Here is a 224,874-nt window from a genome sequence, read left to right as displayed (position 1 = left end):
ATAGGTCCTGAGCCAAAGAGTGTCACTTGAGACGCTTTTATTGAAATCGTGAATCCAAATATCGACTATCGATCAAATCACTAGCTCGACGCCCGCCTATGGTGCAGCGGAGCGGTCCAAGCCGTTCGGTTTTCAACCCATTGAGGAACGGCCGCGTCTGAGACGCGATGGACGCGCCGGCTACGAGCAGTTGATGGGCCGCTGGAGCCAGAAACTCGCGGCACCGGCCGGACGAAACCCCTCACCCCACATCCAGCACGATCTTGCCGATGTGTTCGCCCTCTTCCATGCGCTCATGCGCGCGCCAGGCTTCCTTGAGCGGGAAGATCATGTCCATCACGGGCGCGACGCGGCGGACAGCGAGCAGCGGCCAGACCTGGGCTTCGAGGGCGGCGGCGATCGCGCCCTTGAACTCGGTGGTGCGTGGCCTGAGCGTCGAGCCGGTATGGGTCAGCCGCTTGACCATCAGCTTGGAGAAGTCGGCACTCGCCACCGCCCCGCCTTGCGTCGCGATCTGGACGATGCGGCCGTCGACCGCTGCGGCATGGTAGTTGCGGCCGACATAGTCGCCGCCGACCATGTCCAAGATGACATTGGCGCCCTTGCCGTCGGTGGCGTCTTTCACCGCCTGAACGAAATCCTCCGACTTGTAGTTGATGGCGCGGTCGGCCCCGAGCTTGAGGCAGGCAGCACATTTGTCGGCGGAGCCGGCGGTGGCAATGACATAGGCGCCGAAGGCCGAGGCGAGCTGGATCGCTGTGGTGCCGATGCCCGACGAGCCGCCATGCACCAGAAGCGTTTCGCCCGGCTTGAGCGCGCCGCGCTCAAACACATTGTGCCAGACGGTGAAGAAGGTTTCCGGCACCGCCGCTGCTTCGGTGAAGGTGAAGCCTGTGGGCAGCGGCAGCGCGTTGGTTTCGTGCACCCTGGCGTATTCGGCATAACCGCCGCCCGGCGTCAGCGCGCAGACCGCGTCGCCAAGCCGCCAACGCGCAACACCTGCGCCAAGGGCTGCCACCTCGCCCGACACTTCAAGCCCGGGCAGGTCGGAGGCGCCAGGCGGCGCGGGGTAGGCGCCCTTGCGCTGCTGCACGTCGGGCCGGTTGACGCCTGCTGCATGCACCCTGATCAGGATCTCGCCTGTGCCCAATTCCGGCAGGTCGCGCTTTTCCGCCTTGAGCACGCGCGGCCCGCCCGGCTGCGAGATCGCCACCGCAAGCATCTTGTCGGGAAGTCTGGTGGCCATGTCTTTTCGGTCTCCGCTGGTCCGGCATCTCCCGGACGTTCCATGTCCGACTTTACATGTCCCGGACTTTGCATGTGCCGGACTTTACATGCCGTTGGCCGCACTATGTATTCTGATTGGCAAATCAGGCAAACGCCTGTCTGACCAAACCCCTGTCTGACATGGAGGAAAGCGAGATGGCGCTGTTCGACGACGAGCCGAAAAAGAAAAAGACCGTCCACGAGATCGGCCAGGACCTGTCTTTGCTGTCGGTCGGCGAACTGAACGAGCGCATCCTTGCCCTGCGCGCCGAAATCGTGCGGCTCGAGGCCGAACTTGCCGCCAAGGGCTCGACCAAATCGGCCGCCGAAGCGCTGTTCAAGCGCGGCTGACGCTCACGCGCCACCGATAAGCCCCAAAGAGGCTATCATCACCTACAGGCGCTAATTGATTCGTGGTGGGACACCTGATGCTCGCAACCTACCGGCCGATCCTGTCTTTGCTGCGCGGCACCGCCTTCCTGCTCGCCGCCTCTGGCCTGCATGGCCTGCTGCTGCCGCTGCGCGGCCAGGAAGAAGGTTTTTCGACCACCGCACTCGGCCTGATGGGCACCGCCTGGGCCGGCGGATTTGTTGCCGGCTGTTATTTCGCCCCGCGTGTCGTGCGCCGCGCCGGCCATGTCCGCGCCTTCGGTACCTTTGCCGCGTCGGCGGCGATCATCGCGCTGCTGACCGGCCTGATCGTCAACGAATATGTCTGGATCGCGCTGCGCGCCTTCACCGGCTTTGCCATGGCCGGCGCCTTCATGGTCATCGAGAGCTGGCTCAACGAGCGCGCCACCAACGAAAACCGCGGCACCGTCTTTGGCCTCTACATGATGGTCACCTATGCCTCGATCATGGCCGGCCAGATGATGGTCGCCGGCGGCGACGTCACCAGCTCGTCGCTGTTCATGGTCACAGGCATCTTGTTTTGCCTGTCGCTGATTCCGACCGCCGTCTCCAGCGCTGCCCACCCCAAGCCGCTGCAGGACGTCTCGCTCGACATCAAGGGCCTTTACGCCAACTCCCCTGTCGCCTCGGTCGCCTGTTTCCTCATCGGCGTCGCCAATGGCGACTGGGGCACGCTGGGCGCGGTCTATGGCGCGCGCGTCGGCATCTCGACGCCCGAGATCGCGCTGATGATGAGCCTGGTGGTGGTCGCCGGTGCCGCGCTGCAGATCCCGGTCGGCAAGATCTCCGACCGCACCGACCGCCGCTACGTGCTGATCGGCGCCTCGCTGGCCTCGGCGATCGCCGCCGTGCTGATCTTCCTTGTCGCGCCGCGCTCCGGCGTCTTCGTCATCGCCATGACCGCCTGCTACGGCGCCTTTGCCTACACGCTTTATTCGCTGGCGGTGGCGCATGCCAACGACCACGCCAAGCCGGAGGACTTCGTCAAGGTTTCAGGCGGGCTTTTGCTGCTTTACGGTTTCGGCACCATGGTCGGGCCGATGTTGGGCGCCGGCCTGATGGATGTGATGCGGCCCGAGGCGCTGTTCCTCGCCACCGCCGCAGCGCATTTCATGCTCGCCGGCTACACCGCGCTGCGCATCAAGCGCCGCGCGCCGGTGCCGATCGAGGATCGCGAGGCCTTCAAGACCCAGCCGGCCGACCGCTCAGCGACGCCTGAGTCGCTCAGGCTCGACCCCCGCCACGAGGATGCCGCCTGACGGGCAACGCAGTGCTGGGCAGCCCGGCACCTGCTTTACGACCGGTAGTTGAGATTTGGCTGATGTTGCGGCACAAATGGGCCATGACAACAGACGCGCCCTTCCTCGCCATATCGGATGCCAACCGGCGCCATCTGCTGGAAGAATTGCGGCGTGGCCCCAAGACCGTCAGCGAGCTCGCCGCGGGCCTGCCGGTTTCGCGCCCGGCGGTATCGCAGCATCTCAAGGTGCTGCTCGATGCCGGGCTCGTCAGCGCCCGCGCCGAAGGCACGCGCCGCGTCTATGCGGTCAGCGTCGGCGGCTTTCGCAAGCTCAACATCTGGCTCGACCAGTTCTGGGACGCCTGAGGCGGCGGAAAAAGTCCAGCTGCAACGGCAGAGATTTCCACTGTTGCAGCAGACCCACGATTATTGCAGGCCAAAGACACTGCGGATCGCAGCGTCAGCGCCCATGCCAGCATGGCAAATCCACCAGCCGCGCTGCACGGCGCCTGGCTTTATGATGCGCTGGTTTGGCTGATAAACAACACCCTGTCCCGGCGGCGATGTTGTTTCGCCGCCGGCTGTCGGGCCCTTGCCTCAGTCATGGGGCCTTATGAAGAGATCGCGATCGTCGCCTAGTGCTGGGTCGGATCGTCGCCTCTCAGCTTTTCAATCTCGTCCTTGAGAGCCAGCTTGCGACGCTTCAGCGCTACGATTTGCAGGTCGTCCATGGATGGATGATTCATTGCTTCGCCGAGCTGTCGCTCGACGTCACCATGTTTGCGCTGGAGTTCTTCAAGATGGGAAGCAAGAGACATGATTGGTTCTCCCTTTCATGGTTTCCTCGATGCCCCGGGCACAGCCCTGCCCACCGCAGACAGTGCTCTGTGACGGAACCATGACAGTCTGCCACCCTCGATCGGCGATGTCGAATAAAGTGTGGTAGCATTTCCTGACAGCGCGAAATGTGATAAGGGCTTCGCGCCGGTGACAAGGAGTCGCCGACCCCGCCTTAGGAGCGCCCCGGGTGCGCCAGTGAGTTTGCAGACGGTAGACATGTCGGAACAGGAACAGGCCGAGATTCGTCTCGAGTTTGCACGCTTGAAGCAGGACCATGCCGATTTCGATTCGGCGATCAACGCGATGATCGCCATGGGCTGCGATACGTTGCAGATCCAGCGGATGAAGAAAAAGAAGCTGGTGCTCAAGGACAAGATCACCCAGATCGAAGACCGCATCATCCCCGACATCATCGCCTGACAAACCGCCATTTTCGGATGGCCTTTGGTTGCGATGGCAGCGCATTTCGGTTAAGCGCAGGCTTATCAAGCAGGGGTGCCGCGCGTGAGCAAAGACAGGGTCGACGTCGCCATCATCATGGGGAGCCAGTCCGACTGGGCGACCATGCGTCATGCCGCCGAATTGCTCGAAGTGCTCGGCATCGCTCATGAGGCGCGCATCGTCTCGGCCCACCGCACGCCTGACCGTCTTTACGAATTCGCCAAGGGCGCCAAATCAGCCGGCTTCCGTGTCATCATCGCCGGCGCCGGCGGTGCTGCCCATCTTCCCGGCATGACGGCGGCGATGACCCCGTTGCCGGTGTTCGGCGTGCCGGTCGAATCGAAGGCGCTGTCGGGCCAGGATTCGCTGCTCTCCATCGTCCAGATGCCGGCCGGCATTCCTGTCGGCACACTGGCCATCGGCAAGGCCGGTGCGGCCAACGCGGCGCTGCTTGCCGCAGCCGTGCTTGCCCTTTCCGACGACGCGCTTGCCGCAAGGCTCGACGAATGGCGCGCCACCCAGACCGCCAGGGTCGCCGAACAGCCGACGGACGACGCGTGAGCGCCCCGCTGCCTCTCGGCGCCACCATCGGCATCATCGGCGGCGGCCAGCTCGGCCGCATGCTGGCCATGGCAGCCGCCCGCCTCGGCTACCAGACGGTCGTTCTGGAGCCGCAGCCCGACTGCCCGGCAGCCCAGGTCGCCAACCGCCAGATCGTCGCCGCCTATGACGACCCGGCAGCTCTCGACGAGCTGGCGCGCGCCAGTGCCGTCGTCACCTATGAATTCGAAAACGTGCCGGTTGTCGCCGCCGAGCAGCTGGGCCGCACGGTCGCCGTCTATCCCCCGGCCCGCGCCCTTGAAGTGGCCCAGGACCGGCTCGTCGAAAAGACCTTCCTGAACGGCATCGGGATATCCACAGCCGACTTCCGGCCTGTGGAAAACGATGCCGAGCTGGCCGAGGCGCTGAAGGCCTTCGGTGGCAGCGGCGTGCTCAAGACCTGCCGCATGGGTTATGACGGCAAGGGCCAGATGGTCTTCCGCAACATGACGACGGGCGGCTTCGACGGCGCCTGCGCCTCGCTCGGCAATGTGCCGCTGGTGCTTGAATCCTTCGTTGCCTTCGAGCGCGAAATCTCGATCATCGCCGCGCGCGGCACCGATGGCAGCATCGCCGCCTTCGACCCGGCCGAGAACGTGCATCGCAACGGCATCCTGGCGACCTCGACGCTGCCGGCGGCGATCGGCAGCGAAACCGCTGAAGCCGCGCGCGACGCGGCACGCAAGATTCTCGCCGCCCTTGACTATGTCGGCGTCATCGGTGTCGAGTTCTTCGTGCTTGCCGACGGCTCGCTGCTGGTCAACGAGATGGCGCCGCGCGTGCACAATTCCGGCCACTGGACCGAAGCGGCCTGCGTCGTCTCGCAGTTCGAGCAGCACATCCGCGCCGTTGCCGGCCTGCCGCTCGGCGACGCCAACCGCCACGCCGACTGCGTCATGGAAAACCTGATCGGCGACGATATCGCCAAGGTCCCGGCCCTGCTCGCCGAGCCTGACGTCGCCGTCCATCTCTACGGCAAGGCCGAAGCGCGGCCGGGCCGCAAGATGGGCCACTTCACCCGGCTGTTGCCGCGCCGCTGACGGGCGGTATAGGCCAGAGCAATTCCAGGAAAAGTGCGTAGCGGTTTTCCCTAGGAATTGCGCAAAAACAAGAAGATAGAGCGATTCCGCGATTCGAAGAAAAGCGGAAATGCTCCGGAGCCCGTTTCGCGAGCTCGATCGCAAGCGACGAAATCCCGCTGTAGCTGGTCAAGGGCCGGCAAGCCTTGGCGCCTCAAAGCTCCGACGCCGGCTCAGCTTGTGGGCGAGGATGGTTTCAGCGCGCCAAAAAAGCCGATGATGCGCGTTATCAGCTGCTGGTCGGGGTCGACGAAAGCTATGTCCAGGCCCTCTGATGGCGACGATCCGTCGGGCATCACGAACCTCCAGGCGAAGCGCGCGACGCCATGATGAACATCAACGTCACTGCTGCGCAGGATGCGGGCGCCGGGATGTCTGGCCTGAATTGTCGCGATATGCGCAAGCAGTTCGTCCGCGCCTTCGGCATGGACTGACGGGTCCGTATATGTTGCGCCCTCGGCCCAGACCGACAGCAAAAGCACCCGCCGCTGCTCGGCGCTCTCGGTCGACCAAGCGGCACAATAGGTGTCCAGGAGAAGCGTCAGAGACATTCGATTTCCTTGCATCAATTGTTTGCCGGAGGCTGGCTGTTTACCGGAGGCTGGCCAACACCGCGGCCAGCCTCCTTCCTGGCGCTGCTCTTACGCGGCCTTGCCGAGGAATTGCGACAGCGCCGCGAAATCGCCTTGCAGTTGGCCAGCCGCGATCGCCCGCTGGAAGATGGCGTCGTAGCCGCCAACGATGGAGCGATCGATCCCGCGTGCATCCATCAGTTCCACCAGGTGCTGAAAGGCGCCGTAATGTGCGGAGATCGACGACAGCGTCTCGTCGTCGCTGGCAAAACGGCCGGCATGAGTGCGCTTGATGAGGTCGGATACAAGCCCCTCGACGACAGGTGCCGTCGCGGTCCATTGCCGGCCCAGTTCACCCAGGTCGATCTCTTCGGCCTGACACACGGCAATTGCGTTGAGCGCGCCAAACAGTTCGCCCCACATCAGCGACAGCAGCGCGCTATCGAGCGCATTCGCACGCCCGGGGTCTTGTCCGACGTGCTGGACATTGCCGCCCAGGGCGCGAAAGACCTCCTCATTGTCCCGGAAGGCCTGGCCTTGCCCGGAGACCAGGATCGTTCCGGCATCGGTGCCGATGAAGTCAGGCGTCGCCATGATGGCGCCATCGAGATAGCTGGCCCCATGCCCGGCCCACCATTCGGCGGCTGCGCGTGCGCCATGCGGCGTTCCCGACGTCAGCTCGACGATCAGCTTGCCGCGAAGGACGGAAGTGATGTCGGCGTCGCGCAGGATGGCTGCCGTCGCCGCATAATCGCTGACATTGACGATGATGATTTCGGCGGCAGACACCGCTTCCAGCACCGAAGGCGCAATGTTTGCGCCTAAAAGGGCCAGCGGCTCGGCCTTTTCCTTTGTCCGGTTCCAGACCGTGACGCGATGGCCCTTTGCCAGCAGGGCACGGGCAAGAGCAGAGCCCATGCGGCCGGTTCCAACAACGGCGATTGAACGCTTCATTCCAACTCTCCATATCAAATGGCGGCGCCACGACGCGACCTCTGTCGCGACGTGGTGGAGGTATGGTGGAACGGGCGGCACACAATACGAACCTCGGCGTAAGTGGTCACCTGAAGGTAAGGAAGGCTCGATGAACAAGACGACGGACAACGGCTTTGCGGCAGCTGTCAGGATGACCGAAGGCAAATGGAAGGTGGACATCCTGTGCCAGCTTGGCACGGCCTCGCGCAGGTTCGGCCGATTGAGGCAGTCGATTCCCGGGATCAGCGAAAAGATGCTGGCGCAACAGTTGCGCGAGCTCGAGGCAGACGGGCTTGTCGACCGGAAAGTCTATGCGGAGATGCCGGCCAAGGTGGTCTATTCGCTCACCGAACGCGGCACAGCGCTCAATGTGGCAGCTGGCTCGCTCTGCCGTTGGGGCGAGCAGTTCGGCCTTCCCTGCGAGATCAACAACAAGGCGGAATACGCCTAGCGCTGCAGGCTGGCCCTAGTTTGCCGGCACCGGGCAGCTCATGTCGCCTTCCGCGCATTTGAGATAGACGCCAAGTTGCGCGAGGCGCGTGTCGGTCACGTCCTTCAGGCACATCGCGTAGATCATCGGATAGGCCGAACCGCCGCCGACGCCCGACGAGGAAAACGCGCATTCGCCATCACGGAAGGCGATCCAGGCGCGCTGCGCATCCTGCAAAAGCTTGCGCGCGTCGGCATTGTCGGAGAGCCGCTTGATGATCTCGCCATAGGCAGCATTGAGCTTGGCGTCGGACGCCGCATAGTCGGCACCGGCACAGATGTTCATGCCGGCCTGGCTTTGGTCGTTGCGGTCGCATTCCTCGGCGATTGCAACTGATGCCACCAACGAGCATGCGAATGAAACCAAGAGAATCGGAAGTCGCATCTATCCCTCCATTGCCTGGTCGGGCGGAGGATTCCAGCGATGCCTAATGGTGGCAAGTCCCGGCGCAGGCATGACCGCACCCGTTGCCGGCAAAAAAGCCGATCAATCCGCGACGCAGCACCGACGCGCGGTTGACTGGCCAAGACTCCTCGTCTAAGAGCCACTCACACAAATTGGGCGCGCTCCTTTGGCGCGCTTTTGGTTTCGGCCCGGAAGATGGGCCCCATCTGACGGGTTAGTGACATGAAGATCAAGAATTCGCTCAAGGCGCTCAAGGGCCGCCACCGTGACTGCCAGCTGGTTCGTCGCAAGGGCCGCATCTACATCATCAACAAGACCGCCCCGCGCTACAAGGCGCGCCAGGGCTGATGCTCGCCCGGCCGCTTTCGGCCGGCGCATCACGGCAATTTCAGTTTGACGTTCCCATGCGGGGGTCTAGAATTTCCGCATGCGGAGCGTTTTTGCCTTTTTTGTCCTGACCATCGCGGCAACGCCGCTGCCGCTGCAGGCGTTTGCCCAGACGAGCGGCGATGCCATTATCGCCAAGGCTGACACGCAGCTCGATTCGCTGTTTTCCGATCTCAAGCGCGAGCGCAACGAAAAGGCCGCCGAACGCCTCGCCAACCGGATCTGGGAGGTCTGGTACAGCTCCGGCAGCGCATCCGTCGACCTGATGATGCTGTGGGCGCAACAGGCGCTGCAAGCCAAGAAGTTCGACGTCGCCCTCGATTTCCTCGACCAGGTCGTGACACTGCAGCCCCAATACGCCGAAGGCTGGAACCGCCGCGCCACGGTGCATTTCATGATGGGCAACTTCCGCAAGTCGATGACCGACATCGAACGCACGCTGGAGCTCGAGCCACGCCATTTCGGCGCCCTCTCCGGCATGGCCCAGATCATGGCCAACACCAACCACAATGAACTGGCGCTGCAAGCCTGGCAGCGCGTGCTCGTCATCTATCCGATGCTGCGCAACGCCCAGAACGAGGTGTCGCGGCTGTCGGAAGAGCTTGCCGGCGAAGGCATTTGAGAGCGAGCAGGCAATAGCGAATCGTGAGTAGTTAGGGCGTGCGCCGTTGGCGCCGAATGCGCTACCCTTGTTTTCTAACCACTCGCCACTGCCTTCCCCTCATTCGCCCTGGCCGCATGAACATCCTCACCTTCGTCCTGGTACTGCTCGTTACGATCGTGCTTGGGCTTGCCGGCTTTACCGGCGTGGCGTCATGGCTGATCGAGCGCCGCAACCCGCCCGTGGGCAGCTTCATCGACATATCAGGCGCCAGCATCCACTATGTCCATGTGCCTGCACCTGCCAAGCCGGAGCTGCCGCCGCTGGTCTTCATCCATGGCGCATCCGCCAACCTCAAGGACCAGATGCTGCCGCTCAAGCAGCTGTTTGAAGGCCGCGCCGAGATGCTGTTCTTCGACCGGCCCGGCCATGGCTGGTCCGGACGCGGGCCCAACAACAACGAGACCCAGCAAGGACAGGCCGCGACGATCGCGGCCCTGATGGACAGGCTCGGCATCAAGGATGCGATCATCGTCGGCCATTCGTTCGGCGGCGCGATCGCGGCGACCTTTGCGCTTGAACATCCCGACAAGACACGCGGGCTTTTGTTCCTGTCGGCGGCAACGCACCCGTGGCCGGGCGGCGACACCTCCTGGTACTACAGCCTGAGCGCCAGGCCGGTGGTCGGGCGGCTGTTCGCCGCGATGGTTGCCAATCCGGCCGGGCTTATGCGCATCGGGGCAGCGACCACCTGCGTCTTCTCGCCCAACAAGGTGCCCGACTTCTATGTCGAGGAGGCCTCGATCAGGCTCGTGCTGCGGCCGGGGGCTTTTCGCGCCAATGCCATCGATGTCGAGGGATTGTACCGGCACGCGCTGAAGGCAGCGCCGCGCTATCCCGAGATCAAGGCGCCGACGGTGGTGATCTCAGGCGATGCCGATACTGTCGTCTATGAGGAGATCCACTCGATCGGCCTCGCCCGCGACATTCCCGGTGCCGAGCTGGTCTGGGTCGGCAACCTCGGCCACAAGCCGGACTGGGTCGCGCCCGATCTTGTCGCAGCGGCTGTCGAGAAGCTCGCCGGCCAGCCGCGCGACCTGCAGGCCATGGCACGGCAGGTCGAAGCGAGGATCGCCGGCGACGATTTCGGCACGGACATGTGCGTGAACGAGAAGGCGTCGGCGGAGTGAGGCAGTAGGGCAATAGGAACAGGGCGTGGACGGCTGACACCGCCTACTGCCCTATTCCCCTACTGCCATAAACTCACCTGCTGCCTTTGCCTTCCGGCCCGACATAGGCGATGCGCAGCATGTTGGTCGACCCGGGCGTGCGCAGCGGCACGCCGGCGGTGATGATGACGCGGTCGCCGCCAGTTGCGAAACCCTCGTTGAAGGCGACGCCACAGGCGCGTTCAACCATGTCGTCGAGATTGGCGGCGTCGGGCGAGACAACGCAATGCGTGCCCCACAAAAGCGACAGCCGGCGCGCGGTGGCCAGGATCGGCGACAGCGCGATGATCGGCACCTGTGGCCGTTCGCGCGCGGCGCGCAGGCCGGTGGTGCCGGAGGCGGTGTAGGTGACGATCGCCGACAGCTTCAGCGTCTCGGCGATTTCACGCGCCGCAAGCGAAATGGCATCGGCACCGGTGGCTTCGGGCTGCGAACGCTGGGCGTTGATGATGCCGGGATAGGTCGGATCCTTTTCGACCTGCTGGGCAATGCGGTCCATCGTTGCCACCGACTCGACCGGATATTGTCCGGCGGCGGATTCGGCCGACAGCATGATCGCATCGGCACCTTCGAACACCGCAGTCGCCACGTCGGAGACTTCGGCGCGGGTCGGCACCGGCGCCGTGATCATCGATTCCAGCATCTGGGTGGCAACGATCACCGGCTTGCCGGCACGGCGTGCCGCACGGGTGATCTGCTTCTGGATGCCGGGAACCGATTCGATCGGCATCTCGACGCCGAGATCGCCACGGGCGACCATCAAGGCATCGGACAGCTCGATGATTTCGGCAAGGCGTGCAACGGCTTGCGGCTTTTCGATCTTGGACATCAGCAGCGCACGCCCCTGGGCGATCTTGCGCGCTTCAGCCAGATCCTCGGGACGCTGGATGAACGACAGCGCGACCCAGTCGACGCCGGTTTCGAGCACCGCATCGAGGTCCTTGCGGTCCTTTTCGGTCAGCGCGCCGACCGGCAGGTCGGTGTCGGGCAGGCTGACGCCCTTCTTGTCGGAAATCTTGTTGCCGGCAACCACGGTGCAGACGATCGACTTGCCGTCGGTCTTGGTCGCCCGGAGCTCGAGCTTGCCGTCGTCGATCAAAAGGCGATGGCCAGCTTGGACCGACTTGAGAATTTCAGGATGCGGCAGGTGCACGCGCTTGTTGTCGCCGAGCTCGGCGCTGTCGTCCAAGGTGAAGGTCTGGCCGACGCTCAGCTCTTCCTTGCCATTGGCGAACTTGCCGACGCGGAGCTTGGGCCCCTGCAGGTCGGCGAGGATGCCGATCGGCCGGCCCGCCTCTTCCTCGACCTTGCGGATGCGGCCGACAAGCGTGCGCATCGAATCGTGGTCGGTATGGCTCATATTGATGCGGAAGACGTCGGCGCCCGCATCGAAGAGCTTGCGGATCATGACCTCGTCGGAGGAGGCCGGACCGAGTGTGGCGAGTATCTTGACCTTGCGGCTGCGTCTCATTGACCGTTGGTTCCCGAGGCGGCCGTATTGCCGCCCGTTGCGGGCTCGTCGGTGAGCTGGACCATCCAGTTCGCCTGCTCGCCCGTGTCGTATTCCTGGAAGCCGGCACGCTGGAAACCGCGCGCTACGCAGTCGGTGACCCCGGCAACCTTGAACTCTTTTTCAGCCACGCACATGTTGACGGGGCCATCCCAGCGTCCGCCGCGCTCGGCATCTTCTGCATAGAGATAATAAAACCTCGATGACAGCGGGCCTTCGATCAGCGTCTTGCAGGACTGACCTTCGATGTGCCACCAGCCTTCGGTGATCCAGCCGGCCTTGGCGCGGTAGCCGATGCCGACGCCGACGAGGCTCTGGGTCGCATTGCAGACCCTGAAATCGGCGCGCGCAGGCGTCGCGGCGACCGAGGCAACCAGGGGAATTGCCAGGAAAAGGAAAAGCGTTGCGAAGGCTGAGCGTGCGCGCGGCCTTCCGGCAAGTTCCATCCCCAAGCCCCTCTTCGACGTATTCTTCATGTTCTGGTGCCCTTTTCGGCAATGTGCAGGCGCATGTCAACGCATCGCACAGCGCTTATCCAATCGATTTAGATGCGCTCAGCCGCGGTGATTTGCTGCCCCATCTGGCATATTCGAAAAAAGGTTGGCAAAACAACGGCGTTAGCACATATCCCCACAGCTGCAACGGCGACGAAATCTACACCGAAGCCGTGCCGAAGGACAATTTGCCTCCGATGACGCGAAACACTCTCTTTGCCCCGTTCGAAATCATCGAAGGCGATCGCGGTCGCGGCCTGGTGCTTGTGTGCGACCATGCCCGGCGCGACCTGCCGCAGGAATATGGCGATCTCGGCCTGCCGCCCGAGGAGTTCGAGCGCCACATCGCCTATGACATCGGCGCCGAACAGGTGACCCGCAAGCTGGCGACGATCTTGGCTGCGCCGGCGGTCATGGCCAACTTCTCGCGCCTGCTGATCGATCCCAATCGTGGCGAAGACGACCCGACCCTGATCCGCCAGCTCTATGACGGCTCGGTCATCCCGGGCAATTATCCGATGTCGAACCAAGAGCGCGAACGCCGTCTCGACAGTTTCTACCGGCCCTACCACGACGCCGTCGGCGCGATGGTCGCCTCGGTGCACCAGCAGACCGGCACGGCACCCTTTATCTTGTCGGTGCATTCGTTCACGCCGGTCATGCAGGGCCGCATCAGGCCATGGCATGCCGGTATCCTGTGGGACATGGACAATCGCGCCGCCTGGCCGCTGATCGAGATGCTGGCCGAAGATGGCGGCATCATCGTCGGCGACAACGAACCTTATGACGGGGCGCTGCGCGGCGACACCATGTTTCGCCACGCCATCGTCAGCGGCTTTGCCCATGCCCTGATCGAAATACGGCAGGACCTTATCGGCGACGATGCCGGCACCAGCGCCTGGGCATATCGGCTGGCGCCGATCGTTGACGCGATCAACCGCCGTGCCGATATACATGAAGTCAGACAATTCGGCTCGCGCACCGGGCCGCTGTGATGGAGATCGAAATGGCCGAACTCACCGAAGCGCAGCAGCGCGAATTCGAGGCGGCCGCCTTTCGCCGCCTGCTTGAGCATTTGCGCGAGCGCTCCGACGTGCAGAATATCGATATGATGAACCTCGCCGGTTTCTGCCGCAACTGCCTGTCCAACTGGTACCGCGACGCGGCCACCAGTGCCGGCATCGAGCTGTCCAAGGAGACATCGCGCGAGATCGTCTACGGCATGCCCTATGCCGAGTGGCAGGCCAGGCACCAGCGCGACGCCACCGAGGCGCAAAAGGCGGCCTTCGAGACCAATCGGCCCAAGGATCACTAACAGGGACCAATGGGCGAAAATTACGCCGCGTCGTGTCAGCTGCGCCGCCACGTCCCCTTGACCCTCTTGTCATCATCGGGCATCGAACCGGGCCGAAATGCCCCATGGCGCGCCGAGTCGCGCTGTTCCAGTCACAATTGCGGAGTGCCCCATGGCCGACGAAATCACCGATACCAGCCAGACTGTTGCCGCCGGCCAGTTGCGCGCCTTCATCGAGCGCATCGAGCGGCTTGAAGAAGAAAAAAAGACCATCTCCGACGACATCAAGGACGTCTATGCCGAAGCCAAGGGCACCGGCTTCGACACCAAGGCGCTGCGCACCCTGATCCGCCTGCGCAAGCAGGACCAGGCCGAGCGCGACGAAGCCGAAGCGATCCTCGACCTCTACAAGGCCGCTCTCGGCATGAGCTGAGGCCAGTTCGGCTGCGGCGCATCCCAGGGGGATACGCCGCAGCCATCGTGGCGAGCAATTTCACGCCACGCAGAAGGGCTGCAGCGGCGCAGCCATGCCGGCTTTGCCGGCGCCAAACGCGCCCGCAAAATCCATGACCTGGCCAACCATCAGCGAGATCTGGTCGCCACAACAGCAGTTGGGCAGCGACGAATTGGTAATGACGCCTAGCGGCGTCGGCCAGCCGCGCAGGGCATGGACGATCGAACGCAAATGCTGCAGCGTCGACCCGCCCGCCTGCCACCCCGCAGCCGCGGCGATCAGGCCGACGGGCCGCCCCTGGAGATAGGGCCTGACGTCGCTCCGCAGTTCCTCGATGTAATCCAGCGCATTCTTCAGCATGCCCGACACCGAGCCGTGATAGCCCGGTGATGCGATGACCACGCCATCGCTGCGGCGCAGCGCTTCGATGAAGCCCTGCTCAGCTGTGCCCGGCTTTGCCGTTCCATAGATCGGAAACAGCAGCCCTTCGCCGCTGAAGGCCAGCGTGTCGGCACCCGCCGCCTGCGCTTCTGCGAGTGCCTGATGCAACAGCCGTTCCGAGGACGAGCCGCTGCGTGTCGTACCGCCGATCCCAACGATCAAGGGTCTTGCCACCATCATGTCTCCCCATCCATCTCTGTTTCAGCCAGCAGGAGACAGGCAACCGTATTCGGCGGCAAATGACCTTTTCGGACGAGGCGATCTCGTTTCGGCATCGGTACAGTCGAAACAACCAGACCCGTTGCGCGTGGTGCCCGATGACCGCCGATGCCTCAGACGTCAAAGCGTATGGCAAGGACAGCCTCGGCCGGCTCGGCATACGCCGGGCCCAGCTGTTGAAGAACCTGCAGCATTTCGTCGTCGCGGCTGAACTCGGCAGTTTCCACAAGGCCGCCGACCGGCTGGCGATCGTGCAGTCGGCGCTGTCACGGCGCATCGGCGAGCTGGAGATACAGCTTGGCGGCAGGCTGTTCGAGCGCGAGCCGACAGGGGTAAGGCTGACCCTGGCCGGTGAAGCGCTGCTCGAGGACGCATCGCGCATCCTGCGCGAGGTCGACCTCGCCATCAGGCGTTTCGACCTGATCGACAGCGGGCAGGTATCGCTGCTGCGCGTCGGCTTCAATGGCGCGGCGATGATGTTTGCACCGATCCCCGATGGGCTCCAGCGGTTTCGCAGCACCAACCCGACGGTCGAGCTCCGGCTGACGCCGATGCTGTCCGAGCAGGCCTTCCAGGCGCTGGCGACGGGCGCGATCGACATCGGCCTAGCCTATGAACTCGGCTATCCGCACGCCCTGAAATCGCAGCAGCTGGTGCTCGACGACCTGGCGCTGGCCCTGCCCGAGCACCATCCGCTCGCCGCAAAGGCAGAGCTTGTGGTCGAGCACCTCGACGGCGCCGACTTCATCGGCATGGACCTCGCCCAGTCGGGCCTGATGGCGGAGAAGGTCGCCCAGGCCCTGCAATCGAGTGGCGTCGCCATCCGCGTGCTGATGGAGACCGGCAGCACCGAGGCGACACTGAGCCTGGTCGCGGCAGGCCTCGGCATCGCCTTCGTCAACCGCTCCCAGTCGGGCCGGCATCCGCCGAATGTCGTCATCCGCCACGTCGACGGCTTCTCGGTGCCGCTGCCGCTCAAGCTGTTTTGGCGCGCCGAAATCGAAACCACTGTGCTGCTGCGCTTTGTCGAGACATTGGCCGGGCAATTCGAGGCCGCGGGACGAGTGGTCTGATTTCGAGATCGCCCCGTCGAAAACGGTCATTTGATACTTGCCTTCGCCTCCGGGAAGTTGCGCTGCAAACACGCCAGGAGGTGCCATCGCATGACCAGGGAAATCAGGCTCAACGCGCTCGACCAGTGCAATCCGAGCTTCCTCGCCTTCGGCCTGTGGCGCCATCCCAGCGACAGGGCGCTCGACTTCACCAGCATCGACTATTGGGCCGACTATGCCCGCCTGCTGGAGCGCGGCCTGTTCGATGCGCTGTTTTTGGCCGACTCGCTCGGCGTGCCCGACACTTACCAGCAGAGCTATGCACCAGCGTTCCGCAGCGGCGCGCTGGCGCCGAGCCTCGATCCGGCAGTCATCGTTTCGGCCATGGCACTGGTGACCAGGAACCTCGGCTTCGCCATCACCGGCAGCGCCTCCTACGAGACGCCCTATCTGTTTGCCCGGCGCATGACGACGCTCGACCACATGACCGGCGGGCGTATCGGCTGGAACATCGTGACGTCCTTCCTGCGCAGCGGCGCACTGGCCATGGGCCGCGACGAACTGGCCGAGCATGACGCACGCTACGACGCAGCCGACGAGTTCATGCAGGTGATGTACGGGCTGTGGGAAGGCTCCTGGGCCGACGACGCGCTGAAACGTGACAAGGCAAGCGGCATCTATGCCGACCCTGCACTGATCACCGAACTGGACCACAACGGCCCGCACCACCGGATTCGTGCGGTGAGTGCGGCCGAACCCTCGCCGCAGCGCACCCCGCTGCTGTTTCAGGCGGGTGGGTCGCCGCGCGGCCGCCATTTCGCTGCCACCCATGCCGAGGGCATCTTCATCAACGGCCCGAAGCTCGAACTGGTGGCGCCTGGAGTAGCCGACATGCGCAAGCGCGCCGCCGCGCTTGGCCGCGATCCGAAAAGCCTGATGTTCTTCGCCGGGGCAACCATCATCGTCGACGAGACCGAAGCACTCGCCCGCGCCCGCTATGAAGACTACAAGCGCCACACCAGCGTCGAGGGCATGCTGTGCCAGCTGTCTGCAGCACTTGGCATCGACCTGTCGAAATATCCGCTGGATGAGCCGATCCGCTACGAGAAGACCGAAGCGGCCCATTCGCAGCTCGAAATCCTGACGCGCAAGGGCAGTTGGACCGTGCGCCAGGCGGCCGAAAGCATGGTGCTCAGCGGCCGCAACCTGCTGGTCGTCGGCACGCCCGGGCAGGTGGTCGACGAACTTGCCCGCTGGGTCGAGCATGCCGATGTCGACGGCTTCAACATCGCCCGCATCCTGGCGCATGAGACGATGGAGAACTTCATCGACATGGTGGTGCCGGAGCTGCAGCGACGCGGCATGTTCAAGACCGAATACGGCGCCGGCACCCTGCGCGAAAAGGTAACGGGCGCGGGTCCGCGCACGCCACCGGATCATCCCGCTTCACGCCACCGCAGGACCGGGCCATGAGACGCTTTTCGATGTCGTATCTGACCGCGCCTGTCGCCTCGCCGCTCGAGTCGATCCGGATCGCGTCGGAGGTCGGCTACGATCACCTCGGGCTGCGCCTCCATCCGACCGCGGCGGCCGACGCGCCATCGCCCTTGCTCGGCAACAGGACGCTCGTCGCCGAATGCCGGCGGCTTCTCGACGATTGCGGACTGACGCTGACGGAGGTCGAAAGCTGGATGATCCGGAAAGAGTTCGACCTGTCGCACAGCGCCGCCGCCATGGAGACTGCGGCAGCGCTCGGCTCACCGCGCCTGATCGCCGTGGCCGACATGCGCGGCACGGTCGAACAGGCCGAGATCGAAGACCGGTTCGCCGGCCTCGCCGAAATGGCCTCGGGATTCGGGCTCGGCGTCGACTTCGAGCCGATAGCGCACAGGGCGGCGGGAACGCATGACGAGGCGCTGTCGGTGGTGGCTGCGGGTACCGGCCACGGTGCCGGGCTGATCCTCGACATGCTGCACATCGACCGCATGGGCATTTCGCCGAATGCGTTGGCCGCGATCGACCGCAGCCTGCTCCACAACATCCATCTCTGCGACGCTCCGCCTGCGCCCGTCGACCTTGAAACGATGGTGCGCCATTCCGCCTTCGACCGCGACCTGCCCGGCGAAGGGGCATTGCCACTGAAGGGCTATCTCCGCGCCTTGCCCGCCGACCGGCCACTCAGCATCGAGATTCCGATGATGCGTCTCGGCGATAGCGTTTCACCTGGGGAACGGGCACGCCGCTGTCTGAGCGCCTCGCATCGACTGGTCGAAAACATCGATGGCCTGCTCGCCTGACGAGTACCCGGCAGACAAATGCTTGCAATCGTTCACTGTATTGGCAAGTCAAGCATTGGTTGGACTTGTAAAGACGACTGAGATGATGCCCTATTTACATGCTACAATGCATGGTGCGACGGGCCGCACGCAGCCTCGCCGCGAAGCTGAAGAGGTCGGGCATGAGCAGCGCGGGACAATTCCACCCCTCCGACAATCCCATGAGCGGACAAGGCGGGCTTTCGGCCTTCTTCTCGCGCCGCTGGAACGGCGAGGTGGCGCTCGGCAAGCTGTTCTGGTGGGACATGGTGGTGGTCGGCAGCATCATCAACGTCGCCACGACGATCGTGGCATTGCTGATCCTGGCGGCGAAAATGTCGGCACTGCTGGCGGTCGCCGTCTACCTGATCCCGCTGCCTTACAATCTGTTCCTCTATGGCAGCGTCTTGCGCACGGCCGACATGGCCGGGATACCGAATGCCGGTGCCATCAAGATCAGCGCCACGCTCTGGATCATCCTCGCCAGCCTGCTTTGAGCCACGACGGGCTCACGCGACGGTGCCGCGGGCGCGAACAGCTGCACCCGCGGGCGTATTCCTGAGAAGAGCAAATCAGGCCGCTGGTTCGAAATTGAGCGCCACGCCATTGATGCAGTAGCGCAGGCCGGTGGGCGGCGGACCGTCAGGGAAAACGTGGCCGAGATGGCTGCCGCAGCGGGCGCAATGGCATTCGGTCCGCACCATGCCGTAGCTGCGGTCGACGGTGTTTTCGACCGAGCCTTCGACCGGGTCGTTGAAGCTCGGCCAGCCGGTGCCGCTCTCGAACTTGAGCTTGGATTCAAACAATGGCTGGTCGCAGCCGGCGCAGGTGAAGGTGCCGGCGCGCTTTTCATAGAGCAGCGCGCAGCTGCCCGGCCGCTCGGTGCCGTGGTTGCGCATCACCTGGTACTGTTCGGGCGTCAGCAGCGCGCGCCATTCGGCATCGGTGCGGGTGACGGGGTAGGTCTTGGCATCCATTCCGGGGATCTCCCTGATTGTTCTTCTTGTTCGTGGTCTTGGCACAGATAGTTACGCAAGCCGTCGCCTGACAGGGCATCACATCGTAGTGAGCCGGCACCGCGCCTTAAGTTAGTGTTTCCGCGACAGCTGTTTGGTTGCCGCCTCAAGTCCGGCCAGCGTCAGCGGGTACATGCGGCTGGCGAAGATCTCGGCGATCATCTTGATCGAGCTGGTGTAGCCCCAGTGCTTTTCCTGCGTCGGGTTGAGCCAGACGGCGTTGGGCCACTGGTCGAGAACGCGGCGCAGCCATATCGCCCCCGGCTCGGGGTTCCAGTGTTCGACCGAGCCGCCGGCATAAGCGATCTCGTAGGGACTCATCGAGGCGTCACCGACGAAGATGACCTTGTAGTCGTGGCCGTATTTGTGCAGCACGTCGAGGGTCGGCAAGACCTCGGCATGGCGGCGGCGGTTGTCCTTCCACACGCCTTCGTAAAGGCAATTGTGGAAGTAGAAATATTCGAGCTGGCGGAACTCGACGCGTGCTGCAGAAAACAGCTCCTCGACGACCTTGATGTGGTCGTCCATCGAGCCGCCGACGTCGAAGAACATCAAAAGCTTGACCGCGTTGCGCCGCTCGGGCCGCGTCTTGACGTCGAGATAGCCGTGGTCGGCGGTGGCGTGGATGGTGCCGGGCAGGTCGAGCTCTTCTTCGGCACCCTCGCGCACCCAGCGGCGCAGGCGCTTGAGCGCCACCTTGATGTTGCGCGTGCCGAGCTCGACCGAGTCGTCGAAATTGCGGAATTCGCGCTTGTCCCAGACCTTGACCGCGCGGCGGTGGCGGCTGGTCTCCTGGCCGATGCGCACGCCCTCGGGATTGTAGCCATAGGCGCCGAAGGGCGAGGTGCCTGCCGTGCCGATCCATTTCGAGCCGCCCTGGTGGCGGCCCTTCTGTTCTTCCAGCCGTTGCCTCAGCGTCTCCATCAGCTTTTCGAAGCCGCCAAGTGCTTCGACAAGCTTTTTCTCCTCATCGGTCAGCGTCTTCTCAGCAAGCCGGCGCAGCCATTCCTCGGGAATGTTGGCGACGTCGACGCCGCCCTCACCCGTGACGGCCTCGACGCCCTTGAAATAATGCGAGAAGACCTGGTCGAAGCGGTCGATGTGGCGCTCGTCCTTCACCAGCGCGGCGCGGGCGAGATAATAAAAACCCTCGACGTCATAGCTGACGAGGTCGGCGTCGAGTGCCTCGAGCAGCGCCAGGTACTCGCGCAGCGAAACCGGGACCTTGGCCGCCTTGAGTTCGAGAAAAAACGGTATGAACATGCCGGGCACTTTGCTTGCGCGCGGCCGCGCAGGCAAGCCCATCGCCACCGCCGCGTCCAAGTGGCGCGCGCTACGGCAGCGTTTCGGCACGGTTGCAACACCCAAAATCTAATTAAAGTAAAAATCGGATTCAGTCTTTCTTGGTAATTTCCCGTTAGCAATTGCCGTCAGTGGGGAAGCGGGGCGAGTCTGCCTTCGCTCCGGTCTTGTTTTGCGTACGGGTACCTATGCGTTTCTCAGCGGCGTCAGCGATCGTTCTCGCCAGCCTGGCTCTGGCCGGCTGCACCTCCAGTTCGGGCCTTGGCAGCCTGATGGAGCAGGCCTCGCCTTCGCCGGAAACGACGAGTTCGGTGATCAGGCCCTCGGCCGACATCGCGCCAATGCTCGCGCAGGCGCCCCAGCCCCAGCCGGTCATGGCAGCGCCCACCGAAGTGACCACGATGACCGCGCCGCCGGTGCAGGTCGCGATGGCCATGCCGACGCCGATGCCCCGAACGTCGATGGAACCGGCCATCGAGCTTGAAGACATGCCCACGCCCGACGCCAAGCCGATCGCGCTGATTGCGCCGTCGCGGCCGATGAAGGCAACGCCCTTTGCGCCCGGCCAGATCTACGGCCGCCGCTTCCGCGACGCCAAGCCGATCAATTTCGGCAAGGCCATGTCGCCGAAGAACTTCGCCGTCCATGGCGTCGACGTCTCGCGCTGGCAAGGTGAGATCGACTGGCCAAAGCTGCGCACCCAGGGTGCCAACTTCGCCTACATCAAGGCCACTGACGGCGGCGACCATCTCGACCCGATGTTCCGCAAGAACTGGCGCGCCGCCGAGGCTGCCGGCCTGAAGCGCGGCGCCTATCATTTCTTCTACTGGTGCCGCACCGCCGGCGAGCAGGCCGACTGGTTCATCCGCAACGTGCCAAAGGTTGCCGGCGCGCTGCCGCCGGTCATCGACGTCGAATATAATGGCGAGTCGAGCTGCAAGCGGCGTCACAACCCCGAAAAGATCCGCGAGAAGATGCAGGTCTTCATGGACAAGCTGGAGCGCCACTACGGCCAGCGTCCGGTCATCTACACCGCGCCCGACTTCTATCGCGACAATCTGCGCGGCCACTTCCAGAACTATCCGTTCTGGCTGCGCGCCGTGGCCGAGCCGCCATCCAAAGTCTATCCCGGCCGCAACTGGGTGTTCTGGCAGTATTCGGGTTCGGGCCTGTCGCACGGCGTCGACGGCAAGATCGACCTCAACGTCTTCCGCGGCAACGCCGCCCAGTGGCATCAGTGGGTGGCGAAGACCTCGGGCTGATCAGGCTGCGGCCTCGGCCAAGAGATTTCTACAGCAAATCGTATTCGATGAAGCCGGTGCGGCGGGCGACGCGGTCGTAGAGCTTGCGCGCCGTGGCGTTGGTCTCATGCGTCATCCAGTAGACATTGGTGACGCCGAGCTTGGCCGCTTCCTGCTTGACCGCTTCGATGAGCGCGGCACCGACGCCCTTGCCACGCGCTGCCGGGTCGGCGAACAGATCCTGCAGGTAGCAATTGTTGGCTTCCGACCAGCCCGAGCGATGGTAGAGGTAATGGGTCAGCCCGACCGCCTTGCCGTCAACGAGGGCGATCAGGCCCTTGGGCTCGAACTCGCCTTCGGTGAACAGCCGCTTCCAGGCGAGCTGGTAGATGTTTTCGGGCAGCACCGTGTTGTAGAAATCGAGATAGGCAGTCCACAACCGCCGCCATTCGGCATGGTCGGCGAGCTCAAGCGGGCGGATGGTGATGTCGGTCATGGCTATGCCTTGTGATTGCGTCGGTCGGCTGGAACCTGCCTGAGCAACTTGGCGCGGCCAACGGTCCACAGCGGGGAATGTGCTGGCCGGACGGTGCGCAGGCTGAGGCCGGGCAATGACGTGCACCCTGCCCTTCGCCATGGCTGCGGACGTTGGTCGCTCGAAAGGCCAAATCGCTGGCTTTTCGTGCGCTACGCGGACCGCTCCTCAGCCCTGTCGTCTGGCCATGAACGCCAGCCTCTCGAACAGGTGCACGTCCTGTTCGTTCTTGAGCAGCGCGCCATGCAGCTTGGGCAGTGCGTTTTTGGGGTCGGCGCGCAGGTCTTCGGGCGCCACGTCGTCGGCAACGAGCAGTCGGATCCAGTCGAGCGCCTCTGATGTCGACGGCTTCTTCTTGAGGCCGGCGACTTCGCGGATCTCGTAGAACTGGGTCAACGCGGCGCGCACCAAATTCTGCTTGATGCCGGGATAATGGACCTCGACGATCTTGTGCAGCGTGTCGACGTCGGGGAAGCGGATATAGTGGAAGAAACAGCGGCGCAGGAACGCGTCGGGCAGTTCCTTCTCGTTGTTGGAGGTGATGATGACGATCGGGCGCACCTCGGCGCGGATCGTCTCGCCGGTCTCGTAGACGAAGAACTCCATGCGATCGAGTTCCTGCAACAGGTCGTTGGGGAACTCGATGTCGGCCTTGTCGATCTCGTCGATCAAAAGCACGACCTTCCTGCCGGCGGCAAACGCATCCCACAGCTTGCCGCGCTTGATGTAGTTCTTGATGTCGTTGAAACGGCCGTCGCCGAGCTGGCTGTCGCGCAGGCGCGACACCGCGTCATATTCGTAGAGACCCTGCTGCGCCTTGGTGGTCGACTTGACGTTCCACTCGATCATTTCGAGGCCAAGGCCCGATGCCACCTGGCGGGCCAGCTCGGTCTTGCCGGTGCCGGGCTCGCCCTTGACCAGAAGCGGCCGCTCGAGCGCGATCGCCGCATTGACCGCCACCATCAGATCCTTGTCGGCGACATAGGCCGAGGTACCTTCAAAACGCATGCGACACTCCAAATTCGTCGGGGCCGACACTAGGGAGGTGCGGGCGGCGGGGCAAGCTTGCTCACTGCCGCGCCCGTTGCGGGAGGTCCCCGCCGCCTGCCCTGATACCCGGTGCGCACCAGATCCCGTAAGACGATGGGGGAAATGTACGCGAGGTTTTCGGAGCGTGGATAAACAGGCGCGGCTACCATGGTGCATGCCAACAGAGGGTGACAGGCGGCGCGGAAGATTGGGTGGCATTGCACCGCAGCGGCAGTTTCAACTTCACGGCATGGATCCCCGGGTCTCCGCACGTCGCTTCGCTCCTGCTCCGCCCGAGGATGACGAGGGCACTAATGCCCGCCGCAATCGTTGACGTCAGCGATTGGCAGACGTTTCCGTTCATTGCTACGACATGACCCTTGCATGTTGCCCAGAAATCCCCGCCAAGTGCTAACCTTGGAGGTTAGCCTAAAGCCAACACGCCTTCGTCATCCTCGGGCGGAGCAGGAGCGCAGCGACGCGCGGAGACCCGGGGATCCATGCCGTGAAGTTGAAGCCGCCGCTGCGGTGTAGAACCAAAGGCAGGGCCTGAAGCCCCAAGAAAAATCTCAAACCATGGGAAACCCTCCACGCACCCGCCCGCAAAATATCGTTGCATGGACGGCTGCATGGCCATGGTACATCGCCGCCATAGCGCCTATATTGGCGATGACGGTCTGCGCTTCCCGGCAGGAGAGCATTTTCCCCGGGGCCTTAACGATCCTTAGGGAGCTGTCCCTGGGAAGACCCGTGGGTCTTTTCACACGGCGCCCACCTACTTTGTAGGTCTCCGGGATCGACTTCTCCACCGGTCGTGTGGATCGTCACCTCTTCCCCAGATAAAACCTCCCCGCTCGGATAAAACCTGCCTACCCACCCCTTGGCAGCTGCGACTTCTGCGTTGCCGTTGCGACAGCCGATGTGCCAAACACCTGTTACGACAGGAGAATGGGGCACGGCATGACCTCTCACCGCGAGATCAAGAAGCAGTTGCGCAAGCAGGCGCTGGCCCGGCGCGATGCGCTTGACCAGTTCTGGCGCATCGAGGCTTCGCTGGAGATGGCAGAGACCGCCCGCGACCACGTCCCGATCGAGCCCGGCACGATCGTCTCCGGCTTCTGGCCGATGCGTTCAGAGGTCGACGTCAGGCCGATGATGTTTGCGCTGCGCGAGCATGGCGCACGGCTTTGCCTGCCGGCGATCCTCGACAAGCACACCATCGTCTTCCGCGAACTGGTGCGTGGCGCGCCGATGGTCGACATGGGTTTCGGCACCGTTGGGCCGCATGAGGAAGCCGCGGTGCTGGACCCTGAGATCATGCTGGTGCCGCTGGCGGCTTTCGACGCGCGCGGCCACCGCATCGGCTATGGCGCGGGCTATTACGACCGGGCGATCTCCAAGCTTAAGGACAAGGGCATCGAGCCCAGGCTGATCGGCATCGCCTTCGACTGCCAGGAGGTCGAGCGCGTTCCTGACGAGAACCACGACGTCATCATCCCCGAAATACTGACGGAAAGCGGGTTGCGCCGGTTCACCACTGAATTGTAGATGACGTCATGAGACTTCTTTTTCTTGGCGACATGGTGGGCAAGGCCGGACGCACTGCGGTGTGGAACCAGCTGCCCGGCCTGATTTCGGATTTCCGGCTCGATTTCGTCATCGTCAACGGCGAGAACGCCGCCGGCGGTTTCGGCATTACCGAAGAGATCTTCCGCGAGACGCTTGCTGCCGGCGCCGATGTGGTGACGACGGGCAACCACGTCTGGGACCAGCGCGAGGCATTGGCCTTTGCGCCGCGCGAAGAACGCTTCCTGCGCCCGGCGAATTTTCCAAAGGGCACGCCGGGCAGAGGTTCGGGTCTGTTCATCGCCAAGAACGGCGCGCGCGTGCTGGTGTCGAACATCATGGGCCGGGTGTTCATGCACCCCGAACTCGACGACCCGTTCCAGGCCGGCGAGCGTGAACTTGCCGCCTGCCCGCTCGGCGAACAGGCCGATGCGGTGGTGATCGACTTCCACGCCGAAGCGACCAGCGAGAAGATGTGCTTTGCCCATTTCGTCGACGGCCGCGCCAGCCTCGTTGTCGGCACGCACACCCACCAGCCGACCGCCGATCACCAGATCCTCAATGGCGGCACCGCCTATCTGACCGATGCCGGCATGTGCGGCGACTACGATTCCTCGCTCGGCATGGACAAGGAGGAGCCGCTCAACCGCTTCCTGTCCAAGGTGCCGAAGGGGCGCTTCGAGGCCGCCAACGGCCCGGCAACGATCTGCGGCGTTGGCGTCGACATCTCCGACCGCACCGGCCTCGCCGAGCGGGTTGCGCCATTGCGCCGCGGCCCGAGGCTCGAAGAAACCGTACCGTCTTTCTGGTCCTGACATTGACGGAGGGCCAGTGGACACCTACTTGCCCGCCGCACGTCAGCAAATGTTAGAGTACGACGCGGTCGCGTGGACACGCGACGCCCTTGGCTTTGCATGTGCGGTTGGAGCGGCCACCGGCGGCTCGAAACTTATTCAGAAGAACAACGGGGACACATAGATGATCGAATTCCTGGCGCCGTATTTCAGCTTCGTCAACGACCCGACAGCCTGGGTGGCGCTGCTGACCCTGATCGCGCTCGAGGTGGTTCTCGGCATCGACAACCTGATCTTCATCTCGATCCTGACCAACAAGCTGCCTGAGGCCCAGCGCGCCAAGGCGCGGCGACTCGGCATCGGCGCCGCCCTGGTGATGCGGCTTGTGCTGCTGGCCACGATCTCCTTCATCGTCGCACTGACGGCACCCGTGTTCACAGCGTTCGGCCACGGCTTCTCCTGGCGTGACCTGATCCTGATCGCCGGCGGCCTGTTCCTGGTGTGGAAGGCGACCAAGGAAATCCACCACTCGGTCGATCCCGAGGACCACAAGGACGATATGGTGTCGCGGACGCTGCAGCTTTCGATGGGCGCGGCGATCTTCCAGATCCTGCTGCTCGACCTGGTGTTTTCGATCGACTCGATCATCACCGCTGTCGGCATGACCGACGAGATCGGCATCATGTACATCGCCGTGATCGTCGCCGTGACCGTGATGTTGCTGGCGGCAACGCCACTTGCCAAGTTCATTGAGAAGAACCCGACGATCGTCATGCTGGCGCTCGGCTTCCTGTTGATGATCGGCATGACGCTGATAGCCGACGGCTTCGGCTTCCACGTGCCCAAGGGCTACATCTACGCCGCGATGGGCTTCTCGGCGCTGGTCGAGGGCCTCAACATGCTGCAGCGGAATCGCCGCAGGAAAAGCAGCGGCAGCGGCCACTGACGAACACGACGAACGGCGGGCCAAGTGCCCGCCGTTTTCGTTTCAGCCACCGATTTCAGGCCGCCGCGAACTGGGCTATCATCTGATTCTGGCGCGGCCCACGCCTCCCCCCTCCACCGGGAAAGTACAGTTCGTGCAGGGTGCCTAGATCATCGAACCATCTGTTCGAGCACTTGCATAAGGAGGGGTTGCGACGACAGCTCGTATCTGGAGGTTCGCTGAATGAAACTTTCCGCGCCCATTCCCATGCTGAAGCGCAAGGCCAGGCTTTTGGCCAGGACGAAGAATATCCCTCTCCATCAGGCACTCGACCACATAGCTGCCGACGAAGGCATTGCCGGCTGGAGCCTGCTTGCCGCAAGGGTCGCGGCCGTGCGGCCGGCAGCCAGGCTGTTTGCATGGTTTGCCCCCGGCGACATGGTCCTGCTTGGCGCACGCCCGGGCCAGGGCAAGACACTGATGGGCCTCGAACTTGCCGTCGAGGCGATGAAATCAGGTCATCGCGGCAGCTTCTTCACGCTCGAATACACCGAAAAGGAAGTGCTCGACCGCTTTCGTGCCATAGGTGCTGACCGGCAGCAGTTCGGCGCGCTGTTTGAGCTCGACAGCTCCGACACGATCAGCGCCGCGCACATCGCCAGGCGCATGGCAATGGCGCCGCGCGGCACCCTTGTTGTCATCGACTATCTGCAACTGCTCGACCAGAAGCGCGACAATCCGGAGCTGATGGAGCAGGTGCGGACGCTGAGGGCACTGGCGCGCGACAAGGGGCTGATCGTGGTCATGATCTCGCAGATCGACCGGTCCTACGATCCCGCGGCGAAGGCGGTGCCGGATCTTGAAGACGTCAGGTTGCCCAACCCGCTCGATCTCAAGCTGTTCGACAAGGCCTGCTTCCTGAACCAGGGCGAGGTGCGATTCCAAGCGGTTTGACGAGACCGGGCGGCGGGAATGCCCGCCGCCTGGTCTGTGGCGCATTCACCAGGCGTCGGGCTCGCGGACCATGTGGACGACGTTGGCCGGGTTCATGATCCAGCCGCCACGGAAGTCGTCGCCGAGCGGCTCGATGGCATCGCAGCGCACGACGCCGGCATCGGCCATCTGCTTAAGCGCGCCTGATGCATCGGGCGTGAACAGCTCGAGCCAGACTTCGGCTTGGCTCATGGTTGGGTCCTCGTCGAGCCAAAGCTTGTTTGGCCCGAGCTCGAAGCCGATGGCTGGCGCCTTGTCGGTGAACGGCTTGAGGCCGACCACGTCGCGATAGAAGGCGATGGTCGCCTGATACTGATGCGATGGGATCTTCATCGCGATGTTGATGCCCCCGGTGATGCTGGCTGTCATTTCTTCCTCCTCACTTGGTGTCGGGCGTCGGCAGCTCGCCGACCATTTCGCTGCGGTAGAAGCCCTCGCGCAGGTTGATGCCGTATTCGACATAGGCCTTCATGCACGACAGCATCTGCGACCAGCCTTCGCAGTTGTTGTAGGACGCCTTGCGGCTGGCCTCGTCCTCGCGCCAGCCGGCCTCGGCGATGGTGACGAAAGTGCCGCCATCGTCGAGCGCTTCGAAATTCATCTCGATGCGCGTCTTGTAGCCCGGCTCGACCTTGGGGTCGGTGTCCCAGCGCAGGACGATGCGCTTGTCCTTCTCAACCTCGTCGACCTCGACCGGCACCGAGCCCCACCAGGTGACGGTGGTGCCGGTGACCAGCGGCGCGCTGGCGCCGCCGAGCGTGGTGAAATAGCCGCTGAGCTTGGTGGGATTGACCACCGCGTCGAAGACCTCGGCGACCGGCTTGCCGATGCGCCCGGAAACCCTGAATCCAACAGACATTTTTGTTCCTCCTGCTTGCATGGCCGAACAATATGTTATAGTTTTATAACATGTCAAGCGAACCGAACGACGACAGTGTTTTCAAGGCCCTGGCGCATCCGCGCCGGCGGCTGATGCTGGACCTGATGAAGGATGGCCCGCTGACCACAGGCATGCTGTGCGAGCGCTTCGACGACATGGACCGTTGCACGGTGATGCAACACCTGAAGGTCCTGGAGGAGGCCGAGCTGGTGGTCGCAAAACGCGACGGCCGCGAGCGCTGGAACCACCTCAATTCGCTACCGATCAAGCAGATCCACGACCGCTGGATCAGCGAATACGCCAATCACGCGATGAGCATTCTCGACCGGCTGAAGTTCGACCTGGAAGGCTGAGGTGCGAGCCTTGATCTCTGTTGTTGCCTAGGCGACCTTCGCCTTGCGCGCCTCGATGGCAGCACCATGCGCCTTGCCCCACGCCGCCAGCGGCGCAAGCGCCTCGTCGAGCGACTGGCCAAGCGGCGACGCCGAACACTCGACCCGTGGCGGCATCCCGTAGCCCCGAAGATCTTCGCAACTCGCCAGCATGTTGCCGATACATCAGAATAAGCTCATTAAGCTGGATTGAACGCTTCGGGCATATAGTCCAGTCTACGGCAACACGCCTGACGGACTGGGAATGCTGACTGCCACTCTGGGCCTACCCGCCAAACCAAACACAGAACCGCAGCTTGCGGTCGCCCTGATCGTCGCAGGCATTGTCTTTCTCGCATCATTCTTCGGCATCCTGACGCGGCCGGTCGGTTTTCTTGCTGCGGTCTGGCCGGCAAATGCCGTCCTGCTCGGTTTGATGGTGCGCAACCCGAGCTACGCCACGGTTTCCGGCTGGCTCGCGGCGTTCGCCGGCTACATCACCGCCGATCTTCTGACCGGCGGCAGTTTCTTCGTCACGCTATGGCTGACGATTGCCAACATGACCGGCGCGCTGACGGGATATCTGCTGTTCAGGCTTGCACCGGAAAGCGACCGCTGGCTGCAGCGGCCGGCGTCGGTGCTCCACCTGTTCGCCATCTGCTGCGCGGTGGCGCTGTCGGCGGCAATCGCCGGCAGCGGAGCCGCCCGCCTGCTGTTTGGCCGGGACCTCCTCGGCGGCATCGCCTTCTGGTTCATCACCGAACTGGTCAACAGCCTGATCATTCTGCCGGTTCTGCTGACATTTCCGGGGTTTCGCAAGCTGCGCGCATCCTTGCCGGCAAGCCTCTCTCTCGCGACCGTCCAGCATGCCTTGCCGATGCTGGTGCTGGTGGCTTCGGTCGCGCTTGCCATCACACTCGGCGGACCAGGCACGCTGGCCATGCCCATCCCTGCCTTGCTCTGGTGTTCGCTGACCTACAGGACCTTCACGACATCGGTGCTGACCATGCTGCTTTGCACATGGCTGCTGATCTCGATTCCGGCCAATCTCATTCCGCTGCCGGAGTTGCCCGACCCGCTGCGCTCGCTCGACTCGCTGCGCCTCGGCATCGCCTTGATGGCGCTTTGTCCGCTGACGGTTGCCAGCATCAACGCCGCACGCGTCGAGCTGATCGAACGCCTGTCACGCGCCGCAAACCACGACTCGCTGACCGGCGCGCTGTCGCGCGGCGCCTTCATCGAACGCAGCGAGGCGTGCCTGCGCGTGAACCGCGACCATGGCACGGCACTGCTGATGCTCGACATCGACCACTTCAAGAACATCAACGACCGCTTCGGCCATGCCGGTGGCGATGCGATGCTCAAGAAGTTTGTCCGCCTCGTCTCTCATTTGTTGCGCCCGTCCGACCTGTTTGGCCGCATGGGCGGCGAAGAGTTCGCGGTGGTGCTGCCGGGCCTCGACATGATCGCCGCGACCTCGGTCGCCGAGCACATCCGTCAGGCGCTCGAAGCGCAGGCGCTCGAAATGCCATCGGGCGGCAAGGTCTGGGCCACCGTCAGCATCGGCGTGACGACGCGCGCGCCGGGGCAACACACAGATTTCGAAGGCATGCTGCTGGCCGCCGACCGCGCGCTCTACGAAGCCAAGGGAGCGGGCCGCAACATGGTTCGGGTCGGCGCGCAGCAGGCCGAGGCCGCAGCCCCGACCTTGAACTGATTGGATTCAGACACCGTCGAGAACGACGATCGTCGGCCGCGCCGGCAGCGATCTAAGCGACACCTTGAGCGAGCGGCTGTTGCGGAACTCGACGGCAAACCCATCGCCCATCCTGCCGGTGAATTCACCGATCGGGGTCGAGTGCCGGTGCATCGGCAGGATCATCGACGAGTAGAGCCGGGTGGTGATCTCGGTCATCGCATCGATCGACAATGTCATGCCGCCGTCGATCGGCACCATCACCACATCGAGGCGGCCGATGGCGCCGTAATGCGCGTCCTCGAGCCGGTGATGCAGATGGCCGAGATGGCCGATGCACAGGCCGGCAACCTCGAAGATGAAGATCGAGTTGCCGTCGCGCTCCATCTCGCCAAAGCGCCTGATGTCGGTCGGCACGTTACGGACATAGACGTCGTCGACGACCAGCGCGTGTCTGGCTGGCCCGCCATCAGGGTTCCAGCCGCGCAGCACATGCTCGATGCCCTTGTCGGGCAGATCCGAATAGTGGGTGCGATGCGCCTTGTTCATGGTGACGATGCGCGGCAGCGGGTTCGAGCCATAGAGACCGCTGTAGTCGGTAGCGATGCGCACGCCACCAGGCGTTTCGATGACATAGGTCGAGTGGCCGGCATAGGTGATGGTGACATCGCCATCGACGAATGTCTGCGCCGGAGTGAAGTTGGCATAGGTGACCTCGGGCAACGCCTGGGCGATGGCCATGCACCTGCTCGGCACCGGATCGTCCGCCGCCGATGTCGGCATCGAAGCAAACAACAAGGTGGTTATGCAGGCGGCGAACAGGCGAAGGGGCATGGTGCTCTCGGGCGTTCGGGCGGCAAGGCACTATCTCAGCCGGTACCCGCGGCGCGTAGTCACGTTTTCGCGAGTACCGCAAAGCCCTGATGTCTGGACGTATTGAGCCGATTTATCTATAAGGCGGCCCATTCAAACACTGCCGAAGCGACAAACAGGGGTCCCATGGCCGGCCATTCACAGTTCAAGAACATCATGCACCGCAAGGGCCGCCAGGACGCGGTGCGGTCGAAGATGTTCTCAAAGCTCGCACGCGAAATCACCGTTGCAGCAAAGACCGGCGTGCCCGACCCGACGATGAACCCGCGCCTGCGCCTTGCCGTCCAGAACGCCAAGGCCGTGTCGATGCCCAAGGACAACATCGCACGCGCCATCTCCAAGGCCTCGATGGGCGACGCCGAAAACTACGAAGAAGTGCGCTACGAAGGCTACGGCCCGGGCGGCATCGCGCTGATCGTCGAGGCTCTGACCGACAACCGCAACCGCACCGCCTCCAATGTGCGCGCTGCTTTCACCAAGTCTGGCGGCGCGCTCGGCGAAACCGGCTCGGTGTCGTTCATGTGGGACCGCGTCGGCGAGATCGTCTATGACGCCAAGGTCGGCGACACCGACAAGGTCATGGACGCGGCGATCGAAGCCGGCGCCGACGATGTGCAGTCGGACGAAGACGGCCACACCATCACCTGCGCCTTCGAAAACCTTGGCGAAGTGTCCAAGGCGCTGGAAGGCTCGCTCGGCGACGCCGAGTCGGTGAAGATCGTGTGGAAGCCACAAAACAACGTGCCGGTCGACGAAGAACGCGCCCAGTCGCTGATGAAGCTGGTCGGCACGCTCGAAGACGACGACGACGTGCAGAACGTCTACGCCAACTTCGAAGTCGACGAAGCGACACTGGCCAAGCTCAGCGCGGCGTAAGCAAGTCCAGAAAGACCTGGCCGGAAGACCTGGCCAGAAAACCTGGCCAGAAAAACTGGATTTGAACCATTGGCGTCGGTCGAAAATCCTCGACCGGCGTCAATTGCGTTTTGGCTGGGGATAGGCGAGCTTCGTCTTCGCTTGGGGGAGACAATCCAGATGACAGACGTTGAAAGCGCTCCAGTGCGAGCTGGCTTCTGGCGGCGTGTCGGCGCGTTGGTGATCGATTGCCTTGTTGTCCTGGTGCCGCTTCAGATCGTCGTGGTCGTTTTGTTTGCGATGAGCAACGGATCGATCCAGGGCAGCTTCGGTTTCGTGTCGAGAGTATGCCAGACCGTCGCGCAGGCTCCGTCAGGACTTGAGCCGCCACCGCCGGCGGACGCCAACACATTCACGGAATGCGAGATCGGTTTCTTTGGACTGCCCACAGCAAGAACTCTTGCCATCGGCACGGTCAAGCAGCAGGGGAACACCACGTCTGGTCGTTTCATCACCTATGCGCTGGATGCCCAAGGCAACCCTGTGAACGCGTTCACCACCGACTGGATCGCAATCCTTGCGGTTGCCGTCTATCTGATTGCCATGGAGCGGCGGTCGGGTGCCACGATTGGCAAGCGCACCCTCGGCATCAGGGCAGTACCAACAAATGCCCCAGGTCAGATCGGACTGCCTCTCAGGCAAGCCGTGATCCGGCAAGCCGCCAAATGGATCGGCATGATCCCAGCTATGCTGTTTGCTGTCGTCGTATTCTTTGTTCTCGAGGACCCGTTTGCGGCGATGGAAACGCAAGGTTACTGGACTATGTTTGCCATCGCGGCTGCCATCCAGATCGCCTGGCTGCTCTGGATCATCATCTCGGTTTCCAGCAAGCGCGATCCGATCTATGACCGGATTGCTGGAACGAGTGTATTGAGGACCGGATGAGCCTGCCCCAGATCCGCATCACCTACTGCACGCAGTGCATGTGGCTTCTGCGCGCCGGCTGGATGGCGCAGGAGCTGTTGTCGACCTTCGGCACCGAGCTTGGCGAGGTGACGCTTGTGCCGGGCACGGGCGGTGTGTTCACCATCACCTGCAACGACACGCTGGTGTGGGACCGCAAGCGCGACGGCGGCTTTCCCGATGCCGCCAAGCTGAAGCAGCTGGTGCGCGACATCATCGACCCCGACCGCGACCTCGGCCATTCCGATCGCAAGGGCCATAAGTCCAAGGACCAGGCGTGAGCGGCGCAAAAGCTGCGCGCGACCACCGAAGCCTGAAACGGCGCCACAGATAAGTTCGAATTGCTGAGCATGCAAGGCATCGCGCCGCGGGATGGCGCGAACCCAGCGGCAGAGCGGAAAGCACCATGACCACGAAACCACGCATCGCAGTTCTTTTCGGTGGACGCTCCTCCGAGCACGACGTCTCGCTGATGTCGGCAAGCAACGTCGTCAAGGCGATCGACGCCTCCAGATATGATGTGGTGCCGGTCGGCATCGCCCGTGACGGCCGCTGGTACCTGGCCGAGCTCGACCGCGACGGCGCACTGCCCAAGGCCGTACCCGTCGGTGGCACCGAGGTGGCATTGGTGCCCGGCGGCAAGGGACGGCTGGTCGCCCTGCCCGCCAACGAAGCGCCGTTCGAACTGCCCAGGGTCGACGTGCTGTTTCCGGTGCTGCATGGCCCGTTCGGCGAGGACGGCGCGGTCCAGGGCCTGGCCGAGGTGGCCGATATTCCTTACGTCGGCTCGGGCGTGCTCGGTTCGGCCAACGCCATGGACAAGGACGTGGCCAAGCGGCTGATGACACAGGCCGGAGTGCCGGTGGCGCGTGGCGTGACCGTGCATTTGGGCGACCGGACCAATTTCGACGCGATCAAGGCCGAGCTCGGACTGCCTGTCTTCGTCAAACCGGCGCGGCAAGGTTCGTCCGTCGGCGTCAGCAAGGCCGAAACGGCGGAGCAACTTGACAAGGCCTTGGCCGAAGCCTTCATGCACGACCGCAAGGTGCTGATCGAGGAATTCGTCGCCGGCCGCGAGGTCGAATTCGCCGTGCTCGAGGCGACCGACGGACAGCTCTCCGTCTCGGTGCCGGGTGAAATCGAGCCGGCTGCGAGCCACGGCTTCTACACCTACGAAGCCAAGTACATCGACGCCGACGGCGCGGCCCTGCGCATCCCGGCGGAACTTCCGGATGGCGCCACGGCCAGACTGCAAGAAGTTGCCCGCGCGGCCTTCCTGGCGCTCGGCTGCGAGAGCATGGCGCGTGTCGACTTCTTCGTGAAGGCAGATGGCTCCGCACTGGTCAACGAGGTCAACACCATCCCCGGCTTCACCAACATCAGCATGTATCCGAAGACCATGGCGGCCTCTGGCGTGCCCTATCCCGATCTCGTCGGCCGGCTGATCGAACACGCGGTGGCGCGCTGGCAGCGCCAGGCCTGAAACAGAAAGGCCGGGTCATACCAGGCCTTTTTCGTTTCCTGCTTTGCGCATTGCCTGAGATCGAACCCGAGCTTGGGCCGATGCGTCAAGCGGCGCGGGCAAAAGCCATGACGAACGAGGCCAGCGACACCAGGCAGGCGACCGCGCGCACATGGTTCCACGGCAGCCACTCCTTGAGATAGCGCGTCCACATGGCGGCTCCTTCGGCACTTGCCGGGTCGACGGCGGCGATCGCGTCGTTGAGCGGCACGTTGAAAACCATCGTCACCAGGAAGCAACCGAGAAGATAGGCGATGCTGCCGGCAAGCAGCCAGGCCGCGCCCGCCTCGCTCCAGCCGAAGATCGCCTTGGCGCCGAGCACCAGCGACAGCACCACCATTCCCATGAACACCAGCATGAACAGCGGGTTGATGATGGTGACGTTGATCTGCTGCATGGCGGCGATGCCCTGGGGCACCGGCAGTTTGGCAAACGACGCCATGATGGTGTTGGAAAAGATGAAGAACAGGCCGGCGGCGAGGCCGCTGCCGAGCGCTGCAAGAAAGATGAGTGCGGTGAAGGCGGCAGCGATCATGCCTTGTCTCCCCAGATACCGGTTGCGGCGACAGTCCTGGCATACCGGGTGAAATCGCGCGCGGGTCGGCCGAGCGCCCGGCTGACGCCGTCCACAACTTGCTGGTTGCGGCCATCGAGCACCTCGGTGAACAGCATCATCAACAGGTCGACGAGCTCCTGGGACAGTTGCTGTTCGACGAGGCCGGCCTTGAAGTCGGCAACGCTGAGCTCGACGAAGCGGATTTCGCGACCGGCGGCGGCTGATATCTCGGCAACGGCGTCGGCAAAGGTCAGCAGGCGCGGTCCGGTGAGTTCGTAGAGCTGGCCGATATGGCGGTCGTCTGACAAGGCGGCGACAGCGGCATCGGCGATATCGTCGGTATCGACGAACGGTTCACCTACAGCGCCGACCGGCAGCGCCACCTCGCCCGAAAGCACGGCGTCGAGCAGGAAACTCTCGCTGAAATTCTGCATGAACCAGCTGCAGCGCAGGATCGTCCAGTCAGCGCCGGACTGCTCGACCCGTTCCTCCGCGCGCTGCGCCTCGGGCTCGCCGCGCCCAGACAGAAGCACCAGGCGCTTGACGCCCATGCCGACAGCGAATTCGGCGAAGGCGCCGACTGCCTCGGCGGCACCGGGGGCCGCGAGGTCGGGATAGTAGGAGATGTAGACGGCACCGGCACCCTCGACTGCGCCCGCCCAGCTGGCGCGGTCATCCCAGTCGAAGGACGGGGTGGCGCCGCGCGAACCGATACGGACCGGCAAGTTGCACTGCGCAAGCTGTTCGGCAATGCGGCGGCCGGTCTTGCCGGTGCCGCCGAGGATGAGAATAGGCTTCATGTCATGCTGGGATGCGGTCATTTTGGCCTCCTTGGTTAACGTGAGTAATCCTCACATTTGCAAATGTGATAAACCCTCATATTATGGAGGTCAAGCGGATTCGTTGCGGACAAGGAACCATGGAAGCGATCGAAGATATCTCGGGCCAGGCGCTGCGGCGTGCCCCGAGCCAGAAACGCAGCCAGGAGCGCGTCGAGCGCATGCTACAGGCGGCGAGCGCGCTGATCTCCGAAGGCGGCAGCGACGCCATGCGCATGGGCGAGGTGGCCGAACGCGCCGGCGTGTCGATCGGCTCGCTCTACCAGTACTTTCCCGACAAGGGCGCGATCATCCGCACCTTGGCCGAACGCTACAACGCCGAAGGCCGCGCCTGCATTTCAGACGGGCTGGCTGGCGTTGGCGACATGAAGGGGCTGATCGACGCCTTCGGCGGACTGATCGACGTCTATTACGGCATCTTCCTGGCCGAACCGGTGATGCGCGATATCTGGTCAGGCACCCAGGCCGACAAGGCGCTGCGCGACATCGACTTGCGCGATTCCAGGGCCAATGGCGCACTGCTGGCCGAGGCGTGGCAGCGGGTCGCGCCCGCTTCGGATGCTGCCGAGATAAAGCGCAAGGCGTTCCTGATCATGTCGCTGGGCGAAGCCACGATGCGGCTGGCGATTTCGGTCGACCGCGGCGAAGGCGACGCGCTGGTGGCCGACTACAAGGCGATGGCGCTGCGGGAGATCGGGGCGCGCGGCTAGGCGCGGCTACCTGGCCGGCACCGCCCCGCCCTTCATACCCTGCCGGACTTCTCCCCGTAAAAACGGGGAGAAGGAGGCTGGCCGCAACGTCGACGCCCCCTCTCCCCACCTGCGGGGCGTTAGACGCAAGCCGTCGTTCGGCACTCACCCCGGAGCCGCCAACTGCAGCAACAAAAAACCCGCCACGAGGGCGGGTTCTTGGTATGCTTGAAGCGGGTCGGCTTAGATGCCGAGGCCTTCGTAGCGCTTCTTGAACTTCGACAGACGGCCACCGCGGTCGAGCAGGTTGTGCTGGCCGCCGGTCCAGGCCGGGTGCGTGGTCGGGTCGATATCGAGGTTCATCGTATCGCCTTCCTTGCCCCAGGTGGAGCGGGTCATGTATTCGGTGCCATTGGTCATCACGATCTTGATGACGTGGTAGTCGGGATGGATATCGGCTTTCATCGCTCTGTTCCTGCTGTCGCGGCGCGGCTTGCGCAGGTATCCTGCGGCGATGCGCCTCTTTCGAAAATTAGAAGCCACGGCTAGATAGGCCACAGCTTCAGAAACGGTCGGCGTGCCTATACATCAGCCGATTTCGAATCACAAGGCCGGCAGCCTGCAAATGGGCCAAGGCCGAGAGGGAAATAGCATGGCGAGCACGACAACGGCCGCGAATGAACAGCGCCGGCGTTCGCTGCGTCCGCTGAGCCGACTTTCGCCCTATCTCTACCGCTATCCCAGGCTGGTCGTCGGCGCCATCATTTCTCTGGTCGCCGCCGCCGTGACCACGCTGACCTTGCCGATCGCCGTGCGCCGGATGATCGACCACGGCTTTTCCTCGGCCGATTCGAACTTCATCGCCAAATACTTCGCCATGCTGGTGGCGATCGCAGCACTGCTCGCGCTGGCTTCGGCCTGCCGCTACTATTTCGTCATTACGCTCGGCGAGCGCGTCGTCTCCGACATCCGCCGCGACGTCTTTTCGCATGTCACCTCGCTTTCTCCGGCCTTCTTCGACACGGCGATGTCGGGCGAGATCGTGTCGCGGCTTGCCGCCGACACCACCCAGATCAAGTCGGCCGTCGGTGCGACCGCTTCCGTTGCCCTGCGCAACGTCATCCTCGGCCTCGGCGCGCTCGCCATGATGGTGGTGACCAGCCCCAAACTGTCGGGCCTCGTCATCGCCGCGATCCCGCTGATCGTGCTGCCGCTGGTCGCCTTCGGCCGCTCGGTCAGGCGCAAGTCGCGCCTCGCCCAGGACACGCTGGCTGACGCCACAGCCTTTGCCAGCGAGCAGATCGGCGCCATCCGCACACTCCAGGCCTTCACCAATGAAAAGCTGGTCACCGGCCGCTTTGCTGCTGCCGTCGAGACCGCCTTCAACGCCGCCCGCGCCTCGGTGCTGGCGCGCGCCGTGCTGACCTTCTTTGCCATCTTCACCATCTTCGCTTCGGTCGTAGCCGTGCTGTGGTTCGGTTCGCGCGACGTGCTCGAAGGCGTGGTCTCGCCCGGCACGCTCGGCCAGTTCCTGCTCTATTCGGTGTTTGCCGCCGGCGCGCTCGGCGCGCTGTCGGAAGTGTGGGGTGAACTCAGTTCCGCCGCCGGTGCTGCCGAACGCATCACCGAGATCCTCGCCGAAGAGCCGACGGTTGCAGCCCCAGCTTCGCCGATCACCCTGCCCGCCAGGAGCAGCGGCGCGATCGAATTCCGCGACGTGACTTTTTCCTACCCTGTGCGCCCCGACCGTGCCGCCGTGCATGGCCTGAGCTTCACCGTCAAGCCGGGCGAAACAGTGGCCATCGTAGGCCCCTCGGGCGCTGGCAAGAGCACGGTCTTTTCGCTGCTGCTGCGTTTCTACGATCCCGAAGCAGGTGCGGTGCTGATCGACGGCGTCGACCTGCAGAAGGCCGATCCACGCGCCGTGCGCGAACGCATCGCCATCGTGCCGCAGGACGTGACTGTATTTGCCAGCACGGCAGGCGAAAACATCGGCTTTGGCCGGCCCGGCGCCTCGCAGGCCGATATCGTCAAGGCCGCGGAAGCTGCCCTCGCCGACGAATTCATCGAAAAGCTGCAGAACGGCTACGACACCGAAGTCGGCGAACGCGGCGTCACGCTTTCAGGCGGCCAGCGCCAGCGCATCGCCATCGCTCGGGCCATCCTGCGCGACGCCCCGATCCTGCTGCTCGACGAAGCAACCTCGGCACTCGACGCCGAAAGCGAAAAGCAGGTGCAGACAGCGCTCGAGCACCTGATGCAGGGCCGCACCACCATCGTCATCGCGCATCGGCTGGCAACCGTGCTAAAGGCCGACCGCATCCTGGTCATGGATGGCGGGAGCATCGTCGAGGAAGGCACGCATGCCAGCCTTGTCGCCAAGGGCGGCATCTATGCCCGCCTCGCCAAGCTCCAGTTCGATACCGGCGCCAGCGCCTTCCAGGGCGCTGCCGAGTAGGCCAGCCAGCCGTCAGCTCACAGAAACGTCGCGATCTCCGACAGCGGACGCTTTTCGGTGGCGTGAACCGGGATCGTGGCGTCTTCCTTGGGGTAGCCGACGACCATCAGGATGTAGGGCTTGTCGTGCGGGTCGCGGCCGCAGATCTCGTTGAGGAAGCTCATCGGGTTCGGCGTGTGCGTCAGCGTCGCGAGGCCGGCGCGGTGCAGGGCGGCGATCAGGAAGCCGGTGGCGATGCTGACCGATTCGGGCACGTAGTAATTCTTGCGCGAGACACCGTCGGCAGAGCGGCTCTTGCGCTCGCCGAAGATGCAGATCAGCCACGGCGCGTCCTCGAGAAACGGTTTGGAAGCATCGGTGCCGAGCGGCGCCAGTGCCTTCAGCCACTCCTCGCCGGCGCGGCCCTCATAGAAGGCGCGCTCCTCGATCTCGGCCGCCTCGCGGATCTGGCGCTTGATGTCGGCGTCGCCGATGACGGCGAAATGCCAGGGCTGGTGGTTGGCGCCATTGGGTGCCGTGCCGGCTGCCATGATGCAGGTTTCGATAATGTCGCGCGGCACCGGCCGGGTCGAGAAGTCGCGCACCGTGTGGCGCGTGCGGATCTCGTCATAGAACGACTTTGCGCCGGCGCGCATCTCCTCGACCGGCTTTTCCTTGTAGTCGGGCAGCGGCAGCGTGCGATAGGCATGCGCGGTTGAGACGGTCATCAGTTCCTCCCCGGAAAATCTCGATTGCGGCGACAATCTCCAATGCCGCCGCCCGCGTCAACGGGGATTGGCGGCGCCGCAGCAGGCGGCGCCTTGGGGGGATTGGCGGCGCCGTAGCAGGCGTCGCCTGGGGGGATTGGCGACGCCGTAACAGGCGCCGCCTGTCCACTCCTAGAACTTGACGCCGAGGCTTGCCTTGACGCCGTGGTCACGGGCGCCATTGGCGACCTGGCCAGTATAGCTCAGGCCGAGATTGGCCTTGGGCGCGATGGCGAAGTCGAGGCCGGCTTCGATCAACAGCGCATCGCGGGCGATCGGCGCACCGTAAACGGTGAAGCTGTCGCCACCGCCGACGAAGGCGACCGTCGAAGCGGGCGTGACATCGCCAAAGGCATGGCGCCAGCCGAGGCCGCCGCGAACCGTTGCCTTGCCGTCGCCAACATTGAAGTCGCTGGCAGCACGCAGGCCAAGCGTCGTCGTGGTGCTGTCAAAGCTCTTGTCAGCGCTGGACAGGGCCGCAGCACCACCTGTTTCGGTGAAGCCGTCGGTCGAGGTCGAAACATAGGCAAGACCGGCGAACGGCTCGAAGGCGACGCGGCCCATCTCGGCACGGTAACCGGCCTCGATAAAGGCTTGCGCGGTACCGGCATCGTAGCTGGCCTTGAGCGTCTCGGTGAGGCCGGGGAACGACACCGTGCGGGATGTGTCGATCGCATGCCTGGTGTAGGACGCGCCGGCGCGCAGCGCGACAGCGCCAAAGTGACGGCCGCCATAGACGCCGACATGGAAGTTGTCGCTGTCACCCGAGGCAGCACCGTCATCGGCATCGAAGCTGGTGCGGCTGTAGCCGCCGAGCAGGCCGACGCGCCAGCCATCGCCGACGATGGTATCGCCACCGGCAACGAGGCCACCGCTCGCATGCTCGAAGCCACCCGAATTGCCGTCGCCGTCGAACGAACCCCAGTTGCCGAGCGCCTGGCCCCAGACGACGAAGCGGTCGCTGTCGGCGGCGACAAGTTCGAGGCCGCCTTCGCCATAACCCATGACCGGCAAGTCGGGTGCTGCGACATCGCCGAAGGCCGAGCGGACGCGATCGTTGGCGAACTCGCCGAGGAACTGGCTCGTCTGGGTCGTACCGCCGCTGACCGAGGCGTGCACGTCGCCGGCGAGCTGCTCGAGCGCATCACGCGCCTCGTCCTCGTCGGTCGACATCAGCAACGCCGAGCGCACCGGATTGCCGCTTGGCAGGCTGTCGACGGCGCCGGCGACAGCCGACTGGTTCGGCGACTGGGCAACCTCCTCGACCGACAAGTCGTTGCGGCTCAGCGCCAGCGTGACGTCATTGCCGTCGCCGCCGGTGTAGCTGATGAGGTGATTGAGGAAGAGCAGGTTGTTGAGATTGCCTACCGACGCGAACGTGCCGGTGACGGCGTCGCCACCGTCATTGGCAATGATCGTGAACGGGCCGTTGAGCGGGTCCCAGCCTCCGGCCGGGCTCGGATCGTTGGGGGTCAGCGACAGGTTGAGCGTCGCACCCGAAATGTTGACCGTACCGTTGACCGTCAGCTTGTCGGCTGTCGTCGGCGTTGCCTCGATCTCGAGGATGCCGTGATTGACGTAGTCGCCGTTGACGGTCTGGGTGTGGACGAGGCCCGTTGTAGCCGGGTTGGCCTTGTCGCCCACAGCATGCGCTGCACCTGACGCAATTGTCACGTTGCCGACAACCGTGCCGCTGCCGCCGAACCGCGCGCCGGAATCAACGGTGACAGGCCCCGCCAGCGTGCCGAGGCCCTTGTAACCGACATTCAGCATGCCGGCATTCACGAAGGTTTCGCCGGCAAATGCGGAACTGTCGCCTCGCAGCGTGATTGTGCCCGATCCCTGCTTGAAGAACTGCCCCGCGCCGGCGAGCTTAACGTTCTGCGGCAGGTAGCCCAGGCCATTGGACATGTTGGAAATCAGCTTGCTGCCAGCGTCGATGGTGATCTTGCCATCGGTCCCACCCAGCCAACCGCTCACCCCGCCGTCTCCGAACTGGAGCGTACTGTTGTTGGAGATCAGCACGGTGGCCGTGCCGCTGCCGCTGTTGCCGGTGCCGGTAAGGGTCAACTTGCCGCCGCCAACATGCTGGAACGAGCCAGCACTGTTGATCTGGCCAGCAACGGTGAGGTCGTCGGAGCGATTGAAGACCAGCGTACCGAGATTGTTGATCGCGCCGGCAACCGAACCTGTCGTGCCACCATCGCCGATCTGAAGCGTGGCGCCGTCGCTGACGCCAGTGCTGCCGAGATAGGTGTTAGCCCCGGTGAAGATCTGCTTGGTGCCGCTGATGTTGAGACCACCATTGCCCGAGATAACGCCCGAGAAGGTCCCGTTGGCCTCAGTGAGGAACAAGGACCGCTCGCCAAGAATAACCTGACCTGATCCGCTCAGCGCTTTGATGCTGGCGCCAGCGTCCGTGGTCGAGATGTCGAAAGTTCCGTCGACAGTTACGCCACTGGAGGCGCTGATTTTGCTCTGGCGGATCAATTGGAGCGTGGTGCCGGAGCCGATAGTGGTCGCACCAGTATAGGTGTTTGCCCAATCGCTGAGCTTCAGAATGCCGCCGCCGACGATGTCGAGCGCGGCCGACCCTTTCACGATCATGCCGATCTCGGCGGTAATGCCGCTACCGACATTGATCGTCGCCGTGCTGCCTGTGGGCGCCAGGGTAAGCGAGTCGGAAGCTGTGGCCGTAAGCCTGTAGCCGTTGCCTGTGAAGCGAAGCGTATCAAAATTCTGATGCCCCTGAACCTGCACCCCGCCTCCGGTGCCGCCGAACACGGCCGTGCCGCCGGCCCAGGTTCCGTTGGTCGCGCCGCCAATGTCGGTCCAGTTCGTGCCGCCCGTGCTCCATATGCCGCCACCGCCTTCGACGGTGACCGGAACAGTGGAAGGACCATCCCAATACTGGTCCGCCGCAAGCGCATGCGGCGCCGCACCGAGCACAACCGCCACGGCCGCGAGCGCCGTGCCCGACCGCAGAGCGGCGAGGCGGGCGGCTGGTCGGTTCGTCGATTGGCTGGAAGTGGTCCTGGTAGCTTGAGACGATTCAAAACGAGTCCGCGCAGCAGAGCTGCCGCCAAAAAAATTCATTATAACCCCACCACTTGTATGCGTGCCCAATCCGGGCAAAGGCATTGTACGGGGACCCCAATCCCCGCCAAAAACTTAACAATAGCTCTTGCTTAGAACAGCCAAGCTTATACAGCAACACAAAATATTAGACACGGAACACTCAACTTGTGACAACTGGAACAAACGCCAGATCGACTCATGGGCGTGTCACGAAGACTCGCCCATGCAAGTGAAATTCGCCGGCAAAACTGCTCGAGAGCAGCACGCGCCTGCGATTGCTCTCCCCAAATGCCCCACCCCCCCTATGTCCTAGAACTTGACGCCGAGGCTTGCCTTGACGCCGTGGTCACGGGCGCCATTGGCGACCTGGCCGGTGTAGTTCAGGCCGAGATTGGCCTTGGGCGCGATGGCGAAGTCGAGGCCTGCTTCGATCAACAGCGCGTCGCGGGCACCAGCGTGCCGGCGCCGGTCTTCCTGATATAGCCGACTTCGCCGGACTCGTAGATCCGGCCCGAATAGGTTCCGGTGGCGCCAGCGCCGACAGTGAATTCCTGGAATGGGTCGAAGCCAATATCAGTGGTGATGTCCTGGCCGTCCAGGATGACCACCGGATCGGCCCAGGCAGGCTGGAGCAAACCGCACAAGACAACGAGTGACACGCCCGATAGGACGCGCGTTGTGGAAAAATGGCAGGCACTGCTTGCTCCCCACCTGCCGTCGGGAGAGGAGCTTATCCCTCGGGCAGGCCCATAAATGATGGGCCACACCTAAACGACAACTTCATGGTCGGGAAGATTTCAGCCCGCGCCTTTTTTGGGTGCAATTCCAGAACCGAAGCAATTGGCATCCCGCGCAGCTTCGACGCGCGGCCGCCATGGCTCACAACTTGACGCCTGACGCTGTCGCCGACGGCAGCATCGCCGCCGCCGATGCACCGCAGCGCTGCCAGGCTGGCTGGACTACCGCGCTGCGTGCCTACCGGCGTTGCGGCCGGAAAAGATGCAGCCGCCGAGGAAAGTGCCTTCGAGCGCGTTGTAGCCGTGATAGCCGCCGCCGCCGAAGCCGGCGACCTCGCCCGCCGCATAGAGGCCGGGGACAGCTTCGCCGTCGCTGCCCAGCACCTGGCCGTCGAGATTTGTATGCAGACCGCCCAAGGTCTTGCGGGTCAGCACGTTGAGACGGACGGCGATCAGCGGGCCGTTGGCGGGATCGAGGATCTTGTGCGGTTTGGCGGTGCGCACCAGACGGTCGCCGAGATAGCGGCGCGCGCCATGGATGGCAGTGACCTGGGCGTCCTTGGCGAAGGGATTGTCGATCTCGCGGTCGCGCGCCACGATCTGGGCATGCAGGCGGTCGTGGTCGATCAGGCCGTTGCCGGCAAGCGCGTTCATGCCGGCAACCAGGTCGCGCAGATTGTCGCGCACGACAAAATCCTCGCCATGCTTCTTGAAGGCTTCGACCGAAGGCGGCGCGCCCTTGGCGCGGCGGCTCTTCAGCACCTCGATCCAGCGTTTCGAGGTCAGGTCCGGGTTCTGCTCGGAACCCGACAGCGCGAACTCCTTCTTGATGATCTTCTGGGTCAGCACGAACCAGGAATATTCGTGGCCGACAGACAGGATGCGCTTGAGGGTGCCCAACGTGTCGAAGCCGGGCAGGAACGGCGCTTCCAGCCGCTCACCCAGTGCGTCGAACCACAACGACGACGGCCCCGGCAGGATGCGGATGCCGTGGTTGGGCCAGATCGGGTTCCAGTTGGTCAGCCCCTCGGTGTAGTGCCACATGCGGTCACCATTGATCACCGCACCACCGGCGGCCTGCGTGATCGCGACCATGCGGCCATCGACATGATGCGGCACCCCCGCAACCATCTTCTTCGGCGCCGGGCCGAGCCGATCGACCGGCCAGGCCTTGCGGACCAGCTCATGGTTGCCGCCGATGCCGCCTGACGTCACGATGACAGCGCCGGCGTGGAACTCGAAATCGCCTGTTACGGCGCGGCCTGATTGCTGGCCGCGCTCGGCGATGGAGGGTTCAAGAATCTCGCCTGATACCCCAGTGACGGCAGCGCCCGTCTTGATCAGGCGGCTGGCCTGATGGCGGAACCTGAGCTGGATACGACCGGCGGCAGCGTGGTCGCCGACACGGCGCACAAAAGGCTCGAGCACGCCCGGGCCGGTGCCCCAGGTGACATGGAATCGCGGCACCGAGTTGCCGTGGCCATGCGCCTGGGCGCCGCCGCGTTCGGCCCAGCCGACGACGGGAAACCAGCGCATGCCCTGGGCATGCAGCCATGGCCGCATCTCGCCGGCGGAAAAATCGATGAAGGCCTCGGCCACCTTGCGCGGCCAGAAATCTTCCAGCCGATCGAACTGCGCCGAGCCCAGCCAGTCCTGCAGCGCAAGCTCGCGGCTGTCTTTGATGCGCATGCGGCGCTGCTCGGGGCTGTCGACGAAAAACAGCCCGCCGAGCGACCAGAACGCCTGGCCGCCTAGCGAATTTTCGCCCTCCTGCTCAAGCACGATGACCCGCTTGCCCTTGTCGGCAAGCTCTGCCGCCGCGACGAGGCCAGCCAGGCCGCCGCCTACGACAATCGCATCCGCACGGTCCGCCAACTGCCCCTCCCAAGGTCGCTCGTTGGTCAAGTGTCCGATAGGAGCAACGTTGCGATCAAGGAGAAACTGGGCTGACTCAGTTACCTTGCGGAAAGAGGGAGCTGCCCCTCATCCCCGGCCGCAACGCCGACGCCTCCCTCGCCCCGTTTGCGGGGAGACGGTAAGGGTGAGGGGCAGCTGTCCGCATCGAACCGGTGAGGAGGGTCAGGCCCCGTAGCGCTTCTTCAGATGTGCCGTGAAATGCTTAGCGTTGAGCTTTTCGCCGGTGGCGCGTTCGAGCAGGTCGGGCGTCGACCAGCGCGAGGCTTGCGACCAGATCTTGTCGCGGCGCCAGTTGTTGACCGTCTCGAAGTGGCCGCGCGCGATCTCGTCGTCGACCGACGGATGCTCCTTGGTCAGCGTCGCCCATTGCTGCGCCGCCATCATCGCGCCAAGCGTGTAGGACGGGAAATAACCGAAGGCAGCGCTCGGCCAGTGCACGTCCTGCATCGGGCCATCGGCCGGATTGTCGATGGTCGACAGGCCGAGATAGTCGCGCATCCTGGCGTCCCACGCCTCGGGCAGATCGGCGACCGACAGGCGGCCGGAGATCAGCTCCTGCTCGAGTTCGTAGCGCAAGATGACATGCAGCGGATAGGTAACCTCGTCGGCATCGACGCGGATCAGGCCGCGCTCGACATGGTGCACATGCGGCAGGATCTCGTCCATCGACCAGCGCTCGCCGAGATGCTGCTCGACCAGCGGTAGGGCCCATTGCCAGAAGGCGGGGTTGCGACCAAGCTGCTTTTCGACGAACAGGCTCTGGCTCTCATGCACGGCCATGCCGCGCGCCTTGCCAAGCGGCCAATGCGACCACGCCTCGGGCAGGTTCTGTTCGTAAAGCGCGTGACCGGTCTCGTGCAGAACGCCCATCAGCGCCGACAGGAAGTCGGAGGTCTTGTAGCGCGTAGTGATGCGCACGTCGGACGGCACGCCACCACAGAACGGGTGATGCGACACCGACAGGCTGCCCCGCGTCAGGTCGAAGCCGACGGCCCCCATCATGGCAAGGCCGAGCTCGCGCTGGCGCTCGATGGCGTAGACGCCCGACAGCGGCCGCTTCGGATTTTTCGCCAGGCGCTCCTGCTGCACGGCAAGCGCCTCCGGCACGAAATCTCTAAGGAACGCCTTGAGGTCGGTGAAGACGGGCGTGATGTCGGCAACGCGGTTGCCGGGATCATACTGCTCCATCAGCGCATCGTAGGGGTCGAGGCCGAGCGCATCGGAGCGAAGTGCTGCTTCCTCGCGCGCAATGGCGACGATGCCTTCAAGTGCCGGCTGGAAACCGGCCCAGTCGTTTTTGGCTCTCAGGTCGCGCCACAGCTGCTCGCAGCGCAGCCGCGCCGAGGTCTGGCGCTCGACGAACTCGGTCGGCAGGCAGGTCATGTTGGTGTACTGGCGGCGGAACTCGCGCAGCGCCACGGATTGCTCGTCGTTGAGCGCCTCCTTTTCGGCGGCGGCGATCCAGTCCGATATCTCGGGCGCGGTCGCCTGGCGGTGATGCATGCCGGCAAGTGCTGAAAGTGCTTCGGCGCGCTTGGCGCCGCCGCCAACCGCCATGTGGGTGGCTTCGTCGGCACCGAGGATGGCGAGCGCATGCTCCAGCGCTTCGAGCTTGCGGCCGAGTTCGTCTAACCTTGCGAAGGACATGGTGGCTCCACTGTCTCAAAATCGCGGCGAGAGGATACCAAAGCGCGCGTGTTCGCAAGACCGTTCGGCTGGTCCACCACTTGCCGGTGCGGCAGCCGGCATGCTCAAGTCATGCCCGAGATCGGAGGGGGGACAACTATGCTTGCAAACATCCTTGTCGGACTGGTGGCACTGATCCACCTCTACATCGTCTATCTCGAAATGGTGCTGTGGGACACGCCGCGTGGCCACAAGGCCTTTGGCCTCAAGCCGGATTTCGCCACCGCGTCAAAGACGCTCGCCGCCAACCAGGGTCTGTACAACGGCTTCCTCGCCGCCGGCCTGATCTGGGGCCTGTGGCTGGGTGTTGCAGGTTTCCAGGTCAAGGTGTTTTTCCTGCTCTGCGTCGCCATTGCCGGGCTCTACGGTGCCGCGACCGTCAGCCGCAAGATCCTCTACATCCAGACCGTGCCGGCGGTACTCGCGCTGGTCGCACTCTGGTTTGGCCGGTAGCTGGGCCAGCGCCCCGGACGGCTCCGGGGGCGCTGGCCCGCGACATCACATTGATCAGCCGCGGAAGGCATCTTGGCCGACCAGGTTGTCCAGGCCGGAAATCCGCGCCATCAGCTGGTGATACTGGCCCGCCGGGATCATGCCGCCATCGCTGATCGAGCCGGCCACCGCTGCCTTACGGATCGCTGCCGCTTGCGCCTCAAGCCCGCGCGCCTCGGCCGGGGTGATCAGCCGCGTCCTGCGGTCGGACTGGATGCGGACGTCGGTATCGTGCAGGTCGTTGAGTACGGCACTCAGCTGCCCGCCGGTGGCGTAGGTCGACGGCGGCGGTGCGTCGCTGTCGTCATGATCCATCGAGCGGAAATGCGGCTCGTGCATGGGGGCAGCGACTGCTGAAGCCAGTGGAGCTGACATGAGGCTTGCGGCGAAAGCCGCCTTGAGGGTCAAAGAGCGCATGATTGCGTCTCCCGAACTTGCGGGGCTGAACAAGCGCCCCATCGACAGCAGTCCGTCTGGTTCCGTCGCGTCGCGGTGGGAGGTCATCGCCGGCGGTTCCCGGACTGCCAGCAAAACCTAGGCCCGTGAGCTGCTGAAGCCTAATTAAGAAAAGATAATCCTGGCCGCCACAATCGGGCTTGCGTCTGCCACGACCCCGCCCCCAATGGGGCAGGCCGTCTTGCACACGAAATCTTGACAGCGAACTCTCGGACCCGACGATGCCGCCTAGCGCTCGGTGAGTTTGAGTTCGATGCGGCGGTTCCTGGAGCGCGCCTCGTCGCTGCCGCTTTCGTCGAGCGGCTGGAACTCGCCGAAGCCGGCGGCGACCAGGCGGTTGGCCGGAACGCCGTTTTCGATCAGGAACTTGACCACCGAGGTCGAGCGCGCCGAGGAGAGCTCCCAGTTGTCGCGGTAGCGGCCGGTGCCCGACAGCGGAATGTTGTCGGTGTGGCCGTCGACACGCAGCACCCAGTTGATCTCAGGCGGGATTTCCTTCTGCAGCTCGATGATGGCGTCGGCGAGCTTCTTCATTTCGCCGCGGCCCGCCTCGTTGATCTGCTCGGAGCCGGTCGGGAACAGCACTTCCGACTGGAAGACGAAGCGGTCGCCGACGATGCGGATGTTTTCGCGGTCGGACAGGATCTCGCGCAGGCGGCCGAAGAAGTCGGAACGGTAGCGGTTGAGTTCCTGCACGCGCTGGGCAAGCGCCACGTTCAGCCGGCGGCCGAGATCGGCGATCTTGGTGTTGGATTCCATGTCGCGCGCCTCGGACGCGTTGAGCGCCTCTTCGAGCGCACCGATCTGGCGGCGCAGCGCCGAGATCTGCTGGTTGAGCAACTCGACCTGGCTCAGTGCGCGCTGGCTGACCTGACGCTCGCTTTCGAGCTCGCCCGACAGCGTACCGATGCGGGCGTTGGCCTCGGCACCGGCACCCGTGCCCTGGGACAGCAACTGTTCGAGCCGGCTTTTTTCGCTTTCGGCCGCCGACAGCGACGCCTGCAGGTTGGCGAGCGCATCCTCGGCATCCTGAGAGCTGGACTTTTCGAGCGCCAAAAGCTGCGTCAGCTCGTTGATCTGCGAATTGAGCCGAGTGAGCACCTCGTCCTTGCCCGAGATTTCTCGGCTGAGCAGGAACTGCGCCAGCACGAAGACGGAAAGCAGGAACATGATCGCCAGGAGCAGCGTCGACAAAGCGTCGACAAAGCCCGGCCAATAGTCGATGCGGCGGTCGCCGCGCCGCCCGCGTGCAAGAGCCACTTAGTGGACTCCCTCTTTCTTCAGAGCATCGGCGATCTTTTCGAGCGTGTTGCGCATCGCCTTTTGTTCATCCGACTGCGCCTCGACCCAGTCGCGCATGATCTGCTGTTCGCTGCGCATGTTCTTGACCAGGCCCGAGATGCCGTCGGCGAGATTGGCCATGGCGGCGGCGACACGCGGGTTCGAGCCGCCCTGCTCCTGCATGTTGCGCAGGCGCTCGGACAGCACCCGGATTTCATCGGAGGAGCCGTTCTTGGCATCGGCAGCGACGACCATGTCGGAGGACAGGTCGGTGACGGACGACAGCCAGTTTTCGAGTTCGGTGTAGAAACGCGTCTGGGCGCGGCCGGCCTGCAGGTCGAGGAAACCGAGCACCAGCGAACCGGCGAGACCGAACAGCGACGACGAGAAAGCCGTGCCCATGCCTTGCAGCGGTGCTGCGAGGCCAGCCTTCAGTGATTCCAGCACTGCCGAGGCGTCGCCCGAGCCGGGATCGAGCGATTGGATGGTCTCGCCGATCGAGCCGATGGTGCCGAGCAGGCCCCAAAACGTGCCGAGCAGGCCAAGGAAGACCAGCAGGCCGACGAGATAGCGCGAGACGTCGCGGCTTTCATCGAGGCGCGTGGCGATGGAATCGAGCATGGTCCGCATCGAGCTGGTCGAGAACGCCATCGAGGCGGAACGCCCGAGCATCGCCTTCATCGGCGCCAGCAGCACCGGTTCGGTGGCTTCGGAGCCGGCACGGAACGAATTGACCCAGCGCACCTCGCGGAACAGCCGCCCGACCTGGACGAAAGCGAGGCCGATGCCGACGACGAGCACGCCGACGATCAGGCCGTTGAGGCCGGGATTGGTGCCGAAGGCGCTGGAGATCTGCCGCGTCAGGATCGCCGCGATGAAGGCGACGATCGCCAGGAAGATGATCATCGTCAGCAGAAACACCTGCGGCGAGGACAGGCGGTGCGGATCGTAGTTCAGCACATCGGAGCCTTTGCCCACCCCGAGAGATTTCAACAATGCCATCGGCGCCCCGGTTCCGGTTCCTGCGATGGAGCCCGGCCTGTCCATTCGGACGCGCCTGGCCGCTCCATCACCTTGAAGTCTACGCGCCGAGCTTTTCAAGAGTTTCGACGCGATGCGTTAGTGGACTACGACTGTAAGCGGAAATGTGACGAAAATGAAAGACGCTTGCGCGCCCCGACCTCGGGAACGGCGCCTCAGAGCCGGGCCACCACCAGAAGGTCGATCATCGCAGCGACGTGCAGGCCAGCACCGGTGATGACGAAGCCGTGCCAGACAGCCCTCTGGAAGCGCAGCCGCTGCCAGGCATAGAAGATCACCCCGCAGGAATAGACCATGCCGCCGGCAAACAGCAGCCACAGCGTGGCGCTGGGCAAGGTGGCGATCAGCGGTTGCAGGATGACGACGCCGCTCCAGCCCATGGCGAGATAGAAGGCGATCGCCAGCCGGTCGAGCCGGCCGGGCAGGAACAGCTTGATCGCCATGCCGGCAAGCGCCGCCGACCAGACTATGCCGGCCATCCAGCCTGCGGTGACGCGATCTTCGAGCTGGACGAGAAACGGCGTGTAGGTGGCGGCGATCAACAAATAGATGCCGGCATGATCGAAGCGGCGCAGCACCCACTTGGCCGGCGACACCGGCCACAGATTGTAGGCGCAGGACACCGAAAGCACGGTGAGCAGCGCAACGACGAAGACAACGGCGGCGAGATACTCGCCGGTGGCGGTGTAGAAGGCGGAGACCGAAAGCAGTACCGCACCGGCGGCGACAGCGAGCACGATGCCGACCGCGTGGACCACGCCGTCGGCGATCAGCTCGGCGCGCGAATGGCTGTAGCGCCCGACAAAGGGCACTGTCATCTCAGGCTTGCGGTGATTGTCCGACATGGTCCGTCCCTGCGCCCACACTAATATGGGCAGGCGCAAGGAATGAAGGCAAGAAGCAGGTAACGCGGCGGATCAGCGCGGCGTGACAGGCCGCTTCAGCGTCTTGATGAGCGCACGGTGGATGGTCTCGTTGCCGGCAACGATCGAGCCGCCGTCGAGCATGTCCTGGCCGCCCTTGTCGTCGGAGACGAAACCGCCGGCTTCGCGCACCAGCAGAATGCCGGCAGCGACATCCCACGGCGACAGTGCGGTTTCCCAGAAACCGTCCATGCGGCCGGCGGCAACATAGGCCAGGTCGAGCGCTGCCGAGCCGAGACGGCGGATGCCGGCCACTTCGCCCATGACATTGCGCAGCTCAAGCAGGAAGTTGCCGTGATGGCCACGGCCGAGATGCGGCACGCCGCAGCCGATGACGGCATCGACAAGCTTGGTGCGGCCGGAGACGCGCAAGCGACGATCGTTGAGGAAGGCGCCGCCACCGCGCTCGGCGGTGTAGAGCTCGTCCATCGCCGGGTTGTAGATCACCGCGGCGACGATCTGGCCCTGGCGCTCCAGCGCGATCGAGATCGAGAACACCGGAATACCGTGCAGGAAGTTCGTCGTGCCGTCGAGCGGATCGACGATCCAGCGATGCTGGTCGTCGTCGCCTTCAACGACGCCACGCTCTTCCATCAGGAAGCCGTAGCCGGCACGCCCCTTCGACAGCTCGGCAAACAGGATATCTTCGGCCTTGCGGTCGGCCTGGCTGACATAGTCGCCCGGGCCTTTCAGCGAGACCTGCAGGTTCTGCACTTCGCCGAAGTCGCGCGCCAGCGAGCGGCCGGCCTTCATGGCGGCCTGCACCATAACATTTAGGATCGCTGAACGCGCCATAATCTAGGACTCCGTGTTGCCGGGCTCAGTCCGCACGGCGGACGTAGGTGAGCTCGTTGGTGTCGACGATGATGCGCTCGCCCGACGAGATGAAGGGCGGCACCAGGACGCGGACGCCGTTTTCCAGCACTGCCGGCTTGTACGACGATGCCGCCGTCTGGCCCTTCACGACCGGGTCGGCTTCGGTGATCGTCAGCGTCACCTGGTCTGGCAGCGCGATGCCGATCGGGCGCTCGTCATAGAGTTCGACCGTGACCATCATGCCGTCCTGCAGGAACGCGGCGCGATCGCCGACGAAATCCTTGAGCAGTTCGAGCTGCTCGTAGCTGGCGGTGTCCATGAACACCAGGGCATCGCCCTGCTCGTAAAGGAACGAAAAGTCCTTCTGCTCCAGGCGGACCTTTTCGACGGTTTCAGCCGAGCGGAAACGCTCGTTGAGCTTGGTGCCGTTGATGAGGTTCTTCAGTTCGACCTGGTTGTAGGCACCGCCCTTGCCGGGCTTGACGTGATTGGTCCTGACCGCCACCCAGAGGCCGCCGTCATGCTCGATGACGTTGCCGGGACGGATTTCGTTGCCGTTGATCTTGGCCATGATTGGATTCCGGAAGAGAGGTTTGCGCCGGAAGGGGCGCTATCGGCGCCTCCAAGACCACAAAATGGCTTTTTAGGCAAGAGAAGTCGCGATTTTGGCTGACATCAGCGGATGCGATTGGCGCGCTCCAGCGCCTGCTTCATCTCGGCGTCGGTCAGGCCGCGCAGGAAGTCGTCCATCTCGGGATCGTTGAGCCCGGCCCGGCGCGCGTTGATGTACCATGCCCCGGCCAGAATGGGATCGGGATCGACGCCGATGCCGCCCATGTAGAATTTGGCGATACGGTTCTGCGCCGCGACATTGCCGCCGTCGGCAGCTAGCTTCATCCAGCCAAAGGCGGATTTCAGGTCGCGGTCGCCACCGCGGCCATCGGCCATCCACAGACCGAGGTCGAACTGGGCCGAGTCGTAGTTCTGCCTGGCGGCGCGGACGAGCAGCAGGCGGGCCTGGTTGTCGTCGCGGCGCTTGCCGCCGACGCCGTTGGCATAGACCTGGGCCATGGCATATTGCGCATCGGGCAGACCTGTAGCGGCCGCGCGCTCGTAATAGGGCACGGCCTTCTCCAGGCCTTTGCCGCCCGGCTCGCGCTGCACCAGCATCTGGGCATAGTTGAACTGGGCGAAACGATTGCCGGCTTCGGCCGCCGCCTGCATCAGCGCATTGGCCGCCTTGTCGTCGCGGCTGACATAGCGCCCGTCGAGCAGCAACAGCGCATACTGGAACTGAGCTTCGGGAATGCCCTGTTCGGCGGCGCGCTCATACCATTTGGCCGCCTCGCCATCATTGCGTGCAACGCCCAGGCCGCGCGAAAGGATTTCGGCCACCAGCGTCTGTGCTGCGGCATCACCGGCCTCGGCGCGGGTGATGGCAAGGTTGTAGGCCGTCTTGTAGAGGCCACGCTGGAAGGCACCGTAGGCCTCGTCCGAATGCTTGCCGCCGAAACGGTTGGGGTCGATGCCATCGTTTGTCTTGGCCGCCGGATTGGCGCCAAGGTCCGGCGTTCCAGTTGGTACCGGCACCGGTTCGACGATTGGCATGGGACCTGTGTTGAGCGGCATGGGCGCCGGCCCGAACCGGTTCGGATCGATCAGGTCGAGCGACTTGCCGAGCGAAGGAACAGCCCCTTGGTCGGACGGCGTGATCGGCGCGCTTTCGACGGCCATCGCGGGCTCGAGCCCAAAGCCCAGGCACAGCAAGGCGGCGAGAAGGCGCGAACGGTCCATCGATGACTACTCCTCGAAGCGCGGCGCCGTCTCGTCGAGCAGCGCGTTGGCGCGGGCCACCGCCTCGCGCGGGTCGATGCCTTCGCCGAACACCGCCGACGAAATGGCAACGAATTCGACGCCGGTTGCCGCCACCGTCTCCACCGAAGCAATGTCGGAGCCGGCCATGACGATGCAGGGAATCTCGATCATCTCGCACCACCACTGGCCGAGCGAAAGATTACGCGAATGCGGCTCCGGCTTGTTGTCATAGCCGAAGCGGCCAAAGAACATGTAGTCGGGCCGCTCCTCGCCGAGTTCCAGCGCATCGTCGCGCGTCTTGGCGCCGCCGGCGCCGACCATCATGCGTTCCTGATAGGTCTCGACGGCCTCGGCCAGTTCGGCCTTCTTGCCCTCGACATGGATGCCGTCGGCATGGACACGCCCGGCAACGCGGGTGTCGCCGGCAATGACGACGGCAACGCCGGCCGCGCGCGCCGCGGTCGCGACCTTTTCGGCAAAACTCTGGAACGACGCCTCATCGACGCCCTCGCCGGGCAGGATCAGCGACGCGACATCGCCACCTGACAGCGCCGCCTCGACCTGTTGCGGGGCCACCGTGGGTGGCGCGATCAGCACGATACGGCAGCGATTGGGTGGCGTGGTTGGGTTCATGTTCGTTCGATCCGGGTGCTTGTCGCCTATGCAAGGCGATCATGTTTGCATTGGGGCATAGAACAAAGTGCCGCCGTTGAACAGGATGGGCGGCAAAGCCCAAGCATATGAAAACATGGCCCGGGCACTCGCCAACCGCCCGCCATCCCGATATTGCGGATTCGAGAGGCCTTGATGACCGAACTTCTTTTCGACCCATGGTTTTACGCGGCAGCCATTCCCGCCGTGATTCTCGTCGGCCTGTCGAAAGGCGGCTTTGGCGGTGCCGTCGGCTTCGTCGGCGTACCGCTGATGGCGCTGGTGATCTCGCCGGTGCAGGCCGCCGCGATCCTGCTGCCGATTCTCATCCTGATGGACGTGGTGTCGCTGTGGACCTGGCGCGGCGTCTTCGACCGCACGATCCTGTGGCAGATGCTGCCCGGGTCGATCATCGGCATCGGCATTGGCTGGGCGATGGCCTCGGTGGTGACGGCCGACAATGTGCGCTTCATCGTCGGCGCCATCGCCTTCATCTTCGTGGCGCGCTGGATCTACACCAGCCTGCGCCACGGCGCCGACCACAAGACCGAGCCGAACGGCATCGCCGGCGCCTTCTGGGGATCGATTGCCGGCTTTACCAGCTTCGTCGCCCATGTCGGCGGCCCGCCGTTCCAGGTCTACACCTTGCCGCTCAGGATGGATCCGAAGGTGCTGACGGGTACGAGCGTCATCTTCTTTGCCGTAACCAATGCGATCAAGCTGGTGCCCTATTTCGCGCTTGGCCAGTTCGATACCGCCAACCTCACCGCATCGCTGGCGCTGATGCCGCTGGCGCCGCTGGCAACGCTGGCCGGCGCCTGGCTGGTGCGCAGGACGCGGCCGGAAATATTCTACCCCTTCACCTACGCGACTGTGGCAATCGTGGCGCTGAAGCTGCTTTATGACGGGGTCGCCGACTTCATGTGAGGATGACCGCGTGCGACCCCCCGATCTAGCTTGGGGGAACAGGGAGGAACCGATGGCCAAAGCATACGAGGAGCACCTCGAAAAGAATGCCGCCAACCACCAGCCGCTGACGCCGCTGAGTTTTCTCGAACGCGCGGCGAAAACCTTTCCCGACCATGTCGCCATCATCCATGGCGACCAGCGCATCAGCTACCGGCAGTGGTGGCAACGCGCGCTGAAGCTCGCCTCGGCACTGGCCAGGCACGGCATCGGCAAGGGCGACACGGTGACGGTGATGCTGTCCAACACCCCGCCTATGCTGGAAGCGCATTTCGCCGTGCCAATGACCAAGGCGGTGCTGCATTCGCTCAACACCCGGCTTGATGCTGCGATCATCGCCTTCCAACTCGACCATGCCGAAACCAGGCTGTTGATCGTCGACCGGGAATTCTCCGGCGTGGTCAGGGAGGCGCTGGCGCTCGCGACCGTCAAGCCAGTGGTCATCGACTATGACGATCCCTTTTATCCCGACGACGCCCCCTACCCCAAGGGCGAGCGCATCGGCAGCCTCGACTACGAAGCCTTCGTCGCCCCGGGCGACGAGGCCTTCGCCTGGTCGATGCCCGACGACGAATGGGACGCGATCTCGCTCAACTACACCTCTGGTACAACAGGCAATCCCAAGGGCGTGGTCTACCACCACCGCGGTGCAGCACTGATGGCCTACACCAACACCATCCATGCCGGCATGGCCAAGCACTGCGTCTATCTCTGGACGCTGCCGATGTTTCACTGCAACGGCTGGTGCTTTCCGTGGACGCTCGCCGTGCAGGCCGGCACCCATGTCTGCCTGCGCTGGGTGCGTGCGAGACAAATGTACGACGCCATCGCCGACCATGGCGTAACACATCTGTGCGGCGCACCTGTCGTCATGTCGTTGCTGATCAATGCCCGCGACGAGGACAAGCGCCAGTTTCCGCAACTGGTCACTTTCAACACCGCCGCCGCCCCGCCGCCGGAAGCCGTTCTCTCTGGGATGGCCGACGCCGGCTTTGCCGTCACCCATCTCTATGGCCTGACCGAGACCTATGGACCCGCCGTCGTCAATGAATGGCATGGCGAATGGGACGCACTGCAAAAGGGGCCGCGTACGGCAAAGAAAGCCAGGCAGGGCGTGCGCTACGCCGCGCTCGAGGACCTGACCGTGATGGACCCGGAAACGATGGAAAAGACGCCTGAAGACGGCGAGACCATCGGCGAGGTGATGTTCCGCGGCAACATCGTCATGAAGGGTTATCTCAAGAACAAGAAGGCGACCGATGAGGCCTTTGCCGGCGGCTGGTTCCATTCCGGCGATCTCGGCGTGATGCATCCGGACGGCTACATCCAGATCAAGGACCGCTCCAAGGACATCATCATTTCGGGCGGCGAAAACATCTCGTCGATCGAGGTCGAGGATGCGCTTTACAAGCACCCTTCGGTCGCCTCGTGCGGGGTGGTGGCACGGGCCGACGACAAATGGGGCGAAGTGCCGGTCGCCTATGTCGAGCTCAAGCCGGGCAAGACAGCCACTGAAGCCGAGTTCATCGAACACTGCCGCGGACTGCTCGCCCGCTTCAAGGTGCCAAAGGCCGTGATCTTCGCCGAGATCCCCAAGACCTCGACCGGCAAGATCCAGAAGTTCCGGCTGCGCGACATGGCCAAGGGATAAGGCTGCGACAAGGTTGTTCGTGCTAGCCTGCGGTGCGCCGTCGGGGGATGGCGCTTGTCCAGAAGCCGGGCCGCGGGGAGGCGAACGCCCGGCACATCGATCCAATGTAACTGCACAACATCCATGCCGCCCGGTCGCGCGGCATGCGGCGGAAACACGTCCGGTGCACATGCACCGCATGGCGGCCTGCTGGGCCGAAGGTCAAACCCATTCCCTCAGGGGAAAAGGCATGAGGACAATACAATGCAAGGGGTAGCACGGAACTTCTTCACGCTAGCTGTCGTCTACGCGCTGTGCGGCATGGCGCTCGGTCTGCACATGTCGATCAGCCAGGACCACAGCCAGATGCCGGTCCATGCCCACACCATGGTGGCAGGCTGGCTGATGTCGGCGGTGTTCGCCTTCTTTTACCACCTGTTTCCGGCGGCACGGGACAAGATGCTGGCCAAGCTCCATTTCTGGCTGACGGCGGTCAGCGGCATCGGCCTTCTTGTCGGGCTGTTCTTCCTGCTCGGCGGCAATGCGGCGATCGAACCGCTGGTTGCGATATCGTCAATGGGCTTTTACGCCGCGATGTTCCTGTTTGCCTTCATCGCCCTGCCAACGGTGTGGAAGTCCTGAGTCGGCATAAGATCGGGCCTGCCGGAAACGCCGCGTCGTTGTGCCGTGCCGGCACAGTCTAACGCGCCAAAAGGCGAAATCGGTACCGATCTTAAGCGCCCATTAAGCATTCCCAGTGTTTACTGTGTGTATCCAGTCATCTGGATTCTTACCGAGTGGTTGGAGCCACTTTGTTTGACGCCTCCCTGTTAAACTCCTGAGAGCCGCGCTTTTCCGCGGCTCTTTTTTTTCGCCCGCGCGCCAGGGAACACCCTCCAAAAGTGTCCCGATCCGGCGCGTTAACCCTTTGTTAAACATGCGCTTGCGTTCGCACAGTCGGAAGCGCATTTTCATCGGGCTTGGCGTATAGGAGCGGGCCGCGCAGAATCCGTCGCAAAAGACGGGCAGAACGCGAACAGGGTTGCAGGGTAGCGATGATGAACGAGCCTTCGAGGGAAAGCGCAAACACGATCAAGCTCGCCGAAAGGCGGGTGTTTTCGCCGTCCTTCAAACCCCTCTACAATGAGGGCATGGGGCTGGTCGAACAGGCCGCCGAGTACCTCGACGGTGCCGGCCGCGTCGAGGCCAAGAAGCTGTCGCGGCTTGCCGCCACGCTCTACGCCGCCGAATCGATGCGCCTGACCACGCGCCTGATGCAGATCGCCTCGTGGCTGCTTTTGCAGCGCGCCGCCAACTCCGGCGAAATGACCCGCGACCAGGTTGCCTCGGAGAAATCCAAGGTGCGGCTCGACACGGCTTCCGCCCATGACGACGCCGCCGGTTGGAACGAATTGCCCGGCGATTTCGTCGATCTGGTGCGTCGTTCGCTGCGCCTGCAGGCGCATGTGCGCCGCATGGACGAAGAGATCTACGGCAACGGCACAACCGTCGTGCCGGTGCAGGCGATGCGCCGCAGCAACCCCGTCTCCGACCAGATCAGCCTGCTCAACACCGCATTTGCCCGCAACTAGGCAGCAAACTCCCTGCGGCGACGCGGGATTTGTTTCTGTTTTGTTCACATTTTTCTGGCGTCTTGTCACCGTGAAGATAGAGTTCGCGGAATGAGAGAGACGATTCGGATCATCGGCATCGACCCGGGGCTCCAGCGCACCGGCTGGGGTATCATCGAAAGCCTCGGCAATTCGCTGCGCTTTGTCGCCGCCGGCACGGTGCGTTCCGACAACAAGGCAGCGCTTGCCAGCCGGCTTTGCCAGTTGCATGACGGCCTAGCCGACGTCCTCCACCGCGAGATGCCGCATGAAGCGGCTGTCGAGGCGACCTTCGTCAACAAGGACGCCACCGCGACGCTGAAGCTTGGCCAGGCGCGCGGCATCGCCATGCTGGTGCCGGCGCGCGCCGGGCTGGTGGTGGCCGAGTATTCGCCCAATGCGGTGAAGAAGGCGGTCATCGGCGTCGGCCATGGCGACAAGAAACAGATCGCCATGATGGTCAAGGTGCTGCTGCCCAAGGCCGTGTTCGACACCGCCGACGCCGCCGACGCGCTGGCGATCGCCATCTGCCACGCCCATCACCGCCAAAGCCCGGCCTACCGGCTGGCGGCACTCGCCGCCGCGAATGCGTGATGTTCTTGACTTGTTCCGCGCGTTGGAATATTCCTTACTTGTAAGAATAAGGACATTTCCATGCGTGTTACCAGCAAGGGTCAGGTGACGATCCCGCGCGATCTACGCGAGACATTCGGCATCGCCGCCAACAGCGAGGTCATCTTTGGCATCGAAGGTGGCAAGATCACCATCGTGCCCAAGGATGACATTGGACGGCTCGCCGACCGCGAACGCCTCGACCGCTTTCTTGCGGTGCTCGACCGGCTGGAAGGAACTGGCGACCAGGCGATGAGCGCCGACGATGTGATGGCGCTGACCAGGGATCGCTGAGCTTGGCAACGCTGGTGGATACCACCGTCCTGGTTGATATCGCGGTTCGAGACCCCGTCTGGCTCAAATGGTCCCGCGGCCAGTTGGAGAAAGCACGCAAGCGCGGCAGCGTGATCATCAACCAGATCGTCTATTCGGAATTCTCGATCCGCTACGATTCGGTCGACGCGGTCGATCTCGCGCTGCCGGAAGACGACTTTCGCCGGGAGAGCCTGCCTTGGGATGCGGCCTTTGCCGCGTCCAGGGCATTTCTGCTTTATCGGCGTCGCGGAGGTCCCCGGGAAAAGGCGTTGCCGGACTTCCTCATCGGAGCCCACGCGGCCATTCGCGGCTATGCTGTGCTGACACGTGATCCCAATGGCTACCGCACCTATTTCCCTGATCTCGAAATCATCGCTCCCGACACCCATCCATGACGAGGCTTGAAACATGATCGGCAAGTTGAAGGGCACCGTCGACGAGATCGGAGAGGATTTCTGCGTGCTCGACGTGCATGGCGTCGGCTACGTCGCTTTTTGCTCGACGCGCACGCTCGCCGCCTTGCCCGGCGCCGGAGAAGCCGCCGTCCTGTTCATCGAAACCTATGTTCGCGAGGACATGATCCGGCTCTACGGCTTCAAGACCGAACTCGAGCGCGAGTGGTTCAAGCTTTTGATGGCCAATGTACAGGGCGTCGGCGCCAAGGTGGCACTGGCGATCCTGTCGACGCTGGCGCCGTCCGACCTCGCCAATGCCATTGCGCTGCGCGACATCGCCATGGTCAGCCGTGCTCCCGGCGTCGGCAAGAAGGTCGCTGAGCGCATCGTCACCGAGCTCAAGAACAAGGCTCCGGCCTTTGCCGGCGAAGCCTCCGGCACCATCGGCCTGAAGCAGGAACTCGGCGAAGGCGTCGCCCCTGCCCCGATCGCCGACGCGGTCTCGGCGCTGGTCAATCTCGGCTATTCCCGCGACATCGCCGCCAACGCCATTGCCGCCGCCATGAAGAGTGCCGGCGACGACGCCGATTCGTCCAAGCTGATCCGCTTCGGCCTGAAGGAGCTGGCGCGGTGAGCGTCTTGCCCGCGGTCAATCGCCGTGCGAGGACGGACGCATGAACTCGCCTGACCGTCTCATTACCCCCGACAAGCGCGGCGAGGATGCCGACAACAGCCTGCGGCCGCAAACGCTTGACGATTTCGTCGGCCAGGCGGCGGCGCGCGCCAACCTCAAGATCTTCATCGAGGCCGCCAAGGGTCGTGGCGAAGCGCTCGACCACGTACTGTTCGTCGGACCGCCCGGCCTCGGCAAGACGACGATGGCGCAGATCATGGCCCGCGAGCTCGGCGTCAATTTTCGCTCGACCTCGGGCCCGGTCATCGCCAAAGCAGGCGATCTGGCTGCCCTGCTGACCAATCTCGAAGAACGTGATGTGCTGTTCATCGACGAGATCCACCGCCTCAACCCGGCGGTCGAAGAAATCCTCTATCCCGCGATGGAGGACTATCAACTCGACCTGATCATCGGCGAAGGCCCGGCGGCACGCTCGGTCAAGATCGACCTCGCCAAGTTCACGCTGGTGGCCGCGACCACGCGCCTTGGCCTTTTGACCAACCCACTGCGCGACCGCTTCGGCATCCCCGTCCGACTCAATTTCTATACGGTCGAGGAACTGGAGCTGATCGTGCGGCGCGGCGCCCGCATCCTCGGCATGCCGCTCGCCGACGACGGCGCCGTCGAGATTGCGCGGCGCGCCCGCGGCACCCCGCGCATCGCCGGCCGCCTGTTGCGGCGCGTCCGCGATTTTGCATCCGTGGCCGATTCCGGCCCCGTCGACCGCCGCATCGCCGACGAGGCGCTGTCGCGGCTGGAGGTCGACGCGCTTGGCCTCGATTCGCTCGACCGGCGCTATCTCTCGATGATCGCGATGAATTTTGGCGGCGGCCCCGTCGGCATCGAGACCATTGCCGCCGGCCTGTCCGAGCCGCGCGATGCCATCGAAGACATCATCGAGCCCTATCTGATCCAGCAGGGCTTCATCCAGCGCACACCGCGCGGCCGCGTGCTGACGGCCAACGCCTGGAAACATCTCGGCCTCGACATCCCGCGCGACCTGGCGATCCAGCAGATCAACCTGTTCCAGGAAGAGGACTGAGCATGCCAGGCTATCGTCCCGGACTGATAGCCGACATCGTTCGCCTGCACGCCGAATACTACGCCCGCGAATGGGGTTTTGGACTGCCCTTCGAAGCCAAGGTCGCCGGTGAGCTTTCCGCTTTCATGACCGGTTTCAGGACCGGCCTCGACTTCTTCGCCGCCGAGGACGACGACAATGGCGCGCTGTTAGGCACGATCAGCCTGGAGGCGCCGTTACAAGGTGAGCCACTGGCGCATCTGCGCTGGTTCATCACCAGCGACAAGGCGCGTGGCACGGGGCTTGGCCGCCGGCTGATGGACGAAGCCATCGCGCATGCCGACGTCAACGGCTTTGCTGGCATCTACCTCACGACATTCGACGGGCTGAAGCCAGCCCGCCACCTCTATGAGAGGTTTGGTTTCGCGCTCGTTGCCGAAGAAGAGCGTGACCAGTGGTCGGGCGGCGTGCGCGAGCAGCGCTTCGAGCGCCACAAGGTTCGATAAGGCGCGGTCGCCCTACTTCAGCCCTCGCACCACCTTCAGCACATCAGGCTCGGCCTTGCGGCCTTCGAATTCGTCGACGATGCCGAAGGCGCCGCCGTAGCCCCAGATCGACCAGGCAAAGCCATGCGCCTCGGCGCGGGCGATCATGTCGCTGACATAGGCGGCGCGCCAGGCGCCGGGCATGACATAGGGATTGTTGTACTCCTGGCGGATCATGCCGAACTCGCCGAGATAGATGTTCTCGGGCGCGATACCGTTTTTCTTCGCCCAGGTGTCGACCTGTCGGAACGGCGCGTCGAGCTCGGCCTCGAGCTTTTCCTTGCTGTCGACGAGCGCGATCTGCTCATCGAGATATGCGAGCATGCCGGCACGGCGCAGCAACGGCGCCTCGGCCCTGATCTTCGTCCTGACCTTGTCGAGGGCAGCGTCGAGCTCGGCGCGGGGCACGGAGTAAGGCGGATAGGGCAGCTCGGTGACATAACGGATGAAATCGCCGGCCCACGTGGCGCCTTGGGTGGTCAGCAGGAACGGCTGGTAGGAATGAAACGTCCAGATGACATTGTCGTCGGGGATCTGCTTGGGGTCGAGCGCGGCGAGACCTTCGGCACCTGCCCAGCAACTGCCCGACAACACCAAGGTCAGCCGGGTCGCCGAAGAGCGCGCGGCGGCATAGAGGCGCTTGAGACGCTCGGGCCAGACCTTGGCCTCACTCGGCTCGCAATCGACGACCGGCTCGTTCATCAGTTCGAAGGCGACCTGGGCGGGATCTTCCTTGGCCAAGGTGAGGCCCATGTGCCGAACCAGCTCGACGTAGCGGCCGAAATTGGCCGGGTCGCCCATCACTTCTTCCATGCCGACCTGCCCGTTGCCGCCAGCCGAGATGAGGTGAAGGTCGACGACCGCCTTGAGCCCGGCAGCGTTGATCATGCGGGCCGATTCCAGGACGCTCTCGAGCAGTTGTTCGCGCAACGGCTCGGTCTTTTTCGACAGGAACACCGACGGGTCGACGGGAATGCGCACGACGTCGAAACCGCCATCCTTGAGCGCTTTCAGCTCGCCTTCGCCGAGCCGCTTGCGCCATTCCGGAAACGGCAGGATGACGCTGGCATCGCCCCATTTGTCTTCGCCGGGCCAGGTCTCCCAGATATCGAGATTGATGCCGCGCTTCATCGTGAACGTCGCGGCATTGGCCGCGCAGGCAGACAGCGCCAGCCCCAGCATGGCCATCAGAGCAATTCCAGGAAAAGTGCGCAGCGGTTTTCCGTCCGGAATTGCGCAAAAACAAGAAGATAGAGCGATTCCGCGATTCGAAGAAAAGCGGAAATGCTCTAGTGAGGTTCTGATCATCGCCGCCATTGCCGCCATCCCCGCTCGCCCCGGATGGAACTGGTGCCCAAAAGCCGGGGAAAAGGAAAGCCCCAAGGCAGAACATGGTGAAAAGCCAGGCCGAAAGCCAATTAAAGGATCTTCTAAATAATACTTCGATGAGCACGACCTGAAACGCTCGTCATGGAAATCTGCTTCATATTCGCGGCGGATGACTTAACGCCACAGTGAATGACCACCCAGATTAACCGTAAACAATGATCTTGCCGATTTGTTTGCTCATACTGGTTATTTGTTTGTGCGCGCCAGCTATTGTGGCCGAATTCAATCGACTGCGCGGTGGGGATTGCGATGACAGTGGTTGACCGGTGGCGGCCCGAGACAGCGGCCGGCGGATTTACGCGAGACGATGAGGCGATCGAGTTCTACACGCGCGTCAACGCCCTTGTGAATCCCGATATGGTCGTCGTCGACCTCGGTGCCGGGCGCGGCTCCCGCTTCGACCAGGGCAGCGCCCCATTCCGCAAGTGGTTCTGCAATTTCCATGGCCGCGTCAGGAAAGTCATCGGCATCGACGTCGACCCGGTGGTGATGACGCACCCGCATCTCGACGAGGCGCTTGTCATGGAAGCAGGCGGCCGCCTGCCGCTGGAAGACGCCAGCGTCGATGTGATCATCTGCGAATGGGTGATCGAGCATGTCGAGCATCCCAAGGAGTTTGCGCGGGAAGTTCACCGGGTGCTGAAGCCCGGCGGCTGGCTCTGCGCGCGCACCCCGAACCGTCTCGGCTATGTCGGCATCGGCACCAATCTCGTGCCGGAAACGATGAAAGACCGGATGATGCGGCTGGTATGGCCCGAGCGGCCGCGGGAGGATGCGTTCCCGACATTCTACCGCATGAACAGCCTGGGCAGCATCAGGCGCGCTTTCGGCGAAGAAAGCTGGTCGCACCATGGCTACATTTCCAATGGAAAGCCGAAATATCACGGCGGAACGGCGGTAGGCTTTGCCTTTGTCTCGCTGCTGCAATGGCTGATGCCGCCGGCAATGCGCACCAACCTTTTGGTGTTCTCGCGCAAGCGCCCGGGGCCGATCAACACGCAACCTCGCCTGCCCAACGTCATCAAGGAAAAGAGCGGAACGCTGGCCGAACAGCACAGCGAAAGGGTCTGACGCGACCGAGGCAAGACACCGCTCCATGCCCAGGGCAAGGCGGCATGGCCTCACCGAACGGGCTGCGGGCTATCCAGACAGTTCTTGATCCGCGCCGCCGATAATGCCATCGGGTTTCCTTGCCCTGTCGCCGGATGATCCTGGTGATACGGGTAGAATGGGGACCTGTGATGGCGGATCATGTTGACCAGGACTTGCTGGCGGCCGGCCTTTCCGGCGCCCTGACACCGTTCGGCCACCGGCTGATGGCACGGGTCTACTATGCCGACACCGACTTTTCAGGCGTCGTCTACCATGCCCGCTATCTCGAATTCTTCGAACGCGGCCGCTCGGATTTCCTGCGCCTTGCCGGCGTCCACCACACCGAACTTGCCGACGGCAAGCATGGCGAAAAGATCGTCTGGGTTGTCAGGCGCATGGAGATCGATTTCCGCGCTTCGGCCAGGATCGACGACATCTTGACCATCGAAACCCGGACCCAGGACATCTCAGGCGCTCGCATCACCATGGCGCAGCAGCTGAAGCGCGGCGACGAGGTGCTGGTCGAAGCCAAGGTCGAAGCGGCGATCATTGGCGAAAACGGCCGCCCGAGACGTTTTCCCAAGGACTGGATCGAAGCCTTCATGCCCAGGCAGTAAGGTCTGGTCGGTATCCCCGACGATGCCGGCGAGCGATTGACGACGCCTGAGCCGATCACAAGATCGTGTGGCACATCAGCCACGTTTCCAGGGCTCCACAGCGCCCCAAGCCCTGTCCCCCAGGGGTGACAGCCTGGCGCGGCGGCATATTCCTAACCCATCTTTAACCATAACGGTCCATTAAGGGGCCAGTGAAAGTCGTAAGGATTCCGAGCGGCCTTCCTTTCACCAAAATTCGCCCCGAAAAGGCCGAAAAGGCGCATTTTGGGGCACTTCCGGAAGCTTCGCGCGAACGGACCACGATGGGATGATGCGCAAGGGCTAGCTGCGAGCCGGGCCCGGAAATCTTAAGGACTGTTACAAGATGGAAAACCTACCTCTCGCCCAAACCGGCGCGGAATTGTCGATTTGGGCGTTGTTCTGGCAGGCCGGCTGGGTGGTCAAGCTGGTGATGCTGGGCCTGCTCGGCGCGTCGGTGTGGACCTGGGCGATCATCGTCGACAAGCTGGTTGCCTACAACCGCATGCGCGCAGCGCTGAACCGCTTCGAACAGATTTTCTGGTCGGGCCAGTCGCTGGAAGAACTCTACCGCAACCTTTCCGACCGCAAGACATCAGGCATGAGCGCGATCTTCGTCGCTGCCATGAAGGAGTGGAAGAAGAGCTTCGAGAAGGGCGCCAAGTCGCCGCTGGCGCTGCAGACCCGCATCGACAAAGCGATGGACCTGGCGCTGACGCGCGAGATGGAGCGGCTGGAAGGCCGACTCGGCTTCCTCGCCACCATCGGTTCGGCAGCACCGTTCATCGGCCTGTTCGGCACCGTCGTCGGCATCATGACCTCGTTCCAGGCCATCGCCGGCTCGAAGTCGACCAACCTCGCCGTCGTCGCGCCGGGTATCGCCGAGGCGCTTCTGGCAACGGCAATCGGCCTGCTGGCAGCCATTCCCGCCGTCATCGCCTACAACAAGCTGTCATCCGACGCCGGCAAGATCGCCCTGCGCATGGAGGGCTTCGCCGACGAGTTCTCCGCCATACTCTCGCGCCAAATCGATGAAAAAGTCGCGCAGCGGGCCTGAGGAGTAGACCATGGGTATGTCAGTTAGCGCGGGCGGTTCAGGCCGCGGCGGGCGCGGCCACAGGCGGCGCGGCCGCCATCATGGCCTGATGTCCGAAATCAACGTCACGCCGTTCGTCGACGTCATGCTGGTGCTGCTCATCATCTTCATGGTGGCGGCACCGCTGATGACCGTCGGCGTGCCGATCGACCTGCCCGAGACCGCAGCCAAGGCGTTGAACTCGGAAACGCAACCGATCACCATTTCGATCAACGAAGCCGGCCAGATCCACATCCAGGAAACCGAAATCCCGCTCGAGGAGGTCGTGGCCAAGCTCGGCGCCATCGCCAAGGCCGGCTACGAGGAGCGCATCTATGTGCGCGGCGACAAGACTGCCGACTACGGCACGGTGATGAAGGTCATGGCCCGCATCCAGGCCGCCGGTTACAACAAGATCGGCCTCGTCACGCTGCAGGAACAGGACCAGTAGCCCGCAAAATGAAGACCGGCCTCACGACATCTGTGGTTTTGCATGCGGCGGTGCTGGGCTTCGGCCTGCTCACCCTGTCGGCACCCAGCGCCCTCGAAGTCGCCGACGTCGAGGCGTTTCCGGTCGACATCGTGCCGGTGGAATCGATCACCCAGATCCAGAAGGGCGACAAGAAGGCCCCGGCCAACGAAAAGCCGGCACCCAAGCCGACGAGCCGTCCCGACATCGTGCCGGACGCCCAGAATGTCGGCGACAACAAGACAGACAGCGACAAGCCGCCGACGCCCGAGCCGACGCAGAAGGAAGTCGACGTCGCGGCTGCACCGCCGCCCTCACCCAAGCCCGAGCCAAAGCCGACACCGGTCGAGCAGCCCAAGCCCGAGCCGGTGAAGCAGGCCGAGCCCAAGCCGACCCCGGTGCCGGCAACGGAAGTGACCCCGCAGCCGCAGCCCAAGCAGGAGGTCAAGCCCGACCCGGTTGCCGAGACCATCGTCTCCGACCAGGCCGAGGCCGAAGCCGTCAAGCTGCCCGAGAACGCGCCCGCACCGGAAGCCAAGCCGCAGCCGCCCCAGGCGCAGACGGCCAAGACGCCGGAGCGCAAGCAGGAAGACAAGCAGACCCAGCAGGCGTCCTCGAAGCCGAAGTCGGAAGAGAAGGAGTTCAACGCCGACGAGGTTGCGGCCCTGCTCAACAAGCAGAAGCCATCGGGTGGCGGCGCCAAGCGCTCGACCGAACAGGCATCGCTGGGCGGCAAGAAGGACACCGGCGGCTCCAAGCTCAGCCAGAGCGAGATGGACGCGTTGCGCGGCCAGATCCAGCGCTGCTGGAACGTGCCGGCCGGCGCCATGGATGGCGGCGCGCTCAAGGTTTCCGTCCAGTTCAAGCTGACCCAGACCGGCGAGATCGACGGCCGGCCGGAGATCATCTCCGGCGGCGGTTCGGCCGGCATCGAACGCGCGGCAGCGGAATCGGCGCGTCGCGCCGTGCTGCAGTGCGCGCCCTACAATCTCCCCGCCGACAAGTATGAAGCCTGGGCGGACGTCATCGTCAATTTCGACCCGAGCGAAATGTTCTGAGCGCCATGCGCCGACCAGGAACAAAGAGGCCCTTTCTGATGAAGCACCTGTTTAAAACGATCCTTTTGATTGGCGCGATGATGAGCGGCATGAGCACGCTCGCCGTCCTGCCAGCGCACGCGCTGGTCGAGATCGACGTCAACAAGGGCAATGTCGAGCCGCTGCCGATCGCCATCACCGACTTCCTGTCGGGCGACGCGATGGGCGCCGAGATCGCCGGCATCGTCGCCGCCGACCTGCAGCGCTCGGGCCTGTTCGCCCCGATCGACAAGGGTGCCTTCATCGAAAAGATCTCCAACCCCGACGTCGCGCCGCGCTTCGAGGACTGGAAGGTCATCAATGCCCAGGCGCTGGTCACCGGCCGCGTCAGCCAGGAGGCCGACGGCAGGCTCAAGGCCGAGTTCCGGCTGTGGGACACCTTTGCCGGCCAGCAACTCGCCGGCGAGCAGTTCTTCGCCAACAAGGCCAATTCGCGCCGCATCGCCCACATCATCGCCGATGCGATCTACGAGCGCCTGACCGGTGAAAAGGGCTACTTCGACACCCGCGTCGTGTTCATCGACGAGTCGGGCGCCAAGACCGCGCGCAAGAAGCGTCTCGCCATCATGGACCAGGACGGCGCCAATGTGCGCTATCTTTCCGACGGCCGCTCGATGGCGATGACGCCACGCTTCTCGCCGACGCGTCAGGAAATCACCTACATGTCCTATGAGAGCGGCCAGCCGCAGGTCTACCTGCTGCAGATCGAAACCGGCCAGCGCGAACTCGTCGGCAACTTCCCCGGCATGACCTTTGCGCCGCGCTTCTCGCCCGATGGCCAGAAGGTGATCATGAGCCTGCTGCGCGACGACGGCAATTCCAACATCTTCTCGATGGACCTGCGCAGCCGCACCACCACGCGCCTGACCAATTCCAGCGCCATCGACACCTCGCCGTCCTATTCGCCCGACGGTTCCAAGGTCGTCTTCACCTCCGACCGTGGCGGTCAGCCGCAGATCTACGTGATGGGCGCCGACGGCTCGGGCCAGACCCGCGTCTCCTTCGGCGGCGGCAGCTACTCGACCCCGGTGTGGTCGCCGCGCGGCGACCTCATCGCCTTCACCAAGCAGTCGGGCGGCCAGTTCCAGATCGGCGTGATGAAGACCGATGGTTCGGGCGAGCGCATCCTGTCGACCGGCTTCCAGCAGGAAGGCCCGACCTGGGCGCCGAACGGCCGTGTCGTGATGTTCTTCCGCGACCAGCCCGGCGGCGGCGGTCCTAAGCTCTACTCGGTCGACCTCACCGGCCGCAACGAGCAGGCCATCCCGACCACGGGTTTTGCTTCCGACCCGGCATGGTCGCCGCTGCTCGATTAGCACATGGCCCGAAAATCGGATTCGATTTTCGGAAGCCACCATGCACCGCTTCGTAACGTGACAGCGCCGCGCGTCCATGTGGACGCGCGGCGCTGTTACGACCTTTCGTTAACCTTCCCTTGCGAAGGCGCGACTAATGGACCAGGCGGCGTCATTTGCCCAATGACGCCGCCTTTCTGCCGTATTTTCGCCTACGGTGCGCGGCGAAGTGCATGTTCGACGACTGCCGTATGCGGGGACGCTACAGCGAGCGGCAATGAAATTTTAACCACGTTCATTGAATGCCGGTTAACCGCAACGTGGTTACTGGATGTTCAACGAAATCACTCGAATGCGAAGGAGAGGCTGGATGCGCCGTATCGCAAAATTTGCAACCAACCCTGTGGTCGTGGCCCTGATCGCCTCTCTGGCGATTGCTGGCTGCGCCTCTAAGAAGACCCCGAACAACGCCGCCGATCTCGGCCTCGGCGGCGGTGCCGGCTCGGCTACTCCGGGCTCGTCGCAGGACTTCACCGTCAATGTCGGCGACCGTATCTTCTTTGACACCGACTCCTCGTCGGTCCGTGCCGACGCCCAGGGCATCCTGAGCCGTCAGGCCCAATGGCTGAACAAGTACGGCCAGTACGCCGTCGTTGTCGAAGGCCATGCCGACGAACGCGGCACCCGCGAATACAACCTGGCTCTCGGTGCCCGTCGCGCCGCTGCTACCCGCGACTACCTGATCTCGCAGGGCGTTGCCTCGAACCGCCTGAAGACGATCTCCTACGGCAAGGAACGTCCGGTCGCGGTTTGCGACGACATCTCGTGCTGGTCGCAGAACCGCCGCGCCGTCACGACGCTGTCGGGCGCCGGCAGCTGAGCTGCGCGAAAGCCACCAAATTGAACGAAAGGCGGTCTTCGGGCCGCCTTTTGCTTATCTGGCGGCCTGAAACAAAATTTGGCCGAAGTCTCCGGTCCTGATAAATGACGAGAGCGCATCGGCGCAAAACAACCAAATTCTCTTCCACGGCGAGAGGCTAATGCATTTTCGATCAATCCTGAGTGGCACACTTGCCATCTTCCTTCTGTCGGGGGCTGCAGCGCACGCGCGCGACGGCATCGGCATCGACTTCCCAAAGATCGGCCTGCCGGGCGTTTTCGGCAGCAAGACTGAGAGCACCGAAGCTCCGATCCAGCTCGCCCAGGCGGGCGATCCGCGCGTCACCGCGCTCGAGGAGGAAATCCGCAAGCTCAACGGCTCCATCGAAGAGCTGAACTTCCAGCTTCTGCAGATGCAGGAGCAGATGCGGAAGATGCAGGAAGACAACGAGTTCCGCTTCCAGGAGCTTGAAGGCGGCGGGCAGAAGAAGTCCGACGCAACAGGCAAGACCAACAGCTCGATCGTTGAGGCGCCCACGGCGCCTCAACCCGGTGCGGCGCAGACGGCAACCGCTCCGGCGCCCGGCGGCAATAGCGTCGGAGAGGTGATCACCGAATCCGGTACCGGCGAACCCGGCGCTGTTGCTGGCGGCACCGGCGCGCCGCCGACGACGTTCGGCACCATCACCGTCGACGCCAATGGCAACGTCGTGTCCGACACCGCCAACCCGCAGGCAGCAGTTCCAGCCCAGCCGCAGGCACCTGTCGCAGCACAGCCGGCGCAGCCGCAGGCCAACGGCACCGCGGTTGCCGCCTTGCCCGACACCAACGATCCGGACGAGCTTTACCGCAACTCCTACCAGTTCGTCCTTTCGGGCGACTACACCACCGCCGAACAGGGTTTTCGCGACCACATTTCGCGCTTCCCCGCCGACGCCAAGACCGCCGATGCCCGCTTCTGGCTGGGCGAGTCGCTGCTGGGCCAGAAGAAGTACCGCGACGCGGCCGAGATCTTCCTCTCCGCCAGCAAGGAATACCCGAAGTCCAAGAAGGCGCCTGAAATGATGCTCAAGCTCGGGGTTTCGCTGGTCGGCCTCAAGCAGCGCGAAGTCGCTTGCGCCACCTTCGGCGAAATCGGCAAGCGTTACCCAAGCGTCTCCGGCGCAATCAAGGAGCGGGTCAAGCAGGAACGGGCTCTCGCCGCGTGCTGACGCAGCCGATCGACGCCGATTTTTATCAAGACTTTTCCGAGTTCGACTTCGCCTCGCACACATCGATCGTCGCAGCGGTATCAGGCGGCAGCGACTCGACAGCGCTTCTTCTTCTTCTCAAATCCCATCTCGGCCGGCACGCGCCCACGACGCGGCTTTTGGCCGTGACCGTCGACCACGCGCTGCGCCCCGGCTCGGGCGTCGAGGCCGACCAGGTGGCGCTACTCTGCGCCCGCAACGGCATCACCCATCGCACGATGCGCTGGACCGGCGACAAGCCGTCGACAGGCATCGCCGCTGCCGCGCGCGACGCGCGCTACGATCTCCTGGCCGAGGCCGCGCGGCAAGCGGAAGCGACGATCGTCATCACCGGCCATACCGCCGACGACCAGGCCGAAACGGTGCTGATGCGCGGTACCCGTGGCCCCGGCCGCGGCAGCGCCGGCATGGCGCCGGCGACACTTTTTGACGGCGACATCTGGATCGTGCGCCCGTTGCTTGCAAAGCGCCGCGAGCGGCTGCGCGACGTGCTCAGGCAGCAAGGCACCGGCTGGCTCGACGACCCCACCAATACCAATGCCACCTATGAGCGGCCACGTATGCGGCTGTCGCTGCAACGAGGCGGCGACCAGCATGTTGAAACAGCCCTTGCCGACGCACGGCAGGCGGGTGCAGCGCGCACCGAGCTTGGCGAACGTGCCGCGGCGTTGATCGAAGCCCACGCCAACCGTGTCAGCCCCGGCCTGCTCCGCCTCGATCCGGCATTCGCCCAGGCACCCGACAGCGACGCGACGGCCTATGCGCTGCGCATCCTGGTCGCCGTCGCCGGAGGTGTTGCGCACCTGCCCGACGCGGCGCGTGCGCAAAACCTGCTGAAGCTCCTGACTGGCATTCCGGCTAACAAAAATCCGTCCCGCGCCACATTGTCGCGCGCGCTTGTCGACATCAGGAGCAGCGGCATTTTTGTGCTGCGCGAAGGACGCGGCTTGCCGCCTGCTGTGCGACTGGCGGCTGGACTGTGGGACGGCCGTTACAGGGTCCCGGCAGCGCTGGCTGGACAAGCAGAAATGACTGTCGCCCCCCTCGGTGTGACGGCAGCGGCTGCGATGTCGCCAAAAGCAAATGCGCCGCAAAGTCTTGTCAGGGCGGCACTTGCGGCCGAGCCGGCCTTGTGGCGCGGAGAAGCATCGGCCGGCCTGACGTTTCTAACAAATGCTGACGCGATTGCCGCCCCTTGGGCGCGTTTCCTGCCGGGCTTCGACCTGGCTCCGGCCCGGACGGTGCAAAAGCTGATTGGCGGACGCCCGGTCCCGGCCTCGCCATGCCGCGGTCACATTGGTGTTTGACCTTAACCGAGACTTAGGGACGCGCTTGGCAATGTGGGAGCCCGTGCCTATGTTAGGGGCAAGCTTACTCTCACCACACGCGTTCCCCACGAACGCCAACGGGAAACTCGATGAATCCGAACTATCGCAACTTCGCGCTGTGGGCGATCATAGCCGTTCTGCTCATCGCCCTGTTCAATCTGTTCCAGACCCCGCAGACCCGCGGCGCGTCAAGCGAAGTGGCGTATTCGCAGTTCCTCCAGGATCTGGACTCCGGCCGCGTCAAGACGGTGACGATCGCCGGTGACCGCATCAGCGGCACCTACATCGACGGTTCTTCGACCGGCTTCCAGACCTACTCGCCCGGCGACCCGACCCTGGTGTCGCGGCTTGAGCAGAAGAACGTCACCATCAACGCCCGTCCTGAAAACGACGGCTCCGGCTCGATCTTCTCGGTGCTGCTGTCCTGGCTGCCGATGATCCTGATCCTCGGCGTGTGGATCTTCTTCATGCGCCAGATGCAGTCCGGCTCCGGCCGCGCCATGGGCTTCGGCAAGTCCAAGGCCAAGCTTCTGACCGAAGCGCATGGCCGCGTCACCTTCGGCGACGTCGCCGGCGTCGACGAAGCCAAGGAAGACCTCGAGGAAATCGTCGAGTTCCTGCGCGACCCGCAGAAGTTCCAGCGCCTCGGCGGCAAGATCCCGCGCGGCGTGCTGCTCGTTGGCCCTCCCGGCACCGGCAAGACGCTGCTTGCGCGTTCGGTCGCCGGTGAAGCCAATGTGCCGTTCTTCACCATCTCGGGTTCCGACTTCGTCGAAATGTTCGTCGGCGTCGGCGCGTCCCGCGTCCGCGACATGTTCGAGCAGGCCAAGAAGAACGCGCCCTGCATCATCTTCATCGACGAAATCGACGCAGTCGGCCGCCATCGTGGCGCTGGCCTCGGCGGCGGCAACGACGAACGCGAGCAGACGCTGAACCAGCTGCTGGTCGAAATGGACGGCTTCGAGGCCAACGAGTCGATCATCCTGATCGCCGCGACCAACCGTCCCGACGTTCTCGATCCCGCGCTGCTGCGTCCGGGCCGCTTCGACCGTCAGGTCGTTGTGCCGAACCCCGACATCGTCGGCCGCGAGAAAATCCTCAAGGTCCATGTCCGCAACGTGCCGCTGGCCCCCAATGTCGACCTCAAGGTCGTCGCGCGCGGCACCCCGGGCTTCTCGGGTGCCGACCTGATGAACCTGGTCAACGAATCCGCCTTGATGGCGGCGCGCCGCAACAAGCGTCTCGTCACCATGGCCGAGTTCGAGGACGCCAAGGACAAGATCATGATGGGCGCCGAGCGCCGCTCCTCGGCCATGACCCAGGCCGAGAAGGCGCTGACCGCCTATCACGAAGCCGGCCACGCCATCCTGGCGCTCAACGTTCCGGCCGCCGATCCACTGCACAAGGCGACAATCATCCCGCGCGGCCGCGCGCTCGGCATGGTCATGCAGCTGCCGGAAGGCGACCGCTATTCGATGAGCTACAAGTACATGATCTCGCGACTGGCGATCATGATGGGTGGCCGCGTCGCCGAGGAGTTCAAGTTCGGCAAGGAAAACATCACCTCGGGTGCGTCTTCCGACATCGAGCAGGCGACCAAGCTGGCACGCGCCATGGTCACTCGCTGGGGCTTCTCCGACAAGCTTGGCCATGTCGCTTATGGCGACAACCAGGAAGAGGTGTTCCTCGGCCATTCGGTGGCCCGTACCCAGAACGTCTCGGAAGAGACCGCGCAGATCATCGACGCCGAAGTGCGCCGCCTGATCGACGAGGCCTATTCCTCGGCCAAGACGATCCTGACCAAGAAGAAGAAGGACTGGATCGCGCTTGCCGAAGGCCTGCTCGAATACGAAACGCTGTCGGGCGAAGAGATCAAGCAGCTGATCGCCGGCAACAAGCCCGCCCGCGACATGGGCGACGACACCCCGCCTTCGCGCGGCTCGGCCGTGCCCAAGGCCGGCTCGACGCGCGGCAAGAAGAAGGGTTCGGAGCCCGAAGGCGGCATGGAACCGCAGCCGTCGAGCTGAGGCGCAAAGCCAACTGAATAAAAGACGCCGCTGGGGAAATCCGGCGGCGTTTTTGCATTCGGGGCCTGCCGGCAAGCAAGCTCCATCCATGCTCGGAAGCCACCGCCAAGCTTTCGCCGAACTTGTAGGCGCGGATGCCGCCCATGCTGGGGCGCATCCGAATCGCGTGCGATCGGCAAGCCGCCACGGAAAGCGGGATGGATCATGACCTCAACGCGTCGTTCATTGCTCAAACTGGGACTGGCCGGATTGCTCATGCCTCAAGGACATCTGGGTTTCGCGGGCGAGCAAAATCCCTCGTTCGATGCCTGGCGCCGCGATTTCGAAGCCGACATTCCCGCCAGGATGAAGACCGCGAATGTTGCAGGCGCAGCGATGGCAATCGCGTCAAGGCAAGACCCCATGCTCTACGCGGGCGCGTTCGGCTTCGCCGACCTGAAGCAGCAGCGAAAGCTCACCGTCGACACGCCTATGCATCTGGCGTCCGTCAGCAAGCTTTTCACCGCTTCCGCCCTGGTGCAGCTGTTCGAGCGCAAGAGCCTCGATCTTAGCGGCGACATCAACGATTTCATCGATTTCGAGGTCCGCAACCCTCATCATCCGCAACTGCCAATCACCGCCCGTCATCTCTTGACCCACACCTCGAGCATTTTCGACGAAGGCCATGGCGATGTTTCTTTCCCGGGCGACCCCAAGCAGAGCCTGTCGGACTTCCTGCGAAACTACCTCGTGAAGGGCGGCAGCACTTACGCGCCCGAGACCTCCTTCCTCAAGGCCGAGCCGGGCGCGAAATGGGAATACAGCAACGTCGCCATTGCGCTGGCGGGCTACGTCGTCGAACGCATCAGCGGGACAAGCTTCTCCTCCTATGTGAAGCAGGACATGCTCGACCCACTCGGCGTGGCAAATGCCCACTGGTACATCAGAGAGTTTGGCCCTGACGTGCTGGCCAAGCCTTACACCTTCGAGAACGGCGCCTTCGTCGAACTGCCGCAGCAAGGCTATCCCGACGTACCCGCCGGAATGCTGCGCTGCTCGGTGAGCGATCTCGCAACGTCGCTTCATGCCATGCTGGGAGGCGGTTCGAACGCCATCCTGTCCCAGCCGGCATCAGCCGAAATGCTGCGCCGGCAAGTCGATGCGAAGATCCACCCCTATCAGGGGCTCGGCTGGACCGAGGAGGAAACCGCAAGCCACAAGGTCATCGGCCACACCGGCAGCGACAACGGCGCCTCCAACATCGTCGCCCTGTCGGAAGACAACAGCCAGGTGGCGGCGCTTCTCATGAACAACGACGGCACCCCGGAGAGCGGCGCGTTTCGCGCTTCAGTCATCGATGATCTGCTGGCGGGCGCCAAGCTTGCGAGCTGAGCCCGAAAGCCTGCCCGAATGCTTAGAACGCCGCTGAGGAAACTCGGCGGCTTTCTTTTCATCTCGGGCGCGCGGGCAACGACGCTCAGTTCCGGCTGCCCAACGCCACCCGACACGCCAGCCCGGCAAAGACACCGGCAAGGAAATACTGCGGCAGCTTGCCCAGCCGGACCAACCCGCCCGCCCGTTGGCGCAGGTGGTTGCTCAGCAGGATGACAGCGCCGTTGACGATGAAGCCGATCCCGTTGAGCACCGTCGCCAGCATCAGTGTCTGGCCGATCATCGATCCGGCTTCGGGACGGATGAACTGCGGAAACAGCGCCAGCACGAACAGCGCCATCTTCGGGTTGAGCAGGTTGGTGGCAAGCCCCTCGCCGAGGATGCGCCTTGACGAGAACTGTTTGAGGCTGGCGTCAGGCGCAAAGCCCGCGGGCTTGGATCGCAGCGTCTTCCAGGCGAGGTAGAGCAGATAGGCACAACCGACCCAGCGCACGACCTCATAGGCGATGGGAACGGCGACGAAAAGCTGGGCCAGCGCCAAGGCTGCGGCAAGCGCATGGCAATACGTGCCGAGCGCAATGCCGAGATAGGTCAGGAAACCCGCCGAGCGCCCCTGGCTGATGCTGCGCGAGGCGATGAGCAGCATGTCGGGGCCGGGCGTCGCGGTCAAAACCACCGATGCGGCGGCAAAAAGCATGAGTGTGGAGAAATCCGGCATATCGTGTTCCTCGATTGGAGCCGGAATTCCTGTCTAGCCGGATTTGTGGGATTGGCAAGACGGGCAGCAGTCCATGCTGTTGGGCCATGAGAGGGTCGGCCGACCCGTGGCGCGAAAATGCGAGGCGTCACGTTGATTCCTCAAAAACCCAACCCTTTTCTAAGCTTTTGTGACATAAACTCACCAAATGTGATGCGTTGGTCAGCCCGGCTTGTGGCAAAGCAATCGCGGGTGGACTTCACGGGGACAAGCTAAACATGGCTGGACGCTATTTCGGCACCGACGGCATTCGCGGACGGGCCAACAAATTTCCGATGACCGCAGAGATCGCGATGAAGGTCGGCATGGCCGCCGGCCTGTCGTTCCAGCGCGGTAGTCACCGCCATCGCGTCGTGCTCGGCAAGGACACGCGCCTGTCGGGCTACATGATCGAGAACGCACTGGTGGCCGGCCTGTGCGCCGCCGGCATGGACGTGTTTCTGCTCGGCCCGATCCCGACGCCGGCTGTCGCCATGCTGGTGCGCTCGCTGCGCGCCGACATCGGCGTGATGATCTCGGCCTCGCACAACCCCTACCACGACAACGGCATCAAGCTGTTCGGCCCCGACGGCTACAAGCTGTCGGACGAGATCGAGGAGCGCATCGAAGCGATGCTCGACCAGGACGTCGAGGCGCTGCTTGCCGATTCCGACGGGCTCGGCCGGGCCAAGCGCGTTGACGGCGTGCATGACCGCTACATCGAATTCGCCAAGCGCACCTTGCCCCGCTCTATGTCGCTGTCGGGCCTGCGCATCGTCGTCGACTGCGCCAACGGCGCGGCCTACAAGGTGGCGCCCGCCGCGCTTTGGGAACTCGGCGCCGAGGTGATCCCGATCAATGTCGAGCCCAACGGCTTCAACATCAACGCCGAGTGCGGCTCGACCCATCCGGCCGGCCTGCAGAAGAAGATCCACGAGGTCCGCGCCGACATCGGCATCGCGCTCGACGGCGACGCCGACCGCGTCGTCATCGTCGACGAGAACGGCACCGTCGTCGACGGTGACCAGATCATGGCTTTGATCGCCCAGTCCTGGCAGCAGAGCGGCCGCCTTGCCGGCGGCGGCGTGGTGGCGACCGTGATGTCGAACCTCGGCCTCGAACGCTTCCTCAGTGACATCAACCTCGAACTGCACCGCACCAAGGTCGGCGACCGTTACGTCGTCGAGCACATGCGCGCGCATGGGCTGAACATCGGCGGCGAGCAGTCCGGCCACATCGTTTTGACCGACTATTCGACCACCGGCGATGGCCTTGTGGCAGCACTCCAGGTGTTGGCCTGCATCAAGCGTTCGAACAAGCCGATGAGCGAACTCAGCCGCACTTTCGAACCGGTGCCGCAACTGCTCAAGAACGTGCGCTTCTCCGGCGGCAAGCCGCTCGAGGAAACGCTGGTCAAGGCTGCGATCGAGGACGGCCGCAACCGCCTCGGCAAGACCGGCCGCCTGGTGATCCGCCCCTCGGGCACCGAACCGCTGATCCGCGTCATGGCCGAAGGCGATGACCCGCAACTGGTCGAAACCGTGGTCAACGACATTGTCGGCGTCATTTCAGAGAGCCGCTCGGCCGCCTGAGCAAGTCTCTCATGCATGAAAAAGCCCGCTTCCAGCGGGCTTTTTTCATGGGTCGAAGCAGCCGGCGGCCTATCATGTAACCGCTGATTGCAAAGCATTCGTGGTTAACCGACACGGTTAAGTACACCTTAACCTATACCAAGCATTATCCACGCGGGTTAGTCATGGCCGGGCGCGTTGCGGTCCGCAGGGATAGGGTTATCAGCATGTTTAATATCGGAAGGAACGCATTATTCGCCGCGCTGCTCGTTGGCGTGGCCGGGCCGGCATTCGCAGCCGACATGCCCGAGCCGATCATCGAGGTCGAGCAGCCATCCTTTGGCGGCTGGTACCTGCGCGGCCATATCGGCATGAGCAATCAGCGGGTGAAAACCCTCGACACCGTCCTGTTTGACGATCCGGCGATCATCGACCGCGGCTGGCTCGACAAGGGTGGCTTCGGCTCGGCGCCGATCTTCAGCGTCGGCGTCGGCTACCAGTACAACGACTTCCTGCGCGGCGACATCACCGCCGAGTATCGCGGATCGGCCAACTTCAACGCGCTTGACTACGTCACCTTCGACAGTGGCGGCGGCGTCATCGTGACGAACACAAACGACTATCGCGCCAAGAAGTCGGAATGGCTGTTCCTTGCCAACGCCTACGCCGATGTCGGCACCTTCTACGGCATCACGCCTTACCTCGGCGCCGGTATCGGCGCATCGCGCAACACCATTTCGGGCTTCCGCGACACCAACATCATTGCCGGCGGCGGCGGTTATGCTGGCTCAGAGTCGAAGTGGAACTTCGCCTGGGCGCTGCACGCAGGTCTTGGCATCAAGGCCACCGAACGCATGACCGTCGACCTCGGCTACAGCTTCGTCAATCTCGGCGACGCACGCACCGGCACCATCTACAACGACGATCCGGCCTTCAACCGTCCCAACGACGGTATGCACTTCAAGGACATCACCTCGCACGACTTCAAGCTCGGCGTCCGTTACTCGCTGAACTAAGCGGCCAGTTCTTTCCTTGCCCAACCAACCGCCCGGCCTGCCGGGCGGTTTTTCTTTGCCCGACCACCAGCGTGAAGCACCTGCTAACTAACTGTTATCCTTAACCCTGACTTAACCTCTATGGTTAATGATGCTCCAAACGGCTGCTGGATTCCTGGGCAACACCTGGCGCCATTTCGGGAGAGTGCGATCATGACCTTGACGTCCCGCATAGCGCTGACACTGGCCGCGACCATGCTTTGGCCGCTGGCGGCGGGCGCTGCCGACTACGACCCGCCTGTCGTCATCGACGAGGCGCCGGAATATGTCCCCGTCGAAGTCGGCTCGGGCTGGTACCTGCGCGGCGATGTCGGCTACAACATCGACAAGTCGCCCTATGATGTGACATTCAACGGCGTCGACACGCGCAGCACACCCATCAACGGAAGTGTCGGCGCGGGCTACCATTTCACCGACTACTTCCGCGGAGAGCTGAACGTCGGCTTCCTGTCCAACGACAGATACGACTGGACGGACGGCACCGATCGGATCCGAGCCGAAAGCGACATCTGGAGCGGCATGGCCAACGCCTATGCCGACCTCGGAACCATTGCCGGGTTCACGCCCTATGTCGGCGGTGGTGTCGGCCTGCTCTACTCGAGTCGCCAGGTTGACGACACGTTCCTGGGCATCTCCGATCGCGAAACCCAGTATGCGCTTGCCTATTCACTCGGCGCTGGCGTTGCCTACCGGGTTGCCCAGAACACCTCCGTTGATGTCGGCTACCAGTACCTTTCAGCCCCAAGCCTCGAGTATTTCAACATCCCATCAGGAGAAATGCGCAAGGGCGTCGACTTCCACCAGGTCAAGGTCGGCCTGCGCTACGACCTCTGGTAGGCCCTGAACCCTTCCGAGATAGTTACAGCGGCGGGCCAAGGCCCGCCGTTTTCGTTTGGCTCGGCCAGCAGCAACGTCTTCAGGTGGCTTTCCCGACCCGTCGATACCAGGCATCAAAGCGGGACCACTCCTGGTAGACCCGCTCATAACCCTTTGACTTCATCAGGTCGTCGATGACCTGTTGCGCTGGCGTATAGTTGTGCTCGATGGCAAATAGCTGCACACGATAACGGTCGAAATCGAAGCCAGCGAGGATCTCTGGTTCGCTTCCTTCCGTGTCGATGCTGACAAAGTCGATCTCACTCGGCGCATCATATGAACTGAGAAGATCGTTGAGGCTGATGGTTTTCTGCCTCACGCTTTTGTGGCGCTTACGCAGATCAGCATGCATGTCATTGAAAGCGTGCTGCTCCATCGCCGATATCTGCGGGTTCTTGTCGACAAACAGCATCGTAACTTCCTGCCCAGATGCTTGCCCAACCGGCATCTCGCAAAGCGGAGCAGTGCGGTTAGCTTGGATTGAGGCAGCCATCAGCGGATTGGGTTCCGCGAGAAGGCCAGTCCAGCCGTATTCCTTCTCGAGAAGGTATGTGTTGCTCAGGTGCTTCCCGTCAAAAGCGCCAACTTCGACAAAAAATCCATTTCGCTTTTCGCCCAACTCATGCAGGACCCATCGGTCTTGCTGCAATTGGGCCATGCTGTCCGGACTCCAGAACGCTGGACGAGCGATATCGTCGGAGATTGCCTCAGCGTGAGGCGGCCTTCTCTTGAGTCCGAGCCAAGTTCTTATCCCCACGATACCCCCGGAAGCCGCAACGAGTACCTATTGATCCCGTTGCTTAGACCTCACTCCAGTGGCTTTCAACTGGGTTCAAAATTTCGACCGGCGCAGGTCGATACCGACGACGACAAGAGCCTTCCACCGCGCCACCTCCCTTGCGTCATCCATCTCACCATTGCATTTTCATCCATAGGAAACTATTTTTCCTAGATGATCTGACCTGGGGGCGGACTTGCGTGAACAACTTCCGAAACGAGGGCGGCGGCCGGCAGGGACGGAGGCCGTGCATATGAGATTTCCGAGGCTGTGGATGAGTATCGCCGTGGAAAGCAAAATGAAGCCAGCCGGCAGGAAGCCATTCGGGAGTTGCTGCACGATCACCTGGTGAATGCGGGTTATCTGCTGCCAGTTGAGTAGGCGCGTTTGGCAGCTTGCCGGAATGGCCGGTCGGCGAGCCACAGTCTGGCTGCCCACAAGCCGCGCCGTTACGGCGTGTTCCCTTTGCGACAGAAACTTTCCTCTTGACGCCCGAACGCTAAACGCATATCGCCGTCCGTGGGCCACCCCTCCCCAACGAGGGGCCACCTATCTGGAAGGATAGCACCACGATGACGATCGTCACCAAGCCCGGACTCCGTCCGGCAAACCCCAATTTCTCCTCAGGTCCCTGCGCAAAACGTCCCGGCTGGTCGCTCCAGGCACTCGCCGACGCACCGCTTGGCCGCTCGCACCGCGCCAAGGTCGGCAAGACCAAGCTCGAGCAAGCCATCGCGCTGACCCGCGAAGTTCTCCAGGTTCCAGCCGACTACCGTATCGGCATCGTTCCGGCTTCCGACACCGGCGCTGTCGAGATGGCGCTGTGGTCGCTGCTCGGCGAGCGCGGCGTCGACATGGTCGCCTGGGAATCCTTCGGCGCCGGCTGGATCACCGACGTGGTCAAGCAGCTCAAGCTCGAAGACGTGCGTAAGTTCGAGGCCGCCTATGGCGAGCTGCCGGATCTCGCCAAGGTCGATTTCGACCGCGACGTGGTCTTCACCTGGAACGGCACGACCTCGGGCGTGCGCGTCGCCAATGGCGATTTCATCCCTGAAGATCGCAAGGGCCTGACCATCTGCGACGCCACTTCGGCCGCCTTTGCCCAGAACCTCGATTTCCAGAAGCTCGATGTCGTCACCTTCTCCTGGCAGAAGGTGCTGGGCGGCGAAGGCGCGCATGGCATGCTGATCTTGAGCCCACGCGCCGTCGAGCGGCTGGAAAGCTACAAGCCGGCATGGCCGCTGCCCAAGATCTTCCGCCTGACTTCTGCTGGTAAGCTGATCGAAGGCATCTTCAAAGGCGAGACCATCAACACGCCGTCGATGCTCTGCGTCGAGGATTACCTCGACGCTCTGAACTGGGCCAAGGGCCTGGGCGGGCTCGAAGCACTGGTTGCCCGCGCCGACGCCAACTTCGCCGCTATCGACACTTTCGTGCAGACATCGGGCTGGCTCGCCAACCTGGCCGTCGTGCCGGAGACGCGTTCGAACACCTCTGTGTGCCTGTCGATCGTCGATCCTGAGGTGGCGGCGCTCGACAAGGACGGCCAGGCGGCCTTCGCCAAGGGCATGGTGTCTGCGCTCGAAAAGGAAGGCGTTGCCTTCGACATCGGCGCTTACCGCGACGCGCCTCCCGGCCTGCGCATCTGGGCCGGCGCCACCGTCGAGACGTCCGACCTCGTCGCCCTGATGCCGTGGCTCGACTGGGCCTTCGCCAATCAGAAGGCAGCGCTCAAGGCTGCGGCCTGACCAGACCTGCGGCGGCCTCCGGGCCGCCCGTTTCCCAACAGTTTGATCACTCTTCAAGGAGGCAGCTATGGCGCCCCGCGTTCTCGTATCCGACAAACTCTCCACCACCGCAGTCCAGATCTTCAAGGATCGTGGCGTTGAGGTCGATTATCTGCCCGACCTCGGCAAGGACAAGGAAAAGCTGCTCGAAGTCATCGGCCAGTATGACGGCCTTGCCATCCGCTCGGCGACCAAGGTTACCGAAAAGCTGATCGCGGCGGCGACCAATCTCAAGGTCATCGGCCGCGCCGGCATCGGCGTCGACAATGTCGACATTCCTGCCGCCTCGCGGCGCGGTATTATCGTCATGAACACGCCTTTCGGCAATTCGATCACCACGGCCGAACATGCCATCGCGCTGATGTTCGCCGTCGCCCGCCAGTTGCCCGAGGCCAATGCCTCGACCCATGCCGGCAAGTGGGAAAAGAACCGCTTCATGGGCGTCGAGATCACCGGCAAGACGCTGGGCCTGATCGGCTGCGGCAACATCGGCTCGATCGTCGCCACACGCGCCGTTGGTCTCAAGATGCATGTCGTTGCCTTCGACCCGTTCCTGTCGGAGCATCGCGCCGAGGAACTCGGCGTCGAGAAGGTCGAGCTTGACGAGCTGTTGGCCCGCGCCGACTTCATCACGCTGCACACGCCGCTGACCGACAAGACGCGCAACATCATCAACGCCGACTCCATCGCCAAGATGAAGACGGGCGTGCGCATCATCAACTGCGCCCGCGGCGGCCTGATCGTCGAGAAAGACCTGATCGCCGGCCTGAAGAGCGGCAAGGTGGCAGGTGCCGGCATCGACGTGTTCGAGGTCGAACCAGCTGATCAGAACGAGCTGTTCGGCATGGACAACGTCGTCTGCACGCCGCATCTCGGCGCCTCGACCTCGGAAGCGCAGGAAAACGTCGCACTCCAGGTCGCCGAGCAGATGGCCGACTACCTGGTCAAGGGCGCGGTCTCCAACGCCATCAACATGCCCTCGATCACCGCCGAAGAAGCGCCGCGGCTCAAGCCCTTCGTCAAGCTCGCCGAAGTGCTCGGCGCGTTTGTCGGCCAAGTGACGGAAGACCCGATCACCGAGGTCGAAATCCTGTTCGACGGCCAGACCGCCCAGATGAACACCAAGGCGCTGATCAGCGCAGCACTTGCCGGCCTGATCCGACCGCAGGTCTCCGACGTCAACATGGTGTCGGCGCCGATCATGGTGAAGGAACGCGGCATCATCGTCGCCGAGGTCAAGCGCGACAAGTCGGGCGTCTTCGACGGCTACATCAAGCTATCGGTCAAGACCGAGCACATGACGCGCTCGATCGCCGGCACCTGCTTCTCGGACGGCAAGCCGCGCTTCATCCAGATCAAGGGCATCAATCTCGATGCCGAGGTCGGCCAGCACATGCTCTACACCACCAACGCCGACGCGCCTGGTATCATCGGCCTGCTCGGCACCGTGTGCGGTGAGAGCGGTGTCAACATCGCCAACTTCCAGCTCGGCCGTGACCGGCCGGGCGGCAATGCGATCGCCTTGCTCTATCTCGACGCGCCATTCCCCGAAGACGTGCTCGCCAAGGTACGCGACCACAAGTCGATCGACTCGGCCAAGCGCCTGCAGTTCGACGTCAACGGCATCTGACAAAAGCCTCCCAAGGCACCAAAGGCGCGGGCTGGTCCTGCGCCTTTTTCTTCTCAGGCATCGGAGCTGTGTTTTTCGGCAGCCAGAAGCTCCTCGGCGCTCGCCATTTTCCGCCCGGAGTGCTCGGCAAGCCAGATGCCGCCAAGCACCAGCACGATGGCGACCGCATGGTAGAGCTGGAAATCCTCGCCGATGATCATCACCGACAACAGCGTGCCGAAGATCGGCACCATGTTGATGAACAGGCCGGCACGGTTGGCGCCGATCAGGTCCACGCCCTTGATGTAGAAGATCTGCGCCAGGATCGAGGGAAACAGGACCATGTAGGCGGTGATCGCCCAGCCCATCGCATCGGGCGCGATGGCGCGGCCGGTGCCGATTTCCCAGGCGACAAACGGGATCGAGGTGACGAAGGCGGCCGCCGTCATCACGATCATCAGGCTTTGCCAGTGGATGTCGGGCTTGAAACGCAGGGCCACGGTGTAGGCGCTATAGACGAGCACGGCGATCAGCATCAGCGCGTCGCCGAAATTCATGTCGAGCGCAAGCAGCGTCCTGAGGTCGCCATGGCTGGCGGTGAGCGCGATGCCCGTCAGCGACAGCAGGAAGCCGAGGATCTGGCCCCAGGTGACGCGCATGCGAAACAGAATGAAATTGGCGGCAAAGATGACCATCGGCATGCCGGCCTGCTCGATGCTGGCATTGATGGCCGAAGTGAAGTTGAGCGCCGAGTACAGTGCTGCATTGAAAGCGGTGAAGCCGAGCCCGCCCAAGGCGATCAGCAGCCAGATGTGCTTGCGCGCGACTGCCCAGTCGGCCCGCAGCCTGGGCCAGCCGACGGCACCCAGCAGTGCCGCCGCGAATGCCCAGCGCAGGGAGGTAAGGACCATGGGCGAGGCGTGGCCGACGGCAAGCTTGCCCGCCACCGCATTGCCGCCCCAGAACAGCGTGGTCGCCAAGAGCAGGACATAGGCGTTTCGATGCATGAGGCGGGACTTTCGCTGGCGAGGGGCACCATGCCGGCCTAGGTGCTGGCTTTGGACAAGTAAATGCGCCCAAAGGCGGAAATTGTTGTGCCTGGAGCGGCAAAGAAAGGTCGCACATCCAATTGCTTGGCGTTATAGAGGCCTGTCATTTTGCACTGTTCGCGGCCCGCGCCGCGATGTCGGAAGGAAAATATTATGGCCAATGTGGTGGTCGTCGGTTCCCAGTGGGGCGATGAAGGCAAAGGCAAGATCGTCGACTGGCTGTCGGAGCGCGCCGATGTGGTGGTGCGTTTCCAGGGCGGACACAATGCCGGCCATACGCTGGTGGTCGACGGCGTGGTCTACAAGCTGTCGCTGCTGCCGTCCGGCGTCGTACGCGCAGGCAAGCTGTCGATCATCGGCAACGGCGTGGTCTTCGACCCGCATGCCTTTGTCGCCGAGCTGGAGAAGATCCGCGCCCAGGGCGTCGAGATCGGCCCCGACCGCCTGAAAATCGCCGAAAACACCGCGCTTATCCTGTCGCTGCATCGTGAGCTGGATGGTTTCCGCGAGGACGCCGCCTCCAATTCCGGAACGAAGATTGGCACGACCCGTCGCGGCATCGGCCCCGCCTACGAAGACAAGGTGGGCCGCCGTGCCGTCAGGGTGATGGACTTGGCGGATTTGGAAACGCTTCCCCAGAAGGTCGACCGTTTGCTGACGCACCACAATGCGATGCGTCGCGGGCTTGGCCACCCTGAGGTGACGCACGACGTCATCATGACCGAGTTGACCTCGATCGCCGACAAGATCCTGCCTTACATGGACCGCGTCTGGAAGGTGCTGGACGACAAGCGCCGCGCCGGCGAGCGCATCCTGTTCGAAGGCGCACAGGGCACCCTGCTCGACATCGACCACGGCACCTATCCATTCGTGACATCGTCGAACACCGTCGCCGGCCAGGCGGCAGCGGGTTCCGGCATGGGCCCGGGCTCGATCCACTACGTACTTGGCATCACCAAGGCCTACACCACCCGCGTCGGCGAAGGCCCCTTCCCGACCGAACAGCAGAACGAGGTCGGAGAATTCCTCGGCACGCGTGGCCATGAGTTCGGCGTGGTCACCGGGCGCAAGCGCCGCTGCGGCTGGTTCGACGCCGTGCTGGTGCGCCAGGCGGTTGCCGTCAACGGCATCAAGGGCATTGCATTGACCAAGCTCGACGTGCTCGACGGCCTCGACGAGATCAAGGTCTGCACCGGCTACATGCTCGATGGCGAGCTGATCGACTACCTGCCGGCAAGCCAGGGTGCGCAGGCACGGGTCGAGCCGGTCTACGAGACGCTCGAAGGCTGGAAGGGCACCACCGCCGGCGCCCGCAGCTGGAACGACCTGCCGGCCCAGGCGGTGAAGTATGTGCGTTACATCGAGGAGCTGATCGGTGCTCCTGTGGCGATGCTTTCCACCAGCCCCGAACGGGATGACACGATACTTGTGACCGACCCGTTTGAAGACTAGTTTTGGCAGCTTTCCGGCGGCTGATTTGCCGCCGGGCGCGGCCCGGCCCAGAAGAAAAGATAGGTCGACGAGAGAATGGCAGACTTCGTAGCGGTTCTGAAAAAGACGCTGGATGGCATGGGCGACACCACGCCGGCGATGCGCGCGCGGGTATATGACAAGGCCCGCAGCACCATCGCGGCCAAGCTCGCCGCGCTCAATCCGCAGCCGCCCGCAGCCGTTGCCGAACGCCAGACCAAATCGCTCGAGGACGCCATCGCGATCGTCGAGGCGGAGTTTAACCCCCCTGTTGTCGACGACGATCCGCTGGCCGAGCTGGAAAACGTCTTCACCTCGATCGCCCGCAACAAGGACCAGCCGGCCTACAGCCGGCCTGCGCCTGCACCGGAGCCGCACCGCCCGGTCGCACCACCCCCCGCCGCTCCCCCTATCCCGGCCTACGCGCCACAACAGCGTGAGCCGCTGCCCGACTTTTCGGCAAGCGACGATGACGATGCGCCGGAAGGCGAAGATGACGGCCGTTTCGGCGAAGCTTCGTCCGATGGCAACGATCCATTCGCCAATACCAGGCAGAAACCGCGCAAGCGCGTCAGCGGCGGCCTGATCGCAGCCGCCCTTGCCGTGGTGGTGGTCGGCGCCGGCGGTTATGCGCTGTGGTCGAACCGCGATGCCTTCCTCGGTAGCGGCAGCGACACGGCGACGGCAACGCCCCCGCCGGCGAATGAAGCCGCAACCCCTCCGCCCGCCAATGGTGGCCAGGCAGCAACGCCACCAGCCAGCGGCGAGCCGGGCAAGTTCACCCAGCGCATGACCGCGGACGGCAAGGAAGTCGACCCGGGCCCGGCCAACGGCAGCAACGGTGTCGGCGAAGGCACCTCGGTCGCAACACTGACCCAGCCGGCCCCGGCGACGCCGCCGGCTACGCCCGGGCCTGCGCCAGCAACCCCTGCCACACCGGCGACACCCGCCGAGGGCACCCCGGCAACGACACCGCCAGCGGCAGGCGAAAACGCCCCCGTAGCAGTCGGCCAGAAGGCGATCTTCTACGAAGAGCGCACCAACGTGGCCCAGGGTTCGGCCGAGTCAGGTTCCGTCGTCTGGACGGTTGTGCAGGAATCGCCCGGCGGCGACCTGCCGCCCGAGCCGGCGATCCGTGCCGAAGCGACCATTCCGGGCAAGGACATCCAGCTGCGCATGACGATCCGCCGTAATGCGGACAAGACGCTGCCGGCAAGCCACATCCTTGAAATGATCTTCCTGACGCCTGAAGGTTTCGACGGCGGCGGCATCGAAAACATCCTGCGCGTGGCGATGAAGAGCTCCGAACAGGACGCCGGCAATTCGCTGCTCGGCATCCCGGCCAAGATCGCCGACGGCTTCTTCCTCGTCGCCCTCAACGACACCAAGGCCGAGGTCGACGCCAATTTGAACCTGCTGCGCCGCCAGAGCTGGATCGACGTGCCGGTGGTCTACAAGTCCGGCCGCCGCGCGCTGTTCACGCTCGAAAAGGGCATCCCTGGCGACAAGGTGTTCGAGGACGCGATGAAGGCCTGGCAGGCCAAGGAAGCAGGCTAAGCCAGTCGCGCGCTGGCAAATGCCTGGCTGACGCGGACCAAATCCGCGTCAGAAGCCCTGGAACAGCATGTCCAGGGCAGCAACAACCTGATCGTGATGCTGGCCTAGATTGGCAAGTTTCGCTCCCAATTCGGAAAGTGCAACTGCACCGACGAGGTGCGTGGCCATCACCACATTGTCATCACCAATTTCGAACGACGGATTGAGTCTCCTGACTGGAGGCGGAACGTCTGCCGCTGGCAAAAGCGGCACCACCACTCGTGATTTCAGATGATCAAGCAGGTCCGACTGCACATCTAGCAGATAGCTGCCTTCATACGGGCCGACGAACACGTCGTATCTGGCCATCAGAACAGCCGATACTTGGCCAGGGGCAGTCCATTCTTGTCGACATAGTCGTTCCAGGCATCCAAAGCCGCTTGGTTCTCGATCTTCCAACGCCTTGATTTCTCTTCAGACACTGCCTTTGCGAGCGCGTCCTCGGCGAGCTGGGACATGTTCAGCCCTAGCGCTTTGGCTTCCTCGACCAAGGCAGCATCGATGGTCACATTCGTGGGTTTGCGAACCGGCTTAGGCGCTTTCTGGAGCATGGTGCACCTCTATCTATGCGCATAATATATGCGCATTAGCCGTGGACGACAATCCAGACAACCTACCCTTCAGTTCCTCGCGCATCATCTCAAACTCGGACCAATGCTCATTGGTGGCTTAAAGTAGCGATTGCTAAAGCAAGATGGTACGCTGAGGAACGCCTTTGGCCAACGTTCTGGCTGGCGCAAGACGACAGAAACCCGGATGCCTCCGGAGATGTCATGTGCCCTGCAACGACAGATCTTCCGCATCTCGGCACCTCCGTCGCCCTCACCGATGGAGGCCTTGAAACGACGCTGGTCTTCCTCGAGGGGATCGACCTGCCGTGCTTCGCGGCGTTTCCGCTGCTTCTCGACGTGGCCGGGCGCGACAAGCTCGACAGCTACTTCCGGCGCTACCTTGAAATCGCCGAGCAACGCGGCTTGGGCTTCGTGCTCGACACGCCGACATGGCGGGCCAATCCCGACTGGGGCGAAAAGCTCGGCTACACCAGCGCTGCACTCGCCGACATCAACCGACGCGCCGTCGCCCAGGCGCTAGCGCTGCGTGCGCCCTACGTTGCCCGTGGCATGACGGTTCCGGTCAATGGCGTCGTCGGTCCGCGCGGCGACGGCTACCGCCCCGACTTGATGATGACGCCGGTCGAGGCCGCGGACTATCATAGCGACCAGGTCGCAGCGTTCCGCGACGCCGGCGCCGACATGGTCAGCGCCGTGACCATGAACTATCCCGAGGAAGCGGTCGGCATCGCCTGCGCCGCAATGAGCGCGGGCCTGCCGACGGTGATTTCTTTCACCGTCGAGACCGACGGGCGACTGCCGTCAGGCGTAAGCCTGCGCGAGGCGATCGAAACCGTCGATGACGAGACAGACGGCGCGCCCGCCTACTTCATGATCAACTGCGCCCATCCCAGCCATTTCGACAGTGTGCTGGCCGAGGGCGGCGAGTGGATCCGCCGCATTGGCGGCGTGCGCGCCAACGCATCGGCAAAGAGCCATGCCGAGCTTGATGCGGCGACCGAACTGGACCCGGGCGACCCTGCCGATCTCGCCCGCCGCTATCGCGCCATGCGGGACCGCTTCGGCCACATCAAGGTCCTTGGCGGCTGTTGTGGCACCGACCACCGCCATATCGCGGCGATCTGCGAAGCGTGCCTTTGAGGCCCCGGGCTAACCCTCGAGCTCCTCGCGCAGCATCTCGAGTTCAAACCATTCTTCCTCGAGCGCGGTCAGTGTCGCGCGCTCCTTGTCGAGGGCAGCGATGGTCTTTTGAAAACCGTGCGGGTCGCGTTCATAAAAGGCCGGGTCGGCGATCTGGTTTTCCAGCCGCGAGATCGAAGCGGTTACCGCTTCCATCTTCTTGGGCAGGCTTTCGAGCGCGAATTTCTGCTTGAACGACAGCTTCTTCGACGCGGCCTTGGGCGCTTCCGGCTCGCTGCGGCCAGCCGCGGCCTGGCCATTGGCCGCCTTGCGCGATTTGCGATCGTCGAGCTTGGAGCCGCCGCGCTGGGCCAGCATGTCGGCATAACCGCCGGCGTATTCGATCCAGCGGCCTTCGCCGTCGGGCGCGATGATGCTGGTGACGGTGCGGTCGAGGAAGTCGCGATCGTGGCTGACCAGGATCACGGTGCCGGCAAAACCGGCGACCAGTTCCTGCAGCAGCTCCAGCGTCTCCATGTCGAGATCGTTGGTCGGCTCATCGAGCACCAGAAGGTTGGCCGGGCGGGCCAGGACGCGGGCCAGGATCAACCGGGCACGCTCGCCACCGGAGAGTTCGCGCACCGGCGTGCGCGCCTGCTCGGGCTTGAACAGGAAGTCCTTCATGTAGGAGACGACGTGGCGCTGCTCGCCATTGATGACGAGGTTTTCGCCGCGCCCGTCGGTCAGATAGCTCGACAGCGTCTCATGCGGATCGACAGCCTCGCGCTTCTGGTCAAGCGTCGCGATCTCGAGGTTGACGCCAAGCCGGATCGTGCCGGCGTCGGGCTCGAGCTCGCCGGTCAGCATCTTGAGCAAGGTCGTCTTGCCGGCACCATTGGGACCGACGAGGCCGACACGGTCGCCGCGCTGGATGCGGGTCGAGAAACCCTTGACCACCTCAAGATCGCCGAAGGCCTTGTCGATGTTCTTGGCTTCGATGATCAACTTGCCGGATTCGGCCGCCTCGCTCGCCACCATCGTCGCCACGCCTTCGGCGCCGCGGTGGCCGCGAAATTTCTGGCGCATCGTCTGCAGCTCGCCGAGCCGGCGCATGTTGCGCTTGCGACGCGCCGTCACGCCGTAGCGCAGCCAGTGCTCCTCGCGCACGATCTGGCGGCCGAGCTTGTGCTGGTCACGCTCTTCTTCCTCGAGGATCTGGTCGCGCCATTCCTCGAAATGGGCAAAGCCACGGTCGAGCCGGCGCGTCTGGCCGCGATCGAGCCAGACGGTGTTGCGGCTGACGCGTTCGAGAAAACGCCTGTCGTGCGAAATGACGATCAGCGCCGACGAGGTGCGGATCAGCTCTTCTTCCAGCCATTCGATGACGGCAAGGTCGAGATGGTTGGTCGGTTCGTCGAGCAGCATGATGTCGGGCTCGGGCGCCATGACGCGGGCAAGGGCTGCGCGGCGCGCCTCGCCACCCGACAGCTCGGCCGGAGACTCTTCGCCGGTCAAGCCGAGATGGTCGAGCAGATAGGTGGCGCGGTGCGGATCGTCGGCAGGCCCGAGCCCGGCTTCGACATAGGCGCGCACCGAAGCGAAGCCATCCATGTCGGGCATCTGCGGCAGGTAGCGGATCGTCGCCGAGGGCTGGCGGAACACTTCGCCGTCCTGCGGCTCGATCATGCCGGCGGCGATCTTGAGCAGCGTCGACTTGCCGGAACCGTTGCGGCCGACAAGCGCGATCTTGTCACCCGAGGCGGCCGAAAGCGCAGCACCGTCGAGCAGCGGCTGACCGCCGAAGGTCAGGCGGATGCCGTCGAGATTGAGAAGCGGTGGCGCCATGTTTCAGAAATCCGAGGCAGGAAAGGGATGAGCGAGGAGCAGCGCGCGACCGCTGCCGAGCGAAATCCGCAATGAACCCCGCACTTCATTGGACAGTGTCAGCGACGAACCAAACGGCACATTCACGCTGTTGAGCGGCCATTTGGCGCCCTGTTCGGAGAGCCCGGTGAGTTCGGAAAAGGCCAGCACCGAAAACAGCATGCCGTCGTCATAGTCGAAGGATGACGTGCCCGGCAGAAGTGGCAGCGCCTCCTGGCGTCCGCTGGTCAGTATCACCTCGGTGCCGGCTTCGGCCAGCCTGAGCGCCAGCGCCAGGTGCAGGAAGGCGTGGTCGGCACGCGGGCCGCCAAAGGCGCCAACCAGCACAAGCGACGTCGCACCGAGGCTGAGCGCGGCATCGATCGCCAGCTCGCCGTCGGTCCTGTCCTTTTCGGCCGGAAAGGTCTCGCGTGGCAGGCCAGCGAAGCGCGGATCGAGATCCGATGGCACGGAATCGAAGTCGCCGAGCCACAGTTCCGGCATCAGCCCAAGCGTGGCGGCATGGCGAATGCCGGCATCGGCCGCGATCACGCGGCTACCCGCGACCTGACGGTCAAGGCGCGGGGTGCGGAAAAGCTCGCCGCCAAGAAGTATGGTGAACCGGGTCATGGCATGCGCATTACCAGTCCGGCAGCCGAAACGGAAGGCCGCGAGATGGTCGGTGGCCGGCAAACTACCGCTTGCGCGGGTCGCGGCACCGCCCTATTTGTTGAGCCGCTCTAACGGGGTGCCGATCGCGCAATTGCGTGCCGGCTGAGAGGCACAGGGAACCGTCCCGGCCAACCCGCTGAACCTGATCCGGTTTGTACCGGCGGAGGGATTAGATGCTTCGGACGCCCGGCGCTTCAAATTCCCTTTCAACACCCATGAAGGAGGCGCCGATGCGCTCGCTCGTCCTGTCCCTGACTTCCGCCCTGGCGCTTGCCGCTATTGCTTTCCCGGCCGCAGCCGAAGGTAAGCTGACCGTCTACACCTATGAAAGCTTCACCTCCGAATGGGGACCCGGCCCGCAGGTCAAGAAGGCCTTCGAGGCCGAATGCGCCTGCACCGTCGATTTCGTCTCCGTCGCTGACGGCGTAGCCCTGCTCAACCGCGTCAAGCTCGAGGGCGCTGCGACCAAGGCCGACATCGTGCTTGGCCTCGACACCAACCTGACCGCTGAAGCCAAGGCGACCGGCCTGTTTGCACCATACGGTGCGGCTGGCGCCGACGTCACGGTTCCGGGCGACTGGAAGGACGACACCTTCGTGCCCTACGACTACGGCTACTTCGCCGTCGTCTACGACACCGAGAAGCTGAAGAACCCGCCCAAGAGCCTGAAGGAACTGGTCGAGGGCGACCCCGAACAGAAGATCGCCATCCAGGATCCGCGCACCTCGACGCCCGGCCTCGGCCTGCTGCTCTGGGTCAAGTCGGTCTATGGCGACAAGGCGCCGGAAGCCTGGGCCAAGCTCAAGGGCCGCGTCCTGACCGTCACTCCGGGCTGGAGCGAGGCCTATGGTCTGTTCACCAAGGGCGAGGCGCCAATGGTGCTGTCCTACACCACCTCGCCGGCCTACCACATGGTCGCCGAAAGCACCGAGCGCTACCAGGCGGCCCCCTTCGAGGAAGGCCACTACCTTCAGATCGAGGTTGCCGGCATCACCACGACAGGCGCCAACAACCCGCTGGCCGAAAAGTTCATGGCCTTCATGACCAGCCCCGGCTTCCAGGACGTGGTGCCCGAGACCAACTGGATGCTGCCGGCCGGCAAGACCGACAAACCGCTCAACCCGGCCTTCGACAAGCTGGTGAAGCCGGCCAAGACGCTGATCTTCAGCGCCGACGAGGTTGCCGCCAACCGCAAGGCCTGGGTCGACGAGTGGCTCGGCGTGATGAGCAAGTAAGGCTCTGTCGACCTGAGATGGCTGTGCTTGGACACCCCCCTCTGGCCTGCCGGCCATCTCCCCCGCAAGGGGGGAGATTGGCTGTGGCTTGGCCTTCGCCAACCCAAAAGGTTGCCAATAGTGGGTGGGTGTCAAAGCTGCTGATCTCCCCCCTTGCGGGGGAGATGGCCGGCAGGCCAGAGAGGGGTGGGACGGAGCGCCACCTTTCGCAGTTTGTCATCCGTCCAACCGTCTCACTATGTCAGTGAACCGCACCGATCCCCGCATCGTCGCCGGCATCCTCGCGCTCGCCGCCATCGCGGTGCTGATCGGCGGTGCATTCGCCGGGCTTGGCATCGAGGCGGTGCGCAACCCGCAAGGAGCCGCGGCAGCCTTCGACGGCTATCTTTTCCGCGTCGCCCGCTTCACCCTGTGGCAGGCGCTGCTGTCGACGCTGCTATCGGTGGTGCCGGCGATCTTCGTCGCCCGCGCTTTGTCGCGGCATCCGCAGTTTCTTGGCCGCGCACTGATCCTGCGCCTGTTTGCCGTGCCCCTCGCCTTGCCGGCGATCGTCGCAGCGCTTGGCATCCTGTCGCTCTACGGCCGCGCCGGCTATTTCGCCGAACCGCTGGCAGCGCTGACCGGCAGAACCTGGCCCGGCATCTATGGCCTATCGGGCATCCTGGTCGCCCATGTCTTCTTCAACCTGCCCCTGGCGACGCGGCTGATGCTGGAGGCACTGCAGACGGTGCCGGCCGACCAGTGGCGGCTGGCGAGCCAACTCGGCATGGGCGCCCGGTCGAGCTTCCGCCTGATCGAGTGGCCATCGCTACGCGCCGCCCTGCCTGGCATCGCCGGGCTGGTGTTCATGCTGTGCATCACCTCCTTCACCATCGTCCTGACGCTCGGCGGTGGGCCGGCAGCGACGACGCTGGAGGTGGCGATCTATCAGGCGCTGCGTTTCGACTTCGACCCCGCCCGCGCGGTCGCCCTGACCCTGCTGCAGATCGCCCTCACCGCACTGGTGGTCCTGGTGCTGATGCGGCTCGGCGCCAACACCACTGGCGACGCCAATCTGCCGGTGGCGCAGCGCAGCTACATCAGGGCAAAGACCAGTGAGCGGACGCTCAATATCGCCGTCATCCTGATCGCCCTTGCCTTCGTCGGCGGCCCGATGCTGGCGACGGTCGTCTCGGGGCTCGAAGCCGATCTCGGCCGGTTGGCCGGCGAAGCTTCGGTCCAACGTGCGACGCTGACCAGCATCGTTCTTGCCACGCTGTCGGCGACGCTCGCCGCCATGCTCGCTTTGTCGCTTGTCATGGCGCGACGGGCACTGGCCGGCGGCAGACCCGGTGGCGCAAGGAAACTGCTCGAGCGCTTTACCGACACGGGCGCCGGCTTCGTGCTAGTGGTACCACCGATCGTCATCGGTGCCGGCTGGTTCGTGCTGGTGCGGCAGTCGGTCGACGTTTTTGCGCTGGCACCGATCATGGTAGTCACCGTCAACGCCGTCATGGCGATGCCGTTTGCCGTCCGCGCCGTGCGCCCCGCCTATGATGCGGCGAGCGAACGCCACGAGCGGCTTTGCGCCCAACTCGGTATTTCAGGCTGGAACAGGCTGCGGCTGATCGACTGGCCCGTGCTCAAGCGCCCGCTTGCCACGGCATTCGCCTTCGCCATGGCGCTGTCGCTTGGCGATCTCGGTGTCATCGCGCTGTTCGGCAGCGACGCGGTACAGACCTTGCCCTACCTTCTGCTTGCCCGCATGGGCAGCTACCGCACCGACGATGCGGCGGGACTTGCGCTGATGCTCGCTTTGTTGTGCCTGGCTCTGACGATGCTCGCCGACCGCCTCGGCAGGGAGACTTCGAAATGACTTCGACCAGTGCGGCGGTGCGCCTCGACCAGGTGGTGTTCAGCTACAGCGACACCATGGTGCGCTTCGACGTGACCTTTGCCCCGGGCGAGATCACCGCCATCATGGGGCCGAGCGGTGCCGGCAAGTCGACATTGCTCAACCTCGTGGCTGGCTTCGAGACGCCGCGCGAAGGCCGGGTGCTGATCGGCGACATGGACGTGACAATGGTACCGCCAGCCGACCGGCCGGTGTCGATGGTGTTCCAGGAAAACAACCTGTTTGCCCATCTCGACGTCGAAAAGAACGTCGGGCTCGGGCGCTCGCCGGCGCTGCGCCTGAGTGCTGCGGACAGGCAGGACGTGGCCGCAGCCCTTGGCCGCGTCGGCCTCGCCGGCATGGAAAGGCGCTTGCCGCGCGAACTGTCCGGCGGCGAACGCCAGCGTGTGGCGCTGGCCCGCGTGCTGGTGCGCGACCGGCCGATTCTGCTGTTGGATGAACCCTTTGCCTCGCTTGGACCAGCATTGCGCGAGGATATGCTGGAGCTGGTGGCAAGCGTGCATGCAGAACGCAGGATGACCGTGCTTTTCGTGACACACCAGCCCGAAGATGCCCGCAAACTGGCCGAAAACATGGTTTTCGTCGAGGCTGGCGCTGTAGCAGCGACAGGAAAGACTGCGGATTTCTTTACGAAATCTGGACCTGAGGCGTTCAGACACTATATCGGCAGTGAACGGTGATGGCACGATCACGCCGAGTTGCCCGGAAGCGGACATAATTTACAGCCAAATCGCCATATTGGCGGTAACGGCCTTATTGTGTCGGCAAGCTGAGTGTGGCTACGTCCGTTTGGTCGGGCCTGCTGCTGCTTTGCCTGCCACCCGAGGAACTGGCCGCCTGAGGAAATTGAAAGGACGCGAGCTCTGCCCACCTGCCGCGAGACTGTGATCGAGACGAGAACGCCCCGCTATGCGCGACTGCTGGTCGCCGTGGCGCTGTCGGCGCTTGTCGCCGGTTGCCAGGTGCTCAACCCCTCCGATGTCCGCGAGTCCGGGTTCCAACCGTCCAACAATCCGGTGACCGTCGACAACGTCACCCGCAACGACAAGCTCGCCGAAATCGCCAAGGCCCAGCATCCGCGTATCCTGGCGACCTATGGCGGCGAATACTCCGATCCCAAGCTGGAGCGCATGGTCGCCAAGGTGGTCGGCAGCCTGACCACCGTGTCGAGCAACCCGAACCAGACCTACCGCATCACCATTCTCAATTCGCCCAACGTCAACGCCTTCGCGCTGCCGGGCGGCTATCTCTACGTGACGCGCGGGCTCCTGGCGCTGGCCAATGATTCGGCCGAGCTGGCGGCCGTCATCTCGCACGAGATGGGCCACGTCACCGCCAACCACGGCATCCAGCGCCAGCAGAAGGAAGCCGAGGAAGTGCTGGCGACCAAGGTCGTCACCGACGTGCTCGGCGAAAGCCCGACGGCCAAGGCAGCATTGATCCGCGGCAAGCTGCGGCTCGCCCAGTTCTCGCGCAACCAGGAACTGGAGGCCGACGGCATCGGCATCAAGATGAGCGGCCAGGCTGGCTACGATCCGTTTGCCGCCGGGCGCTTCCTGCAGTCGATGGCCGCCTATTCCGACCTGCGCGCGGTCAGCGGTGCCACCGACGCCAGCCTCGACTTCCTGGCCAGCCACCCCAATGCGCCGCAGCGTATCGATCTCGCCCAGCGCCATGCCCGCCAGTTCGGTGCGCCCGGCATCGGCAAGCGCGACCGCGATTCCTTCCTTGCCGGCATCGACGGGTTGCTGTTCGGCGACACGCCCGACGAAGGTTATGTCCGCGGCACGACCTTCATGCACCCCAAGCTCGGCATCTCGTTTGCCGTGCCGCAGGGCTTCATTATCGACAACACCGCAGCCGCCGTCACCGCGACCGGCCCCGACAACACCGCGATCCGCTTCGACGGCGTGGCCATCGACGCCAAGCTGCCCTTGGCCGACTACGTCAAGAGCGGCTGGGTGGCAGGGCTCGACCCGTCGAGCGTGCGCGCTGAAACGATCAACGGCAACGAGGCCGCCTTCGCCCGCGCCAGCGCCGAGGGCTGGCAGTTCGACATCGTGGTGATCCGCAACGGCGCGCAGGTCTACCGCTTGCTGACGGCCGCACCGACCGCCAGCACCACGCTCGAACCGATCGCGCGCTCGGTCAGCTCAAGCTTCCGCGTGATGACGGCAGCGGAAAAGGCAGCGCTCAAGCCGCTGCGGATCCGCGTCGTCACCGTTCAGCCGGGCCAGAACATGGGTTCGCTCGCCGCCAGCATGGTCGGCGTTGATCGCAAGCTCGATCTGTTCAGGGTGTTGAACGCGCTGGCGCCCGGAGCTTCGGTGTCAGCCGGAGACAAGGTCAAGATCGTCACCGACCGGTAGTTCAGACCGGCTGGAACGCCGAATTCTGCCGCACCAGGGCGGTCTTCAGCTTCTCCATGGCGCGCGTCTCGATCTGGCGCACCCGCTCCTTGGAGATGCCGAGCGACGTGCCTAGCTCTTCCAGCGTCGCCCCCTCTTCGGTCAACCGGCGCTCTGCGATGATCTGCAGCTCGCGCGCATTGAGCACGCCCAAGGCGTTGTGCAGCCAACTCGAACGCCGCTCGATGTCGATCGCCTCGCCGACAAGCTCGTCCGGCAAGGGATCGTCCGACACCAGCAGGTCCATGCGTTCGCCCGAATCGCCATCGTCGCTGAGCGGCGCATTGAGCGAGGTATCAGGTACGGACAGGCGCATGTCCATCATTGCGACGTCGGCTTCCGATACGCCGAGTGCGACCGAAATCTGCTGATAAGCGGCGGTGCCGCCGAGCGGGCCGCCGCCCTGGGCAAGCCGGGCACGCATGCGGCGCAGGTTGAAGAACAGCGACTTTTGCGCCGAACTCGTGCCGCCCCTGACGATCGACCAGTTGCGCAGGATGTAGTCCTGCATCGAGGCGCGGATCCACCAGGTGGCATATGTCGAGAAGCGGACCTCGCGCTGGGGGTCGAAACGGGCTGCAGCTTCGAGCAGCCCGACATGGCCTTCCTGGATGAGGTCACCCATCGGCAGGCCGTAGCGCCTGAACTTGACCGCCATGGCGATGACGAGGCGCATATGGGCGGTGGTGATCTGGTTGAGCGCGTCCTGATCGTGCCGCTCTTTCCAGCGGATCGCCAGCTCGAGCTCCTCGCCACGCTCGAGATAGGGTGCGCGCGACGCCGCCCTCAGCATCATCTGCTCGCCGGCCAGGCCTGCTCGATCCATATACATCTTGCGCCCCTTGTCCTGAGAACAGTCGGGTCCTGAGAGCAGCCGGGCGCGCGTCGCAATCTCGCGCGGCCCCGCAGGGCCATTAACGCGCCGCGTCGGCGAATGTTCCGGAGTGGGCGACGGCCATCATGGCTTGTAGATTTCCATTCCAGTATTGCGCCATAAATGAAATTTCATTCCTTATGCTTGGGGCTGGCTTCTGACAGATTGCCGCCAATCACAACTTTCCCGGTCAGCAAGCCGGGCACAGAATCGGGATCACACAAAATGAAGTGGTTTAAATCACTGGCCGTTGCCGCAACGATCCAGCTCGCCGCAGTCGCCGCCGGCCATGCCGGTGAAAATCTCAACGAGATCAAGGCCTCAGGCATCTTCAAGATCGGCACCGAGGGTACCTACGCGCCCTTCACCTATCACGACGCCTCGGGCGCGCTGGTCGGCTTCGACGTCGAGATCGGCAAGGAAATCGCCAAGCGCCTCGGCGTCAAGGCAGAGTTCCTCGAAGGCAAGTGGGACGGCCTGATCGCCGGCATCGACGCAAAGCGCTATGACGCCGTCATCAACCAGGTCGGCATCACCGAGGCGCGCAAGGCCAAGTATGACTTCTCCGACCCCTACATCGCTTCGAAGGCGGTGCTGATCGTCAGCGGCAAGAACGAAGACATCAAGGGCTTCGCCGATCTCAAGGGCAAGAAGTCGGCCCAGTCGCTGACCAGCAACTTCGGCAAGATCGCCGAGGCCAACGGTGCTGAACTCGTCGGCACCGACGGCTTCGACCAGTCGATCCAGCTGGTGCTCAACGGCCGCGCCGACGCCACAATCAACGACTCGCTGTCGTTCTTCGACTTCAAGAAGCACAAGCCCGACGCCGACGTGAAGATCGTTGCCGAAGAGGCCAAGGCCGACTTCTCCGGCGTCATCGTGCGCAAGGGCGAGCCCGAGCTGGTTGAGGCGATCAACAAGGCGCTGGCCGAGATCAAGGCTGACGGCACCTACAAGAAGATCTCCGAGGCCTATTTCGGCGCGGACGTCTCGCAGTAACGACATTGCTCCTCCGGCGGCGCCCGACGTGGCGGCCGCCTGAGGGGCAGTCATTTTCCACCTCTCATTTTTTCCCATGAACTTGCCCGGAAAATCTGCGATTTTCCGGGCTCGTTGTTTTATGCCGATAGAGCGTCCTTTGCACGTCCCCAGGGGACGCGCGGCGCTCTATTGTGGAAGGGAGCATTCATCTTGCCACATTGGCTGCAATTGATGCTGGAGTCGCTCGGCCCCTTGCTGTGGGCCGCACTCATTTTCACAGCACCGCTGACGCTGCTCTCCTTCGCCTTCGGCCTGACGGTCGGGCTGGGCGCGGCACTTGCCCGCCTGTTCGGACCGGCCTGGCTGTCGGCGATCGTCCGCTTTTACGTCTGGATCATCCGTGGCACGCCGCTTCTGGTGCAGCTGTTTCTGATCTTTTACGGCCTGCCCAGCGTCGGTATCGTGCTCGACGCCTTCCCCGCCGCGCTGATCGGCTTCACCCTCAATGTCGGGGCCTATTCCTCCGAGATCATCCGCGCCGCCATCAGCTCGGTCGCCAAGGGGCAATGGGAAGCGGCCTATTCGATCGGCATGACATGGTCGCAGGCGATGCGCCGGACGATCCTGCCGCAGGCAGCGCGCGTCGCCGTGCCGCCGTTGTCGAATACCTTCATATCGCTGGTCAAGGACACCTCGCTCGCCGCCGCCATAACCGTGCCGGAGATGTTCCAGGCCGCACAGCGCATCGTCGCCACGACCTATGAGCCGCTGATCCTCTATGTCGAGGCGGCCATACTCTATCTCGCCATGAGTTCGGTGCTGTCGTCGCTGCAGGTCAAGCTGGAGAAGCGGCTCAACCGCTATGGTGGCTTCCTGGAGGCGCGGACATGATCGGTCTGTCCCACATCGTCAAGCAGTTCGGCGACAATGTCGTGCTCAAGGACGTTTCGGTCGAGATCAGGGAAGGCAGCGTCACCGCGCTTGTCGGCCCTTCCGGCGGCGGCAAGAGCACGCTCCTGCGCTGCATCAACCTGCTTGAGATCCCGACCTCGGGCACCGTGCGTATCGGCGACGACACGCTCGAATTCCGCCCCGGCCACCGGGTCGCCACCAAGGCGATCCAGCAGCTGCGGCGCCAGACCGGCATGGTGTTCCAGAACTTCCAGCTGTTTCCGCATCGCACGGCGGTCGAAAACGTCATGGAAGGGCTGGTGACCGTGCTGAAATGGCCGGAAGCCAAGGCGCGCGAACGCGCGATGGCACTGCTGGACAAGGTCGGCATGTCGCACAAGGTCGATGCCTGGCCGGCAACGCTGTCGGGCGGGCAGCAGCAGCGCGTCGCCATCGCACGCGCCCTGGCGCCGTCACCAAAGGTGCTTTTGTGCGACGAACCGACATCGGCACTCGACCCCGAACTGGCGCAGGAGGTTGTCGACGTGCTCGGCCAGCTGGCGCGCGAGGGCACGACCATGGTGATCGCCACCCACGACCTGCGCCTGGCCTCCAAGATCGCCCATGAGGTGCTGTTCCTGGAAGCTGGGTCGGTTGTCGAAAAAGGTCCGGCAAGCGAGGTGTTCGGCAATCCGAAGCATGAGCGCACCAAACGCTTCATCGCCACGATCACGCATCAGCACGAGCACGGCAAAGGTGGCGAGGGTTAGGTCTGTCGCCCGCGCCAAACAAGCGTCAGAAAAAGATCTCGGCGGCCGGGCGGACATCAACCTCGGCATCGCCGGCACCAAAACCGTCGAGCGTTTCATTGTGGTGGGCGATGATGTCGACATGGGCAAGATGTGCCGAGTCGGCGGTCGTGTGGCCGTCGGCCACGAGCGTGACATCGTAGCCGAGCGACACGGCGCGACGCACTGTGGTGTCGACGCAAAACTGGGTCATGCAACCGCCGACGACCAAGTGCGAGACACCCAGTTCGCCGAGGCGGGCGCCCAGATCCGTCTCGTGAAACGAGTCCGAGCTCTTCTTGCGAACGAGAACATCACCGGCCTGCGGTGCCAGCTCCGGCCGGACTCCCCAGCCTTCGGTCCCGACCGCCAGCCGGTGGCCTTCGGGCCCGTCGTGCTGGATGACGACGACTGGCACGCCGGCCGAACGTGCCTTGTCTTGAAGGACGCGCAACCTGCCTGTCGTATCGTCGAGCGCAGCCTCCAGCAGCAGCTGCCGTTCCGGGGTTCCCTTGCCCTTCAGGATCGCATTCTGCACGTCGATGATAAGAAGCGCTTTGTTCATCTGCTGTCTGTCCCGAAGCGGCTATGTCTGAGCCTCGGATACAGCAAAACCAGTTGCCTCAGAAGCGGCATTCAAGACAATCGCCAGATGGCGAGGCCGTGTCCTGGACCGTCACCGCGGTTGCGAGATCGCGGCATGGCATTTCATCCATGGAGACCTCCACGCCCAACAAAACCAGGCGCCTTTCAGGCAGTGCTATCGCAACGCACTCCTTGCGCATCCACTGCGACGCACGGCGCTTCACTCAACAAACAAAAAACCCGGCCATTGGCCGGGTTTTTCATAACGGAACTGAAAAGCCTGATCAGGCAGCTTCTTCCTGCTCGGCATCGGCTTCTTCGTTGTCTGCCTTGGCGCCGCGCTTCGGACCCTTGTTGAGGTTGGTCTCGATGAGACGGACAGCCTCGGTCTCCGACAGACGGTTGACCGCTGCCAGCTCGCGCGCCATGCGGTCGAGCGCTGCTTCATAAAGCTGGCGCTCGGAGTAGGACTGCTCCGGCTGGTTGTCGGCGCGGTAGAGGTCGCGCACGACTTCGGCGATCGAGATCAGGTCGCCGGAATTGATCTTTGCATCATATTCCTGCGCGCGGCGCGACCACATGGTGCGCTTGACGCGGGCGCGGCCCTGCACGACCTTCAATGCACGCTCGACATAGTCGGTCTCGGAAAGCTTGCGCATGCCGATGGACGTCGCCTTGGCGACCGGCACCTTGAGGCGCATCTTGTCTTTCTGGAAATCGATTACGAACAGTTCGAGCTTGTGTCCCGCCACTTCCTGCTCGTCGATCGATACGATCTGACCGACACCATGCGCCGGATAGACAATATACTCGCCGGTCTTGAAACCGTGACGTGCTGCGGATTTCTTCTGCGGGATGGAAGTTGCCATACGCCCTGAACTCCTTCTTGTGACACCGGCCCGCCGAGGCCGGTTGATCGGGACAGTCGCAAAACGCGACCTTCTGCCGCACGACAATCGACCCCCAATCGGAAGAGCTTGGACCAGCAAACCGCAAACATTGCGACTGCCGGGCCCAGATTACTCTGGTCCGGATTAGGGTTGTCACCTTTCAGTGAGTTAGGCTATGCGCCATAGATCGACGTTGTGTCATCGGCATGTTGGGCTAGCTCTAACACAAAAAGTCGGAAGAATCAAGATTTTGCTGCATACGCGAACATCCGGCCGCGTCAAGAGTCGACAACGGCACTCAATCCAACGATCTAGCGCCCTTTAAGGCGCGCAGCCCTCAATTGCCTTCGCCAGGCTCTGCCGAAAAGAACTTCTCGAACTTGTCTTCGACACCGTCAAATTCCTTGGCGTCGGCAGGAGGTTCCTTCTTGGCCGTGATATTGGGCCATTTTTCGGCATATTCGGTGTTGATCTGCAGCCATTTGTCGAGGCCAGACTCAGTGTCGGGCTTGATCGCGTCAGCCGGGCATTCCGGTTCGCAGACGCCGCAGTCGATGCACTCGTCGGGGTGAATGACGAGCATGTTCTCGCCTTCATAGAAGCAGTCGACCGGACAAACCTCGATGCAATCCATGTATTTGCATTTGATGCAGTTGTCGGTGACGACGTAGGTCATGAAGCAGGCTCCGGGACTTCCCGTATTTTGTATCTTTCGGGTGAGGTATCCCCTTTGCGAAGCTCTTGCAAGGGCGGCCATTCCGCGCAGAAGCCTGTTGGCGGAACGCAATTCTCAACTGGCCAGGAACGGGTCCAAAGCCTTTGCGTCATTGGTCGCGCAGCCTGTCGGTGGCGCGCCGTTCCTTCTTGGTCGGGCGGCCACTGCCTGCCTCGCGCAGCGGCGGTTTGGCATCAGGCGGCGCCTGGTCCCTCGGCGTCGGCGCCGGAGAGATGTCGTCGTAGAGCTTGCGCGCTTCTTCAGCCGGCCCGCGCCGCTCGCCAGCGAGCAGAACCTTATAGACCAGGATACGGCGGTCGGGCGTGATCGTCAGCACATCGCCTGTCTTGACGATGTCGGAGGCCTGGCCGAGCTTCTGGCCGTTGCACCTGACGCCGCCCGATTGCGCAAGCTTGGCGCCGAGCGAACGCGACTTGACCGCGCGCGAGAAGAACAGCCACTTGTCGATGCGCTGTCTTCCCTCGCCGGCCAAGGCGTTTACTTCTTGAGCTGGTCGCGCAGCGCGGCGAGCTTGGCAAAGGGCGAATCGGGATCGATACGCACCGGACGCTCTTCGCGCGGCTTCGGCTGGAAGGCGGGCTTGCCCTTGAAGCCGCTGCGGTCGCCACCGGGTCTTTCGCCCTGCGAACGTTCACCACGGCCACGGTTTTCGGGACGCCCACCCTCGCCCTGCGGCTTGCCGCCTGGCTTGCGATCGAAGCGCGGACGCCCACCTTCACGGCCTTCGCCGCCTTCGCGGCCACCATTGCGATTGCCCTCGCCCTGACGAGCTGCGGGAGCGCCGGCAGCACCAGCTGCACGCTGATCGCGCTGGCCGCCACGCGCGCGGTTGTCCTGGCGATGGCGCGGACGCTGTTCGAAACGGCCCTGACGCCACAACAGGATCGGCTTGGGCGCTTCCGCGGCTTCGGTGGCGTCTGCAACGGCGGCTTCCACCGGAGCGGCATCGGCAACCGGGGAGTCGGCGACTACCGGGGCATCGGCGACGACCGCGGCGGCTTCCGCCTCGACTTCCGGCTCGGAAGCGAGCTCGGCGACCGGTTCCGCAGCGACCTCGGCTACTGGTTCGGCAGCCGCCTCGATCTGCTCGGCGACGGTTTCAGTTGCCTGCCCGTCTGCTTCGGTCTCGGGTGCCTGTTCGGCGGCGTCGGGAGCAGTCTGTTCGGCGGCCTCAGCCGTCTCGACGAAGGGTTCGGCAGAAACGTCGGCAGCCTCGTCGCTCGCAGCGGATGCAGCAGCCTCAGCAGCGGCGGCAGCCTTTGCGGCAACAGCCTTGGCCACGGCCTCGCGAGCGGCGTTGTCGATCGCCTCGAGCTTATCCTTGACCTCGGCAGCGGCCTTCGGCTCGGCACGGTAGCCAAGACCCTTGAGGATCTCTTCCATGTCGTCGCCGGTGGCGCCGAGGATCGACATCATCTGCGGCGTGACGATGAACGAGCTGCCATCATAGGCGCCATCGGGGCGCGCGCCCACACCCTGCTTCCAGGCAAGGGCCGGGCGGATCAGGTCGGCGAGACGCTCGAGGATGTCGACGCGCACGGCGCGGCGGCCGAGATTGCGGAAGCCGGCGAGCTTGTAGAAGGTCTTGTCGAAGGTCGGGTCGATGACGACCGAAGTGCGTCCGGCAGCGAGCGCATGGACGACGTCGCCGAAACCCGGCTTGTCCTTGCCGTCGTTCTTGATCGCCCACAGCAGCGTCACCAGACCAGCTGGCGCCGGCTTGATCAGCGCCGGCACGAAGACATGGTAGGCCCCGAAACGCACGCCGAGGCGGCGCAAGGCAGCGCGGCCTTCCTGATCCAGCGACTTCACCTCTTCAGCGATGTCGCGGCGATTGATCAGGCCGAAATTCTCGACCAGCTGGAAGGCGATGCCGCGGCCGATACCGGAAAGCTGTTCGGCGGCCTTGAGATCGACAAGCGGCTTGAGCAGCGACTCGACCTGGAAATTGACGAAGCGGTCGGCGCGTGCTGCGACCTTGTCGCGAGCCGGGCCAGTCAGCTGCTCGTCGGCGAGCAGGACAACGCGCGGCTTGAGCGCATCCTCGCCCTCGACCAGCGTTCCGATCGGCGCACCGATCCAGCGCAGCACGCCGTCGGAGCCAAGCGCGATGTCGCCATTGGGCGACGCCGCGAAACGCTCGGCGCGGGAATCGAACTCGGTGGCGAGCGCCTTCTGGGCTGCCGTGCGCACGGCCTTGGCGTCTTCTCCACCAGCGCTCTGGTCGGCGGTGAAACGGAACCCCTGCAGTTCGCCGACGTGATGACCCTCGACGAGGACAGTTCCGGACGGGCTTATTTCGGCTTCAAGCATAGTGTTTTCTCTAAGGCGGCGCATGAGGACGGAAGTCCTGCGGTCTACAAAGCGTTTCGTCAACCGCTCATGCAGTGCATCAGACAATCTGTCTTCGATGTTTCGCGTTTTTTCTTGCCAGTGTGCCGGATCGGCAAGCCAGCCAGGGCGGTTTGAGACAAAAGTCCAGGTCCGGATCTGTGCGATCCGGTGCGAAAGCGTGTCGATGTCGCCTTCGGTGGAATCGGCGCGGCGCACCTGCTCGGCCATGTAGTTTTCGTCGACATGGCCGTTGCGGGCGAGGTCGTCATACATCGAGGCGATGAGGTCGGCATGCTGGGCCGGCGCGATCCTGCGGTAGTCGGGCAGCGCGCAGGTCTCCCACAACAGGGCGACGCGCTCGCGGCCGGTGGCAAGCGTACGGATGTTTTCGTCACGCGAAAGATGCTCGAGCGCCTGGGCGTCGACCGCCGGCAGCGCGCGCGTCAGGCCCTCGACAGGTGCCACCGTGTCGATCGAGCGCTTGAGCGTGTCGAGGCTGGCGAAATCGAACTGAGCGGTGCGCCACTGCAGCACCTTCACCGGCTCGAAATCGTGGCCTTCGATCTTCTCGATCAGTTCCTCGTCGAACGGATCGACCTGGCCAGTGACACCGAAGGTGCCGTCGCGCAGATGGCGCCCGGCACGGCCGGCGATCTGGCCGAGCTCGGCTGCGGTCAGCTGGCGATACTGGTAGCCGTCGAACTTGCGGTTCTGGGCGAAGGCGACATGGTCGACATCGAGATTGAGGCCCATGCCGATGGCGTCGGTGGCAATCAGGTAGTCGACGTCGCCGGACTGGTAGAGCTCGACCTGGGCGTTGCGGGTACGCGGGCTGAGCGCGCCAAGCACGACGGCGGCACCACCCTGCTGACGGCGGATCAATTCGGCGATGCCATAGACCTCGTCGGCCGAGAAGGCGACGATGGCCGAGCGGCGCGGCAGCCGCGTCAGTTTCTTGGAACCGGCATAAGCGAGATGCGACAGGCGCGGCCGGGTGACCACTGATACACCCTTCAGGAGCCTCTGCAGGATGCCGTGCATTGTGGCGGCACCAAGCAGCAGCGTTTCTTGCCTGCCGCGCAAATGCAGGATGCGGTCGGTGAAGATATGGCCGCGCTCGAGATCGCCAGCGAGCTGAACCTCGTCGATGGCAACGAATGCCGCGTCGGTCTGGCGCGGCATCGCCTCGACGGTGCAGACCGAGTATTTCGCGCCCGCCGGCAGGATTTTCTCCTCGCCGGTGACCAGCGCGACCTTGTGGGCACCGACCTTCTCGCACAGCCGGCCATAGACCTCGCGTGCAAGCAGCCTGAGCGGCAGGCCGATGATGCCGCTTTCGTGCGCGACCATGCGCTCGATTGCGAGGTGGGTCTTGCCCGTATTGGTCGGACCCAGAACCGCTGTTACATCGCGGCCTGACAGGATCAGTGGGTCGTTCTGCTTGGAGTGGACATTCATTCTACGGAACCGCCCTCGGCGCCGGGTCCACCCGGCGTTGCGCCGCCTGTCGCGACGACTGGACACATAGGGATTTGTAGGCCGAAGCGAAAGCAGAATGTTCCAGATTTAAGAATTGGAACGAGTCTGGAACGAATCAGCGACGAATCACTGACTCCGGCAGATTCAGGTTTTGTTCACCCCAACATATAGATTTTGAGCTGGCAAGCCGCACCACATGCAGATTCGCTAAAGTGGCCCGTTTCATGCTTTCAGGCTCCGCTGTTAACCTTTGCCGGCCAAGTGCGGGAACTGCCCTGCAGTCTCGACGCAAAATAATGATTTTGTTGATGTTTCCTATCGCCGGGTTAACGCGGGAACCGTCGGCGGCCGGCACCTTGTTAAGATTTGAACCAAATGCGGAACGAACAGGCGACGAATCACTGATAGGACAAGTTTCCTGATTTGTTCACCGCTAGATGTTGTGTCTCGGCCCAGTCGTCCACCGATTATCCACCGAGGAGTCACAGGCTTGTCCACAACTTGCCCGCCGGCGCGTTAACCTATGCGTGCCATAGCGGCACATACGTCTTGAGCGCAAAATATCTGTGATTGCATTACGTTAAGGGAACCACACCCGTTGAATGCGGCGTCGAGCCGTGGCTCCATCCGCACGTTGAGTCTGCGCGGCGGAGGTTGCCTAGGCGGGGCCTTCGGAAAATGCGGCGCACCACGCAGGCGCACGTCATCTGGAGGGAAGATCATGACCAAACGTCTATTCGCCGAATTCCTCGGCACTTTCTGGCTCGTCTTCGGCGGTTGCGGCAGTGCCGTGCTTGCTGCCGCGTTTCCCGAACTCGGTATCGGCTTTGCCGGCGTTGCATTGGCGTTCGGCCTGACTGTCCTGACCATGGCCTATGCCGTCGGCGGCATATCAGGCGGCCATTTCAACCCGGCGGTCTCGGTCGGCCTGATGATGGCCGGGCGCTTCGAGGCCAAGGACCTGGTGCCTTATGTCATTGCCCAGGTGGTCGGTGCGATCGTCGCCTCAACGGTGCTCTACCTCATCGTCAGCGGCAAGGCTGACTTCGCCGGCATCGGCGGCTTTGCCACCAACGGCTATGGCGACGCTTCGCCGGGCAAATACGGCCTGACCTCGGCGCTGATCATCGAAGTCGTTTTGACCTTCATGTTCCTGATGATCATCCTCGGCTCGACCCATGGACGTGTCCCGGCCGGCTTCGCGCCGATTGCCATCGGCCTGGCCCTAACGCTGATCCACCTGATCTCGATCCCGGTGACCAACACCTCGGTCAACCCGGCCCGTTCGACCGGCCCGGCACTGTTTGTCGGCGGCATGGCCCTGCAGCAGCTCTGGCTGTTCTGGGTTGCCCCGATCGTGGGCGCGGCAATCGCCGGCATCGTCCACAAGGCGATGTTCGAAAAGGACTGAGCCCTCACCGGCCAGACGCGAAAACGGCGCCTTGCGGCGCCGTTTTTTCTTGTTTCGGGTCTGCAAGTAACCGTGTCAGACGAAATACTGCCCGCCATTGGCGCTCAGCGTCGCGCCGGTGATGAAGCCCGACTGTTCGGACGCCAGGAACACCACGCAGCGCGCGATCTCCTCGGGTTCGCCGAGACGGCCGACCGGAATCTGGGCGATGATCGATTCACGCACCTTCTCGGGAACCGCCATCACCATTTCGGTGGCGATGTAGCCCGGGCAGATGACGTTGACGGTGATGCCCGCGCGCGCGCCTTCCTGGGCCAGCGCCTTGGTAAAGCCGATGTCGCCGGCCTTGGAGGCCGAGTAGTTGGCCTGGCCGGCCTGGCCCTTCTGGCCGTTGATCGAGGATATGGTGACGATGCGGCCGAACTTGCGGTCGCGCATGCCGCTCCACAGCGGATGGGTCATGTTGAAGGCACCATTCAGATTGGTGTCGATGACTTCCTTCCACTGCTCGCGCGTCATCTTGTGAAACATCGAATCGCGCGTGATGCCGGCATTGTTGACCAGCACCGAGACAGGGCCAAGGTCGGCCTCGACCTGTTTGATGCCGGCCTCGCAAGCGTCATAGTCGGCAACCGACCACTTGTAGACCGGGATGCCCGTCTCAGCCTTGAACTTCTGCGCAGCTTCGTCGTTGCCGGCATAATTGGCGGCAACCGAGTAGCCGGCCTCCTTCAGGGCGATCGAAATAGCAGCACCGATGCCGCGCGTTCCTCCGGTAACCAGTGCAACTTTGCTCATGCGTTTCCCCTTTTCTGCTGCTTGATGGATTGCCCTTTGGACAGGGTTTTACAGCGCCACGAGTCCAGTTGGACGCGCAAAGGACGCTGTGACATTTTGAATTGGCGCATGATCCTTTCCGAAAATCGACCCCGATTTTCGGGGTTATGCGCTAGAGACAAAAAGGGCGGCACATTGGCCGCCCTCTTGCTTTTCGATTTACATCGCCTCGACACACATCGCGACGCCCATGCCGCCGCCGATGCACAGGGTCGCGAGACCCTTTTTGGCACTGCGTCGCCGCATCTCGTAGACCAGCGTGTTGAAGACGCGGGCGCCCGATGCGCCGACCGGATGGCCGATGGCAATGGCACCGCCATTGACGTTGACGATCGCCGGATCCCAGCCCATGTCCTTGTTGACCGCGCAGGCCTGCGCGGCGAAAGCCTCGTTGGCCTCGACGAGATCGAGGTCGCCGACCGACCAGCCGGCTTTTTCGAGCGCCCTGCGAGAAGCCGGGATCGGGCCGGTGCCCATGATCTGCGGATCAACGCCCGCGGTCGCCCACGAAACGATGCGGACCAGCGGGGTCAGGCCGCGGCGCACGGCTTCGGCCTCGCTCATCAGGACGACGGCGGCAGCGCCGTCATTGATGCCCGACGCGTTGCCGGCGGTGACTGTGCCTTCCTTGTCGAAGGCAGGGCGCAGCTTGGCAAGCGAATCGAGCGTCGCGCCATGGCGGATGTATTCGTCCTGGTCGACGATGGTGTCGCCCTTCTTGCCCTTGATGGTGAATGGCACGATCTCGTCGGCGAAACGGCCGGCCTTCTGCGCGGCCTCGGCCTTGTTCTGCGAGGCGACCGCGAACTGGTCCTGCTCGTCGCGGGTCAGCTGCCACTGGCGGGCGACGTTCTCGGCGGTGTTGCCCATGTGGTAGCCGTAGAAGGCGTCGGTCAGGCCGTCCTTGATCATCGTGTCGATCATCTTGAAGTCGCCCATCTTCACGCCGCCGCGCAAATGCTGGCAGTGCGGCGCCATCGACATCGATTCCTGGCCGCCGGCAACGATGATCTTGGCATCGCCCGTGGCAATCTGCTGCATGCCGATGGCAATGGTGCGCAGGCCCGAGCCGCACAGCTGGTTGAGGCCCCAGGCGGTTGCTTCCTGCGGCACGCCCGCTGCCATGGCTGCCTGGCGGGCCGGGTTCTGGCCGGCGCCGGCGGCAAGGATCTGGCCGAGGATGACTTCGTCGACTTCCTTGGGATCGACGCCGGCGCGTGCCAGCGCCTCCCGGACTGCAACAGCGCCGAGCTCGTGCGCCGGCGTGTTGGCGAAGGCGCCGTTGAACGAGCCGACCGGCGTTCGGGCGGCGCTGGCGACGACGATGGAGGACGAGGCGGACATGTTTCTCTCCAGACTTCGTTTGACGAATGGTTGTTGCGCGTCGAGGACATTGGCGCTCATGACTTTTCTTGCCCGTTCCAGGACCCGAGTCAAACCGGAAAATAGCGGGATTGCCGATGCTGCGGCCGCACTGCAGCAATGCTGCGCAGCATTTTTTTTTGCCGGCGTTGGCCGGCCTTGCCTTCTTGCAGTGCACAAACCACTTGGATTTGCGATTGCTTTGCGCTTATCCTCATGACCGGCGAAATGTTACCGGCTGCTTACATGGCATTCCGGTCTTCCGGGGGAGGATGCTGATGGCCGCGAAAGACACGCCAATCGTAATCAAGAAATACGCCAACCGCCGACTCTACAACACCGGCACGAGTACTTACGTCACGCTCGAGGACCTGGCCGAAATGGTCAAGAAGGGCGAAGAGTTTACCGTGCAGGACGCCAAGACCGGCGAGGACATCACCCATCCGGTGCTGACCCAGATCATCTTCGAACTGGAGAACAAGGACGGCCAGAACATGCTGCCGATCCCCTTCCTCAGGCAGCTGATCTCCTATTATGGCGACCAGATGCAGATGGTCGTGCCGAGCTTCCTCGAACAGTCGATGCTGGCCTTCTCCAAGGAGCATGAGCGCTTCCGCGAGCAGATGAAGTCGACCTTCGGCAAAGCGCCGATCGACATGATGAAGGGCGCCGCGCCGATCAAGGCGCTGGAAGAGCAGACGCGCCGCAACATGGAGCTGTTCCAGAACGCGATGCGCATGTTCACCCCCTTCCCGATGCCTGGCACAGGTGCCGCAACGCCTGCCGAGCCCGCGCGGAAGGAAGCACCCGAAAAGCCGGACGAGCTCAAGGAGCTCAAGGACCAGCTTGCCGCGATGCAGCGCAAGATCGATTCTATGGGGTGAGACGCGGTCGGCCAAAGGCCGACGGAAAGCCAATTGCTTGGCTTTCCGAGCGTCGAACGCCCTGAGCCATGCGAAGGGCCGGAGGACCTCTCCAATCCTGGGGTGAAGCGAAGCTTCAGTGTCCAGGGGTGCTGGATCAGTTCACACCTCTCCCACCCATTCAGGTAAGGCAGTTTCAACCGGATGCAGGGTTTTGCCCGGCGTCCGGAGCGTGTTTGCTAGACGGCCATCAATATCATCAGGAGGAATGACCATGACCGAACTGACGCTGGCCAAGGCCAACGCCATCATCGACACCGCCTTTGCACTCGGCGCCGAGCAGAAGTTCAAGCCGCTGGGCGTCGCCGTGCTTGACGCGGGCGGCCACCTGCTTGCCTTCCAGCGCCAGGACGGATCGCCCTTTATTCGCGCCGAAGTGGCATCGGGCAAGGCCTATGGCGCACTCGCCGTGGGCTCGAGCTCGCGGGCGCTCGGCGTTGCCGCTGTCGAGCGGCCGCACTTCTTCCAGGGGCTTTCGGCGGTATCTGGCGGCAAGATCGTGCCGGTACCGGGCGGCGTGCTGATCCGCAACAAGAATGGCGACGTGCTCGGCGCGGTCGGCATTTCGGGCGATACGTCGGACAATGACGAGCTGGCAGCGATGGCCGGCATCGAATCGGCCGGCTTCGTCGCCAAGGTCTGATCGGCGAGCGCGTCCCCGTGAGGACGCGCTCCTACTCGCGGCCGAAGGTGACGTCGCGGCTGGCGGAGCGCAGAGAAACCGAGAAGCCGGCCAGAACGTCGAGCAATGCGATCACCATCAAGGTGAAGAACACCGGGTGCGCGGCTCCGCGCACCAAAAGGAATTCGACCAGGAACGCGACGAAGACAAAGGTCGACAGCAGATGGTCGACCACGGATGCGTTGCTGGTGCGCGTCGACTTCACGATCTCGACGAACAGCAAAAGCAAACCGACGACGACCAGCAGATTGCCGAGCGTCAACGTGAAGACGCCGCCCGACATCATGTTGAGCGACAAAATCTCGCCCGACCACGGGTCGCCGTTCACGCCGCTGCCGAACAGGCCGGCAAGCCCCATGTTGAACAGGATGAAGGGGATGATCAGAAGGGGAATGCCCGCGAGCATGGACCGGTCTCCGTGTTGCGCCGGCATCTTCTAGAATCCCCTGCCGCCCGGGCGTCAAGAGAATTCAGCACCATGCAGACACGCAAAAAGAAAGGACCGGCCTACTAGCCGGTCCTTTCCCGATACGCTCGCTTGGGCTAAAGCCGCCTGGCTTTCCCCTGGGAAAAGCTGCTTAGCTTTCCTTGGGCGTCAGAACCTGGCGACCGCGGTACATGCCGGTCTTCAGGTCGATGTGGTGCGGACGGCGCATTTCGCCGGAATTCTTGTCCTCGACATAGGTCGGGGCCTTCAGCGCGTCGGCCGAGCGGCGCATGCCGCGCTTGGACGGGGAGGTTTTTCGTTTTGGAACAGCCATGGATATACTCCACCAATCGGTCAAATGACCCTGTCCGCCCTCGTGAAAGGGCCGCGCATGGGCCGGAAACTGAGAAAGTTGGCGAGCCTATACACGGCGAAAGCAGGCTTGACCAGCCCGAAGCGACTCTTTTTTCGGTCCTGTGGGCGCCAATCTAATCCAGGCACTGCACATAGGCGCCAGCCTTGCCGGCACGGCGCTCGATGACCGATGCGAGCCGCTTGAGACCAGGCCCCGGCTTGGCCGGATTGCGCGCCGCGGGATTGGGCAAGGTCACCGCCAGAAGCGCTGCCTGGCGCCGCGAAAGCTGGCTCGCCGGCTTGCCGAAATAATGCTGAGACGCCGCCTCGACGCCATAGATGTTGGGGCCCCACTCGGCGATGTTGAGATAGATCTCCATGATCCGCCGTTTCGGCATCAGGGCATCGAAATAGATCGCCAGCGGCAGCTCGACCACCTTGCGCAGGAAAGAGCGGCCATTCCACAGATAGAGGTTCTTGACCGTCTGCATCGGGATCGTCGAGGCGCCGCGGGTCGCCTCGCCTTCAAGCGCGTCGTTGATGACGCCGCGCAGTTCGCCGAGGTCGATGCCCTTATGGAAGCAGAACTGGCCGTCCTCGGACATGATGACGGAATGCGCCATGACGGGCGCGATGTCGTCGAGCGGCACCCATTGGCGGTCATAGCCCTGGAGCGTGACCAGATCCTTGATCATCAGCGTCGAGATCGGGCGCACGACGGGAGGCAGATAAAGCATGGTCAGCACGACCGGCAGCGCGATCATGATGGCGGCGACCAGCGCACCGAGCCGCACCCAGCGGCGCAGGCTTCCGCGCGAGAAAATCCCGCGTCGCGCTGCTGCCATGTCCAGCCTTTCGGTTTCCGGCTCTATGATCGGTTCCGACAACCCGTCCGCCCTGCCTTGTCAGCCTTTTGGCATAAAGGCGCTTGGCTTCTTGCGCAACGTCTGACTGTCGGCTACCGCTCGCCGCCATGACGATCGATAGCGATATCATGTTCGAAACCATCCTGCGCATGCGCGCGGAAGCTGTCGATGCGCAGTTGCGGCAGTTGCTGGACCAACGCGCCCTGCCCGGCGAGATTGCCCGCCCCGGGCACCTGATGGCTGCCATGCGCCACGGCGTGCTCAACGGCGGCAAGCGGCTCAGGCCGTTCCTCGTGCTGGAGAGTGCGGCCCTATTCGACGCCGATGGCGAGGCGGCGCTGCGCGTCGCCACAGCACTCGAATGCGTGCATTGCTATTCGCTGATCCATGACGATCTGCCGGCGATGGACGACGACGACCTGCGCCGCGGCCAGCCAACGGTGCACAAGGCCTTCGACGAGGCGACCGCGATCCTCGCCGGCGACGGCCTGCTGACCTTTGCCTTCGACATCATCGCCGATGAAGCGACGCCGCTGCCGGCAGATCGCCGCTCAGCCCTTGTGCTGGCGCTCGCCCGCGCGGCCGGCCCCGGCGGCATGGTCGGCGGCCAGGCCCTCGACCTCGACGCCGAGCGCAACAAGCCCGACGAAGCCGGCATCATCCGTTTGCAGGCAATGAAGACAGGCGCTTTGATCCGCTTCGCCTGCGAGGCCGGCGCCATCGTCGCCGGCGCATCGGCCGACGAACGCGAAAGGCTGGCCGAATTCGGCTCGGCGATCGGCCTTGCCTTCCAGCTTGCCGACGACCTGCTCGATCTCACCGCCGACGCCGAGACGATGGGCAAGGCGACCGGCAAGGATGCTGCCGCCGGCAAAGCGACGCTTGTTTCGCTGCACGGCCCCAACTGGGCCCGCTCCCAGCTCGTTGGCCTGGTCAACCAGGCGCACGACTTGCTGGAACCCTTCGGCGAGCGTGCAGTCATGCTCAAGGCTGCCGCAAGTTTCATTGCCGAGCGCAACAACTGACCTTTACTTCATCTGACAAGCAACAATCTCCCGGACAAGTTGTGCGGGTCAGAAACTCTTAATGTTAATGGTGTCTATTCCGGCTCTGTAAATTTGTGCGTATGTGTTTGGGGTTGCGCATGCCGGAGCACTCGTCCTTCATCCGTTCGATACGGATCAGATACCTTTCGGGGCTCCTGATCTTCGCACTGACTTCCATCGCCGTGATGTTGGCCTTCAGTCAGGGCAATACATATCGCCGCGATGTCGATGCCATTGCCTCGGAGCTTCAGCTGTTTGCACGCGAACTGCGCAACGCCAGCAGTTTCGCCGAGACGACGAACGCCGCCTGGCGGCCCGAAACGCAGCAGGCGCTCGCCGCTGCCGCGCACAACCATGCCGTCCGGCTCGACGTCCGCATCAACCACCTGGCCAGCACCATCGACGCGATACGCCCACACCTGTCGGACAAGTCCGTGCGCGAGCTCGACAGCGCCGCGATCAACGGCGATCTGTTCTGGTCGGCCCGTGACATCGCCCGCAATCTCGGCGCGCTCGCCAGCGCCCAGAATTCCGACGAGTGGAGCTATCGCGAAATCCGCAACCAGAACGACCTGTTTGCCCAGCCGATGCTGCTGCGCGCCACCGCCGCCATGGAGAACGAGCGCCGTTACGCAGAGACCCGCAGCGACGGGCTGCTGACGACCGCAGCGGCATTGCTCGTCCTGGTCATCGGCGGTGTCGCTGTCTGGGTATTCAAGCCGATGGAGAATGCCATCCGGCGTGCCTTCGCCGAAACTGCCGAGTCGCTGTCGAAAGCTGAGGCTGCCGATCGCGCCAAATCGGAATTCCTCGCCAATATGAGCCACGAGATCCGCACGCCGATGAACGGCGTGCTCGGCATGGCCGAGCTTCTGGCGCGAACAGACCTGACGCCGCGCCAGAAGACCTTCACCGAAGTCATCGTGAAATCGGGCAATGCCCTTTTGACGATCATCAACGACGTGCTCGACTTCTCCAAGATCAACGCTGGCCAGCTGACACTCGACCCCGCCCCGTTCCATCTCGGCGAGGCGGTCGAGGATGTCGCGACCCTGATCTCGGCGCGCGTCGCCGAAAAGAACCTCGAGCTCATCGTCCGCGTCGACCCACGCCTGCCGACCCACCTGACAGGCGATGTCGGCCGCTTCCGCCAGATCATCACCAACATGCTGGGCAATGCGGTCAAGTTCACCGAGCGGGGTCATGTGCTTGTCGATGTCACGGGCAAAGCCATCGATGGGACCGTGACGCTGAACATCCGTGTCGAGGACACCGGCATCGGCATCCCGGCCGACAAGCTGCAGAGCGTGTTCGAGAAATTCGCCCAGGTCGACGGCAGCTCGACGCGTCGCCACGAAGGCACCGGCCTCGGGTTGGCCATCGCTGCGCGCCTTGTCGACCTGATGGGTGGCCGGATCGGCGTCGAAAGCGAGCTCGGCAAGGGTTCGGTATTCTGGTTCACCGCCGTGCTGCCTGTCTATGAAGCGCAGCAGACCAACAACGTCGTGCCGGTCGACGTCACCGGCGCGCGCGTGCTGGTCATCGACGACAATCCGGTCAACCGCGAAATCCTGCTCGAACAGCTGAAAAGCTGGGGCTTCGATTGCGCCGCGGCCGAAAGCGGCGCCATCGGCCTCGCCTTCCTCGACCGTGCCGCCCAGTTGGGCGCCAGCGTCGACTGCGTCATCCTCGACTACCAGATGCCTGGTATGAACGGTGCCGACGTCGCCAAGTCAATCGCCGCCGACAGCCGCATCTCGTCGATCCCGGTGGTGCTCCTGACCTCCGTCGACCAGATCGATTTCTCCCGCATGGTGCTCGATTTCGGCATTGCCGCGCACCTGACCAAGCCCGCTCGCTCGGCCGTACTGCTCGGCACCGTGATCGCCACGGTGCAAAAGGCTCGTTCGCAGGCCGGCCGCACCGAATTCGTGCGCGAACCTGTCCGCCACGCACCGCCTCCGGCCTTCACCGTCATTCGCGGCCCAGCGCCCGCACCGCTCGTCCAGCCGGAACCGGCAGCACTGCAAAGCGCAGGGCTCGACGTCCTGGTGGCCGAGGACAACGAGGTCAACCAACTCGTCTTCGGCCAGATCCTGTCCGGCCTCGGCCTCAGCCATCGCATCGCCGGCAATGGCCGCACGGCGGTGGAGATGTACCGCACTTTCAAGCCGAAGCTGATCCTGATGGACGTTTCGATGCCGGAGATGAACGGCTACGAGGCAACGCGCGCCATCCGCATCGAAGAGGCGGCCAATGGCGGCCGCACGCCGATCATCGGCGTGACCGCGCATGCGCTGAAAGGCGACCGCGAGAAGTGCATCGACGCCGGCATGGACGACTACCTGCCCAAGCCGGTATCGCCCGACAAGCTCGGCGCCAAGATCGGGACGTGGCTGAGCGAAAGCGCGGAGCTCGCCCAGTCGGCATAGGCGCGACCCCAGTTCTACCAATGACTGCATGGCTATGACTTCTTTATATCTTGGGGTGTCCGCCTCTCTCGAATCCTGATGCGGTGGCTTTTACCTTCCTGACGCGACCGGACGACGGCGATCTCGCCGCTCCGGCGCGAACAACAAGGAAGTAAAAGATGCTTCGCACCCAGATACCGGATCGGTTCGTCAGCGCACGGACCGTTGAGCCCACGCACCGCGAGCCCGCCAATGACGGCAGGCCGGTCAAGGGCCAGACCGAACCCTTCATGTTTACCCGCCTGTTTTTCGTGGCCGGCGTGCTGTTGGGCGGGCTGGCGCTGGCCACGATGCTTTCAAGCTGACGATGGAGATCTCGGACGTGATTTCGGTCGAGGACGTGGTCCTCGACCTCCGGCCGGAGAGCAAGACGCGGCTGCTCAAAGCGCTTGCGGCCCAGGCAGCGTTGCGTACCGGCTGTCCCGCCGCCGAGATCAGCTCGGTGCTTGCAGCCCGGGAAAGGCTCGGCTCGACCGGGCTTGGCCAGGGTGTGGCGATCCCTCATGCCAGGATACCAGGGCTACGGAGGCCGTATGGCGCATTTGCACGCCTCGCTGCTCCCTGCCCGTTCGAGGCCATCGATGACCGCGATGTCGATCTTGTCGTGTTGTTGTTGTTGCCGGAGGCTTCGCCGCAGGAACATCTCAACGTGCTGGCGAAAATCGCCCGGCGGCTGCGCGACGTCGAAGTGGTGATGCGTCTGCGCAAGGCTGCCGATGCTACGACGGCACATCGCCTGCTGACAGACCAACCGCCACTCAAGAGTTCAGCGGCAGCCTGAACAAATCGGCCGTCAACGGTTCCTGACCACGATGCAGGCGCCGCCGATGCTGCGCAGGCTCTGGCAGATCCGGCCGGCTTCGCTGCGATCGTCGGCACCGATGCGCACGGCATAGATGCCGCGCCGGCCAATCGGCGTGCGCACCCGGCTGACGACGGGTTCATGCGCCGAAAGCAACTTCAAAAACCGCCCTTCGAGCCGCTGCCATTGCCTGATCGCCGCCGAGCGGCGGAAGTTGCCGGCGACCTGGATGCCCCATGGCTTCACATGCACGCTCGCCATGGCGATGGTCTGGGACATGATGACCCTGAGGTTCTGGCAGGCCACCGAGAAAGACATCTTCGGATCGAGTGGCCGGTTGGTTCCGGCGTAAGCCTTGTCGGCGAAGTTGTCGGCCGGCTCGCCCATGATGTCGAGCACATAGTCCTCGGTTTCGAGCGGCAGGAAGCCGCCTGATGATAGCCAGCGCGCAACGCGGTTTTCGCCGGCATTGTAGGCAGCGGCGGCCAGGCCGAGATTGCCGAAGCCGGACTTGAGTTCGCCGAGATAGCGCGCCGAAGCCGGGATCGCCTGCTCCATGTCGAACGGATTGGCGAGGCCGCGCATCGCAGCGGTCCCCGGCATGAACTGGGCAATGCCTTCCGCCCCCGCCGGGCTCACGGCGTTCGGATCGAAGCGGCTTTCTTTCCAGATCAGCCGGGCGAAGAACTCGCTTGGCAGGCCGTGGCGCCGGGCATGCGTGTCGATGAGCTCACAGACGTGCGCGGCATGGGCCTTTTTCGGCGAGCGCGGCGGGTCGGCCAGTACCGGAGCGCATGCGGCCAGCGAAACGAGGAAAGCCAGCGCTGTCCTCGACAGGTTCCGCATCCCTATTCGGCTGCCGCCTGGCCGCCCCGGCCAAAACGCTGCTCGATATAGTCGGCGACCATCTTTTCGAAATCGGCAGCGATGGCGGGCCCGCGCAGCGTCGCGGCCTTCTTGCCGTCGATGAACACCGGCGCAGTCGGGGTTTCGCCGGTGCCCGGCAAGGAGATGCCGATGTCGGCATGCTTGGATTCGCCCGGGCCGTTGACGATGCAGCCCATCACCGCGACCTTCAGCATTTCGACGCCGGGATACTTCTCACGCCACACCGGCATGTTCTTGCGCAGGTCGTCCTGGATGTTCTGGGCCAGCTCCTGGAACACCGTCGAGGTGGTGCGACCGCAGCCCGGGCATGCCGCGACGATCGGCACGAACTGGCGGAAGCCCATCGTCTGCAGCAGTTCCTGCGACACCTGGACTTCCTTGGTGCGGTCGCCATTGGGCTCAGGCGTCAGCGAGATACGGATCGTGTCGCCGATGCCTTGCTGCAAAAGGATGCCCATCGCGGCCGACGACGCAACGATGCCCTTCGAGCCCATGCCGGCTTCGGTCAGGCCGAGATGCAGCGCGTGGTTGGAGCGGGCGGCAAGCATGGTGTAGACGGCGATCAGGTCCTGGACGCCGCTGACCTTGGCCGACAGGATGATGTTTTCGCGCGGCAGGCCGATCTCTTCGGCGAGATCAGCCGAAATCAGCGCCGACTGCACGATGGCCTCGTGCATCACCTGGCTGGCAGTGAGCGGCGAGCCGTTCGCCTGGTTCTCGTCCATCAGCCTGGTCAGCAGGTCCTGGTCGAGCGAACCCCAATTGACGCCGATGCGCACCGGCTTGTCGTAGCGGATCGCCATCTCGACGATGTCTGCGAACTGCTTGTCCTTCTTTTCCTTGAACCCGACATTGCCCGGGTTGATGCGGTACTTGGCAAGCGCCTCGGCGCAGGCAGGATGGTCGGCCAGAAGCTTGTGGCCGATGTAATGGAAGTCGCCGACCAGCGGCACCTGGATGCCGAGCCTGGCGAGGCGGTCGCGGATATGCGGAACGGCGGCAGCGCTCTCGTCACGGTCGACGGTGATGCGCACGATTTCCGAGCCGGCCCGATGCAGGGCGGCAACCTGCGCGACCGTCTTGTCGATGTCGGCCGTGTCGGTGTTGGTCATCGACTGCACGACGACAGGTGCTTCGCCACCAACGATCACGCCGCCGACGCTGACGCCGACCGACTTGCGGCGGGGAAATGGGGACGAAAAATAGCCGGTCATCGGACGGCCTTCTTGAAAGCTCGAGGTATCCGCGCCTGAGGTGGCGCGCGCTGCGCGCGATGTCAATATCGCAGGTGGTCGCGCCCGCCAAGGGCGGAACAGGACCAGCCGTTAACCTGGCTGCAAGCGGCGAGATGAACAACTGTCCCCGATGCTGTAATGTGGCCTGATATCCATGGGGGATTTCATGGCAGCATCGCTCCGCAGTCCCATCTTGCCGCTTGTCGCCTTGTCGGTTCTGCTGGTTTGCGCCGATGCCCGCGCCCAGGCAATCGAACCCGGCAAGGAAGGCGAACTCGCCAATCTGATCCCGCCCGAAGCCGGCGCCCGTGCCTGCTTCGGCCGCGTCTACGATGAGGCGCATCTCAAGACGCACCCCAGGCAGCAGGTGACGGAGATGCAGTTCCGCCTCGCTTATTACATCCATGATCCGGACGCGTTTTTCCCCAAGGGGCAGCGCAACTACTATTTCGAGGTCCTGGCCCGGCTGCGCGGCCACAAACAGCCGAAGCCGTTCAGCGCGATGGGCGAATGCGGCCTGAGAGATGACGGCAAGTCGATCTTCTGTGGCGTCGATTGCGACGGCGGCGGCGTGATGGTCAAACGCAACGGCGACGGCAAGATCATGCTCGATCTCGAGGCGCTCGGCCGGCTGCGCATGACATCGGACTGCGGCGAGGGCGAAGAGGGCGGCATCGAGCTGTCATCGGGTGCCGACGACAAGCGTTTCCTGCTGTCGAAACTCCCCGCATCAGAGTGCCCGGCCTACGACGACTGGTAGAAAAAGCGCGGGTCCCACCCCACAATTTCACGAAACTGTGCGACGGCGGTGCTTCTTTTGCGCCGCACAGCACGTATATGTTGCATCGCACCATATAGATTACCGAAGGATTTTCCTGCATGACCGCGACCAGGACCGCCATCGTCACCGGCTCGACTTCCGGCATCGGCCTCGCCATCGCCGAGGCATTTGCCCACGACGGCATGAACGTCGTCATCAACTCCTTTTCCGATACGCCGGCCGACCATGCCATCGCCGAGCGGCTGTCAAAGCAGCACAAGGCCGAGGTCGTCTACATCAAGGCGGACATGTCGAAGGCGGCGGAATGCCGGGCGCTGGTCGCCAAGGCCGCCGAACAGTTCGGCTCCGTCGACATTCTCGTCAACAATGCCGGCATCCAGCACGTCGCCCCGGTCGAGGACTTTCCGATCGAGAAGTGGGACGCCATCATCGCCATCAACCTGACGTCGGCGTTTCACACCACCGCGGCCGCAATCCCGTTGATGAAGAAGGCCGGCGGCGGCCGTATCATCAACATCGCCTCGGCGCATGGCCTTGTCGCCTCAGCCTACAAGTCGGCCTATGTCTCGGCCAAGCACGGCATCATGGGCCTGACCAAGACGGTGGCGCTGGAGCTGGCGCAGGAAAAGATCACCTGCAACGCCATCTGCCCCGGCTATGTGCTGACCCCGCTGGTCGAAGCACAGATCCCCGACCAGATGAAGGCGCATAACATGGACCGCGAGACGGTGATCCGCGAGGTCATGCTCGACCGCCAGCCGACCAAGGAATTCGTCACCGTCGAGCAGATCGCAGCGACCGCGGTCTTCCTCGCTTCCCCGGCAGCAAGCCAGATCAACGGCACGCACATCTCGGTGGATGGTGGCTGGACGGCCCAGTGAGGCAGCCTCCGCCAAGCGGGCAAAAGAATCCAAACCAAAGGAATAATGACGCCATGACTGGAAACGGCAAGGCGGAGGAGAACAAACCGATCAACATCGCACTTCAGGGCGGCGGCTCGCACGGGGCCTTCTCCTGGGGCGTGCTCGACCGCTTGCTGGAGGATGGCCGGCTCGACATCAAGGCGGTGTCGGGCACAAGTGCTGGTGCGATGAACGCTGTGGCGCTGGCCGACGGCTGGGTGCGCGGTGGCGCCGACGGCGCGCGCGCGAAACTCGCCGATTTCTGGCGCGCGGTGGCGCGCAAGGGTCGCTTCAGCCCGGTGCAGCGTTCGCCCTGGGATGTGCTGTGGGGCAACTGGTCGATCGAAAACACGCCCGGCTACATCTGGTTCGACACCATGTCGCGGGTGCTGTCGCCTTACGTCGCCAACCCGTTGAACCTCAACCCGCTGCGCGACGTCGTCGCCGAAGAGATCGACTTCGCCAATGTCCGTGCCTGCAAGGACATCGACCTGTTCATTTCGGCGACCAATGTCGAAACCGGCCAGCTGCGCGTGTTCAGCGACGGCGAGATCGACCTCGATACGGTGATGGCCTCGGCCTGCCTGCCGCAGATCTTCCAGGCAGTGGAGATCAAGGGCGTGCCCTATTGGGACGGCGGCTATGGCGGCAATCCGGCGATCTACCCGTTTTTCAAGGCCAATGACACCGACGACGTGCTGCTCGTCCAGATCAACCCTGTCATCCGCGAGCAGACGCCCAAGACGGCCAACGAAATCCAGAACCGCATCGACGAGATCACCTTCAACGCCGGGCTGCTGCGCGAATTCCGCGCCATCGCCTTCATCAAGGAGCTGATCGCCGCCGGACGCCTGCCGCATGGCGAGTTTCGCGACATTCGCATGCATCGCATCGATGCCGACGAAGCCTTCAAGGATCTTTCGGCGTCGTCGAAGGTCAACGCCGAATGGGCGTTCCTCGAATACTTGCGCGACCTTGGCCGCACCTCGGCCAGCGACTGGCTCGAGGACAACTTAGATTCGGTTGGCACGAAGGCCACACTCGACCTATCCGGGCAACTCGACGATGGCTTCAAGCCGCTGCACGGACCCTCCGTCGGACGTCGCGTACGCGAGTTTCTGGCCACAAGGGCCAAGCCGGCCGCCGTTCGCCAACACAACTAACCCGCGAAAATACGGCTTTTCGGCGCGACAACCGCAGCGTGCTGACATCTCCTGCCAGTTTTGTCAGGATGATGTTCCCATTCTTTTTTATCACTATTTTGCGAACTACATTTGATGTAGAAGACGCCCTTCCGCCACTTTGCCCCCGCGGCGGATTGAATGCGGTATTGCGCGCCACCATATCGGGGCGACGCGCCAGGCAAGATGGCGGTAGCCGCAACCGTCCTTAACGGATAACGACAATGTCGAAGATTAGGTTCCATAAGCTTGCAGCCTTGGTCGTGCTCGTGGCATTCGCCGCGTGGATGGGCACTGGCGAATTCTCCTCGGTGGGGAGCGCGCAGACATCCCCCGAAGAAAAACCTGCCGTAGCCGAGACACCCAAGGTACCCCTGCGAACCGTGATGGTCGTGGCGCCGCCGCGTGTCGAGCACGCCCGCGCCATCCGCATCTCCGGCCAGACCGAAGCAGAGAAGCGCGCGACACTTGCCACCCGCGCGGCCGGCATCATTGCCGAACTGCCGGTCAAGCAGGGCGACCACATCAAGCAGGGCGACCTGATTTTGATGCTCGATGCCGAAGAGAAGGCTGCTGCGGTTGAAACATCCAAGGCCGTGCTGTCGCAGCGCAAAGCCGAATGGGAAGCCGCCCAGAAGCTGACCAAAGCGGGCTCGGCGGCCAAGCTGACCGGCGACATTGCATGGTCCAACTACCAGACCGCCCAGTCGCAGCTCCAGGCATCCGAGGCCGAGCTGTCGCGTAACCAGGTCAAGGCACCCTTCAACGGCGTCGTTGATCGCGTCTCCGTGGAGCTTGGCTCCTCGGTCGCCCAGGGCGGCGAAGTTGCCACGATCCTCAGCCTCGACCCGATCCTCGCCAAGGGCGAGATCAGCGAGCGCGACCTACGCTACGTCAAGATCGGCGACGATGCCGATGTCAGCCTGATCAACGGTGAAGTGGTCAAGGGCAAGGTCCGCTACATCAGCCGCGACGCCACCGCCAAGACCCGCACCTTCCCGATCGAGATCGCGGTCCCGAACAAGGACAACGCCATCCCGGCCGGCATGACCGCAGAGATCACCGTGCGCGCCGATCCCACCGACGCCGTGGTGTTACCACGTTCGGTGGTGACGCTGGGCAAGAATGGCGACCTCGGCATCCGCGCCATCGACGCGGCCTCGAAGGTGGTGTTCTACCCGATCGACCTGGTCGACGACACCCAGAAGGGTCTCGTGCTCGGCGGCATTCCCGCTGACGCCAAGATCATCATCGCCGGCCAGGACCTGGTCAAGGAAGGCGACGAAGTGCAGGCCCAGGTCGCTGATGAGGCGGCCCTCAAGAAACTCGCTGAAAGCGCGGCCGGGACACAGTAACAATGGATATCGTCAAGCTTGCGATCCGCAATGCGCGACTGACTCTTTCGGTCCTGCTCTTCCTGATCATCGCGGGGGCGCTTGCCTACCGCGCCGTGCCCAAGGAGGCAGAGCCGGACGTCGCCATTCCGATCATGTATGTCAGCCTCGTCTATCAGGGCATTTCCCCTGAAGACGCCGAGCGCCTGCTGCTTCGTCCCGTCGAGTCCCAGCTCAAGAGCCTGAAGGGGCTCAAGCAGATGAACTCGAATGCCTATCAGGGCGGCGCCAACGTCATCGTTGAGTTCGACCCGTCGGTCGATCTCGGCGATGCGTTGATCGACACGCGCAACAAGGTACAGGACGCCAAGCGCGACCTGCCCGCGGGCGTCGAGGAACCGACCGTCAACGAGGTGAACCTGTCCGAATTCCCGGTCGTGTTCATCACGCTGTCCGGCGACATTCCCGAACGCGCGCTGACCGCCGCTGCAAAGGACCTGCGCGACCGCATCGAGGAAGTGCCCGGCGTGCTCGAGGCCGAGATCCAGGGATCTCGCGACGAGCTTGTCGAGGCGATCGTCGATCCGGTGAAGCTGTCCTCCTATGGCCTGCAGCTCGACCAGCTGATCCAAGGCGTTGGCGCATCGAACAGCCTCGTCGCCGCCGGTACCATCGAGGGCGCGGAAGGCAAGTACGCGGTGAAGGTGCCGTCGTTGATCGAAACGCCGGAGGATGTCGCAAACCTGCCAGTCGTGGCCGGCCCGAACGCCGTCGTCCGGGTTCGCGACGTAGCCACCGTCCGCTCTACCTTCAAGGACGCAGAGACGATCGCCCGCATCGACGGCAGGCCAGCGATCACGCTGGCTATCAAGAAGCGCATCGGCGCCAATGTCGTCGAGACCATCGAGGGCTCGAAGAAGGTCGCCGAAGAATTCGTGGCAAAGAGCAAGCAGGCGCTGCCCGACCTCCAGGTGACCTACACCCAGGACAAGTCGGTTTTCGTCAACCAGCTGCTCAATGACCTGCAGAACCACGTGATGATTGCCGTCATCCTGGTCTTCATCGTCATTCTCTATGCGCTTTCGGGGCGCGCCTCGATGCTGATCGGGCTGGCGATCCCGTCTTCGTTCCTGATCGGCATCCTGCTGCTTGCCTTGATGGGTTACACGATCAACATGATCGTGCTGTTCTCGCTCATCCTGGCAGTCGGCATGCTCGTCGACGACGCGATCATCGTCACCGAATATGCCGAGCGCCGCATGTCGGAAGGCATGCCGAAGGAGCAGGCCTTCGAGGAAGCAGCCAAGCGCATGGCCGGACCGGTCATTGCCGCGACCCTGACCCGCATCGCCGCCTTCTCGCCGCTGTTGTTCTGGCCGGGCATCGTCGGCGACTTCATGAAATATCTGCCGATCACGTTGATCGTCACGCTCGCCGCCTCGATGGCCTATGCGCTGATCTTCGCTCCGGCGATCGGCGCCCTCATCGGCAAAGCGCCGCTGCATGGCGAAGAAGAGAACCGCGACGGCGTCTATATGGGCGTCGTCAAGAAGGCAGTGGCTTACCCGATCACCGCCATCGTGCTGACGATGATGCTGCTTGGCGGCGGGCTGTACTCCTACGTGAAATTCGGCAACGGCGTCGAATTCTTCCCGTCGGTCGAACCGGACTACGGCCTGCTCTACGTTCATGCCCGCGGCAACCTCTCGCTTGAGGAAATGGACGCAGCGACGCGCATCGCCGAAAACAGGATCATCGGCTGGCCGGGCATCAAGTCGGTGCTGACCAAGGTCGGCAAGACGCGCGGCGGCGAGGACGTTCCAGAAGACGTCGTCGGCGTCATCAACTACGAGTTCATCGACTGGCGCGAGCGCCAATCGGCGCACACGATCCTCGAAGACCTGCGTGTCGCGATGGCTGGCATTCCAGGCGTCGATGTCGAGGTGCGTGTTCCGGACGCTGGCCCGCCGACCGGCAAGGCCATCCAGGTCCAGCTCTCGGCTACCGACCCGACCGGGCTCAACGACTATGCCAAGGTGGTGGCGGCGACCGTGGCCAAGGTCCCCGGCGTCATCGATCTATCCGATGGCTTGCCGCCTCCTGGTGTCGACTGGGCGCTTGAGGTCGATCGCTCCAAGGCGGCGCAGTTCGGCGTCAGCCCGACAGCGGTCGGGACCGTGGTTCAGCTCGTCACCACGGGCCTGAAGCTGACCGACTATCGCCCTGCGGGTACGGATGACGCCGTGGACATCCGGCTGCGCCTGCCCGAGGACCGCCGCACGCTGTCGGCGCTCGACGAGCTGCGCATCGAAACGGCACAGGGTTCCGTGCCGATCTCGAACTTCGTCTCGCGCAAGCCGGAACCGACCGCTGGCGTGCTGAAGCGCATCGACAGCAAGCGCACCATCACCATCCAGGCCAACGTGGCAGGCGGCTTCCAGGTCGCCGAAGTGCAGGCGGCGGTGGCCAAGGCTGTCGGCGAAATCGCCAAGCCTGGTGTCGACTGGAAGCTCGCCGGTTCGAACGAGGACAGCGCGGAAGCGGCTGCCTTCCTCAGCAATGCGTTCGGCGCCGCGATCTTCCTGATCTTCATCGTGCTGTTGGCGCAGTTCAACAAGTTCACCAGCGTCTTGCTGGTGCTGTCCTGCGTCGTCATGGCGGTGATCGGCGCGCTGCTCGGCATGCTGTTGACCGGCCAGACCTTCGTCATCGTCATGTCCGGCATCGGCTTCATCGCACTTGCCGGCGTGGTGGTGAACAACAACATCGTGCTGATCGACACCTACGACCGGCTGCGCGATGAAGGCTGGAACAAGATGGACGCGGTGCTGCAGACCTGCCGCGAGCGTGCCCGTCCTGTGGTGCTGACCGCACTGTCCGCCATCCTCGGTGTCATGCCGATCGCCTTCGGCCTCGGCCTCGAGATCTTCCACCACGAGACGACGATCAACGCGCCGTCGACACAATGGTGGATCGCGCTCTCTTCGGCGATCGTCTTCGGCCTGTCGTTCGCCACCGTGCTGACGCTGGTGGTGACGCCTGCGATGCTGATGGTGTTCACCCGCGACAAGCGCAAGCCCGGCCAGCGTGGCTGGTTCAGCAGGCTGTTCCGCATTGGCAGGAAGGACAAGACCGAGGCCGGCGTAGCCCCGGCACCGGGTCCCGACGAACCTGCAGTCGCCTTCCCCAAGGCAGCGGAATAGACTGACCAGGCAAGAGTGCATGAAAGGCCGCCCAGGAACAACCGGGCGGCCTTTTGCGTTGCTGCCTCGATGAAACACAAGATTTCGAGGCATGCACAATGACAATTTCAACGCTGCTCATCATCATCCTGATCCTGATCCTGCTCGGTGCCGTCCCGGCCTGGCCCCACTCGCGCGGCTGGGGATACGGCCCATCGGGTATCGTCGGCATCCTGCTTGTGGTGCTGCTGGTGCTGATGCTGATGGGCCGTATCTGACGGCGTAACCGACAGCAAAACGCCCGGAGGATGCTCCGGGCGTTTAGCGATCAGGCAGCCTTGAGCCTGGCGGGCAACAGGCCGAGATCGTCGAGCGCCCCTTTCACCGCCTCGTCGAGCGGCGTGTGCGGGATTTCTCCGATGACGGCCTCCAGCCTCGACGACACCAGCCGGTGCGGTTCGAAGCGAAGATAAGACATCGACACGATCGCCTTCCACATCGCAACGAACGGGCTACCGGCACGCAACACCCACCAGGGCATCGAGGCGAGCCTCAGCCGGCGACCGGTCACGCGCTCCATCGCTGCCTTGATTTCGAGATCGGTCAGCGCATGGCCGGGGAAGTTGAAGTTCTCATAGCTGTCGAGCCGTTGCCCTGCGTCGGCAAGCGCAACGAAGCTGTTGGCGAGGTCGGGCAAGTACGCCCAGGCATGGACGAGCTCGACCGGACCAGGCGCTGTGTAGACGCCGTTGGCGAACTTCGAAGCAATGACCAGGTCGAACCACGAGCCGGTGCCCTTGCCGCCGAAGAAGTCGCCGGCCCTGAGCAGGACCGTGCGCACCCGCCCAGCCTCGGCCTCGCGCCGGTACAGCTCTTCCTGCTTGGCCCGGATGCGACCCTTCTCGGTGCTCGGATGCTGGGGCGTGTCCTCGGTGATTTCAGCCGGCATTGGCGAGCCGAAATTGTAGACCGTGCCCGCAACCATGTGCAGAGCGCCGTTGGCGTGGCACGCCGCCATGACGTTTTCGGCCATCGGCAGGACCGAACTCCAGTCCGAGTAGACAGGGCTCAGGCCGTTGAAGATGATGTCCACGCCTCGGGTGGCGTCGGCCAGCGACCGCCGGTCGAGTGCATCGGCAGCGAACGCTTCGGCGCCGGTCAGTTCCGCCGGCAGCTTGCCGTCGCGGGTGATCGCCCGCACTTCATATCCGGCATCGAGGAAGGCCTTGGCGACAGCGCGGCCGAGCCGGCCACGGGCACCCAGTATTGCGATCTTGGTCATGTCGGTCACTCCGGTTTGTCTGTGCCGCAATGTCGTTCATTCATTTCAGGAAATAAATTGACTGCAAATGGAGTTATGATATGCATTTTTGAATATATGCCTGAGCTCGACTGGAACCTCATCCGGAGTTTTGTCGCGGTTGCCGAGACCGGCAGCCTGTCGGCGGCGGCGCGCAGCCTGGGCTCGAGCCAGCCGACGCTCGGACGCCATATCACCGAGCTCGAGAAGGCGCTCGATGTCACGCTTTTCCGCCGTGGTCGGCAGGGTTATGTGCTGACCGAAGCCGGCAGCCTGTTGTTCGAACGAGGCCGCGCGGTCAGTGCCCAGGCAACCTCCTTCGCGCGGCTGGCGCTGGGTTCGGTGGAAGCGATCGAGGGCACGGTCCGGATCGCCGCAAGCGAAATGGTGGCAGCCCACGTCCTGCCGGCGATGATGGCGCGTCTGGGACTGGAGGAGCCCGGCATCGAGGTCGAGGTCGTTGCATCCAACCAGGTCGAGAACCTGCTGCGCCGCGACGCCGACATCGCCATCCGCATGGTACAGCCGGCCCAGAACGAGCTTGTAGCCCGCAAGGTCACCGACATCGCGCTCAACATGTGCGCGACCTCAGCCTATCTCGACCGCCGTGGACGGCCGCAACAACCGGAGGATCTGCAGCAGCACGGCCTGATCGGCTTCGACCGCAGCGACGAGATGATCCGGGGCCTTGAGCGGTTCTACCCCGAGATGACACGGCATGCCTTTCGTTTCCGCTCCGACAACCACATCGTGCTGTGGCAAGCGGTGCGCGCCGGCAATGGCATTGGTATCGCCCAGCTGCCACTGATCTGGCGCGAGCCCGGGCTGGAGGTCGTCCTGCCTGATCTGCCGCTGCCTGTGCTGCCGGTCTGGCTCGCAATGCATCGCGACGTGCGCGCAAGCGTACGAATCCGCCGCGTCGCCGACTTCCTGCATGAAGAACTGAAGCGCTATTCCGCCGGCGCTGTCTGAGCCACGGCGCGGAAGTCGGCATGGCGGGCAAGCCCTGCCATCACCGATACCACCACCAGCAAACCCGACAAGGTGACGAAGATCGGCGCGAAGCCGGTATGGCCGGCAACGAAGCCGATCGCCGACGGCGCCACCAATATGCCTGAATAGCCCATGGTGGTGACAACGCTCATGCCGATGTTTGGCACCACGCCGGGCTGATTGCCGGCGGCCGAAAAGGCGATCGGAACCATGTTGGCAACGCCCAGCCCGCACATGGCGAAGGCAGCGATGGCAATCCAGGGATTGGGCGCGAGACCTGCCGCCAGCATGCCGGCGGCAGCGACCAGAGCCGAGACGCGCAGCGTGTTGACCGCGCCGAAGCGGTTGCGCACGCCGTCACCCAGGAACCGCATCAGCGCCATGATGCCGGAGAAGGCGGCAAAGGCGAAGCCGGCGGTAGCGATGTCGGCCCCAAGTTCCTGCTTGAGATAGAGCGCCGCCCAGTCGAGCACGGCACCTTCCGGGATCATCGAAAACAGCGCCATAAGGCCGACAAGATAGATGGCCGCCTGACGCGGCATACGGAAATGCCTGTGCTCATGCGCCACCGGCTTGTCTTCGATCAGATAGCGCAGGGCAAAGGCGGTGATGGCGGCGGCGACAACCGTGGCGAACATGGCGTGCGGCAGATGCCCGAATTGCTGGATAGCGATGCCACCGAGCCCACCGCCGACGAAGCCGCCAAGGCTCCAGAAACCGTGCGACGACGACATGATTGCCCGCGACAGCCGCTTTTCCACCGCGACCGCGTTGGCGTTCATGGCGACATCCATGGCCCCTGCGGTGGCGCCGAAGATGTACATCGTCAGCGCGGTCAGCCAGACGTTGGGCGCCAGCGCCACCAGCAACAGTGAAAAGACCAGAACCCAGGCGAAGCCGATGACCACAGGACGTGAGCCGCGCTTGGTCATCAGGTAGCCTGAGAACGGCATCGCCGTCAGCGCGCCGATGCCGAAGACAAGGATCAGCAGGCCGAGCACGAACTCGCTGATACCGAGCCGGGTGACCAGCAGCGGGATCTGCGGTGCCCAGCTTCCAGTCATGAAGCCATTCATGAAAAACGCGGCCGCGACGGCCCATCGGGCCGAGGCTGCATTGGCGGATGTCGGGGTGGCGTCTTTGGCGTTCATCGAACGCACTCCTAACATGGCTGCCCGGCGGCTGAAATCGATCTCAGCCTGCCGTGATCGCGGGATTCAAAAAGTGACCGGCTCCGTTCGGATCGGTCACCATGTGTCCTTGCATCGCTCCACTTTTAAATCGATTGAATTTCACGTCAAGGCAGCTTTCGCGGCAAGCATTGGGCCAGGCCGGTAACAAAGGTTAACGATTGCCCGAATTCCGTCGAATAGCTGAGTTAGCTCACAAGCCTAGAAACTGCGGCGGGACGGGCAACACACTCCACGTTCGCAATCGTTTCGATGCGTTGCATGCCAAATCGGGTTGGGGGTCGGCTTCGGCATTGTCGCCGGGTCGTGCCAGTGTGGAGTCTTGTGTCATGAACACCCCCGTTTTCCGGCTTGCCGGGATATCCAGCGGCCTCGCCGCCCGCCTGCCCCGGTTGCATTTGTCGAGGCTTGAGGTCGCCTTGCTTGGCGTCGCCGCGGTCTTGGCAATCGCAATCGTCGCCTTCGGGTTCTCCGGCAGCGACGAGCCCGACCCGATAGAAACCGCAGCCGTCCTGCCACCGCGCCTCGAAACCACTGCTTCCGGCATCGAAGTCAAGACAGCGACGGCCGAGCCGATTATGACCGCGCCCGCTCGCACGGCAGTTGCTCCGGTTGCCGCAACGCAGGCACCGCTGCTGGCAGCCCCGGCATCGTCGCCTGCCACTGGTCATTTCGAAAAACCCACACCGACCGCAGCCACAGGCCCCGACGAGCGCGGCGAGATCGCCACAACGCCGTTCCCCTCGGCGCTCGCGAGCCAGGTGCCCGACCCGGCGCCCACCACGGCGATAACGACCGAAGGGTTGCGTGGTTCGATCGACGTCCAGGTGGCGGAGACGGAAACCGAAGTGGCGATGCTCGAGCAGCAGACGGGCATGATCGACGGCGCAACCGGCAATACCGTGGGCAGCACTGGACCGCTGCCGGACCTGCGCCCGGCAAAGGTGGTCAAATACGCCAATCTGCGCGACGGGCCGGCCGACGAATCCAAGGTGATCGTCGTCGTTCCCGCGAATGCCGAGATCGAAGCTGAGGGCGACTGCAACTGGTGCACGGTCGTCTACAAGGGCCAGCGCGGCTACATGTACAAGAACCTGATCCGCCGCACCGTGGCGGAAGAAGCCAAAGCCGGCCAAGGCCTGTTCTAAACCTAGGTGTTGGAGCGGCCGGGCAACGACGAACGTGCTCGGCCTGCAACTATTCAGCCGTAGACGACCAGCAAATCCTTGGCGTCGATCTGGTCCCCGGTGCGCACCAGCACTTCGGCAATCGTGCCGTCGCGCTCGGCGTGAAGTGCGGTTTCCATCTTCATCGCTTCGATCGACAGCAGCACGTCGCCGGCCTTGATCGGCTGGCCGGCGGAAACGGCGAGTGTCGAGACCACGCCCGGCATCGGAGCGCCGACATGGGCGTCGTTGCCGGCCTCGGCCTTGCGCCGTGCCTTGGAGGCGGAGGCGCCATGGGCGCGGTCCGGCACCTTGACGCGGCGCGGCTGGCCGTTGATCTCGAAGAACACCGTCACCATGCCCTTTTCGTCGACGTCGCCGACGGCCAGGCAGCGGATGACCAGCGTCTTGCCCTTTTCAATGTCGACGAAGACCTCGTCTTCCGGCTTCATGCCGTAGAAATAGACCGGCGTCGGCAACACGCTGACCGGACCGTAATTGTCCTGCGCGCCGACGAAGTCGGTGAAGACCTTGGGGTACATCAGCCACGAGGCGAACTCGTCCTCGGACAGCTTGCGCCCGAGCTTGGCTTCGATCTCCTTGCGGTTGGCCTTGAGATCGGCGGCCTTGAGCAACGAGCCGGGACGCGCGGTGATCGGCTGTTCGCCCTTCAGCACCTTCTTCTGCAATGCCGCCGGCCAACCGCCGGGTGACTGGCCGAGATCGCCGCGCAGCATCGACACGACCGAATCCGGGAAGGCGATGTCCTTGGCCGGGTTCTCGACGTCGGCGACGGTCAGCTCCTGGCTCACCATCATCAGCGCCATGTCGCCGACCACCTTCGACGACGGCGTCACCTTGACGATGTCACCGAACATCAGGTTGACGTCATGATAGGCCTGCGCCACCTCATGCCAGCGGGTTTCGAGCCCGAGCGAGCGCGCCTGCTCCTTGAGGTTGGTGAACTGCCCGCCCGGCATTTCATGCAGATAGACTTCCGATGCCGGTCCCTTCAGGTCGCTCTCGAAAGCGGCATACTGGTTGCGCACGGCCTCCCAGTAGAACGAGATGCGGCGGATCCATTCGGGCGCGAGCCCCGGATCGCGGTCCGAGCCGCGCAGCGCCTCCACGATCGAGCCCAGGCAAGGCTGCGAGGTGTTGCCGGAAAACGCATCCATCGCCGCGTCGATGGCATCGACGCCGCTTTCGACCGCCGCCAGCACCGTCGCAGCCGACAGGCCCGAGGTGTCGTGGGTGTGGAAGTGGATCGGCAGGTCGGTCGCCTCGCGCAGCGCCTTGAACAGCGCCCGCGCCGCCGCTGGCTTGAGCAGGCCGGCCATGTCCTTGACGGCGATGATGTGGGCGCCGGCTGCCTCAAGTTCCTTGGCGAGCGCGACATAGTACTTCAGGTCGTACTTGGCGCGGGCCGGGTCGAGGATGTCGCCGGTGTAGCAGATCGCGGCTTCGCACAGCTTGCCCTCGGCGCCGATGGCATCCATCGACACGCGCATGTTGTCGACCCAGTTCAGGCAGTCGAAGACCCGGAACAGGTCGACGCCACCTGATGCCGCCTGGCGCACGAAATGCTGCACGACATTGTCGGGATAGTTGGTGTAGCCGACGCCGTTGGCGCCGCGCAGCAGCATCTGCAGCAGGATGTTGGGTGCGGCCTGGCGGACCTTCGACAGACGCTCCCACGGATCCTCGGTCAGGAAGCGCATGGCGACGTCGAAGGTGGCACCGCCCCAGCATTCCAGCGAAAGAAGCTGCGGCAAGGCGCGGGCATAAGTGCCGGCGATACTGGCGATGTCATGGGTGCGGACACGCGTGGCCAACAGCGACTGGTGACCATCGCGCATCGTCGTGTCGGTGATCAGCACCTGCTTCTGGTCGCGCATCCAGGCTGCGAACTTCTCCGGGCCAAGCGCGTCGAGCCGCTGCTTGGTGCCGTCGGGAATGGCACCGGTGAACCACGGCACGACGGGCGCTGCGGCTTCCGGGTTGGGCGCGGCACGGCCGCGCGTCTCCGGGTGGCCGTTGACGGTGACGTCGGCGAGGTAGTTGAGCAGCTTGGTGGCGCGGTCCTGGCGCTTGACCTGGGCAAACAGCTCGGGCGTCGAGTCGATGAACCTGGTCGTGTAGGAATTGTCGCGGAAGGCCGGGTGCGTGATGATCGCTTCGAGGAAGGTCAGGTTGGTTGCCACCCCGCGGATGCGGAACTCGCGCAGCGCCCGGTGCATGCGGGCAATCGCCTCGACCGGATTCGGCGCCCAGGCGGTGACCTTTTCCAGCAGCGGATCGTAGAATCGGGTGATGACCGCGCCCGAATAGGCGGTGCCGCCGTCGAGACGGATGCCGAAGCCGGTGGCGCCGCGATAAGCGGTGATGCGGCCATAGTCGGGAATGAAGTTCTGCTCGGGATCCTCTGTCGTGATGCGGCACTGCAGGGCATGGCCGTTGAGGCGAATGTCGGCCTGAGCCGGCACGCCCGATTCCGGCGTGCCGATGGCAAAGCCGTCGAGGATGTGGATCTGCGCCTTGACGATGTCGATGCCGGTCACCTGCTCGGTGACGGTGTGCTCGACCTGGATGCGTGGATTGACCTCGATGAAATAGAACTTGCCGGTGTCGGCATCCTGCAGGAACTCGACGGTGCCTGCGCCGATATAGGCGGTGTCCCTGGCGAGCTTGAGGGCATAGCCGCACAGCTCCTGGCGCAGTTCCTCGCTGAGGTAAGGTGCCGGTGCGCGCTCGACGACCTTCTGGTTGCGGCGCTGGATCGAGCAGTCGCGCTCGAACAGATGCACGGCGTTGCCATGCGTGTCGCCCAGCACCTGCACTTCGACGTGACGGGCACGCTCGATCAGCTTTTCGAGATAGACCTCGTCCTTGCCGAACGCCGCCTTGGCCTCACGCTTGCCCTCGGTCACCTCGCGGGCGAGGTCGGCCTCGCTGCGGATGGCGCGCATGCCGCGGCCGCCGCCGCCCCATGACGCCTTGAGCATGACCGGATAGCCAACCTGCGCGGCGAGCTTCTTGACCTCCTCCATGTCGTCGGGAAGCGGGTCGGTCGCCGGGATCACCGGTACGCCGACTTCAATGGCGAGATTGCGCGCCGCCACCTTGTTGCCAAGCCGGCGCATGGTCTCGGGCCTGGGTCCGATGAAGGTGATGCCGTTTTCAGCACATGCGTCGGCGAATTCGGGGCTCTCCGACAACAGGCCATAGCCGGGATGGATGGCATCGGCACCCGACAGCTTGGCGACACGGATGATCTCTTCGATCGACAGGTAGCTTTCGATCGGCCCCATGTCCTTGGCGAGATGGGGACCGCGGCCGACCTGGTAGGATTCGTCGGCCTTGAAGCGATGCAGCGAATATTTGTCCTCTTCAGCCCAGATCGCCACTGTTTTGAGCCCCAGCTCATTGGCCGCGCGGAAGACGCGGATGGCGATTTCGGATCGGTTGGCGACGAGGATCTTGCTGATCGGCACGAAAACGCTCCAGACACGGGATATTTAAGAGGCGGCGAATGATTAGCGGGAAAATGCTGCGGTGCAACCGAAAACACGTTGCCCTAAATCGATTTAATTTCCCTAGGGTCAGACTGCCATATTTTCCACGACACAAAAAAATGCCCGACGCAAAGCGCCGGGCATCTTTCGTCAGCAAACGGTGCTGAAATTACTTCTGCGGCTTGTAGGTGTACTTGCCGTCGTCGCCCTTGACCCACTCATACATGATGTAGCCTGGCAGCTTCGGGTCGCCCTTCTCGTCGAAGCCCATGTCGCCGAGCACGGTCGGGAAGGTGTTTGCCTTCATCGCCTTGGCGACTTCCTGCGGATCGACCGAGTTTGCAGCCTTGGCAGCACCCGCAACGACCTGCATCGCGGCGTAGGAGTACAGCGTGTAGGCTTCAGGGTTGAAGCCGGCGGCGCGGAACTTCTCGACCAGCGCGTTGTTGGCCGGGTTCAAGGTCGGATCGGGACCGAAGGTGTTGAGCGTACCGGCAACAGCGTCGCCAGCGATCGAGGCCAGTTCGTTCGACACGATGCCATCGCCCGAAACAAGCGTCGCCTTGAGGCCCTGGTCAGCCGCCTGGCGGATGATCAGGCCGGCTTCGGTGTGAAGACCGCCCCAGTAGATGATCGTGACGCCGGCTTCCTTCATCTTGCCGATCAGCGCAGCGAAATCCTTGTCGCCGATGTTGACGCCTTCGTACATGACCTCAGTCAGGCCGGCGGTGTTCATCGACTTCTTGGTTTCGTCGGCAAGGCCCTGACCATAAGGCGTCTTGTCGTGGATGACGGCGATCTTGGCGTCCTTGAACTTCTCGGCGAGGTACGCACCAGCAATAGCACCCTGCTGGTCGTCACGGCCGCAGGTGCGGAACACGTTCCACAGGCCACGCTCGGTGAACTTCGGATTGGTCGCAGCCGGGGTGATTTCGAGGATGCCGTTTTCGGCGTAGACTTCCGAAGCCGGGATCGAAACGCCCGAGTTGAAGTGACCGATGACGAACTTGACGCCGTCAGCGACGAACTTGTTGGCGACCGAAATGCCCTGCTTCGGATCGGAAACGTCGTCACCAACCACGAGCTTGATCTGCTCGCCGTTCATGCCACCAGCTGCGTTGATGTCCGCAACGGCCTGCTCGGCGCCCTTCTGGAGCTGCGCTCCGAAGGCAGCATTCGGGCCGGTGATCGGACCTGCAACGCCGACGATGATATCGGCCCATGCGCTGCCGCTGAACGCGACGAGCGCGGTCAGTGCAACAGCCGACAAAAGTGACTTTTTCATTGAAACACTCCCATTAATTGAGTGGGCGTGGAGTTTCTTTCTTGCGATGCCCACCCATATCGCAGAAAGGTGAGTTTGCCGATTTTCCGGCAGTTGTCACGCCGATTCATTGGCGAATCGGCGCCGATATTTAGCTTCTGCCCCTCAGGACTTCGATCTCCAAGAAAGAGGCGAAACCTTTTCATAAAGCCAATTGTATTGCGTCACCATCTGGTTCGTTCGCGTGTATTTATAACCAATTATTGCAAAGGCGAGCAGAATGATGGTGTCGACGGCATAGTATTGCAGCGTGAACATCGTGCCTTCGAACAGGGCATGATGGATGAAGCGGATGGCGATACCGAGCCCCAATATGTAGAGCACGAGCTGGGGGTAGTTTCGCCATGTCTGGGCGCAGGCGCGGCCAGTCATCCAGGCAGCCCAGCCACCCAGAACGCAGGTGACGAAAAAGAACTGCCAGATCGAGGCTTCCTCATAGAGAATGCCGTGCATGATGGATCCTCCTAGTGGCGGCCGCCTTCGAGATAGGCCGCGCGAACCTCTGGATTGGCGAGAAGGTCCTTGCCGGTGCCGCTCATCGTGACCACGCCATTGACCATGACGTAACCGCGCGTGGCGAGCTTCAGAGCGCCAAAAGCGTTCTGCTCGACAAGGAACACGGTCAGGCCCTGGGTACGATTGAGCTCGCGGATGGCGTCGAAGATCTGCTTGACGATCAGCGGCGCCAGACCAAGCGAAGGTTCATCGAGCAAAAGCAGCTTGGGCCGCGCCATCAGCGCCCGGCCGATCGACAGCATCTGCTGCTCGCCGCCCGAAAGCGTGCCGCCGCGCTGGGCGATGCGTTCCTTGAGCCTGGGGAACAGGGTGAACACCTTCTCGACGTCCTCATCGTAATATTTGAGGTTGTCGAGGCTTGCGCCCATCTGCAGGTTTTCCATCACCGTCATGCGCGGGAAGATGCGCCGCCCTTCCGGCGACTGCGCGATGCGCAGCCTGGCGATCTCGTGCGTCGGCAGGTCGGTAATGTCGGTACCGGCGAAAGTAATGGTGCCGCGGCGCGCCCTCGGCGTACCAAAGATGGTCATCATCAGCGTCGACTTGCCGGCGCCATTGGCGCCGATCAGAGCGACGATTTCGCCTTCGTTGACGGCAACATCGACGCCGCTCAGCGCACGGATGTTGCCGTAGTAGGTCTCGACACCCTTGATGTCGAGCAAAGCTCTTGCCGCCGTCACTTGCCACCTCCGCGCTTGGCTTTCGCCGGCTTGGCCGCTTCACGCGCCAGCGCCTTGGCCTGCCCCACCCAGTCTTCGCGCTCGATCCGGCCATCGAAGGCGAGATAGGCCTCCGCCGCCTCGATGTCAGACTTCTTCCATCCGGCCACCTGATCGAAATGGAAAATGCCGTGGTCGTTGAGCTTCTTCTCGTTCACCGGTCCGATGCCCTTGATCTGGATCAGCCGGTCCGCCACACCGCCGCGCGGAGCGGCAAGCACGTTGGCGATGGTCTTGGCGGCAGGGGCTTTGGCCGGTGCCTTGGTCGCAGTCGCAACCTTTGTTGCCGCAGCCTTCGCGGGTGTCACCGCTGCCTTCGCTGCGGGCTTGGCAGCCGCCACCTTGACCATGGGTGCCGGGGCTGGCTTGGCCGCCGCCTTCACCGCAGGCTTGTCAGTCGCCTTGACAGCCGGGGCCTTGGCGGCTGGTGCCTTCGACGCAGGCTTGTCAGCGAGCGCTTTGGCCACAGGCGCCTTGGCCGTTGATGCCTTCGACGCAGCCGGCTTGGCCGATGTTACGGTCTTTGGCGTCGCAACCGGCTTGATCGATTTCGCCTGAGCCTTGGGCGCTGCCACGGCCTTCACCGGTGCTTTGCCCGCCGCCGCTTTCGGCGCTGGGGTCGGCTTGGCAGCCGTTGCCGCCGCAGGTTTTGACGGTGCCGGTTTTGCCGCTGCTTTCAGAGCAGGCGCGGCGTTGGCTTTCGCCGGCACAGCCTTCGCGGTCACCGTCTTCGGTGCAGCCGCAGAGGGCTTAGCCGTCGCCTTGGCTGCCGGTTTCGCAGCCGGTGTCTTGGCAGGCTTTGCAGCGGCCTTTGGCGCGTCGGCTTTTACCACCGCCGGCTTGGCAGTGGCGGTCTTTGCCTTGGCAACTGATGCCACCGACGCCGCGCTCGTGGCAGGAATTTTCGGCTTGGCTGGAGCTTTTGCGACAGGAGCAGCCTTCGCCGGCTTGGGCGCGGCCATCAGCCCGGCGGCGGGAGCCGCGGCCGATTTCGCCTCGGTCGCCTTGGCCTTGGGTTTTGCAGTAGCCGCAGCCTCGGCAGCGGCGGCCACCGAACGGGCGGCATCGCGAGCTTCAACCTGTGCCGCCTTCGACGCACCCTTGGAAACGGTCACGACCTCGCCGTGTCCGTCGCTGTGGCCGATGGTGTCGCTGACCGGACCGGCCATCATCGAAGACGACGAGCCTGGGCCATGCGCCGGATCGGGCACGCCTTCAAGCTCTTCGATCACCTGTTCGTCGCCGACCTCGACGAGAACGGTGGCGACCTCCTCGTCGTCGACGCCGAGATAGGCGGCGATGACCTTCGGATCGGTCCTGACCGACATCGGGTCGCCGTCGGAGATCTTGCGGCCGTATTCGAGCACCACGACATGATCGGAGATCTGCATGACCACCGACATGTCGTGCTCGATGAGCAGGATCGACGTGCCGGTGTTGTTCTTGATGTCGATGAGCAACGTGTTGAGCGCCAGCGACTCTTTCGGATTGAGACCTGCCGCCGGTTCGTCGAGGCAAAGCAGCTCCGGCCCGGTGCACATGGCACGCGCGATCTCGAGCCGCCGCTGCGCACCGTAGGGAAGATCACCGGCCGGATCGTCGGCGCGGTCGATCAGTTCGGCCTTCTCCAGCCAGTGCTTGGCGATATCGACCGATTCAGCTGAAGCCTTGCGATAGCCACCGAGGCCGAGCAGGCCCAGGACAGTATAGCCCGAGGCCTTCATCAGCTTGTTGTGCTGCGCCACCAGCAGGTTTTCGAGCAGCGTCATGCCCGAAAACAGCCGGATGTTCTGGAAGGTACGCGCCACTTTGGCCTTGGCCGTGATCTGGAAGTCGGGCATGCGCTCGAGCAGGAACTCGCCGCCATCCTTGCCGTTGAACCGGATCATGCCTTCGGTCGGCTTGTAGAAGCCGGTGATGCAGTTGAAGACAGTGGTCTTACCGGCACCGTTCGGGCCGATCAGCGCGGTAATTTCGCCGCGCTTGGCTTCGAACGACAGATCGCCGATGGCAACAAGGCCGCCGAACTTCATCGACAGGTGTTCGACCTGCAGGATCGAATTGTTCATGGATGCGCTCGCGTTCATCAGCCGTGTCCTTCCTTGGTGAAGGAACTGGAGATGGCTTTTCGCTCATGAAGAAAGGCCGTGGGTTCTCGACTGCCGACGAAACCTCGCGGCTTCCACAGCATCACGATGACCATCGCCATGCCGAACAGCAGCATGCGGTAAAGCTCCGGCGTGAAGTCAGGTCCGAAGACGACCTTGAGGAATTCCATCTCGCGCAGGATTTCGGTGCCGCCGATCATCACCGCGGCAGCGACCGCGATGCCGACCAGCGAGCCCATGCCGCCGAGCACGACGATGGCAAGGATGATCGCCGATTCCAGGAAGACGAAGGATTCAGGCGAGACGAAACCCTGGCGCGCGGCGAAGAACGAGCCGGCGAAACCGCCGAACATCGCGCCCGTGGCGAAAGCCGTCAGCTTGGTCGTCGTCGTGTTGATGCCGAGCGAGCGGCAGGCGATCTCGTCTTCGCGCAGCGCTTCCCAGGCACGGCCGACAGGCATGCGACGCAGGCGGATGGTGACGAAGGCCGTCAGCAGCGCCAGGCCAAGGATGAGGTAGTAAAGGAAGATCTTGTAGTAGGCGCCGGACTGGGCGATGTCGAGCACCTTGGCGATGTAGTTCGGGTCGGAGACGTTGAACGACATCAGGCCAAAGAAGCTAACCTTCGGGATGCCGGAGATGCCGGCGGCGCCGTTGGTCACTTCGCGCCAGTTGATCAGCACCAGGCGGATGATTTCGCCGAAGGCCAGCGTGACGATGGCGAGATAATCGCCCCGAAGACGCAGCACCGGGAAGCCGAGCATGACGCCCCAGAAGGCTGCCATGATGCCGGCAACCGGCAACAGGATCCAGAACGACCAGCCGAGATGCGTCGCCAGCAGCGCGTAGGCATAGGCGCCAACGGCATAGAAGGCGACATAGCCAAGGTCGAGCAGGCCAGCGAGGCCGACGACGATGTTCAACCCCCAGGCCAGCATCACATAGATCAGGATCTGGATGCCGAAATTGTCGACCCATTTGAGCGAGCCCTGGAAGCCGGATGCCATCGAACCGTTGATGAGCGTCAGCACCAGCACGACGACGATCGGATAGGCGACCAGCACGCCGATGCCAAGCGCCGAGAAATGCGCGCTGATGAAGGTGCGGAAATAAAACAGCACCGATGCCAGGGCGTAGATGATCGCCAGCGCGCGGAAGAAGCGCATGTAGCCGGCGAGTGCTGGCCCGAATATCCCGTCAAGCGAACCGGCAAACACCAGCAGCGCAACGGCAATCACCAGTGCCGCGATGAAATAGGGCAGCCGGAAGAACCGGGTCGCCACGCTGTCAGGCAGAAGCCCGCTTGTGACGTTGACGATCTTCTGCCGCGCCATGAACGGCTGGGCGTAAGCGACGTAGAAGAAGCGTACGACCATCACCAGGCCAACGACGATGGCGAGCAGGCCCCAGCGTGGGACGAGGATCAGTTCGTTGGAGATGTTCTGGTCGGTCCTGAGACCGATGAACAGGAAGAAAAGGCCGAAGGAGATGGCGCCCCCGTAGAGCGCTTCCTTGAGGCCGCGCTGGATCGGGGTTGCGGTCTCGTCGCGCATGGCTTGTGCGATATTGGCCATTGTCTCAGACCTTCTCGACTTCGGGCCGGCCGAGGATGCCGGAGGGCAGGAAGATGAGCACGATGGCAAGGATCGAGAACGCCGCGACATCCTTGTAGTCGATCGAGAAGTAGGCCGACCACATGCTTTCGATGAAGCCGATCATCAGGCCGCCGAGCATGGCGCCGGGCAACGAGCCGATGCCGCCCAAAACGGCCGCCGTGAAGGCTTTGACCCCGGGCACGAAGCCGTCGGAGAACGCCACGACACCGTAATACATCAGGAACAGAGTGCCGGCGACGGCGGCCAGGGCGGCGCCCATGACGAAGGTGATGGAGATGGTGCGGTCGACGTCGATGCCGAGCAGCGCGGCCATCTTGCGATCCTGCTCGCACGCCCTTTGGGCGCGGCCAAGCGAGGTCTTGTTGACGAGATACCAGAACAGCGCCAGCAGCGAGACGGTGACGACGACGATGATGATCTGCTTCAGCGAGATCGAGATGCCGTTGACGTTGTAGACCGTCGAGACCATCGGCGGGATCGGCTTGTTGCGCGGACCTTGCGTCACCTGGACGAAGTTCGACAGCGCGATCGACATGCCGATTGCGGTGATCAACGGCGCGAGCCGGAACGACCCGCGTAACGGCCGATAGGCGACCTTTTCGATGGTCCAGTTGTAGAGGCTGGTCATCACCATCGCCACGACCATCATGACGAGCAGGAACAGCACGACATGGACCGAATAAAAGAGGCTGGTGAGGATCAGGAACACGATCAGCGCGACGAAGGCGCCGAGCATGAAAATGTCGCCATGGGCGAAATTGATCATGCCGATGATGCCATAGACCATCGTGTAGCCGATCGCGATGAGGCCATAGATAGACCCCAGCGTCAGCCCATTGACCATCTGCTGGACGAAATACTGCATATGGATGCGGCTCCCCTGGAATGTCGCGCTATGCGCGCATTCCTTTTGATATTTCCCCTAGTCCTAAAGTTTCGAGCCTGGATTGCAACGTGATTCTTCAACCCGTTGCCGCCTGCCGGACAGCGTTTTTCGCCGCCTCTGTTTTATGTTGTCCAAGCCCTGGACTATCGCGAAACCTATCATTGGCTCAACGCAATGTCTTTGCCGATTCCGGTGATTTTGCGCGCCAACTTCGAAGAATGTAGCGCCAAATTACGCAACCGCAACAATTCCTTGCGCCTCGCCGATGATCTCCTTCTCAAGAATGTCTAGACATATTGGCTGCTTCAACTCCCTGCCATACGACTAATTGACTATGAATCCATGCGCGAACGGATCGCGATCGTCGATGAAGATGGTGTTCAATCCGGTCATCCGCGCCCAGCCGCCGATCGAGGGAATGATCGCCTTTTTGCCGGCCACTTCGACCTCGCGTTCGACCCGTCCCTTAAACAGCGAACCGATGATCGATTCGTGCACGAAATCGTCGCCCACCTTGAGCTTGCCCTTGCCGTGAAGCTGCGCCATCCGCGCCGACGTTCCGGTGCCGCAGGGCGAGCGGTCGATTGCCTTGTCGCCATAGAACACGGCGTTGCGGGCGTGCGCTTCGGCATGCTTCGGCGCACCGGTCCACAGCATGTGCGACAGCCGGTTGATGCCGGGATTTTCGGGATGCACGAACTGGTACTTCTCGTTGAGCCGCTGCCGCACGACCGGGCTCCAGGCGATGAAATCGCCGGCGGTATGGTCCGCCATGTCGCGGTAGTTTTCCTGCGGCTCGACGATGGCGTAGAAATTGCCGCCATAAGCGACGTCGACCCTGATCTCGCCAAGCACCGGGCAGTCGACCGAAAGTCCTTCGGCATACAGGAAGGACGGCACATTGGTGATGCGCACTTCCTCGACATGATCGCCGACCTGCTTGTATTCGGCGATGACGAGACCTGCTGGCGTGTCGAGCCGCAGCGTGCCCGGCGTCTTCGGCTTGATCAGCCCGTGCTCGATCGCCATCGTCACCGTGCCGATGGTGCCATGGCCGCACATCGGCAGGCAACCCGACGTCTCGATGAACAGGATGGCGACATCGCAATCCTCACGCGTCGGCGGATAGAGAATCGAGCCCGACATCACGTCGTGGCCACGTGGCTCGAACATCAGCCCGGTGCGGATCCAGTCATACTCGGTGAGGAAATGCGCACGCCGTTCCATCATCGTCACGCCTTCGAGGCGGGGGCCGCCACCCGCCACCAGCCGCACCGGATTGCCGCAGGTGTGGCCGTCGATACAGAAGAAGGAATGGCGCGCCATGAAGGTACCTTGCGTCAGAAACGTTGTGCCGAAAAGGGGGTGAGGTCGAGAGCCGGCTTCTGGCCAAGCATGCGGTCGCGCACCAGCCGGCCGGTGGCGGCCGCCTGGGTCAGCCCGAGATGGCCGTGGCCAAAAGCATAGTGGACATTGGGATGGCTGCGCGAGCCGCCGATGACCGGCAGTGAGTCGGGCAGCGAGGGGCGGAAGCCCATCCATTCGCGCCCGCCGGAGGCGTCGAGGCCGGGCAGGAACTTTTGCGCCTTTTCCAGCATCGCCCTCGATCGGGCATAGTTCGGCGCGCGAGCCAGGCCGCCGAGCTCGACCGCGCCGCCGACCCGCAGGCCGGTGGCGAGCGGAGTGATGACGAAGCCGTGGCCGGAGAAGATCAGCTGCCGCTTGGCGTCGAAGGCGCTGCTCGGAAGCGTGGTGTTGTAGCCGCGCTCTGTTTCGAGCGGGATGACATCCCCAAGCTGGCGGGCAAGGTGATGCGACCAGGCGCCGGCTGCGATCAGTACCTGGCGCGCGAACAATGTGCGGCCTTGCTTGAGCTGGATCAGGATGCGGTCGCCAGCCAGCCTGAGAAGGCCGACCTCGCCCTTGACGAAGCCGGCGCCGCTGGCCTCGGCGTGGCGCCAGATCGCCTTGCCGAGATCCTTTGGATCAGAAACCGTCTTCCAGCCCGGCACGAAGGTGCCCCGCGTGAAGCGCTCGGCCAGCCCAGGCTGGTAGCCGGCAAGCTCGCGCTTTTCGAGATGCTGGTAGGCAATGCCGAAACGCTCGCGCGCCGCCCAGCTCGGCAGCGCCGCCTTGAACTCCGCCTCGCTCTCATACAGTTCCAGCGAACCGTCCTCGCGCAGCATCGAGCCCGTGCCCGAGCGCGCCATCAGCGCGGTCCATTCCTGCTCGGCGAGCTTCATCAGCCCGGTCTGCGCCGCAAGGCTCGCTTCGTAGTTGGCAGGCGCCCCGGCGCGCCAGAAGCGGAAAAGCCATGGCGCGAGTTTTGGCAGGTAGGCAGGCGGGATGCTGAGCGGGCCAAGCGGGTCGGCAAGCCATTTCGGCACGCTGCGCATCATGCCCTTGTGGGCGAGAGGCAGCACGTCGGAGAAAGCGAAAGCCCCGGCATTGCCGGAGCTGGTTTCCTCGCAGACGCCGGTGCGGTCAAAGACCGTCACCTTGCGCCCGGCTTCGGCGAGATAGGCAGCCGCCGCGATGCCGACTATGCCGGCACCGATGATGGCAATGTCGATCTCGTCGACTGCTGTGTTCATGCCACGCCTCCCCCGAAGCATTCTGCCCGATCAGAACGACGGCAGCTTGGGCCGGATTTCCAAGGCGTCCTTGATGATCTTTTCGACCGCGTTGCGACGCTCGCCCGACAATGGCTTGCGTGGCATGCGCACGCGGTCATTGGAGCCGATCGCCAGCACTTCCGCCAGCTTGATGTTCTGGACCAGATAGGTCGAGACGTCGAGATCGAGCAGGGGACGGAACCAGCGGTAGATGGCAAGTGCTTCTTCGCGCCGGCCCTGCTGCATCAGCTGATAGATGGCGACCGTCTCGCGCGGGAAGGCAACGACCAGACCGGCGACCCAGCCGATGGCACCGACCGACAGTGCCTCGAAGGCGAGGTTGTCGACGCCGGTGAACAGGTCATAGCGATTGCCCAGGCGATTGATGATCTCGGTCGAGCGACGGATGTCGTCGGACGATTCCTTGACCGCGACGAAGCGCCTGTCGGATGCCAGCTCCTCCATCTGGTCGACGGTGACGTCGACGCGATAGGCGAGCCGGTTGGAATAGATCATGACCGGCAGGTCGCCGGCTTCGGCGACGGCGCGCAGGGCGGCAACCGTCTCTTCCGCATTGGTATGATAGATCGGGCTCGGCACGACCATCAGGCCGGAGGCCCCTTCCTTGGCGGCGCGCTTGGCGATCGCCGCCGCCTCGCGGGTACCGGCTTCGTTGACCGTCAGCAGCACCGGCTTGCCGGCGGCGACCTTCTGGGCCGTCTTCAGCACTTCGATCTTCTCGTCATGCGAGAGCATCGGGCCTTCGCCGAGCGAGCCGGCGACGATCAGACCGTCGCATCCGGCCTCCATCTGCAGCGCAAAGCAGCGCTCCATTTCGGCATGGTCGAGGCGGTCGTCCGCCGTAAATTTGGTGGTTACTGCTGGGATGACTCCGGCCCACATGGTGCTTTCTCCATCTGATATATCAGTGATATATGACGAGGAGACCAACATTGTCAATCGGCAATCGTATCTGATATATCAAAAATATATCATCGCTCTTTCAAGAGATTCGGTCATGCAAGCTGAGAAACTGGAACCGGCTGCGACACGAGCCTATCACGAGCTCGAGCGGCTCATCGTGACCCTCGAACTTGCTCCCGGTACCATCGCCACCGAAGGGGCGCTGATCGACAGGCTCGGCCTCGGCCGCACGCCTGTGCGCGAGGCGATCCAGCGCCTGGCCTGGGAAGGACTGGTCGAAATCAGGCCGCGCGCCGGTCTGGCGATCGCGCCGCTGCATCCCGGCGACTGGCTGCGCGTGCTCGACGCGCGCCGCGGCATCGAAGTGGTGCTTGCCCGATCGGCGGCCCGTTTCGTCACCCGCGACGCAGCCAATCAATTCCACGCGGCCGCCTTGGCGATGCAAAAAGCCGTGCTGTCGGCCGACGTGCTCGGCTTCCTCGCAGCCGACAAGGCGCTCGACGAGGCGCTCGCGCTGGCCGCCGACAACGACTTCGCCGCCCGCCTCGCAGCCCCCCTGCAGACCCACAGCCGCCGCTTCTGGTTCCGCTACCAGCGCGACACCGGGCTCGCCGCGTCGGCCGAACATCATGTCGCGCTGATCCGCTCCATTCTCGAGCATGACGAAGACAGCGCCGCCCAGGAGGCCGAGCGGCTGATGGCGATGCTGCGCGCCCACGCCGAAGCCGCGGCGACGCGGTGAGCAGCTAGCCAGACGCCGGATTCAGTTCTCAAGCATGGCCGCAAGGAGCGGATGCGGACTGGCGGCGAACGGATTGACCACAGTCACCCCGCCCCAGGTGAAGCCATCCTGCATGTCCTCGGACAGCAGCAGGCGACAGCCGGCACTGGACGCGGCACAAAGTATGACAGCGTCCCAGATGCTCAATCGATGATCCGCCGCCAGATCGGCTGCCTTGAACATGACATCAGGCGTCGTATTGGCGACAGCGAACGTGTCACGCCATTGCAGGATCGCCTCACGCGCCTCGAGCGGGCTGCGATTGGCCTTGCGAACAAGCACGGTGAACAGCTCGCCGAGAACCTGGACCGGAATGACGGTCTCGTCTTGAGAAAGACGCGCAAGCAGGTCGAGCGCCATGGCTGCGCGGTTGGCGTCATTGACGCCTTCCGCATAGGCCAGAATGTTGGTGTCCAGCGCGAACCGCATCAATCGTCGTAAAGCTCTTCGCGCGACCAGTGCCCGGTGTCGGCCGGAACCTGCCGACGCAAGCGATCCAATAGAAGCTGCTTTGCAGCGCGCGCGGTTTGGCCGGGCTCGGTGGCAGGTACGACGCGAGCGACCGGCCGGCCATGACTGGTCACCACGAAGCTGTTGCCGTCGCGCACCTCCCGTAGCAGACGGGAAAACTCCCGGTTGGCATCAGCAGCCGAAATCATTTCGTCCATGCGACACACCATGTAGTTATTTACACTACTATAAGGCGATCAAATTTGTCGTTCAAGGCTCGGGGTCTTCTTCCGCCTTCGCATCCTCGCACAGCGGCAACTTGGCGAGCGCATCCTCCGAAAGCAGCTTTCTCAGGTTCACCGATGAAAGCCGGAAGTACTGTTCCTCGATCTTGCTGCGCATGTAGATCTCCGCTGACAGCGCCCCCGGATTGACCGCGCCGTCGCGGCAGCCGCCGGCGATCGTCACCGATATGCTGCCCTTGCCATCCTTTCTGCCAGTCGCCTTGAACGCGCGCGCCTTGGCCTGCGCCGCAGCCAGTCGGGCTCGATCGGCCGCAGCGACGCGGGCGACCTGGATTCGTTCGAAGGAAGGACTGGCCGAAACCCCCGGCGCATTTTCGCCCGCGACGATCTCCAGCGGCAGCTTCTCGTCGATCGGACCATAGGGCGCCGGTGCATCCATGACGAAATGCAGCACCACATCACCGGTGCGGAGCCTGAGCGGGATCGGCATGACGGCCGCAACGCTGATCTGTTCAGGCGCGATCTCCAGCGGACTAAGGCCAGCGAGCTTGGTCAGCGCCATCGGGTTGAGCGAGCCGCAGGCAGACAGCGCCAACAGGCCGGCCAGCGCCGCAATCGAACGTTTATGAATGGTCATGCTGCCTCCACATGGTTGTTTGACAGCGTTGACTTATTGTTTTACGATAATTTTTGCAAACAGAATTTGAAGAGGCTGGAAATGAAGGCTGCCCGCGAACGTGCCCGGCTGCTGAGCAGGCGGATGGACATGGTGATCTCGGCATTGATGGGCGTCGTCGCCCTGTTTGTCGTTTACGGCCTGTGGCTGGCGTGGTCCGACCCGACCTGGATCGGCAATTTCGTCATCGAAAAATTGGCGCTTCCAAGGCCGGCACAGCTGTCGGCTTCAACCATGCTGCTGCTGGCGACCGCATTTCTCGCTCAGGTGGGGCTGCTGCTCTGGGCGCTGCAGACGCTGCGGCGGGCGTTCCGCGAAATCGCCCTGCATGACATCGTCGGTGCTAAGAGCGCACGCTTGATGCGGCTCTCGGGCGTCGCCTTCCTTACCAATGCGATTGCGATGATCCTGGCCCCGCCACTGGTTTCATTGATCGTCAGCATCGACATGCCGGTCGGCCAGCGTTTCCTGGCGATCAGCTTCGGCACCCACGAACTGCTCACCGTGATCCTGTCAGGGATTTTGATCGTCTTCGGCCACCTGCTCTCCGTGGCCTCGGAGATCGATGACGACAACAAGCGGTTCGTCTGACATGCCGATCGTCGTCAATCTCGATGTGATGCTGGCGCGCCGCAAGATGCGCTCGAAGGAGCTCGCGGCCAAGGTCGGCATCACCGAACAGAACCTGTCGCTGCTCAAATCCGGCAAGGTGCGCGGCGTGCGCTTCTCGACGCTGGCGCGAATCTGCGCCGAGCTCGATTGCCAGCCTGGCGACTTGCTCGAATACCAGGCTGGACCGGAAGAAGAGGACGAAACGTAAAATGGGCGCCCAAGGGCGCCCGCTTCATTCTTCAGTCTCGGGAGATGGATCAGTTCATCGTCGGAATGACGAACTCGGCACCGTCCTTGACGCCCGGCCGCACGACCGCAGCCGCATCGCGGCGAGGACGTGCAAACCGGGTACCCGTCGGGCCTAGTTCATCGTCGGAATGACGAACTCGGCACCATCCTTGACGCCCGGCCGCACGACCGCAGCCGCAGCGCGGCGAGGACGTGCAAACCGGGTACCCGTCGGGCCTAGTTCATCGTCGGAATGACGAACTCGGCACCGTCCTTGACGCCCGACGGCCAGCGCGAGGTCACCGTCTTGGTCTTGGTGTAGAAGCGGAACGCATCCGGACCGTGCTGGTTCAGGTCGCCGAAGGACGAAGCCTTCCAGCCACCGAAGGTGTAGTAGGCGATCGGAACCGGGATCGGCACGTTGATACCGACCATGCCGACCTGGACACGCGAAGCGAAATCGCGAGCCGCATCGCCGTCGCGGGTGAAGATGGCAACACCGTTGCCCATCTCGTGGTCGTTGGCGAGCTTGATGGCGTTTTCGTAGTTCGGAGCGCGAACAACCGACAGCACCGGCCCGAAGATCTCTTCCTTGTAGATGCGCATGTCTGCAGTGACGTTGTCGAACAGGCAGCCGCCCATGTAGAAGCCGTTCTCGTAGCCCTGCATCTTGAAGCCGCGGCCGTCGACGACGAGCTTTGCGCCTTCCTTCACGCCGATGTCGACGTAACCCTTGATGCGCTCGAGCGCCTCGCGCGTCACCACCGGACCGAAATCGGCCGAGGAGTCGGTCGAAGGACCAACCTTCAGGCTTTCGACGCGCGGGATCAGCTTTTCCATCAGACGCTCGGCAGTGTCGTGACCGACCGGCACGGCAACGGAGATCGCCATGCAGCGCTCGCCGGCCGAGCCGTAGCCGGCGCCGATCAGCGCGTCGACGGTCTGGTCCATGTCCGCGTCGGGCATGATGATCATGTGGTTCTTGGCACCGCCGAAGCACTGCACGCGCTTGCCGTTGGCGCAGCCACGGCTGTAAATGTACTGGGCGATCGGCGTCGAGCCGACGAAGCCGACGGCCTTGATGTCGGGATCGTCGAGGATCGCGTCGACAACGGTCTTGTCGCCGTTGACGACGTTGAGAATGCCCGCCGGAAGGCCCGCTTCGAGGAACAGTTCGGCGATGCGCATCGGCACGCCCGGATCGCGTTCGGACGGCTTCAGGATGAAGGCGTTGCCGCAGGCGATGGCCGGGGCGATCTTCCACAGCGGGATCATCGCCGGGAAGTTGAACGGGGTGATGCCGGCGACGACGCCGAGCGCCTGGCGCATCGAATAGACGTCGATGCCGGGGCCTGCGCCGTCGGTGAACTCACCCTTCATCATGTGCGGGGCACCGATGCAGACTTCGACGACTTCTAGGCCGCGCTGGATGTCGCCCTTGGCGTCGGCGATGGTCTTGCCGTGCTCGCGCGCCAGCAGTTCGGCCAGCGAGTCATATTCCTTGTTGACCAGTTCGAGGAAACGCATCAGCACGCGGACGCGGCGCTGCGGGTTGGTGGCGGCCCATGCCGGCTGCGCTGCCTTGGCGTTTTCGACAGCGGCGCGCAGTTCCTGCGCCGAGGCAAGCGCCACGGTGGCACGCACCGAGCCGTCCATCGGCTGCAGAACGTCCTGCTTGCGTCCGCTGGTGCCAGCGACATGCTTGCCGCCGATGAAATGACCGTAATCGACCATCGTCTCTCTCCCAGTTACTTGTTGATGGCTCATTGTCCCGCTTAACGCGCGCATATGCAACGCGAGGGCGAACGCAACCGTTGTGCAGAAAATAAACACCGAGAGGAGCTTGAATGCGATTTCATGCATAGTAGGGTGCGGTCGGACAGCGCCAGGTCTGGCGCGAGGGATGGAGGCCTTCGATGAACTGGGATGACGTCCGTATCTTCCTCGCCGTGGCCCGCACCGGCCAGATCCTCGGCGCGGCGCGTCGACTGGAGCTCAATCACGCAACGGTTTCGCGGCGCGTCGCAGCACTCGAAGAGGCGTTGAAGACAAAACTCTTCCGGCGTCTGACCACCGGCAGCGAACTGACGCCCACTGGCGAACGCTTCCTCGAAGTCGCCGAGCGCATGGAAGCCGACATGCTGACCGCACGCGCCGAGATATCGGGCGAAGGCGACGAGGTCTCGGGCACCGTGCGCATCGGCGCGCCCGACGGTTTTGGCGTTGCCTTCCTGGCGCAACGCTTGGGGACTTTGACCGCCCAGCACGCCGACCTGCGCATCCAGCTTGTCCCGGTTCCCCGGACATTTTCGCTGTCGCGGCGCGAGGCCGACATCGCCATCACCACCGAACGGCCGAGCGAAGGCCGGCTGGTGGCGGCAAAACTGGTCGACTACTCGCTCGGCCTGTTTGCCTCGCGCGCTTATGCCGAGGAGCATGGCCTGCCCACAGCGCGCGCGGAACTGTCCGGCCATCGCCTGATCGGCTACGTGCCCGACCTCGTGGTCAGCCCCTCGCTCGACTATGCCGCCGAGTTCAGCCCTTCGTGGGAATCGGCCTTTTCGATCTCGTCCGCGCTCGGCCAGGTCGAGGCGGTGCGCTCGGGTGCCGGCATCGGCATCCTGCACACCTTCATTGCCCGCACGATTTCAGAAATCGTGCCGGTGACGGCGATCGCGCCGATCCGCCGCGCCTACTGGCTGGTCTATCACGAGTCCGTCCGGCCGCTGCGCCGTATCCAGACGGTGGCCGGCTTCATCACCAAGTCGGTGGAACGCGAACGGGCGCTGTTCATCTGACCCTTCCGACAATCTCGCACATCCGCTAACATCGGCCGTCCCAAGTGAGGAAACGGATTTGCTGCCCCGCCCCTACGCAGAATTGCTGCGCAAGGCCCGGCGCGCCACGCGACGCGCCGACGAGGCCGAAGACTTGCTGCAGACAGTGCTTGTCGCGGCGGTCGAAGCGGGGCGCACCGACCTGTCGAAGGTCGAGAACCGGCGCTGGTTGGAAGGCGCGTTGCGCCGCCGCGCCGCTTTCGACGCGCGTTCGGCAGTGCGGCGGAAAAGGCGTGAAGCGCCATTCGCTGTCGGCAGCTGCGAGCCAACGCCGCATGAAGCCGCGCCGGTCAGGTTCGTTGCAACTTTGCCGCCTAGCCTGCGCACGACGACGCTGCTTGCCCTGACCGGCCACACGCGACAGGAAATCGCCTGGCTGCAGCGCCTCGCCGATCCGGCCCTTCGTCAGCGTATCACCGAGATCCGGCGGCGCTGGCTGGCGTTTGGCGGCGATCCCGTTGGAGAAATTCCGGGGCTATCAGGCACACTTGCCTTCGGCAGCATCAGGCGCTCCCTGCTCACATTGGCCAGGCAGCCGGGCGCCCTGCTCGCCAGTCATGATCCCGACGGGCATCTTTTTGTCATCGGCACCTCACAAAACCCGGCCGCACGGCAACCTGGCAGACGTGCAACCGAAATCACGGAGTGACCCCATGTTCAGCAAAAGCAAGCTTGGCAACATCTGCTACTACGTCTCGGACATCGACAGGACCGAAGCGTTCTATCGCGACGTCATGGGCCTCGACATCCAGCGCATGGAAGGCGACGAGGACACCGGCGGCGACTGGCTCATCGCCAACACCGTAAACGGCGTCGACCTGATCTTCTTCGCAATGGAATCCCGGCCCGGCAACTCGCCCATCATCGTTTTCGAGATCGCCGATGGCGGCATCGACGACATCGTGTCGACGCTAGCCGACAAGGGCGTGACCATCGTCACCCCGGTGAGTCATGCACCGGAGGGCTGGTCGTCCGAATTCGCCGATCCCGACGGCCACGTCATCTCGATCTACCAGTCGGCGCAAGCGCCGCGCTCGCTGAAGAAGGTGGCCTGACCTCAACCTCAAAAGCGCTCGGGACCAAGCCCGCTGATATCGATCTCCGGCTCACGGCCGGAGATCATGTCGGCCAGGATTTTCCCGGAGCCGCAGGCCATGGTCCAGCCGAGCATGCCGTGCCCGGTGTTGATGAACAGGTTCGGCAATTTCGTCCTGCCCAATATTGGTGGGCCATCTGGTGTCATCGGCCGCAAGCCGCACCAGAAACGGGCCTCGCGCAGATTGCCGGCACCCGGAAACAGTTCGCGCAGCGCCTGCTCGAGTGGGGCGCGGCGCGATTCGTGCAGGGTCAGGTCGAAGCCCGACATCTCGATGGTGCCGCCGATACGGATATGGTCGCCGAGCCGGGTGATGGCAACCTTGCTGGCATCGTCGATGACGGTCGACACAGGCGCGGCATCTATGTCGGCGATCGGCACGGTCAGCGAATAGCCCTTCAGTGGATAGAGCGGCACACGCTGGTGCAGTTTGCGCATGAAGCGTTCGGAATAGCTGCCAGCCGCCAGAACGAAAGCGTCGGCTTCTCCGGGACCGTCGGCTGTGATGCGTTGGACTTTTCCACCCCAGGCATCGATCGAGTAGACCTTCTGGCCGAATTTGAACACGACACCTCGCTCGACGCAGAGCTCGGTCAGCCGCTCGGCGAACAACCGGCAGTCGCCGGTCTCGTCATCGGGCAGGCGCAGGCCGCCAGTGATGTCGTGGCGCGCTGCCGCAAGGCCAGGCTCCGCCTCGATGCAGCCCGCCGCATCAAGGATTTCGTAAGGCACCTCCAACCTGTCGAGCACCGCAACATCGGATGCGATGCCGTCGAGTTGTTCCTGGGTTCGAAACAGCTGCAAGGTGCCGTGGCTGAGGTCGTCATAGGCAATGTCGGTGCCCTCGCGCAGCACGCGCAACATGTCGCGGCTGTATTCGGCGAGCGGCACCATCAGTGCCTTGTTCGCCTGATATCGCTCGGCCGTGCAGTTGCGCAGCATCCGGGCCAGCCACATCCACATCTTGGGATCGAATTTCGGCCGGAAGGAAAATGGCCCATCCTTCATGGCGAGCCATTTCAGCGCCTTGAGCGGCACGCCTGGTGCCGCCAGCGGCGCGGCGCAGCCGGAGGAAATCTCGCCTGAATTGGCATAGCTGGCCTCTTGCGCCGGTCCCTTCTGGCGGTCGTAGACGACGACCTCGTGGCCGGCTTCGGCAAGATAATAGGCGGTCGTCACCCCGATGATGCCGCCGCCGAGGACTATGACCTTCATTGCGCCCCCAGATGCACGCCCCAGACTATGGCGCATGCACAAACCCACAGGCGCCCGTCAGGCCGCTGTGGGGCCCGGGTCGTCGCCATTGCTTGTGGTGTGACGGATTTTTCTGGGCGCGCCAAGAGGTTGTGGCTCATCGGCGCTGAACACCAGCACCGGAAAGCGGCGTTCCCCGGGGTTGGCGCGAACTTCCGGCGTGGTGACGCCCGGCCGCGCCGACTCCGGCTGGTAGTGGATTTCGTCGACGCGGATGGTCTCGGTCTCGCCGCGACCGCAGTCGACCAAGATCGACTGACCCTTGCGCAGGCCAAGCAGTGCAAGCCCGCGCGGCACGGTGATTGGAATGATCTGGCCGACCATGCCGTCCATCGGCCCATGCGCGACAATGCGGGTATGCGGTGCGCCGCCATCGACACTGAAGGTGACGCGACTGTTCAGCGTCACCACATCGGCATCGGCCTCGTTTGAAAACACCACATGGGCCGAGGCGAGCTTCCGGCGCAACAGCGCCACCAGCGGGCCGCCCGACCAGGCCAGGCGATCGAGCATCGTCTTGACGATGGCAAAATCCTTGGTCGTCAACTGACATTTGGACATAGCTTGTCTCCGCAAGCACCGGGTGTTGCCCGGCATGCAGCGCCGAGCGTCAAAGTGGACGCGCAGGCGGGATTTCAGAATTGGGCTGGTTAGGGCTCGCGCCTCGTCAGTTGGCGTCAGCCCGCGGTGCTTCGACGGCAACGATCTCAAGCTCAAGGCGGCGCCCGTCCCGCGACGTCCATGCGACTGACTGGCCTTCGCGAAGACCGATCAGAGCAGCACCTACCGGCGTCAGGATCGAGACCTTGCCTTCGGCGATGTCGGCCTTCCCGGGATAGACCAGCGTCACTGTCTTGACCTCGCCATCGCCGCCGCGGAACGTCACGGTCGAGCCCATGCGCACGACATTGGCCGGGATTCGGCTGAGCGGCCTGATCTTGGCGCGCTCCATTTCGGCGAGCAGTTCCTCGGCAATTCCGGGCAGCCGATCAAGGCTGGATTCGGCGAGGCCGGTCAGCCTGGCATGGTCGTTTTCGCTCACCACGATCTCATGTTCGCGGCGCTGCTTGATGTTCTGGCGCAATGGATGCCTCATGGATTCTCGTCCGGCCGTCGCGGGAACGCGCACGACCGGTCCGTCCGCGCAAGCGGACGTGCCCAAATGTTCAGACCGTCCCGCTACGCGGCCCGGTTCTCATGATTTATGCGTTGAAGAATGGGCCCCAGGGCTCGGACGTCGCAAAGCGACCGAGCCGGGGCTAGGATCCCGCGATGGGGCAGACCCGGAACAGGGCAAAGCTGCCAATATGAACGTAGGTGCACATGGCCGAAGGGTCGCCGACCCCGCCTTGCTTGTCAAGGGCGACCAGCCAGGCGCTATCCAGCCAAGTGCCTGAACGCTGCCACGACCTCGTCATAGACCTTGCGCTTGAACGGCACGATCAGCTCGGGCAGCTCGAACATCGGCTTCCACGCCCAGCTGTCGAATTCGGCCGAATGGCCGCCGGGAGGCGGGTTGATGGCGATCTCGTTTTCCTCGCCCTCGAAGCGGAAAGCGAACCATTTCTGCGTCTGGCCGCGATACTTGCCCTTGAAGGCGATGCCCAAAAGATGCGGCGGCAGGTCGTAGTTGATCCAGTCGGGCGCTTCGGCAAGCAGGCTGACGCTGCGCATGCCGGTTTCTTCATAAAGCTCGCGCAGGGCCGCGGGATAAGGAGTCTCGCCCTTGTCGATGCCACCCTGCGGCATCTGCCACAGCCGGTCGGTGTCGGACAGTTCGCCGTCCGGTTCGGCGATGCGGTGCCCGGCCCAGACCATGCCCCTGGCGTTCAGCACCATGATGCCGACACAGGGGCGGTAAGGCAGGTCTTCGAGCGCGGTCCTGGTCTTCGACATCAATCCCTATCCTCGTTCGGGGTCGCTCGCGACAGCCGAGATCGGCACGATCTCGATGCCACGCTTGCGCGCCTCGCTTGCCCATGAGGCCACGGCGTCGACCGTGACGTCGAATGCATTGCCGGTGCCAATGGCAAAGCCCTTGGCACGCGCGGTCCGCTCCAGCTCGTCGAGCTTGTCGAGGATCGCGCCACGATCCTGCACGCTGTCGATGATCGCATCGCCGGCGGCAAACGGCACGCCGTTCTTCAGCGCCGTCTCGGGCGCCAGGCTGCGCGCCGAAGAGCCGTCGTCGACATAACCGATGCCGCGCTTGCCAAGTTCGGCCATCATCACGCCCATCGCCTCCGGGCTCGTCGAGAAGCGCGCGCCCATGTAGTTCATGACGGCGGTGTAGTTGGTCGTCCGCGACAGCGTCCAGCGCAGGTTCTTGAGGATCTCCTCGGCACCGGCCTCGACGGTCAGCGTGTTGCGCCCTGGATTGACATTGGGAAAGTCGAACGGCTCGAGCGGCACCTGCATGACGATCTCATGGCCCGCGCGCCGCGCCGCCTGCATCCAGCGGCCCAGGCTGTTGCCTTGCGGTGCGAAGCCGAGCGTGATCTCCGGCGGCAGCTTGCCGATCGCCGTCTGGGTTCCGGTCTGCGACAGTCCGAGCCCGCCGATCACGATCGCCACCCGCGCGCCGCGCGCGCCGGACCAGGCCCTGGCATAGACGTCGAACGGGCGGCGCCCGTCGGCTGCTCGTATCGGCAGCGGCCCGGACGCGCTGGCCTCGATCAGCGCCTTTTCCGGCAAGTGGGCAATGCGCACATTCTGCCCGACAGCCGATGGATCGCGGACCACCACGGCACCACCCTCGCTCTCGGGTGGATTGACGCGAATGATCTGCGGGCCGCCGCTGGTCGGAGTCGAGGCCGGTTTCGGCTTGGCCACGGCTTGGGCAGGCGTGGCAACCACTTCGGGCGTCGCCACGGCAACGACTTCAGGTGTACGAAACGGCTTCTGGCGAAGTGCTATCGAGGCCGAGGCCGCCACCAACGCCACGACGCACAGGCCGGCAAGCAACGGGCCCTTGCGCAGCCAGGCGAAGCGCCTGCCTGCCGGACGGCGCGGCGCCTGTCCGAGCGGACGGTCGATTTCCTTTTCGATCTGCACCAAGCCGCCTTATGGCCGAAGCCAGCCTCCCCGAATCAAACTGCCGGAACCTTGCGGTCCCGGCAGCATGGCATTGTCATGTTGAGCAGGCCAGCGCTTCGCCGGCCACGCCTTACTGCTGGTTCATCACGGCCTTGTCGGGGTTGGGCGGGAAGGCCGGATCGGTCTTCTGTCCGCGCAACAGCTCCAGCGCATAGTTGAGCTGCAGGTCGTCTTTCGGCTCCGGCGGCACATAGGCAGCCGAGCCCGAACCCTTGTCGCTTTCCTCGGCGCCCTTGATGTGGCCCTTGAGCTCGGATTCGCCACGGGTCACGTCGCGACCCTGCAGATCTGCCGGCAGCGGCTGGTCGACCTTGATGTCGGGCGTGATGCCCTTGCCCTGGATCGACTTGCCCGACGGCGTGTAATAGAGCGCCGTCGTCAGCCTGAGCGCGCCGTTCTCGGCCAGCGGGATGATGGTCTGCACCGAACCCTTGCCGAACGACTGCGTGCCCACCACGGTGGCGCGACGCAGGTCCTGCAGCGCGCCGGCGACGATTTCCGACGCACTCGCCGAACCGCCATTGATCAGCACGATCAGCGGCTTGCCGTCGATGTTGTCGCCAGGGCGCGAGTCGAAGCGGGTGATGTCCTTCGGATCGCGGCCACGGGTCGAAACGATCTCGCCACGGTCGAGGAAGGTGTCGGACACACTGACCGCCTGATCGAGCAGGCCGCCCGGGTTGAGGCGGAGGTCGAGCACAAAGCCCTTCAGCTTCTCCGCCGGGATCTGCTTCTTGATCGTCACGATCGCGTTCTGCAGGTCATCGAAGGTCTTTTCGGTGAAGGAGGTGACCTTCAGGTAGCCGACGTCGTTGTCGACGCGGAACTTGACGGCCTTGACCTTGATGACGTCGCGCATGATCGACAGCTCGATCGGCTTGTCGGCCCCTTCGCGCAGGATCGTCAGCTTGATCGGCGTGTTGATCAGGCCGCGCATCTTTTCGACGGCGTCGTTCAGCGTCAGGCCGCGAACCTCTTCGCCGTCGATCTTGGAAATGTAGTCGCCGGCCAGAACGCCGGCCTTGGCGGCCGGCGTGTCGTCGATCGGGGTGATGACCTTGACCAGCTCGTTTTCCATCGTCACCTCGATGCCGAGGCCGCCGAACTCGCCCTTGGTCTGGACGCGCATGTCCTTGGCGGCTTCAGCGTTGAGATATGACGAATGCGGATCGAGCGAAGTCAGCATGCCATTGATGGCGTTTTCGACCAGCGACTTCTCGTCCGGCGGGGTCACATACTGGCCGCGCACGCGTTCGAAGATGTCGCCGAAGATGGCGAGCTGGCGGTAGGTTTCGGAACCCGCCGCATTCGCTGTCGAGCTAGGCGCACCGTATACCAGGCTCATCGCTGAGCCCCCCATCAGCGCCCCGGCAAGCAGAAGCGACAGTTTACGCATCATTTCATGTCCTTCCAGAGGTACGGTCCGCCCACCACGGGGTCGGATCGACGGGTTTTCCATCCTTGCGGAACTCGACGTAGAGCTCCGGCGTCGCATTTGCATTGTCTGAGGCTGAGGTGCTCGCCACCCTCGCCTCTCCCATCGCACCGATCGGCTCGCCTGCTAGTACGGACTGACCCGGCGCGACGCTGATTCTGCTCATCCCCGCCAAGACGACATGATAGCCGTCGCCGGCGTTGAGGATCAAGAGTTGACCATAGGAGCGGAACGGCCCCGCATAAAGAACACTTCCATCCGCCGGAGCGGTGACGATGGCGCCCGATTGTGTCGCAACCATGTCCCCAAGCATGGTTCCGCCGATGCCGTCGTCGGCGCCGAAGCGGCGTTTCACACGCCCGGAGACGGGTAGCGCCACCTGCCCCTGGAGCAGAGAAAATGGAGCGGAAGCAACGAGTTGGTTCGCATCGGGCACCACCGGGACGACGGGTTTGTTTGCTGCCTTGGCAGCCTCCTCCGCTTGCTTCCTTGCCGCCTCGGCGTCGGCCGCCTTCTTCGCCGCCTGCTTGTCGAGCGAGGCGATCAAATCTTTGAGACTTTCCGCACGTGCCGCGAGTTCGGAGGATTTTTTCGTTTCTTCGGCAAGTGCGACCTCGGATTCCGAGCGCAGCCGGCCCTTGGCTTCGAGCAGAAGGTCGAGCCGGGCCTTTTCGCCTGCCTGTGCCGTCATCGCGGTCGTCAGGCGGTCGCGCTCCGCCTCGATCGAGGCGACCACCCGCGACAACTCCTTGAGGTCGGCCATCAGTATTTCCGTTTCCGCGCGCAGCTCGGGCACCACGGCGCCGAGAAGAATGGCGCTGCGGATCGACGACAGCGCATCCTCTGGCTTGACCAGGATTGCCGGCGGCGGATTGAGGCCCATGCGCTGCAGCGCCCCCAGAACCTCGGCAAGCACGCCGCGGCGCATGTTGAGTGATGTGCGGATGCCCGCCTCTTGCTCCTTCAGCCCCTCGAGCTTGCCGGCAATGTCTTCGATATCCTGGGCAAGCTTGCGTTCGGTCTTGGCCGACTGGATCAGCGCCGCGGTAATCGAAGCGTGATCCTTCTTCACCTGGGCGATCTCGGCCGCCAGCTTTTCGCGCCGCTCGGCTGAAACCTCTATCACACGCGACAGATTCTCGAGTTCGGAGCGGGTTCGGTCCGGATCCGGCAGGGGTGGTCCCACCTGGGCGAGAGCAGCCCCGCAGGCGAGCCCAATCCAGCCAGCCGCGACGATGCCGCGGCATGGTTGAAGCCACGCCTTCATTGGGGAGTTCCGCGCCATCAGATGATCCGGTTGTATGCTTGCGACTCTAGCGGCGGCATCGTTAACGAACCATCAACCATGTTTGGCCGACAAGGCCGCTCGGCAGCCTTGACCAGCCATTTTGTCGAATTCCGGGCATTCAGGCGCGATGATAGGGATGCCCTGAAAGAATGGTCGCGGCACGATAGAGCTGCTCACCGAGCATGATGCGGACCATCTGGTGCGGCCAGGTGGCGGCGCCGAACGAGAGCAATAGCTGTGCTTCGTTGCGCAACGCCTCGTCGTGGCCGTCAGGCCCGCCAATGGCGATCATCAGGCCGCGCTGGCCGCCGTCGCGCAGCGAAGCAATCTTGTCGGCGAATTGTTGTGAGGAGAAGTTCTTGCCGCGCTCGTCGAGCAGGATCAGCGCCGTTCCCGACGCCATCTGGGCGCGCAACCTGTCGGCTTCCTCGCGCCGCCGCTCGTCGACATTCTGCGCGCGGCTTTCGGCGATCTCGGTGACCCCTGAAAAGTCGAGGCCAAGCGGACCGCCGCTTTTCGAGAAACGGTCGAGATAGCGGTCGGCGAGTTCCTTCTCGGGGCCGGCTTTCATCCGGCCCACGGCATGTACCCAGACCTTCATCCCTGGCGCTTAGCGGCTCAATGAACCGTTTCTTCCTCGAAATCCGGTGCCTGCCACATCTTTTCGATGTTGTAGAACTCGCGGATTTCGGGGCGGAAGACATGGACGATGATATCGCCTGAATCGATGAGGACCCAGTCGGCGCCCGACAGCCCCTCGACGCGTGCAGTGCCGAGACCGGCATCCTTCAGCGCAGTGAGAAGATGATCGGCTACCGCAGCGACATGACGGTGCGATCGACCCGAGGCGATGACCATATAGTCGCCGAGGCTCGATTTCCCCTGGATGTCGATGGAGACGATGTTTTCGGCCTTGGAGTCTTCCAGACTGTCAAGGACTGTCTTGAGGGCGCGGGTGACAGCGTCGAATTCGCCTATCCCGGCCGGCGAAGGCATGATGTCTGCCTTCTTCCGAAGTGCTGTTCTCAGTGTCTTTCCTTTCCGACAGGAACAACCAAATCACCCTGAACTCGGGCGACACCATTTAGATAGGCAGAGTTGGGCTACAGTTTCAAGACAGCGACGACAAGTTGATCGTCCGGCAGCGCCCGCCGCCTTGGTTCCTAGGGCTCGGTCGATGGCGGCACCTGCGCCGACATGGGCGAGAAACTGCCCGCTTCGCCCTCCGGAACCGCCTGGTTGATGCGCAGGCGCCAGAGCACGAAAGCGGTGAACAACGCGGCGATGGCTGTGGCGACATACATGAACGCCTGGGTGCCGTAGAACGCGGTGAGCAAGGTGCCGAGGCCGGGCACGATGAAGCCCGAGAGTGACCAGGCAAACAGCATGCTGCTCGACAGCGCAACGAGATCATCCTTGCGGGCGCGGTCGCTCGCATGCGCGCTCGACAGCGAATAGATCGATTCGCTCGCCCCGCTCCACACGACATAGATCGCAACCATCAGCGCCAAGGCGCTGCCGTCGAAACGGTTTGCCGCAAGCCCGGCGACCACCACCAAAAGCCCTGCAGCGACGAGCACATAGCGCCGGTCGGTACGATCGGAGATCCAGCCCAATGGAATCTGGAACAGAAGCGTTCCGAGCGGCATGGCAAACAGCAGTGTCGCCACCTCCCGTTGGCTGAAGCCGCTTGCCGTGGCATGGATCGGCGCAAAGCCGGCGATCATCATCGACAGCCCGCCGACGGCAAGCATGCCGGCAACGCCGACCGGAGAAATCCGCCACGCCCTCGCCAGCGCCACCGAGGCGGCCAGCGGCGGCGGTGGCTGGCGCAGGCGGGTCAGCCCGACGGGCAGGATGGAAATGGCGGCGAAGGCGACACAAAGCAGCGGCGCCTGCGGCGTTGCGATGTCGACGAAGCGCAGCAGAAACGAGCCAACACCAAGGCCGACGACATAGGCGACGTAGAAGATCGCCATGACCCGGCCGCGTATGTCGTTGCCGACGGCATCGTTGAGCCAGCTCTGCGCCACGATGAACAGCCCGCAGATGGCAAAGCCGTAGAGCACCCGCGCAGCGATCCAGGCGAGCGGAAACAGTCCCGCCGCCACGGCGACGTTGGAAAGCACGATCAGCGCGGAAAACACCATATAGGCCCTGGCATGGCCGACGCGGCGCACCAGCATGCCGGTGAGCAGGCACCCGGCCAGGCCGCCCGCCGACAGTCCGGTCAGGATCGAGCCGGCCCAGGTCGGGGCATATCCGGCAGCACCCAGGCTGACCGGAATGTAGCCGAACATCAGGCCATTGCCGACGGCGAGCAGCGCCATCGCCGCGATCACGCCGGCAACCGCGATCGCCGGTGTCCGTTCGCCCTCCTCGGCCGTACTCGTGTCGTCCCGCATATCCATGCAGCAACCTCGCCCGTCCACGGCGCTGGCGCAGCCGCAATTGCGACATCGAGCATGCTGGCGAGGTCAAAAAAGGCGGGCAGGACGTCGTATTGACATCGACATCGCTGCAAAAAAGGCGCTGTGCAGCAAGCGCGATCAAATGGACCGTCCCGGCAACAGGCATATCGGGGCGTCCTCATGCGGAAACACCTATGACCCCCGTTCAAAAAGCCATCTGGTACATCGAAAGCCACTATTCCAGGGACATCGGGCTCGACGAGGTCGCCGCCGCCGGCGGCGTCTCGCGCTTCCACATGTCCCGCGCCTTCGCTGCCGCCACCGGCCATTCGGTCACGGGTTATCTCAGAGCCCGCCGCCTGACAGATGCGGCGCATGCGCTGGCCAAGGGCGCGCCCGACATTCTGGCGGTCGCGCTGGACGCCGGCTACGGTTCGCATGAGGCGTTCACCCGGGCCTTCCGCGACCGCTTCGGGCAGACGCCCGAGGAGGTACGCGCGAACGGCTCCGTTTCCCAGCCCCAATGCCTGGAGCATCTCAAGATGGACGAAACCTTTGTCGAAAACCTTGCTCCGTCGCGCTTTGTCGACGGCGGCCCCTTGCTCATCGCCGGCTTCGGCCAGCGCTACACCAGCGAGACGAGCCTGGCGATCCCGTCGCTGTGGCAGCGCTTCGGCCCGCATTTCGGCAGTGTGCCCGGCCAGAAGAACTATGTTGGCTACGGCGTCTGCCACAACTTTGACGACGACAGCTTCGAGTACATCGCCGGCGTCGAGGTCAAGGATTTCTCGGACCTGACGTCGGAGTACAGCCGGTTGCGCATCGCCCCGCAGCGCTATGCGGTATTTGCCACCACCGACCATATCTCGATGATCCGCCGTATCACCCACACGGTGTGGAGCAAGTGGTTGCCGACATCGGGACATGAAGCCGCCGACGGCCCGAATTTCGAGCTCTATCCCGAGAGTTTCGACCCGGCGACGGGCAATGGCGGCTACGAGCTCTGGATCCCGATCAAGAATTAGCGCAATTCCAGGAAAAGTGCGCAGCGGCTTTCCCTCCGGAACTGGCCAGACAAAGAGCTGGAGTGTCTTCGCTTTTCGAAGACAATGCGGAACCGCTTTAGGACTTGTCCTTGGCTGTCCCGTTCCTCAGCGCCGTCGACGACAGCAGGGAACGGGGCCCGTGGATGAAGGTCCAGGCAGGGGCCTTCATCCGCGCCAGCAGCGGGGCGTCGCCCTCGTCGACGCGCGCATAGTCGAAGGTCTTGGCGACCACCGACGAGAGAAACGACAGCGTCGCCCCAGGCCGGTCGATGACGGCGATCGGGAAGGTCATGACGATCTGGCGCCAGCGCTGCCAACGATGAAAGTCGCGCAGATTGTCGGCGCCCATGATCCAGACGAAATCGACGCCGGGATTGCGCGCCTTGATCAGCGCCAGCGTGTCGGCAGTGTAGCGAACACGGTGCGCGGCCTCGAAGGCAGTGACCTTGATGCGCGGGTTTTCCGCAATCTGTTCCGACAGTTCGATGCGCCTGGCGAGCGGTGCCAACTCGCGCGTGCTCTTCAACGGATTTCCGGGCGTGACCATCCACCACAACTGGTCGAGTTGCAGGCGACGCATGGCGATCTCGGTGACAAGACCATGACCGGCATGCGGCGGATTGAACGATCCACCGAACAGCCCGACCTGCATGCCCTTCATCGCATGGGGCATGCGCAGGTACTTTTGGGGAACTGGCGGCTCCGACGGCAACAGCAACTTTAGGCCCCCTGAGCCGTCACACCAGCCCGATGCTTTCCGTCACGGCCGAAGCTGGCCGTTACCGCGCACGCGGTACTTGAATGAGGTCAGTTGCTCGACGCCGACCGGTCCGCGCGCATGCATCTTGCCGGTGGCGATGCCGATCTCGGCACCCATGCCGAACTCGCCACCATCGGCGAACTGCGTCGAGGCATTGTGCAGCAGGATTGCCGAGTCGATCTCGTTGAAGAAACGTTCGACGGCCTTCGCATCTTCTGCGACAATCGCCTCGGTATGGTGCGAGGAGAACGTCTCGATATGCTCGATGGCGCCGGCGATCCCGTCGACCAGCTTCACCGAAATGATGGCGTCGAGATATTCGGTCACCCAGTCGGCATCGGTCGCAGGCTTGGCATCGGCAAAGGCCGCAAGGACGTCTTCGTCGGCATGGATTTCGCAGCCGGCCTTGCGCAGCGCTTCCAGCACCGGCACCAGATGGGTAGAGGCCACAGCACGGTCGACAAGCAGGGTCTCGGCGGCACCGCAGATACCAGTGCGACGCATCTTGGCGTTGACGGTTATGCCCACCGCCATGTCGAGCTCGGCCGACTTGTCGATGTAGAGATGGCAGATGCCCTCGAGATGGGCGAAAACGGGCACGCGCGCCTCGGTCTGGACGCGCTCGACGAGGCTCTTGCCGCCGCGTGGGATGATGACGTCGAGATTGCCCGACAGGCCCTTGAGCATTTCGCCCACCGCTGCACGATCAGCCACCGGCACCAGCTGGATCGCGTCTTCGGGCAGGTTGGCCGACTTCAGCCCCTCGACCAGGCAGGCATGGATCGCCAGCGACGAATTGAGCGAGTCCGAGCCACCGCGCAGGATCACCGGGTTGCCCGCCTTGAGACACAACGCACCGGCATCGGCGGTCACATTGGGACGGCTTTCATAGATCACGCCGATGACACCGAGCGGCGTGCGCACGCGCTCGATATGCAGTCCGTTTGGCCGATCCCACGCGGCGATCACCTCGCCGACCGGATCCCTGAGATCGGCAATCGCCCTGATACCGTCAGCCATGTCGCGGATGCGGCCTGATGTCAGTTTGAGGCGATCCATGAAAGAGCCGCTAAGGCCAGCCTCCTCGCCGTTCTTCACGTCGATGGCGTTGGCGTCGAGAATCTCGTGCTCGCGGTGCAGGATGGCTTCGGCCATGCCGATGAGAGCAGCATGCTTGCGTTCGGCGGAGGCGATGGCAAGTGGGCGGGCGGCGGCACGAGCCTTGCGGCCGATATCAGCCATCAGCCGCGCCGTATCCTCATGGGACTTCTCATGCGCTTTCAGCATGTCCTACCCTTCCGCTTGCACCGCAACCTTGTCCGTATGGCTGACCACGAGGTCGTCGCGATGGATCATCGCCGAGCGTGCCTCGTAGCCGAGAACGGTCTCAATCTCCGCCGTCTTCAGTCCAGCGATCCTTACGGCATCCGCAGCGTCATAGGCAACCAACCCGCGCGCGATCTCGCGCCCCTCGGGCGACAGGATCGCCACCGTGTCGCCACGCGAGAAATTGCCGCTGACCAGCTTCACGCCGGCAGGCAGCAGCGACTTGCCCGACAGCAGCGCACCCACCGCACCCGCATCGACCGTCAGTCGGCCCGCCGGTTCGAGTTGTCCGGCGATCCAGCTCTTGTAACCCTTCACCGGATTGCCGCTCGGGCGGAAATAGGTGGCGCGCTCGCCGCGCTCGATCGCCATCAGCGGCGACAGGCGTGTGCCGGCAGTGATGATCATCGCGGTGCCGGCGGCAGTCGCGATCTTGCCGGCATCGAGCTTGGTGCGCATGCCGCCGCGCGACAGCTCGGACGCCGCCGCACCTGCCATCGCCTCGATGTCGGGTGTGATGCGATCAACCACGGGGATGAACTTCGCATCGGGGTCGCGCGCCGGAGGGGCGGTGTAGAGCCCGTCGATGTCGGACAACAACACCAGAAGGTCCGAGCCCATCATCGTTGCGACGCGTGCCGCGAGGCGATCATTGTCGCCATAGCGGATTTCGCTCGTCGCCACGGTGTCGTTTTCGTTGATGACGGGTACCGCGTTCAACTTGAGCAGGGTCGAGATGGTGGCGCGCGCATTGAGATAGCGGCGGCGCTCCTCGGTGTCGCCGAGCGTGACCAGAATCTGGCCCGACTTCAGCCCCTTGCGGGCGAGCTCTTCCGCCCAGGCACCCGACAAGGCGATCTGGCCGACGGCCGCTGCCGCCTGGCTTTCCTCGAGCTTTAATGCGCGCTTGCCGAGGCCAAGGATGGTGCGGCCGAGCGCGATCGCGCCTGACGACACCACCAAAACGTCGGCGCCGGCCTCTGCCAACGTCGCGATGTCGTCGGCCATCGAAGCGAGCCATTCCCGCTTCAGGCCGGTTGTTCGATCGACCAGCAAGGCTGAACCGATCTTGACGGTGATCCGCTTGTAGGTCTTCAGCGAAGGGATCGTCATCGGGGTCGGCCTACTTGGTCCAGCGCGCGTCGGAGGGTGCCACCTCGCCGCTGGCCTGCCGCGCTTCCTCAACAACGCTCATCAGCGAACGCAACGTCTCTTCGACGCCTTCGCGGGTAACCGCCGAAAGCAGGATCGGCGCACGTCCCGCCGCCCGCTTCAGCGACGCCACCTTCTTCTTGCGTTCATCAGGGTCGAGCGTGTCGACCTGAGACAGCGCCACGATCTCGATCTTGTCGGTCAGCCCATGGCCATAGGCTTCGAGCTCGCCGCGCACGACCTTGTAGGCCTTGCCCGGGTTTTCTTCCTGCGCCGAAACGAGATGCAGCAAGACGCGGGTACGCTCGACATGGCCGAGGAAGCGGTCACCGATGCCAACACCTTCATGTGCACCTTCGATGAGGCCAGGGATGTCGGCGATGACGAATTCGCGGGCGTCGATACGGGCAACGCCAAGGCCCGGATGCAGCGTGGTGAAGGGATAGTCGGCGATCTTGGGCTTGGCCGCCGTGACCGAGGCAAGGAAGGTCGACTTGCCGGCATTGGGCAGGCCCACCAGGCCAGCGTCGGCGATCAGCTTGAGCCTGAGCCAGACCCACATCTCCTGGCCGTCCAGGCCGGGATTGGCGCGGCGCGGCGCCTGGTTCGTCGAGGTCTTGAAATGCTGGTTGCCGAAGCCGCCATTGCCGCCCTTGGCGAGCAGGTAGCGCTGGCCGACCTGCGTCAGGTCGCAAATCAGCGTCTCGTTGTCTTCTTCGTAGACCTGGGTACCGACAGGCACTTTCAGGATGATGTCGGAGCCCTTGGCGCCGGTCATGTTGCGCCCCATGCCATGCACGCCGGTCTGCGCCTTGAAATGCTGCTGGTAGCGATAGTCGATCAGCGTATTCAACCCGTCGACGACCTCGAGCCAGACGTCGCCGCCACGGCCGCCGTCGCCGCCGTCGGGTCCACCGAACTCGATGAATTTTTCGCGCCTGAACGACACCGCGCCGGCACCGCCATTGCCGGAGCGGATGTAAACCTTGGCTTGATCGAGAAATTTCATCGGACTGTTCGTTTCTTGTTGCTATTTGGTTGTTTCAGCGAACCTGCCATAACGCAAGGCGTGGCTAAGGGCGAGAGCGGATTGGAAGCCGCCTGATATGACGGGGAGATTTCGACAGTGAAGCTGGTCACCTACAACACCCAGTATGGCATCGGCCGTGACGGCCGCTACGACCTCGGGCGCATCGCCGCCAGCGTCGCGGGCGCCGACATCATCGCCCTGCAGGAGGTGACCCGCAATTTCATGCGCAACAACGGCGCCGACATGGTCGCAGGCCTTGCCGAATTGCTGCCCGACTACTTTCACATCTATGGCGTTGCCATGGACATCGATTTCGGCCTGCTCGAGAACGGCAAGCCGGCCAACAAGCGGCTGCAGTTCGGCAACATGGTCATGTCGCGCTGGCCGATCGTTGCGTCGCGTTGCCTGCTTTTGCCGCGCAGCCTTCGCCTCAATCGCGGCAACCTGCAACGCGCCGCACTCGAAGCGCTCGTCATGGCGCCATCGGGTCCGCTGCGCGTCTATTCGGTACATCTCGACCACGTCAATCTCGAAGAGCGGATGGCGCAGATCCGTCACCTCAAGCAACGGGTCTACGCCTATCCGATGGAAGGCGGCGCCATTTCAGGCGCTGCCGAATACGGATTCCCCGAGCTCCCCTGCCCCGAAGAATTCGTGCTTTTGGGCGACTTCAACATGGTATCAGGCTCGCCCGAACATCTGGCGATGACCGGCGCGCCCGACGCTGTCGAAGGTGCCCAGATCGTCGCCCATCACCCCGTCGATGCCTACGCGCTGGCAGGTGGCGTTCCCAATGGATCGGTCTCCTGGACCGACACGACCCATCCGGAAAAGACCCGCCTCATCGACTACGTCTTCGTCCAGGCCAACCTTTCCGCCAAGGTCAGATCCGTACGCATCGACGCCGATGCGGCAGGCTCCGACCACCAGCCGGTGTGGGTCGAGCTGGCCTGAGCCGTCAGCTCAGAACCGCGCCCACGACCTGAGGCTAGCCCAGGTCTTGCGATCGAGGCGATAGCGCTCGACCGGCACCTGGCCGGCAACGATCGAGTTCAACATGCCCTGGCCGGCATATTGGAAGCCGCACTTGTGGATCACCCGACGCGACGCCGGGTTGATGACCCGGCACGAGACGTTGAGCACGGCAACATCGGTCGCCCGGAAGGCAAGATCGACAAGCGCATGCGCCGCTTCGGTGGCATAGCCCGACTTCCAGTAGGGTTCGCCGATCCAGTAACCGAGTTCGAGGCCGCGATCGGTGACGTTGAGCCCTGCTGAACCGACGAAAGCGCCGGTGTCGGCGATGGTGATGGCATAGACTGCACCACCGCTTCGCGTTCGCGCCATCGACAGGAAAGCTCGCGCTTCGGCCTCACCGTAAGGGTGCGGCATCCGCGACAGCATCTCGGCGATGTGGCGGTTGTCGGCCAGCTGCACCAGCTCGGGGATGTCGTCTTCGTGCGGCGGGCGCAGGACCAGCCGTTCGGTCAGCAATATCGGGCAGTCGATCGACAATCTTTCGTCTTCGACGTCGTCCTTTTCGGCAACCATGTCAAAATCCTCCAGGAAAAAATGAAAAAGGGGAGATGGAAACCCATCTCCCCTGATCCTTTTCCTGGCTTGGCCAGACACCGGTTCCCGAGATGGGGCGCCGGTGTTGTAGTGCGGAACCGGCTACTCCGCGGCCTTGAGAATCGGATTAACCGATACGTAGGTTCGGCCATTGGCTTTTTTATTGAAGGTCACCGCGCCTGCTTCGAGCGCAAAAAGCGTATGATCCTTGCCCATGCCGACGTTGACGCCGGGATGCCAGGTGGTGCCGCGTTGACGAACGATAATGTTGCCCGGAATCACGGATTCGCTACCGAACTTCTTGACGCCAAGGCGCTTCGACTCTGAATCGCGACCGTTGCGCGACGAACCGCCAGCTTTTTTATGTGCCATGGATGTTCTCCTTCAGCGCTCTGATTACTCTGATTCCGCGACGGCTGCAGCCTTTTTCGGCGCTGCCTTCTTCGCGGGCTTTTCTGCAGCAACGTCAGCTGCGGCTTCGGCCTTCACTGCCGCCTTCTTCGAAGGCTTCGCACCGCCGGTCAGGATCTCGGAGATCCGGACAGTGGTGTGGTGCTGGCGGTGACCGCGGGCGCGACGCGAGTTCTGGCGACGACGCTTCTTGAAGGCGATCACGGTCTTATTGCGGCCGTGCTCGACCACTTCCGCCGTCACCACTGCGCCAGCAACGAAGGGCGCGCCGATCTCGGCGTTTTCGCCTTCGCCAACGGCGAGCACTTCAACGAATTCCACGGTGTCGCCGGCGGCGCCGACGAGCTTCTCAACCTTGATTACATCATTGGCGGCAACGCGATACTGCTTACCGCCCGTTTTGATGACTGCGAACATATTATGCCTTTCGCTGTTCGGTCGGCCTTTTTGAACCACCTGAGCGGTTCGGCCGTCTTTTTGTCAGTCGTTACGGGTTCATGACAAATGGCGCAGAGAACCCTCCACCCCAATTGCAGGGCGTCCCGTAACCGAAGGTTGCCATGAAGTCAAGGCGAACACCTTGGCTTTGCTGCCGTATTGCGGCCAGCCAGGCGCTTCAAGCCTCGCGAAGACCGAAGCTGGATACAGGCTTCAGCGAAGACGGACAACCGCCGAGGCAATCCGGCACCAGACGAAACGCCGGCGAACAAGCCGCCCGGAACGGATTTTGGCCCAACTGACGCAGCGTCGCGCTGGGTAAATCCACCCGACGCAAAAGATACATGATTGCGGTCACATTTGGTCTTGTGCGACAGACCATGAGCCGTTATCTAGTGCGCCGCGCCGGTAACGGCCGATCACGACCGCGGAGAGGTGGCAGAGTGGTCGAATGCACCGCACTCGAAATGCGGCATGGGTGCAAGCCCATCGGGGGTTCGAATCCCTCCCTCTCCGCCATCGCCCTCCACAGCCCGATTCATTTTGGCCCGGCATCGCCGGCTGGCGCAGCGCAATGACGGCTGCTTCCGACCTCGCCTGAGCGGTTCATGGCAGGAGCCTACGGCTCTGAAAGCAACCTTGAAGGTGGCGACGATCATCAGTTAGTTCTGTCGCAGCAATTCGGTCATATCTGTCGTTTTGATCGAGACTTTATTTGCGACGAAGTCTGTCGACGAATAGGTCTGATTGTTGGCCCCACAACCCGGGAGTCGATCTTGCGCTTCAGAATTTCGACAATTCTTGCTGCTCTGGTATTCGCTTCTGGGATTGGCGTGACGGGATATGCTGTCGCGAACCCTAGTGTTGCAGTTTATGCCGCCTCAAGCAACGCTCTGGTTGAAACGCGCAAAGAGCCTTCCCGTATGCCGTCAGAGAACCCAGCAAGAACAAAAAACAAATATTTTCATTTAATAAAATTGCAATCTTATCGTCGGGATAAGTGTCGACATTGAAGCGAACCGGAACCCGTCATGACGATCAGATTGAAGCTCATTGCCAGTATCGCCCTCCTGGCGGTTTTGTTGCTGATCTCAGGCGGAACAGCCTTTTTGGCGCTGCAATCCATGTCGGAGCGGACCCGTACCATTGTCGTCGACCGCGTCGAGCCGATGACCCACCTGAAGACCGTCGCGGACATGTACGCCGTCAACATTGTCGACACGGCACACAAGGTCAGGGGCGGCGCGCTCGATTGGGCGGAGGGCGAGAAGGCGTTGCGCGTCGCCATCGAAGCCATCGACCGTTCCTGGACGGCCTATGCGTCCACGACCATGACACCGGATGAAAAGGCGTTGGCCGAAAGTTTCGCCGGACTTCGCGAGAGCTCGAAAAGTGAGATCGACACTCTGATCGACATCATCGCGCGAAAGGACCAGGCATCGCTCGATCGCTTTGTCGTCGATCGGCTCTATCCGACGATCGATCCGCTTGCCACGCCCATCAGCGACCTGGTTACCCTCCAGCTGCGTGTGGCCCAGGAGGAATTTGGCGCCGCAAACGATCTGAAGTCAGCCATCGTCCTGTGGATGAGCGCGCTTGCCGTCGTCTCGCTCGTCATCGTCGGCGTCTCCGTCTGGCTGGTGATCGGCGGCGTGACGGTCCCGCTCAAGCGCATGCAAGAAGCAATGCACCGCCTGGCGTCCGGCGACACAACGACTGCGGTTCCCTATTCCGGGCACAGCGACGAGATCGGCGAGATGGCTGGAGCCGTCGAGGTATTCCGGCAGGCAGCGATTGCCAACCGGCGGATGGAAGAGGAGGCACAGGCCACGCGGGCCCGGGCCGAGAGCGATCGCATCCGCATGACCGAAGAGGCGGAAGCCGCTGCCCAGGCACGGTTGCAGCAGGCGACCTCCGGGCTAGCTGCCGGTCTCCGCCGGCTCGCCTCCGGCGACCTGTCGTTCCAGCTGGAGCAATCCTTCGCGCCGGATTTCGAGCCACTGCGCCATGATCTCAACACCGCGATCAGCCAGCTCGGCGGCACGCTGTCAGCCGTCACTTTGTCGGCCGGATCGATCAACAACGGAACCCGTGAGATCAGCGTCAGCGCCGACGACCTGTCGCGCCGCACCGAGCAGCAGGCGGCCTCGCTCGAAGAGACGGCTGCCGCGCTCGACGAGATCACCGCCAATGTCTTCAACTCCTCCAAGCGCGCCGACGAGGCGCGGGCGGTGGCGATGCAGGCCAATGCCAGTGCTGCGCAGTCGGGCAAGGTGGTGGCAAATGCGGTCGAAGCCATGGGCCGGATCGAGGAAGCCTCCGGCCAGATCTCCAACATCATCGGCGTCATCGACGAGATCGCCTTCCAGACCAATCTTTTGGCATTGAACGCCGGCGTCGAGGCGGCGCGGGCAGGCGAGGCTGGCAAGGGCTTTGCCGTCGTCGCCCATGAGGTACGCGAACTGGCGCAGCGCTCGGCCAAGGCAGCCAAGGAAATCAAGGATCTGATCCGTCATTCGAGTGTCGAGGTCGAGGCCGGCGTCAAGCTGGTACGGCAAACCGGCGAGGCACTGACGACCATCGAGACCTATGTCGTGACCATCAACAGACACATGGACGCGATCGCCACCTCCGCGCGCGAGCAGTCGACCGGCCTTGCCGAGGTCAACACTGCCGTCAACCAGATAGACCAGGTAACCCAGCAGAACGCCGCCATGGTTGAGGAGACCAACGCCGCCAGCGCGACGCTCGCCAACGAAGCCGCCCGCCTGCGCCAGCTGATCACGCAGTTCGCGCTCGCGGAGGCTGCCACCGCTTCGGCATTGCCGGGCCAGCGTCGCGCTGCCTGACAGCAGCAAGCCGCATCGTGAGACAGAGCCTCCGATAAACGTCGAGGTGGCCGATAGGCCACCTCCTCCAGCGTCGCTGCCTCCCTAGCTTAGTCAGGCCGCATCGGCGACCTTGCCGCCAGCGAACGCCTTGCGGTCCTTCTTGACTATCTGCAGCAAGGACGACCGCATTTGCATGCCTGCCTTAGCGGCGGGCCTCGATAGATACAGGCACCGTTCGCACCTGCTGATCAGGTCCCTTGCGCGTCAGCTAGCACTCTTGCGCGCGTGATCGACATAGATCTCGCGCAGCCGTGTGACGACCGGCCCCGGCTTGCCGCCGCCAACCGGCTTGCCGTCGATGCTGGTCACCGGCATGACGAAGGTCGAGGCGCTGGTGATGAAGGCTTCGGCGGCGGCCAATGCTTCCTCGACGGTAAAGCGGCGTTGCTCGAGTATCAGGCCACTTTCTCCTGCCAACTGGACAAGCGCCTGCCGCGTGCAGCCGGGCAGCGTGCGCTGGCTGTTGGCGGGCGAAACGATCTTGCCGTCATGGGTGATGATGTAGGCGGTCGACGACGCACCTTCGGTGACATGGCCATCCTCGGTCATCCACGCCTCGTCGCAGCCTTCCGCCTTGGCGTCACGCTTGGCTAGCACCTGCGGCAGCAGCGACACGCTCTTGATGTCGCGCCTGGCCCAGCGCAGATCTGCCAGCGTCTTGACGGCAATGCCGGTCTTTGCTGCGGCAACGTCGACAAGCACCTTCGGCTGCGTGAGCAGCAGCAGCGTCGGCTCCAGTTCCTCGCCAAACAGGAAATTGCGCTCCTCGGCACCGCGTGTCAGCTGCAGATAGACCAGCCCCTCCTGCAAGCCATTGCGCTCGATCAGGCCGTGTTCGATCTCCTCGATCGCCTTGGTGGTGATGGGCAGGCGCAAGCCGAGCTCACGGGCCGAGCGCTCCAGCCGCGCCATATGCAAGGCGCTGTCGACCAGCTTGCCATCGACAACAGCCGTTACCTCATAGATGCCGTCGGCGAACAGGAAGCCGCGATCGAAGATCGACAGTTTTGCCTCGTCTGCCGGCAGATAGTTGCCATTCAGCCAGACGATACGGTTTTGGCCACCGGTCATAGGTACCCTCCAATGCAAGTGAGATGTCAGCGCGCCTTGTACAGGGCCAACGCTTCCATGGAAATTGCCTCGACACGAGACGGCTTGTCGCTACCCGCATCATAGCCCTCGACCGTGTGCGCCATGCACAGCGAGTTGAGGATCGCTTCTTCCGTGGCTTCGATCACCGCCTCAAACAGCGGCGACACCAGTTCGTTCGGCAATGTCGGCGTCATCACGATGCCGGCGCGCCGTTCAGGCGTGCGCCTGACGCTTTCATGGGTCGAGAACGCCAGGGCATAGTCGCCCGAGCCGTTGCTCAGGGCCGCGCCAGTCTTGGCAAGACCACCAAAGCTCCGCTGACCCAGGCGCTTCAGATTGCGCTCGCACAAGGGTGCGTCCGTCGCAACGACGATGACGATGGAGCCGTCCTTGTCTTCACAGGTCGGGCTGGCATTCCAGGGCACGCCATCGACAAGGAGGCGCCCGCCGTAGTTCGACTGCACCAGAACCCCGACCGTGAAGACCTCGCCGCTCTTGAAAGCTACGCGCCTCGAACTTGTGCCGATACCGCCCTTCAATCCGAAGGCGACAGTTCCAGTGCCTGCACCGACAGCACCTTCGGCCACAGCGCCTCCGCTTGCGGCATCGATCGCGGCCCTGATCTCCGAAATATCGGGACGGCCGGCACGGATGTCGTTGAGGCGGGAATCGTTGGTCTCGCCAACCACGGCATTGATCGACACCACACGGCTGTTGCCGGGCTGCGCCAGCATATGGGCGTGGATCGCCTCGATGGCCCGGCCGGTCGCCAGCGTGTTGGTGAGCACGATTGGCGTTTCGAACTCACCCAGCTCTTCAATCTGGGTCGAGCCGGCGAACTTGCCGTAGCCGTTGAACACGGCGATTGCCGCCGGCACCTTGTCACGAAAGATGTTGCCGCCATGCGCCAGGATGGCGGTCGCGCCGGTTCGGATGGTGGCACCTTCGGAAACGGTTGCGTGCCCGACCAGAACGCCGGCGACGTCGGTAATTGCATTGAGCGGGCCAGGGGCGAAGACGCCGGGCGCAATGCCGAGGTCACGCAGCCGCCGGCGCGGTACGGCTTCGGAACTGTCTGTCGAATTGAGCTTCATCCGACAATTCATAAGGCGCTTTGCCATCAAGGGACATGGCAAAGCTCGATACCAGGGCGGCGCCGTCTTCTATGCCACGAACGGCTTTCAGGCGGTCCGATCTCTCGGCGTCATCGATGGTTCCGAAGGGCTTCTGCGCACGCTTCGAGATAGGCATAGCCATATCTCAGGTCAGGTTCGAGATAAGCGCCCTCGCCCCATTCGTTCCACGCATTGATGAAGACAAGGCGCTCGTTCGCCGGGTTGGCCCGCGCGCGCTTCATGGCGTGGCCGAGCCATTCTTCGAAAAGAGCCGGCGTCGAGCCGTGGTAGATCTGGGACGACGTCGGACGGCGGGCACTGTTGTCCCATGACGGCATCACGCCGGGGTGAATGACGCCGCGGCCCGTGCGTTTGGCCGCTTCGGCCGCGACAACATCCGGGTAACGCCGGATTCTCCCATCCTTCTTGATCGGCGCGACGGCCATGTCGCTTTCCACATTTGGCGTACGGATGCCATGCGGTGGAAACTCCGACAGGGCGTCGAAACCGGCATCTTCATGACCAACAAAGTCGAACGCGTTCGTCGCGATCAGATAGATCCCGGGATAACCCAGTGTGACCATCTCGGCGCGCCAGCGCGCAATGGTCGCCTTCAGGTCTGGAAAGAGGCTTGCACGATAGATGGTGAAGACGGGCTTGCCGTCGATCTTGAGATAGCGGGGATCACGGAAGTATTTGTCGAGGCCGCGAATGACCGCGACGTCGTCCTCGGCTGAATGCCGCTGCGCCAGCAACACGTCCTGCTCGCGGCCGGACCAGCGTCGCGACCAGGTTTCGTTGGCCCAGCACAGGCAGAACGGCAGATCGAGATCGGCGGTCGCCAGGTAATGGTCCAGTGGGCCTTCCAGAAGGCGCCTGCCGCTGAACCAGTAGAAATGGAAGCAGAAGGCCGAGATCCCGTAGAGCTTGGCGAGTTCGACCTGCCGGCGCATGATCTCGGGCAAACGCAGGTCGTAGTAGCCGAGTTCGCCCGGCAGCCGTGGCTGATAATGGCCGTCGAAGACAGGAAAAGCGCGCGCTACGTTGCGCCATTCGGTGAAGCCCTTGCCCCACCACGCGTCGTTTTCAGCCGTCGGATGGAACTGTGGCAGATAGTACGCCAACAGACGGACGTGGGTCTTGGGTGGCGCTTCGCTGGCAATCGGCTTGTAGTCCTCAGCCGGATAATGGCCGAGAAGATTGCCGACATGGGCATCGTAGAGCCGGTCCGCCTGCTGTGCCTCCGCCAGCCAGCGGGACGGCTGCGCGATCCGCCGCAACATTCCCCAGACTCTGCGCAAGAAGGAAGATCTTTCACGCAACGGGGCGCCTGTCAGCGCGTTCACTGGCGCTTGCCGAAACTATTAATCGGGCCGCCATTCAGCCCGTTTGCAAATCCCAGAAGCTTGGAGCGGCGCGCGCTGGAGAACAGCACATGTGGCCACAGCAGCTTCAGCCATGTGCGAAAGCGCTCTGCCGGCACGTCCAGCGGCATTTGATGCTTGTTCATGACATAAACCAGCGAGCGACCCATCGCTTCGCCCTTGATGCGCCCGGACTCAATCGATCGACCGCTGGAGCGTCCCTCGGCATGATCGACAGCCGCATTCGCTGCAAGGCGAAGCTCGACGCCAGCTTGCATCAGCCGGATGCTCAGATCGTCATCCTCATGAAACAGGAAGATCTTCTGGTCGAACCCGCCAACCTTCTCGAAATGCGCGCGCCTGATGAAGATGCAGGCGCCGTGCAGTACCGGGATCGCGCAATCATGTTCGGGCGGCGCTCCGTACCAAAAGTCGGACGCCGGCAATAGCCGCGACCACCGCCTGAAACGCCGGCGCGAGCCCGAATAGAACAGCGGATTGAAGGCCGCCTCGGGATGGGCGGCGGCGGCAGCGACGAGCGCCTCTAAAGTACCAGCCTCGAAGCGGAGATCGGGATTGGCAAACAGCAGGAATGGCGCATTGCCGGAAGCCGCACCGACGTTGCAGGCACTGCCATAACCGACATTTTCTTCAATCTCGATGACCTTCGCCCCGGCACTTTTGGCAAGCGTCGCGGAGTCGTCGACGCTAGCATTGTCGACGACGACAATGTCTGCACAACGCGGAACAGTCGCCAAAAACACAGGCAAGACCGAGCCGCTGTTGTGGGTAACGACGATCAAATCCACTTCCGGTGTCATAAAGTCGTCCGCATCAACTTGACTTAACGTAAATGTCCGACTCCTGCCTAAAGCAATGAGCTTTGCCTCGTTTCACATCTATGCAGTGAAAAGGCTATCGGGACAACACATCTACAATCACGGCTTCTTTCCGCTGTTGCAATCGAGTGATCAACCCAGGCGGGAAATCTTCGAATGGCAGGCAACTGGCCTTCGCAGCGACAAGCGCGGCGGAGCACAGGTTCACCTGTGCGTCGACCCTGTCAGTTCCGTGACCAAGGCCCCGACCCGCTCCCGCCACTCGCCAGCGCGGTAGTTGAAATCGCGGGCAAAGGCCTCTGAATTCAATTGCGAATTCGCCGGGCGCGCAGCTTTTGCCGGCCATTGATCGCTGCCGACCGGCTCGACAAATGCGGACGGCCCGCCAAGCGAGGCGCTGACGTCGAAGATGTGAGCTGCCAGATCGTACCAGCTGGCGCGGCCCTGGCCGGCGAGATGGTAGAGGCCTTGTGGAAAGCCTCTCCGCTTTTGCCAAGTTGCGGCGGCGGCCAGCAGACCATCGGCAAGATCATGGGCTTCCGTTGGATTGCCGAACTGGTCCGCCACGACCTGCAACCGGTCGCGTGTCGCGGCGAGCGACAGCATCGTCTTGACGAAGTTGCGGCCATGGCAGCTGATGACCCAGGCAGTGCGCACCACCAGATGGTCTGGATTGCCGGCGCGAACCGCTTCCTCGCCTGCCAGCTTGCTGCGGCCATAGACTGTCAGCGGATTGGGTATGTCCGTCTCGACATAAGGCCGCTCCAACCTGCCGTCGAAGACGTAGTCGGTCGAAACCTGGACAATCGGAATGCCTGCAAGCCGGGTCAGCCGCGCCAGCTCCGCCGGCGCCTCGGCATTGATGCGAAACGCACGCTCGGGCTCGTCTTCCTGTTGATCGACACCGGTATGAGCCGCCGCGTTGATGACCATGTCAGGAGCGACCGAATTCAGAACCGGGGCAAAAGTCGTGGGATCTTCAAGATCGAGGTCAGGCCGCCCGACCAAGACGATGTCAGCTTTGCCCGGCGCGCGCTCGGCAAGCGAGCGCGCCAGTTGGCCGGATGTTCCGGTAACCAGGATCTTCACTTGGCGGTGACCAGGCCCTGGCGGGTTCCGTCGAATCGCTGCTCGCGAAGCGGCCGCCACCACCAGCCATTGGCCAGGTACCAATCGACTGTCCGGGCAAGGCCGGTCTCGAACGTCTCCAGCGGCGTCCAGCCCAGTTCCTGCTCGCTCTTGGTCGGGTCGATCGCATAGCGCCGGTCATGCCCGGGCCGATCCGTGACGTAGGTGATGAGGTCGAGATGGGAGCGGCCGTCGGCGCGCGGCCGTCGTGCGTCGAGCAGGGTGCAGATGGTCTCCACGACTTCGAGATTGGTGCGCTCGGCGCGACCGCCAATGTTGTAGCTCTCCCCAATCCGGCCTTTGGTCATGACAGCTTCAAGCGCCCTGGCGTGATCCTCCACGAACAGCCAGTCGCGGATGTTGGCACCCTTGCCGTAGACCGGCAGCGGCTGCTCATCCAGAGCGTTGGCAATGACGAGCGGGATCAGCTTTTCCGGGAAGTGGTAGGGCCCGTAATTGTTGGAACAGTTGGAGAGAACGACCGGCAGTCCGTAGGTCTCGCGCCAGGCGCGCACGAAATGGTCGGACGCGGCCTTCGACGCCGAGTAGGGCGATGACGGCTTGTAGGGCGATTCCTCAGTGAAGATCCCGGAATCGAAGGGCAGGTCGCCGAACACCTCGTCGGTCGAGACGTGATGGAAGCGGAAGCGTTTGCGTGCCTCGTCGCCAAGGGTCCGCCAGTGGTCGAGCGTGGCCTGCAACAGGCTCGCGGTACCGACGACATTGGTGGTGACGAAGGCCATCGGCCCGTCGATCGAACGGTCGACATGGCTTTCCGCCGCCAGGTGCATGACGAGGTCGACAGCCTCGTCGGCCAAGATCTGCCGCACCTTGTCGGTGTCGCATATATCGGCGTGCCGGAAGGCGTAGTTCGGATTGCCTTCGAGCGCACGCAACGACGTCAGATTGCCGGCGTAGGTCAGCTTGTCCAAGTTGACGACGCGGTATTTGCCGGTTGCGACGAGATGCCGGCAGACGGCCGAGCCGATAAAACCGGCACCACCTGTGACCAGGACAGTTTGAAGGACGTTTTTCACGGCTAGACGAATCCAGTTTCGACTTCAGCGAGCAAGGGGGCAGTAGCATCCTTGTCCGACAGGATCAGTTCTGGCGCAGCAACGGGCCAAGCGATGGCGATAGCAGGATCATCGAAGCGGATCGAGCGGTCATGCGGCTGCGAATAGGGTGCCGACACCTTGTAGGCAACTTCGGTGTCGGGCTCGAGCGTGACAAAGCCATGCGCGAAACCCTTGGGTACGAGTATCTGGTTCCACTGCGTGGCGGAAACCGTCAGTCCCACCCACTTGCCAAAAGTCGGCGAGCCCACCCGTATGTCGACGGCAACGTCATAGATCGACCCGCGCAGCACGCGCACGAGCTTGTCTTGCGCGAAGGGTGGCTTCTGGAAGTGCAGCCCGCGCAACACCCCCCGCTCCCGCGACAGCGAGTGGTTGTCCTGGACAAAATCGACGGCGATTCCGGCCTGCGCCAGCTTGTCGGCATTCCACGTCTCGGAGAAAAAACCGCGCGCGTCTTCGAACCTGGGCACGCGTATCTCAACAACGCCGTCCAGGCCCAGATCGATGACTTCAACCATGGCCGATTTCCCTGACCCGGCGTTCAAGGTAACGCGCATAGTCGGTCTTGCCGAGTTCGGCAGCACGGCGCAGCACGTCCTCTTCGCTGACCCAGCCCAGTTCAAACCCGATCTCTTCCGGACACATGATCTTGATGCCCTGGCGATGCTCGATGGTGCGCACGAATGATGACGCCTCGTGAAGGCTGTCATGCGTGCCGGTGTCGAGCCAGGCGTATCCCCTGCCCAGGCGCACGACGTGCAACGTATCGCGCTCAAGATAGATGCGGTTGACGTCGGTGATCTCCAGCTCGCCACGCGCCGACGGCTTGATCGACGACGCAATGTCGACAACCGAATTGTCGTAGAAATAAAGGCCGGTCACCGCCCAGTTGGAACGCGGTTTCTCAGGCTTTTCCTCGATCGACAAGGCGCGCTGGGTCGTCCGGTCGAATGCCACGACACCGTAGCGTTGCGGATCCTCGACGTGATAGGCGAAGACCGAGGCGCCGCTTGGGCGCGCGACGGCTGCCCGGCAACGCTCCGACAAGCCGTCGCCATAAAAGATGTTGTCACCCAGGATGAGCGCCACCGGGCTGTTGCCGATAAACTCGCGCCCGATGATAAACGCCTCGGCCAAACCATTGGGGGACGGCTGAACAGCATAGGAAAACGACACGCCAAACGCCGAGCCGTCGCCGAGAAGCTGCTGGAACTGCGGTAGATCGCGCGGGGTCGAGATGACAAGGATGTCCCGAATACCCGCCAGCATGAGGACGCCAAGCGGGTAATAGATCATCGGCTTATCGTAGATCGGCAGTATCTGCTTCGATACTGCAAGTGTTGCAGGGTAGAGTCGCGTGCCACTACCGCCCGCTAGAATGATTCCCTTCACGTGGATTCCTGATGTCGTTGCCGTTGACCCCCGTCCCAGCTGACAATCCGCATTAGACCGTATGGCACTCACAAACAAGACACCAATGTCATCTGCCATAATCACGAACAGATTTGGTTTCAGAAGGTAAAACTTGGCGAGCGAAGCCCGCGATCCATGCCGTCCTGGCCACACGCATTGAAAGATACGAGAATGAACCGCCTATTGCTCAAGATCGCCTCTGTCCTGGCATTCGCCGCCATGTCATGGATTGGCCCGGCGGCAGGAGAAAACATGCTCGAACGTGAATTGCAGGTAAGTGCAAGCAAGGGCGATGCGGTGGCTATCCGCGACCTGCTTGCCAGGGGCGCCGGCATCGACGCACGCGACGACGGCGGTCGCACCGCGCTTTTGCTCGCCACCCACGCCAACCAGGTCGATGCCGCGAAGGTGTTGATCGATGCCGGCGCCGACGTCAACGCCAAGGATACGATCAACGACAGCCCGTATCTCTATGCCGGCGCGCGTGGGCATCTCGAGATCCTGAAAATGACGCTCGCCCATGGCGCCGATCTCAAGAGCACCAACCGCTATGGCGGCACCGCGCTGATCCCGGCTGCCGAACGCGGCCATGTCGAAACCGTGCGCACGCTGATCGAGGCCGGTGTCGATGTCGACCACGTCAACAAGCTCAACTGGACAGCTCTGCTGGAAGCCATCGTGCTCGGCGATGGTGGCCCGCGCCACGTCGCCATCGTCAAGTTGCTCGTCGACGCCGGCGCCAACGTCAACCTCGCCGATGGCGACGGCATCAGCCCGCTGCAGAACGCCCGCAAGCACGGCTTCACCGACATCGAAAAGGTCCTGGTTGCCGCCGGCGCAAGATAACGTCTTCGGCGTGGCCCACTACGCCAACAAGCCGAGCCTTTTCAATGACCGGCCAATGATCTCGGGCAGCAGGAAGGAGCCATCATGGCGGCAACAGCGAAAGGCCCACTGGCGGGGATCCGCGTCATCGAGTTCGTCGGGCTTGGCCCTGCCCCGTTTGCCGCCATGCAGTTCGCCGACATGGGCGCCGATGTCATCCGCGTAGCCAGGCCAGGTGCTGTGGCGACGCTCCCCGATCCGATTTCCGGACGCGGGCGACCGACAGTGGAAGCAGACCTTAAGGCTCCTGACGAAGCTGACATGGTGCGCCAGCTTGTCGACCGTGCCGACGCGCTTATCGAAGGATTCAGGCCCGGCGTCATGGAACGACTGGGGCTTGGGCCCGAACCCATGCTTGAGCGCAACCCACGCCTTGTCTACGGCCGCATGACCGGCTGGGGCCAGACCGGTCCGCTTGCCAGCCACGCTGGACATGACATCAACTTCATCGCGATCACCGGTGCCCTCGCCGCGATCGGCCCGGCCGACCGGCCGCTACCGCCGCTCAATCTCGTCGGCGACTTCGGCGGCGGTGCGATGTTCCTCGTCTCCGGCATGCTCGCCGCACTTCTTTCTGCCCAGCGCACCGGAACTGGCCAGATCGTCGACGCCGCTATTTGCGACGGCACCATCCAGCTGATGAGCATGGCGCACGACCTTGCAGCCTCGGGCGGCTGGCGAGCGGAACGCGATGCCAACCTGCTCGATGGCGGCGCGCCCTATTACGGCACTTACGCTTGCGCGGACGGTGTCCATATCGCCGTCGGCCCGATCGAGCCGCAGTTCTTCGAACTGTTTCGTCAAGCTGTCGGGCTCGATGCTTCAGCCCATGCGCTACGCGCCGACCCGCGCAATTGGCCGGTACTGAAAGAGCAGATCGCAGCACTGATCTGCACGCGCCCAAGTGCTGAATGGCTCGCCTTGCTCGAACATTCCGACGCCTGCGTTTCGCCGGTGCTCGATCTTCACCAGGCGGCGAAGCATCCGCATCTCGTCGCGCGGGAGAACTTCATTGAGCTGGACGGACTGACACAGCCCGCCCCTGCACCGCGTTTTTCAGCCACGCCGACCGAAGCCCGCGCCCGGCCTCACGACTTGCTGCCACTGACTGATGCGGTCAGCATGTGGAGCAACTAAACATGGCTCGCGGCCTCTGGCTCCGAGTCTGGAGCCAAAAGCAAAAAAGCCGCCGGTGGACCGACGGCTTGAGCTGATCTTTCGAACTGAGCCTATCCAGGCGAGAGCCTTAGATCGCGGCTTCCAATGTCGACAGGTGGTTGAGGTAGGCTTCCGCCTTGGTGCGGGCCTGGTCTTCCTTGGCGTCGGAGACGTCCTCGCGCGCTTCCTGGATGCGGCGCAGCAGTTCGGCGCGGTCGATGTCCTTCACGGGCGTCGCCGATTCGGCAAGCAGCGTGCAACCGGCGGGAACGATGTCGGCGAAGCCGCCGAACACGACGTAACGCTCCTCCTTGCCACCGACGGTCTTCACCGTCACGACGCCCGGCTTGATCGTGGTCATGACCGGCGCATGGTTGGCCATGACAGTCATTTCGCCTTCCGCCCCGGGAATGACGACGGACTCGACCTGCTCCGAAACGAGCAGACGCTCGGGCGAGACCAGTTCGAATTTGAATGCTTCAGCCATGGTGTCTCACAAATGCTTGGACGGAGTTCCGAGCAGAACTGCCCGCAAGGGCAGTCATCGGTGCGACAGCGCGGACCACCAGGCCCGCGCTGCGGCTTTTATGATTATGCCGCTTCCGCAGCCAGGCGCTGGGCCTTCTCGATCGCCATGTCGATGCCGCCGACCATGTAGAAGGCAGCTTCCGGCAGGTGATCGTACTCGCCGTCGACCAGGCCCTTGAAGCTCTTGATGGTGTCTTCGAGCGGAACCAGCTGGCCGGGCGAACCGGTGAACACTTCGGCGACGAAGAACGGCTGCGACAGGAAGCGCTCGATCTTGCGGGCGCGGGCGACCGTGATCTTGTCCTCTTCCGACAGCTCGTCCATGCCCAGGATGGCGATGATGTCCTGCAGCGACTTGTAGCGCTGGAGGATTTCCTGGACGCGACGGGCGACCGAATAGTGCTCTTCGCCGACGATCAGCGGATCGAGCATGCGCGAAGTCGAGTCAAGCGGATCCACAGCCGGGTAGATACCCTTTTCCGAGATCGCGCGGTTGAGAACGGTCGTCGCGTCAAGGTGCGCGAACGAGGTTGCCGGCGCCGGATCGGTCAAGTCGTCGGCGGGCACGTAAATGGCCTGAACCGAGGTAATCGAACCCTTGTTGGTGGTGGTGATGCGTTCCTGCATCTGGCCCATGTCGGTCGACAGCGTCGGCTGATAGCCCACTGCCGAAGGAATACGGCCGAGAAGAGCCGACACTTCCGAGCCCGCCTGGGTGAAGCGGAAGATGTTGTCGACGAAGAACAGAACGTCCTGGCCCTGGTCGCGGAAATGCTCGGCGATGGTCAGGCCCGACAGGGCGACGCGGGCGCGCGCACCAGGCGGCTCGTTCATCTGGCCGAACACCAGGGCGCACTTGGAACCTTCGGTCGAGCCGTTGTTCTCGTGCGGGTCCTTGTTGACGCCCGACTCGATCATTTCGTGATAGAGATCGTTGCCTTCGCGGGTGCGCTCGCCGACGCCGGCGAACACCGAGTAACCACCGTGCGCCTTGGCGACGTTGTTGATCAGTTCCTGGATCAGAACGGTCTTGCCGACGCCGGCGCCGCCGAACAGGCCGATCTTGCCGCCGCGGGCGTAAGGCGCCAGCAGGTCGACGACCTTGATGCCGGTGACGAGGATCTGCGCTTCCGTCGACTGGTCGACATAAGCAGGCGCCTCCTGGTGGATGGCGCGCTTCGACTTGGTCTTGACCGGGCCAGCTTCGTCGACCGGCTCGCCGATGACGTTCATGATACGGCCGAGGGTCTCGTCGCCAACCGGAACCATGATCGGCGAACCGGTGTCACGGACGGCCTGGCCACGAACGAGACCTTCCGAAATGTCCATGGCGATGCAGCGGACGGTGTTTTCGCCAAGGTGCTGCGCCACTTCGAGGATCAGGCGGTTGCCGCCGTTCATCGTTTCGAGCGCGTTCAGGATCGGCGGCAGCTCACCGTCGAACTGCACGTCGACGACGGCGCCGATGACCTGCGAAACGCGGCCAGCGCCGGTGGCGACGACCGCCGACTTTTCGACCTTGGCAGCGGCTGCCTTGGCAGGCGCCGCCTTCTTTGCTGCCGGGGCCTTTTCCGCCGCCGGAGCGGCTTTCGGAGTAGCTGCTTTAGCCATCGTTCTAACCTCTGTGTCCGTTCGTTGTTTCACGCGGACCCGCCTTGCGGCGAGCCATCACGTGGCTAGAGCGCTTCGGCGCCCGAAATAATCTCGATCAGTTCCTTGGTGATCTGGGCCTGACGCTGGCGGTTGTACGTGATCGTCAGCTTGTTGATCATGTCGCCTGCGTTGCGCGTGGCGTTGTCCATCGCGCTCATCTTGGCACCCATTTCACCGGCAGCATTTTCCAGCAGCGCCCGGAAGATCTGCACCGAGATGTTGCGCGGAATGAGATCGCCGAGGATTTCGCCCGGCTCCGGCTCGTATTCGTATACAGCGCCACCGCTGGTCGCGGTATCGGTGCCGACCGAAGGAGCAGCGGCAGGGATGACCTGCTGTGCTGTCGGAACCTGGCTGATCACCGACTTGAACTCGGAATAGAACAGCGTGCAGACGTCGAAGCCACCCTGGTTGAACAGGGTGATCACCTTCTTGGCAATCATGTCGGCATGGACGAAGCCAACCTGCTTGGCATCGCGCAGTTCGACGCGATCGATGATCAGCGAAGCGAAATCGCGACGCAGGACATCGTAGCCCTTCTTGCCGACGGTGATGATCTTGACCGTCTTGCCCGAGGCCTGGAGCTTGCGGACATGGTCGCGGGCCAGACGCGAGATCTGGCTGTTGAAGCCGCCGCACAGGCCGCGCTCGGCCGTGCAGACGACGAGCAGGTGCACGTCGTCCTTGCCGGTGCCGGTCATCAGCGCCGGAGCATCGCCACCGCCGCCGACAGCCTGGGCGATGTTCGCGAGAACCGCACCCATGCGCTGCGAGTAGGGACGCGCGGCTTCCGCAGCTTCCTGGGCGCGACGCAGCTTCGCCGCGGCGACCATCTGCATCGCCTTGGTGATTTTCTGCGTCGCCTTGACCGAGGCGATACGGTTGCGGAGGTCTTTTAGCGAGGCCATGCCTTATCCGTCAGTGTCAGGCGAAGTTTTTCGCGAAAGCGTCGATGTGACCCTTGAGCTTGCCGCGGAGATCGTCGCTGAGCGCCTTCTCCGTACGGATGCCGTCGAGAACGTCTTTGCCTTCCGAGCGCATGTAAGCCAGCAGACCCTGCTCGAACTTGCCGACCTTGTTGAGGGCCAGCTTGTCGAGGTAGCCGTTGACGCCGGCGAAGATTACCGCAACCTGCTCTTCGGTCTTGAGCGGCGAGAACTGCGGCTGCTTGAGCAGCTCGGTCAGGCGCGCACCGCGGTTGAGCAGACGCTGGGTAGCGGCGTCGAGGTCGGAGCCGAACTGCGCGAACGCCGCCATTTCGCGGTACTGCGCGAGCTCGCCCTTGATCGAGCCTGCAACCTGCTTCATCGCCTTGATCTGGGCCGACGAGCCGACGCGCGACACCGACAGACCGACGTTCACGGCAGGACGGATGCCCTGGAAGAACAGGTTGGTCTCGAGGAAGATCTGGCCGTCGGTGATCGAGATCACGTTGGTCGGGATGTAGGCCGACACGTCGTTGGCCTGTGTCTCGATGACTGGAAGTGCGGTCAGCGAACCCGAGCCGTTTTCGTCGTTCAGCTTGGCCGAACGCTCGAGCAGACGCGAGTGCAGATAAAAGACGTCGCCCGGGTAGGCTTCGCGGCCCGGCGGGCGGCGCAGCAGCAGCGACATCTGGCGGTAGGCGACGGCCTGCTTGGACAGATCGTCATAGCCGATCAGCGCATGCATGCCGTTGTCGCGGAAGTATTCGCCCATGGCGCAGCCGGCGAACGGCGCCAGGAACTGCATCGGAGCCGGATCGGACGCGGTTGCCGCGATGATGATCGAGTATTCGAGCGCGCCGCGCTCTTCGAGCACCTTGACGAACTGCGCGACGGTCGAACGCTTCTGACCGACGGCGACATAGACGCAGTACAGCTTTTCCTTGTCCGGACCGGACTGGTGAATAGCCTTCTGGTTCAGGATGGTGTCGAGAATGATGGCGGTCTTGCCGGTCTGACGGTCACCGATGACCAGCTCGCGCTGGCCGCGGCCGACCGGGATCAGCGCGTCGATGGCCTTGAGGCCGGTCGACATCGGCTCATGCACCGACTTGCGGGGGATGATGCCGGGCGCCTTGACGTCGACGCGGCGACGTTCCTTGGCCTTGATCGGGCCCTTGCCGTCGATCGGGTTGCCGAGCGCGTCGACCACGCGGCCAAGCAGCTCCGGACCAACCGGGACGTCGACGATCGAGCCGGTACGCTTGACGGTGTCGCCTTCCTTGATGTCGCGGTCGGCACCGAAGATGACGACGCCGACGTTGTCGCTTTCAAGGTTCAGCGCCATGCCGCGGATGCCGCCCGGGAACTCGACCATTTCGCCCGCCTGGACGTTGTCGAGACCGTAGACGCGGGCGATACCGTCGCCCACCGACAGAACCTGACCGACTTCGGTAACTTCGGCTTCCTTGCCGAAGTTCTTGATCTGGTCTTTCAGAATTGCGGAAATTTCCGCGGCGCGGATGTCCATCAGCCGACCTCTTTCAGTGCAAGCTTGAGCGAATTGAGTTTGGTTTTGAGCGACGTATCGATCTGGCGCGAGCCCATCTTCACGATCAGGCCGCCGAGCAGCGAAGGATCGACGGTGACCGAGATCGCCACGTCCTTGCCGGCGACGCTCTTCAGCGCCGACTTGAGTTCCGTTTCCTGCGCAGCGGTCAACGCATGCGCCGAAGTCACCTCGGCCGACGTCTCGCCACGATGCTCGGCGGCGATCTGGCGGAACGCCTTGATCATGCCGGGCAGGGCGAACAGGCGGCGATTGCGCGCCACGAGGCGGAGGAAATTGCCGGCCAGACCGGTGATCTTGGCCTTGTCGGCAATCGCCGAAATGGCCTTTTCCTGATCTTCGCCTGAGAACACCGGGCTCTTGATCAGGCGATCGAGATCGGCGCTGCCATCGAGCAGCGCGGCGAAACGACCGAGGTCGGCTTCTACCTTTGCAACAGCGCCTGCTTCGAGCGCGAGATCGAACAACGATCCCGCATAGCGCTCAGCGACACCGGAGATTGGCGAGGAAGATTGGGTCACGGACCGTCTTTTCTCTTGTCTGACAGGCCGCAAGATTGTTGGCGCGAGTGTGAGACTCTAGCTAAATCTTTGACCTTACTGCGTTTTTTGACCCCGGAGCTTGCGGCAACCGCATCCCTCCGGCCGAAAGTCGATTGCCGTCTAGCACAGGCTTTTGAGGACCGCAACACGTCCTCTAACAGCCTTCAAAGGCACTATTGTCGCATCTTGCGCATCAGAGCGGCGGCTTGACAGCGATTCACGGCCAGAAGCCGAAAACAAACCCCAGGGGTAGGGCTGCCAGACCCAGTTCGATAACGATCGCCACCCAGTTGTATGGGGTGTTGGCACCGTCCGACATCATGGCGACGATCCGGCCGAAGGCCGCGAACAGCCAGGACACGCCGAGTGCCATGTAAAGCCATGGCTGGGCGAGCAGAATCGCGCACAGCCCGACACCGAGGAAGAAGCCGGCCATGGTGGCGCGCCCCTGGGCGATGGCTTCCGGATTGTCGGGCCGCGCCTGCAACCTGAGCAGGCGGAAGGCGATTCTCGGGGCGAAGAACAAGATGACGCCGAACAGCAGCGTGACCGCCGCCGAGCTCCACGCCAGCCACTCGCCCTGGCTTGTCGGCCACGGAAATGCGAATTCCATATTCCCCCTCCGGCCAGGCCGTGAATCCGTAGCGATCATAGCGAACGGCGTGCCGAGCGCCAGTACGCAACTGGCGGGGACGGCTGGAACACGTATGATGTGGCCGTGTCGGCAGTGGAGACGGCCATGGCCATACCGGAGCGGATTGCCTGGGCAATCGACCATCTCGCCGTTCAACCGGGCGACAGGCTGCTCGAAATCGGATGCGGGCGCGGCGTGGCGATGGCGGAGATCACGCCGCTTCTGATCGACGGGCACATCACCGGGCTGGATCGGTCGGACAGCGCGACTAGCTCTGCCGAGGAGAGAAACCGCGCGGCGATCACCGCCGGCAAGGCTGCGCTTACTCAAGGCGCTTTCGCCGACTGGAAGGGCGCGGGCCAGGCCTTCGACAAGATCTTTGCCATCAACGTCAACTTGTTTTGGCTGGAAGCGGCGCGCGAGCTCAAGCTGATCCGTTCGCTGCTTGCGCCCGAGGGCCAGCTGTTTCTGTTCTTCGAGCCGCCAGGTGCCAGCCAGATTCCAACCATCGAGCGCGCTATCGCGGTGCGTCTGGCAGCGGCCAGTTACACGCTGGAAAAGACAATTCATGGCACAGCCGCAAAACCACCGCTGCTCGGCATGATCGCCCGACCAACCTAGCCAGTTACAGAAAGCTCTGCGGGTCGATGTCGACCTGCACGCGCACCGAACCGCGCACCTTGGGCCCGGCCGCAATCAACGCGCGGATGTAGCCTTGGATGTCCGCTTTCCTGTCGGCCTGCACCAGCAGCCGGAAGCGATGGCGCCCGCCGATCAACGCCAGCGGCGCCTCGGCAGGGCCAAGCACGTGCACATCCTGCGCGACCTGGGCGGCGCGGCGCAGCCCGCGTGCGTGGCTTTCCGCTTCGGGCCTTGTCGCCGCACTGACAATGATGCCGGCGAGCCGCCCAAAAGGAGGCAATGCCGACTTCTCTCGCTCCGATATCTCGCGGTCGTAAAAGGCCTCCGAATCGCCTGACACGATCGCCCGCATCACCGGATGGTCGGGCTGGAACGTCTGCAGCAGGCCGAGGCTCTTCTTGCCGGTGCGCCCTGCCCGGCCGGTCACCTGCGACAGCAGCTGGTAGGTCCGCTCGGCGGCACGCGGATCGCCATTGGCCAGGCCAAGATCGGCGTCGACGACACCGACAAGTGTCATGTTGGGAAAGTTGTGGCCCTTGGCGACGAGCTGCGTGCCGATGATGATGTCGGCCTCGCCATTGGCGATCGCCTCAAGCTCCAATCTCAGCCGCTTCACCCCGCCCAGCATGTCCGACGACAGCACGATGGTCCGCGCATCGGGGAAGTGCGAGACTACTTCCTCAGCAATGCGTTCGACGCCGGGACCACAGGCAACAAGATGATCGAAGGTGCCGCATTCCGGGCAGGCTTCGGGCCGCTTTTCGTTATGGCCGCAATGGTGGCAGACGAGCTGCCCGCGGAAGCGGTGCTCGACCAGCCAGGCCGAGCAGACCGGGCAACCGAAGCGATGGCCGCAGACCCGGCACAAAGTCAACGGTGCATAGCCACGCCGATTGAGAAACAGCAGCGACTGCTCTTGCCGGGCGAGTGCCTCGCGCATCTTGCCGAGCAGCACCGGCGACAGGAAGCCGCCGCGCGCCGGCGGCGAACGCCGCATGTCGATGGTGGCAAGTTGCGGCAGCGCGGCTTCGGCGAAACGCGCCGACAGCACGGCACGGGCATACTTGCCTTGCTCGGCATTGACGCGGCTTTCCACCGACGGCGTGGCCGACGCCAGCACCACCGGGAAGCCGCCGATATGGGCGCGCACGACAGCCATGTCGCGGGCGTTGTAGAAGACGCGGTCCTCCTGCTTGTAGGCAGGGTCGTGTTCTTCGTCGACGACGATGAGCCCGAGATTGTTGAACGGCAAAAACAGCGCCGAGCGCGCGCCGGCGACCACGCGCACCCCGCCTTCGGCGACCTGGCGCCAGACGCGCTCACGCATCCTCGGCGGCAGGTCCGAATGCCACTCGGCCGGCTTTGCGCCGAAGCGATTCTGGAAGCGATCGAGGAACGCCTGGGTCAGGGCGATTTCAGGCAGCAGGATCAGCACCTGCTTGCCCTTGTCGAGGGCTGCCGCGACCGCTTCGAAATAGACTTCGGTCTTGCCCGAACCGGTGACACCGTCGATCAGGGTGACGCCGAATCGGTCGGCTTCGACCTGGTCGCGCAGGCCTGCCGCCGCCGCCACCTGATCGCCCGTCAATTCGGCGCTGGCATAAGATGTGTCGGGCGCCGCCACCACCGGCCGCGGCGGGATCATCACCGTCTCGAATACGCCTTGCGCCCTCAACCCGTCGACCACGGTCGAAGAAACGCCGGCGGCATGCGCCAGCCCCGAGCGCGTCCAGGCCATGCCGTCACTGGCCATTTCGAGCACACGGCTGCGCGCCGCCGTCATCCGGTCGGGCTCGCCATCGCTGCGCTTGATGCCTTCCGTCCATGGCTCCGGGTCGAAAGCCTCGGGCGCACGCAGGATCATCCGCGCCACCATGCCGGGCGGCGACAAGGTGTACTGCGCAATCCAGTCGACCAGCCGCCGCATCTCGTCGTTGACGGGCGGACAATCGAAGACATGGGCGATCGGCCTGAGCTTCTTCGGATCGACGGCTTCGACCGGTCCATCCCAGACGATGCCGGCCACCTCGCGCGGCCCCAGCGGCACGCGCACGATCGAGCCGGGCACCACCTGCATGCCGTCGGGCACGGCATAGGAATAGGCGCGCTCGGCCGGCATCGGCACCAGCACGGGGGCGGCCCTTGTTCTTGGCGAATCGGCGGTCATGACGCGTGACCTTGCCCCGAACTTGGTTTAGAGCAAAGGCCGACATATCCGGTGTCCCTGGGGCACCCATCCATTGCCAAGGAGACAGTTATGAAGTTTTTCGTCGACACCGCCGACGTGAAGGACATCCGTGAGCTCAACGAGCTCGGCCTTCTCGACGGCGTCACCACCAATCCCTCGCTGATCCTCAAGTCCGGTCGCAACATCGCCGAAGTGACCAAAGAAATCTGCGACATCGTCGAAGGCCCGGTTTCGGCGGAAGTCGCCGCCACCGAATATGCCGAGATGATGAAGGAAGCGGCGGTGCTGTCGAAGATCGCCGACAACATCTGCATCAAGGTGCCGCTGACGCTCGACGGTCTCAAGGCCTGCCGCGCGCTGACCTCGGAAGGCCGTATGGTCAATGTCACTTTGTGCTTCTCCGCCAACCAGGCCCTGCTCGCCGCCAAGGCGGGTGCGACCTTCATCTCGCCGTTCATCGGCCGTCTCGACGACATGGGTGTCGACGGCATGGAGCTGATCGCCGAGATCCGCCACATCTACGACAACTATGGCTTCGACACCGAAATCCTCGCCGCCTCGATCCGCTCGACCGAGCACGTCAAGCGCGCTGCGATGATCGGTGCTGACGTCGCCACCATCCCGCCGGCAACGCTCAAGGCGCTGGTCAAGCACCCGCTGACCGACAAGGGCCTCGAGATGTTCCTGTCCGACTGGGCCAAGACCGGCCAGAAAATCGGCTGATTTTTCTTCAGCCCGCTATCGAAAGCCGGCGCCACAAGCGCCGGCTTTTTTGTGCCCAATGCAATCAGGCCAGCGGCGGCAAGCGCCGTTTCACCGGCTGCGCCTTGACGATCGAACTGTTGGTTTCGGCCTTGTCGGTGATCTGGTCGAGAATCTTGTCGAGCTCGTCGATGGAGCGGATGTGCAGGCGCGCGATGAAACAGTCGTCGCCGGTCACCTTGTCGCATTCCGAAAACTGCGCGATGTCCTCGATCAGCTTCTGCACCTGATGCAGCTTGCCCGGCAGCGGCCGGATACGCACGATCGCCTGCAAGGTGTAGCCGAGCGCAGTCGGATCGATGTCGACGGTGAAGGCGCGGATCACGCCACGCTCTTCCAGCCGCCTGAGGCGTTCCGACGTGCTTGGCGACGACAGGTTCACTCGCTGGGCCAGTTCCTTCAGCGAAATCCGGGCGTCATCGACCAAAATTTCGACAATGCGCCTGTCGAGATCGTCCAGCATGCAAGCCCCTTAGGTATTTTCGTAAGATTACCTTACAAGATTAGCCTACGCCTCACAATCACCTTCCATAATCTATATAACCCGGCCAACCACAAGCGTACAAATGCAGCCCTGAAACCAAGGGACGTGGGCATGTCGGACAAGATGCGCGGCACGGTCGAAATGACCGTTGCAATGGTGATTTCGGGAACGATCGGGCTGTTTGTCGTTCTGTCCGGCCAGCCGGTCATGAATGTGGTGTTCTGGCGCTGTGCCTTCGGCGCGGTCACGCTGCTGATCGTCTGCGCCGCACTCGGCCTGTTTCGCCCAGAGGTGATGACCCGCCGTCAGATCGCCTGGGCCGCTGTAGGTGGCGTCGCCATCGTCTCGAACTGGATACTGCTTTTCGCCGCCTTCCCGCGCGCCTCGATCTCGATCGCAACGGCGGTCTACAACACCCAGCCCTTCATGCTGGTGGCGCTCGGGGCGCTGTTTTTCGGCGAACGCTTGACCCTGACCAAGCTGACATGGCTCGGCATCGCCTTTGGCGGCATGGTGCTGATCGTCCAGTCCAAGCCAGGCGCCGGTGCCGTCGGCACCGACTATCTCTCGGGCATTCTGTTGGCGCTCGGAGCTGCCTTTTTCTACGCCATTGCCGCGATCATCACCAAGAAGCTCAAGGGCCTGCCGCCGCATCTGATCGCGCTGATCCAGGTGACGGTCGGCATCGCGATGCTGGCGCCCTTCGCCAACTTCGCGCAGCTCCCCGCGGACGCATATAGCTGGGCGCTGCTCGTCGCCGTCGGCGTCATTCATACCGGCGTCATGTACATCTTGCTCTACGGCGCGATCCAGAAGCTGCCGACGAACCTCGTGGGTTCGCTGTCCTTCATCTATCCGGTCGTGGCCATCCTCGCCGACTTCGTGGCCTTCGGCCATCGCCTGCAGCCGCTACAACTGCTCGGCGCTGCCGCGATCCTGATCGCCGCCGCTGGCATGACGCTGGGCTGGAGCCTGGTGAAGCCGCGCGTTGCCCAAGCCTGACGGCCTCAGTCGTCGTCGGACATGAGGCCGGTCGATCGCATGCCTTCGATCATCGTCGCGCCCTCGACGCGAATGACGGTCAGCGCCCGTGAACCCGTGCGCTCATGCACGAGGTCTGCAAGTTCGCGCGAGTGCGTCACCACCCACACCTGCGTGCGCTCGGCTGCCCGCGCGATCATGTCGGCAAGAGCGGGCAGCATACGCACATGCAGGCTGGCCTCCGGCTCGTTCAGCGCGATCAATCGTGGCAGGCGATAGGACATCAGCGCTCCGGCCAGCGCCAGGAAACGTATCTGCCCGTCGGAGAGTTCCTGTGGCCGAAACACCCGCTGCGGAAATTCCGGCAGCACAAGTCCGAACGTCGCGCTTTCGCCGGGCACCGGCACGTCGAGCTGCGCCTCGCCAAGCGCGTCGGCTATGCAGCGGTCGAGATCGACGGTGTCTTCGCGGATATGCCTCAGCGTCGCAAAAACGGCGGCCAGATTGGCTCCGTTCTCGTCGAGCATCGGTGCGGTGGTCGCCAGTGCCGGACGTCGCACCAGCGAATCGGCGTCTGTCCTGAAGCCATGATAAAAGCGCCACCCGGCCACCGCCGCGCGCAGGTCGCCAACTTCGGGATAGCGCCCCGCACCGCCGAGAAGAGCAAGTGCTGTTTCAGAATTCAGGATACGCTCGGGATGCTCGACCCGGCGTCCGTCGCCGTCGCGGCCGAACACCGCCTGGCCCTTGCGCGTCATCATCTCGACCGGGCGGCGCCCGGCTTCGACGGTCAGCGTCTCTTCCTTGACATGCGGCTCGAAGGCAAAGCCGGCTGCTACAGGTGGCGGCAGACCGATCTCGACCTTGTAGGAGTATCTGGCTGACGTTTCGTCGTCGGTGAAGTCAGCATCGATGACGACGCGGGCTGGCTGGCCGGTCCGCCTCTTGCCCGACCACAGCGCCGAACTCATGCCGCCCTCGGCGGCGATCTCGCGGGCAAGCGTGCCCTCGGCGGAGGCCTTGATCAGCTGCAGGGCGCGATAGAGGTTGGACTTTCCGACGCCGTTCTCGCCGACGAAGACCGAGACCTGGCCGATGTCGAGCCGGATCGATCTCAGCGAACGGTAGCCCGCAGCTGAAAAGGATGTCAGCCGCATCGACCGATCCTCCCGAAACTAAGGTTCAGCCCTTGGACATGTCCTGGGCGATGGCCAGCCTGAGCAGTTCGGCCAACTCGCGTGCCGCGCGGTTTTCAGCGTCGCGCTCGGCCCGCAGAGTGGCGAACTCCTGCCGCGGCCGATCGAACGACGCCGAGACATTGCGCTTGCCCGAGGCGATACGCTTGCCGGTCTTGATGTCGGTGATGACATAGACGCCGGTCAGGGTCATCGTTCCGGTGGTGGGCTCGTCGTCCTTGTTGGTCACCGCGGCGAGCAGCGCCGATTCGCTCAACGCCGTAACCGCCAGATCCATCGTATATGGTGCTGCCGCCGGCTGGCCGGCACCACCGTTGAACATGAAGATCAGGTGGTTGCGGACTTCCTGGCCATAGCGGGTATTGACCGGCTTGATGTGGATCGAGGCCAGTTGTGTCGCAGTACCTGCCTCGACGCCCGCCGACACCGGTCCGTCCGAATAAAGCGGACGCACCGAGCAGGCGGATGCCAGTGCAAGCGAAGCCAGAAGGGCCAGGCGCGCAACAACACGCAATGAACCAGCAGAATTCCGCGCATCAGGCAACGACATTGACGATCCTCTGCGGCACAACAATCACCTTGCGCGGCGACTTCCCATCCAGCGCCTTCTGCACTGCTTCCAGTGCCAGCGCCGCTTTTTCGACGGTCAATTGATCTGCGTCGCGAGCGATTGTCAAATCAGCTCTTTTCTTGCCATTGATCTGCACCGGATAGGTGATTTCGTTGTCGACAATGAGTGTCGCATCGAACGTCGGCCATGGCCGATCGGCGACCAGACCCTCACCATTGAGCGCTGCCCAGCACTCCTCGGCCAGATGCGGCATCATCGGCGCGATCATCACGATCAGGATCTCGACCGCCTCGCGCAGCGCCGAAACCATCTCTGCCGACGCCTTGCCGGCAGCCGCGTCGGCCAGTGGGCCCTGCAGCGTGTTGGTCAGCTCGTAGATGCGCGCGACCGCCTTGTTGAAGGCGAGCTTGCCGATGTCTTCACCAACCGATTTCAACGCCTTGTGCGCCGCCTTGGAGACGGCACCGGCATCGCCTTCGCCAGCCGCCTTGGCTTCCACCTTGGCCAGCATTTCGGCCGATTCGGACACCAGGCGCCAGACGCGCTGCACGAAACGATGCGCGCCCTCGACGCCGGCCTCGGTCCACACGACGTCGCGCTCGGGCGGCGAGTCGCTGAGCACGAACCAGCGCGCGGTATCGGCGCCATAGCTGGCGATGATGTCGTCGGGGTCGACGACGTTCTTCTTCGACTTCGACATCTTCTCGATCGAACCGATCTCGACCGGCTCGCCGGTCGCAAGCAGCGTCGCACGCCGCTTGCCGTCGATCTCCTCGATCTTGACGTCGCCCGGCGAAACCCATTCTCCATTCGGGCCACTGCCGAGACGATAGGTCTCGTGCACGACCATGCCTTGGGTGAACAGTCCCTTGAACGGCTCTGACAGGTCGAGATGGCCGGCCTTGCTCATCGCGCGGGTGAAGAAGCGCGAGTAGAGCAGGTGCAGGATCGCATGCTCGATGCCGCCAATATACTGATCGACCGGCAGCCACTCATTGGCGGCCTTCGGATCGGTCGGCTCGTTTTCCCAAGGTGCTGTGAAGCGCGCGAAATACCACGACGAGTCCACAAACGTGTCCATCGTGTCGGTCTCGCGGCGTGCCGCCTTGCCGCATTGCGGACAGTTGACGTGGCGCCAGGTCGGATGACGATCGAGCGGATTGCCCGGACGGTCGAACTCGACGTCGTCTGGCAGTCTGACCGGCAGGTCGGCCTTCGGCACCGGCACGACACCGCAATCGTCGCAGTGGATCATCGGGATCGGGCAACCCCAGTAGCGCTGGCGCGAAATGCCCCAGTCGCGCAGGCGGAACTGCACCTTGCGCTCACCCATCGGGCGATTGCCGATCGAGATCTGCTCGAGACGGGTGGCAACGTCGTTGAACGCGTCATCCGGCTTCATGCCGTCGAGGAAGCGCGAATTGATCATTACGCCGTCGTCGGTATAGGCCTCCTCGGTAATCTGGAAGGTCTTGGCATCGCCGCCTTCCGGCATCACCACCGGCACCACCGGCAGGCCATACTTGTTGGCGAAGTCGAGGTCGCGCTGGTCGCCCGACGGGCAGCCGAAGATGGCGCCCGTGCCGTAGTCCATCAGCACGAAATTGGCGACATAGACCGGCAGCGTCCAGCTCGGGTCGAACGGATGCACGACACGGATACCGGTATCCATGCCCTTCTTCTCGGCCGTCTCGAGCGCTGCGACCGACGTACCCATGCGACGCACGTCTTCCATGAAGGCGGCGAGTTCGGGCTTGCTTTCGGCAGCCTTCTTGGCCAGCGGATGATCGGCCGAGATCGCCATGAACGAGGCGCCGAAAATCGTGTCGGGCCGGGTCGTGTAGACCTCGAGCTCGCTCTCGCCAGCGGGGGCGGTGCCGGCAGCCAGCGGCCAGCGGATCAGCAGGCCTTCCGAGCGGCCGATCCAGTTGCGCTGCATCAGCTTGACCTTCTCGGGCCACTCGTCGAGGCCATCGAGCGCATCCGACAGGTCCTGTGCGAAATCGGTGATCTTGAAGAACCACTGCGTCAGTTCGCGCTGTTCGACCAGCGCACCAGAACGCCAGCCGCGTCCGTCAATGACCTGCTCGTTGGCGAGCACAGTCATGTCTTCCGGGTCCCAGTTGACCTTCGATGACTTGCGCGTCACCAGGCCCTTCTCGACGAAGTCGATGAACAGCATCTGCTGGCGGTGGTAATAGTCGACGTCGCAGGTTGCGAACTCGCGGCTCCAGTCAAGCGACAGGCCCATCGACTTCAGTTGCGTGCGCATCGTCGCGATGTTCTGGTAGGTCCAGTCCTTGGGATGGACCTTGTTCTTCATCGCGGCGTTTTCAGCCGGCATGCCGAAGGCATCCCAGCCCATCGGATGCAACACGTTGCAGCCCATGGCGCGGCGGAACCGCGCGACGACGTCGCCCATCGCATAGTTGCGGACGTGGCCGACATGAATGCGCCCCGACGGATAGGGAAACATCTCCAGCACGTAGTATTTCGGCCGGGGATCGTCGTTCTCGGTCTCGAAGAGCTTTGCCTCGCCCCAGGCTTTCTGCCATTTGGGTTCGGATGCGCGCGGATTGTATCGTTCGGTTGCCATCGGATGTTTTTCACTTAAAAGCGTGCATGGACCGGGGCGAAAACCCGCGGTTCAGGAAATCGTTGCCGGGTGTTCATCATGGATTCCCGGACCCGTCAACTCCGGCAGGCCGGGGGCGGGCAAAAAGCAGCAGGGCCAGCGCCATGGAAAAGTCGGTCGAACAGCTCACTCTGGTGAAGCATAAGATAGGTGCGGCCGAGCGCGAGGCCAACAGACCCGATGGTTCGACAGTGCTCGTGGCGGTCTCCAAGACCTTTGACGCCGAACATATCCGCCCGGTCATCGAGGCCGGCCAGCGCGTCTTCGGCGAAAACCGCGTCCAGGAAGCGCAGGGCAAGTGGCCCGAGCTGAAAGCGGATTTCCCCGACATCGAGCTGCATCTCATCGGCCCGCTGCAATCCAACAAGGCCAAGGAAGCCGTCGCCCTGTTCGACGTCATCGAGACGGTCGACCGCGAAAAGATCGCCACTGAGCTCGCCAGAGAGATCGAACGCCAGGGCCGCGCACTGAAACTCTATGTCCAGGTCAACACCGGCTCCGAACCGCAGAAGGCCGGCATCGAGCCGCGCGAAGCGGTCGCCTTCGTCAAGCGCTGCCGCGAGGTCCATGGCCTCGCCATCGAAGGCCTAATGTGCATCCCGCCGGCCGACGAAAACCCCGGCCCGCATTTCGCCCTGCTGGAAAAACTGGCACGCGAAGCCGGATTGCAAAGGCTGTCCATGGGCATGTCGGGCGACTACGAACTTGCGGTTGCATTCGGCGCCACCAGCGTTCGAGTCGGCTCGGCGATCTTCGGCACCCGCTGAGATGCCAGCTGCCACAACAAAAAAGGCCGGAACTTACATCCCGGCCTTTTTCTTTGCTCGTTCCAGTTATTCCGCTGCGACGATCTTGCCGGCTTCCCACTTGAACAGCGAGAAGCTCGGCGAGGTCAGGTCGCCGCTTTCGCCATAGGTCAGGTTGCCGATGGCGGTGGCGATCGGCTCGCCCGACTTCAGCGCGGCAGCGACCGCGGCGGTGTCGTCGGCCTTGCCGGCCTTCTCGATGCCGGCCTTGAGCACTTCAACAGCAGCATAGGCATTGAGCGTGAAGGCTTCCGGCGGGATGCCCTTGCCCTCGAGCACCTTGACCGCGTCGGCCGAGGCCGGATTCTTCAGCGCGTCGGTGGCGTTGGTGAACAGCGTGCCGGCGGCGGCTTCGTTGCCGATCGCCCAGAACTCGGTGTTCGACAGGCCTTCGCCGCCGATGATCACGGCATTGACGCCGCCGTCCTTCAGCTGGCGGGCCAGCAAGCCGCCTTCGGGGTGGTAGCCGCCGAAGTAGATGACGTCGACATTGTCAGACTTCAGGCGCGTGATCAGCGCCGACAGGTCCTTTTCGCCCGGGGTCAGCGAGTTCTGCTGCACTTCGGTCAGGCCACCGGCATTGATGGCCGCCTTGAAAGCGTCGGCCAGGCCCTTGCCGTAGGTGCCCTTGTCGTCGATCACCGCGACGCGCTTGTCCTTCATGGTCTTGAGCACATAGGCAGCGGCGACCTCGGCCTGCTGGTCGTCGCGGCCACAGGTGCGCAGTACGTTGGTCAGGCCGCGTGCGGTGAGATCAGGCGCGGTTGCCGTCGGCGTCACCATCAGGATGCCGTTTTCGGCAAAGACGTCGGAAGCCGGGATCGCGACACCCGAAGTCACCGGGCCAACGACATACTTCACGCCTTCGCCGACCAGCAGGTTGGCAGCCGAAACGCCCTGCTTGGGATCGCCGGCATCGTCGGCAAGCTTCAACACGATCTTTTCGCCTAGGATGCCGCCCTTTTCGTTGATGGCATCGACAGCCGCCTGGGCGCCGTTCTTGACCTGGTCGCCATAGGCAGCGACCGGGCCGGTCAGCGGGGCGACGAGGCCGATGGTGATGTCGGCGTGCGCGGCGGAGCCGAAGGCCATAAGTGCTGCGAGCGAGACGCCCGCAAGGATCTTCATGTTCATCTTAGTTCTCCCTTTTACCCGCCGGCCGCGAAGGCGCAGCGGAAGCTCTGGTGGCGGGAATACCCGCCCAGTGAGCTGGCGGCAATCGGCCCAGCGTCGCGAAAGCCGCAATTGATTTGTGCCAGCGCAGCGCGTCGGGAGGCCACGCCGCGGAAAAATTCATACCCGATCAGGGCGTTGCCTGGTCGAACCGACAGGCTCAGTGCAGCACGAACTCGCCGTCGACCTTGCGCCATTCGTTGGGCGCGATCAGCTTGCGGTGGGTATAATGCACCGAGTGCAGCGGCCCATCGAGCTTGGCGCGCCAGAAATCGATGAAGCTAAACAGGATCGGGAATTTCGGCGCGAGATCGTAGTCCTGCCAGATGAAAGTCTGCAGCACATGCGGGTGGTCGGGCAAATGGTAGAGGATCTCGGCCGTGGTCAGGCCATAACCCTTGAGCATCAGTTCAAGTTCAGAAGCGTCGCGCATTGCAAGCCTTCCGTGTCGAACGTTCCTCCACGGCTCGAGTCTGAACCGCGTTGGTTAACCGTTTCCTAAAATGAACGTCAGCAACCTGTGATAAGTTCCAAGAAATCAGCACTTTAGCAGCCGCCTACCGGAACTGCTGATCGCCAGATAACGGCGTCGATTTGCCGCTGCGGAATGTGCCGGGGCAAATCCAATGTCTAATATTGTGGCGCACCACAAATTGATAATAATGCGCGCCAACGTGCGGCCCAGAGTCGCCGTCCGCCGGCCAGCAGGAGCCGCCGGATCGATCCGGGAGGAAGGGAAAGAAATGTCCGAAGTCCGTGTCCACCGCGTCCAGCCGGCGTGGAAGAAGAATGCGCTCATCGACAACGACACCTACCTGAGATGGTATGGCGAGAGCGTCAAGAACCCCGACAAGTTCTGGGGCAAGCACGGCAAGCGCATCGACTGGTTCAAGCCCTACACCAAGGTCAAGAACACCTCCTTTGAAGGCAAGGTGTCGATCAAGTGGTTCGAGGACGGGCTGACCAACGTCTCCTACAACTGCATCGACCGGCACCTGAAGAAGCGCGGCAACCAGACCGCCATCATCTGGGAAGGCGACAACCCCTACGACGACAAGAAGATCACCTATAACGAGCTCTACGAGCACGTCTGCCGCCTCGCCAACGTGATGAAGAAGCACGGCGTCAAGAAAGGCGACCGCGTCACCATCTACATGCCGATGATCCCTGAGGCTGCCTATGCGATGCTCGCCTGCACGCGCATCGGCGCCATCCACTCGATCGTCTTCGGCGGCTTCTCGCCCGACGCGCTGGCCGGCCGCATTGTCGACTGCGAGTCGACCTTCGTCATCACCGCGGATGAAGGTCTGCGTGGAGGAAAATCGATACCCTTGAAGGAAAACACCGACAAGGCGATCGACATCGCCGCCAAGCATCATGTCATGGTCAAGGACGTGCTGGTGGTGCGCCGCACCGGCGGCAAGATCGGCTGGGCGCCGGGCCGCGACCACTGGTACCACGATGAGGTCCGCTCGGTTAAGCCTGAGTGCAAGCCCGAAAAGATGAAAGCCGAAGACCCGCTGTTCATCCTTTACACCTCCGGCTCGACCGGCAAGCCCAAGGGCGTGCTGCACACCACCGGCGGTTATCTCGTCTACGCCTCGATGACCCACCAGTACGTCTTCGACTACCATGACGGCGACATCTACTGGTGCACCGCCGATGTCGGCTGGGTCACCGGCCACAGCTACATCGTTTATGGTCCGCTCGCCAACGGCGCGACCACGCTGATGTTCGAGGGCGTGCCGAACTATCCCTCGGCGTCGCGTTTCTGGGACGTCGTCGACAAGCACAAGGTCAACATCTTCTACACTGCTCCAACCGCCATCCGCGCCCTGATGGGCGCCGGCGACGAGCATGTGAAGAAGACCTCGCGCAAGAGCCTGCGCGTTCTGGGTTCGGTCGGCGAGCCGATCAATCCCGAGGCGTGGGAGTGGTATTACAATGTCGTCGGCGACAAGAAGGTGCCGATCGTCGACACCTGGTGGCAGACCGAGACCGGCGGCATCCTGATCACGCCGCTGCCCGGTGCGACCGACCTCAAGCCGGGTTCGGCGACGCGGCCGTTCTTTGGCGTCAAGCCGGAGCTGGTCGACAACGAGGGCAACGTTCTCGACGGTGCCGCCGACGGAAACCTCTGCATCACCGACTCCTGGCCGGGCCAGATGCGCACCGTCTATGGCGACCATGAGCGCTTCATCCAGACCTACTTCGCCACCTACAAGGGCAAGTATTTCACCGGTGACGGCTGCCGCCGCGACGCCGACGGTTATTACTGGATCACCGGCCGCGTCGACGACGTCATCAACGTCTCGGGCCACCGCATGGGCACCGCCGAAGTCGAGTCGGCACTTGTCAGCCACGACAAGGTCTCCGAGGCCGCCGTCGTCGGCTACCCGCACGACATCAAGGGCCAGGGCATCTACAGCTATGTCACGCTGATGTCGGGCATCGAGGCGACCGAGGACCTGCGCAAGGAACTCGTCGCCCATGTCCGCAAGGAGATCGGCGCCATCGCCTCGCCCGACAAGATCCAGTTCGCACCAGGCCTGCCCAAGACACGTTCGGGCAAGATCATGCGCCGCATCCTGCGCAAGATCGCCGAAGACGATTTCGGCGCGCTCGGCGACACCTCGACGCTGGCCGATCCAGCCGTCGTCGACGACCTCGTCGCCAACAGGCAGAACAAGCGGGCCTGAGCCCGCGCGATCCCCTCGCGTCCCGTGATGCGAGGGGATCGTCTTCCAGTTCAGCAGCCGATCTGCTGGCGCAATTCATCGACAAGTTCTTTCGTCGGGCAGACATTTTCGCAGGGAATGCCGTCATTGTCGGCGTCCGCCCGCCTGTAGCCGCCGCACCAAAGCTCCACTGCCTCGGCACATGAACTGACCTGCTTGCAGGTTCGGGCCCGGGCCAGCGTGATTGGCAATCCCTGCTTGACCTCGAGTTCCGCGCGCGCCGTCGCGCCAGCATTCCCGGATGTGATGATCCAAATTCCCAGGATCGAACCGATCCGCATGCACGTCTGACGCAATTCCATTTCCCCCAAGCATGCCTCGACAGCTTTGAGGTCGAGGCCCGTCCCGCGTCAAACCTGCGCTGGCCATCACGCTCGAGCAGGTCCCGCCCCTGGTCCAATCCGCCATCTCGGCACCGCTATTGACAATTCACGCAATAAGGAAAAATATTTTCCTATAGAATAATAATTTTCGCATGTGAGGCAGGAGTTCTTCGATGGCACGGGAAGTTGAGTGGGCGCGCATGACCGCACCCGAGCTGCGCGAGATCGCAGCGCGCGGCAACGCCATGGCCATCCTGCCGGTCGGATCGCTCGAGCAGCACGGCCCGCATCTGCCCGTCATCACCGATACGGCAAGTGCCGAGGCCGCCGCCCGGCGCGGCGCGCGCCTGGTCGCCGATGATGTACCGCTGGCTGTGCTCCCCGGCCTCTGGCTCGGCATGAGCGAGCATCATCTGCCGTTCGGCGGCACGATCAGCCTCGACTACACCGCCTATTTCCACGTGCTGAAATCGATCGTCCGGTCGCTCCAGGCGATCGGCTTTACGCGCCTGCTGATCGTCAACGGCCATGGCGGCAACATCGACCCGCTTGCCATGTCGACGCGCGAACTGGCCGTCGAATTCGCAATGCCGATCGTCTACACGACGCCGTGGATGCTGGCGCCGGAGGAAACGGCAGCACTGTTTGAAACCGACAACGGCCCCAAGCACGCCTGCGAGGGCGAGGCGTCGGTGATGCTGGCGATCTCGCCCGACACCGTCAAATCAGACAAGTTCGAAGAGGCCTTCACGGCGGAGGCCGGCAAGCACGAGGCGCCGCATGGTGCCCACCGCTTCTATTCGTTTTCCGAGCGCGCGCCCAACACCGGCACATGGGGCGTTCCGGCCAAGGGCACGGCGGAGAAGGGCGAGCGTTTCCTCGATCTGCAGGCCCGCGAACTCGCCAAGCTGATCGTCGACCCGGCCCTGTGGACGCAGCTAGACGCTGTGTGGCGGCCAGGCCGTGGACTCGGCACCCGTGCCGGGCGCGCCGACTGATACGGGCGGACACATCACGCCCGCAACCAAGAACACCTGAAGGGGAACTTCGATGAAATCCTTGAAACGCGGCTCGCTTCGGGCCGCCCTTTGTCTTTCAGTCGCCACAGCTGCCCTGGGCCTGCTCGGCTCCGCCGAGGCATCGGCCAAGACGCTTGTTTACTGTTCCGAGGCGGCACCGGAAGGTTTCGATCCGGCGCTCTACTCGACCAACAGCACCTGGGATGCCTCGTCTAAGCCGATCTACAGCCGACTGGTCGAATTCGAGAACGGCACAACGAACCTGCTGCCTGGCCTGGCCGAGAGCTGGACCGTTTCCGACGACATGCTGACCTATACGTTCAAGCTGCGGCCCGGCGTGAAGTTCCAGACCACCGACTACTTCACGCCGACACGCGACATGAACGCCGACGACGTGGTGTTTTCGTTCGACCGCCAGTACCGCACCGACAATCCCTGGCATCAGTACGTCACCGGCGCGAACTACGAGATGTATGCCGGCATGGACATGCAGGCGACGGTCAAGGACATCTCCAAGGTCGACGATCTCACGGTCAAGCTTGTGCTGAGCCAGCCGAATGCTTCCATTCTCTCCAACCTGGCGATGGATCTGGGCTCGATCGTCTCCAAGGAATATGCCGACAAGCTCGCCGCGGCCGGCACGCCGGAGAAGCTGAACTCCGAGCCGATCGGCACCGGGCCGTTCCAGTTCGTCGGCTACCAACAGGATGCCGTGGTGCGCTTCAAGGCCAACCCGACCTATTGGGGCGCCAAGCCGAAGCTGGACGAGCTGGTTTTCGCCATCACGGCCGACGCATCGACGCGGATGCAGCGCCTGCAGGCTGGCGAATGCCATGTCGCCGCCTATCCCGCGCCGGCTGATGTTCCCGGCCTCAAGGCCGACCCCAATCTTGTGGTGGTGGAAAAGCCCGGCCTCAACGTGGCCTATCTCGCCTACAACACCTTGACCCCGCCTTTCGACAAGATCGAGGTGCGCAAGGCGCTGAACATGGCGATCGACAAGAAGGCCATCCTCCAGGCGGTGTTCCAGGATCTCGGCGAAGTTGCCAAGAACCCGATCCCGCCGGCGATGTGGGGCTACAACGATGCCGTCGTCGACGATCCATATGATCCGGTAGCGGCGAAGAAGATGCTCGACGATGCAGGCGTCAAGGACCTGAAGATGAAGGTCTGGGCGATGCCGGTCAGCCGGCCCTACATGCCCAACGCGCGTCGCGTCGCCGAACTTATCCAGTCCGATTTCCAGAAGGTCGGCGTCAGCGTCGAAGTCGTTTCCTACGAATGGGCAGAGTACCTGAAGCGCGCCCGCGACAAGCAGCGCGATGGCGCGATCATCCTCGGCGGCACCAGCGACAACGGTGATCCCGACAATCTGCTGTCCTACTTCTTCTCCTGCGCCGGCGTCGGCGGCGCCAATATGGCCAACTGGTGCCACCAGCCCTTCGAAGACCTGCTCCAGAAAGCCCGCACCACCGTCGACCAGGCCGAACGCGCCAAGCTCTACGAGCAGGCCCAGCTGATCTTCAAGGAGCAGGCGCCCTGGGCGACGCTCGATCACTCGACGGTGTCGTTGCCGATGTCGAAAAAGGTCCGCGGCTATGTCATGGACCCGCTCGGTTCGCACCGCTTCGAGACAGTCGACCTGGCCGAATAGCCGACCTGCCCTCATGCAACTTGCCCCCTCGCGTCACGGCGCGAGGGCGCCTGCCCGACGTCCGACAGCTCGGGAGAAAAGGCCTTGACTTAGAGTGCGCTCGAACACCTAGCATCGCGAGCGTCGTAACGAAACAAGGTTGTCATGAAGATTGGCGAACTCGCAAGACGCTCGGGCCTGACCGCCTACACGATCCGCTACTACGAGCAGATCGGCCTTTTGCCTGCACCTGACAAGGACGCATCGGGCCAGCGTGACTATGACGTATCGATCCTCACCTGGATCGAGTTCCTCGGCCGTCTCAAGGGCACCGGCATGCCGATCCGCGAGATGCTGCGTTATGCGGCGCTGCGCGGGAAAGGGCCAGCCACCGATGCCGAGCGCCGTGCCTTGCTTGAGGCGCATCGCCACAAGGTGCGGGACCATGTCGCCGACCTCCAGGCCAACCTCCTCGTTCTCGACGCCAAGATAGCAGGCTACGCCGATGCAGAAAAAAGGATCGAGACCGAAAATGAACAACTCTCCAGAAAGCCGCTTCGAGCGCGGCTCACGCGCGCTCGCTGAAATCGACGGCGAAGGCGGCCAGAAGGTTGTCGACTCGCTCGCCGACATCGCGCCCGATTTCGCCCGTTACATCATTGAGTTTCCGTTCGGCGACATCTACACGCGTCCCGGCCTCGACCTCAGGTCGCGTGAGATCGCAACGATCGCGGCGCTGACAGCATTGGGCAATGCCGCCCCGCAGCTCAAGGTCCACATCCAGGCTGGGCTCAATGTCGGGCTCAGCCGCGACGAGATCGTCGAGATCATCATGCAGATGGCGGTCTATGCCGGCTTTCCGGCAGCACTCAACGGCCTGTTCGCCGCCAGGGACGTGTTTCAGCAAGAGCACAGCCTGGCAGCATAATCTCGCACCAAGGGCCTAGAGCAATTCCAGGAAAAGTGCGAAGCGGTTTTCCGTCCGGAATTGCGCAAAAACAAGAAGATAGAGCGGTTCCGCGATTCGAAGAAAAGCGGAAATGCTCTAGTGCGATGGTCGCACTTGCCAAACCGTCGGAAAGACCCCACCTTGCTGTTGTGTTCAACGAACTGAAAGGAGGTGATCCGATGTCGAGTGATTTCGTTTTCCTAAACGTGGCCTCAGCGGATTGCCCTTTCGGGAAGCAGTCTTCCCGTTAAGGCGCGAGAAGCGCGGCTGGTGACCTCAAGGTCATAAGCCAGAGACCGCGCCATGGACGGAAACACGGAAAGGCCGCACCTTCGCAAGAAGGGCGGCCTTTTTTCTTCGGGCTCTTCGTTTCGTTATTTGGTCAGCGCCAACCGTTCGATGTTCTGAGCGATGGTCTGGAAGGCGGCGTCGAGCTCCTTGCCATTGGACGTCTCGAAGTAGCGCTTCACCACACCATCAGGCGAAGCGCAGTCTTTCATCGTCTTCTTCGCTGCTTCGGTATCCAGCTTGAAGCCTATGGTGAAAATCTCGATGCCTTTTTTGCGCATCGCCTCGCATAGCGTCTTCGCGGCTGTCCGGGTCGCCGCCTTGCCGCTGGCGATGTAGGCACCTTGCCACGTGGCGGCATCTGAATAGGACAGGTTGAACTCACCGTCGGTCATCAGGATGGCAAACTTGGCCACCTTTTCCGGGTCGACCTTATCGGGCCGCTCCGACTTTTGAAAGACGCCGGCCCAGTTCTCGGACAAGGTGTACCAGGCCCACTGAATGCCGATATGCCCGGCGGTGCCGCCATCGGCAACGAAAGCCGCGATCTCGGTCTTGAGTTTCTTGCCGTCGTCGGTGAGCGGCACCACCTTCGCGCTCGGGCAGACCGGGGTGTTGTAGCGCGTGGAATACTCGTTGATCAGAAAGTCGCGATTGACCATCGCCAAGTCGGGACCAGCATCAGTGTACTCGTAGATCCCCTTGCGCTCAGTGGCGCAATTGTCGGGACGCGTCGAGCTCGAAACCGCCTTCGCATCGGTATTGCCGGGCGCTTGCTTGCGGTCCGCCTCGCTGCGCTCCACGAAGACAGAACTTGACCCCAGAGTGCCTGTGTTGACGGAGTTTGCGTAGGGCACAAGCGACATGCGCACGCGCGGGTCGCCTGACGGTGTCTTCTCGCCCTTCAGGAAACTGTCGACCGCATTCGTTGCCGCCTTCTTCAGATCCTTGATCTTCTGACCCTCCATCGACCCGGTGACGTCGAGCATCATCGCCACTTCGATGCGCTTGTCGGAATAGAGCGATGCCGTCGACGCAGCGACCCGCTGGCGGTTGGACGTGCCGAACAAAGGAAAGAACACATTGACGTCGATATAGGCCGATGCCTCAACCGTGCCGGCAAGCTTGTCGACGATCACCTTGTTCAGCACGACCTTTTCACCTGGCGCCAACAAGCTGCTGGCATTGGCCTCGAGAAATGCCCGAACCGTGCCGTCCGCATCCTCAAGCTTGATCTTGCCGGTTGTGAGGTCACGCGCTGTCGACGTCACCGCGGCGTCGACCGCCTGCGACAGACCCGATTTCACATTGAACAACTGCGCGGTGTTGATGCCAAAGCCGGCTGCCATGGCGAGAACGGAAATGGTTACACCGCCCAGAATGGCGAAGTTGCCGCTGCTGTCGCCGGCGAAACGCTTTGCCGCCCGTGCCAGTACCTGAAATTTCCGCATGTCCCGCCCCGCCGCCTGTGTGCATCTGGCAAGGGCAAAGCAGGAAACTGGCCGCTGCAGCCCATTTGGGCAGGCCAAGCGGTATCACGGCATCAAGTCATTGATTCTCATTGAGGTCACTGATCCACATGGTGAATGCAAGGTTAATCCGCCCGCAAGCCGATGGACTTGTTTACCGCCTATTAATCATGGTGACGGTAGCACCGCGGGCGCCGCCTCACTTCGGCACACCGAGCCTGTGCCAGATCGGGTCACCCACACCAGCTGTCCCGCTTGCCGCCGCCATAGGCGCGCACCAGTCCGTCTTCGAGCATTGCCTTGGCGACCACCTCGCCCTCTCCGGTGGCGACATCGGCAAGCACGCGGCCATAATATTTGGCGCCACCGATGTTGGAGAGACTTATCGGACCCTCAGCGACGAGCCGGGCAAGGGCTGCGCGTGCCGCCAGTGCCGCGGCCCGTTCACCAACGCATCGGCTTTTCATTTCCGGTGCGTCGATGCCGCGAATGCGGATATTGACCCGCAACGTCTGCCCGGGCCAGATTTCTGCCTCGGCCAGGAACGTATCGCCGTCGATCACCTCAACGACACGCGCGCTGACCGGCCCGGCGAAATTGTCCCGTAGCTTGGCCTCGGCAGGAAATGCGAGGCCAACACAAACCAGAACCGCCGCAGCCTTGAACAGATTCGAATCCATCCAAGGTATTTATTCCTATTTCCTGGACTAAGCAAGAAGCGGCGGCGGGGATGTTGCGAACCTACATCCTCGGCTCGCCGCTGACCGGATCGATCTTGATCTCAACCTTGGCTTTGTCAGACGTGTAATAGACCACGTCGTAATAGCCTTCGCTCTCCCAATCGATCTCGGAGATGTAGTGGAACTGGTCGCGCTGCTCGATCTTGGCGATGATCGCAGACAGCTTGAGCGAATTCTGCGGCGGCACCGCCGGTTCCTTGGTCTGCGCCTCAGCTGGCGCGACTGCAAGCAAGGCGGCCAACAACAGCCCCGATATCGCCGACTTCATCATGATCGATCCTTTCATAATACCGAGCGAAACGAACGGCTGTCGATTTCGGTTCCATCAGGCCACACGGGGAGAGCGTGGCCCGAACTGTCCTCAGAAATCGCTGGTCAGGCCCTTGATCTCCCAGTCGCCATAGCGCCCGGGCTCCTTGCCGCCACGTCCGCCGATCTCGCGCGGCAGCTTCGCCTGCTCAGCCTCATAGGCCTCGCGACGGGCCTCGGCTTCGGCCAATGCGCGCTTGGCTGCAGGCGAAAGCTGCTTGGGCCCGGGCGTCTCCGGCTCGGTCTGCGGTTTGGCGTCGTCCATGGGACTCCTCGGAAATGATTGAAACGCACCCTCGTCTCTCCCATCATATAGCGAAGCGCTGAGCCGGGATCGACCCTGGCGCGGGCGGAAAAGGACGGAGCGAACGGATGAACGTGATGCGGACGGCGATGCTTCTGGCGACCATGACAGCGCTGTTCATGGGCGTCGGCTACCTGATCGGCGGCTCCGGCGGCATGACGATCGCCTTCCTGATCGCGGCGGCCATGAACCTGTTCAGCTACTGGAACTCCGACAAGATGGTTCTGCGCATGAACCACGCCGTCGAGGTCGATGAGCGCAATGCGCCCGAATATTACGCCATCGTGCGCGGCCTCGCCGCCAATGCCGGCCTGCCGATGCCCAAGGTCTACCTGATCGACAGCCCGCAGCCCAACGCGTTTGCCACCGGCCGCAATCCGCAAAATGCCGCCGTCGCCGCCTCCACCGGCCTGTTGCAGCGGCTGAGCCATGAAGAAGTCGCAGCTGTCATGGCGCACGAACTCGCCCATATCGAAAACCGCGATACGCTGATCATGACTGTTACCGCGACCCTTGCCGGCGCGATCTCGATGCTCGGCAACTTCGCCTTCTTCTTCGGCGGCAACCGTGACAACAACAATCCGCTCGGCTTCGTCGGCGTGCTGGTGGCGATGATCGTGGCGCCTTTTGCCGCCATGCTGGTGCAGATGGCGATCAGCCGGACCCGCGAATATTCCGCAGACAGGCGCGGCGCCGAGATCTGCGGCAATCCGCTCTGGCTCGCTTCCGCCCTTGACAAGATCGCCCGCAACGTCGAACGCATCCACAACCCCGAAGCCGAGCGCAATCCTGCGATGGCTCCCCTCTTCATCATCAATCCTCTATCCGGCGAGCGCATGGACAATCTTTTCTCGACTCACCCCAATACCGAAAACCGCATCGCCGCCCTGCAGGCGATGGCGAACGAGGGTGTCGGTCGTCCTGCACAGCGCACGGCGCCGCAGCCGACAGCACAGCGTTCGGCATCTGGCCAGCAAGGTCCCTGGGGCGGTAGCCCTGCCGAGCAGGCCGCGCCCGAGCAGCCACGTCCGTCCGGTCCATGGGGCCGCAATCCGACCGGGCCGAAAGGCCCGAGGTCGTGAGCGGCGGCCAGCGCGACCCCCAGCGCGACCCTAAGCGAAACCGCGCGCGCAGCGGTGACGGCAAGGGCAACCGGCCGTCCATCGTTCCCGACGTTCCGGGTATTGCCGCGCGCATGGCCGCGGCCCGCCTGCTGGCCGCGACAATCGACGCCAGGACCCCGCTCGACGGCCTGACCGATCACGAGCACGGCCACCCCCAGTTCCGCGCGCTCGACATGCGCGACCGTGGTCTGGTCCGCGCCATCCTGGCCTCCGCACTTCGCCATCGCGTCACCATCTCCAAGCTGATCTCGCGCCGGCTTGAAAAGCCGCTGCCGGCCAACGCCACCGTGTTGACCCACATCCTGCACGTCGCGGCAGCGCAGATCCTGTTCCTCGACATTCCCGACAGCGCCGCCGTCGACCTTGCCGTCACCCACGCCAAGGCCGACCCGCGCACGGTTCGGTTCTCGGGCCTGGTCAATGGCGTGCTGCGCACTCTTGCCCGCGCCAAGGAAGCCGAGCTGGCCGACATGCTGGCAACGACCAACGACGCGCCCGACTGGTTCGTCGAGCGGCTGACTGCCGCCTATGGCGCGGACGAAGCCCAAAAGATCCTCGCCGCGCATCGCGTCGAGGCGCCTGTCGATTTCACCGCCAAGGCAGATCCGGCCAAATGGGCCGAGCAGCTGGGTGGCACCGTGCTGCCCACCGGGTCGATACGCATCGAGCGCCTTTCCGGTCCGGTCGCCGAACTGCCGGGCTTCACAGAAGGCGCTTGGTGGGTCCAGGACGCCGCCGCCGCCCTGCCAGCAAAGCTGTTTGGCGATGTCAGCGGCCAGCGTGTTGCTGATCTCTGCGCCGCCCCCGGCGGCAAGACGGCACAGCTCGTGCTCACCGGCGCCAAGGTCACGGCGGTCGAAGCTTCGAAGAACCGCCTTGCCCGTCTTGCCGGCAATCTTGAGCGCCTTGGCCTCGATGCCGACAAGGTCAACGCCGATATCCTCGCTTACGAGCCTGCAGAGCTGTTCGATGCCGTCCTGCTCGATGCGCCATGCTCGTCAACCGGCACGGTCCGACGCCATCCCGACGTTCTGTGGACCAAGTCGCCTGCCGACATCACCAAGCTCGCCGGCGTCCAGCGCGCCCTGCTCGACCGTGCGGCCAAGTTGGTGAGGCCGGGTGGCAGGATCGTCTTTTCCAACTGCTCGCTCGACCCTGAAGAGGGCGAGGCCCTCGTCGCCGGCTTCCTGGCCGAACACAAGGGCAAGGTCGAACTCGACCCGATTCGCGCAGGTGAGGTCTCAGGCATCGACGATTTTGTCACCGCCACCGGCTTTTTGCGCACCACGCCCGCCGGCCTTGACCTCGGCAATCCCGCGATCTCCGGCCTCGACGGCTTCTTTGCAGCAAGGTTCCGCCGCATCGCCTGACCCAATCGGCCATTAACGAAAAATTCACCCTCGCGCCCACCATTGAAACAACCTAATTTGTTTCACGACGTCGGGTTGCGTCAGGAGGGGTATTGTCGATCGCGGCGGACAGCACGACGCGCCTTTGGGCACTCGTTGCCAAGGAGTTCTGGCGCAAGACGCGCCGGCGCCTGCGCGCCGGCCCGGCTTACAGCTGGCGTTACACCGGGCGCACGCCTGAACGCGTGCTGATCGCCCCGCCCGACCTGCGCCTTGCCGATCCCCAGATCGCGCTCGAAATCTACTATGGCCGCTTTCCGCTTTCCGGCCATCTGGTCGAGACCGGCGGGCAATCGCCCTTCCTGATCGACGTGCCCAATCGCGGCTGGCAGCGCAGCCTGCATGGCTTCCGCTGGCTGCGCCACATGCGCGCCGCCGGCACCGAGCTTGCCGCCGCCAACGCCCGCGCCCTGGTTTCCGACTGGATCGCGCTGCACGGCAACCGTATTTCAGGCACGGCCTGGGAGCCGGCAACCACCGCCAAGCGCATCATCGCCTGGCTGCAGCACTCCTCGGTCGTGCTGCAGGGCGCCGAATTCGCCTTCTACCGTTCCTTCCTGCGCTCTCTGGCGATGCAGATCCGCTATCTCCGCTCGCTGGCGCGCGAAATGCCCGACGGCAAGGATCGTCTCCGGGCCCGTGTCGCGTTGGCCTTCGCCGCGTTGTCCTTGCCGGCACCCGTCTCGGCGCTGCGCTCGGCCACCCGCAACCTCGCCGAAGAACTCGACCGCCAGATCCTGCCCGACGGCGGACATATCTCGCGCAACCCGATGGCAGTGCTGGAGATCCTCGCTGATCTGCTGCCCTTGCGCCATACCTACGCCAACCAGGCCGAGCAGCCGCCGCTGGCACTGATCAACGCCGTCGAGCGCATGTTGCCGGCGTTGCGCTTCTTCCGCCACCAGGACGGCAGCCTTGCCCGCTTCAACGGCATGGGCGCCACCATCCACGACCGCATCGTCGCGATCCTGCGCCACGACGAAACCGCTGGCTCGCCGCCGCTGCACGCCACCCATTCCGGCTACGAGCGCCTTGCCATGGGCGGCACGACAGTCATCGCCGACACCGGCACGGCACCGCCCATCGAAGTGTCCAACCACGCCCATGCCGGCTGCCTGGCCTTCGAGATGTCGTCGGGCCGTCAGCACTACATCGTCAATGCCGGCATCGACACCTATGGCGCCGCCGACCTCAGGCCGCTGGCGCGGGCCACCGCCGCCCACTCCACCGTCACCATCAATGACACCTCGTCGGCGAGCTTCGCCCATTCGCAGCGTGTCAGCGGCATGCTCGGCAGTCCGCTTTACGCCGGCCCCAGATCGGTGCCGACCCAGCGCTTCGACAAGGCGGGCATCCACGGTTTCGTCGCTCGCCACGACGGCTACGCCCAGCGCTTCGGCCTTCACCACGAGCGCGAGCTCAGCCTGTCGGCCGGCGGCAGCATCCTGTCGGGCTGCGACCGCATCCTTCGCGCCGGCAAGACGCCGATCAAGAATGATGGCCGCGACCTCGTCACCATCCGCTTTCATGTCCATCCCGACGTCCAGCTGTTCCGCGACCAAAAGGAACGGCTGGTGCTGACCGGACCTGACATCGACACCTGGGTCTTCATCTCGCCGGATGTTGCGGCCGAGGTCGAGGAATCGATCTATTTCGCCGGTCTTGGCGGCCCCTGCCGCTCGCGCCAGATCGTGCTGTCGTTCAAGGCTTCGGAAATCTCCGAAGTGCATTGGCAGTTCTCGCGCACGCGCATCATCAGCCGCCTCGACGGCGAACGCGCCTGATCGGGCATCACCACGGGAAATAGGCCGGATGCGCCGCTGCGCGCCTTGATTTCCGGGCCTCATATGCTAGGCCGCGCGCAAGCAAAGTTTCCGCTCCCAACTTTGAAGGGCCCGCCACCCATGGCCGTCGTTTCCAAGAAGATCCCCGCACCCGACCTCGTGCCGATCCGTCGCGCCCTGCTGTCGGTCTCCGACAAGACCGGGCTGATCGAATTCGCCAAGTGCCTGACCAATGTCGGCGTCGAGCTGGTCTCCACCGGCGGCACCGCCAAGTCGATTGCCGCCGAAGGCATCGCGGTTCGCGACGTCTCGGAGCTCACCGGCTTTCCCGAGATCATGGATGGCCGCGTCAAGACGCTGCATCCCTCGGTCCACGGCGCACTGCTCGGCGTGCGCGACGATCCTGAACATGTCGCGGCCATGGCCGAGCACGGCATAGAGCCGATCGACCTCGTCGTGGTCAACCTCTATCCCTTCGAGGAAGTGCGCAATTCCGGCGCCCACTACGCCTCGATCGTCGAAAACATCGACATCGGCGGCCCGGCCATGGTCCGCGCCTCGGCCAAGAACCACGCCTATGTCGCCATCGTCACCGATCCGGCTGACTACAAGGACGTGCTCGACTCGATCGTCGCCAACAATGGCTGCCTGTCCTACGAGTTCCGCAAGAAGCTCGCCGCCAAAGCCTTCGCTCGCACCGCAGCCTATGACGCTGCGATCTCAGGCTGGTTCGCCGAAGCGCTTGAGATCGAAACGCCTGACTGGCGCGCCTTTGGCGGCAAGCTAGAAAGCGTCATGCGATACGGCGAAAACCCGCACCAGACGGCCGGCTTCTACCTGACCGGCGACAAGCGTCCCGGCGTCGCCACCGCAACCCAGCTGCAAGGCAAGCAGCTCTCCTACAACAACATCAACGACACCGACGCTGCCTTCGAGCTGGCCGGCGAATTCGATTCCGTTCGCACCGCAGCGGTCGCCATCATCAAGCACGCCAACCCTTGCGGCGTCGCCGAAGGTGCCACGCTCGCAGAAGCCTATGCCAAGGCGCTGGCCTGCGACCCGGTCTCGGCATTCGGCGGCATCGTCGCGCTCAACCGCATCCTCGATGCCGAGGCAGCCGAGGAAATCGTCAAGATCTTCACCGAGGTCATCATCGCGCCCGCTGCGACCCCCGAGGCTCAGGCCATCGTCGCTGCCAAGAAGAATTTGCGCCTGCTGGTAACAGGCGGCCTGCCCGATCCCGACAGCGCCGGCATCACGGTCAAGTCGGTTGCCGGCGGCCTGCTCGTCCAGTCGCGCGACAATGCGGTCATCGATACGCTCGACCTCAATGTCGTCACCAAGCGCCAGCCGACCCAGCGCGAGATCGAGGACCTGAAGTTCGCCTTCCGCGTCGCCAAGCACGTCAAGTCGAACGCCATCGTCTACGCCCGCGACCTCGCCACCGTCGGCATTGGTGCTGGCCAGATGAGCCGTGTCGACTCGTCGCGCATCGCCGCCCGCAAGGCACTCGATGCCGCGGAAGCCGCCGGCCTCGCCGAGCCGCTGACCAAGGGCTCGGTCGTTGCCTCCGACGCCTTCTTCCCTTTCGCCGACGGCTTGCTGTCGGCCGTCGAGGCCGGTGCCACCGCCGTCATCCAGCCGGGCGGCTCGATGCGCGACGACGACGTCATCGCCGCAGCCGACGCGCATGGCATCGCCATGATCTTCACCGGCGTCAGGCATTTCAGGCATTGATCTTGTTCTTCGCCTTTTCCACTTGTGGGAGAAGGCGAAGGCAAACTCACTTCACCTCATCCGCCGGATAGGGCGTGCGCAACAGCACGGCCAGGCCGACGGCGAAGAAGATGATGATCATCGCCATGCCGAGGCGTGGCGAGCCGCTGAGCGCGGTGACTGTCGCAACCGCAAAGGGCGCGACGAAGCTGGTCGCGCGGCCCGACAGCGCATAGAGCCCAAAATAGCGCCCGGCCTCGTCGGCCGAGACACTGCGCGCCATGTAGGAGCGCGACGACGCCTGCACTGGGCCAAAGGCGATGCCGACCAGCAGGCCGAAGGCGATGTAGGCCTTCTCGGCCGGCGTACCGAACAGGCCGTTCGTGTCCACGCCCGGCATCTGCCACAGGCCGAACAGCGTGTAACCAGGTCCGGTCGAAACGATGCCGATGGTGGCGATCGTCAGCAACACCAGCGAAACCACCACCACGACCTTCGAGCCGAAGCTGGTGTCGAGCCGGCTGGCGACAAGGCAGCCGAAAATCGCGACGACATTGAGGATGATGCCATAGATGCCGATCTCGGTGATCGACCATCCGAACATCGCCGCGGCGAATGCGCCACCGAGCCCGAGCAGCGCATTGACGCCGTCCTGGTAGATCATGCGGGCGACAAGGAAGCGGAAGATGCCGGTGCGCTGGCGCACTTCCCCGATCGTCGACTTGAGCTCGCTGAGCCCCAGCCGCACGGCCGGACGGATGGCGATGCCTTTGCCGCTGTCGGGCGTGAAGAAGAACATCGGCAGGATGAAGATCAGGTACCACAACGCCGAGATCGGACCTGTCGCGCGCGCGTCCTCGCCGGCCACCGGATCGAGCCCGAAAAGCGGGGCAGCACCGATGATCGTCTTGCCGGTCTCGGGAGAGGCCGCCAGGAAGCCGACGACGAAGATCAGCACGATCATGCCGCCGAGATAGCCGAGCCCCCAGGCGATATTCGAGATCTTGCCGATCTCCTCTTTCGACACCAGGCGCGGCATCATCGAGTCGTTGAAGACGATCGAAAACTCCGCCGCCACCGAAGCAAGCGAGAACAGCAGCACGATCGGCACCAGCGGCGAACCGGGTTCGGCGTACCACAGCAGGCAGAGGCAGATGATCTTGATTGCGGCGAAGAAGGCGATCCACGGTTTGCGTGGGCCGGTCTGGTCGGCGATCGAGCCGAGCACCGGCGACAGGATGGCGATGACGAGGCCGGCGGCGGCGATGCCGTAGCCCCATGCCGCCTGGCCCATGGCCGGATCGGTCGCCATGCGCGCGACGAAATATGGCCCGAAGATGAAGGTGGTGACCACGGTGAAGAACGGCTGCGCCGCCCAGTCGAAAAACATCCAGCCCCAGACGCCGCGCCGCGGCGTACGTTGAACCACCATCGTGTCAGCCATCATCCCTCCGCGCGCGCCGCATCAGCGCGTTGTCTGGAGCTATAGCGCAGTTCGCTTGCGTGGTCCTTGAGGAAAGTGCCTGCCACGGCGACGCGTGGCAGGCACTGCTGCAAAGGCTCTATCGGCCCGACAGATCGCTCATCAGCCCGGCGGCCACCGTCAGCCGCGACACGGTGATGTCGCCGCCCTCGGTCAGGGCCTGTAGCCTTTCGCGGGTGCGGTTGATCCTGTCACCACCAGCCTCGAGCCATGCCGCAACCGGATCGGCAGCGGTGCCAAAGCCGGTCAGGGCCGCAACCGCGATGCCGCGACGTGCCGCCCCGATCGTGTCGGATGCACGCGACAATGCCAGCCCCTCGTAATAGTCGGAGGTGGCGATGGCATGCGTCGCATCCTCGATCCGCGGAATGCGGAACGCCTCGGAGACGCCGAAGAACGCCTTGGCGGCTGCCAGGATGTCGGCCTTGGCGGTCTTCGCCACCAGCGCAATGTCGGGCACCAGTTCGCCGACTTCGAGCAGCGACAGCCGTTCGGCCAGCTTCTCGGGCGCACCGGCAGCAGCAAAGCCGGCCTTGCGGTTGTGGATGCGGTCGCGGGTGAACGCCGGCAGCATGCCCGAGAATTTGGGCTCCAGTGCCGCGCGGGCCTCCTGCAGCTCGGCGATGCGGCTCGCCAACGGCGCGTCGCTCTGTTCATTGCGCAGATACCAGCCGCTGGTGCCGAAGATCAGCCGGCTCACCGCCTGGTACAGGTCCAGTTGCAATGTACCCTCGACGACGTTGTCGAGCGCGTCGATCTCGCGATAGAGCGCCGGCAGGGCAAAACCGTCACGCACGACGGCGAAGGCGCGCACCACCTCGGCCGCCGAACGGCCGCTCGCTTCCTGCAGCCGGTTGACGAATGACGGTCCGCCGCGATTGACGAGATCATTGGCGACAACACGCGCGATGATCTCGCGCCGCAGCCGGTGACCGCCGATCTCGGCGGCATATTTCTTGGCCATGCGCTCGGGGAAGTAGCCGAGCAGATCGCGTTCGAAATGCGCTTCGTCAGGCACGTCGCTGGCGACGATATCGGAGAACAGCACGATCTTGGCGTAGGCCAAAAGCACACCGAGCTCGGCGCGGGTCAGCGGTTCGCCGCGCGTCTGGCGTTCGGCCAAAGCCGGCGGCCAGGGCAGATTCTCGACCGCGCGGTCGAGCAGGCCGCGCGCTTCGAGCGCGCTCATGAAGCGGCCCTGATGCGCGATATCCTGGATGCCGCGCTTGGCGGCCACCGACAGCGCCAGCGTCTGCTCGTAGTTGTTGGCCAGCACCAGGCCGGCAACCTCTTCGGTCATCTCGGCCAGGAACTTGTTGCGCGCCGGCCGCTGCAGCGTGCCCTTGCGCATGGCCGAAGCCAGGGCGATCTTGATGTTGACCTCGACGTCGGACGAGTTGACGCCGCCCGAATTGTCGATGGCATCCGAGTTGCAACGCCCGCCCTTGAGGCCGAACTCGATGCGTGCGCGTTGCGTGGTACCGAGATTGGCACCCTCGCCGATCACCTTGACCCTGAGGTCGGTGGCGGTGACCCGGATTGCGTCATTGGCGCGGTCACCGACCTCCTGGTTGGTCTCGCCGGTCGCCCGGACATAGGTGCCGATACCGCCGAACCACAACAGGTCGACCTGTGCCCGCAGGATGGCATTCATGATCTCGGTCGGCGACGCCGTTGTCTTGGCGAGGCCGATCGCGGTCGCTGCCGCCTGCGGCAGCGTCACCGACTTCTGAGCGCGCGAAACGATCACGCCACCAGCCGACAGCTTCGACTTGTCATAGTCCTGCCAGCTCGAACGCGGCAGGTCGAACATGCGCTTGCGCTCGGCAAACGACGCCGCCATGTCGGGATCTGGATCGATGAAAATGTCGCGATGGTCGAAAGCGGCGATCAGCCGCGTCTGTTCCGACAACAGCATGCCGTTGCCGAACACGTCACCCGACATGTCGCCGACGCCGACGACTGTGAATGGCGTCGTCTGGATGTCGCGGTTCATCTCGCGGAAATGCCGCTTCACGGCCTCCCAGGCACCACGCGCGGTGATGCCCATCTTCTTGTGGTCGTAGCCGGCCGAACCGCCCGAGGCGAAAGCATCGTCGAGCCAGAAGCCGTGCTTGTCGCTGATGCCGTTTGCGGTGTCGGAGAAGGTCGCCGTGCCCTTGTCGGCGGCAACGACGAAATACGGGTCGTCGATGTCGCGACGGACGACACCCGCAGGCGGCACCACCTTGTCGCCGTCGAGATTGTCGGTGATCGACAGCAGGCTGGAGACGAAATTGACATAAGCCGCCTTGCCGGCCTCGAACACCGCGTCACGGCTGCCGCCAACCGGCAGGCGCTTGGGGAAGAACCCGCCCTTGGCGCCGACCGGCACGATGACGGCGTTCTTGACCTGCTGCGCCTTGACCAGACCGAGCACCTCGGTGCGGTAGTCCTGGGCACGGTCCGACCAGCGCAGACCGCCGCGCGCCACTGCGCCAAAACGCAGGTGCAGGCCTTCGACCTCGGAACCATAGACGAAGATCTCGCGCCACGGCCGCGGCTCGGGCAGGCCTTCGACGCTGCGCGAGTCGAGCTTGATCGCCAGCGACTGGCCGCGCTCCTTCTTGCCGCCGACAAAGTGGTTGGTACGCAGTGAGGCCTCGATCAGGTTGACGTAGCGCCGGATGATGGTGTCGTCGTCGATGTTGGGGACTGCTTCGAGCGCATCCTTGATCTTGGCCTTCAGGTGCTTGGCAGTGACCAGGCCATCCTTTTCCTGCGCCGGATCGAGCCGGGCAACAAACAGCGCGTGCAGGCCGCGCGCGATATCGGGATAGCGGTTCAGCGCAGCCGCAATGAAGTCCTGGCTCTGCGGAATGCCTGCCTGCTGCAAATAGCGGCCATAGGCGCGCAGGATGACGATTTCATTGGAGCCGAGCCCGGCCGTCTGGGCCAGCGCATTGTAGCCGTCATTGTCGGCATCACCGGTCCACACCGACAGGAACACCTCTTCGAACAGCGAACCGCTATCGGCGAGGTCGATCGGCCGGCCGTAGGCGTTTTCCAGCTCCATGTCGTGGATGAAGATCTGGCTTTCACCCTTCTCGCCAATCTCGAAAGTGCGCTCGCTGATGACCCGGAAGCCCATGTTCTCGAGCAGCGGCACGCGCCGCGACAACGCCACCGGCGCGCCGTGGTGATAGATCTTCAGCGAAGCCTGCTCCGGCTTCTGGCTGGTGTCGCGATAGCAGTCGATGACGATCGGATTGGTTGGGCTGATCGTGGCGATCCGCTCGGCGTCCAGCAGCGCTGCCGCCGGCGAAAAGCTGTTGCGGTAGTCCTCGGGGAACTGGTTGGCGACGGCCACCAGTGCCGTCGACGTGCCAGCTTCGGCCGAAGCCTCGCGCAACCCGTCCTCCCAGGTCGTGACGATGTCGCGGAGTGCTGCTTCGATCGCTGACTGCTCGACCTTCGGCGTCTTGCCGCCGGAGCGGCCGATGATGAAGTGCACGCGTGCAAGTCCGCCTTCCGGGAACGCCGGGTAGTAAGCCGACAAGCGTCCTTCGAAGACCTTCTTGAGATAGGCGCCGATCTTTTCGCGCACCACCGAGTCGTAGCGATCGCGCGGCACGAAGATCAGCACCGAGACGAAGCGGTCAAACTGGTCGGCACGCACCAGCGCGCGCACCCGTGGCCGCTCGACGAGGCCGAGGATCGCCTCGGCATGCTTGCGCAGCGTCGGCACGGCGACCTGGAACAGCTCGTCGCGCGGGTAGGATTCGAGCACGTTGATCAGCGCCTTGCCGGAATGGTCGGCAGGGTCGAAGCCCGACTTCTGGACCACTGTTTCAGCCTTGGAGCGCAAATAGGGGATCTTCATCACCGAGCGCGTATAGGCGGTCGAGGTGAACAGGCCGACGATACGCAGCTCGCCCGACAACTGGCCCTTGGTATCGTATGTCTTGATGCCGATGTAATCGAGATAGGCGCGGCGATGCACAGCCGACTTGGCGTTGGCCTTGGTCACGATCAACGGGTCCGGACCATGCAGGAAGGCGCGGATTTCGGGCGTCGTCGATGTCGCGTCGATGGTGTCGCGGCGCAGCACCAGAACGTCGGGGTCGCCGAGAATACCGAGACCCGCCTTGTCCGAGCGCTCCAGCGTGCCGCTCTTTTCGCCGCCCGAATATTTGAACTCGCGCATGCCGAGGAAGGTGAAGTTGTCGTCGCGCAGCCATTCGAGGAAGGCGATCGCCTCGGTCACCGAATGCTTGTCGAGCGGGATCGGCGCGTAGCGGAATTCCGAGATCGCCTGGTCGAGCCTGGCCAACATCGGCTTCCAGTCGGTGACGGCGGCGCGGACCTGTCCGAGCACCTTTTTCAGCCGCTCGCGCAACGCTTCGGCGGCATCCTTGCCGAGCGGCGGGATGTGGACGTGAATGACGCTGAGCTTGTCGGCGGCCTCTTCGCCCTTATGAGCGCCGCCGTCACTCAGGATCTCGTCGACACCGGTGCGGCCATGGCGCACCAAAATGACCGGGTGGGTCACAAGCACCGGCTCGCCGGCGGCATCGGTGATCTCGCCGAGCACCGAATCGAACAGGAACGGCATGTTGTCGTTGACGACGGTAACGACGGTGACCGGCCGGCCGTGGCGGACGACGCCGGCGTCGGTCTCGATGTCGATGACCGAGGAGCCCTTGCGATGCTTGAGCACGGCCTGCTCGGCGAGCTGTGCGGCGCGCTCCAGCATGCCCGGCTCGTAGTCGGCCACGTCCTCGGCCGGCGCTCGGGCGAGCAGCAGTTCGTGGAGCTGGGGAGGTCTGTTGGAGGATTTGGAGGCGGATGCAGTCTTGGCGGATTTCGCCTTCGACTTCACAGATGCGGCCATGACGCTAGTTTCTCCCGTCCCGTCACATGCTTTTGCGACTATCGTAGCAGATGGCCTGCCTTTAGCGACAAAGGTTTGACGGAAGGTATGGAAAAACGCCTAGCGGGCAGGCAGAAATTGCCTGCGAAATAGGCTGACGCAGCGTCGGCAACGAACGCAGCAGGTAGTGTCTGGCGAAATTT

Annotated in this window: 222 protein-coding genes, 1 tRNA gene, 1 other RNA gene, 2 pseudogenes and 1 riboswitch; of the genes and pseudogenes, 110 read left to right on the top strand and 116 right to left on the bottom strand. The window is 63.5% G+C overall.

Annotated features, from left to right (window positions below):
• Window positions 1-241: 241 nt before the first annotated feature.
• Window positions 242-1,246: an NAD(P)H-quinone oxidoreductase gene (locus tag IHE39_RS11210; RefSeq protein ID WP_192566491.1), complete on the bottom strand. Its 1,005-nt coding sequence runs from the start codon at window positions 1,244-1,246 to the stop codon at window positions 242-244.
• 176 nt (window positions 1,247-1,422) lie between these two features.
• Between IHE39_RS11210 and IHE39_RS11205 the strand changes: the two genes are divergently transcribed.
• From IHE39_RS11205 to IHE39_RS11195, 3 genes are all read left to right on the top strand, one after another.
• On the top strand, window positions 1,423-1,617 hold the full coding sequence (locus tag IHE39_RS11205) for a DUF1192 domain-containing protein (RefSeq protein ID WP_192566490.1): 195 nt from the start codon (window positions 1,423-1,425) through the stop codon (window positions 1,615-1,617).
• Between the two features lie 77 nt (window positions 1,618-1,694).
• Window positions 1,695-2,936 (top strand): MFS transporter, encoded by a 1,242-nt coding sequence (locus IHE39_RS11200; RefSeq protein ID WP_184772608.1) that lies wholly within the window; start codon window positions 1,695-1,697, stop codon window positions 2,934-2,936.
• 83 nt (window positions 2,937-3,019) lie between these two features.
• Window positions 3,020-3,283, top strand: coding sequence for an ArsR/SmtB family transcription factor (locus tag IHE39_RS11195; protein WP_184772610.1), 264 nt, complete (start codon window positions 3,020-3,022; stop codon window positions 3,281-3,283).
• A 269-nt stretch (window positions 3,284-3,552) separates the two neighbouring features.
• Here the strand turns inward: IHE39_RS11195 and IHE39_RS11190 are convergent, their stop codons facing one another.
• Complete coding sequence (locus tag IHE39_RS11190; RefSeq protein ID WP_184772614.1) at window positions 3,553-3,735, bottom strand: YdcH family protein; 183 nt, start codon at window positions 3,733-3,735, stop codon at window positions 3,553-3,555.
• Between the two features lie 238 nt (window positions 3,736-3,973).
• Here IHE39_RS11190 and IHE39_RS11185 point away from each other — a divergent pair, with 238 nt between their 5' ends.
• From IHE39_RS11185 to IHE39_RS11175, 3 genes are all read left to right on the top strand, one after another.
• Window positions 3,974-4,177 (top strand): YdcH family protein, encoded by a 204-nt coding sequence (locus IHE39_RS11185; RefSeq protein WP_184772616.1) that lies wholly within the window; start codon window positions 3,974-3,976, stop codon window positions 4,175-4,177.
• A gap of 117 nt (window positions 4,178-4,294) precedes the next feature.
• Window positions 4,295-4,759, top strand: coding sequence for a 5-(carboxyamino)imidazole ribonucleotide mutase (gene purE / locus IHE39_RS11180; protein WP_192566607.1), 465 nt, complete (start codon window positions 4,295-4,297; stop codon window positions 4,757-4,759).
• Complete coding sequence (locus IHE39_RS11175) at window positions 4,756-5,838, top strand: 5-(carboxyamino)imidazole ribonucleotide synthase (protein WP_343070082.1); 1,083 nt, start codon at window positions 4,756-4,758, stop codon at window positions 5,836-5,838. The genes purE and IHE39_RS11175 overlap by 4 nt, the downstream gene beginning before the upstream one ends.
• Before the next feature lie 212 nt (window positions 5,839-6,050).
• On the opposite strand, the gene IHE39_RS11170 is transcribed toward IHE39_RS11175, so the two are convergent.
• Both IHE39_RS11170 and IHE39_RS11165 read right to left on the bottom strand, forming a co-directional pair.
• The gene (locus IHE39_RS11170) at window positions 6,051-6,428 is read right to left on the bottom strand and encodes a nuclear transport factor 2 family protein (RefSeq protein ID WP_192566488.1); all 378 of its coding nucleotides are present in this window, start codon (window positions 6,426-6,428) and stop codon (window positions 6,051-6,053) included.
• 90 nt (window positions 6,429-6,518) lie between these two features.
• A complete protein-coding gene (locus IHE39_RS11165; RefSeq protein ID WP_192566487.1) occupies window positions 6,519-7,403 on the bottom strand; it encodes an NAD(P)-dependent oxidoreductase in 885 nt (294 codons plus the stop codon).
• A gap of 130 nt (window positions 7,404-7,533) precedes the next feature.
• Here IHE39_RS11165 and IHE39_RS11160 point away from each other — a divergent pair, with 130 nt between their 5' ends.
• Window positions 7,534-7,875, top strand: a complete 342-nt coding sequence (locus IHE39_RS11160; RefSeq protein WP_192566486.1) for a winged helix-turn-helix transcriptional regulator — start codon at window positions 7,534-7,536, stop codon at window positions 7,873-7,875.
• Window positions 7,876-7,890: 15 nt separating this feature from the next.
• On the opposite strand, the gene IHE39_RS11155 is transcribed toward IHE39_RS11160, so the two are convergent.
• The gene (locus IHE39_RS11155) at window positions 7,891-8,256 is read right to left on the bottom strand and encodes a lysozyme inhibitor LprI family protein (protein WP_343070081.1); all 366 of its coding nucleotides are present in this window, start codon (window positions 8,254-8,256) and stop codon (window positions 7,891-7,893) included.
• A 285-nt stretch (window positions 8,257-8,541) separates the two neighbouring features.
• On the opposite strand from IHE39_RS11155, the gene ykgO reads away from it, so the two are divergent.
• The 3 genes from ykgO (at window position 8,542) to IHE39_RS11140 (ending at window position 10,497) form a co-directional block, all read left to right on the top strand.
• A complete protein-coding gene (gene ykgO / locus IHE39_RS11150) occupies window positions 8,542-8,667 on the top strand; it encodes a type B 50S ribosomal protein L36 (protein ID WP_018429929.1) in 126 nt (41 codons plus the stop codon).
• A 79-nt stretch (window positions 8,668-8,746) separates the two neighbouring features.
• The gene (locus tag IHE39_RS11145; protein WP_192566484.1) at window positions 8,747-9,328 is read left to right on the top strand and encodes a tetratricopeptide repeat protein; all 582 of its coding nucleotides are present in this window, start codon (window positions 8,747-8,749) and stop codon (window positions 9,326-9,328) included.
• 116 nt (window positions 9,329-9,444) lie between these two features.
• Complete coding sequence (locus IHE39_RS11140; protein WP_192566483.1) at window positions 9,445-10,497, top strand: alpha/beta fold hydrolase; 1,053 nt, start codon at window positions 9,445-9,447, stop codon at window positions 10,495-10,497.
• Between the two features lie 73 nt (window positions 10,498-10,570).
• Here the strand turns inward: IHE39_RS11140 and pyk are convergent, their stop codons facing one another.
• Together pyk and IHE39_RS11130 are read right to left on the bottom strand one after the other, a co-directional pair.
• Window positions 10,571-12,007 (bottom strand): pyruvate kinase, encoded by a 1,437-nt coding sequence (gene pyk, locus IHE39_RS11135; RefSeq protein ID WP_192566482.1) that lies wholly within the window; start codon window positions 12,005-12,007, stop codon window positions 10,571-10,573.
• Complete coding sequence (locus tag IHE39_RS11130; protein ID WP_184772634.1) at window positions 12,004-12,492, bottom strand: DUF1036 domain-containing protein; 489 nt, start codon at window positions 12,490-12,492, stop codon at window positions 12,004-12,006. Before IHE39_RS11130 ends, pyk begins: the two co-directional genes overlap by 4 nt.
• Window positions 12,493-12,737: 245 nt before the next feature.
• Here IHE39_RS11130 and IHE39_RS11125 point away from each other — a divergent pair, with 245 nt between their 5' ends.
• From IHE39_RS11125 to IHE39_RS11115, 3 genes are all read left to right on the top strand, one after another.
• Window positions 12,738-13,535, top strand: coding sequence for an N-formylglutamate amidohydrolase (locus IHE39_RS11125; protein ID WP_192566481.1), 798 nt, complete (start codon window positions 12,738-12,740; stop codon window positions 13,533-13,535).
• An 11-nt stretch (window positions 13,536-13,546) separates the two neighbouring features.
• Window positions 13,547-13,855 carry a DUF1244 domain-containing protein gene (locus tag IHE39_RS11120; RefSeq protein ID WP_192566480.1) on the top strand — a complete coding sequence of 103 codons (309 nt, stop codon included), beginning with the start codon at window positions 13,547-13,549 and terminating at the stop codon, window positions 13,853-13,855.
• Window positions 13,856-14,006: 151 nt separating this feature from the next.
• A complete protein-coding gene (locus IHE39_RS11115; protein ID WP_067956960.1) occupies window positions 14,007-14,267 on the top strand; it encodes a DUF2312 domain-containing protein in 261 nt (86 codons plus the stop codon).
• Window positions 14,268-14,327: 60 nt separating this feature from the next.
• On the opposite strand, the gene IHE39_RS11110 is transcribed toward IHE39_RS11115, so the two are convergent.
• The gene (locus IHE39_RS11110; protein ID WP_184772640.1) at window positions 14,328-14,909 is read right to left on the bottom strand and encodes an NADPH-dependent FMN reductase; all 582 of its coding nucleotides are present in this window, start codon (window positions 14,907-14,909) and stop codon (window positions 14,328-14,330) included.
• Between the two features lie 137 nt (window positions 14,910-15,046).
• Between IHE39_RS11110 and IHE39_RS11105 the strand changes: the two genes are divergently transcribed.
• The 4 genes from IHE39_RS11105 (at window position 15,047) to IHE39_RS11090 (ending at window position 18,812) form a co-directional block, all read left to right on the top strand.
• Window positions 15,047-16,021, top strand: a complete 975-nt coding sequence (locus tag IHE39_RS11105) for a LysR family transcriptional regulator (protein ID WP_192566479.1) — start codon at window positions 15,047-15,049, stop codon at window positions 16,019-16,021.
• A 90-nt stretch (window positions 16,022-16,111) separates the two neighbouring features.
• A complete protein-coding gene (locus IHE39_RS11100; protein WP_192566478.1) occupies window positions 16,112-17,473 on the top strand; it encodes an LLM class flavin-dependent oxidoreductase in 1,362 nt (453 codons plus the stop codon).
• The gene (locus IHE39_RS11095) at window positions 17,470-18,297 is read left to right on the top strand and encodes a sugar phosphate isomerase/epimerase family protein (protein ID WP_192566477.1); all 828 of its coding nucleotides are present in this window, start codon (window positions 17,470-17,472) and stop codon (window positions 18,295-18,297) included. The genes IHE39_RS11100 and IHE39_RS11095 overlap by 4 nt, the downstream gene beginning before the upstream one ends.
• Before the next feature lie 161 nt (window positions 18,298-18,458).
• Window positions 18,459-18,812 (top strand): hypothetical protein, encoded by a 354-nt coding sequence (locus IHE39_RS11090; RefSeq protein ID WP_184772648.1) that lies wholly within the window; start codon window positions 18,459-18,461, stop codon window positions 18,810-18,812.
• 75 nt (window positions 18,813-18,887) lie between these two features.
• Here IHE39_RS11090 and msrB read toward each other — a convergent pair whose 3' ends face one another.
• The gene (gene msrB / locus IHE39_RS11085; RefSeq protein WP_184772650.1) at window positions 18,888-19,292 is read right to left on the bottom strand and encodes a peptide-methionine (R)-S-oxide reductase MsrB; all 405 of its coding nucleotides are present in this window, start codon (window positions 19,290-19,292) and stop codon (window positions 18,888-18,890) included.
• Window positions 19,293-19,403: 111 nt separating this feature from the next.
• Window positions 19,404-20,594, bottom strand: a complete 1,191-nt coding sequence (locus tag IHE39_RS11080) for a vWA domain-containing protein (protein ID WP_184772652.1) — start codon at window positions 20,592-20,594, stop codon at window positions 19,404-19,406.
• Window positions 20,595-20,821: 227 nt separating this feature from the next.
• Here IHE39_RS11080 and IHE39_RS11075 point away from each other — a divergent pair, with 227 nt between their 5' ends.
• On the top strand, window positions 20,822-21,895 hold the full coding sequence (locus IHE39_RS11075; RefSeq protein ID WP_184772654.1) for a glycoside hydrolase family 25 protein: 1,074 nt from the start codon (window positions 20,822-20,824) through the stop codon (window positions 21,893-21,895).
• A 28-nt stretch (window positions 21,896-21,923) separates the two neighbouring features.
• Here IHE39_RS11075 and IHE39_RS11070 read toward each other — a convergent pair whose 3' ends face one another.
• A complete protein-coding gene (locus IHE39_RS11070; RefSeq protein ID WP_184772656.1) occupies window positions 21,924-22,370 on the bottom strand; it encodes a GNAT family N-acetyltransferase in 447 nt (148 codons plus the stop codon).
• A 207-nt stretch (window positions 22,371-22,577) separates the two neighbouring features.
• Window positions 22,578-23,417, bottom strand: a complete 840-nt coding sequence (locus IHE39_RS11065) for an AAA family ATPase (RefSeq protein WP_184772658.1) — start codon at window positions 23,415-23,417, stop codon at window positions 22,578-22,580.
• A 692-nt stretch (window positions 23,418-24,109) separates the two neighbouring features.
• On the opposite strand from IHE39_RS11065, the gene ssrS reads away from it, so the two are divergent.
• From ssrS to IHE39_RS11040, 5 genes are all read left to right on the top strand, one after another.
• A non-coding RNA gene (gene ssrS / locus IHE39_RS11060) (6S RNA) lies at window positions 24,110-24,265 on the top strand.
• Window positions 24,266-24,398: 133 nt separating this feature from the next.
• Window positions 24,399-24,986, top strand: a complete 588-nt coding sequence (locus IHE39_RS11055) for a 5-formyltetrahydrofolate cyclo-ligase (protein WP_192566476.1) — start codon at window positions 24,399-24,401, stop codon at window positions 24,984-24,986.
• A gap of 8 nt (window positions 24,987-24,994) precedes the next feature.
• Window positions 24,995-25,819 (top strand): TIGR00282 family metallophosphoesterase, encoded by an 825-nt coding sequence (locus tag IHE39_RS11050; RefSeq protein ID WP_192566475.1) that lies wholly within the window; start codon window positions 24,995-24,997, stop codon window positions 25,817-25,819.
• 163 nt (window positions 25,820-25,982) lie between these two features.
• Entirely contained in the window at window positions 25,983-26,744 is a 762-nt protein-coding gene (locus IHE39_RS11045) for a TerC family protein (RefSeq protein WP_184767906.1), read from the top strand.
• A 222-nt stretch (window positions 26,745-26,966) separates the two neighbouring features.
• Window positions 26,967-27,677 carry a DNA helicase gene (locus tag IHE39_RS11040; protein WP_192566474.1) on the top strand — a complete coding sequence of 237 codons (711 nt, stop codon included), beginning with the start codon at window positions 26,967-26,969 and terminating at the stop codon, window positions 27,675-27,677.
• Window positions 27,678-27,722: 45 nt separating this feature from the next.
• Here the strand turns inward: IHE39_RS11040 and IHE39_RS11035 are convergent, their stop codons facing one another.
• Together IHE39_RS11035 and IHE39_RS11030 are read right to left on the bottom strand one after the other, a co-directional pair.
• Complete coding sequence (locus IHE39_RS11035) at window positions 27,723-28,085, bottom strand: VOC family protein (protein ID WP_115730467.1); 363 nt, start codon at window positions 28,083-28,085, stop codon at window positions 27,723-27,725.
• 10 nt (window positions 28,086-28,095) lie between these two features.
• A complete protein-coding gene (locus IHE39_RS11030; protein ID WP_192566473.1) occupies window positions 28,096-28,575 on the bottom strand; it encodes an SRPBCC domain-containing protein in 480 nt (159 codons plus the stop codon).
• A gap of 50 nt (window positions 28,576-28,625) precedes the next feature.
• On the opposite strand from IHE39_RS11030, the gene IHE39_RS11025 reads away from it, so the two are divergent.
• The gene (locus IHE39_RS11025) at window positions 28,626-28,949 is read left to right on the top strand and encodes an ArsR/SmtB family transcription factor (protein ID WP_192566472.1); all 324 of its coding nucleotides are present in this window, start codon (window positions 28,626-28,628) and stop codon (window positions 28,947-28,949) included.
• A 27-nt stretch (window positions 28,950-28,976) separates the two neighbouring features.
• On the opposite strand, the gene IHE39_RS30915 is transcribed toward IHE39_RS11025, so the two are convergent.
• On the bottom strand, window positions 28,977-29,105 hold the full coding sequence (locus tag IHE39_RS30915; RefSeq protein ID WP_281399361.1) for a hypothetical protein: 129 nt from the start codon (window positions 29,103-29,105) through the stop codon (window positions 28,977-28,979).
• Between the two features lie 127 nt (window positions 29,106-29,232).
• On the opposite strand from IHE39_RS30915, the gene IHE39_RS11020 reads away from it, so the two are divergent.
• Window positions 29,233-30,684: a GGDEF domain-containing protein gene (locus tag IHE39_RS11020; protein WP_192566471.1), complete on the top strand. Its 1,452-nt coding sequence runs from the start codon at window positions 29,233-29,235 to the stop codon at window positions 30,682-30,684.
• 6 nt (window positions 30,685-30,690) lie between these two features.
• On the opposite strand, the gene IHE39_RS11015 is transcribed toward IHE39_RS11020, so the two are convergent.
• Window positions 30,691-31,497 carry an MBL fold metallo-hydrolase gene (locus IHE39_RS11015; protein WP_192566470.1) on the bottom strand — a complete coding sequence of 269 codons (807 nt, stop codon included), beginning with the start codon at window positions 31,495-31,497 and terminating at the stop codon, window positions 30,691-30,693.
• A gap of 165 nt (window positions 31,498-31,662) precedes the next feature.
• Between IHE39_RS11015 and IHE39_RS11010 the strand changes: the two genes are divergently transcribed.
• The 4 genes from IHE39_RS11010 to IHE39_RS10995 all read left to right on the top strand — a co-directional run bounded on the left by IHE39_RS11010 (window position 31,663) and on the right by IHE39_RS10995 (window position 34,837).
• Window positions 31,663-32,412 (top strand): YebC/PmpR family DNA-binding transcriptional regulator, encoded by a 750-nt coding sequence (locus IHE39_RS11010; RefSeq protein ID WP_192566469.1) that lies wholly within the window; start codon window positions 31,663-31,665, stop codon window positions 32,410-32,412.
• Between the two features lie 159 nt (window positions 32,413-32,571).
• Complete coding sequence (locus IHE39_RS11005; protein WP_192566468.1) at window positions 32,572-33,336, top strand: RDD family protein; 765 nt, start codon at window positions 32,572-32,574, stop codon at window positions 33,334-33,336.
• A complete protein-coding gene (locus tag IHE39_RS11000; RefSeq protein WP_192566467.1) occupies window positions 33,333-33,635 on the top strand; it encodes an Rdx family protein in 303 nt (100 codons plus the stop codon). The genes IHE39_RS11005 and IHE39_RS11000 overlap by 4 nt, the downstream gene beginning before the upstream one ends.
• Before the next feature lie 125 nt (window positions 33,636-33,760).
• Window positions 33,761-34,837 (top strand): D-alanine--D-alanine ligase family protein, encoded by a 1,077-nt coding sequence (locus IHE39_RS10995; RefSeq protein WP_192566466.1) that lies wholly within the window; start codon window positions 33,761-33,763, stop codon window positions 34,835-34,837.
• An 85-nt stretch (window positions 34,838-34,922) separates the two neighbouring features.
• On the opposite strand, the gene IHE39_RS10990 is transcribed toward IHE39_RS10995, so the two are convergent.
• Both IHE39_RS10990 and IHE39_RS10985 read right to left on the bottom strand, forming a co-directional pair.
• Window positions 34,923-35,411 carry an anthrone oxygenase family protein gene (locus IHE39_RS10990; protein WP_184767917.1) on the bottom strand — a complete coding sequence of 163 codons (489 nt, stop codon included), beginning with the start codon at window positions 35,409-35,411 and terminating at the stop codon, window positions 34,923-34,925.
• Window positions 35,408-36,253, bottom strand: a complete 846-nt coding sequence (locus tag IHE39_RS10985; RefSeq protein WP_192566465.1) for an NAD(P)H-binding protein — start codon at window positions 36,251-36,253, stop codon at window positions 35,408-35,410. The genes IHE39_RS10990 and IHE39_RS10985 overlap by 4 nt, the downstream gene beginning before the upstream one ends.
• A 98-nt stretch (window positions 36,254-36,351) precedes the next feature.
• Between IHE39_RS10985 and IHE39_RS10980 the strand changes: the two genes are divergently transcribed.
• On the top strand, window positions 36,352-36,981 hold the full coding sequence (locus tag IHE39_RS10980) for a TetR/AcrR family transcriptional regulator (protein WP_192566464.1): 630 nt from the start codon (window positions 36,352-36,354) through the stop codon (window positions 36,979-36,981).
• Between the two features lie 222 nt (window positions 36,982-37,203).
• Here the strand turns inward: IHE39_RS10980 and rpmE are convergent, their stop codons facing one another.
• Window positions 37,204-37,425 carry a 50S ribosomal protein L31 gene (gene rpmE / locus IHE39_RS10975; protein WP_115730456.1) on the bottom strand — a complete coding sequence of 74 codons (222 nt, stop codon included), beginning with the start codon at window positions 37,423-37,425 and terminating at the stop codon, window positions 37,204-37,206.
• Between the two features lie 187 nt (window positions 37,426-37,612).
• On the opposite strand from rpmE, the gene IHE39_RS10970 reads away from it, so the two are divergent.
• On the top strand, window positions 37,613-39,418 hold the full coding sequence (locus tag IHE39_RS10970) for an ABC transporter transmembrane domain-containing protein (protein ID WP_192566463.1): 1,806 nt from the start codon (window positions 37,613-37,615) through the stop codon (window positions 39,416-39,418).
• 17 nt (window positions 39,419-39,435) lie between these two features.
• On the opposite strand, the gene IHE39_RS10965 is transcribed toward IHE39_RS10970, so the two are convergent.
• From IHE39_RS10965 to IHE39_RS10945, 6 genes are all read right to left on the bottom strand, one after another.
• Entirely contained in the window at window positions 39,436-40,125 is a 690-nt protein-coding gene (locus tag IHE39_RS10965; RefSeq protein ID WP_184767922.1) for a nitroreductase family protein, read from the bottom strand.
• Between the two features lie 171 nt (window positions 40,126-40,296).
• Complete coding sequence (locus IHE39_RS10960) at window positions 40,297-43,122, bottom strand: autotransporter outer membrane beta-barrel domain-containing protein (protein WP_343070079.1); 2,826 nt, start codon at window positions 43,120-43,122, stop codon at window positions 40,297-40,299.
• Window positions 43,123-43,551: 429 nt separating this feature from the next.
• A complete protein-coding gene (locus IHE39_RS30910; RefSeq protein WP_281399360.1) occupies window positions 43,552-43,677 on the bottom strand; it encodes a hypothetical protein in 126 nt (41 codons plus the stop codon).
• Window positions 43,674-43,901 (bottom strand): hypothetical protein, encoded by a 228-nt coding sequence (locus tag IHE39_RS10955; protein ID WP_192566462.1) that lies wholly within the window; start codon window positions 43,899-43,901, stop codon window positions 43,674-43,676. Before IHE39_RS10955 ends, IHE39_RS30910 begins: the two co-directional genes overlap by 4 nt.
• A 300-nt stretch (window positions 43,902-44,201) precedes the next feature.
• On the bottom strand, window positions 44,202-45,854 hold the full coding sequence (locus IHE39_RS10950; RefSeq protein ID WP_192566461.1) for an FAD-binding dehydrogenase: 1,653 nt from the start codon (window positions 45,852-45,854) through the stop codon (window positions 44,202-44,204).
• A gap of 204 nt (window positions 45,855-46,058) precedes the next feature.
• Complete coding sequence (locus tag IHE39_RS10945; RefSeq protein ID WP_192566460.1) at window positions 46,059-47,543, bottom strand: carboxypeptidase M32; 1,485 nt, start codon at window positions 47,541-47,543, stop codon at window positions 46,059-46,061.
• Between the two features lie 138 nt (window positions 47,544-47,681).
• Here IHE39_RS10945 and IHE39_RS10940 point away from each other — a divergent pair, with 138 nt between their 5' ends.
• Window positions 47,682-48,035, top strand: coding sequence for a DUF1304 domain-containing protein (locus tag IHE39_RS10940; RefSeq protein ID WP_192566459.1), 354 nt, complete (start codon window positions 47,682-47,684; stop codon window positions 48,033-48,035).
• A 54-nt stretch (window positions 48,036-48,089) separates the two neighbouring features.
• On the opposite strand, the gene IHE39_RS10935 is transcribed toward IHE39_RS10940, so the two are convergent.
• The 8 genes from IHE39_RS10935 to IHE39_RS10900 form a co-directional block, all read right to left on the bottom strand.
• Complete coding sequence (locus IHE39_RS10935) at window positions 48,090-48,491, bottom strand: hypothetical protein (protein WP_192566458.1); 402 nt, start codon at window positions 48,489-48,491, stop codon at window positions 48,090-48,092.
• A gap of 267 nt (window positions 48,492-48,758) precedes the next feature.
• Window positions 48,759-49,790, bottom strand: coding sequence for a peptidoglycan -binding protein (locus tag IHE39_RS10930; RefSeq protein ID WP_184767928.1), 1,032 nt, complete (start codon window positions 49,788-49,790; stop codon window positions 48,759-48,761).
• Window positions 49,791-50,813: a MotA/TolQ/ExbB proton channel family protein gene (locus IHE39_RS10925; protein WP_184767929.1), complete on the bottom strand. Its 1,023-nt coding sequence runs from the start codon at window positions 50,811-50,813 to the stop codon at window positions 49,791-49,793.
• A gap of 194 nt (window positions 50,814-51,007) precedes the next feature.
• Window positions 51,008-51,697 (bottom strand): PAQR family membrane homeostasis protein TrhA, encoded by a 690-nt coding sequence (gene trhA, locus IHE39_RS10920; RefSeq protein ID WP_192566457.1) that lies wholly within the window; start codon window positions 51,695-51,697, stop codon window positions 51,008-51,010.
• A gap of 72 nt (window positions 51,698-51,769) precedes the next feature.
• Complete coding sequence (locus IHE39_RS10915) at window positions 51,770-52,570, bottom strand: inositol monophosphatase family protein (RefSeq protein WP_184767931.1); 801 nt, start codon at window positions 52,568-52,570, stop codon at window positions 51,770-51,772.
• Between the two features lie 25 nt (window positions 52,571-52,595).
• The gene (gene efp, locus IHE39_RS10910; RefSeq protein ID WP_184767932.1) at window positions 52,596-53,162 is read right to left on the bottom strand and encodes an elongation factor P; all 567 of its coding nucleotides are present in this window, start codon (window positions 53,160-53,162) and stop codon (window positions 52,596-52,598) included.
• Window positions 53,163-53,266: 104 nt separating this feature from the next.
• Window positions 53,267-54,385, bottom strand: coding sequence for a tetratricopeptide repeat protein (locus IHE39_RS10905; protein ID WP_246485445.1), 1,119 nt, complete (start codon window positions 54,383-54,385; stop codon window positions 53,267-53,269).
• A gap of 6 nt (window positions 54,386-54,391) precedes the next feature.
• Window positions 54,392-55,039, bottom strand: a complete 648-nt coding sequence (locus tag IHE39_RS10900; RefSeq protein WP_192566456.1) for a thiamine phosphate synthase — start codon at window positions 55,037-55,039, stop codon at window positions 54,392-54,394.
• Window positions 55,040-55,213: 174 nt separating this feature from the next.
• Between IHE39_RS10900 and IHE39_RS10895 the strand changes: the two genes are divergently transcribed.
• The 10 genes from IHE39_RS10895 to IHE39_RS10850 all read left to right on the top strand — a co-directional run bounded on the left by IHE39_RS10895 (window position 55,214) and on the right by IHE39_RS10850 (window position 62,785).
• Window positions 55,214-55,984: a sulfite exporter TauE/SafE family protein gene (locus IHE39_RS10895; RefSeq protein ID WP_192566455.1), complete on the top strand. Its 771-nt coding sequence runs from the start codon at window positions 55,214-55,216 to the stop codon at window positions 55,982-55,984.
• A gap of 52 nt (window positions 55,985-56,036) precedes the next feature.
• Window positions 56,037-57,674, top strand: coding sequence for an acyl-CoA synthetase (locus IHE39_RS10890; protein ID WP_192566454.1), 1,638 nt, complete (start codon window positions 56,037-56,039; stop codon window positions 57,672-57,674).
• Window positions 57,675-57,917: 243 nt separating this feature from the next.
• Window positions 57,918-58,295: a hypothetical protein gene (locus tag IHE39_RS10885; protein ID WP_184767936.1), complete on the top strand. Its 378-nt coding sequence runs from the start codon at window positions 57,918-57,920 to the stop codon at window positions 58,293-58,295.
• Window positions 58,296-58,711: 416 nt separating this feature from the next.
• Window positions 58,712-59,245 carry a protease adaptor protein RcdA gene (rcdA, locus tag IHE39_RS10880; protein WP_184767937.1) on the top strand — a complete coding sequence of 178 codons (534 nt, stop codon included), beginning with the start codon at window positions 58,712-58,714 and terminating at the stop codon, window positions 59,243-59,245.
• A 90-nt stretch (window positions 59,246-59,335) separates the two neighbouring features.
• A complete protein-coding gene (gene ruvC / locus IHE39_RS10875; protein ID WP_184767938.1) occupies window positions 59,336-59,857 on the top strand; it encodes a crossover junction endodeoxyribonuclease RuvC in 522 nt (173 codons plus the stop codon).
• 60 nt (window positions 59,858-59,917) lie between these two features.
• On the top strand, window positions 59,918-60,169 hold the full coding sequence (locus tag IHE39_RS10870) for an AbrB/MazE/SpoVT family DNA-binding domain-containing protein (RefSeq protein WP_184767939.1): 252 nt from the start codon (window positions 59,918-59,920) through the stop codon (window positions 60,167-60,169).
• A 2-nt stretch (window positions 60,170-60,171) separates the two neighbouring features.
• Window positions 60,172-60,585 carry a type II toxin-antitoxin system VapC family toxin gene (locus IHE39_RS10865; protein ID WP_192566453.1) on the top strand — a complete coding sequence of 138 codons (414 nt, stop codon included), beginning with the start codon at window positions 60,172-60,174 and terminating at the stop codon, window positions 60,583-60,585.
• Between the two features lie 13 nt (window positions 60,586-60,598).
• Window positions 60,599-61,219: a Holliday junction branch migration protein RuvA gene (gene ruvA / locus IHE39_RS10860; RefSeq protein WP_192566452.1), complete on the top strand. Its 621-nt coding sequence runs from the start codon at window positions 60,599-60,601 to the stop codon at window positions 61,217-61,219.
• A 40-nt stretch (window positions 61,220-61,259) separates the two neighbouring features.
• Window positions 61,260-62,300 (top strand): Holliday junction branch migration DNA helicase RuvB, encoded by a 1,041-nt coding sequence (gene ruvB / locus IHE39_RS10855; RefSeq protein WP_184767942.1) that lies wholly within the window; start codon window positions 61,260-61,262, stop codon window positions 62,298-62,300.
• A gap of 2 nt (window positions 62,301-62,302) precedes the next feature.
• On the top strand, window positions 62,303-62,785 hold the full coding sequence (locus IHE39_RS10850) for a GNAT family N-acetyltransferase (RefSeq protein ID WP_192566451.1): 483 nt from the start codon (window positions 62,303-62,305) through the stop codon (window positions 62,783-62,785).
• A gap of 12 nt (window positions 62,786-62,797) precedes the next feature.
• Here the strand turns inward: IHE39_RS10850 and IHE39_RS10845 are convergent, their stop codons facing one another.
• The gene (locus tag IHE39_RS10845) at window positions 62,798-64,012 is read right to left on the bottom strand and encodes a glycoside hydrolase family 5 protein (RefSeq protein WP_246485444.1); all 1,215 of its coding nucleotides are present in this window, start codon (window positions 64,010-64,012) and stop codon (window positions 62,798-62,800) included.
• Here IHE39_RS10845 and IHE39_RS10840 point away from each other — a divergent pair.
• The 12 genes from IHE39_RS10840 to IHE39_RS10785 all read left to right on the top strand — a co-directional run bounded on the left by IHE39_RS10840 (window position 64,005) and on the right by IHE39_RS10785 (window position 76,731).
• Window positions 64,005-64,262 (top strand): hypothetical protein, encoded by a 258-nt coding sequence (locus IHE39_RS10840; RefSeq protein ID WP_192566450.1) that lies wholly within the window; start codon window positions 64,005-64,007, stop codon window positions 64,260-64,262. The genes IHE39_RS10845 and IHE39_RS10840 overlap by 8 nt on opposite strands.
• A 200-nt stretch (window positions 64,263-64,462) precedes the next feature.
• A complete protein-coding gene (locus IHE39_RS10835) occupies window positions 64,463-65,284 on the top strand; it encodes a class I SAM-dependent methyltransferase (protein WP_192566449.1) in 822 nt (273 codons plus the stop codon).
• Between the two features lie 170 nt (window positions 65,285-65,454).
• Window positions 65,455-65,922, top strand: coding sequence for a tol-pal system-associated acyl-CoA thioesterase (ybgC, locus tag IHE39_RS10830; RefSeq protein WP_184767946.1), 468 nt, complete (start codon window positions 65,455-65,457; stop codon window positions 65,920-65,922).
• A gap of 364 nt (window positions 65,923-66,286) precedes the next feature.
• Entirely contained in the window at window positions 66,287-66,997 is a 711-nt protein-coding gene (tolQ, locus tag IHE39_RS10825; protein WP_184767947.1) for a protein TolQ, read from the top strand.
• A 16-nt stretch (window positions 66,998-67,013) separates the two neighbouring features.
• Window positions 67,014-67,466 (top strand): protein TolR, encoded by a 453-nt coding sequence (gene tolR, locus IHE39_RS10820; RefSeq protein WP_425291686.1) that lies wholly within the window; start codon window positions 67,014-67,016, stop codon window positions 67,464-67,466.
• Between the two features lie 8 nt (window positions 67,467-67,474).
• Window positions 67,475-68,542 carry a UCP034077 family protein gene (locus IHE39_RS10815; protein ID WP_184767949.1) on the top strand — a complete coding sequence of 356 codons (1,068 nt, stop codon included), beginning with the start codon at window positions 67,475-67,477 and terminating at the stop codon, window positions 68,540-68,542.
• Window positions 68,543-68,580: 38 nt separating this feature from the next.
• Window positions 68,581-69,897: a Tol-Pal system beta propeller repeat protein TolB gene (tolB, locus tag IHE39_RS10810; RefSeq protein WP_192566448.1), complete on the top strand. Its 1,317-nt coding sequence runs from the start codon at window positions 68,581-68,583 to the stop codon at window positions 69,895-69,897.
• Between the two features lie 349 nt (window positions 69,898-70,246).
• Complete coding sequence (pal, locus tag IHE39_RS10805; RefSeq protein WP_184767951.1) at window positions 70,247-70,756, top strand: peptidoglycan-associated lipoprotein Pal; 510 nt, start codon at window positions 70,247-70,249, stop codon at window positions 70,754-70,756.
• A 160-nt stretch (window positions 70,757-70,916) separates the two neighbouring features.
• Window positions 70,917-71,966: a tol-pal system protein YbgF gene (gene ybgF / locus IHE39_RS10800; protein WP_192566447.1), complete on the top strand. Its 1,050-nt coding sequence runs from the start codon at window positions 70,917-70,919 to the stop codon at window positions 71,964-71,966.
• Window positions 71,960-73,312, top strand: coding sequence for a tRNA lysidine(34) synthetase TilS (gene tilS / locus IHE39_RS10795; RefSeq protein WP_343070078.1), 1,353 nt, complete (start codon window positions 71,960-71,962; stop codon window positions 73,310-73,312). The genes ybgF and tilS overlap by 7 nt, the downstream gene beginning before the upstream one ends.
• A gap of 110 nt (window positions 73,313-73,422) precedes the next feature.
• Entirely contained in the window at window positions 73,423-75,360 is a 1,938-nt protein-coding gene (gene ftsH / locus IHE39_RS10790) for an ATP-dependent zinc metalloprotease FtsH (RefSeq protein WP_184767953.1), read from the top strand.
• Between the two features lie 204 nt (window positions 75,361-75,564).
• Window positions 75,565-76,731 carry a serine hydrolase domain-containing protein gene (locus tag IHE39_RS10785; protein WP_192566446.1) on the top strand — a complete coding sequence of 389 codons (1,167 nt, stop codon included), beginning with the start codon at window positions 75,565-75,567 and terminating at the stop codon, window positions 76,729-76,731.
• 85 nt (window positions 76,732-76,816) lie between these two features.
• On the opposite strand, the gene IHE39_RS10780 is transcribed toward IHE39_RS10785, so the two are convergent.
• Entirely contained in the window at window positions 76,817-77,449 is a 633-nt protein-coding gene (locus IHE39_RS10780; protein WP_192566445.1) for a LysE family translocator, read from the bottom strand.
• Window positions 77,450-77,706: 257 nt separating this feature from the next.
• Between IHE39_RS10780 and glmM the strand changes: the two genes are divergently transcribed.
• The 3 genes from glmM to IHE39_RS10765 all read left to right on the top strand — a co-directional run bounded on the left by glmM (window position 77,707) and on the right by IHE39_RS10765 (window position 80,930).
• Window positions 77,707-79,059: a phosphoglucosamine mutase gene (glmM, locus tag IHE39_RS10775; protein ID WP_192566444.1), complete on the top strand. Its 1,353-nt coding sequence runs from the start codon at window positions 77,707-77,709 to the stop codon at window positions 79,057-79,059.
• 206 nt (window positions 79,060-79,265) lie between these two features.
• Window positions 79,266-80,054 (top strand): outer membrane protein, encoded by a 789-nt coding sequence (locus tag IHE39_RS10770; RefSeq protein WP_192566443.1) that lies wholly within the window; start codon window positions 79,266-79,268, stop codon window positions 80,052-80,054.
• A 192-nt stretch (window positions 80,055-80,246) separates the two neighbouring features.
• Window positions 80,247-80,930: an outer membrane protein gene (locus tag IHE39_RS10765; RefSeq protein ID WP_192566442.1), complete on the top strand. Its 684-nt coding sequence runs from the start codon at window positions 80,247-80,249 to the stop codon at window positions 80,928-80,930.
• Between the two features lie 79 nt (window positions 80,931-81,009).
• Here the strand turns inward: IHE39_RS10765 and IHE39_RS10760 are convergent, their stop codons facing one another.
• On the bottom strand, window positions 81,010-81,627 hold the full coding sequence (locus tag IHE39_RS10760) for an FkbM family methyltransferase (RefSeq protein WP_192566441.1): 618 nt from the start codon (window positions 81,625-81,627) through the stop codon (window positions 81,010-81,012).
• 692 nt (window positions 81,628-82,319) lie between these two features.
• Between IHE39_RS10760 and IHE39_RS10755 the strand changes: the two genes are divergently transcribed.
• Both IHE39_RS10755 and serA read left to right on the top strand, forming a co-directional pair.
• Complete coding sequence (locus IHE39_RS10755) at window positions 82,320-83,495, top strand: phosphoserine transaminase (RefSeq protein WP_192566440.1); 1,176 nt, start codon at window positions 82,320-82,322, stop codon at window positions 83,493-83,495.
• A gap of 67 nt (window positions 83,496-83,562) precedes the next feature.
• Entirely contained in the window at window positions 83,563-85,164 is a 1,602-nt protein-coding gene (gene serA / locus IHE39_RS10750; protein WP_184767960.1) for a phosphoglycerate dehydrogenase, read from the top strand.
• Between the two features lie 53 nt (window positions 85,165-85,217).
• Here the strand turns inward: serA and IHE39_RS10745 are convergent, their stop codons facing one another.
• The gene (locus tag IHE39_RS10745; protein WP_192566439.1) at window positions 85,218-86,150 is read right to left on the bottom strand and encodes a DMT family transporter; all 933 of its coding nucleotides are present in this window, start codon (window positions 86,148-86,150) and stop codon (window positions 85,218-85,220) included.
• Between the two features lie 195 nt (window positions 86,151-86,345).
• Here IHE39_RS10745 and IHE39_RS10740 point away from each other — a divergent pair, with 195 nt between their 5' ends.
• Together IHE39_RS10740 and IHE39_RS10735 are read left to right on the top strand one after the other, a co-directional pair.
• Window positions 86,346-87,644, top strand: coding sequence for an adenylosuccinate synthase (locus IHE39_RS10740; RefSeq protein WP_184767962.1), 1,299 nt, complete (start codon window positions 86,346-86,348; stop codon window positions 87,642-87,644).
• Between the two features lie 75 nt (window positions 87,645-87,719).
• On the top strand, window positions 87,720-89,219 hold the full coding sequence (locus tag IHE39_RS10735) for a hypothetical protein (protein ID WP_184767963.1): 1,500 nt from the start codon (window positions 87,720-87,722) through the stop codon (window positions 89,217-89,219).
• Window positions 89,220-89,267: 48 nt separating this feature from the next.
• Here IHE39_RS10735 and IHE39_RS10730 read toward each other — a convergent pair whose 3' ends face one another.
• Both IHE39_RS10730 and IHE39_RS10725 read right to left on the bottom strand, forming a co-directional pair.
• A complete protein-coding gene (locus tag IHE39_RS10730) occupies window positions 89,268-89,567 on the bottom strand; it encodes a CcdB family protein (protein WP_192566438.1) in 300 nt (99 codons plus the stop codon).
• Window positions 89,567-89,809, bottom strand: a complete 243-nt coding sequence (locus IHE39_RS10725) for a type II toxin-antitoxin system CcdA family antitoxin (protein WP_192566437.1) — start codon at window positions 89,807-89,809, stop codon at window positions 89,567-89,569. Before IHE39_RS10725 ends, IHE39_RS10730 begins: the two co-directional genes overlap by 1 nt.
• A gap of 222 nt (window positions 89,810-90,031) precedes the next feature.
• Between IHE39_RS10725 and IHE39_RS10720 the strand changes: the two genes are divergently transcribed.
• A complete protein-coding gene (locus tag IHE39_RS10720; protein WP_192566436.1) occupies window positions 90,032-90,970 on the top strand; it encodes a homocysteine S-methyltransferase family protein in 939 nt (312 codons plus the stop codon).
• A gap of 9 nt (window positions 90,971-90,979) precedes the next feature.
• On the opposite strand, the gene IHE39_RS10715 is transcribed toward IHE39_RS10720, so the two are convergent.
• Together IHE39_RS10715 and IHE39_RS10710 are read right to left on the bottom strand one after the other, a co-directional pair.
• Entirely contained in the window at window positions 90,980-92,794 is a 1,815-nt protein-coding gene (locus IHE39_RS10715; RefSeq protein WP_184767967.1) for an ABC-F family ATP-binding cassette domain-containing protein, read from the bottom strand.
• Between the two features lie 3 nt (window positions 92,795-92,797).
• Window positions 92,798-93,442 (bottom strand): thiamine diphosphokinase, encoded by a 645-nt coding sequence (locus tag IHE39_RS10710; RefSeq protein WP_184767968.1) that lies wholly within the window; start codon window positions 93,440-93,442, stop codon window positions 92,798-92,800.
• Window positions 93,443-93,546: 104 nt separating this feature from the next.
• A riboswitch (TPP riboswitch) is annotated at window positions 93,547-93,670 on the top strand.
• 44 nt (window positions 93,671-93,714) lie between these two features.
• Here IHE39_RS10710 and thiB point away from each other — a divergent pair.
• From thiB to IHE39_RS10690, 4 genes and pseudogenes are all read left to right on the top strand, one after another.
• A complete protein-coding gene (thiB, locus tag IHE39_RS10705) occupies window positions 93,715-94,719 on the top strand; it encodes a thiamine ABC transporter substrate binding subunit (RefSeq protein WP_192566435.1) in 1,005 nt (334 codons plus the stop codon).
• Window positions 94,720-94,957: 238 nt separating this feature from the next.
• Complete coding sequence (thiP, locus tag IHE39_RS10700) at window positions 94,958-96,574, top strand: thiamine/thiamine pyrophosphate ABC transporter permease (RefSeq protein ID WP_192566434.1); 1,617 nt, start codon at window positions 94,958-94,960, stop codon at window positions 96,572-96,574.
• Window positions 96,571-97,331: pseudogene (gene thiQ / locus IHE39_RS10695) on the top strand (thiamine ABC transporter ATP-binding protein). The gene thiP and the pseudogene thiQ overlap by 4 nt, the downstream one beginning before the upstream one ends.
• Before the next feature lie 199 nt (window positions 97,332-97,530).
• Window positions 97,531-98,982 (top strand): M48 family metalloprotease, encoded by a 1,452-nt coding sequence (locus IHE39_RS10690; RefSeq protein ID WP_434781302.1) that lies wholly within the window; start codon window positions 97,531-97,533, stop codon window positions 98,980-98,982.
• A gap of 1 nt (window position 98,983) precedes the next feature.
• On the opposite strand, the gene IHE39_RS10685 is transcribed toward IHE39_RS10690, so the two are convergent.
• Window positions 98,984-99,853 carry an RNA polymerase factor sigma-32 gene (locus tag IHE39_RS10685; RefSeq protein WP_192566432.1) on the bottom strand — a complete coding sequence of 290 codons (870 nt, stop codon included), beginning with the start codon at window positions 99,851-99,853 and terminating at the stop codon, window positions 98,984-98,986.
• Window positions 99,854-100,120: 267 nt separating this feature from the next.
• Between IHE39_RS10685 and IHE39_RS10680 the strand changes: the two genes are divergently transcribed.
• The 3 genes from IHE39_RS10680 to IHE39_RS10670 all read left to right on the top strand — a co-directional run bounded on the left by IHE39_RS10680 (window position 100,121) and on the right by IHE39_RS10670 (window position 102,537).
• Window positions 100,121-100,894 (top strand): amino acid ABC transporter substrate-binding protein, encoded by a 774-nt coding sequence (locus IHE39_RS10680; protein ID WP_184767973.1) that lies wholly within the window; start codon window positions 100,121-100,123, stop codon window positions 100,892-100,894.
• A gap of 192 nt (window positions 100,895-101,086) precedes the next feature.
• A complete protein-coding gene (locus IHE39_RS10675; protein ID WP_184767974.1) occupies window positions 101,087-101,767 on the top strand; it encodes an amino acid ABC transporter permease in 681 nt (226 codons plus the stop codon).
• Window positions 101,764-102,537, top strand: a complete 774-nt coding sequence (locus tag IHE39_RS10670) for an amino acid ABC transporter ATP-binding protein (RefSeq protein ID WP_192566431.1) — start codon at window positions 101,764-101,766, stop codon at window positions 102,535-102,537. The genes IHE39_RS10675 and IHE39_RS10670 overlap by 4 nt, the downstream gene beginning before the upstream one ends.
• 25 nt (window positions 102,538-102,562) lie before the next feature.
• Here IHE39_RS10670 and IHE39_RS10665 read toward each other — a convergent pair whose 3' ends face one another.
• From IHE39_RS10665 to IHE39_RS10645, 5 genes are all read right to left on the bottom strand, one after another.
• The gene (locus tag IHE39_RS10665) at window positions 102,563-103,120 is read right to left on the bottom strand and encodes a cysteine hydrolase family protein (RefSeq protein WP_192566430.1); all 558 of its coding nucleotides are present in this window, start codon (window positions 103,118-103,120) and stop codon (window positions 102,563-102,565) included.
• Window positions 103,121-103,424: 304 nt separating this feature from the next.
• Window positions 103,425-104,009: a CarD family transcriptional regulator gene (locus IHE39_RS10660; RefSeq protein ID WP_115730409.1), complete on the bottom strand. Its 585-nt coding sequence runs from the start codon at window positions 104,007-104,009 to the stop codon at window positions 103,425-103,427.
• Between the two features lie 358 nt (window positions 104,010-104,367).
• On the bottom strand, window positions 104,368-104,706 hold the full coding sequence (gene fdxA, locus IHE39_RS10655; RefSeq protein ID WP_192566429.1) for a ferredoxin FdxA: 339 nt from the start codon (window positions 104,704-104,706) through the stop codon (window positions 104,368-104,370).
• A 148-nt stretch (window positions 104,707-104,854) separates the two neighbouring features.
• Window positions 104,855-105,238 (bottom strand): RNA-binding S4 domain-containing protein, encoded by a 384-nt coding sequence (locus IHE39_RS10650; RefSeq protein ID WP_192566428.1) that lies wholly within the window; start codon window positions 105,236-105,238, stop codon window positions 104,855-104,857.
• A gap of 5 nt (window positions 105,239-105,243) precedes the next feature.
• Entirely contained in the window at window positions 105,244-108,558 is a 3,315-nt protein-coding gene (locus tag IHE39_RS10645; RefSeq protein WP_192566427.1) for a helicase-related protein, read from the bottom strand.
• Window positions 108,559-109,300: 742 nt separating this feature from the next.
• Here IHE39_RS10645 and aqpZ point away from each other — a divergent pair.
• Complete coding sequence (gene aqpZ / locus IHE39_RS10640) at window positions 109,301-109,990, top strand: aquaporin Z (protein WP_192566426.1); 690 nt, start codon at window positions 109,301-109,303, stop codon at window positions 109,988-109,990.
• Between the two features lie 75 nt (window positions 109,991-110,065).
• On the opposite strand, the gene IHE39_RS10635 is transcribed toward aqpZ, so the two are convergent.
• Both IHE39_RS10635 and IHE39_RS10630 read right to left on the bottom strand, forming a co-directional pair.
• Window positions 110,066-110,788, bottom strand: a complete 723-nt coding sequence (locus tag IHE39_RS10635; protein WP_184767980.1) for a beta-ketoacyl-ACP reductase — start codon at window positions 110,786-110,788, stop codon at window positions 110,066-110,068.
• A gap of 198 nt (window positions 110,789-110,986) precedes the next feature.
• Window positions 110,987-112,171, bottom strand: coding sequence for an acetyl-CoA C-acetyltransferase (locus IHE39_RS10630; RefSeq protein WP_184767981.1), 1,185 nt, complete (start codon window positions 112,169-112,171; stop codon window positions 110,987-110,989).
• A gap of 296 nt (window positions 112,172-112,467) precedes the next feature.
• Here IHE39_RS10630 and phaR point away from each other — a divergent pair, with 296 nt between their 5' ends.
• A complete protein-coding gene (gene phaR, locus IHE39_RS10625; RefSeq protein WP_192566425.1) occupies window positions 112,468-113,073 on the top strand; it encodes a polyhydroxyalkanoate synthesis repressor PhaR in 606 nt (201 codons plus the stop codon).
• A 253-nt stretch (window positions 113,074-113,326) separates the two neighbouring features.
• Complete coding sequence (locus tag IHE39_RS10620) at window positions 113,327-113,755, top strand: GlcG/HbpS family heme-binding protein (protein ID WP_184767983.1); 429 nt, start codon at window positions 113,327-113,329, stop codon at window positions 113,753-113,755.
• A gap of 31 nt (window positions 113,756-113,786) precedes the next feature.
• On the opposite strand, the gene IHE39_RS10615 is transcribed toward IHE39_RS10620, so the two are convergent.
• From IHE39_RS10615 to mtgA, 3 genes are all read right to left on the bottom strand, one after another.
• Window positions 113,787-114,200 carry a hypothetical protein gene (locus tag IHE39_RS10615; protein ID WP_184767984.1) on the bottom strand — a complete coding sequence of 138 codons (414 nt, stop codon included), beginning with the start codon at window positions 114,198-114,200 and terminating at the stop codon, window positions 113,787-113,789.
• A gap of 172 nt (window positions 114,201-114,372) precedes the next feature.
• Window positions 114,373-114,555 (bottom strand): 50S ribosomal protein L32, encoded by a 183-nt coding sequence (gene rpmF / locus IHE39_RS10610; protein ID WP_008834724.1) that lies wholly within the window; start codon window positions 114,553-114,555, stop codon window positions 114,373-114,375.
• Window positions 114,556-114,709: 154 nt separating this feature from the next.
• Window positions 114,710-115,420 (bottom strand): monofunctional biosynthetic peptidoglycan transglycosylase, encoded by a 711-nt coding sequence (gene mtgA, locus IHE39_RS10605; RefSeq protein WP_184768580.1) that lies wholly within the window; start codon window positions 115,418-115,420, stop codon window positions 114,710-114,712.
• A 149-nt stretch (window positions 115,421-115,569) separates the two neighbouring features.
• On the opposite strand from mtgA, the gene IHE39_RS10600 reads away from it, so the two are divergent.
• The 4 genes from IHE39_RS10600 (at window position 115,570) to IHE39_RS10585 (ending at window position 119,739) form a co-directional block, all read left to right on the top strand.
• Window positions 115,570-116,466 (top strand): polyprenyl synthetase family protein, encoded by an 897-nt coding sequence (locus tag IHE39_RS10600; protein ID WP_434781297.1) that lies wholly within the window; start codon window positions 115,570-115,572, stop codon window positions 116,464-116,466.
• 119 nt (window positions 116,467-116,585) lie between these two features.
• Window positions 116,586-118,919 carry a response regulator gene (locus tag IHE39_RS10595; protein ID WP_192566424.1) on the top strand — a complete coding sequence of 778 codons (2,334 nt, stop codon included), beginning with the start codon at window positions 116,586-116,588 and terminating at the stop codon, window positions 118,917-118,919.
• A 158-nt stretch (window positions 118,920-119,077) separates the two neighbouring features.
• Window positions 119,078-119,263 (top strand): hypothetical protein, encoded by a 186-nt coding sequence (locus IHE39_RS10590; RefSeq protein ID WP_192566423.1) that lies wholly within the window; start codon window positions 119,078-119,080, stop codon window positions 119,261-119,263.
• 2 nt (window positions 119,264-119,265) lie between these two features.
• Complete coding sequence (locus IHE39_RS10585; protein WP_184767988.1) at window positions 119,266-119,739, top strand: PTS sugar transporter subunit IIA; 474 nt, start codon at window positions 119,266-119,268, stop codon at window positions 119,737-119,739.
• 12 nt (window positions 119,740-119,751) lie between these two features.
• Here IHE39_RS10585 and IHE39_RS10580 read toward each other — a convergent pair whose 3' ends face one another.
• Both IHE39_RS10580 and ispG read right to left on the bottom strand, forming a co-directional pair.
• Window positions 119,752-120,606: a lytic transglycosylase domain-containing protein gene (locus tag IHE39_RS10580; protein ID WP_192566422.1), complete on the bottom strand. Its 855-nt coding sequence runs from the start codon at window positions 120,604-120,606 to the stop codon at window positions 119,752-119,754.
• Between the two features lie 2 nt (window positions 120,607-120,608).
• Window positions 120,609-121,862, bottom strand: coding sequence for a flavodoxin-dependent (E)-4-hydroxy-3-methylbut-2-enyl-diphosphate synthase (ispG, locus tag IHE39_RS10575; RefSeq protein ID WP_192566421.1), 1,254 nt, complete (start codon window positions 121,860-121,862; stop codon window positions 120,609-120,611).
• Window positions 121,863-122,049: 187 nt separating this feature from the next.
• Between ispG and IHE39_RS10570 the strand changes: the two genes are divergently transcribed.
• The 6 genes from IHE39_RS10570 to IHE39_RS10545 all read left to right on the top strand — a co-directional run bounded on the left by IHE39_RS10570 (window position 122,050) and on the right by IHE39_RS10545 (window position 129,541).
• A complete protein-coding gene (locus tag IHE39_RS10570) occupies window positions 122,050-122,643 on the top strand; it encodes a hypothetical protein (protein ID WP_184767991.1) in 594 nt (197 codons plus the stop codon).
• Between the two features lie 119 nt (window positions 122,644-122,762).
• The gene (locus IHE39_RS10565) at window positions 122,763-123,545 is read left to right on the top strand and encodes a 3-hydroxybutyrate dehydrogenase (RefSeq protein WP_184767992.1); all 783 of its coding nucleotides are present in this window, start codon (window positions 122,763-122,765) and stop codon (window positions 123,543-123,545) included.
• Between the two features lie 53 nt (window positions 123,546-123,598).
• Complete coding sequence (locus IHE39_RS10560; RefSeq protein WP_192566420.1) at window positions 123,599-124,729, top strand: patatin-like phospholipase family protein; 1,131 nt, start codon at window positions 123,599-123,601, stop codon at window positions 124,727-124,729.
• Window positions 124,730-124,971: 242 nt separating this feature from the next.
• Entirely contained in the window at window positions 124,972-126,102 is a 1,131-nt protein-coding gene (locus tag IHE39_RS10555) for an efflux RND transporter periplasmic adaptor subunit (protein ID WP_184767994.1), read from the top strand.
• A gap of 2 nt (window positions 126,103-126,104) precedes the next feature.
• Complete coding sequence (locus tag IHE39_RS10550; protein ID WP_192566419.1) at window positions 126,105-129,284, top strand: efflux RND transporter permease subunit; 3,180 nt, start codon at window positions 126,105-126,107, stop codon at window positions 129,282-129,284.
• A 98-nt stretch (window positions 129,285-129,382) separates the two neighbouring features.
• Window positions 129,383-129,541, top strand: a complete 159-nt coding sequence (locus IHE39_RS10545; RefSeq protein WP_083948446.1) for a DUF3309 family protein — start codon at window positions 129,383-129,385, stop codon at window positions 129,539-129,541.
• 50 nt (window positions 129,542-129,591) lie between these two features.
• Here IHE39_RS10545 and IHE39_RS10540 read toward each other — a convergent pair whose 3' ends face one another.
• The gene (locus IHE39_RS10540; protein ID WP_192566418.1) at window positions 129,592-130,545 is read right to left on the bottom strand and encodes an NmrA family NAD(P)-binding protein; all 954 of its coding nucleotides are present in this window, start codon (window positions 130,543-130,545) and stop codon (window positions 129,592-129,594) included.
• A gap of 96 nt (window positions 130,546-130,641) precedes the next feature.
• Here IHE39_RS10540 and IHE39_RS10535 point away from each other — a divergent pair, with 96 nt between their 5' ends.
• The gene (locus IHE39_RS10535) at window positions 130,642-131,535 is read left to right on the top strand and encodes a LysR family transcriptional regulator (RefSeq protein WP_192566417.1); all 894 of its coding nucleotides are present in this window, start codon (window positions 130,642-130,644) and stop codon (window positions 131,533-131,535) included.
• Here IHE39_RS10535 and IHE39_RS10530 read toward each other — a convergent pair.
• Entirely contained in the window at window positions 131,514-132,707 is a 1,194-nt protein-coding gene (locus IHE39_RS10530) for an MFS transporter (protein ID WP_192566416.1), read from the bottom strand. The two genes, IHE39_RS10535 and IHE39_RS10530, sit on opposite strands and share 22 nt — an antisense overlap.
• 368 nt (window positions 132,708-133,075) lie before the next feature.
• On the opposite strand from IHE39_RS10530, the gene IHE39_RS10525 reads away from it, so the two are divergent.
• A complete protein-coding gene (locus IHE39_RS10525) occupies window positions 133,076-133,894 on the top strand; it encodes an SH3 domain-containing protein (RefSeq protein ID WP_192566415.1) in 819 nt (272 codons plus the stop codon).
• 53 nt (window positions 133,895-133,947) lie between these two features.
• Here IHE39_RS10525 and pyc read toward each other — a convergent pair whose 3' ends face one another.
• The 11 genes and pseudogenes from pyc to IHE39_RS10470 form a co-directional block, all read right to left on the bottom strand.
• On the bottom strand, window positions 133,948-137,406 hold the full coding sequence (gene pyc / locus IHE39_RS10520) for a pyruvate carboxylase (protein ID WP_192566414.1): 3,459 nt from the start codon (window positions 137,404-137,406) through the stop codon (window positions 133,948-133,950).
• A 190-nt stretch (window positions 137,407-137,596) separates the two neighbouring features.
• Window positions 137,597-138,712 (bottom strand): branched-chain amino acid ABC transporter substrate-binding protein, encoded by a 1,116-nt coding sequence (locus IHE39_RS10515; protein ID WP_184768002.1) that lies wholly within the window; start codon window positions 138,710-138,712, stop codon window positions 137,597-137,599.
• A gap of 144 nt (window positions 138,713-138,856) precedes the next feature.
• Window positions 138,857-139,204 (bottom strand): DUF6867 family protein, encoded by a 348-nt coding sequence (locus tag IHE39_RS10510; protein WP_192566413.1) that lies wholly within the window; start codon window positions 139,202-139,204, stop codon window positions 138,857-138,859.
• An 11-nt stretch (window positions 139,205-139,215) separates the two neighbouring features.
• Entirely contained in the window at window positions 139,216-139,947 is a 732-nt protein-coding gene (locus IHE39_RS10505; protein WP_184768004.1) for an ABC transporter ATP-binding protein, read from the bottom strand.
• Entirely contained in the window at window positions 139,944-140,948 is a 1,005-nt protein-coding gene (locus IHE39_RS31265) for a helix-hairpin-helix domain-containing protein (RefSeq protein WP_491844515.1), read from the bottom strand. The genes IHE39_RS10505 and IHE39_RS31265 overlap by 4 nt, the downstream gene beginning before the upstream one ends.
• A gap of 234 nt (window positions 140,949-141,182) precedes the next feature.
• Window positions 141,183-142,073, bottom strand: a pseudogene (locus tag IHE39_RS31235) (ABC transporter ATP-binding protein); the annotation flags it as partial.
• Entirely contained in the window at window positions 142,073-143,668 is a 1,596-nt protein-coding gene (gene livM, locus IHE39_RS10490) for a high-affinity branched-chain amino acid ABC transporter permease LivM (RefSeq protein WP_192566412.1), read from the bottom strand. The pseudogene IHE39_RS31235 and the gene livM, both read right to left, overlap by 1 nt.
• Before the next feature lie 4 nt (window positions 143,669-143,672).
• Window positions 143,673-144,575, bottom strand: a complete 903-nt coding sequence (locus IHE39_RS10485; protein ID WP_184768006.1) for a branched-chain amino acid ABC transporter permease — start codon at window positions 144,573-144,575, stop codon at window positions 143,673-143,675.
• Window positions 144,576-144,920: 345 nt separating this feature from the next.
• Complete coding sequence (locus tag IHE39_RS10480; RefSeq protein ID WP_184768007.1) at window positions 144,921-145,922, bottom strand: 4-hydroxyproline epimerase; 1,002 nt, start codon at window positions 145,920-145,922, stop codon at window positions 144,921-144,923.
• A 14-nt stretch (window positions 145,923-145,936) separates the two neighbouring features.
• Window positions 145,937-147,190: an NAD(P)/FAD-dependent oxidoreductase gene (locus IHE39_RS10475; RefSeq protein ID WP_192566411.1), complete on the bottom strand. Its 1,254-nt coding sequence runs from the start codon at window positions 147,188-147,190 to the stop codon at window positions 145,937-145,939.
• 30 nt (window positions 147,191-147,220) lie between these two features.
• On the bottom strand, window positions 147,221-148,114 hold the full coding sequence (locus tag IHE39_RS10470) for a dihydrodipicolinate synthase family protein (RefSeq protein ID WP_184768009.1): 894 nt from the start codon (window positions 148,112-148,114) through the stop codon (window positions 147,221-147,223).
• A 115-nt stretch (window positions 148,115-148,229) separates the two neighbouring features.
• Here IHE39_RS10470 and IHE39_RS10465 point away from each other — a divergent pair, with 115 nt between their 5' ends.
• Window positions 148,230-148,877 carry a GntR family transcriptional regulator gene (locus tag IHE39_RS10465; protein ID WP_192566410.1) on the top strand — a complete coding sequence of 216 codons (648 nt, stop codon included), beginning with the start codon at window positions 148,230-148,232 and terminating at the stop codon, window positions 148,875-148,877.
• A gap of 21 nt (window positions 148,878-148,898) precedes the next feature.
• On the opposite strand, the gene IHE39_RS10460 is transcribed toward IHE39_RS10465, so the two are convergent.
• From IHE39_RS10460 to IHE39_RS10450, 3 genes are read right to left on the bottom strand one after another with little or no spacing between them, the layout of a single operon-like run.
• Complete coding sequence (locus IHE39_RS10460; protein WP_192566409.1) at window positions 148,899-149,345, bottom strand: PIN domain-containing protein; 447 nt, start codon at window positions 149,343-149,345, stop codon at window positions 148,899-148,901.
• Window positions 149,345-149,584, bottom strand: coding sequence for a type II toxin-antitoxin system Phd/YefM family antitoxin (locus IHE39_RS10455; protein ID WP_192566408.1), 240 nt, complete (start codon window positions 149,582-149,584; stop codon window positions 149,345-149,347). Before IHE39_RS10455 ends, IHE39_RS10460 begins: the two co-directional genes overlap by 1 nt.
• Before the next feature lie 52 nt (window positions 149,585-149,636).
• Window positions 149,637-150,248, bottom strand: coding sequence for a hypothetical protein (locus IHE39_RS10450; protein ID WP_192566407.1), 612 nt, complete (start codon window positions 150,246-150,248; stop codon window positions 149,637-149,639).
• Here IHE39_RS10450 and IHE39_RS10445 point away from each other — a divergent pair.
• On the top strand, window positions 150,237-150,878 hold the full coding sequence (locus IHE39_RS10445; RefSeq protein WP_184768014.1) for a hypothetical protein: 642 nt from the start codon (window positions 150,237-150,239) through the stop codon (window positions 150,876-150,878). The two genes, IHE39_RS10450 and IHE39_RS10445, sit on opposite strands and share 12 nt — an antisense overlap.
• Before the next feature lies 1 nt (window position 150,879).
• Window positions 150,880-151,107: a helix-turn-helix domain-containing protein gene (locus IHE39_RS10440; protein ID WP_184768581.1), complete on the top strand. Its 228-nt coding sequence runs from the start codon at window positions 150,880-150,882 to the stop codon at window positions 151,105-151,107.
• A gap of 257 nt (window positions 151,108-151,364) precedes the next feature.
• On the opposite strand, the gene IHE39_RS10435 is transcribed toward IHE39_RS10440, so the two are convergent.
• Window positions 151,365-152,861 (bottom strand): CoA-acylating methylmalonate-semialdehyde dehydrogenase, encoded by a 1,497-nt coding sequence (locus tag IHE39_RS10435; RefSeq protein ID WP_184768015.1) that lies wholly within the window; start codon window positions 152,859-152,861, stop codon window positions 151,365-151,367.
• A gap of 182 nt (window positions 152,862-153,043) precedes the next feature.
• Between IHE39_RS10435 and IHE39_RS10430 the strand changes: the two genes are divergently transcribed.
• From IHE39_RS10430 to IHE39_RS10420, 3 genes are read left to right on the top strand one after another with little or no spacing between them, the layout of a single operon-like run.
• Entirely contained in the window at window positions 153,044-153,925 is an 882-nt protein-coding gene (locus IHE39_RS10430; protein ID WP_184768016.1) for a LysR family transcriptional regulator, read from the top strand.
• 58 nt (window positions 153,926-153,983) lie between these two features.
• Window positions 153,984-154,613: a transcriptional regulator gene (locus IHE39_RS10425; RefSeq protein WP_192566406.1), complete on the top strand. Its 630-nt coding sequence runs from the start codon at window positions 153,984-153,986 to the stop codon at window positions 154,611-154,613.
• A 4-nt stretch (window positions 154,614-154,617) separates the two neighbouring features.
• The gene (locus IHE39_RS10420) at window positions 154,618-155,019 is read left to right on the top strand and encodes a VOC family protein (protein WP_184768018.1); all 402 of its coding nucleotides are present in this window, start codon (window positions 154,618-154,620) and stop codon (window positions 155,017-155,019) included.
• 8 nt (window positions 155,020-155,027) lie between these two features.
• Here IHE39_RS10420 and IHE39_RS10415 read toward each other — a convergent pair whose 3' ends face one another.
• From IHE39_RS10415 to IHE39_RS10370, 10 genes are all read right to left on the bottom strand, one after another.
• Window positions 155,028-156,275: a D-amino acid dehydrogenase gene (locus IHE39_RS10415; RefSeq protein WP_192566405.1), complete on the bottom strand. Its 1,248-nt coding sequence runs from the start codon at window positions 156,273-156,275 to the stop codon at window positions 155,028-155,030.
• Window positions 156,276-156,332: 57 nt separating this feature from the next.
• Window positions 156,333-156,875: a GreA/GreB family elongation factor gene (locus tag IHE39_RS10410; protein ID WP_184768020.1), complete on the bottom strand. Its 543-nt coding sequence runs from the start codon at window positions 156,873-156,875 to the stop codon at window positions 156,333-156,335.
• Window positions 156,876-156,981: 106 nt separating this feature from the next.
• Window positions 156,982-157,410, bottom strand: coding sequence for a nucleoside diphosphate kinase regulator (gene rnk / locus IHE39_RS10405; protein ID WP_184768021.1), 429 nt, complete (start codon window positions 157,408-157,410; stop codon window positions 156,982-156,984).
• Window positions 157,411-157,691: 281 nt separating this feature from the next.
• On the bottom strand, window positions 157,692-158,210 hold the full coding sequence (locus IHE39_RS10400) for an RNA pyrophosphohydrolase (protein WP_192566404.1): 519 nt from the start codon (window positions 158,208-158,210) through the stop codon (window positions 157,692-157,694).
• Window positions 158,211-158,216: 6 nt separating this feature from the next.
• Window positions 158,217-159,371 (bottom strand): divergent polysaccharide deacetylase family protein, encoded by a 1,155-nt coding sequence (locus tag IHE39_RS10395; protein ID WP_192566403.1) that lies wholly within the window; start codon window positions 159,369-159,371, stop codon window positions 158,217-158,219.
• A gap of 109 nt (window positions 159,372-159,480) precedes the next feature.
• Window positions 159,481-160,809 (bottom strand): S41 family peptidase, encoded by a 1,329-nt coding sequence (locus IHE39_RS10390; protein WP_184768024.1) that lies wholly within the window; start codon window positions 160,807-160,809, stop codon window positions 159,481-159,483.
• 1 nt (window position 160,810) lies between these two features.
• Entirely contained in the window at window positions 160,811-162,112 is a 1,302-nt protein-coding gene (locus tag IHE39_RS10385; protein WP_246485442.1) for a murein hydrolase activator EnvC family protein, read from the bottom strand.
• A 139-nt stretch (window positions 162,113-162,251) separates the two neighbouring features.
• Window positions 162,252-162,734 (bottom strand): 23S rRNA (pseudouridine(1915)-N(3))-methyltransferase RlmH, encoded by a 483-nt coding sequence (gene rlmH, locus IHE39_RS10380; protein WP_192566401.1) that lies wholly within the window; start codon window positions 162,732-162,734, stop codon window positions 162,252-162,254.
• A gap of 17 nt (window positions 162,735-162,751) precedes the next feature.
• Window positions 162,752-163,129: a ribosome silencing factor gene (gene rsfS, locus IHE39_RS10375; RefSeq protein WP_184768027.1), complete on the bottom strand. Its 378-nt coding sequence runs from the start codon at window positions 163,127-163,129 to the stop codon at window positions 162,752-162,754.
• A 167-nt stretch (window positions 163,130-163,296) separates the two neighbouring features.
• On the bottom strand, window positions 163,297-164,544 hold the full coding sequence (locus IHE39_RS10370) for an MFS transporter (RefSeq protein ID WP_192566400.1): 1,248 nt from the start codon (window positions 164,542-164,544) through the stop codon (window positions 163,297-163,299).
• Between the two features lie 194 nt (window positions 164,545-164,738).
• On the opposite strand from IHE39_RS10370, the gene IHE39_RS10365 reads away from it, so the two are divergent.
• On the top strand, window positions 164,739-165,569 hold the full coding sequence (locus IHE39_RS10365) for an AraC family transcriptional regulator (RefSeq protein ID WP_192566399.1): 831 nt from the start codon (window positions 164,739-164,741) through the stop codon (window positions 165,567-165,569).
• 97 nt (window positions 165,570-165,666) lie between these two features.
• Here the strand turns inward: IHE39_RS10365 and IHE39_RS10360 are convergent, their stop codons facing one another.
• The 4 genes from IHE39_RS10360 to obgE form a co-directional block, all read right to left on the bottom strand.
• Entirely contained in the window at window positions 165,667-166,263 is a 597-nt protein-coding gene (locus tag IHE39_RS10360; protein ID WP_115730357.1) for a nicotinate-nucleotide adenylyltransferase, read from the bottom strand.
• Between the two features lie 87 nt (window positions 166,264-166,350).
• Window positions 166,351-167,637: a glutamate-5-semialdehyde dehydrogenase gene (locus IHE39_RS10355; protein ID WP_192566398.1), complete on the bottom strand. Its 1,287-nt coding sequence runs from the start codon at window positions 167,635-167,637 to the stop codon at window positions 166,351-166,353.
• A 3-nt stretch (window positions 167,638-167,640) separates the two neighbouring features.
• Entirely contained in the window at window positions 167,641-168,783 is a 1,143-nt protein-coding gene (proB, locus tag IHE39_RS10350; protein WP_184768582.1) for a glutamate 5-kinase, read from the bottom strand.
• A gap of 16 nt (window positions 168,784-168,799) precedes the next feature.
• Window positions 168,800-169,837 (bottom strand): GTPase ObgE, encoded by a 1,038-nt coding sequence (obgE, locus tag IHE39_RS10345; RefSeq protein WP_184768031.1) that lies wholly within the window; start codon window positions 169,835-169,837, stop codon window positions 168,800-168,802.
• Window positions 169,838-169,954: 117 nt separating this feature from the next.
• On the opposite strand from obgE, the gene IHE39_RS10340 reads away from it, so the two are divergent.
• Complete coding sequence (locus tag IHE39_RS10340; protein ID WP_192566397.1) at window positions 169,955-170,812, top strand: endonuclease/exonuclease/phosphatase family protein; 858 nt, start codon at window positions 169,955-169,957, stop codon at window positions 170,810-170,812.
• 9 nt (window positions 170,813-170,821) lie between these two features.
• On the opposite strand, the gene IHE39_RS10335 is transcribed toward IHE39_RS10340, so the two are convergent.
• From IHE39_RS10335 to rplU, 3 genes are all read right to left on the bottom strand, one after another.
• The gene (locus tag IHE39_RS10335) at window positions 170,822-171,409 is read right to left on the bottom strand and encodes a GNAT family N-acetyltransferase (RefSeq protein ID WP_184768033.1); all 588 of its coding nucleotides are present in this window, start codon (window positions 171,407-171,409) and stop codon (window positions 170,822-170,824) included.
• A 123-nt stretch (window positions 171,410-171,532) separates the two neighbouring features.
• On the bottom strand, window positions 171,533-171,802 hold the full coding sequence (gene rpmA, locus IHE39_RS10330) for a 50S ribosomal protein L27 (protein WP_055974797.1): 270 nt from the start codon (window positions 171,800-171,802) through the stop codon (window positions 171,533-171,535).
• Between the two features lie 24 nt (window positions 171,803-171,826).
• Window positions 171,827-172,258: a 50S ribosomal protein L21 gene (gene rplU / locus IHE39_RS10325; RefSeq protein WP_115730352.1), complete on the bottom strand. Its 432-nt coding sequence runs from the start codon at window positions 172,256-172,258 to the stop codon at window positions 171,827-171,829.
• A 450-nt stretch (window positions 172,259-172,708) separates the two neighbouring features.
• Here rplU and IHE39_RS10320 point away from each other — a divergent pair.
• The 3 genes from IHE39_RS10320 to IHE39_RS10310 all read left to right on the top strand — a co-directional run bounded on the left by IHE39_RS10320 (window position 172,709) and on the right by IHE39_RS10310 (window position 175,128).
• Window positions 172,709-172,798, top strand: a tRNA-Ser gene (locus IHE39_RS10320).
• Between the two features lie 89 nt (window positions 172,799-172,887).
• Window positions 172,888-173,292, top strand: a complete 405-nt coding sequence (locus IHE39_RS10315; protein WP_192566396.1) for a hypothetical protein — start codon at window positions 172,888-172,890, stop codon at window positions 173,290-173,292.
• 18 nt (window positions 173,293-173,310) lie between these two features.
• Window positions 173,311-175,128: a methyl-accepting chemotaxis protein gene (locus tag IHE39_RS10310; RefSeq protein WP_192566395.1), complete on the top strand. Its 1,818-nt coding sequence runs from the start codon at window positions 173,311-173,313 to the stop codon at window positions 175,126-175,128.
• Window positions 175,129-175,374: 246 nt separating this feature from the next.
• On the opposite strand, the gene IHE39_RS10305 is transcribed toward IHE39_RS10310, so the two are convergent.
• The 8 genes from IHE39_RS10305 to rfbA form a co-directional block, all read right to left on the bottom strand.
• On the bottom strand, window positions 175,375-176,241 hold the full coding sequence (locus tag IHE39_RS10305; protein ID WP_184768035.1) for a D-amino-acid transaminase: 867 nt from the start codon (window positions 176,239-176,241) through the stop codon (window positions 175,375-175,377).
• Window positions 176,242-176,267: 26 nt separating this feature from the next.
• Complete coding sequence (locus IHE39_RS10300) at window positions 176,268-177,356, bottom strand: DmpA family aminopeptidase (protein ID WP_192566394.1); 1,089 nt, start codon at window positions 177,354-177,356, stop codon at window positions 176,268-176,270.
• 110 nt (window positions 177,357-177,466) lie between these two features.
• Entirely contained in the window at window positions 177,467-178,660 is a 1,194-nt protein-coding gene (locus tag IHE39_RS10295; protein WP_192566393.1) for a glycosyltransferase WbsX family protein, read from the bottom strand.
• 59 nt (window positions 178,661-178,719) lie between these two features.
• A complete protein-coding gene (locus IHE39_RS10290; protein ID WP_192566392.1) occupies window positions 178,720-179,562 on the bottom strand; it encodes a glycosyltransferase family 2 protein in 843 nt (280 codons plus the stop codon).
• A 222-nt stretch (window positions 179,563-179,784) separates the two neighbouring features.
• Entirely contained in the window at window positions 179,785-180,669 is an 885-nt protein-coding gene (gene rfbD / locus IHE39_RS10285) for a dTDP-4-dehydrorhamnose reductase (protein WP_192566391.1), read from the bottom strand.
• On the bottom strand, window positions 180,666-181,745 hold the full coding sequence (gene rfbB, locus IHE39_RS10280) for a dTDP-glucose 4,6-dehydratase (protein ID WP_343070077.1): 1,080 nt from the start codon (window positions 181,743-181,745) through the stop codon (window positions 180,666-180,668). Before rfbB ends, rfbD begins: the two co-directional genes overlap by 4 nt.
• Window positions 181,746-181,747: 2 nt before the next feature.
• Window positions 181,748-182,305, bottom strand: coding sequence for a dTDP-4-dehydrorhamnose 3,5-epimerase (gene rfbC / locus IHE39_RS10275; RefSeq protein ID WP_192566390.1), 558 nt, complete (start codon window positions 182,303-182,305; stop codon window positions 181,748-181,750).
• Window positions 182,298-183,179, bottom strand: coding sequence for a glucose-1-phosphate thymidylyltransferase RfbA (rfbA, locus tag IHE39_RS10270; RefSeq protein ID WP_184768041.1), 882 nt, complete (start codon window positions 183,177-183,179; stop codon window positions 182,298-182,300). The genes rfbC and rfbA overlap by 8 nt, the downstream gene beginning before the upstream one ends.
• Before the next feature lie 273 nt (window positions 183,180-183,452).
• On the opposite strand from rfbA, the gene IHE39_RS10265 reads away from it, so the two are divergent.
• Together IHE39_RS10265 and IHE39_RS10260 are read left to right on the top strand one after the other, a co-directional pair.
• The gene (locus IHE39_RS10265) at window positions 183,453-184,046 is read left to right on the top strand and encodes an ankyrin repeat domain-containing protein (protein WP_210327544.1); all 594 of its coding nucleotides are present in this window, start codon (window positions 183,453-183,455) and stop codon (window positions 184,044-184,046) included.
• A gap of 84 nt (window positions 184,047-184,130) precedes the next feature.
• Window positions 184,131-185,222, top strand: coding sequence for a CaiB/BaiF CoA transferase family protein (locus tag IHE39_RS10260; RefSeq protein ID WP_192566388.1), 1,092 nt, complete (start codon window positions 184,131-184,133; stop codon window positions 185,220-185,222).
• Between the two features lie 109 nt (window positions 185,223-185,331).
• On the opposite strand, the gene IHE39_RS10255 is transcribed toward IHE39_RS10260, so the two are convergent.
• From IHE39_RS10255 to IHE39_RS10230, 6 genes are all read right to left on the bottom strand, one after another.
• Window positions 185,332-185,730 (bottom strand): F0F1 ATP synthase subunit epsilon, encoded by a 399-nt coding sequence (locus IHE39_RS10255; protein WP_184768044.1) that lies wholly within the window; start codon window positions 185,728-185,730, stop codon window positions 185,332-185,334.
• 104 nt (window positions 185,731-185,834) lie between these two features.
• Window positions 185,835-187,382: a F0F1 ATP synthase subunit beta gene (gene atpD / locus IHE39_RS10250; protein WP_108606393.1), complete on the bottom strand. Its 1,548-nt coding sequence runs from the start codon at window positions 187,380-187,382 to the stop codon at window positions 185,835-185,837.
• Between the two features lie 65 nt (window positions 187,383-187,447).
• Window positions 187,448-188,332 carry a F0F1 ATP synthase subunit gamma gene (locus IHE39_RS10245; protein ID WP_184768045.1) on the bottom strand — a complete coding sequence of 295 codons (885 nt, stop codon included), beginning with the start codon at window positions 188,330-188,332 and terminating at the stop codon, window positions 187,448-187,450.
• Between the two features lie 16 nt (window positions 188,333-188,348).
• On the bottom strand, window positions 188,349-189,878 hold the full coding sequence (gene atpA, locus IHE39_RS10240) for a F0F1 ATP synthase subunit alpha (protein ID WP_108606391.1): 1,530 nt from the start codon (window positions 189,876-189,878) through the stop codon (window positions 188,349-188,351).
• A complete protein-coding gene (locus IHE39_RS10235; RefSeq protein WP_184768046.1) occupies window positions 189,878-190,438 on the bottom strand; it encodes a F0F1 ATP synthase subunit delta in 561 nt (186 codons plus the stop codon). The genes atpA and IHE39_RS10235 overlap by 1 nt, the downstream gene beginning before the upstream one ends.
• Before the next feature lie 238 nt (window positions 190,439-190,676).
• A complete protein-coding gene (locus IHE39_RS10230; RefSeq protein WP_184768047.1) occupies window positions 190,677-191,072 on the bottom strand; it encodes an AGROH133_08824 family phage infection protein in 396 nt (131 codons plus the stop codon).
• A 126-nt stretch (window positions 191,073-191,198) separates the two neighbouring features.
• Between IHE39_RS10230 and IHE39_RS10225 the strand changes: the two genes are divergently transcribed.
• Window positions 191,199-191,714: an SAM-dependent methyltransferase gene (locus tag IHE39_RS10225; protein ID WP_192566387.1), complete on the top strand. Its 516-nt coding sequence runs from the start codon at window positions 191,199-191,201 to the stop codon at window positions 191,712-191,714.
• 4 nt (window positions 191,715-191,718) lie between these two features.
• On the opposite strand, the gene IHE39_RS10220 is transcribed toward IHE39_RS10225, so the two are convergent.
• Window positions 191,719-193,902 carry a primosomal protein N' gene (locus IHE39_RS10220; RefSeq protein WP_192566386.1) on the bottom strand — a complete coding sequence of 728 codons (2,184 nt, stop codon included), beginning with the start codon at window positions 193,900-193,902 and terminating at the stop codon, window positions 191,719-191,721.
• Between the two features lie 90 nt (window positions 193,903-193,992).
• Here IHE39_RS10220 and fsa point away from each other — a divergent pair, with 90 nt between their 5' ends.
• Window positions 193,993-194,646, top strand: coding sequence for a fructose-6-phosphate aldolase (fsa, locus tag IHE39_RS10215; protein WP_184768050.1), 654 nt, complete (start codon window positions 193,993-193,995; stop codon window positions 194,644-194,646).
• 64 nt (window positions 194,647-194,710) lie between these two features.
• Here fsa and IHE39_RS10210 read toward each other — a convergent pair whose 3' ends face one another.
• Window positions 194,711-195,148, bottom strand: coding sequence for an Lrp/AsnC family transcriptional regulator (locus tag IHE39_RS10210; RefSeq protein WP_115730336.1), 438 nt, complete (start codon window positions 195,146-195,148; stop codon window positions 194,711-194,713).
• A 132-nt stretch (window positions 195,149-195,280) separates the two neighbouring features.
• On the opposite strand from IHE39_RS10210, the gene IHE39_RS10205 reads away from it, so the two are divergent.
• Window positions 195,281-196,171 (top strand): DMT family transporter, encoded by an 891-nt coding sequence (locus IHE39_RS10205; RefSeq protein WP_192566385.1) that lies wholly within the window; start codon window positions 195,281-195,283, stop codon window positions 196,169-196,171.
• 5 nt (window positions 196,172-196,176) lie between these two features.
• Here the strand turns inward: IHE39_RS10205 and IHE39_RS10200 are convergent, their stop codons facing one another.
• The 3 genes from IHE39_RS10200 to leuS are packed head-to-tail and all read right to left on the bottom strand — an operon-like array spanning window position 196,177 to window position 200,513.
• Window positions 196,177-197,307, bottom strand: coding sequence for an AAA family ATPase (locus IHE39_RS10200; protein WP_192566384.1), 1,131 nt, complete (start codon window positions 197,305-197,307; stop codon window positions 196,177-196,179).
• A gap of 25 nt (window positions 197,308-197,332) precedes the next feature.
• Window positions 197,333-197,896 (bottom strand): LPS assembly lipoprotein LptE, encoded by a 564-nt coding sequence (gene lptE, locus IHE39_RS10195; protein WP_184768053.1) that lies wholly within the window; start codon window positions 197,894-197,896, stop codon window positions 197,333-197,335.
• A complete protein-coding gene (leuS, locus tag IHE39_RS10190; RefSeq protein WP_192566383.1) occupies window positions 197,883-200,513 on the bottom strand; it encodes a leucine--tRNA ligase in 2,631 nt (876 codons plus the stop codon). The genes lptE and leuS overlap by 14 nt, the downstream gene beginning before the upstream one ends.
• A 143-nt stretch (window positions 200,514-200,656) precedes the next feature.
• Between leuS and IHE39_RS10185 the strand changes: the two genes are divergently transcribed.
• Window positions 200,657-201,319, top strand: coding sequence for a YggS family pyridoxal phosphate-dependent enzyme (locus IHE39_RS10185; RefSeq protein ID WP_192566382.1), 663 nt, complete (start codon window positions 200,657-200,659; stop codon window positions 201,317-201,319).
• Window positions 201,320-201,385: 66 nt separating this feature from the next.
• Here IHE39_RS10185 and IHE39_RS10180 read toward each other — a convergent pair whose 3' ends face one another.
• Together IHE39_RS10180 and IHE39_RS10175 are read right to left on the bottom strand one after the other, a co-directional pair.
• Window positions 201,386-202,492 carry a branched-chain amino acid ABC transporter substrate-binding protein gene (locus IHE39_RS10180; RefSeq protein ID WP_210322206.1) on the bottom strand — a complete coding sequence of 369 codons (1,107 nt, stop codon included), beginning with the start codon at window positions 202,490-202,492 and terminating at the stop codon, window positions 201,386-201,388.
• A gap of 199 nt (window positions 202,493-202,691) precedes the next feature.
• Window positions 202,692-202,964: an usg protein gene (locus IHE39_RS10175; protein WP_184768056.1), complete on the bottom strand. Its 273-nt coding sequence runs from the start codon at window positions 202,962-202,964 to the stop codon at window positions 202,692-202,694.
• A 310-nt stretch (window positions 202,965-203,274) separates the two neighbouring features.
• Between IHE39_RS10175 and acs the strand changes: the two genes are divergently transcribed.
• The gene (gene acs, locus IHE39_RS10170; protein ID WP_192566381.1) at window positions 203,275-205,230 is read left to right on the top strand and encodes an acetate--CoA ligase; all 1,956 of its coding nucleotides are present in this window, start codon (window positions 203,275-203,277) and stop codon (window positions 205,228-205,230) included.
• Window positions 205,231-205,280: 50 nt separating this feature from the next.
• Here the strand turns inward: acs and IHE39_RS10165 are convergent, their stop codons facing one another.
• Window positions 205,281-205,571: an excalibur calcium-binding domain-containing protein gene (locus IHE39_RS10165; protein WP_246485441.1), complete on the bottom strand. Its 291-nt coding sequence runs from the start codon at window positions 205,569-205,571 to the stop codon at window positions 205,281-205,283.
• A 194-nt stretch (window positions 205,572-205,765) separates the two neighbouring features.
• Between IHE39_RS10165 and IHE39_RS10160 the strand changes: the two genes are divergently transcribed.
• The 4 genes from IHE39_RS10160 to IHE39_RS10145 all read left to right on the top strand — a co-directional run bounded on the left by IHE39_RS10160 (window position 205,766) and on the right by IHE39_RS10145 (window position 209,172).
• On the top strand, window positions 205,766-206,590 hold the full coding sequence (locus IHE39_RS10160; protein ID WP_192566380.1) for a creatininase family protein: 825 nt from the start codon (window positions 205,766-205,768) through the stop codon (window positions 206,588-206,590).
• Window positions 206,591-206,642: 52 nt separating this feature from the next.
• Entirely contained in the window at window positions 206,643-208,265 is a 1,623-nt protein-coding gene (locus IHE39_RS10155; protein ID WP_192566379.1) for an ABC transporter substrate-binding protein, read from the top strand.
• Between the two features lie 144 nt (window positions 208,266-208,409).
• A complete protein-coding gene (locus IHE39_RS10150; RefSeq protein ID WP_192566378.1) occupies window positions 208,410-208,829 on the top strand; it encodes a MerR family transcriptional regulator in 420 nt (139 codons plus the stop codon).
• The gene (locus tag IHE39_RS10145; RefSeq protein WP_192566377.1) at window positions 208,777-209,172 is read left to right on the top strand and encodes a carboxymuconolactone decarboxylase family protein; all 396 of its coding nucleotides are present in this window, start codon (window positions 208,777-208,779) and stop codon (window positions 209,170-209,172) included. Before IHE39_RS10150 ends, IHE39_RS10145 begins: the two co-directional genes overlap by 53 nt.
• A 395-nt stretch (window positions 209,173-209,567) precedes the next feature.
• On the opposite strand, the gene IHE39_RS10140 is transcribed toward IHE39_RS10145, so the two are convergent.
• The 4 genes from IHE39_RS10140 to IHE39_RS10125 all read right to left on the bottom strand — a co-directional run bounded on the left by IHE39_RS10140 (window position 209,568) and on the right by IHE39_RS10125 (window position 212,264).
• Window positions 209,568-210,932: a hypothetical protein gene (locus tag IHE39_RS10140; protein WP_192566376.1), complete on the bottom strand. Its 1,365-nt coding sequence runs from the start codon at window positions 210,930-210,932 to the stop codon at window positions 209,568-209,570.
• Window positions 210,933-211,183: 251 nt separating this feature from the next.
• Window positions 211,184-211,630, bottom strand: coding sequence for a thermonuclease family protein (locus tag IHE39_RS10135; RefSeq protein WP_192566375.1), 447 nt, complete (start codon window positions 211,628-211,630; stop codon window positions 211,184-211,186).
• A gap of 61 nt (window positions 211,631-211,691) precedes the next feature.
• Entirely contained in the window at window positions 211,692-211,961 is a 270-nt protein-coding gene (locus tag IHE39_RS10130; protein WP_434781296.1) for a PepSY domain-containing protein, read from the bottom strand.
• Between the two features lie 90 nt (window positions 211,962-212,051).
• Window positions 212,052-212,264, bottom strand: coding sequence for a DUF1674 domain-containing protein (locus IHE39_RS10125; protein WP_192566374.1), 213 nt, complete (start codon window positions 212,262-212,264; stop codon window positions 212,052-212,054).
• A gap of 107 nt (window positions 212,265-212,371) precedes the next feature.
• Between IHE39_RS10125 and htpX the strand changes: the two genes are divergently transcribed.
• The 4 genes from htpX (at window position 212,372) to purH (ending at window position 218,357) form a co-directional block, all read left to right on the top strand.
• A complete protein-coding gene (gene htpX, locus IHE39_RS10120; protein WP_192566373.1) occupies window positions 212,372-213,385 on the top strand; it encodes a zinc metalloprotease HtpX in 1,014 nt (337 codons plus the stop codon).
• On the top strand, window positions 213,343-214,797 hold the full coding sequence (locus tag IHE39_RS10115; RefSeq protein ID WP_192566372.1) for an RsmB/NOP family class I SAM-dependent RNA methyltransferase: 1,455 nt from the start codon (window positions 213,343-213,345) through the stop codon (window positions 214,795-214,797). The genes htpX and IHE39_RS10115 overlap by 43 nt, the downstream gene beginning before the upstream one ends.
• A 92-nt stretch (window positions 214,798-214,889) precedes the next feature.
• A complete protein-coding gene (locus tag IHE39_RS10110; protein WP_192566371.1) occupies window positions 214,890-216,620 on the top strand; it encodes a heparinase II/III family protein in 1,731 nt (576 codons plus the stop codon).
• 120 nt (window positions 216,621-216,740) lie between these two features.
• Entirely contained in the window at window positions 216,741-218,357 is a 1,617-nt protein-coding gene (purH, locus tag IHE39_RS10105; protein ID WP_184768067.1) for a bifunctional phosphoribosylaminoimidazolecarboxamide formyltransferase/IMP cyclohydrolase, read from the top strand.
• 46 nt (window positions 218,358-218,403) lie between these two features.
• Here the strand turns inward: purH and IHE39_RS10100 are convergent, their stop codons facing one another.
• On the bottom strand, window positions 218,404-219,780 hold the full coding sequence (locus IHE39_RS10100; protein WP_434781295.1) for an MFS transporter: 1,377 nt from the start codon (window positions 219,778-219,780) through the stop codon (window positions 218,404-218,406).
• A 118-nt stretch (window positions 219,781-219,898) separates the two neighbouring features.
• The gene (locus IHE39_RS10095) at window positions 219,899-224,692 is read right to left on the bottom strand and encodes an NAD-glutamate dehydrogenase (RefSeq protein ID WP_192566369.1); all 4,794 of its coding nucleotides are present in this window, start codon (window positions 224,690-224,692) and stop codon (window positions 219,899-219,901) included.
• Between the last annotated feature and the right edge of the window lie 182 nt (window positions 224,693-224,874).

It is taken from the genome of Aminobacter carboxidus (assembly GCF_014863355.1).
Classification (GTDB): Bacteria; Pseudomonadota; Alphaproteobacteria; order Rhizobiales; family Rhizobiaceae; genus Aminobacter; species Aminobacter carboxidus.
Note: the sequence above shows the minus strand (reverse complement) of the source record. Positions and strands in the feature narration are given on the sequence as shown.

Coding starts and splice junctions, on each gene's coding strand:
- IHE39_RS11210 (WP_192566491.1), bottom strand. CDS start 1,246: ATGGCCACCAGACTTCCCGACAAGATGCTTGCGGTGGCGATCTCGCAG.
- IHE39_RS11205 (WP_192566490.1), top strand. CDS start 1,423: ATGGCGCTGTTCGACGACGAGCCGAAAAAGAAAAAGACCGTCCACGAG.
- IHE39_RS11200 (WP_184772608.1), top strand. CDS start 1,695: ATGCTCGCAACCTACCGGCCGATCCTGTCTTTGCTGCGCGGCACCGCC.
- IHE39_RS11195 (WP_184772610.1), top strand. CDS start 3,020: ATGACAACAGACGCGCCCTTCCTCGCCATATCGGATGCCAACCGGCGC.
- IHE39_RS11190 (WP_184772614.1), bottom strand. CDS start 3,735: ATGTCTCTTGCTTCCCATCTTGAAGAACTCCAGCGCAAACATGGTGAC.
- IHE39_RS11185 (WP_184772616.1), top strand. CDS start 3,974: ATGTCGGAACAGGAACAGGCCGAGATTCGTCTCGAGTTTGCACGCTTG.
- purE (WP_192566607.1), top strand. CDS start 4,295: ATGGGGAGCCAGTCCGACTGGGCGACCATGCGTCATGCCGCCGAATTG.
- IHE39_RS11170 (WP_192566488.1), bottom strand. CDS start 6,428: ATGTCTCTGACGCTTCTCCTGGACACCTATTGTGCCGCTTGGTCGACC.
- IHE39_RS11165 (WP_192566487.1), bottom strand. CDS start 7,403: ATGAAGCGTTCAATCGCCGTTGTTGGAACCGGCCGCATGGGCTCTGCT.
- IHE39_RS11160 (WP_192566486.1), top strand. CDS start 7,534: ATGAACAAGACGACGGACAACGGCTTTGCGGCAGCTGTCAGGATGACC.
- ykgO (WP_018429929.1), top strand. CDS start 8,542: ATGAAGATCAAGAATTCGCTCAAGGCGCTCAAGGGCCGCCACCGTGAC.
- IHE39_RS11145 (WP_192566484.1), top strand. CDS start 8,747: ATGCGGAGCGTTTTTGCCTTTTTTGTCCTGACCATCGCGGCAACGCCG.
- IHE39_RS11140 (WP_192566483.1), top strand. CDS start 9,445: ATGAACATCCTCACCTTCGTCCTGGTACTGCTCGTTACGATCGTGCTT.
- pyk (WP_192566482.1), bottom strand. CDS start 12,007: ATGAGACGCAGCCGCAAGGTCAAGATACTCGCCACACTCGGTCCGGCC.
- IHE39_RS11130 (WP_184772634.1), bottom strand. CDS start 12,492: ATGGAACTTGCCGGAAGGCCGCGCGCACGCTCAGCCTTCGCAACGCTT.
- IHE39_RS11125 (WP_192566481.1), top strand. CDS start 12,738: ATGACGCGAAACACTCTCTTTGCCCCGTTCGAAATCATCGAAGGCGAT.
- IHE39_RS11120 (WP_192566480.1), top strand. CDS start 13,547: ATGGCCGAACTCACCGAAGCGCAGCAGCGCGAATTCGAGGCGGCCGCC.
- IHE39_RS11115 (WP_067956960.1), top strand. CDS start 14,007: ATGGCCGACGAAATCACCGATACCAGCCAGACTGTTGCCGCCGGCCAG.
- IHE39_RS11110 (WP_184772640.1), bottom strand. CDS start 14,909: ATGATGGTGGCAAGACCCTTGATCGTTGGGATCGGCGGTACGACACGC.
- IHE39_RS11105 (WP_192566479.1), top strand. CDS start 15,047: ATGACCGCCGATGCCTCAGACGTCAAAGCGTATGGCAAGGACAGCCTC.
- IHE39_RS11100 (WP_192566478.1), top strand. CDS start 16,112: ATGACCAGGGAAATCAGGCTCAACGCGCTCGACCAGTGCAATCCGAGC.
- IHE39_RS11095 (WP_192566477.1), top strand. CDS start 17,470: ATGAGACGCTTTTCGATGTCGTATCTGACCGCGCCTGTCGCCTCGCCG.
- IHE39_RS11090 (WP_184772648.1), top strand. CDS start 18,459: ATGAGCAGCGCGGGACAATTCCACCCCTCCGACAATCCCATGAGCGGA.
- msrB (WP_184772650.1), bottom strand. CDS start 19,292: ATGGATGCCAAGACCTACCCCGTCACCCGCACCGATGCCGAATGGCGC.
- IHE39_RS11080 (WP_184772652.1), bottom strand. CDS start 20,594: ATGTTCATACCGTTTTTTCTCGAACTCAAGGCGGCCAAGGTCCCGGTT.
- IHE39_RS11075 (WP_184772654.1), top strand. CDS start 20,822: ATGCGTTTCTCAGCGGCGTCAGCGATCGTTCTCGCCAGCCTGGCTCTG.
- IHE39_RS11070 (WP_184772656.1), bottom strand. CDS start 22,370: ATGACCGACATCACCATCCGCCCGCTTGAGCTCGCCGACCATGCCGAA.
- IHE39_RS11065 (WP_184772658.1), bottom strand. CDS start 23,417: ATGCGTTTTGAAGGTACCTCGGCCTATGTCGCCGACAAGGATCTGATG.
- IHE39_RS11055 (WP_192566476.1), top strand. CDS start 24,399: ATGACCTCTCACCGCGAGATCAAGAAGCAGTTGCGCAAGCAGGCGCTG.
- IHE39_RS11050 (WP_192566475.1), top strand. CDS start 24,995: ATGAGACTTCTTTTTCTTGGCGACATGGTGGGCAAGGCCGGACGCACT.
- IHE39_RS11045 (WP_184767906.1), top strand. CDS start 25,983: ATGATCGAATTCCTGGCGCCGTATTTCAGCTTCGTCAACGACCCGACA.
- IHE39_RS11040 (WP_192566474.1), top strand. CDS start 26,967: ATGAAACTTTCCGCGCCCATTCCCATGCTGAAGCGCAAGGCCAGGCTT.
- IHE39_RS11035 (WP_115730467.1), bottom strand. CDS start 28,085: ATGACAGCCAGCATCACCGGGGGCATCAACATCGCGATGAAGATCCCA.
- IHE39_RS11030 (WP_192566473.1), bottom strand. CDS start 28,575: ATGTCTGTTGGATTCAGGGTTTCCGGGCGCATCGGCAAGCCGGTCGCC.
- IHE39_RS11025 (WP_192566472.1), top strand. CDS start 28,626: ATGTCAAGCGAACCGAACGACGACAGTGTTTTCAAGGCCCTGGCGCAT.
- IHE39_RS30915 (WP_281399361.1), bottom strand. CDS start 29,105: ATGCCGCCACGGGTCGAGTGTTCGGCGTCGCCGCTTGGCCAGTCGCTC.
- IHE39_RS11020 (WP_192566471.1), top strand. CDS start 29,233: ATGCTGACTGCCACTCTGGGCCTACCCGCCAAACCAAACACAGAACCG.
- IHE39_RS11015 (WP_192566470.1), bottom strand. CDS start 31,497: ATGCCCCTTCGCCTGTTCGCCGCCTGCATAACCACCTTGTTGTTTGCT.
- IHE39_RS11010 (WP_192566469.1), top strand. CDS start 31,663: ATGGCCGGCCATTCACAGTTCAAGAACATCATGCACCGCAAGGGCCGC.
- IHE39_RS11005 (WP_192566468.1), top strand. CDS start 32,572: ATGACAGACGTTGAAAGCGCTCCAGTGCGAGCTGGCTTCTGGCGGCGT.
- IHE39_RS11000 (WP_192566467.1), top strand. CDS start 33,333: ATGAGCCTGCCCCAGATCCGCATCACCTACTGCACGCAGTGCATGTGG.
- IHE39_RS10995 (WP_192566466.1), top strand. CDS start 33,761: ATGACCACGAAACCACGCATCGCAGTTCTTTTCGGTGGACGCTCCTCC.
- IHE39_RS10990 (WP_184767917.1), bottom strand. CDS start 35,411: ATGATCGCTGCCGCCTTCACCGCACTCATCTTTCTTGCAGCGCTCGGC.
- IHE39_RS10985 (WP_192566465.1), bottom strand. CDS start 36,253: ATGACCGCATCCCAGCATGACATGAAGCCTATTCTCATCCTCGGCGGC.
- IHE39_RS10980 (WP_192566464.1), top strand. CDS start 36,352: ATGGAAGCGATCGAAGATATCTCGGGCCAGGCGCTGCGGCGTGCCCCG.
- rpmE (WP_115730456.1), bottom strand. CDS start 37,425: ATGAAAGCCGATATCCATCCCGACTACCACGTCATCAAGATCGTGATG.
- IHE39_RS10970 (WP_192566463.1), top strand. CDS start 37,613: ATGGCGAGCACGACAACGGCCGCGAATGAACAGCGCCGGCGTTCGCTG.
- IHE39_RS10965 (WP_184767922.1), bottom strand. CDS start 40,125: ATGACCGTCTCAACCGCGCATGCCTATCGCACGCTGCCGCTGCCCGAC.
- IHE39_RS10945 (WP_192566460.1), bottom strand. CDS start 47,543: ATGTCCTTCGCAAGGTTAGACGAACTCGGCCGCAAGCTCGAAGCGCTG.
- IHE39_RS10940 (WP_192566459.1), top strand. CDS start 47,682: ATGCTTGCAAACATCCTTGTCGGACTGGTGGCACTGATCCACCTCTAC.
- IHE39_RS10935 (WP_192566458.1), bottom strand. CDS start 48,491: ATGCGCTCTTTGACCCTCAAGGCGGCTTTCGCCGCAAGCCTCATGTCA.
- IHE39_RS10925 (WP_184767929.1), bottom strand. CDS start 50,813: ATGGCATTGTTGAAATCTCTCGGGGTGGGCAAAGGCTCCGATGTGCTG.
- trhA (WP_192566457.1), bottom strand. CDS start 51,697: ATGTCGGACAATCACCGCAAGCCTGAGATGACAGTGCCCTTTGTCGGG.
- IHE39_RS10915 (WP_184767931.1), bottom strand. CDS start 52,570: ATGGCGCGTTCAGCGATCCTAAATGTTATGGTGCAGGCCGCCATGAAG.
- efp (WP_184767932.1), bottom strand. CDS start 53,162: ATGGCCAAGATCAACGGCAACGAAATCCGTCCCGGCAACGTCATCGAG.
- IHE39_RS10905 (WP_246485445.1), bottom strand. CDS start 54,385: ATGGACCGTTCGCGCCTTCTCGCCGCCTTGCTGTGCCTGGGCTTTGGG.
- IHE39_RS10900 (WP_192566456.1), bottom strand. CDS start 55,039: ATGAACCCAACCACGCCACCCAATCGCTGCCGTATCGTGCTGATCGCG.
- IHE39_RS10895 (WP_192566455.1), top strand. CDS start 55,214: ATGACCGAACTTCTTTTCGACCCATGGTTTTACGCGGCAGCCATTCCC.
- IHE39_RS10890 (WP_192566454.1), top strand. CDS start 56,037: ATGGCCAAAGCATACGAGGAGCACCTCGAAAAGAATGCCGCCAACCAC.
- IHE39_RS10885 (WP_184767936.1), top strand. CDS start 57,918: ATGCAAGGGGTAGCACGGAACTTCTTCACGCTAGCTGTCGTCTACGCG.
- rcdA (WP_184767937.1), top strand. CDS start 58,712: ATGAACGAGCCTTCGAGGGAAAGCGCAAACACGATCAAGCTCGCCGAA.
- ruvC (WP_184767938.1), top strand. CDS start 59,336: ATGAGAGAGACGATTCGGATCATCGGCATCGACCCGGGGCTCCAGCGC.
- IHE39_RS10870 (WP_184767939.1), top strand. CDS start 59,918: ATGCGTGTTACCAGCAAGGGTCAGGTGACGATCCCGCGCGATCTACGC.
- ruvA (WP_192566452.1), top strand. CDS start 60,599: ATGATCGGCAAGTTGAAGGGCACCGTCGACGAGATCGGAGAGGATTTC.
- ruvB (WP_184767942.1), top strand. CDS start 61,260: ATGAACTCGCCTGACCGTCTCATTACCCCCGACAAGCGCGGCGAGGAT.
- IHE39_RS10850 (WP_192566451.1), top strand. CDS start 62,303: ATGCCAGGCTATCGTCCCGGACTGATAGCCGACATCGTTCGCCTGCAC.
- IHE39_RS10840 (WP_192566450.1), top strand. CDS start 64,005: ATGGCCATCAGAGCAATTCCAGGAAAAGTGCGCAGCGGTTTTCCGTCC.
- IHE39_RS10845 (WP_246485444.1), bottom strand. CDS start 64,012: ATGGCCATGCTGGGGCTGGCGCTGTCTGCCTGCGCGGCCAATGCCGCG.
- IHE39_RS10835 (WP_192566449.1), top strand. CDS start 64,463: ATGACAGTGGTTGACCGGTGGCGGCCCGAGACAGCGGCCGGCGGATTT.
- ybgC (WP_184767946.1), top strand. CDS start 65,455: ATGGCGGATCATGTTGACCAGGACTTGCTGGCGGCCGGCCTTTCCGGC.
- tolQ (WP_184767947.1), top strand. CDS start 66,287: ATGGAAAACCTACCTCTCGCCCAAACCGGCGCGGAATTGTCGATTTGG.
- tolR (WP_425291686.1), top strand. CDS start 67,014: ATGTCAGTTAGCGCGGGCGGTTCAGGCCGCGGCGGGCGCGGCCACAGG.
- IHE39_RS10815 (WP_184767949.1), top strand. CDS start 67,475: ATGAAGACCGGCCTCACGACATCTGTGGTTTTGCATGCGGCGGTGCTG.
- tolB (WP_192566448.1), top strand. CDS start 68,581: ATGAAGCACCTGTTTAAAACGATCCTTTTGATTGGCGCGATGATGAGC.
- pal (WP_184767951.1), top strand. CDS start 70,247: ATGCGCCGTATCGCAAAATTTGCAACCAACCCTGTGGTCGTGGCCCTG.
- ybgF (WP_192566447.1), top strand. CDS start 70,917: ATGCATTTTCGATCAATCCTGAGTGGCACACTTGCCATCTTCCTTCTG.
- ftsH (WP_184767953.1), top strand. CDS start 73,423: ATGAATCCGAACTATCGCAACTTCGCGCTGTGGGCGATCATAGCCGTT.
- IHE39_RS10785 (WP_192566446.1), top strand. CDS start 75,565: ATGACCTCAACGCGTCGTTCATTGCTCAAACTGGGACTGGCCGGATTG.
- IHE39_RS10780 (WP_192566445.1), bottom strand. CDS start 77,449: ATGCCGGATTTCTCCACACTCATGCTTTTTGCCGCCGCATCGGTGGTT.
- glmM (WP_192566444.1), top strand. CDS start 77,707: ATGGCTGGACGCTATTTCGGCACCGACGGCATTCGCGGACGGGCCAAC.
- IHE39_RS10770 (WP_192566443.1), top strand. CDS start 79,266: ATGTTTAATATCGGAAGGAACGCATTATTCGCCGCGCTGCTCGTTGGC.
- IHE39_RS10765 (WP_192566442.1), top strand. CDS start 80,247: ATGACCTTGACGTCCCGCATAGCGCTGACACTGGCCGCGACCATGCTT.
- IHE39_RS10760 (WP_192566441.1), bottom strand. CDS start 81,627: ATGGCCCAATTGCAGCAAGACCGATGGGTCCTGCATGAGTTGGGCGAA.
- IHE39_RS10755 (WP_192566440.1), top strand. CDS start 82,320: ATGACGATCGTCACCAAGCCCGGACTCCGTCCGGCAAACCCCAATTTC.
- serA (WP_184767960.1), top strand. CDS start 83,563: ATGGCGCCCCGCGTTCTCGTATCCGACAAACTCTCCACCACCGCAGTC.
- IHE39_RS10745 (WP_192566439.1), bottom strand. CDS start 86,150: ATGCATCGAAACGCCTATGTCCTGCTCTTGGCGACCACGCTGTTCTGG.
- IHE39_RS10740 (WP_184767962.1), top strand. CDS start 86,346: ATGGCCAATGTGGTGGTCGTCGGTTCCCAGTGGGGCGATGAAGGCAAA.
- IHE39_RS10735 (WP_184767963.1), top strand. CDS start 87,720: ATGGCAGACTTCGTAGCGGTTCTGAAAAAGACGCTGGATGGCATGGGC.
- IHE39_RS10730 (WP_192566438.1), bottom strand. CDS start 89,567: ATGGCCAGATACGACGTGTTCGTCGGCCCGTATGAAGGCAGCTATCTG.
- IHE39_RS10725 (WP_192566437.1), bottom strand. CDS start 89,809: ATGCTCCAGAAAGCGCCTAAGCCGGTTCGCAAACCCACGAATGTGACC.
- IHE39_RS10720 (WP_192566436.1), top strand. CDS start 90,032: ATGTGCCCTGCAACGACAGATCTTCCGCATCTCGGCACCTCCGTCGCC.
- IHE39_RS10715 (WP_184767967.1), bottom strand. CDS start 92,794: ATGGCGCCACCGCTTCTCAATCTCGACGGCATCCGCCTGACCTTCGGC.
- IHE39_RS10710 (WP_184767968.1), bottom strand. CDS start 93,442: ATGACCCGGTTCACCATACTTCTTGGCGGCGAGCTTTTCCGCACCCCG.
- thiB (WP_192566435.1), top strand. CDS start 93,715: ATGCGCTCGCTCGTCCTGTCCCTGACTTCCGCCCTGGCGCTTGCCGCT.
- thiP (WP_192566434.1), top strand. CDS start 94,958: ATGTCAGTGAACCGCACCGATCCCCGCATCGTCGCCGGCATCCTCGCG.
- IHE39_RS10685 (WP_192566432.1), bottom strand. CDS start 99,853: ATGTATATGGATCGAGCAGGCCTGGCCGGCGAGCAGATGATGCTGAGG.
- IHE39_RS10680 (WP_184767973.1), top strand. CDS start 100,121: ATGAAGTGGTTTAAATCACTGGCCGTTGCCGCAACGATCCAGCTCGCC.
- IHE39_RS10670 (WP_192566431.1), top strand. CDS start 101,764: ATGATCGGTCTGTCCCACATCGTCAAGCAGTTCGGCGACAATGTCGTG.
- IHE39_RS10665 (WP_192566430.1), bottom strand. CDS start 103,120: ATGAACAAAGCGCTTCTTATCATCGACGTGCAGAATGCGATCCTGAAG.
- IHE39_RS10660 (WP_115730409.1), bottom strand. CDS start 104,009: ATGGCAACTTCCATCCCGCAGAAGAAATCCGCAGCACGTCACGGTTTC.
- fdxA (WP_192566429.1), bottom strand. CDS start 104,706: ATGACCTACGTCGTCACCGACAACTGCATCAAATGCAAATACATGGAT.
- IHE39_RS10645 (WP_192566427.1), bottom strand. CDS start 108,558: ATGAATGTCCACTCCAAGCAGAACGACCCACTGATCCTGTCAGGCCGC.
- aqpZ (WP_192566426.1), top strand. CDS start 109,301: ATGACCAAACGTCTATTCGCCGAATTCCTCGGCACTTTCTGGCTCGTC.
- IHE39_RS10635 (WP_184767980.1), bottom strand. CDS start 110,788: ATGAGCAAAGTTGCACTGGTTACCGGAGGAACGCGCGGCATCGGTGCT.
- IHE39_RS10630 (WP_184767981.1), bottom strand. CDS start 112,171: ATGTCCGCCTCGTCCTCCATCGTCGTCGCCAGCGCCGCCCGAACGCCG.
- phaR (WP_192566425.1), top strand. CDS start 112,468: ATGGCCGCGAAAGACACGCCAATCGTAATCAAGAAATACGCCAACCGC.
- IHE39_RS10620 (WP_184767983.1), top strand. CDS start 113,327: ATGACCGAACTGACGCTGGCCAAGGCCAACGCCATCATCGACACCGCC.
- IHE39_RS10615 (WP_184767984.1), bottom strand. CDS start 114,200: ATGCTCGCGGGCATTCCCCTTCTGATCATCCCCTTCATCCTGTTCAAC.
- rpmF (WP_008834724.1), bottom strand. CDS start 114,555: ATGGCTGTTCCAAAACGAAAAACCTCCCCGTCCAAGCGCGGCATGCGC.
- mtgA (WP_184768580.1), bottom strand. CDS start 115,420: ATGGCAGCAGCGCGACGCGGGATTTTCTCGCGCGGAAGCCTGCGCCGC.
- IHE39_RS10600 (WP_434781297.1), top strand. CDS start 115,570: ATGTTCGAAACCATCCTGCGCATGCGCGCGGAAGCTGTCGATGCGCAG.
- IHE39_RS10595 (WP_192566424.1), top strand. CDS start 116,586: ATGCCGGAGCACTCGTCCTTCATCCGTTCGATACGGATCAGATACCTT.
- IHE39_RS10590 (WP_192566423.1), top strand. CDS start 119,078: ATGCTTCGCACCCAGATACCGGATCGGTTCGTCAGCGCACGGACCGTT.
- IHE39_RS10585 (WP_184767988.1), top strand. CDS start 119,266: ATGGAGATCTCGGACGTGATTTCGGTCGAGGACGTGGTCCTCGACCTC.
- IHE39_RS10580 (WP_192566422.1), bottom strand. CDS start 120,606: ATGCGGAACCTGTCGAGGACAGCGCTGGCTTTCCTCGTTTCGCTGGCC.
- ispG (WP_192566421.1), bottom strand. CDS start 121,862: ATGACCGGCTATTTTTCGTCCCCATTTCCCCGCCGCAAGTCGGTCGGC.
- IHE39_RS10570 (WP_184767991.1), top strand. CDS start 122,050: ATGGCAGCATCGCTCCGCAGTCCCATCTTGCCGCTTGTCGCCTTGTCG.
- IHE39_RS10565 (WP_184767992.1), top strand. CDS start 122,763: ATGACCGCGACCAGGACCGCCATCGTCACCGGCTCGACTTCCGGCATC.
- IHE39_RS10560 (WP_192566420.1), top strand. CDS start 123,599: ATGACTGGAAACGGCAAGGCGGAGGAGAACAAACCGATCAACATCGCA.
- IHE39_RS10555 (WP_184767994.1), top strand. CDS start 124,972: ATGTCGAAGATTAGGTTCCATAAGCTTGCAGCCTTGGTCGTGCTCGTG.
- IHE39_RS10550 (WP_192566419.1), top strand. CDS start 126,105: ATGGATATCGTCAAGCTTGCGATCCGCAATGCGCGACTGACTCTTTCG.
- IHE39_RS10545 (WP_083948446.1), top strand. CDS start 129,383: ATGACAATTTCAACGCTGCTCATCATCATCCTGATCCTGATCCTGCTC.
- IHE39_RS10540 (WP_192566418.1), bottom strand. CDS start 130,545: ATGACCAAGATCGCAATACTGGGTGCCCGTGGCCGGCTCGGCCGCGCT.
- IHE39_RS10535 (WP_192566417.1), top strand. CDS start 130,642: ATGCCTGAGCTCGACTGGAACCTCATCCGGAGTTTTGTCGCGGTTGCC.
- IHE39_RS10530 (WP_192566416.1), bottom strand. CDS start 132,707: ATGAACGCCAAAGACGCCACCCCGACATCCGCCAATGCAGCCTCGGCC.
- IHE39_RS10525 (WP_192566415.1), top strand. CDS start 133,076: ATGAACACCCCCGTTTTCCGGCTTGCCGGGATATCCAGCGGCCTCGCC.
- IHE39_RS10515 (WP_184768002.1), bottom strand. CDS start 138,712: ATGAAAAAGTCACTTTTGTCGGCTGTTGCACTGACCGCGCTCGTCGCG.
- IHE39_RS10510 (WP_192566413.1), bottom strand. CDS start 139,204: ATGCACGGCATTCTCTATGAGGAAGCCTCGATCTGGCAGTTCTTTTTC.
- IHE39_RS31265 (WP_491844515.1), bottom strand. CDS start 140,948: ATGGCCGCGCCCAAGCCGGCGAAGGCTGCTCCTGTCGCAAAAGCTCCA.
- livM (WP_192566412.1), bottom strand. CDS start 143,668: ATGGCCAATATCGCACAAGCCATGCGCGACGAGACCGCAACCCCGATC.
- IHE39_RS10485 (WP_184768006.1), bottom strand. CDS start 144,575: ATGCAGTATTTCGTCCAGCAGATGGTCAATGGGCTGACGCTGGGGTCT.
- IHE39_RS10480 (WP_184768007.1), bottom strand. CDS start 145,922: ATGGCGCGCCATTCCTTCTTCTGTATCGACGGCCACACCTGCGGCAAT.
- IHE39_RS10475 (WP_192566411.1), bottom strand. CDS start 147,190: ATGAACACAGCAGTCGACGAGATCGACATTGCCATCATCGGTGCCGGC.
- IHE39_RS10470 (WP_184768009.1), bottom strand. CDS start 148,114: ATGTGGGCCGGAGTCATCCCAGCAGTAACCACCAAATTTACGGCGGAC.
- IHE39_RS10465 (WP_192566410.1), top strand. CDS start 148,230: ATGCAAGCTGAGAAACTGGAACCGGCTGCGACACGAGCCTATCACGAG.
- IHE39_RS10460 (WP_192566409.1), bottom strand. CDS start 149,345: ATGCGGTTCGCGCTGGACACCAACATTCTGGCCTATGCGGAAGGCGTC.
- IHE39_RS10455 (WP_192566408.1), bottom strand. CDS start 149,584: ATGGACGAAATGATTTCGGCTGCTGATGCCAACCGGGAGTTTTCCCGT.
- IHE39_RS10445 (WP_184768014.1), top strand. CDS start 150,237: ATGAATGGTCATGCTGCCTCCACATGGTTGTTTGACAGCGTTGACTTA.
- IHE39_RS10450 (WP_192566407.1), bottom strand. CDS start 150,248: ATGACCATTCATAAACGTTCGATTGCGGCGCTGGCCGGCCTGTTGGCG.
- IHE39_RS10440 (WP_184768581.1), top strand. CDS start 150,880: ATGCCGATCGTCGTCAATCTCGATGTGATGCTGGCGCGCCGCAAGATG.
- IHE39_RS10435 (WP_184768015.1), bottom strand. CDS start 152,861: ATGGTCGATTACGGTCATTTCATCGGCGGCAAGCATGTCGCTGGCACC.
- IHE39_RS10430 (WP_184768016.1), top strand. CDS start 153,044: ATGAACTGGGATGACGTCCGTATCTTCCTCGCCGTGGCCCGCACCGGC.
- IHE39_RS10420 (WP_184768018.1), top strand. CDS start 154,618: ATGTTCAGCAAAAGCAAGCTTGGCAACATCTGCTACTACGTCTCGGAC.
- IHE39_RS10415 (WP_192566405.1), bottom strand. CDS start 156,275: ATGAAGGTCATAGTCCTCGGCGGCGGCATCATCGGGGTGACGACCGCC.
- IHE39_RS10410 (WP_184768020.1), bottom strand. CDS start 156,875: ATGTCCAAATGTCAGTTGACGACCAAGGATTTTGCCATCGTCAAGACG.
- rnk (WP_184768021.1), bottom strand. CDS start 157,410: ATGAGGCATCCATTGCGCCAGAACATCAAGCAGCGCCGCGAACATGAG.
- IHE39_RS10400 (WP_192566404.1), bottom strand. CDS start 158,210: ATGTCGAAGACCAGGACCGCGCTCGAAGACCTGCCTTACCGCCCCTGT.
- IHE39_RS10390 (WP_184768024.1), bottom strand. CDS start 160,809: ATGATGCGTAAACTGTCGCTTCTGCTTGCCGGGGCGCTGATGGGGGGC.
- IHE39_RS10385 (WP_246485442.1), bottom strand. CDS start 162,112: ATGAAGGCGTGGCTTCAACCATGCCGCGGCATCGTCGCGGCTGGCTGG.
- rlmH (WP_192566401.1), bottom strand. CDS start 162,734: ATGAAGGTCTGGGTACATGCCGTGGGCCGGATGAAAGCCGGCCCCGAG.
- rsfS (WP_184768027.1), bottom strand. CDS start 163,129: ATGCCTTCGCCGGCCGGGATAGGCGAATTCGACGCTGTCACCCGCGCC.
- IHE39_RS10370 (WP_192566400.1), bottom strand. CDS start 164,544: ATGGATATGCGGGACGACACGAGTACGGCCGAGGAGGGCGAACGGACA.
- IHE39_RS10365 (WP_192566399.1), top strand. CDS start 164,739: ATGACCCCCGTTCAAAAAGCCATCTGGTACATCGAAAGCCACTATTCC.
- IHE39_RS10360 (WP_115730357.1), bottom strand. CDS start 166,263: ATGCCCCATGCGATGAAGGGCATGCAGGTCGGGCTGTTCGGTGGATCG.
- IHE39_RS10355 (WP_192566398.1), bottom strand. CDS start 167,637: ATGCTGAAAGCGCATGAGAAGTCCCATGAGGATACGGCGCGGCTGATG.
- obgE (WP_184768031.1), bottom strand. CDS start 169,837: ATGAAATTTCTCGATCAAGCCAAGGTTTACATCCGCTCCGGCAATGGC.
- IHE39_RS10335 (WP_184768033.1), bottom strand. CDS start 171,409: ATGGTTGCCGAAAAGGACGACGTCGAAGACGAAAGATTGTCGATCGAC.
- rpmA (WP_055974797.1), bottom strand. CDS start 171,802: ATGGCACATAAAAAAGCTGGCGGTTCGTCGCGCAACGGTCGCGATTCA.
- rplU (WP_115730352.1), bottom strand. CDS start 172,258: ATGTTCGCAGTCATCAAAACGGGCGGTAAGCAGTATCGCGTTGCCGCC.
- IHE39_RS10315 (WP_192566396.1), top strand. CDS start 172,888: ATGGCAGGAGCCTACGGCTCTGAAAGCAACCTTGAAGGTGGCGACGAT.
- IHE39_RS10310 (WP_192566395.1), top strand. CDS start 173,311: ATGACGATCAGATTGAAGCTCATTGCCAGTATCGCCCTCCTGGCGGTT.
- IHE39_RS10305 (WP_184768035.1), bottom strand. CDS start 176,241: ATGACCGGTGGCCAAAACCGTATCGTCTGGCTGAATGGCAACTATCTG.
- IHE39_RS10300 (WP_192566394.1), bottom strand. CDS start 177,356: ATGAAGCTCAATTCGACAGACAGTTCCGAAGCCGTACCGCGCCGGCGG.
- IHE39_RS10295 (WP_192566393.1), bottom strand. CDS start 178,660: ATGTTGCGGCGGATCGCGCAGCCGTCCCGCTGGCTGGCGGAGGCACAG.
- IHE39_RS10290 (WP_192566392.1), bottom strand. CDS start 179,562: ATGACACCGGAAGTGGATTTGATCGTCGTTACCCACAACAGCGGCTCG.
- rfbC (WP_192566390.1), bottom strand. CDS start 182,305: ATGGTTGAAGTCATCGATCTGGGCCTGGACGGCGTTGTTGAGATACGC.
- IHE39_RS10265 (WP_210327544.1), top strand. CDS start 183,453: ATGCTCGAACGTGAATTGCAGGTAAGTGCAAGCAAGGGCGATGCGGTG.
- IHE39_RS10260 (WP_192566388.1), top strand. CDS start 184,131: ATGGCGGCAACAGCGAAAGGCCCACTGGCGGGGATCCGCGTCATCGAG.
- IHE39_RS10255 (WP_184768044.1), bottom strand. CDS start 185,730: ATGGCTGAAGCATTCAAATTCGAACTGGTCTCGCCCGAGCGTCTGCTC.
- atpD (WP_108606393.1), bottom strand. CDS start 187,382: ATGGCTAAAGCAGCTACTCCGAAAGCCGCTCCGGCGGCGGAAAAGGCC.
- IHE39_RS10245 (WP_184768045.1), bottom strand. CDS start 188,332: ATGGCCTCGCTAAAAGACCTCCGCAACCGTATCGCCTCGGTCAAGGCG.
- atpA (WP_108606391.1), bottom strand. CDS start 189,878: ATGGACATCCGCGCCGCGGAAATTTCCGCAATTCTGAAAGACCAGATC.
- IHE39_RS10230 (WP_184768047.1), bottom strand. CDS start 191,072: ATGGAATTCGCATTTCCGTGGCCGACAAGCCAGGGCGAGTGGCTGGCG.
- IHE39_RS10225 (WP_192566387.1), top strand. CDS start 191,199: ATGGCCATACCGGAGCGGATTGCCTGGGCAATCGACCATCTCGCCGTT.
- IHE39_RS10220 (WP_192566386.1), bottom strand. CDS start 193,902: ATGACCGCCGATTCGCCAAGAACAAGGGCCGCCCCCGTGCTGGTGCCG.
- fsa (WP_184768050.1), top strand. CDS start 193,993: ATGAAGTTTTTCGTCGACACCGCCGACGTGAAGGACATCCGTGAGCTC.
- IHE39_RS10210 (WP_115730336.1), bottom strand. CDS start 195,148: ATGCTGGACGATCTCGACAGGCGCATTGTCGAAATTTTGGTCGATGAC.
- IHE39_RS10205 (WP_192566385.1), top strand. CDS start 195,281: ATGTCGGACAAGATGCGCGGCACGGTCGAAATGACCGTTGCAATGGTG.
- IHE39_RS10200 (WP_192566384.1), bottom strand. CDS start 197,307: ATGCGGCTGACATCCTTTTCAGCTGCGGGCTACCGTTCGCTGAGATCG.
- lptE (WP_184768053.1), bottom strand. CDS start 197,896: ATGTCGTTGCCTGATGCGCGGAATTCTGCTGGTTCATTGCGTGTTGTT.
- leuS (WP_192566383.1), bottom strand. CDS start 200,513: ATGGCAACCGAACGATACAATCCGCGCGCATCCGAACCCAAATGGCAG.
- IHE39_RS10185 (WP_192566382.1), top strand. CDS start 200,657: ATGGAAAAGTCGGTCGAACAGCTCACTCTGGTGAAGCATAAGATAGGT.
- IHE39_RS10180 (WP_210322206.1), bottom strand. CDS start 202,492: ATGAACATGAAGATCCTTGCGGGCGTCTCGCTCGCAGCACTTATGGCC.
- IHE39_RS10175 (WP_184768056.1), bottom strand. CDS start 202,964: ATGCGCGACGCTTCTGAACTTGAACTGATGCTCAAGGGTTATGGCCTG.
- acs (WP_192566381.1), top strand. CDS start 203,275: ATGTCCGAAGTCCGTGTCCACCGCGTCCAGCCGGCGTGGAAGAAGAAT.
- IHE39_RS10165 (WP_246485441.1), bottom strand. CDS start 205,571: ATGGAATTGCGTCAGACGTGCATGCGGATCGGTTCGATCCTGGGAATT.
- IHE39_RS10160 (WP_192566380.1), top strand. CDS start 205,766: ATGGCACGGGAAGTTGAGTGGGCGCGCATGACCGCACCCGAGCTGCGC.
- IHE39_RS10155 (WP_192566379.1), top strand. CDS start 206,643: ATGAAATCCTTGAAACGCGGCTCGCTTCGGGCCGCCCTTTGTCTTTCA.
- IHE39_RS10150 (WP_192566378.1), top strand. CDS start 208,410: ATGAAGATTGGCGAACTCGCAAGACGCTCGGGCCTGACCGCCTACACG.
- IHE39_RS10145 (WP_192566377.1), top strand. CDS start 208,777: ATGAACAACTCTCCAGAAAGCCGCTTCGAGCGCGGCTCACGCGCGCTC.
- IHE39_RS10140 (WP_192566376.1), bottom strand. CDS start 210,932: ATGCGGAAATTTCAGGTACTGGCACGGGCGGCAAAGCGTTTCGCCGGC.
- IHE39_RS10135 (WP_192566375.1), bottom strand. CDS start 211,630: ATGGATTCGAATCTGTTCAAGGCTGCGGCGGTTCTGGTTTGTGTTGGC.
- IHE39_RS10130 (WP_434781296.1), bottom strand. CDS start 211,961: ATGATGAAGTCGGCGATATCGGGGCTGTTGTTGGCCGCCTTGCTTGCA.
- IHE39_RS10125 (WP_192566374.1), bottom strand. CDS start 212,264: ATGGACGACGCCAAACCGCAGACCGAGCCGGAGACGCCCGGGCCCAAG.
- htpX (WP_192566373.1), top strand. CDS start 212,372: ATGAACGTGATGCGGACGGCGATGCTTCTGGCGACCATGACAGCGCTG.
- IHE39_RS10115 (WP_192566372.1), top strand. CDS start 213,343: ATGGGGCCGCAATCCGACCGGGCCGAAAGGCCCGAGGTCGTGAGCGGC.
- purH (WP_184768067.1), top strand. CDS start 216,741: ATGGCCGTCGTTTCCAAGAAGATCCCCGCACCCGACCTCGTGCCGATC.
- IHE39_RS10100 (WP_434781295.1), bottom strand. CDS start 219,780: ATGGCTGACACGATGGTGGTTCAACGTACGCCGCGGCGCGGCGTCTGG.
- IHE39_RS10095 (WP_192566369.1), bottom strand. CDS start 224,692: ATGGCCGCATCTGTGAAGTCGAAGGCGAAATCCGCCAAGACTGCATCC.